A 230,686-nucleotide genomic window follows, 5' to 3' on the forward strand; every position below is an offset into this window, starting at 1 on the left:
CCTCGGCTACATGGCCGCGGCCCCGGAGGTCACCGATGCCCTGCGGCTGGTGCGCCTTCCGTACCACCTGTCCGCGATTACCCAGGCAACCGCACTGGCCGCGCTCCAACACCGCGAGGCACTGATGGCCGATGTCCAGGACATCAAGGCGCAGCGGGACCGCATTGTGGCCGAACTGACCAGGATGGGCCTCAAGCCTGCCGCCTCGGACTCCAACTACGTGTTCTTCGGGGGCCTGGAAAATCCGCACCAGGTATGGCAGGAGCTGCTGGACGCCGGAGTGCTCATCCGCGACGTGGGCATCCCCGGCCACCTTCGGGTCACCGCAGGCACTGAGGCGGAAACCACAGCCTTCCTTACCTCCCTGGAACGCATCCTTGCGGGCCAGGCCGCGCTTCCCGCCTAGACTTGATACTGCGGCGCTGGGCGCCTTGAACTACTTCTTCTCCCACAAAGGATCCTTCACCATGAGTCCCACCGGATCGAATACGGCTGCGGCCCGGACCGCCCGCATGGAGCGTGCCACCAGCGAGTCCTCCGTGCTCGTGGAGATCAACCTCGATGGAACCGGCGTATCGGACATCGATACCTCCGTGCCGTTCTACGACCACATGCTCACGGCCCTGTGCAAGCACTCCCTGATCGACATGACGGTCAAGGCCACGGGTGACACCCACATCGACGTCCACCACACTGTTGAGGACGTGGCCATCACCTTCGGCGAGGTCCTGCGGACCGCCCTCGGGAACAAGGCGGGGATCCGCCGGTTCGGTGAGGCCACCGTTCCGCTGGACGAAGCGCTTGCGAACGCTGTGGTGGACGTGTCCGGACGCCCGTACCTGGTGCACGGGGGCGAGCCGGCCGGGCAGGAGTACCATCTGATCGGCGGCCACTTCACCGGTTCCCTGACCCGCCACGTCTTCGAAGCCATCACACTGCACGCCGGCATCTGCCTGCACATGAACGTGCTGGCCGGACGGGACCCGCACCACATCGTCGAGGCACAGTTCAAAGCCTTCGCCCGCGCCCTCCGCGCCGCCGTCGAACCCGATCCCCGGGTTGAAGGCATCCCCTCCACCAAGGGGGCGCTGTGAGCGGCCAGGTCCTCAAAGACGGCGCGATCATCGACCCGTCAGCATCAGGCAAGCTGCCTTCACCTGAGGGCAAACCCACGGTCACCGTGCTCGATTACGGTTCCGGGAACGTCAGGTCCGCAGTCCGGGCACTGGAACGTGCCGGCGCGGAAGTAATCCTGAGCGCCAAGCCCGAGGATGTACTGAACGCGGACGGCCTGGTGGTTCCGGGCGTAGGTGCGTTCGAGACCGTCATGCGCGAACTCAAGGCCGTGGACGGCATCAGGTTGATCGGCAGGCGGGTGGCAGGCGGACGCCCCGTGCTTGGAATCTGCGTGGGCCTCCAGGTCCTTTTTGAAGCCGGAGTGGAACACGGCACCGAAGCCGAAGGCATTGGCGAATGGCCCGGCAAGGTAGAGGCCCTCCCCGCGGAGGTGGTTCCGCACATGGGCTGGAACACGGTCAAGGTGCCGGAAGGCTCCAAACTCTTTGCCGGGGTCGAAAACGAACGCTTCTACTTCGTGCACTCATACGGCGTGCAGGAATGGAACTTCGACGTCATCCAGCCACGGATGGCGCCGCCCCTGGTCACCTGGTCCGAACACGGCGGCCCCTTCATCGCCGCCGTCGAGAACGGCCCCCTCTGCGCCACCCAGTTCCACCCCGAAAAGTCCGGCGACGCCGGTGCGCGGCTCCTGCGCAACTGGGTGGAAGGCCTGCGGAAACCGGCCGGCGGTCAATCCGCTGCAGCACCGGCGGACGCCGGCAGTGACGCCTAGATGTGGTCGGTACTCCTGATGGGCCTCGCCGGCATCCTCATCGGTGGCGGCATCTCATTCCGGCAGCAGCGCAAGCCACTCTGGACACAGGTGGCGTTCTACGTCCTGGCCGCCATGTCACTGGTGGCGGCCTACCTGCTGACCCTGCCGGCAAACTGACCACAGCCCACAGCGCGAGGGCCGCCAACTTCACCCCAACAGCATCGCGGACCCAGCGCCCTGCTTTCCGCACCGAAATCGACACCGAGGATGAGTATGACCACCGCACATGACCTGCCGGTACTTGAACTGCTGCCAGCCGTCGACGTCGTAAACGGCCAGGCCGTCCGGCTGGTCCAGGGCGAGGCGGGCAGTGAAACCAGCTACGGCACCCCCCTTGAAGCTGCGCTGAACTGGCAGCAGCAAGGCGCCGAATGGGTGCACCTGGTGGACCTGGACGCCGCCTTCGGCCGCGGCTCCAACGCAGACCTGCTCCGGGAAGTCGTGGGTCGGCTGGACATCAAGGTGGAGCTCTCCGGTGGCCTCCGCGACGACGAAACACTGGAAGCCGCCCTTGACCTGGGCGTGGCCCGGGTCAACCTGGGAACGGCTGCACTGGAGAACCCGGAGTGGACCCGCCGGGCCATCGAACGCTTTGGCGACAAAATCGCCGTGGGCCTCGACGTCCGCGGAACAACCCTCGCCGGCCGCGGCTGGACCAAGGAAGGCGGGGACCTGTGGGAGGTCCTTGGCCGTCTCGAAGAGGCCGGCTGCTCCCGCTACGTCGTGACCGACGTGACCAAGGACGGCACTCTGCAGGGCCCCAACGTCGAACTCCTCCGCCAGATGGTGGAAAAGACCGGCAAGCCGGTTGTGGCTTCCGGCGGCATCTCCAGCCTTGACGACCTGAAGGTCCTCCGGTCCCTGGTCCCGCTGGGCGTGGAAGGCGCGATTGTGGGCAAGGCCCTGTACGCCGGAGCCTTCACGCTGCCCGAAGCCCTCGACGTCGCCGGCCGGCGCTGACCCGGCGGACATCGACCCCATGCCTAACGTCGAGGAGCCAGGGCGGCAGCCAGCACGCCAGCTGCCCGGACATATCGCGGCAGCCCTGTCCGGCGCTGGTGGCGCCACGGATTCGGCGGGCCAGCCATGGGCAGGACGCAGCCTGGCCGGTGACGACGGCAGGATCCACAACTTCGAGGACGACGACGGAACGGCCGACGCCGGTTACCTCGCCGCCCTGGACGCGCTCCGGCAAGGGGCAGGCGATGAAGCGGGCGTCGTGGCCGCCCTGGCAACGGCCCGGGTCTTCATTCCGATTGTGGCGCAGCTGGCTGAAGAGTCGGAAACAGCCCACGGACTGCACGCTGACAAGCAGGCGGACATGGCGCTGGTAACGCTGAAGGCGGCCGACGGCAGGACTGCCCTCCCCGCCTTCACCTCGGCCGCCGCGCTGGCCGCCTGGCATCCAGAGGCCCGGCCCGTCGCCGTGTACGCCGCGCGGGCTGCCCTCTCGGCAGTCGCCGAAGGCGCCGAGCTCCTGGTCCTGGACCCGGGCGCCGACGTGACGTTCGTGGTGCGCCGTCCGGGGGTCTGGGCACTGGCAAAGCAGCACGACTGGACCCCCTCCTACAACGACCCCCAGCTGGCCGATGAAATGGCGCGCGCAGCCTCCGGGTTCGCCGCCATCCGCAGCATTGGGCTTATGCCGGGCAGGGGAGTGGCTTCCAGTGCTGCCGATGGCGCAGTAGTCCCTGGCGGCGGTGCCGGGCCGGAACTTCAGGTGGTGCTGTACCTTGAGGACGGCCTGGACGCCGCCGGTGTCCAGAAACTGGTGGCCAACCTCCAGGCGGAGTGGTCGCGGAATGTATTGTTTGGGGAGCGCGTCGACTCCTTGGAAATCAAACTGAGGCGCGCTCCCGACTAGACGCAGCCGGATGGGTGATCCCCGCCAGTGCTGCGGCATACCCTGAAGGACCGTTTCGTGAATTTCGCTCTCTACCGGGAGTTGCTCGCCGTCCGGCCAATCCGGCGGCTGCTGCTGGTTGGCATGATCGCCCGCATCCCGCACTCAGCGGCCGGGGTGCTCCTGACCCTGCACATCGTCCTCACCCTTGGCCAGGGCTATGCCGCGGCCGGCGCCGCCGCAGCAGTCATGACCATCGGTATTGCCCTGGGCGCCCCGTGGCGCGGCAGGCGCGTTGACACCGTGGGGTTGCGGACCGCACTCATCCCGTCCGTGATCTCGGAGACGCTGATCTGGTCTGTGGTGCCGCACGTGTCCTACCAGTGGCTCCTCCCACTGGTCTTCGTGGGCGGCCTGCTCACGCTGCCAATTTTCAGCGTGGTCCGGCAGTCCCTGGGCGTCCTGGCGGAGGGCGACCAGCGCCGCACCGCGTTCGCCCTGGACGCCATCACCACCGAAATGGTATTCATGATCGGGCCGGCCGCCGGCGCCGTGGTGGCCACCAGTGGATTCACCGTTGCCGGGTTGACCGTGGTGGGCGTGGCCACGTCCCTGGCAGGGCTGTCCCTCATGTGGTTCAACCCGCCCACCCGCAGCCCGGCGCAAACCGCCGAATGCGCCGGGGATGAGCAACATGCCGCGGAAGCCGCCGTGGTCGCCACCGCTCCGGCCCACGTCCAGGAAGCCGCCGCGGAACTGTCACCGGCCGGGACGGCCGGCCGTGCGGCAGAGGGACTGCGCGGAAGGCTGGCGGGCGGCTTCGCGTGGTTCACCGCAACGGTCGCGGCACTCTTTGCCGTTGCCGCCGGCGCCGGCATGGTCCTGAGCGGCACCGACGTTGGCATCGTTGCGGCGCTGGAAACCGGAGGCCGCCAGAGCGAGATCGGCATCGTGTTCGTCTTCTGGTGCGCCGCCTCGGTGGTGGGCGGACTCATCTACGGCGCCATGCACCGGCCCATCCCGCCTGTCATCCTGCTGCTGGGAATGGCGGCGCTGACGCTGCCCATGGCCTTCGCCCACGACACCTGGACGCTGGCACTGGTTTCCATCCTGCCCGGCATGCTCTGCGCTCCCGTCCTCTCCGCAGCCTCCGAAAAGGTCGCGGACCTGGTGTCGGAGGAACGGCGCGGGGAGGCGATGGGCTGGTACGGCTCAGCCCTGACCGCCGGTGTTGCCCTCGGCTCGCCGCTGGCCGGCATTTTCATCGACCTCATGGGACCGTCCGGGGGTTTTGTTTCGGTTGGCGCCGCCGGCGTCGTGCTGTGCCTGGTGGGCCTGGCCCTCCAGCAGCGCCGCCGAAAAGCCGCCGCCTGATATTTCCGTCCGCCGCGCTGAACGGCAGGTACGGAGTGGCCGGTCAAGCCCCGGGTGCTTTGCCTGGAAACGACGACGGCGGGACGACCTTGAAAGGCCGTCCCGCCGTCGGACGCTGCTTGGGTGGGTTCTTCCTTAGTTCACTGCGCCGGTGTACTTTTCGCCCGGGCCCTTGCCCGGTGCATCCGGAATCAGCGACTCTTCACGGAACGCCAGCTGGAGGGACCGCAGCCCATCGCGCAACGGTCCGGCGTGCTGCGAGCCGATTTCGGGGGCAGCTGCCGTCACCAGGCCGGCCAGGGCGGTGATCAGCTTCCGGGCCTCGTCCAGGTCCTTCAGCTCGGCCGCGTTGTCTTCTGCGGCCAGGCCAAGCTTTACCGCGGCTGCGCTCATGAGGTGCACGGCGGCCGTGGTGATGACCTCGATGGCGGGGACTTCCGAGATGTCCCGGATCTGTTGTGAAACGTCTGCGCCTGCGTCACCGGGCTCGAAGACGTACGAATTACTGTCTGAGGTGCTCATACTGGTAAGCTTGACACAGACCGACTGGATGTCGTTATTTCAGAGATTGTCCCAAACGATCAGGTTCCCAACAGCGCTTTTGCGGCGTTGACGGGAATTTTTTCTGTAGAATGGCTTCCAGTTTGCAAGCGGAGTTCTCTCCCACCCGCGTCAGCCGCTGTCCCAGGCGTTCCTTTGGAACCTGCAGGGGACGTAAGGTTGCCGGGTATCTGGTTGGGCATGGACCGGCACACGCCGGGACTGTGTGCGTGCAGCCCTGACGGGGTTGCCGAGCCAACCTATCTGAGGCCTTCGATTGCTCCGGCAATTGGGGGCCTTCTCTATTTGCCGGACTCAACAACAAACACAGGAGCTTTAACATTAGCGAGCCAAGAATCAATGAGCGTATCCGCGTCCCCGAGGTGCGGCTGGTCGGCCCTGCAGGTGAACAGGTAGGAATCGTCCGTATTGAGGATGCCCTGCGACTGGCTGCCGAGTCCGACCTTGATCTCGTTGAAGTTGCACCTCAGGCGAAGCCTCCGGTGTGCAAGCTGATGGACTTCGGCAAGTACAAGTACGAGGCCGCGGTCAAGGCACGTGAGGCCCGGAAGAACCAGACGAACACTGTTCTGAAGGAAATCCGTTTCCGGTTGAAGATCGACACCCACGACTACGAGACCAAGCGCGGCCACGCCCTGCGCTTCCTCGGTGCCGGGGACAAGGTCAAGGCCATGATCCAGTTCCGTGGCCGTGAGCAGCAGCGTCCGGAGATGGGCATCCGCCTGCTCCAGCGCTTCGCGGACGACGTCGCCGAAGTTGGCGTGGTGGAGTCCAGCCCCCGCATTGACGGCCGCAACATGGTCATGGTGGTTGGGCCGCTGAAGAACAAGGCTGAAGCCAAGGCTGAGGCACGGCGCGCCACGCAGCGGGCCGAGGCCAAGGCCCAGAACGAAGCCAAGGCTTCCGGACGCGTTGACACGTCCGGCGAGGACCAGGCCCCCTTGACGCAGTCACTGGCGGACCTGCTGCCCGAAGGTTTCACCGTCTCCACGGAGCCGGAGGCTGTAGCCGAGGACAACGCCCCCGCCGAGGCGCCCGCTGTTGAGGCACCCGCTGTTGAGGTACCTGAGCAGGAAGCTCCGAAGCAGGAAGCCCCCAAGGCTGCTGCGCCGAAGCAGGAAGCTCCGAAGCATGAAGCCCCCAAGGCTGCTGCGCCGAAGCAGGAAGCTCCGAAGCATGAAGCCCCCAAGGCTGCTGCGCCGAAGCAGGAAGCTCCGAAGCATGAAGCCCCCAAGGCTGCTGCGCCGAAGGCCGCTCCGGCTCCCAGGCCTGCAGCTGCCGCCAAGCCGGAAGCCGCCGCGCCGGCGGCACCGAAACCGGCCGCTGTGCCTGCACCACCCAAGCCGGTGGCCAGGCCTGCTGCGCCGAAGCCTGCTGCGCGCCCTGCCCCCAAGGCAGCGCCGAAGCCGGCCGGCAAGAAGACCAACTAGTTCACAGCTGCCGGGGTACGCCTCCGGCAGTCAGCAACCAGCATGCTGCCCGCAGGGGTGGCTGCGCGATAGAACTGCGGCCCCCGGGCCTGCAGAAACGTAAGGAGATCGGTTCCCATGCCGAAGATGAAGACCCACAGTGGTGCTAAGAAGCGCTTCAAGCTGACCGGCAGCGGCAAGCTGCGCCGCCAGCAGGCCAACCGCCGCCACTACCTGGAGCACAAGTCCTCCCGCCTGACCCGCCGCCTTGCCGGCGACCGGATCGTCTTCAAGGGCGACGCCAAGGTCATCCGGAAGATGCTCGGCATCTAATTTCCAAGTTCTATGAGGGGCCGCCGCCTGGCGGTCCGTCACCTGCCAAACAGCATTCTCAGGCCGCCGGTTCACCGGCAGTAGATGCTTGGGATCAGATTTTCGAAGGAGTACGCACGTGGCACGTGTGAAGAGGGCGGTCAACGCCCACAAGAAGCGCCGGGTTGTTCTTGAACGCGCAAAGGGTTACCGCGGACAGCGTTCGCGCCTGTACCGCAAGGCCAAGGAGCAGCTGCTGCACTCGTTTGTGTACAGCTACGGCGACCGCAAGAAGAAGAAGGGTGACTTCCGCCGCCTGTGGATCCAGCGCATCAACGCTGCGTCCCGCGCCAACGGCCTCACCTACAACCGCCTCATCCAGGGCCTGAAGGCCGCCGAGGTCGAGGTTGACCGCCGTATGCTGGCCGAGCTTGCCGTCTCTGACGCCAACGCCTTCGCCGCGCTGGTCCAGGTGGCCAAGGACTCCCTTCCGGCAGACACCTCCGCCAAGAAGGCAGCCGCAGCCTAGGCAAGCAGCTTCCGCCCCTCGCCTGAGGGGCCCGTTCAGGAACTGGTGGCAGCAGCTACTACAGTTTTCTGTATGAACGAAACCGGGCGCCCGCAAGACCTTCCACTTTCCAACCCCCGAGCTGATCGGGTCAGGGATGTGGCAAAGCTTGCAGGGCGCCCGGCCCGTTTAAAGCGCGGGCAGTTCCTGGCCGAGGGCCCGCAGGCCGTCCGTGAAGCACTCAAGCTCCACCAGCAGCGCCTTGCGGCGGGAGGTCCCGGAGTAGTGAGCGAGGTCTTCGCCAGCGAAAGCTGCCTTGACCGTTTTCCGGAATTTGAAGAGCTCTCCGAGGGCACCAGCGCACGGCTGGCCACGGATGAGGTCCTGGCAGCCATGGCGGACACCGTCAACCCGCAGGGGATAGTGGCGGTCTGCAGGTTTGTGGACGTGGCTCTGGCGGACGTGCTCGACGCCGGGCCCCGCCTGATTGCCGTGCTGTGCCAGGTGCGGGACCCGGGGAACGCGGGAACGGTCCTGCGTGCGGCCGATTCCGCCGGTGCCGACGCCGTGGTGTTCACGACGTCCAGCGTGGACATCTACAACCCCAAGGCCGTCCGGTCCACCGCAGGTTCGCTGTTCCACCTTCCGGTGGTGCTGGCCGCCGATCCCGCGGAACTCGCTGCAGCCTGCAAGGCCCGCGGCATCGGCATCCTTGCCGCCGACGGCTACGGGCAGCTGGACCTTGATGTCCTGCAGGACGAGAACGCCCGGCGCCGGCTCACCGGAACAGGGCCGGAGTCTGTGTACGACCTCGCCGGTCCCACGGCCTGGTTCTTTGGGAACGAGGCGCAGGGACTCTCCGCGGAGGAGCTGGAACTGGCCGACCACCGGGTGGCCGTTCCTGTCTACGGCGCCGCCGAGAGCCTCAACCTTGGGACGGCGGCCACGGTATGCCTCTACGCCAGCGCCCGCTCCCAGCGCCGTGCGGCAGCTGCAGTGGGGCAGGAACAGGCCGGATAGGGACGCGCCACGGCCGGGAACTTCGGGGAAAGGCCAGGGACCTTCTAAAAAAGAAAGGCCCCGGAAGTCCGGGGCCGATGGGGTGTTGGTAGACAGAGTGATCAGGGTGCGCGGGTTGCTTTTCCGCGTCCGGTGACTGCTCCGTAGATGCCGGCGACAAGCAGGCCGCCGACGATAGCGAGAATCCAGGTGCCGAGGTCGAAGAAGGCAAGATCGCCCTTGTTGAACAGGAGGCTGCCAATCCAGCCGCCAACAATGGCACCGACGACACCGAGGATGAGGCTGGTGACCCAGCCGCCGCCGACCCGTCCGGGCATAACGGCCTTAACGATGGCCCCGACTATGAGGCCCAAAATAATCCAAGCAAGAAAACCCATGTCTCCTCCTTATTGTGACCGGGATTAATAGTCCCGATGAGGCTCAAGCTAACATAAGCCCCCTGCAAAGTCAGTAGCTCGGGTGACGGCGTTGCTGCATCGTTAGGACAGCGCGGGCCCCCGTTTTCGGGGCTCCGTGCGCATAACCTCAGGCAGCCAGCGGCCTCTTGCGTTCGAGCAGGCCGCTGAGGAGCGCGACGCCGAAACCAAGGACGGCGAGGCCGGCGCCGACCAGCGCCGGGGCAACAAAGCCCCACCCGAGGGCGATGACAAGGCCGCCGAGGAAGGCTCCCAGCGCGTTGGCGACGTTCAGCGCGGCATGGTTGAGGGAGGATGCCAGCGATGGGGCATCCGGCGAGGCGTCCAGCAGCCGGGTCTGCAGAGCGGGGATGAGCATGGAACCGGAAGCTCCCACCACAAACACCATGACCATGGCGCTCCACTGCCAGTGCGCCGCCACCGCATAGACCCCCAGAGCCACGGCGATGGCAGGGAGGACCCGGTACAGGGTGCCCATGACGGATTTGTCAGCGAGCCTGCCGCCGACGACGTTCCCGGCCACCATGCCAAGACCGTAGAGCGCCACCACAAGGGGGATCAGGGTGGAGGGGATGCCGGCCACGGAGGTCATGGTGTGGGCGATGTAGGTATAGGTGGCGAAGAAGCCGCCGAAACCCACGATGCCCACCAGGAGTGCCAGCCATACCTGGAGCCGTTTGAGGGCCCCGAGCTCGCGCCGGATGCTCGCGTCGGGGTGGGCGTGCTGGAAGGGGACGAATTTCCACACCATGGCCAGTGCCAGCAGGCCGATGGCACCGACCAGGACAAACAGCAGGCGCCAGCCGAAGGTCTGTCCCAGCCAGGTGGCGAACGGTACTCCCACGACGTTGGAGACGCTGAGCCCGGCCATGACCATGGAGATGGCCCAACCGCGCCGTGTGGGCGGAACGAGGGAAGCCGCGATGACGGCTGCAACGCCGAAGAACGCTCCGTGCGGCAGGCCGGCGGCAAAGCGGGACACCAGCATCCAGCCATAGTCGGGGGCAACGAATGACGCCAGGTTGGCCACGGTAAAGAACAGCAGCAGCCCCAGCGCCAGTTTCTTGCGGGGGAGCCTGGCGCCGACGGCGGCCAGCAGCGGAGCGCCTACCACTACCCCCAGCGCATAGGCGGAGATCAGGTTGCCGGCCTGCGGAGTGGTAATTGCCAGGCCCTGCTCCACTTCCTTGAGCAGGCCCATCATGGTGAACTCGGTGACGCCGATGCCTACGCCGCCCATGGCCAGGGCGAAAATCGCCATGCCGATGTTGGGGGTCGTGCTGCGGGTTGCCGTGGACGGGGAAAGAACGCTGCTCATATTCCTGCTTCTTGAAACGTGGGACTCGCAAGGGACGGATGCCACGGCAGTGGGGCAGGACGGTCCGGACAGTGTGGCAAACCCCGGCTGGGCAGGACGTATTCCCGGCAGGAACTGTTCCTAAGGCGGGAATGCGGTTCCCGGACACTCCATTGTGGCCCATAGAATGACCCGGTGACTGGACTGATTCAGGTTGTGGGCGGAGCTGTGGTGGACCGGCTGGCCAATCCGGCGGCCCTGTTGGTGGCACGGCGAAGCGCGCCGGAGCACCTGGCGGGGCTGTGGGAGTTCCCCGGCGGCAAGGTGGAGCCCGGGGAGGAACCCGAAACGGCGCTGGTGAGGGAGCTGGCTGAGGAACTGGGAATCGGCGTGCGCCTGGGACTGGAACTTCATGCGGAAACACCGGCTGGCTGGCCCCTCAATGACCGGGCCAGTATGAGGGTGTGGTTCGCTGAGGTGACCCACGGCGAACCATTGCCCCTTGAAGACCATGACGAACTGCGCTGGGTGGACCTGCGGGACCGGGAAGCTGTCCTCACCTTGCCGTGGATCCCCGCCGACTATCCGATTGTCCATGCGCTGCTGGAATCCGTGGGATCGTCGCTGGGCCGGAGCCGCTAGAAAAGCGCGTCCTGCTGCGAGGGCCGGGACGAAGAAGGGACGCCGGGGGGCCCGGCATTCGTGCCGGCCGGAATGCTTCCTGCCGGGTACTGCGCTTCCTCGGCACGGGGATCGTCCAGGTCCCGGTGGCTGAAGCCGGACGAATGCGAAAACCCATGGCGTGCCTTGAAATAGCGGACCCTGCCGGCCAGCCAGGTGCGGTACTCCTTGGAGGCGTAGGAACCCGTCCCGTACAGACGCCGGTAGCGGCCGGCCAATTCGGGGTGGTGTTTGGCAATCCACTGCATGAACCACTCCCGGGTGCCAGGTTTCAGGTAGAGGGCGCCGGCCGTAACGCCGGTGGCCCCGGCAGTGGCCACGGAAGCGAAGAGGGAATCAAGTGCTTCGTCGCTGTCCGACAACCACGGCAGGATGGGCATGGCCATGACGCCGCATGGCAGTCCGGCCTCACGTAAGCGGGAGACGAGTTTCAGCCGGGCCCTGGGTCCTGGGGTACCGGGTTCGATGGCCTCCGAGAGGGCCTCGTCCGTCATGGCCAGGGAAATGCCCAGCCCCACGGGCACCTGCGTGGCAGCCCTTTTGAGCAACGGGATGTCCCGCGCCAACAGCGTTCCCTTGGTGAGGATGGACAGGGGAGTGCCGGATTCCGCCAAGGCGGCAATGATGCCGGGCATGAGCCGGTACCGGCCCTCGGCCCGCTGGTAGGGGTCCGTATTGGTACCCAGCGCCACCTGCTGGCGTGTCCAGGATGCCTTGTTCAGTTCCTTGCGGAGGACCTCCGCGGCATTCACCTTCACCACCACCTGGCTGTCAAAGTCCATCCCGGCGTCGAAATCCAGGTAGGTGTGGGACTTGCGGGCGAAGCAGTAGACACAGGCATGGCTGCAGCCGCGGTAGGGATTGACGGTCCATTCGAAAGGCATCTTTGACCCCGCCGGGACCCTGTTGAGCACCGATTTGGCGGTGACCTCGTGGAACGTGATGCCGGCGAACTCGGGGGTGGTGACGGAACGCACCAGTCCTGCCAGCGGAAGCAGCGCCGGAGCAGCGGCACCCGCGGTGTCAGGCGTATCGGGTACCAGTGCCTGCGCTTCCCATCTCATGGCTCCATTCGAAAACATGTTCGAATGGAAGTCAAGGCGCCGCGCGCTGATACCAGCCGGTCGCCCAGAGGTACCGGCCTGGTGGAAGGGCGGCCTACTGCTCCAAGGCCCACGTGGCGGTCACGGTTGCCTCCACCCGGTTTGCGCCCGGTTCCACCGTCATGCCCTCCGGGGCAGAGGCCCGCTGCATGCCCGCCAGGGGAACCGGGCCCGGCGACGGGCGCTGGTCCGTCACGGACAACACCGGTCCCAGGCGGGCGGAGGCCAACGCTGCGTACTGCCCGGCAGTGCGGAGTGCGTCGTGCCAGGCGGCTTCCCGGGCCTCAGCCCGGACGGCGGTGTCGTCGGAAAGGACCAATTGCAGGTTGTTCAGCCGGGCGGAATCCCCGGCCGCGTCGACGGCCGCGGAAATGGTGGCGGACGCGGTGGCGATGTCCCTGAGCCGGACCGTGACGCTGCTGGCCGCCACGTACCCCACGAGCTTTTGGCCCTCGCCGTCCCGCCAGGCGAGGTCGGCGCGGACGCTCATCCCCGCTGAGCGGATATCGGCCGGTGCAACACCGTGGCCGCGGAGGACCGAGCCCATCATGGCCAGGCCTTCCGCGGCCGCCGCATACGCCTCCTCCACCGATCCGGCACGGCACTCGACGCCCACCGAAACCAGCATCAGGTCAGGGGGTGCCTCCGCCCATCCCGTGCCCGTGGCGGTGACTGTTCGCGCATCCCCGTGCGCGGGGGCCTCCGGGCCCATCACGCGCGCCTCGACGCAGTGAGCGGGTAGCCGCCGGCCGCCAGCCCGGCCCGGCGCTCAAAGATGTTGCCCGTTCCCGGATTTCCGGTGCGCAGCACCGACCAGCCGGCGGCTGCCAGGTACAGGGGGATGAAGGGCAATCCGAGGCACCACGCGTACTGGGTGCAGTGCCCTTCCTCGTGTCCCAGGAGTGCGGGCCGGGACAGCAGCTCACCGGCCGTGCTCCGGCACAGCACGACGTTCCCAAGGGTGTAGGCGTGCGCGAACGGCAACCGCCAGCGGTAGCCTGCGGCTATGATCAGGCCGCGGGGGCCCCGGCTGATCTGCGTCCTGGCGGCGAGCGCGACGGCGAGCCCGGCCAGGGTGCTCCCGTTCAGGAGGTTCGCTGCCCGCCTGAGCCGTTGGGCCGTCGTCGGGCCGTGAACGGTACCCGCGCGCTGCCGCAAAGTCATGAGGCCATGGTAGCCGGAGGGTTCAACTAGACTGGAGGGCAGTGGCCGCCGGTCCTGCCGGCGAGCCCTGACCTGGTCATTGAATGACACTGACGTTCAGCGCATTCATCCATGACCTGCCAGCGACGGACGCGCCGGGCGGGAAACCGCCAACGGCTGCCCCGGCCGCCGGCAGCCACGACTCGTAGCTAAGAACAGTAGATGACTGAAACTTTGCCGGGCGCCGCCATCCCGAACCCCACGGATGAGGCCGCCATCAACGCCGCTGTAGATCAGGCCATCACCGCCATCGCCGGTGCGGCCACCCTTGACGAGCTGAAGGCGGTGCGCCTTGCCCACAGCGGCGAGAAGTCCCCGCTGAGCCTAGCCAACCGTGAGATTGGCCGCCTGCCCAAGGACCAGAAGGCGCTCGCCGGGAAGCTGATGGGCGCCTCCCGCGGCCGGGTCAACAAGGCGCTCGCCGACCGCACGGCGGTATTGGAAGCCGAGAACGACGCCAGGATCCTGGTCGAGGAAACCGTGGACGTCACCGCCGCTCCGCGCCGCCGTCGTGCAGGTGCCCGCCACCCGCTCTCCACGCTGCAGGACCGCGTGGCGGACATCTTCGTGGGCATGGGCTGGGAAATCGCCGAAGGCCCCGAGGTGGAATCCGAGTGGTTCAACTTCGACGCCCTGAACTTCAAGCCGGACCACCCTGCCCGCGAAATGCAGGACACCTTCTTCGTGGAACCGCCTGAAGCCCACCTGCTGATGCGGACCCACACCTCCCCGGTGCAGGTCCGGTCCATGCTGGAACGCGAGGTTCCCATCTACGTGCTGTGCCCGGGCAAAGTGTTCCGCACGGATGAACTGGACGCCACCCACACCCCGGTGTTCCACCAGTTCGAGGGCCTGGCCATCGACAGGAACCTCAGCATGGCGGACCTGCGCGGCACCCTTGAGCACTTCGCCCGGCAGATGTTCGGCGATGAAGCCCAGATCCGGCTGCGCCCCAACTACTTCCCGTTCACGGAGCCGTCCGCCGAACTGGACATCTTCCATCCCGGGGCCAAGGGGGGCCCGGCGTGGATCGAGTGGGGCGGCTGCGGCATGGTCAACCCCAACGTCCTGCGCGCCGCCGGCATCGACCCGGACGTCTATTCAGGTTTTGCCTTCGGCATGGGCATCGAGCGCACCCTCATGTTCCGTAACGAGGTGGGGGACATGCGCGACATGATCGAAGGCGATGTACGGTTCAGCGAGCACTTCGGGATGGAGATCTAACAGTGCGTATCCCACTTTCCTGGCTGCGTGAATTCGCGGCCGTACCGGCCGATGCAACGGCCGAAGACGTCATGGCCGAACTGGTCAAGGTGGGCTTCGAGGAAGAAGCGGTCCACCGCCCCACGGACACGCTGAGGGGCCCTGTCGTGGTGGGCCAGGTCCTGAGCCTGGTCAAGGAACCCCAGACCAACGGCAAGACCATCAACTGGTGCCAGGTCCGCGTTGTCCCCGAAGGGCAGGAGCAGACCCTCACCGGGGACGGCATTGACCCCTCCGGCGTCCAGGGCATCATCTGCGGCGCCCACAACTTCGTTGAGGGCGACAAAGTGGTGGTCACGCTTCCGGGTGCCGTGCTGCCCGGCGACTTCCACATTTCGGCCCGCAAGACCTACGGCCACCTGTCCGCCGGCATGATCGCCTCAGTCCGCGAACTGGGCATCGGCGAGGACCACGACGGCATCCTGGTGCTGTCCCGCATCGGGCTGGACCCGGAAGTGGGCACCGACGCCATGGAACTGCTGGGCCTCTATGACCAGGCCGCGGAAATCAACGTCACCCCGGACCGCGGGTACGCCTTCTCCATCCGTGGGGTTGCCCGCGAGTACGCCCACGCCACCGGCACCGCCTTCACGGACCCTGCCGCGAAGGTCAACGCCCCGGCAGAGCTGTCCGGGGGTTACGGCGTCAAACTCAACGACGACGCCCCCATTTACGGCAAGCCCGGCTGCGACCGCTTCGTGGCACGCACCGTGCGCGGCGTTGACGCTACCCGCCCCACCCCGCCGTGGATGGTGTCCCGGCTCCGGCTGGCAGGCATCCGCTCCATCTCCCTGCCGGTGGACATCTCCAATTACGTCATGCTCGAGCTGGGCCAGCCCACGCACTGCTACGACCTGGACAAGCTGTCCGGCGACATCGTGGTGCGGCGTGCCTCCGCAGGCGAGAAGATCACCACCCTGGACGGCAAGGAGCGCACCCTTGACGCCGAGGACCTGCTGATCACCGACAATTCGGGCGCCATCGGCATTGCGGGCGTCATGGGCGGCGCCGCCACAGAGGTGAGTGACTCGACGTCGAACGTCCTGGTGGAAGCAGCGCACTTCGACGAGGTGTCCATTGGGCGGTCGCGTCGCCGGCACAAGCTGCCCTCCGAGGCGTCCAAGCGCTTCGAGCGCGGGGTTGACTGGCAGGTGGCGGGCGTCGCCGCCCAGCGCGTGGTGGACCTCCTGGTGGAACTGGCCGGCGGCACCGCCGACGAACCCGGAACCGACGTGGGCACGGCTCCGGAAACCATCACCATCGGGCTGCCCGCCGGCTTCGCCGCTGCCCGCATCGGCGTCGACTTCACCGAAGAGCAGATCGTCACCTCCCTGGAGGACCTGGGCGCCGTCGTGGAGAAGAACGACGGCGGCTGGAGCGTTACGCCGCCCACGTGGCGCAGCGACCTGGAGACCAAGGAAGACCTGACCGAGGAAATCGCACGGCTGGTGGGCTACGACAAGATCCCGGCCACCCTGCCGGTGGCCCCTCCGGGGCGCGGACTCACCCGGATCCAGCAGCAGCGCCGGCGCCTGATCCAGTCGCTGGCCGACGCCGGCCTGACCGAGGTGCTGTCCTACCCGTTCGTGTCCAAGGCCGCCAACGACACCTTTGGCGTCGCCGAGCAGGGTGCCCAGCGGAGCGCGGTCAAGCTGGCCAACCCCATCAGCGAGGAACAGGGCTACCTGCGCACGTCCATCCTGCCGGGGCTGATCGAGGTGGCCAAGCGCAACCACTCGCGCGGCTTCCGCGACCTCGCCCTGTTCGAATCGGGCCTGGTGTTCCTTCCCGCCGGGACCGTGGGCACTGCCTCCATCCCGCCGCTGGGCGCCAAGCCCGCCGACGAGGTGCTCGACGCACTGTACGACGGCGTCCCGGACCAGCCGTTCCATGTGGCCGCCATCCTCACCGGCCACGATTCCCCGGCTGCTGCCGGCCATACTCCGCGGACGTGGGACTGGGCCGACGCGCTGGATGTTGCCCGCCTTGCGGGCGACGTCCTCGGCGTCGACCTTGTGGTCACGCAGGGCAGCCACCAGGCGTTCCATCCCGGCCGCACCGCCCGGCTCGCACTGCGGACGGGAGAGACCGTGGGGTACGCGGGCGAACTGCACCCCAAGCTGCTGGCGGCCTCGGACATGCCGGCCCGTTCGGTGGCACTTGAACTCAATGCCGACGCCCTGTTTGAGGCGGCACCGGATGTGATCGTGGCCCGCCACATCTCCACGTTCCCGGTGGCGACGCAGGACGTTGCACTCGTTGTTCCCGCCGACGTGCCCGCGGACGAGGTCCTTGGTGCGCTGCGTGAAGGCGCCGGTGAGCTGCTGGAGGACGTCGCGCTGTTCGATGTCTACGCAGGCAAGGGCATCGAGGAGGGCAAGAAGTCGCTGGCCTTCGGCCTCCGCTTCCGCGCCGCTGACCGCACCCTCACCGCTGACGAAGCCTCGGCCGCGCGTGAGCAGGCAGTTGCCCTGGCCGCGGAACGGTTCGGAGCCGTCCAGCGCTAAGCAGGACAAACTCCTGAACCACGGAAGTCCCCGCACCCTTGAATTGAACTGCTCCCCGGAAGTTGGACTGAGAAATTCAGTTCCGACTTCCGGGGAGCAGTTTTATGCATGCACGTAGTTCGTTGTCTGAGGTTCAGCGTGAGGCCGCTGTAGCGTGGTTTGAGAAGGGCATCGCGGATAGTGCGGCGGCGACGTTGCTAGGGGTGTCCCGCCCGCCGATAAGGGTTCTCTATCGGCGGTGGAAGATCCATGGTCGAGGAGCGCTGGTGGCCAAGCCGACGAAACAGGTGTACTCGTTCGAATTCAAGCTCGCGCTGGTTGAACGGTTTATCGCCGGTGAGACTGCCCCGGATCTCGCGGCGGAGGTGGGTTTGTCCTCGCCCACGCTACTGAAGACGTGGGCCCGGGCGTATCGCCGCGAGGGCCCGGACGCATTACGTCCCAAGTCCAAGGGCAGGCCTAAGGCACCTGATGCCCCGCAGCCGGCCGAGGTATCGGAACTGGAGCGGTTACGGCGGGAGAACGAACGGTTGCGGGCGGAAGTGGCTTACCTGGGAAAATTGCGGGCCTTGAGGGCGCAGGAACGACGGTGAAGGTCCAAGCCCTCATCGCTCTCAAGGCTGACTTCCCGCTTCCGGTCCTGCTGCAGGCAGCATCTCTTGCCAGATCGACGTTCTTCTATCATCAGGCACGCATCCAAGGCCCTGATCCGCAGGAGTCCATCAAGGCCGCTGTCAGGGAAATTTTCGAGAAGAACCATGGCCGGTACGGGCACCGGCGGGTCCACACCGAGATGGTCAAGCAAGGGTGGACGGTCGCGAAAAAGACCGTTCTGAAGCTCATGCGGTCCCTGAATCTGGTGTGCAAGGTCCGGCGGAAGAAGCGTTATAACTCCTACCAGGGCGGGCAGGGCCGGGTTGCTCCGAACGTGTTGAACCGGGAGTTCGAGGCTGATGCCCCGAACCGGAAGTGGGTAACGGATGTGACGGAGTTCAGCGTCGGCGACCGTAAGCTCTACCTTTCGCCGGTTATGGATCTTTTCGACCGGCAGATCATCTCCTACTCGATCAGCCCGTCTCCGAATCTGGAGCTCACCAATAATTCGCTGCGCCAGGCCCTTGCCTGCCTTGAGGATAACCAGCAACCACTCGTGCATTCGGACCAGGGCTTCCAGTACCAGCACGTCTCGTGGCGAAAACTCTTACAGGAAGCCGGCGCGAGCCAGTCGATGTCACGCAAGGGCAACTGCTACGACAACGCCGTGATGGAAAACTTCTTCGGCCACCTTAAGGAAGAGCTCTTCCACCACGTGCGATACCTCAGCACCGACGCCTTGGCAGGGGCACTGCACGAATACATCCGCTGGTACAACACCGAAAGAATCTCGACAAAGCTCAAGGGCCTGAGCCCGGTGCAATACCGGACCCAGACCCTCGCGGCTTAGGCTCTTATTTAGTCAGTCCAACTTCCGGGGAGCAGTTCAAATGGGCGCGGGGACTTCTTCATTATCCGGCGAAGCGGGGTTTCCTACGGCACCAGGAGAACCTTTCCGGTGGTTTTCCGGCCCTCAAGGTCACGGTGTGCCTGCCCGGCCTGGCTCAACGGGTAGCGGGCCCCGATGCGGACCTTCAGGCTCCCGCCGGCGGCCGCTGCAAAGACCTCGTCGGAGCGCCAGCGCCGCTCCGCGGCATCCTGCAGGTAGTGGCCCATGGTGGGCCGGGTGAGGAACAGGGAACCCCCGGCGTTGAGGCGCTGCGGGTCAAATGGCGGGACCGGGCCGGAGGCTGCGCCGAACAGCACCAGCATTCCCCGGACACCAAGGGCGTTAAGGGAGCCGTCGAACGTATCCTTACCCACGCCGTCGTACGCCACGTCCACGCCCTTGCCGCCGGTGAGCTCGCGCACGTGGTGCGGAAAACCTTCGTAGCGCAGCACATGGTCCGCGCCGGCCTCAAGGGCGAGGGCCTTTTTCCCGTCATTGGACACGGTGGTGATGACCCGGGCGCCCTTTGCCTTGAGCAGCTGGATGAGCAGCAGTCCAACCCCGCCGGCCCCGGCGTGCAGCAGCACGGTGTGCCCGGATTCCACCTTGAAGGTGGAATTGACCAGGTAATGCGCGGTGATGCCCTGGAGGGGAAGGGCGGCGGCGGTGAAGACATCCAGGCCTTTCGGTACCGGCAGTGCGGCGTCCTCATCCACCAGGGCGTAGTCCGCGTAGCAGTTCAGGCCCTCGGCCGTGGCTATCCGGTCGCCCACGGAGAAGCCGGTGACGCCTTCGCCCACGGCTTCCACCGTCCCTGCGGCTTCCGTGCCGGGGGTGAAGGGGTACTGGACTTTGTAGGTCCCGCTGCGCTTGTAGGTGTCGATGAAGTTGACGCCGGCCGCCCCGACTTTGAAGAGCACCTGGCCCGGCCCCGGAGCGGGTGTTTGAACCTCGGCGTAGTCAAGGACTTCCGGTCCGCCTGCCTGCCGTGCGACGATTGCATGCGTCATGGCTCTCCTTTCGCGGGTCCCGGCGTTTCCGGCCCCGGCTGCCGAGACCATCCTAGGGACACCGCAGACCGGCACGGCAAGTCCCGGCGTCACCGCAGGCCTCAAGGACGGCCATGCATAAATATCGGCATCAATGCATAACTATTGCTGTATAGTCGGAGCATGACTATTTCTGTTGCGGTTTCGGGTGCCAGCGGCTACGCCGGGGGAGAGGTCCTTCGCCTTCTGGCGGGGCACCCCGGTGTGACCATCGGTGCCATCACAGCGCACAGCAATGCCGGGTCCCGCCTCGGCGAACTGCAGCCGCACCTGCATGGACTGGCCAGCCGCATCCTTGAAGACACCACGGTGGAGAACCTCTCCGGCCACGATGTCGTCTTCCTGGCGCTGCCGCACGGTGCTTCCGCCGAGATCGCCGCCCAGCTTCCCGAAGGGACAGTCGTCATCGACGCCGGCGCCGACCATCGCCTTGAAGACCCCGCCGCGTGGGAGAAGTTCTACGGCTCGCCCCATGCCGGCACCTGGCCCTACGGACTCCCGGAGCTGCCCGGCCAGCGGGAAGCCCTCAAGGGCGCCAAGCGCATCGCCGTTCCCGGCTGCTACCCAACGTCCGCCCTCCTGGCGCTGACCCCCGGCTTCGCTGCGCACCTGCTGGAGCCCGACGACGTCGTGATCGTTTCCGCCTCCGGTACCTCGGGCGCGGGCAAGGCCGCCAAGGTCAACCTGATCGGCGCTGAAGTCATGGGCTCCATGAGTCCCTACGGCGTGGGCGGTGGACACCGGCACACCCCCGAGATCGAGCAGGGCCTCTCCAACGCGGCAGGGGAAAAAGTCAGCGTTTCCTTCACGCCCACCCTTGCTCCCATGAGCCGCGGCATCCTGACCACCGCCACTGCCAAGGTCAAGGCGGGCACCACCGCAGCGCAGCTGCGGCAGGCATGGACCGAAGCGTACGACGACGAGCCGTTCGTCCACGTGCTGTCCGAGGGCCAGTGGCCCGGGACCAAATCGGTCCAGGGTTCCAACCACGCAGCCATGCAGCTGGCCTTCGACGCCCACACGGGACGGGTGGTCGTCACCTGCGTGATCGACAACCTGACCAAGGGCACTGCCGGCGGAGCCGTGCAGTCCATGAACATCGCACTCGGCCTGCCCGAAACCGCCGGCCTCAACCTGCAGGGAGTAGCTCCGTGACCATCACCACCCCCCAGGGATTCCGGGCAGCAGGCGTCACCGCCGGACTCAAGGCCTCCGGCAACCCGGACCTCGCCCTGGTCGTCAACGACGGCCCATCCAAAGCCGCCGCCGCCGTGTTCACCAGCAACCGCGTGGCCGCAGCCCCCGTGCACTGGTCACGCCAGGTGGTCTCGGACGGCCGCGTGGATGCCGTCATCCTCAACTCCGGCGGGGCCAACGCCTGCACCGGTCCCACGGGCTTCCAGAACACCCACAGCACCGCGGAGAAAGTGGCCGAGGTCCTGGGCATCTCTGCCACCGACGTGTTCGTCTGCTCCACCGGCCTGATTGGCGAGCAGCTGCCCATGGACAAGATCCTGCCGGGCGTCGAGGCCGCTGCAGCAGCACTCAGCACCGACGGGGGACCGGACGCCGGCACGGCCATCATGACCACCGACAGCGTGCCCAAGTCGGCCCTCTTCATCGGCACCGACGCCGACGGCCAGGAATTCAGCATCGGAGGCATCGCCAAGGGCGCCGGCATGCTGGCCCCCGGCCTGGCCACCATGCTGGTGGTGCTCACCACGGATGCCGTGGTGCAGCCCGAAATGCTCGACGTCGTCCTCCGCGACGCCACGCGGGTTACGTTCGACCGCGCCGACTCCGACGGCTGCATGTCCACCAACGACACGGTTGTCCTGCTGGCTTCCGGCGCTTCCGCGGCTGTGCCCTCGGCCGAGGATTTCGGTGCCGGGCTGACCAAGGTCTGCGCCGAGCTGGCCCGCAAACTGATCGCCGATGCCGAGGGCGCCAGCCACGACATCGCCATCCGCACGTTCAACGCTGCCAGCGAAGCGGACGCCGAAACTGTCAGCCGCTCCGTGGCCCGCTCCAACCTGTTCAAAGCGGCCATTTTCGGCAAGGATCCCAACTGGGGCCGCGTGCTCTCCGCGGTGGGCACCACGGACGCCGCCTTTGAGCCGGACCAGCTCAACGTGGCCATGAACGGCGTCCAGATCTGCCGCAACGGCAGCATCGGCGACGACCGCAGCCTGGTGGACCTGGAGCCGCGCGAAGTCCTGGTGGAAATCGACCTGCAGGCAGGCGATGCCGAGGCCACCATCTGGACCAACGACCTCACCCATGACTACGTGCACGAGAACAGCGCCTACTCCAGCTAGGGGCCCCTCCAGCCATTGCCCGCCAAGGCATAAATTGCTGCGGAAAGTGACAACATGAACACCCAAACGCGTGAAACCACCAGCATGTCCGCTGCCCAGGACAAGGCGGCAACCCTGATCGAGGCGCTGCCCTGGATCCAGCGGTTTGCCGGCACCACCATGGTGATCAAGTACGGCGGCAATGCCATGGTGAACGACGAACTCCGCCGCGCCTTCGCCGAAGACATCGTCTTCCTCCACCATGTGGGGATCCACCCCGTGGTGGTCCACGGCGGCGGCCCGCAGATCAACTCCATGCTGGGCCGGCTGGGCATCGAATCCGAGTTCAAGGGCGGCCTCCGGGTCACCACGCCCGAGGCCATGGATGTGGTCCGCATGGTCCTCACCGGCCAGGTGGGACGCGAACTGGTGGGCCTGATTAACTCCCACGGGCCCTACGCCGTGGGCATGTCAGGTGAAGACGGCGGGCTGCTGCGCGCTGTCCGCACCGGCACCGTGGTGGACGGCGAAGAGGTGGACCTCGGGCTGGTGGGCGAGGTGGTGGGCGTCGACCCCGCCGGCATCGTGGACATCCTCGACGCCGGCCGCATCCCCGTGATCTCCACGGTGGCCCCGGAAATTGTCGACGGCGGAGAAAGCGTGGCGGGGACCGCGCGGTTCCAGCCCACGGGCCAGGTCCTGAACGTCAACGCAGACACCGCAGCGGCCGCCGTCGCCTCGGCGCTGGGCGCTTCGAAGCTGGTGATCCTCACCGACGTCGAAGGCCTCTACGCCAACTGGCCGGACAAGACTTCCCTGATCTCCTCCCTCACGGCGTCGGAGCTGCGGGAGATGCTGCCCAGGCTGGAGTCCGGGATGATCCCCAAGATGGCGGCCTGCCTCAAGGCCGTTGACGAGGGCGTGGAACGGGCACACATCGTGGACGGGCGCCTGGCCCACTCCATGCTTCTGGAAACATTTACGACGGCGGGCATCGGCACCCAGGTTGTCCCGGACGAGGAGATCAACGGATGAACACGGTTGAAAAGCCTTCAGTCACCGAGTTGGTGGAAACCACGGGCCACGCAGGCTCCGAGTGGCTCTCCCGCTACTCCAGTTCGCTGATGAACGTGTTCGGCACGCCGCAGCGGGTCCTTGTCCGCGGTGCCGGCTGCCTGGTGTGGGACGCCGACGGCAAGGAGTACCTGGACCTGCTGGGCGGGATCGCTGTGAACGCCCTGGGCCACGCCCACCCCTTCGTGACGTCAGTCATCGCCAGCCAGCTGGCCACACTGGGCCATGTCTCCAACTTCTTTACCAGCCCCACCCAGGTGGCGCTGGCCGAAAAACTGCTGGAACTGGCGCACGCTCCTGCCGGCTCCAAGGTGTTCTTCAGCAACTCGGGCACCGAAGCCAACGAGGCCGCCTTCAAACTTGCCCGCCGCAATACCGGTGACGGTACGGTCAAGCGGACCACCATCATCGCCCTCGAGGGCGCGTTCCACGGCCGGACCATGGGCGCCCTGGCCCTGACCGCCAAGGAGGCCTACCGGGCGCCCTTCGAGCCGCTGCCCGGTGGCGTGGTGCACATCCCGTTCGGCGACATTGCTGCGCTGGAGGCAGCAGTGGACGAAACCGTGGCCGCCGTGTTCCTGGAGCCCATCCAGGGTGAGGCAGGTGTACGCCCCCTGCCGCCGGGCTACCTGAAGGCCGCGCGGGAGGCCACCAGCAAAGCCGGCGCCCTGCTGATCCTGGACGAGGTCCAGACCGGCATCGGCCGCACCGGCAAGTGGCTCGCCAGCGAGGATGCGGGGATTGTCCCTGACGCCATCACCCTGGCCAAAGGGCTGGGCGGCGGATTCCCCATCGGTGCCCTGATCACCATGGGTGGGCAGACGTCGTCGTTGTTGTCAGCCGGCCAGCACGGCACCACCTTCGGCGGAAACCCGGTGGCCACGGCAGCCGCCCTCGCCACCCTCCACGCCCTCGAAAGCCAGAACGTCCTGGCCAACGCCACGGCCGTGGGCGAACACCTGCGCTCCGCACTGGCCGCGATCCCCGGCGTCACCGAGGTCCGGGGTGAAGGGCTGCTGATCGGCTTCGACCTCGACGCCGACGTAGCACCGGCCGTCGTGCAGGCGGGCCTCGACGCAGGCTTCATCGTCAACAGCCCGGGCCCGCGGACCATCCGCCTGGCCCCGCCGCTGATCCTCACAACGGCACAGGCCGACACGTTCCTCGCCGCATTCCCGGCAATCCTCCAGACAGCTAAGGACGCCCAGTGACCACCGCAACCCGGCACTTCCTCAAGGACACCGACCTCAGCCCCGCCGAACAGGCGGAAGTCCTGGAGCTCGCCGCCCGCATGAAGGCGGCCCCCTACAGCGTCCAGCCGTTCGCCGCTGAAGGCAGCGGCCGCAAGACCGTGGCCGTGATCTTCGACAAGACCTCCACCCGGACCCGGGTCTCATTCGCCACCGGCATCGCGGACATGGGCGGCAATGCCCTGGTCATCAACCCCGGCGAGGCGCAGATCGGGCACAAAGAATCCGTGGAGGACACCGCCAAGGTGCTCGAACGGATGGTCTCCACCATTGTGTGGCGCACCGGCGCCCACGCCGGCCTGGTGGCCATGGCGGAGAACTCAAGGGTTCCCGTCATCAACGCCCTGTGCGATGACTACCACCCGTGCCAGCTCCTGGCGGACCTGCTGGCCGTCAAGGAACACAAGGGCGACCTCAAGGGACTCACCATGAGCTACCTCGGCGACGCCGCCAACAACATGGCCAACTCCTACCTGCTGGCCGGAGTCACCGCCGGCATGCACGTCCGCATCGCCGGCCCGGAGGGCTACCTGCCGGCCGCGGACATCGTGGCCGCGGCTGAGGAGCGCGCGGCTGAGACCGGCGGTTCCGTGCTCATCACCACCGATGCCAAGGAAGCGCTGAAGGGCGCCGACGTCGTGGCCACCGACACGTGGGTCTCCATGGGGCAGGAAGCCGAGAAGGAGGCCCGGCTCCAGCTGTTCCGGGACTACTCCGTCGATTCGGACGCCATGGCACTCGCCGCGGATGACGCCGTCGTGCTGCACTGCCTCCCGGCCTACCGGGGCTACGAAATCTCCGCCGACGTCATCGACGGCCCGCAGTCCATCGTCTGGGACGAGGCGGAAAACCGGCTGCACGCCCAGAAGGCGCTGATGGCCTGGCTGATGCACCGCTCGGGCCTGGCCTTCGTTGACGGCCTTTCCCCCGTCGAGGGCACCGGAGAGAGCACGTTCTAGTGTCCGCCCAGCCGTCCTCCCCGGGCACCAGCCCGGCCACCAAGACCGCCCGGCAGGCGCGCATCACCGCCATCCTCACCGGGCAGTCCGTGCGTTCCCAGGCCGAGCTTGCGGCGCTGCTGGCCGACGACGGCGTGCAGGTCACCCAGGCCACGCTGTCCCGCGACCTGGTGGAACTGGGCGCCGTCCGCGTCCGCGGCAAGGAAGGCGTCCTGGTCTACGCCGTTCCCGGCGAAGGCGGCGAGCGGGCCGCAAAAAGCGGCGTGACGCAGGAGATCCTGGATGCCCGGCTGGCCCGGCTGTGCAGCGAACTGCTGGTCACCGCCGAAGCCTCGGCCAACATCGCGGTCCTGCGCACTCCGCCCGGCGCCGCGAACTTCCTGGCCCTGGCCATCGACCACTCGGTGATGCCGTCCATCCTGGGCACCATCGCCGGGGACGACACCGTCCTGCTGGTCTCCCGCGACCCGCTGGGCGGACCGGACCTGGCAGCCCGCTTCCTGCAAATGGCAGAAGAAGCCGGGCAATAAGCTTGAAGACAACGAACCAACCAACCCCAACAAGGAGCATCTAAAGTGACTGAACGCATTGTGCTGGCCTACTCCGGCGGCCTGGACACGTCCGTCGCCATCGGCTGGATCGGTGAAGCCACCGGTGCCGAGGTCATCGCCGTGGCGGTGGACGTCGGACAGGGCGGCGAATCGCTGGAAACCATCCGCCAGCGCGCCCTGGGCTGCGGCGCCGTCGAGGCCTACGTGGCCGACGCATCGGACGAATTCGCCAACGAATACTGCGTGCCCACCCTGAAGGCCAACGCCCTCTACCAGGGCCACTACCCGCTGGTGTCCGCCATCTCCCGCCCGGTCATCGTCAAGCACCTGGTGAAGGCAGCCCGCGAATTCGGCGCCACCACCGTGGCCCACGGCTGCACCGGCAAGGGCAACGACCAGGTCCGCTTCGAGGTGGGCATCCAGACCCTGGGCCCGGACCTGAAGTGCATCGCACCGGTCCGCGACCTCGCCCTGACCCGCGACAAGGCCATCGCCTTCGCCGAGGAAAAGGGACTGCCCATCGAGACCACCAAGAAGAACCCGTACTCCATCGACCAGAACGTCTGGGGACGCGCCGTGGAAACCGGCTACCTCGAGGACATCTGGAACGCCCCCACCAAGGACATCTACGACTACACCGCCACCCCGGAGTTCCCGCCGGCCCCGGATGAGGTCATCATCTCCTTCGAAGCCGGCGTCCCGGTAGCGATCGACGGCGTCAAGGTCACTCCGCTGCAGGCCATCAAGGAACTCAACCGCCGCGCCGGCGCCCAGGGCGTGGGCCGCATCGACGTCGTCGAGGACCGCCTGGTGGGCATCAAGTCCCGCGAAATCTACGAAGCCCCCGGTGCCATGGCCCTGATCACCGCGCACAAGCACCTCGAGGACATCACCGTGGAGCGCGAGCAGGCCCGCTTCAAGGCCACCGTTGGCCAGCGCTGGGCCGAGCTGGTCTATGACGGTCAGTGGTTCTCCCCGCTGAAGCGCTCCCTGGACGCCTTCATCGAGGACACCCAGAAGTACGTCTCCGGCGACATCCGCATGACCCTGCACGGCGGCCAGGCCATCGTCAACGGCCGCCGCTCGGACACCTCGCTGTACGACTTCTCGCTGGCCACCTACGACACCGGCGACACCTTCGACCAGTCCCAGGCCAAGGGCTTCATCGAGCTGTGGGGCATGTCCGCCAAGGTTGCCTCCGGCCGCGACATCCGGGTCGCAGGGAAGTAGCCCGGATGGCTGAGCTCAAGTCCGAAGCCACGAACACGGGTGCGTTGTGGGGCGGCCGGTTTGCCGGCGGCCCCGCGGACGCCCTCGCGGCGCTGAGCAAGTCCACGCACTTCGACTGGCGCCTGGCCCGTTACGACATCGCCGGCTCCAAGGCGCACGCCCGCGTCCTGCACAAAGCAGGACTGCTGGACGATGCCGAGCTCGAAGGCATGCTGGCCGCCCTCACGCAGCTGGACGAGGACGTGGCGTCCGGGGCATACCTGCCGGCGGAATCCGACGAGGACGTGCATGGTTCCCTGGAACGCGGACTGATCGAGCGGGCCGGAACCCAACTGGGCGGCAAGCTCCGCGCCGGCCGGTCCCGCAACGACCAAGTGGCCACCCTGGGCCGGATGTTCCTGCGCGACCACGCCAGGATCATCGCGCGCGGCGTCCTTGCCACAGTGGATGCCCTGGTGGAGCAGGCAAAGGCACACCACGGTGTTGCCATGCCGGGCCGCACCCACCTGCAGCACGCCCAGCCGGTCCTGCTCAGCCACCACCTGCTGGCCCACGCCTGGGCGCTGCTGCGCGACGTGCAGCGGCTGCAGGACTGGGACAAGCGGGCCGGCGTCTCGCCGTACGGTTCGGGTGCCCTGGCCGGCTCCTCGCTGGGGCTCGACCCGGAAGCAGTGGCCGCTGAGCTGGGCTTCTACTCCGCCACGCATAACTCGATCGACGGCACCGCGTCCCGCGACGTCTTCGCCGAGTTCGCCTGGGTCTGCTCGATGATCGGCGTGGACCTCTCCCGGATCTCAGAGGAAGTCATCTTCTGGGCCACCAAGGAGTTCTCCTTCGTCACGCTGCATGATTCGTACTCCACGGGGTCCTCGATCATGCCGCAGAAGAAGAACCCGGATGTGGCAGAGCTGGCCCGCGGCAAGGCAGGGCGCCTGATCGGCAACCTCACCGGGCTGCTGGCCACGCTCAAGGGCCTTCCGCTTGCGTACAACCGCGACCTGCAGGAGGACAAGGAACCGGTATTCGACGCCGCCGACACCCTGGAGCTGCTGCTTCCGGCCGTCTCCGGCATGATCGCCACCCTCAAGTTCAACACTGAACGGATGCAGTCGCTGGCCCCGCAGGGCTTCGCGTTGGCCACGGACATCGCCGAATGGCTGGTCCGCCAGGGCGTGCCGTTCCGCGAGGCGCACGAACTCTCCGGCGCGGCGGTCAAGCAGGCGGAATCCCGTGGTGTGGAACTGTGGGACCTTACGGACGGGGAGTACGCTGCCATCTCGGAGCATCTCACCCCCGAGGTCCGCACGGTCCTGTCCACGGAAGGCTCCCTGAACAGCCGCAACTCCCAGGGCGGAACGGCGCCGGCCGCCGTCGAACGCCAGCTCGCCGCACTGGAAGCCGAGCTCGCGGACGTCCGGGCGTACGCCGGCTAAATACCGGATCTGCAAGGGGCGCCGTGGTTTTTCCGCGGGGCCCCTTGCTGGTTGTGGCTAGGGTGGAGCCATGAGCGAAACCTTCCGCAAGTTCCTTCGCACCCTTCCCGATTTCCCCTCCGGCCTGCCCGGTTTCGACCCGGACAACGCCCCGCAGGACCCGGCGCTGCTGTTCAAGCAGTGGCTGGATGAGGCGCTGGACGCGGGGGAGCAGCAACCCCACGCGTTCAGCCTGGCCACGGTGGGCGCGGCATCCGGCGGTGGGCAGCAGCCGTCCTCGCGGATGCTGATCCTGAAGAACATTGACGACGACGGCTGGCACTTCGCCACGTCACGCACCTCCCGCAAGGGCCGGGAGCTGGCCGCTGAACCACGTGCCGCCATGAACTTCTACTGGCCGGGCCTGGGCCGCCAGGTCCGGGTGGCCGGCGCTGTGGCCGAGCTTTCTGCCGAGGCTTCCGCGGTGGACTGGCACGAGCGGCCCCGGGCCGACGGAAGCGACAATCCCCAGTGGCAGCTCTACGCCCTCCAGCCCGTCGAGATCGAGTTCTGGCAGGCCAGCAACGACGGCAACCATGTCCGGCACCGTGTCGGGCCGGACGGATCGCCGCTGGAATAAGTACCTGGCGCGCCTGGGTGCTCGGCTAGGCTGGCCGCATGACCTCTCCTTCTCCTGCCGGCCTCCTGGCCGAACTGCACACGGCCGGCGCCGCGCTGACTGCCGGGCTGGACCGGATTCCCGACGGCGGCGAACGTGCTCCGTCCACGCTTCCCGGCTGGAGCCGCGGGCACCTTTTGGCCCACCTCGCCGGAATCTGCGACGCCCTGGCCCGTCAGGTGGAGTACGGCCGCCGCGGTGAAACGGTGGAGCTTTACGACGGCGGCGTGGAAGGCCGCAACCGCGCCATCGATCTGGCCGCGGGGCACAGCCTTGGGCAGCACAGGGAGGACGTCGATGCCGCGCTGCGCCGCGCGCTGGCGGCTTTTGACGCACTGGACGGGGATGAATGGCAGACGCCCATCGCGTTCCGCGACGGCGTCATCTTCGATGCGGGGCTGGCGCTATGGCGCGAGCTCGTCATCCACACCGCGGACCTGGATGCCGGCACGGGACCCGAAACCTGGAACAGGGAATTCTGCTCCCACCTCTTCGACTTCCTGGCCGCCCGCGTCCCGGCCGGTACCCGGCTTGTCCTGCAGCCGGTGGCACTTCCGCCGCTGGCCCTTGGCGCCGGCGGCAGCACCGTCGTCGTCAGCGGCATGGTCACGGATATCGCCGCCTGGCTCGCTGGGCGCAAGCCGTCGCTGGACAGCCTGCGGGCCACCGCCGCCGGGGACGGCACCGACCTTCCCGCCCTGCTGCCCTGGCCTTCGGCGATGCCCGACCCAAAGTAGTCGTCCTCACCTGAAGCAGTCCTGGCCAGCCTCGCGGGCCAGCAGGCTTTCCTTGATGCGCAGGCCCCAGCGGAAGCCGCCCAGCGAGCCATCGGTCCGGATCACCCGGTGGCAGGGAACGAACAACGCCGCTGCATTGAAGGCACAGGCGCTGGCCGCCGCCCTGACCGCACGCGGGTTGCCCGCGAGGGCCGCATACTCGGTGTACGTAACGGGTGAGCCGGGTTTGACCTGGCGCAGCACGTCCCAGGCGTGGGCGCGGAACGGGCCCGACTGCTGCAGGACCCGGACTGACATGGCGGGAGCGGGGTCGCCGTCGTAGAAGGCTTCAACGGCGGATGAGATCCCGCCAAGGCTTGCCACCTCTTCCACGGCGTCGGGCCGCAGCGTGGGATGGACCTGTCCGGTGAGTTCTGCAAGGCCTGCCGTCCAGCCCGAAGCGAGGACCACGCCGTCCCGGGCAAGGATGGTGAAGGGCCCGTCAGGCGTGGACAGCTGCATCAGTTGCGCTTTCATGGCATCCCTTTCGCGGGAACGGTTGTTGTCGGTGCGGGCCGTGCTGCGGCGCGCCACAGGTGCATGGTGGCGTAGGAGCGCCACGGGCTGGTCTCCCGGAAGTCCGGGCTTAGGGCGCTGTCACCATTATCGATGGCGCGGATTCCGTTCCGAACGGCGGCGTCGTTGGCGAGGAAGACGTCCGGGGCGCCCAGGACCCGCATGGCCACGTACCCCACGGTCCATGGTCCCACCCCCGGCAAGGGCAGCAGTTTGGCGCCCAGGCCGGTTAGGTCGTCCCCATAGCCGAACTCCAGTTCTCCGGCGGCCATGGCCGAGGCCGCCTGGAGGAGCGATTCGGTCCGTCTCCTGGGCCCGCGCAGCAGGTGGCCCGCCGCGGCTATTTGGGCCGGCGTCGGGAAGAGCCTGTCCAGGCCGTCCCCGGCCGTGCTGCTGGGACTGCCGGCGGCGGACAGTTGGGTCAGTGCGGTCCGGGCCGCCGCCACCGTGATCTGCTGGCCCACCATGGCCCGCACCAGCAGTTCCTGCGGGTCCAGCGCCCCCGGCATCCTCATTCCGGGAGCGCCGGCAACGGAGGCGGCAAGCCTGGGGTCGGCCGTGAGGGCACCGTCGATCGCTTCGGGGTCTGCGTCCAGGTCGAACAGCCTCCGCACGCGGCTCAGCAGTGCCGGAAGGTCCCGCAGGTCCACCGCACCCACGGTGAGGGTGAGCTGCCGTGCCCGCGTGCCGCCGTCGTACGCCACCTGGAAGCGCGCATCGCCATGGGTGAGCCGCAGGGTCCGTGCGTAGGAGGTGGCCGTGCCCTCCTCGATGCCGGGGATGGCACGGACCGCAAGGAAGGAGAAGATGCTTGGATCGAACGGCGGACGGTAGGGCAGGCCAAGGGTCAGCGCCGTCGTGCCGCCACCGGGGGCCGGGTGCGGGACCGTCCTGCGAAGTGCGGTGGGGGTCATGTCGAACACCTCGGCGATGGTCTCGTTGAACTGCCGCACGCTGCTGAAGCCGGCCGCGAAGGCGATGTCGGCCAGCTTCATGGAGGTGGACACCAGCAGCGTACGTGCGGTCTGCGCCCTCGCAGCGCGGGCCAGCGACAGGGGACCGGCACCCAGTTCCTGCCCCAGGATCCGGTTAAGCTGGCGCGGCGAGTACCCCAGGCGGGACGCGAGGCCTGCCACCCCGTCCCGGTTGATCATGCCGTCGTTGATCAGCCGCATGGCCCGGCCCGCAACATCCTGCCGCACGTTCCAGGCAGGGGTTCCCGGCACCGCCTCCGGCAGGCAGCGCTTGCAGGCCCGGTAGCCCGCCTCGTGTGCCGCGGCGGACGTCTCGTAAAACGTCACGTTGGACGCCTTGGGGGTGCGGGCCGGGCAGGAGGGGCGGCAGTAGATCCCGGTTGTGCGGACGGCGGTATAGAACTGGCCGTCGAACCGGGGGTCGCGGGCATCGATTGCCCGGTAGCGCTGCCAGAAGTCCATTCCTCCATCCTGCCAGCCCACCCCGGCCGGTACTAGCGGAAATCGGACATGGCCGTGGAGGGCGGGAATCCGGCGCCGGGGCGGCTGCCGGGCGGATGAAACGGGCGGCATCCGGGTAAAGTCGAGCAATGAACGAAAGTGCTCCGGACGCCGGGACGCTCCGGAGTTTCCTGTCCGGAGATGCCCGCGAGCTCGCCCCGCAGCTGCTTGGCGCCGTACTGACGCACCAGTCCCGGGACGGCGCGGTGTCCATCCGGCTCACCGAGGTGGAGGCCTACCTTGGGCCCGAGGATTCGCTCCATCCGGACCCGGGCTCGCATACCTACCGGGGCCCGACACCCCGCAATGCGCCAATGTTCGGCCCCGCCGGGCACCTCTACGTCTACTTCACCTACGGCATGCACCACTGCACCAACATTGTCTGCGGCCCGGCAGGCGTTGCGTCCGCCCTGCTGCTGCGGGCAGGGGAGGTGGTGGACGGACTTGAACTGGCGCAACGGCGCCGTCCGACGTCGAGAACGCCCGCCGACCTGGCCAGCGGTCCGGCCCGCCTGGCCAAAGCGCTTGGATTGACGACGGCGGACAGTGGCCGGGACGCGCTGGCTCCACCTTTCGGCCTGGAGCTTCCCTCCTGCACCAGCGGTCCGGTAAGTACCGGCCCGCGGGTGGGCGTGGCCGGCGCCGGGGGATCGGCGGAATACGCCTGGCGGTTCTGGCTCACCGGCGACCCCACCGTCTCCAAATACAAGGCTGCCAAGCCCCGGATCCGGAAGCAGCCGGCACGTTGACTGCCGGCTGCAACGTTTCACAAGCGTTAACGGAAATGGTTGTAGAATGGACGGTCTGTCTTTCGCGATAGGGGAACGTTAATGCACGACGCCGAATTGGCCCACGAACGGGAGTATGTAGCCGGCCTGTATGCCCGGCTGGAGGAACTCCGGGAGGAAAAGCGCCACCAGCTGGCGCAGGTCCGGCGCGCCGGAGCCGTGGGCACCATGCAGAACGTTTCGGAACGTGATGCGTTCGCTGCACTGTATGAGGACCGCCTGGCCCAGCTGGACGCCGTCGATGACCGGCTGGTGTTCGGCCGCCTGGACCTGGACTCCGGTGAAGCCCAGTACATTGGCCGCATCGGGCTTACCACCGAGGACCTGCAGCGGCTGATGGTGGACTGGCGTGCGCCCGAGGCCGGGCACTTCTACCAGGCCACGGCCTTCGACCGGCAGGGCGTCCGCCGCCGCCGGCACCTGATCCTGCAGGGGCGGGACGTCAAGGCGATCGAGGACGACGTCCTGGACGCGGGGATGCTTACCGACGACGAATCGCTGCAGGGCGAAGGGGCCCTGCTCGCGGCCCTGAACTCCAAGCGGACCGGCCGCATGTCGGACATCGTCAGCACCATCCAGTCGGAACAGGACCGCATCATCCGGTCCTCCATTTCCGGCGCCGTCGTGGTCCAGGGCGGGCCGGGCACCGGCAAAACCGCCGTGGCCCTGCATCGGGCCGCCTACCTGCTGTACACCCACCGTGACCGCCTCAAAAGTGCCGGCGTGCTCCTGGTGGGGCCGTCGTCGTCGTTCATGAAGTACATCGAACGGGTGCTGCCCTCGCTCGGGGAAACCGGTGTCGTCATGGCCAGCGTGGGCCGCCTGATGCCCGGCATCAATGCCGTTCCCGAAACAGATGCGGACGTGGCAGCCCTGAAGGGCCGCCTGGACATGGCCGCGATCGTGGCCAACGCCGTGTCCAACCGCATGCGCGTCCCCGCGCAGAACCGGATCCTTGAAGTGGACGGCCGCAAGCTCACCCTCACACCCCGGCAGGTCCGGCGTGCAAGGGAACGTGCCCGCGCCACCGGGAAGCCGTACAACGAGGCACGCGTGACGTTCGTGAAGATCCTGCTGCGCGAGCTGACCGAACAGATGACCGAGCTCGTCGAAGCCGGCAACCTCGGCAACAACGCGGACCGTTCGTACCTTGCCGAAGATGTCCGAACGGCCCGCGATGTGCGGATTGCGCTGAACCTGTGCTGGATGCCCATGACGCCGGAGAAGCTGATCTCGGATCTGTTCAGCAAGCCGGAGGTGCTGGAATTCTGCACCCCCAACCTGACCCCGGCCCAGCGGGCGCTGCTGCAGCGTCCCGCGGATGCCCCGTGGACGGAATCGGACGTGCCGCTGCTGGACGAGGCCGCCGAACTGCTCGGCGAGCTGGACCCGGCCGCCGGGCGCGGACTGGCCCAGCAGGAGCATGACCGTGCCCGCGACCTTGCCAACGCCAAGCAGACCCTGGTCAACATGCAGGCCGCCGGCGTGGACCCCCTGATGTCCGCGGAGGAACTGGCCGAGCAGAACCAGGAACAGGAAGGGCGGCAAACCGCTGCCGAACGCGCAACGAGCGACCGCACCTGGGCCTTCGGGCACATCGTGGTGGATGAGGCGCAGGAACTCTCACCCATGCAGTGGCGGCTCCTGGTCCGGCGCTGCCCGCTGAAGTCCTTCACCATTGTGGGCGACATCGCGCAGACCAGCTCCGTGGCCGGAGCCAACTCGTGGCAGGGGGCGCTTGCTCCGCTGTTCGGTGACCGCTGGCAGCTGGAGGAGCTGACCGTCAACTACCGCACGCCCTCGCAGATCGCCGAAGCCGCCGTCAGGATGGCCAACGCGGCGGGCCTTGTGGTTTCCGCGCCCAAGGCCGTTCGTGAGGGGCGCTGGGCGCCCATCATCGACGAAGTAGGGAACGGCGCGGTGGTCGGCCGGCTCGTGGAGGTCCTCCCGGAAGAACTTGACGCGCTCGACGGCGGCCTGCTCGCCGTGATCGCCGATGGTGACCTCCTGCCCCAGGCCACAGCAGCACTGCGTGCCGTGTATGGGCGACGGATCGGCACCGGCGCCGGCAGCTACGAGCAGGACATCGTGGTGATCAGCCCGCGCGAGGCCAAGGGCCTGGAGTTCGACGGCGTGGTGGTCCTGGAACCATCCGTCATGCTCAACCATGAGCACGGCAAGGTGGGGGACCTGTACGTAGCCATGACACGTGCAACACAGCGCCTGCGGCTGATTGCCTCGCAACCCGTGCCTGCCGGGATTGCTGGCTGACCCGGCGCCGGGCGTTACTGCTAACTTAGGAAGCGTGCCAGAACTGAACAACCTCGAACCGCAGCGCAACGATCCCACTTTCGCCAACATTTGGCAGGAACTGAAGTGGCGTGGGCTGGTCCATGTGTCCACCGACGAAGCAGAGCTTGAGAAGCTCCTCGCCGACGGGCCGGTCACATACTATTGCGGTTTCGACCCCACCGCCCCGAGCCTGCACCTGGGAAACCTCGTCCAGCTCCTGGTCATGCGGCGGCTGCAGCTGGCCGGGCACAAGCCACTGGGACTCGTTGGCGGCTCCACGGGTATGATCGGCGATCCCCGCCCCACCGCTGAACGAACCCTGAACACCAAGGACACGGTGGCGGAGTGGGTGGGCTACCTGCAGGCCCAGGTCAGCCGCTTCCTCAGCTTCGAGGGTGACAACGCTGCCAGGATCGTAAACAACCTGGACTGGACGGCGCCCTTGAGCGCCATCGACTTCCTGCGTGAAGTGGGCAAGCACTTCAGGGTTGGAACGATGCTGCGCAAGGACGCCGTGGCATCCCGCCTCAACTCCGACGAGGGCATCAGCTACACCGAGTTCAGCTACCAGATCCTGCAGGGCATGGACTACCTGCAGCTCTACCGCGACTACGGCTGTGTGCTGCAGACCGGTGGTTCGGACCAGTGGGGCAACCTCACCAGCGGTACCGACCTGATCCGCAAGGTGGAGGGCAAGAGCGTCCACGCCCTGGGAACTCCCCTCATCACCAACTCCGACGGAACCAAGTTCGGCAAGAGCGAGGGCAACGCCATCTGGCTGGACGCGGGCATGTGCAGCCCGTACGCCTTCTACCAGTTCTGGCTCAACACCGCCGACGCCGACGTTGTGGACCGGCTCAAGGTGTTCACGTTCCTCACCCGGGCCGAGATCGAAGAGATCGCGGTTTCCGTGGCCGAGCGTCCCTTTGCCAGGGAAGGACAGCGGAAGCTGGCCTTCGAAGTGACCTCACTGGTGCACGGCGTGGACGCCACCGAAAAAGTCATCGCCGCTTCAGCGGCGCTTTTCGGCAACGGCGACCTGGCCGCATTGGACAAGGCAACGCTCCAGGCGGCTACCTCCGAACTTCCTTCGGCCACGGTGCAGGTGGACGGGATGGGGATCGTCGACCTGCTGGTGGCGTCCGGTCTATCGGAAAGCAAGTCCGCCGCCCGGCGCACCGTTGGTGAAGGAGGTGCCTACGTGAACAACGCGAAGGTGTCAGATCCGGAGGCCGTGATCTCCGAGTCTGAACTGTTGCACGGCCAGTACCTGCTCCTGCGCCGGGGCAAGAAGAACCTGGCCACTGTTGAGGTGCTGGTTCCCTAGCACCTTCACGGTCCGTATGCACGCCCTTCGGCGGCCGATTTGCACGGCCGCTGGGGGGCGTGTATTGTTTTCTGAGTCGCCGCCGCTGAGTGGTGACAAACCCCCAACTTATGAGAAGCAATTCTTGCCGCGCACCGCGTGGAATTGGAGAAATTGCTTCCCGTTGTGCTGGGCGGATTCATTCCACCGAGTGAATTCCGGAAGAAAATCCGGATTTGCGAAAGTGAATATGAATGAAATAAGATGGAAACATCGCAGCGAAGAAATACGGAAAAGAAATTCTTTCGAATTGTTTCCGGGAATATTCGAATGTGTCTGTTGTTTGAGAACTCAATAGTGTGCCAAGTTTGTTGATACCGATTATGTATGTAATTGGTTGATTGTGCTGTGCCGCCACCCCGTGGTGTGCATGGTGTTTTTGGCTGGTTTCAAATTTTGTGCAGCTGTTTCTGCCGTTATTTCCGGTGGTTGTGGTTGTGTCTGTTTTTGTTTTACTTCAACGGAGAGTTTGATCCTGGCTCAGGATGAACGCTGGCGGCGTGCTTAACACATGCAAGTCGAACGATGATGCCAGCTTGCTGGTGGATTAGTGGCGAACGGGTGAGTAACACGTGAGTAACCTGCCCTTGACTCTGGGATAAGCCTGGGAAACTGGGTCTAATACCGGATATGACCTTCCATCGCATGGTGGTTGGTGGAAAGCTTTTGTGGTTTTGGATGGACTCGCGGCCTATCAGCTTGTTGGTGGGGTAATGGCCTACCAAGGCGACGACGGGTAGCCGGCCTGAGAGGGTGACCGGCCACACTGGGACTGAGACACGGCCCAGACTCCTACGGGAGGCAGCAGTGGGGAATATTGCACAATGGGCGAAAGCCTGATGCAGCGACGCCGCGTGAGGGATGACGGCCTTCGGGTTGTAAACCTCTTTCAGTAGGGAAGAAGCGTAAGTGACGGTACCTGCAGAAGAAGCGCCGGCTAACTACGTGCCAGCAGCCGCGGTAATACGTAGGGCGCAAGCGTTATCCGGAATTATTGGGCGTAAAGAGCTCGTAGGCGGTTTGTCGCGTCTGCCGTGAAAGTCCGGGGCTCAACTCCGGATCTGCGGTGGGTACGGGCAGACTAGAGTGATGTAGGGGAGACTGGAATTCCTGGTGTAGCGGTGAAATGCGCAGATATCAGGAGGAACACCGATGGCGAAGGCAGGTCTCTGGGCATTAACTGACGCTGAGGAGCGAAAGCATGGGGAGCGAACAGGATTAGATACCCTGGTAGTCCATGCCGTAAACGTTGGGCACTAGGTGTGGGGGACATTCCACGTTTTCCGCGCCGTAGCTAACGCATTAAGTGCCCCGCCTGGGGAGTACGGCCGCAAGGCTAAAACTCAAAGGAATTGACGGGGGCCCGCACAAGCGGCGGAGCATGCGGATTAATTCGATGCAACGCGAAGAACCTTACCAAGGCTTGACATGAACCGGACCGCTGCAGAAATGTGGTTTCCCCTTTGGGGCTGGTTTACAGGTGGTGCATGGTTGTCGTCAGCTCGTGTCGTGAGATGTTGGGTTAAGTCCCGCAACGAGCGCAACCCTCGTTCTATGTTGCCAGCACGTGATGGTGGGGACTCATAGGAGACTGCCGGGGTCAACTCGGAGGAAGGTGGGGACGACGTCAAATCATCATGCCCCTTATGTCTTGGGCTTCACGCATGCTACAATGGCCGGTACAAAGGGTTGCGATACTGTGAGGTGGAGCTAATCCCAAAAAGCCGGTCTCAGTTCGGATTGGGGTCTGCAACTCGACCCCATGAAGTCGGAGTCGCTAGTAATCGCAGATCAGCAACGCTGCGGTGAATACGTTCCCGGGCCTTGTACACACCGCCCGTCAAGTCACGAAAGTTGGTAACACCCGAAGCCGGTGGCCTAACCCCTTGTGGGAGGGAGCTGTCGAAGGTGGGACTGGCGATTGGGACTAAGTCGTAACAAGGTAGCCGTACCGGAAGGTGCGGCTGGATCACCTCCTTTCTAAGGAGCACCTCCAACTCTTCTGTGCTGGTGAATGCCGGTGTGGGGGGTTGTCAGGAAGCAAGCCCGCAGCATGGACGATTGTTCCGTGGCGGGTGCTCATGGGTGGAATATCAACAAATAGGTGCCTGGTGGCACGGACCGGTTTGGTTAGTACGAATGTTTTGTTCTTCTCTTCGGGGGAGGGCGGGTGTTCTGGAACGCGGCTGGTTTGGGTTGCTGGGTAGTGTTTGGCACACTGTTGGGTCCTGAGGCAACAGGGCCGGGGGTTTTCCTTCGGGTTTGTTTGTTTCTGGTTTCCCTGCCGTGACGTTCTGTGCGCCTGTTTGGGTGTGTGGGGTGTGTGGTGTGGGGTTGTTGTTTGAGAACTACATAGTGGACGCGAGCATCTTGTATAAGAAGCAATTTCCAAGATTAATGAACCTGGATCTGGCTGCGCTGTTGATGCCCTTTGGGGTGTTGGGGTGTGGTTGGTTTCTGTGGTTCTCTCGAGAAATGTTTTTGATCTTTGTGGTCAAGTTTTTAAGAGCACACGGTGGATGCCTTGGCATTAGGAGCCGAAGAAGGACGTAGGAATCTGCGATAAGCCTGGGGGAGTCGATAACCGGACTGTGATCCCAGGGTGTCCGAATGGGGAAACCCCGCCGAGCGCGCGAGTGACTCGGTGACCCGTACCTGAACACATAGGGTGCGTGGGGGGAACGCGGGGAAGTGAAACATCTCAGTACCCGCAGGAAGAGAAAACAATAGTGATTCCGTTAGTAGTGGCGAGCGAACGCGGATCAGGCTAAACCGTTCCATGTGTGATAGCCGGCGGGCGTTGCATGGTCGGGGTTGTGGGACTTTCCATACCAGTTCTGCCGGGCTGGTGGGGTGTGATGTGCGCGCATAGGTGAACGGTTTTGAAAGGCCGGCCAGAGAGGGTGTTAGTCCCGTAACCGTAATGTGTTTGTACCGCCTGTGAGAGTATCCCAAGTAGTACGGGGCCCGAGAAATCCCGTGCGAATCTGTCAGGACCACCTGATAAGCCTAAATACTCCCTAATGACCGATAGCGGACCAGTACCGTGAGGGAAAGGTGAAAAGTACCCCGGGAGGGGAGTGAAACAGTACCTGAAACCGTGTGCTTACAATCCGTCGGAGCCAGTCTGATTCTGGTGACGGCGTGCCTTTTGAAGAATGAGCCTGCGAGTTAGTGTTACGTCGCGAGGTTAACCCGTGTGGGGCAGCCGTAGCGAAAGCGAGTCTGAATAGGGCGTGTGAGTGGCGTGATCTAGACCCGAAGCGAAGTGATCTACCCATGGCCAGGTTGAAGCGACGGTAAGACGTCGTGGAGGACCGAACCCACTTCAGTTGAAAATGGAGGGGATGAGCTGTGGGTAGGGGTGAAAGGCCAATCAAACTTCGTGATAGCTGGTTCTCCCCGAAATGCATTTAGGTGCAGCGTTGCGTGTTTCTTGCTGGAGGTAGAGCTACTGGATGGCTAATGGGCCCTACAAGGTTACTGACGTCAGCCAAACTCCGAATGCCGGTAAGTGAGAGCGCAGCAGTGAGACTGTGGGGGATAAGCTTCATAGTCGAGAGGGAAACAGCCCAGACCACCAACTAAGGCCCCTAAGCGTGTGCTAAGTGGGAAAGGATGTGGAGTTGCCCAGACAACCAGGAGGTTGGCTTAGAAGCAGCCACCCTTAAAAGAGTGCGTAATAGCTCACTGGTCAAGTGATTCCGCGCCGACAATGTAGCGGGGCTCAAGTACACCGCCGAAGTTGTGGCATTCACATTTTAGCTAAGCCCTTGTGGTTCAGGCGTGTGGATGGGTAGGGGAGCGTCGTGTGGGCGGTGAAGTCGCGGTGTAAACCAGCGGTGGAGCCTACACGAGTGAGAATGCAGGCATGAGTAGCGAAAGACGGGTGAGAAACCCGTCCGCCGAATGATCAAGGGTTCCAGGGTCAAGCTAATCTGCCCTGGGTAAGTCGGGACCTAAGGCGAGGCCGACAGGCGTAGTCGATGGACAACGGGTTGATATTCCCGTACCGGCGAAAAACCGCCCATGCTGAGCGGGGGATACTAACTGCCCGAAGCCTGCCCGAGCGCCCTTGTGGTGTGAGGGTTTTGGTGGAGCGCAGGACCTGATCCCGGGAGGCAAGCGTATTAACAGGTGTGACGCAGGAAGGTAGCCGAGCCGGGCGATGGTTGTCCCGGTCTAAGGATGTAGGGCGAGTGGTAGGCAAATCCGCCACTCATGGTGCCTGAGATCTGATGGGACCCCCGTTTGGGGGGATTTGGTGATCCTATGCTGCCGAGAAAAGCATCGACGCGAGGTTTTAGCCGCCCGTACCCCAAACCGACACAGGTGATCAGGTAGAGAATACCAAGGCGATCGAGAGAATTATGGTTAAGGAACTCGGCAAAATGCCCCCGTAACTTCGGGAGAAGGGGGGCCCCAACCTTGATACACCCTTGCGGTGTGGAGGGGATCGGGGCCGCAGAGACCAGGGGGAAGCGACTGTTTACTAAAAACACAGGTCCGTGCGAAGTCGCAAGACGATGTATACGGACTGACTCCTGCCCGGTGCTGGAAGGTTAAGAGGACCGGTTAGCCGCAAGGCGAAGCTGAGAATTTAAGCCCCAGTAAACGGCGGTGGTAACTATAACCATCCTAAGGTAGCGAAATTCCTTGTCGGGTAAGTTCCGACCTGCACGAATGGAGTAACGACTTCCCCGCTGTCTCAACCATAAACTCGGCGAAATTGCAGTACGAGTAAAGATGCTCGTTACGCGCAGCAGGACGGAAAGACCCCGAGACCTTTACTATAGTTTGGTATTGGTGTTCGGAGTGGCTTGTGTAGGATAGGTGGGAGACGTTGAAGCCCGGACGCCAGTTCGGGTGGAGTCATCGTTGAAATACCACTCTGGTCACTTTGGACATCTAACTTCGGCCCGTAATCCGGGTCAGGGACAGTGCCTGATGGGTAGTTTAACTGGGGCGGTTGCCTCCTAAAAAGTAACGGAGGCGCCCAAAGGTTCCCTCAGCCTGGTTGGCAATCAGGTGTCGAGTGTAAGTGCACAAGGGAGCTTGACTGTGAGAGAGACATCTCGAGCAGGGACGAAAGTCGGGACTAGTGATCCGGCGGTACATTGTGGAATGGCCGTCGCTCAACGGATAAAAGGTACCTCGGGGATAACAGGCTGATCTTGCCCAAGAGTCCATATCGACGGCATGGTTTGGCACCTCGATGTCGGCTCGTCGCATCCTGGGGCTGGAGTAGGTCCCAAGGGTTGGGCTGTTCGCCCATTAAAGCGGTACGCGAGCTGGGTTTAGAACGTCGTGAGACAGTTCGGTCCCTATCCGCTGCGCGCGCAGGAAATTTGAGAAGGGCTGTCCTTAGTACGAGAGGACCGGGACGGACGAACCTCTGGTGTGTCAGTTGTACTGCCAAGTGCACCGCTGATTAGCTACGTTCGGATGGGATAACCGCTGAAAGCATCTAAGCGGGAAGCTCGCTTCGAGATGAGATTTCCATACACCCTCGGGTGTGAGAGGCCCCCAGCCAGACCACTGGGTTGATAGGCCGGATGTGGAAGCGAGGACTAACGACTCGTGAAGCTGACCGGTACTAATAGGCCAACAACTTACACCACACAGATACATACAAACTCTGCTTGCGTCCACTATGTGGTTCCCAACCAACAACCCCCAACACACGGGTTGTCACGGCACGGAACCAACACAACTGAATAACAACACCACAATGTTGTAACCACCAGACTTCCCACCCCCGAACAAAACACCGGGCGGGCGGGTACAAGGGTTACGGCGGTCATAGCGTGGGGGAAACGCCCGGTCCCATTCCGAACCCGGAAGCTAAGACCCACAGCGCCGATGGTACTGCACCCGGGAGGGTGTGGGAGAGTAGGTCACCGCCGGACACACATTGGTCGAGGCCCCAACCACCCGGTTGGGGCCTCCCACATTTAACCCACCAACACCACAACACGATCCCGCACCTGGGCCCCGTGACGCGCCATCAGCTTTCGTCCCCTCACCGGTGACGCGACACCAGGTCCCGCGCCACGGCAGAAGACTTTCACGAAGTGATGAGGCGTGGCCGGCGAACGGGCAGGATGTGATGGCGCATCCCGCGGAAACGGGCAGGATGTGATGGGGCGTCGCCTGTGAAGATGGCCACGATACCGCTCCCAAGGGGCCCGCTGTCCCTTGGGATTTCGCGGCTCCACTAGAATTGATGAAGATGTACGGACTTCGAAGCGCTTGATTTCGGGTTGCGTAGGAAACGAAACGAGCGGCTGCAGTTGCGCCAGTGGTCGGCTCACAACAGGAGGAATCCATATGGCCGAGCACAACGGGGGCAACCGCGGCAACGACCGCGGCGCGTTCCGCGGCAACAACAACTCCGGCGGGGATCCCCGCGGATTCCGGTCCCGCTCCGACCGCGACGGCAACAGCCCCTCCCGCGGCGGTTCCGGGGCCGGCGGTGAGCGGAAGCCTTTCGGTGATCGTGATCGTAAGCCGTTTGGTGACCGTCCCCGCCGCGACGGCGAGGGTGACCGTCGTGGTTTCACCGGTGGTACTGGTGGCGGTGAGCGGAAGCCTTTCGGTGATCGTGATCGTAAGCCGTTTGGTGACCGTCCGCGCCGTGACGGTGAGGGTGACCGCGACCGGAAGCCTTTCGGTGATCGTGATCGTAAGCCGTTTGGTGATCGTGATCGTAAGCCGTTTGGCGACCGTCCGCGCCGTGACGGTGAGGGTGACCGCGACCGGAAGCCTTTCGGCGACCGTGATCGTAAGCCGTTTGGTGACCGTCCCCGCCGCGACGGCGAGGGTGACCGTCGTGGTTTCACCGGTGGTACTGGTGGCGGTGAGCGTAAGCCTTTCGGTGATCGTGAGCGTAAGCCCTTCGGCGACCGTGATCGTAAGCCCTTTGGTGACCGTCCGCGCCGTGACGGTGAGGGCGACCGCCGCAGCTTTGGCGGTGGTGACCGTGACCGGAAGCCTTTCGGTGACCGTCCGCGCCGCGAAGGCGAAGGCGACCGCCGCGGCTTCGGTGGCGAGAACCGCAAGCCGTTTGGTGACAGGCAGGATCGCGCACCGCGCAGCTTCGACCGCGGCGACTCCCGGGCCGAATCAGGTCGTGGCGGCTCCGGCCCCCGCGGCTTTGGCCGCGACCGCCAGGAGGAGCGCCCTGTCCGCGTGCCCAACGCCGCAGACCTTCGCAGCGCCAACCGCCCTGACCGGGAACGCTCACCCGAGATCGATGAGGACGTCACGGGCAAGGAACTGGACCGAGCCACGCACCACCAGATCAAGACCCTTGAGCCCAAGAGCGCAGAGTGGGTTGCCCGTCACCTGGTGATGGCCGGCCGCCTTATCGACGACGAGCCCGAGCTTGCCTTCCAGCACGCCCTCGCCGCCAGTCGTCGTGGCGGACGGCTCGCAGCCGTCCGCGAGGCCGTTGGCCTGACGGCCTATGCTGCCGGCCATTACGGTGAGGCACTCCGCGAGTTCCGCACCTTCCGCCGGATCAGTGGTTCCAACGTGCACCTCCCCGTGATGGCCGACTGCGAGCGTGGCCTGGGGCGCCCCGACCGTGCCCTCGATGTTGCCCGCTCGGAGGAAGCCCGGGACCTTGACGCGCCCGGCAAGGTGGAACTGGCAATCGTGGCAGCCGGTGCACGGACCGATCTGGGCCAGCTGGACGCGGCAGTAGCGGAACTGGAGATTCCGCAGCTGGACATCAACCGTGCCTTCTCCTACAGTCCGCGACTCTTCCGTGCCTACGCCGATGCACTTGCAGCGGTGGGACGCCAGGAAGAGTCGGAAAAGTGGAACCGCCAGGCGGTCGTGGCAGAAAACGCGCTGGGCCAGGGTGCGGACCAGGAACCCGAAATCATCGACCTCGGCTGGGACGAGGAAGAAGAGGCACGGGAAGAGGCTGAGCGACGCCGGCTGCTGGAGCGTGCCTCCGGCGCCGCCGAAACCGAAGCTCCCGCTGAAACCCCCACCGCCGGTGACGCAGACGCCGAAGCTGAAAGCACCCGCGCTACCGAAGCGGAAGCAGCCCAGGACAGCAACCTGGACGACCAGGACGCCGACTACTTCGTCTCCGACGACGCCGAATCGGACCAGGACTCGGTGGAACGGGACGAGCTGGATTCCGAAGCTGCCGGTGATGCCGAAGCGGAGGACAGCGGTGCCACCCAGCATGATGAAGAACGCCGGGAAGACTGACAAGCATGAGTGACGTTTCACTGGTTTCCCGCTTCGACGCACTGCTCGCCGACCTGGACGGCGTGGTCTATGCCGGGCCCCACGCCATTCCCGGAGCTGTGGATTCACTGCAGCAGCTCTCCGGCCTGGGTATCGGCCTGGGCTATGTGACGAACAACGCCTCCCGCTCCCCGGCGGAGGTGGCAGCGCATCTCCGTGAGCTTGGTGCCCCCGCCGAGGACAACCAGGTGGTCAGTTCCTCGCAGGCGGCAGCCGAGCTCCTGGCCTCGCTGCTTCCACCAGGGTCCAGGATCCTCATCACGGGCAGCACGGCGCTTGCCCGCGAAATTGAACTGGTGGGCCTGGTGCCGGTGGGCAGCCAGGCGGAGGAACCGGTCGCGGTCGTCCAGGGTTTCAGCCCAACCATCGGCTGGAAGGACCTGGCAGAGGCCACCTACGTGGTGTCCGCCGGGGCGCTTTGGGTGGCCACCAACACGGACATGTCCATTCCCCAGGCGCGTGGCATCGCCCCGGGAAATGGCACCTTGGTTGCCGCTGTCGCTGCTGCCACGGGGCAGCAGCCCAAGGTTGCTGGAAAGCCCGAAGCTCCGCTGTTCCATTCGGCAGCCAAGCGCCTCGGGGCCGAGCGTCCCCTGGTGGTCGGCGACCGGCTGGACACGGACATCCTGGGCGGCAACAACGCGGGCTTTGCCACCGTTGCTGTCCTGACCGGCGTCGACACGCGCGAAACCATTCTGGCCGCGAGGTCTGCGGAACGGCCCAACTACATCATCGAAAACCTGGCCGGCCTGCACCGCCCGTACCCCGAAGTGACGCACGACGACGGCACGTATACGTGCGGCCAGTCAACGGCGCGCGTGGCCAACGGAGCCGTGGGCATCATTGGCAGCCAGGACCAGCTCGACTCCTGGCGGGCCGCATGTGCGGCCTGGTGGGCGGCGACGCCGGACGCCGCAGCCCCGAAGGCGCCCAAGCTGGTGTGGCTGGATCACTAGACTGGTTGAATGACCGAGCTGACCGAACCGGACGACGCGACAGCCCAGCCGGCCCCGGAGTGGCCGCAGCCAGGCGGGATGGACCTCACCGATCCGCGGGTTGCGCAGGCCGTAGCCAGGCTTTTCGACATGCCCGGGCTCCCTGTCCCGGACCACGGGACCGTCTACGACGACCTCCACGATGAACTGCTGGCCGCCCTCAACGCCGATCCCGCAGACACCGATCCTGCAGACGCCGATCCAGCAGGTGCTGATCCCGCAAAGACCGCCCCCACCGGGACCGGCTCCACACTGCCCGGTCCCGCCGGGGGTGCAGCCTGATGCCGGTTCGCCTCGACCAGGCACTGGTGGCACGCGGGCTGGCGAGGTCGCGCACCCATGCCGCGACGCTCATCGCCGAAGGCAAGGTCAGCTCCGGTGGCCAGGTCCTCGCCAAGGCCTCCCTCCAGGTTGATGACAGCCGGGACCTCGCCGTCGAACACGATGACCAGGACAGCTACGCCAGCCGCGCGGGCCATAAGCTGGCCGGGGCCCTCGACGCCTTCCCCCAAGTTTCGGTGGCGGGCAAGAGGTGCCTGGACGCCGGCGCCTCCACCGGGGGCTTTACCGATGTCCTGCTTCGGCGGGGTGCCGCGCACGTGGTGGCTGTCGACGTCGGACACGGCCAGCTGGTGCCGCACCTCCGCGACGACCCCCGCGTGGACGTCCATGAAGGCATGAACGTCAGGTACATGGCGCCGGAAGACATTGGCGGCCCGGCAGCGCTGACCGTCGCCGACCTGTCCTTTATTTCCCTCACCCTCGTGGTCCAGCCACTGGCCGGCTGCACCGAACCAGGCGGGGACCTGGTGCTGATGGTCAAGCCCCAGTTCGAGATCGGCAAGGACCGCCTGGGCCGCACCGGCGTGGTCACCTCGGAGCGTGAGCGGCGGATGGCCGTGGAGAAGGTGGCCAGGGCAGCGCTCGACGCCGGCCTGGACCTTTGCGGGCTGGCGGCCAGTCCGCTGCCGGGGCAGGACGGAAACGTCGAATACTTCCTGTGGATAAAACGCAGGATCAGCAAAGACTTGCCTAAGATCGAAGAGCGAGAGGCAGCAGCCGCTGCGTTGCTCGGACAAATCTGGCCTAACCACTAGAGAGCGGAACCTGATGAGCAGGCGTGTACTGGTCCTTGCCCACACCGGCCGCGAGGAATCACTGAAAGCCGCCTGGGAAGCCTGCGCCCTGCTGCACGCCTCCGGCATGGTCCCCGTGATGCAGGAGTCCGAACTGGGGGACATGGAAAGGTTCTTTGGGCACCTGGCCCAGCCGGTGGAGGTCCTCCACGACCACGTCCAGCTGCCCGATGTGGAACTCGTCATGGTCCTTGGCGGTGACGGCACCATCTTGCGGGCTGCCGAACTGGTCCGTGAGGTGGATGTGCCGCTGCTGGGCGTCAACCTGGGCCACGTGGGCTTCCTGGCCGAAAGCGAGCGGGCGGACCTTGCCCAGACCGTGGAGTGGGTTGCCAGCCGCGAGTACACGGTTGAAGAGCGGATGACCATCGATGTCCAGGTCTGGGTCCGCGGCCAGAAGATTTGGCACACCTGGGCTTTAAACGAGGCCGCCATCGAGAAGGCCAACCGCGAACGCATGCTCGAAGTCGTGACCGAGGTGGACGAGCGCCCGCTGACGTCCTTCGGCTCAGACGGCATCGTGCTGGCCACCCCCACCGGATCCACGGCCTACGCGTTCTCGGCGGGCGGTCCGGTGGTCTGGCCGGAGGTGGAGGCCCTGGTCATTGTGCCCATCAGCGCCCATGCACTCTTCGCCAAGCCCCTGGTGGTGTCGCCCAGGTCGAAGCTTGCGGTGGAGGTGCTGGGCCGGACCGACGCCCAGGGCGTGTTGTGGTGCGACGGACGGCGCTCGGTGGACCTGCCGCCGGGAGCCCGCGTGGAAGTGACCAAGTCCGCCACTCCTGTCCGGCTGGCCCGCACCCACCAGACGCCGTTCTCCGCCCGGCTGGTCCGCAAGTTCGAGCTGCCCATCCACGGCTGGCGCGGGCCGGTACCCAAGTCCGACGCCGTGCACACCGGCCCCATCCCCATTGTGCGGACGCCGCGGCCCATGCCGCCGCTGCCCGTGCCGCATGTGGAGAACTCCGACAGCGATCCCGATCCGTCGACTGCAAAGTGAATCCATGCTTGAAGAACTGAGAATCCGCGATCTGGGCGTCATCACCGACGCAACGCTTCCGCTCGGCCCTGGACTGAGCGTCGTCACCGGCGAAACCGGCGCCGGCAAGACCATGGTGGTCACCGCCGTTGGCCTGCTGCTGGGCGCCCGTTCGGATGCCGGGGCCGTCCGCAGCGGCGCCAAGAGTGCCACCGCTGAAGCAGTCCTGAAGCTCGACGCCGGCCACCCGGCCATTGCGCGTGCCCTGGACGCCGGTGCCGAGGCGGAAGAGTTCGACGGCGGCGCAGAGCTGATCCTGGCCCGGCGCCTTGGTGCGGATGGACGCAGCCGTGCCTTCCTGGGCGGCCGTGCTGCACCCGTGGGCGTACTGGCTGAGATCGGCGAGACCCTGGTGGTGGTGCACGGACAGTCGGACCAGATCCGGCTCAAGAGTGCCACGGCGCAGCGTGAAGCCCTGGACAAGTTCGCCGGCGACACCCTGGCCGGTCCACTGGCCGCGTACCAGGAGCTGTATGGCCGGTGGAAGTCCAGCCAGGCCGAGCTGGACAACCTCCGCAGCGCCGCCCGCGACAGGCTCCGCGAAGCTGAATCCCTGGAGGCTGCCCTTGCCGAGATTGACGAGGTGGATCCGCAGCCGGGGGAGGATGAGCTCCTGAAGGCCGAGGCCGTGAAGCTTGCCAACGTGGAGGAACTGCGGATCGCCGCGAGCACCGCCCACCAGGCACTCATTGCCGAGGACTTTGGTGAAGCCGGTGACGCCACCACATTGGTGGACTCCGCCAAGCGGACCCTGGAGCACGTGTCCGAGCACGATGCGCAGCTGGGCTCCGCAGCCGCCCGGCTGGCCGAGGTGGGCTTCCTGCTTACTGACATCGCTGCCGAGCTGGCCAGCTACCAGGCCAGCCTGGACTCCGAGGGCCCGGAGCGGCTCGCCGAGATCGAGGACCGGCGCGCTGCGCTGGCCAAACTGGTCCGGAAATACGCCCCCACCATCGACGAGGTGCTGGAGTGGGCGGAGCAGGCGCGCGTCCGCTTCGACGAGCTCCAGGACGACTCGTCCCGCATCGAGGCCCTGGACGCTGAGGTGGTCCGCGCCGAGGCGGAGCTGAAGAAGCAGGCAGCGGGCATCAGCAAGATCCGCGCCAAGGCCGCAAAGGACCTGTCCGGCCGCGTCAGTGCGGAGCTCAAGGCCCTGGCCATGGCCGATGCCACGCTGGTGATCAACCTCGAGCCGACCGGTCAGCTGGGCCCGCACGGCGCGGACGACATCAGCTTCCTGCTGCGGCCGCATTCGGGCGCCCCGGCCCGGCCGCTGGGCAAGGGGGCGTCCGGCGGTGAGCTGTCCCGCGTCATGCTGGCCATCGAAGTGGTGCTTGCCGCCGTCGATCCCGTCCCCACCTTTGTCTTCGACGAGGTGGACGCCGGCGTGGGCGGCCGCGCCGCCGTAGAGATCGGCCGCCGCCTGGCCATGCTGGCACGCCACGTGCAGGTGCTGGTGGTCACGCACCTGCCGCAGGTGGCAGCGTTCGCGGACCAGCACATCACCGTCACCAAGACTTCCGTCAGGGGAGCCGACGGCGGCACCGCCACCGGGTTCACCTCCAGTGACGTCCGCCTCCTCGACGGCCCGGAGCGGGTCCGTGAGCTCGCCCGGATGCTGGCCGGCCAGGAAGACTCCGAAACCGCGCAGGCCCACGCCCAGGAACTCCTGGATGACGCCAAGCTCCTGCCCCAGCGGGCCTGACAGGGACAACCACGGGAGGGACGAATTGATGATAGGCTCGAATTCCGTGGTGCAGCGATCAAATTCCCGTGTAAATTCCCGGTTCCCGGGCTCCTCCAAGACGACGAAGCACATCTTTGTCACCGGCGGTGTGGCGTCCTCGCTTGGTAAGGGACTGACGGCGTCCAGCCTTGGTCACCTGCTCCGGGCACGCGGCCTGTCCGTGACAATGCAGAAGCTCGATCCCTACCTGAACGTGGATCCGGGCACAATGAACCCCTTCCAGCACGGCGAGGTCTTCGTCACAGACGACGGCGCCGAAACGGACCTGGACATCGGGCACTACGAGCGCTTCCTTGATGAAAACCTCGAGGGGTCCGCGAACGTCACCACCGGCCAGGTGTACTCCACGGTGATTGCCAAGGAACGCCGCGGCGAGTACCTGGGGGACACCGTCCAGGTCATCCCGCACATCACGGATGAGATCAAGCGCCGCATGCGTTTGCCCGCCGAGGGCAAGAACGCCCCGGACGTCATCATCACCGAAATCGGCGGCACCGTTGGCGACATCGAATCCCAGCCGTTCCTCGAATCGGCCCGCCAGGTCCGCCAGGACATCGGCCGCGGAAACGTGTTCTTCCTGCACGTCTCCCTGGTGCCGTACATTGGCCCCTCGCAGGAGCTGAAGACCAAGCCCACCCAGCACTCCGTGGCCGCGCTGCGGTCCATCGGCATCCAGCCCGAGGCGATCGTGATCCGTTCGGACCGTGAAGTGCCGGAGGCCATGCGGGAGAAGATCGGCCGCATGTGTGACGTCGACATCGACGCCGTGGTGAACGCCGCGGACGCCCCCAGCATCTACGACATCCCCAAGACCCTGCACGGACAGGGCCTTGACTCCTACATCGTCCGGGCCCTTGACCTGCCCTTCAAGGACGTTGACTGGACCAGCTGGGACAAGCTGCTTGAAGCCGTCCACAACCCCAAGCACCACGTCGAGATTGCCCTGGTGGGCAAGTACATCGACCTGCCTGACGCCTACCTCTCGGTCACCGAAGCGCTGCGTGCCGGCGGCTTCGCCAACGAGGCCAAGGTCAAGATCCGCTGGGTCCCGTCCGACGAATGCGAGACCCTCGAAGGCGCCATCAAGGCCCTCGACGGCGTGGACGCCATCTGCGTTCCCGGCGGCTTCGGCATCCGTGGACTCGAAGGCAAGCTCGGCGCCCTGAAGTTTGCCCGCGAAACCAAGCTGCCCGTGCTGGGCCTGTGCCTCGGCCTGCAGTGCATGGTGATCGAGTACGCCCGCAACGTGGTGGGCCTGGAGGGTGCCTCCTCCAGCGAATTCGAGCCGGACTCCAAGTACCCGGTGATCGCCACCATGGAGGAGCAGCTGGAGTACGTGGAAGGCCGCGGCGACCTGGGCGGCACCATGCGCCTTGGACTGTACGAAGCCAAACTGGATGAAGGCTCGGTCATCGCCGGAACCTACGGCAAGACCACCGTGAGCGAACGCCACCGGCACCGCTACGAGGTGAACAACAAGTACCGCCAGCAGATCGCGGACAAGGGCCTGGTCTTCTCCGGCACTTCCCCGGACGGCAAGCTGGTGGAATTCGTTGAGCTGCCCGCCGACGTGCACCCGTACTACGTGGCCACGCAGGCCCACCCCGAGCTGAGCTCGCGGCCCACCCGCCCGCACCCGCTGTTCGCCGGCCTGGTCAAGGCTGCACTTGACCACCAGAACGCAGGCCACCAGAACGCAGGCGGCCAGGGTGCAGGCCAGGAGGGCGTTGCCGACACGGCTGTGCCCCCGGCCGGCGAACATGCGGCATCGGGTACCGTTACCGCTAAGTAGTCGATAGAACACACAAAGGACGGCGCGATGCCTGGTACACCTGAAGCCACCCCTGCCAAACAGGTTTCGGATGCACCAAGCCCGCGCCGTCTTTTGTCTACGGAGAAGGTCTACCAGGGCAGGATCTGGGATGTCGTCAGCGACACCTTCCAGCTCTCGGACTCCGGGGACGCCCTCACCCGCGATTACATCGACCATCCCGGCGCCGTAGCCGTCCTGCCCATGAACGCCGAGGGCCAGGTCCTGCTGTTGAAGCAGTACCGGCACCCCGTGGGCATGGACCTCTGGGAGGTTCCGGCGGGCCTGCTGGATGTTGAAGGCGAAGACTTCGTGGTGGGGGCGGCGCGCGAACTGGCCGAGGAAGCGGACCTTGCTGCCGGGACCTGGAACGTCCTGGCGGATGTCTTCAATTCCCCGGGATCCTCCAGCGAGGCCATCCGTATCTACCTGGCCCGTGACCTCACCGAAGTGCCGCACCACGAACGCCACGAACGGACGGACGAGGAGGCGGAGATCGAGTTCCACTGGATCGGCCTGGATGATGCCGTGGCGTCCGTCCTGGCCGGACGCCTGCACAACCCGTCCGCCGTCGTCGGAATCCTGGCTGCCGCTGCCGCCCGCGCCAACGACTATGAAGGCCTCCGCCCCGCCGACGCCCCCTGGCCCGCCCACCCCAGCCAGCGCTGATGGCGCCTCCTTCGGCTGAAGCAGCGCCGGCGGTCGAACCGGGCCCGGCGGAGGCTGCCGCTGCCCCGGCACCTGTACCTTCCGCCATCGACCGTGCAATTACCGACTACCTCCAGCACATGGGTGTGGAACGGGGACTGGCAGCGAATACCTTGGCAGCCTACCGCCGGGACCTGGCCCGCTACGCCCGGTATGTTGCCGCAGCCGGCTGCGGCCGGCCGGAGGACATCACCCGGCACCACGTCACGGGTTACGTCCGCGCCCTGTCGGACGGTTCCGACGGCGGTTCCACCCTGGGGGTCCGGTCCGCGGCCCGGACGGTGGTTGCGGTCCGTGGCCTGCACAAGTTCTGGGCCCTCGAAGGTTATACGCCGGCCGATCCAGCCCGCGACGTCCACCCACCCATGGCAGGTAAACGGCTGCCCAAGGCCATCAGCGTTGACGAAGTGACCCGCATCCTGGAGGCGGCAGGAACGGACACCGCCGCCGGACTGCGGGACCGCGCCCTGCTTGAATTCCTCTACTCCACGGGAGCCAGAATCAGCGAAGCGGTGGGACTGGACGTTGATGACATCTCCCTTGCCGGGCCGGAATCCGGGCCTGCCATTGTCCGGCTGTTCGGCAAGGGGTCGAAGGAGCGGCTGGTGCCGCTGGGCTCCTACGGGGCCCGGGCGCTGGACGCCTACCTGGTCCGCGGCCGGCCGCTGCTTGCTGCCAAGGGCAAGGGCACGCCTGCGCTGTTCCTGAATGCCCGCGGCGGCCGGATCAGCCGGCAGAGCGCCTGGACCATCCTCAAGGCGGCGGCGGAGAAGGCCAACATCACCCGGGACGTCTCACCGCACACGCTGCGGCATTCCTTCGCCACCCACCTGCTCGAAGGCGGCGCGGACGTCAGGGTGGTGCAGGAACTTTTGGGCCACGCATCGGTGACCACAACCCAGGTGTACACGCTGGTCACGGCTGATACGCTCCGGGAAATCTACGCGGCCGCTCATCCCCGCGCGCTGGGCTGACGTTCCGCCAGGCAGGGCACGTCCGGCCGCCAGGGTCGCGCGGACAGCTAGAACATGGCCTCGATGGTCAGTTCCACGGGCCCCAGCAGGAAAGCCAGCACAGAAGTTCCCATGCAGGCGACCAACATCAGTCCGGGATGTGCCAGGCCGATCACCACCCGGCGCAGCCGTGGCCGGCCGCGGAGGAAGGATTTCGGTACGCGGGAGAGCGTGGGCACCTGCCGCCAGCCGCGAAGCCGCCGAAGGAACCAGGCGCACCGGGCGACAAACGCCAACCACAGGACGGCTACCACCAGCGGCACCAGGGCCGCCATCAGGGTGAAGCCCAGAGCCGTCACCTCGCGCTCTGAGTCTCCCGCCACCGCTTGGACAGTGGTTGAGATGGACGCACTGAACACCACCGAGATGGCCCAGACCATGAAGGCCGCAACAAGTGCCAGGAACCGCACGAAGAACAGGCCCAAAACCGACTCCCGGGCGGCTTTCACCTGCTGCCGGGGAGTCACGTGGAGAACGGCCAGGGTGCTGAGCAGCGTGGGCAGGGCCGCTGCTGCCACCAGCAGGTACCACGTCCAACCAGCCAGGTTCACGAACTCATCTGCAAGAATGAGCGCTGTCCAGACACAGGCCCAGGCCCAGCCCCAATACAAAGGGTTGCGCACCAGCCACCCCGGCAGGCGGGTGTCAATGGCCGAAATCCTGGCGGGCCGTATTCCGTGTCCTGTTTCGGGAGTCACACCTAGAGCTTGGCATATCCGGCGTCCCTTGGCGCTTCCCCGATGACAACTCCCGGACCCCATAGGCTTGAAGGCATGACCACAGCCTCTGTGACCCTTTGCTTCCTGCTCCGTGACGGGCCGGGCGGCCCCGAGGTACTCCTCGGGCTGAAACAGACCGGGTTCGGCAGGGGCAAGATCGTGGGCATCGGCGGCCATGTGGAACCGGGGGAGTCGGACGCGCAGGCCGTCATCCGGGAGGTCCTGGAAGAGACCGGTGTGGTGCTGCGGGTTGAGGACCTGGCGGACGCCGGATCGGTCCACTTCGTCTTTCCGGCCCGCCCGGAATGGAATATGCGGACCACCCTCTTCACCGCCCGGACCTGGCAGGGCGAGCCGGCACCCAGCGACGAGATCCTGCCCGAATGGTTCCGGGTGGATACGCTGCCCGTGGACCGCATGTGGCAGGACGCCGACCACTGGCTCCCGGTGGTTCTGGAAGGCCGAAGGATCAACGTGGTGGTCACCATGCACACAGACAACGAATCAGTCGCCTCATCCGAGAGCCTGCTGGACTGAGCAGGCAATTAACGGCCGACGGCGGCCCGGGCACCTGGGTGCCGGGCCGCCGTCGGACGTTCCTGCCAGGAGTCAGGGGAGGTGCCGCTCCTCCGGACCGATGTACTCGCTCAGCGGCCTGATCAGGGAGTTCGCGTCCAGTTGCTCCATGATGTGGGCGGTCCAGCCTGTGATCCGGCTGGCCACGAACAGGGGAGTGAATGTGGGCGTATCAAAGCCCATCAGGTGGTACGTGGGCCCGGCCGGGTAGTCGAGGTTCGGCTTGATGGCCTTGGCTTCGTCCATGGCCTGCTCGAGCCCGTTGTACAGCCCCAGCAGTTCCGGCCGGCCGTAGTGGGCGATCATCTTGTCCAGTGCGGCTTTCATGGTGGGGACCCGGGAGTCGCCGTGCTTGTAGACACGGTGGCCGAAGCCCATCACCTTCTTCTTCTGCGCCAGGGCGTCTTCCATCCATGCCTTGGCCCGGGCCGCTGCTTCCTCCAGGGACTCCTCCTGCCGGATGCCGATCGCGTCGAAGGTGTGCATGACGGCTTCGTTGGCGCCGCCGTGCAGCGGACCCTTGAGGGCGCCGATGGCACCGGTCACGGCTGAATGCAGGTCCGAGAGCGTCGAGGTGATCACACGGGCGGTGAATGTGGAGGCGTTGAAGGAGTGCTCGGCGTAAAGAATCATCGAGACGTTGAAGGCATCCACCACCTCCGGCACCTGCTCCTCGCCGAAGGCCATCCACAGGAAGTTGGCCGAGTAGCCAAGGTCTTCGCGGGGCTCCACCACATCCTGCCCGTGGCGGCGGCGCTGGTCGTAGGCCACCACCGCGGGCATGGCGGCGAACAGGTCCACGGCCTTGGCCATGTTGGCTTCCCGGGAGGAATCCCCGGTCAGGGGATGCCGTGCCCCCATAACGGAAGCAGCAGTCCTGCAGACGTCCATCGGGTGCGAAGTGACCGGAAGGGTATCGATCACCTGCTTCACCACCGGATCGAGGGCGCGGCCGGCGCGTTCCTTCGCGCTGAACTCGGCAAGCTGGTCCTTGGTGGGCAGTTCACCGTTCCACAGCAGGTACGCCACTTCCTCGAAGCTGCACCGCGCTGCCAGTTCCTGGACAGGGTAGCCGCGGTAGAGCAGGGAGTTGGTGTCCGGATTGACCTTGGAAACGGCGGTGTAGTCCACCACCACGCCGGCAAGGCCTTTTTTGATCTCATTTTCAGCCATGCTGAAACTCCTTTGTTCCTAAAGCCTGTTCGTCCGGCGGAGGCCGGCCTTCCGATTGGGTTGTCAGGTGCCGGGTGTCATGTTCCGGGAATCTGGAAATTGAACACGCCGGTGTCGAAGCGGTTGTAGGCCTCGTAGTCAACGAGGTCGTAGAGCCGGGCACGGGTCAGCATGTTTGGAACCTGCGCCTCCTGGGTGCCGTCGGATTTGATCGATTCCAGAGTACGCTCAGCAGCCCCCATGGCACTACGGAGCAGCGTCACCGGATAGATCACCATGTTGACGCCGACGCCGGCCAGTTCATCCACGGTGAAGAGGTCGCTCTTGCCGAACTCGGTCATGTTGGCCAGGATCGGCACGTCCACCGCGTCGCGGATGGCCTTGAACTCGCCCAGGTCCTTCATGGCTTCGGGGAAAATTGCGTCGGCGCCGGCTTCGACGAGGGCTTTGGCGCGCTGCTGTGCGGCTTCCAGCCCCTCGGTGGCGCGGATGTCGGTGCGGGCCATGATCAGGAAGTTCGGGTCCCGCCGGGCGTCGGCCGCGGCCCTGATGCGTTTGGCGGCGGTGTCCTGGTCCACCACGTTCTTGCCGTCCAGGTGGCCGCAGCGCTTCGGGTTGAACTGGTCCTCGATATGGCAGCCGGCCAGGCCTGCGTTCTCGAGTTCCTGGACGGTGCGTGCCACGTTCATGGGCTCCCCGAAGCCGGTGTCCGCGTCAACGATCGAGGGCAGGTCAGTCATCCGCGCGATCTGCCCGGCCCGGGCGGCTACCTCGGTCAGGGTGGTCAGGCCGATGTCCGGCAGGCCGAGGTCGTTGGCGAGGACGGCGCCGGAGATGTACACCCCGGCGAAGCCCTTTTCCTCGATCAGCCGGGCGGAGAGCGGGTTGAACGCGCCGGGGAACTGCTGGATGGTCCCGGAGGCCAGCAGTTCCCGGAAGCGGACCCGCTTCTGTTCCGGGGTGGTCTTTGAGTACAGCATCTAGAACAGTCCCTTCGGTGCCGCCGCGAGGTCGATGACGCCGGGAGCGGCGGTGATGTTCAGCTGGTCCAGCTCACCGGCGGCGAGCTGTGGGAGGCGTTCGACGGCGGTGAGGAACCTTTCGATCTCAGCCTCCTCCACGAGCCCGGCGGCGAGGGTGCGGAACTTGTTGATGTACTGTTCCCGGGCGAAGGGGCGGGCGCCGAGCGGGTGGGCGTCGGCAACGGCGATCTGGTCGGTGATGACGGTGCCGTCCTTGAGCGTGATCTCCACCGAGCCGCCGAAAGCCTTCTCTGCGATGTCCAGGGAGTGGTAGCGGCGGGTCCATTCGGGATCTTCCACCGTGCTGACTTTGTGCCACAGTTCCACGGTGTCCGGACGGGCGGCGCGCTGCGGGGCGTAGGAGTCCACGTGGTGCCAGGCCCCGTCCTGCAAGGCCACGGTGAAGATGTACGGGATGGAGTGGTCCAGGGTTTCCCTGGACGCGGTGGGGCTGTATTTCTGGGGGTCGTTGGCGCCGGAGCCGATCACGTAGTGCGTGTGGTGGCTGGTCTTGATCAGCACTGACTCGACGTTGGCCGGATCGGTGACCTCGGGGTGTTCGCGGTGCAGCTTGCGGGCAAGGTCGATCCACGCCTGGGCCTGGTACTCCGCGGAATGTTCCTTGGTGTAGGTGTCCAGGATGGCGCGCTTGGCTTCACCCGGGGTGGGAAGCGGGACCATGTAGGAGGCGTCCGGGCCATCGAGCATCCAGGCGATGACGCCGTCTTCGCCTTCGTAGATGGGCACGGGGGAGGTCTGGCCGCGCATGGCCCGGTCCGCTGATTCGATGGCCATCTTGCCGGCAAAGGCCGGGGCGTGGGCCTTCCAGGTGGAGATCTCGCCCTTGCGGGACTGCCGGGTGGCGGTGGTGGTGTGCAGCGCCTGGCCCACTGACTGGAAGATGGTCTCCACATCGAGGCCAAGCAGGGTGCCGATCCCGGCCGCGGCAGAGGGGCCGAGGTGGGCCACGTGGTCGATCTTGTGCTTGTGCAGGCAGATGGCCTTGACCAGGTTGACCTGAATCTCGTACCCGGTGGCGATGCCCCGGATCAGGTCGTGGCCGCTGGCGCCAACGTGCTGGGCGACGGCGAGGATCGGCGGGATGTTGTCCCCGGGGTGGGAGTAGTCGGCCGCGAGGAAGGTGTCGTGGTAGTCCAGTTCCCGGACAGCCACCCCATTGGCCCAGGCTGCCCACTCCGGGGACACGCGGTCCTCGATGCCGAAGACCTTGGACCCCTTGCCGCCCGTACTGGGTCCATGGGTGAGCGCCTGGGCACGGGCGGCGACGATCGGCGCGCGGTTCAGGGAAGCGATCGCCACCGAGGCGTTGTCGATGACGCGGTTGATCACCATAGCGGTCACGTCGTCAGACACAGCCACCGGGTCCGCGGCGACCTGGGCGATTTTGTAGGCCAGCTGGTCCTCGCGGGGCAGGTTTTCTTCGCTTTTATAGACGCGGACGTGGTGTTCCTTAACCATGGTGCTCCTTCGGGTGGGATGCGTGGGTTGCTTTGACGTGGGAGAGGCTTCGGTGCAGGTGGACGATGGTGGCCGCCTCGGCGAGCCTGGGGTTGCCGGCCGCGATGGCCTCCGCGATGGCGGCATGCTCGGCGGCTGCGGCAGTGAGCCGGCAGGCATCGTCGGCGGCAAGCCGGCGGATCCGGACCAGGTGAACGCGCAGGCTGCGCATGGCCTGGGCCAGGTAGGAGTTGGAGATGGCGGCGTCGATTGCTGTGTCCAGCCGGCCCACCAGTTCGTAGTAGTCATGCAGGGCCGGCTCGTCACCGCCAATCAATGCGGGAGCCTCGAGCAGTTCGCGCTGCAGGCGCTCGAACGTCGCAGCCTCGCCGCGCCGCGCAGCCAGTGCCGCCGCCCTGCCCTCAAGGGTTTCGCGGAGTTCGAACAGTTCGTCAATGTCCTCAAGCGAGATGTCGGTGACGACGACGCCGCGGCCGCCTGCCGTCGTGAGGCCTTCCGCCGTAAGGCGCCCCAAGGCTTCCCGCAGCGGTGTGCGCGAGACGCCCAGACGCTCGGACTGTTCCACCTCGGCAAGGACCGTACCCGGCGCCAGGCGCCATTCGATGATGTCATCGCGCAGGGCGGCATAGGCCTTGTCGCTGGCGCGCATGCTCGTCTCCTTCCTCGGCTGACTGCATCAGTGTATACACAACTGGGCTCAAAAGAATGGACCTTTGAGAAAATATGCCAGAAATTGACTTCCTTGTATACAGCGACCCTTGTGGTCGTTAACTCCGCCAGCTAGCATGAGCTGCATCACAACGTCGTGGACGGGATTACGTTATGGTCACCACCGGCTATCGGGACAGTTACCGGCGCAGCATCGAAGAGCCCGACGACTTTTGGCTGGAGGCCGCGGGAAACATCGCCTGGAGCTCTCCTCCGGCGCAGGCGCTGGACTCCACGCGGGCACCGCTCTACAGCTGGTTTCCCGACGGCACACTGAATACCTGCTACAACGCCCTTGACCGGCATATCGCCGAAGGCCGCGGGGAGCAGGTGGCCCTGATCCATGACTCGGCCATGCTGGGAACCCGGCACCGCTACACGTATGCCCAGCTCACGGACGCCGTGGCGCGCTTTGCCGGTGTGCTGCGTGGCCATGGCGTGGGAAAGGGGCACCGCGTGGTGATTTACATGCCAATGATCCCGGAAGCCGCTATCGCCATGCTGGCGTCGGCCCGGCTGGGCGCGGTCCATTCCGTGGTGTTCGGCGGCTTTGCGCCCAAGGAGCTCGCGGCCCGGATCCGGGACGCCGCACCCACGGCGGTGGTGACCGCTTCGGGCGGGATCGAACCCGCCCGCCGCATCGAGTATCTGCCGGCCGTCGCGGAGGCGCTGGAACTGGCGGGCACGCCGGATCTTCCCGTCTTGGTCAAGGAGCGCGACGGATTCGCGTCCAAGGCTGCGGACCATGCGGGCTGGCTGGACTGGGACACGGAAATGGCTTCCGCAGAGCCTGCCGCTCCCGTTGAGGTGAAGGCCACCGATCCGCTCTACATCCTCTACACATCCGGAACCACCGGCACGCCAAAGGGAGTGGTGCGGGACAACGGCGGCCACGCCGTCGCCCTGCGCTGGACCCTGGAGAACATTTACGACGTCGGTCCGGGCGACGTGATGTGGACCGCGTCAGACGTCGGCTGGGTAGTGGGGCACTCCTACATTGTCTATGGCCCGCTGCTGGCCGGCGCCACCACGGTGATGTACGAGGGCAAGCCCGTAGGCACCCCGGATGCCGGCGCATTCTGGCGCGTGGTCCGGGACCACAGGGTCAATGTGCTCTTCACTGCGCCCACGGCACTCCGGGCCATCCGCAAGGCGGATCCGGCGGCGTCGCTGCTGCGGAAGTACGACATCTCCAGCCTGCGGACCCTGTTCACTGCCGGCGAGAGGCTGGACACGGACACTTTCCATTGGGCATCACGGGCCCTCGGCGTGCCGGTGGTGGACCACTGGTGGCAGACCGAGACCGGGTGGGCCATTTGCGCCAACCCGCGTGGCCTGGAGCAGTTGCCCATCAAGGCCGGCTCCCCGAGCGTGCCCATGCCCGGGTTCCGGCTGCAGATCCTCGACGGCGCAGGCGGAGAGGTGGAACCCGGCACCGAGGGCAACATCGTGCTTGGACTGCCGCTGCCGCCGGGCACCCTCACAACGCTGTGGCGGAATGATGAGCGCTACATCTCTTCCTACCTTCAGGCTTTCGAGGGCTGCTACGCCACCGGCGATTCGGGTTACCAGGACCGGGACGGGTACATCTTTGTCATGGGCCGTACGGACGACATCATCAATGTTGCCGGGCACAGGCTCTCAACCGGCGCCATGGAACAGGTGATCGGCCAGCATCCGGCCGTTGCGGAGTGCGCCGTGATCGGCCTCGCCGACCCCGTGAAGGGCCAGCGTCCCAGCGGCTACGTGGTGCTCAAAACCGGGGTGGACATCGCCGAAGATGTCCTGGCCAAGGATCTAGTGGCACTGGTCCGGCGGGACATTGGTGCGGTTGCGGACTTCAAACAGGTGACAGTGGTGGATGCACTGCCCAAGACCCGTTCGGGGAAGATCCTCCGCAAGACCATGCGCCAGATAGCGGACGGCGAGGAGTACACCGTTCCGTCCACCATCGAGGATCCAGGCGTCATCGATCAATTGATCGGAGCACTCCGGGCGGGGGAGGCGGAGGCTGGCTGAGGCGCATGGCCGGGGCGCGCACGTCCAACCCCGAGCAGCTCAGCGGGTGTTCCAGCGGTATTCGTTCTCCGGCCTGCCGGGGGTGCCGTAGCGGGCGGTCCGGGAAACTGTTCCCGCATCGGCCAGGTACTCAAGGTAGCGCCGAGCCGTCACGCGCGACATCCCCAGGGCGTCCATGACCTCCGTGGCGGACACTGCTTCGGGCTGCCCCCGGAGGAACTCCTGGACGGATCCGAGCGTCGAGGTTGAGAGTCCCTTGGGCAGCGGGAGTTCGGATGGCGCCCGGAGGCTGGCAAAGGCCTGGTCCACTTCGCTTTGCGAGGCGCCCCCCTTGCCGGGGCCACCGCCGGAACCGGCCAACTGCTGCCGGAACTGGCGGTAATTTTCCAGCTTGTCGGAGAACGTGGCGAACGTGAAGGGCTTGATCAGGTACTGGACCACGCCGATTGCCACGGCGCTGCGGACGATCGCCAGTTCGCGCACGGCGGTGATCGCAATGATGTCCGCCAGGATCCCCGCCGAACGCATCCGGCGGGCGATGTCCAGGCCGTGCAGGTCGGGCAGGTTCATGTCCAGCAGGACCAGTTCAACGGGCTCTCCCGCGGCCACGAATTCGTTCAGCAGCCGCAGGGCCGACTGGCCGTCGGGGGCTGTCCCGGCGAGCTCGAATCCTTCCAGCCTCCCCACGTAGGCCGCGTGCGCTGCCGAAGCGATGGCCTCATCTTCGACGACGAGGACCCGGATGTTGCTCACTGTCTGTGCTCCTTCTCCGCGGACACCGCTGCAGGCAGGAATACTTCGAACTTGGCGCCGCGCCGGCCGTTGATGGCCAGCGTACCGCCCAAACGCTGCACCGCCTGCCGCACCAGGGCCAGGCCGATGCCCCGGCCCCCGGCCCCCGCAGGCTTGGTGCTGAATCCGTGCCGGAAGATCTTTTCCGCATCGGTGGGGTCGATGGGCGTTCCGGAATCGTTGACGGCGATGTCCAGGCCTTCTTCATCGGCCTCCAGCGTCAGCACCACCCTCCGCGGAGGGGGTGCATCGGCGGCGGCATCGATGGCATTGTCCAGCAGGTTGCCCAGGATCGTCACCAGGTCCTGGACGGCTACCCCGGGTGCCGTGCCGGAGCCCAGGGTGGAGAGATCCAGCTGGACGCCGCGTTCGTGGGCCTCGGCCACCTTTCCCATGAGCAGGGCGCCCACCACCGGTTCATCGATCGAACTCACCATGTCATCTGTCAGCTGCTGGCTCAGGGCCAGGTCCTGGGTTGCAAAGTCCAGGGCTTCCCTGGTCCGGCCGAGTTCCAGGAGCGAAACCAAGGTGTGCAGCCGGTTGGCGTGCTCGTGGGTCTGGGCGCGCAGCGCGTCGGAAAGGGTGCGCATGGTCTGCAGTTCGTTGCCCAGCGCTTCGATTTCTGTCCGGTCCCTGAGGGTGGCCACGGTCCCGTAGACGGGGACCTTCCCGCGGGTGCCCCGGGCCTCGGGACCCCGGGCCGGCCCCTGGTTGACCACCAGCACGCGGGAGCCGGTCAGGACCATCTCGTCCTTGGTGGTCCGCCCGGACTCGAACAGGCTGCGCAGTTCGTCGTCCAGGGGAAGGTCTGCCAGCGATGGGGGCCGGGTGGGGTCATTGTTGCCGGTGTCGGCCAGGCCCAGCAGCTCGGCAGCCTGGTCGTTGTACATCACCACGCGCTTCCGGGCATCGATCAGGATCAGCCCTTCCCGGACCGAGTGCAGCACCGACTCGTAGTAGGCGAACAGCTGTGCCAGCTGCTCGGGACCCCAGCCCCGGGTAACCCGCCGCAGGTACCTGCCCAGCAGCCACGACGCCAGTGAACCGCCCACCAGGAGGGCCACGCCGACGGCCAGCAGGACGGGAAGGCGCCCGGCAAAGGCGATATCGACGCTGCGGACGGTAACACCCACCGCTACGAGGGCCTTGACTGTCCCCGCAGAATCCTTGACCGGAACAATGGTCCGCACCGACGGGCCCAGCGTACCTGCCGTCACTTCGGTGTAGGTGTGGCCGCGGAGTGCTTCATCGATGGAGCCGATGTAGGGCCGGCCCAGCTCCTCGTCCCGCGGGTGGGTCCAGCGGGTACGGTCCGGCGCCATGATCGTGATGAAGTCCACGTGGGCCGCGGTGGTGACGTCTTTGGCATACGGCTGCAGGACGGCGGACGGGTCCGGCGTGGCAGCAGCCTGGAGCACCAGGGGATTGGCGGCGATGGAGGCAGCCACGCCTTCCATCCGGCGGCCCGCTTCGTCATACGTCCGGTCCCGCGCGTCCACGTAGGCGGCCGTTCCCACGATGGCGATAAACGACACGACGATCAGCAGGTTCGCCAGGAAGAGCCGGCGGGCGATACTCCAGCGGTGGATCATGCCTGCCTCCCTTGGACCCTGCCGATACCGCGACCAATATGAACGCAACGGTGAGCTGGATCACGGGGTGCCCAATGATGGATATCACATTGGACGGACGTGTTGAGCCCAGAGACTGCGCCGCAACGTCTATCAGAATATCCACAAGGAGACACATCATGGCTTCTCAACGAGGAGAGTCGCTCGAGACCGCGACCCCGCGGCGCAAGGGACTGGACAAGTCCCACTACCTCTACATCGCAGTTATCGCCGCCGTCGTCCTCGGCGCGGTGGTGGGCCTGCTGTTCCCGGAGGTGGGCAAGTCCCTTAAGCCCCTGGGCGACGGCTTCGTCAAGCTCATCAAGATGATGATCGCACCGGTCATTTTCTGCACCATCGTCCTGGGCATCGGCTCCATCGCCAAGGCAGCCACCGTCGGCAAGGTCGGCGGCCTGGCACTGGGCTACTTCATCATCATGTCAACCTTCGCCCTGGCCATCGGCCTGGTGGTAGGCAACATCATCCACCCCGGCGAGGGCCTGAAGCTGACGCCGTACGACCCCAACAAGAAGGCGGCGACCGACAGCACCGTGGACTTCCTGCTGGGCATCATCCCCAGTGACGTCCCCGTGCTGCCCACCCTGCTGGCAGCCATCCTGGTTGGCTTCGCGCTGCAGAAGATGGGCGCCCAGGGTGCCCCGATCCTCAAGGCTGTCGGCTACGGCCAGGCACTGGTGTTCCGCATCCTCATCATGATCATGTGGCTCGCTCCGGTAGGTGCCTTCGGTGCCATCGCCGCCGTCGTGGGCGCAACCGGCGTGCAGGCCATCGTCAGCATGTTCACCCTGATGATCGCCTTCTACATCACCTGCGCACTGTTCATCGTGGTGATCCTGGGCGGCCTGCTCCAGGTGGTTGCCGGCGTCAACATCTTCAAGCTGATGAAGTACCTGGCCCGTGAGTACCTCATCATCTTCTCCACGTCGTCCTCGGAAGCGGCACTGCCGCGGCTGATCGCCAAGATGGAACACCTCGGCGTCTCCAAGCCGGTCGTCGGCGTCACCGTTCCCACCGGCTACTCCTTCAACCTGGACGGAACCGCCATCTACCTGACCATGGCGTCCCTGTTCGTGGCCAACGCCATGGGCACCCCGCTGGACCTCGGCGCCCAGATCTCCCTGCTGGTGTTCATGATCATCGCCTCCAAGGGTGCCGCCGGTGTGACCGGTGCCGGCCTTGCAACCCTCGCGGCCGGCCTGCAGGCACACAAGCCCGAACTACTCGGCGGCGTGGGCATGATCGTCGGCATCGACCGGTTCATGTCCGAGGCCCGCGCCCTGACCAACTTCACGGGCAACGCGGTGGCCACCGTCCTGATCGGCACCTGGGTCAAGGAGATCGACGGCGGCCAGGTTGGCCGGGTGCTGTCCGGCGAAGAACCTTTCGACGAGGCAACCATGATGGTCCACCATCACGGCGAAATGGCACCCAAGGAAGAGGGCGCCCGCGAGGCTGCCAAGGCCTAGCCACCGCCAGGACACCCCACGAGACCGCCCCCGCAGCCATGCTGCGGGGGCGGTCCTGCGTTCCCCGGCAGCGTTCCCCGGCAGTGCAACCTTCGACCTCAGCTAGAGGGTCAAGGCTCAACATTCGCGGAAAGTCAAGTTCCGTCGAATGCCGTGTCGGGCGCTGTAACCTAGGGAGCAGAACGAACGGCGCTGGTGAGCCAGCGGCAGGAAATCACCGTCATCGAAAGTGTGGACAGATACGTGAGCAGCGAACAGGGTTCAGCAACTCTGGAGGGCACGGAATTCGACCTGGAAAACGCGGTGATGGGGCCCACCGGGCGCCCATACCGGGAGTTCCCGGAACCCGCGCCGCTGTCCTCCCACGGTCCGGCCCGCGTCATCGCCATGGTCAACCAAAAGGGCGGCGTGGGGAAGACCACCTCCACCATCAACCTCGCCGCGGCGCTCGCCGAGTACGGCCGCCGCGTCCTCCTGGTGGACTTCGACCCCCAGGGCGCGCTCTCCGCCGGCCTTGGTGTCAACCCGCATGAGCTGGACCTCACGGTGTACAACGTCCTGATGGACCGCAAGGTGGATATCCGTGACGCCATCCACCACACGGGCGTCGAAAACGTCGACCTGCTGCCCGCCAACATCGACCTCTCCGCCGCGGAAGTCCAGCTGGTCAACGAGGTGGCGCGCGAACAGGTCCTGGACCGTGCGCTCAAGAAAGTCGAAGACGATTACGACGTCGTCCTCATCGACTGCCAGCCCTCCCTGGGCCTCCTGACCGTCAACGCCCTCACGGCAGCCCACGGCGTCATCATCCCGCTCATTTGCGAGTTCTTCGCCCTCCGCGCCGTGGCGCTGCTGGTCGAAACCATCGACAAGGTCCAGGACCGGCTGAATCCTCGCCTTCAGGTGGACGGCGTGCTGGCCACCATGTACGACGCACGTACACTGCACAGCCGCGAAGTGATCACCCGCCTGGTGGAGGCGTTCGGCGACAAGGTCTTCGAAACCGTCATCAAGCGCTCCATCAAGTTCGCAGACGCTACCGTGGCCGCGGAGCCCATCACCAGCTACGCCGGAAACCACGTGGGCGCCGACGCCTACCGCCGGCTGGCAAAGGAGCTGATCTCCCGCGGCGGCGCACCCTAACCACGCCGTGGCCGAATCCAAACCCGGCTTCGAGGTGCGGCTGGCCAACTTCACGGGTCCCTTCGACCTCCTTCTGGGGCTGATCGCCAAACACCAGCTGGACATTACAGAAGTGGCCATTGCCACCGTCACGGATGAGTTCATCAAGTACATCCGTAAACTGCAGCGGCTCGGTGAAGAGTGGGCCCTGGACGAGGCGAGCGAATTCCTGGTGATCGCCGCCACGCTGCTTGACCTCAAGGCGGCACGGCTCCTTCCCGCGGGTGAGGTGGAGGACGACGAGGACATCGCCCTTCTGGAAGCGCGGGACCTCCTCTTTGCCCGGCTGCTGCAGTACAAGGCTTTCAAGCAGGTGGCAGGAATCCTGGGCGAAACCCTGCACCAGGAAGGCCGGCGCTTTCCACGCCAGGTGGCCTTGGAGGAGCACTTCGCGTCGATGCTTCCTGAACTGGTGTGGAAACACACGCCGCAACAGTTCGCCGCGCTGGCCGAGGCCGCGCTCCGGCCCAAAGCGCCCGCCCAGCCGCCGCAAGTGGCACTCGGCCACCTGCATGGGAGCAACGTCAGCGTCAAGGAACAGGCCCGGATGATGGGGCTTCGCCTGCAACAGGAGTCGCCCCAGACCTTCCGTTCCCTGATTGCCGACGCCGATTCCACCCTGGTGGTGGTGGCCCGCTTCCTGGCGCTCCTGGAACTGTTCCGGGACCGGGCCGTGTCGTTCGATCAGCTGTCCCCGCTGTCCGAGCTTGCCATCCACTGGACAGCCGAAGGCCGCGACTGGTCGGCGGAAAACCTGAGCGAAGAGTATGAGGAGCAGGCGTGAATTCCAAGCCGCAGGACCTGGCCGTGGAAGGCGGGGCAATGCTTGAGGACACAGGGAAGCCGGCGGGCGCAGGGAAGCCGGAGGACACGGCCCCACGGGAGGACGCGGACCACGGCCCGGACTTCGACGACCTCCCCGGCGGTGCCAAGGCTGCCCTCGAAGCGGTGCTCATGGTCCTGGACCAACCCGCCACGGAGGAGGAGCTGGCAGCCGGGGTAGGCCTGACGGTCACAGCGGTCCGCTCCCTGCTGGCAGAACTGCAGCGTGAGTATAACGGCTATACTGTTAAAGCCCCGGAGATGGAGGATGCCAGCCACACTGGCATTGGTTCCAGCCCCCGGGGTTTTGAATTGCGGAACATCGCCGGTGGCTGGCGGATCTACTCGCGCACGGAGTTTGCCGACATTGTCGGCAAATATGTGCTTGAGGGGCAGACCGCCAGGCTTACCCAGGCGGCGTTGGAAACGCTGGCAGTCATCGCGTACCGCCAGCCCGTTTCCCGGGCCCGGGTGTCTGCAATTCGCGGTGTCAATGTTGATTCCGTCGTACGGACGCTTGCCCAGCGCGGGCTGATCGAGGACGCGGGAACGGATCCCGAGTCCGGCGCAATCCTCTACCGGACCACCTCCTATTTCCTTGAACGGATGGGAATCAGTTCAGTGGAGGACCTGCCCCAGCTGTCGCCGCACCTTCCGGGACTCGACGGGATCGCAGAGTTCTACGACGCCGGGACCATGTAGGCAGGACCCTTCTGCCGGCAGCGGTCTCATGAGCAGTTTGTTTATCAGGTTTTCTATCAGGGCAGACGAAGTCTGCGCGGCTGGCTAGGGTTGTCCTTGGACATCTCTGCCGGCCAAAACACATTGAAGGACGGGTCATGACACAGGCGGGACGCCAGGGTTCACCACGTAACAGTTCGGGACGCGGCGGCAACGAGCGCAACAACTCCCAGCAGCGCAGCGTACAGGGCGGCGGCTTCAGCGGCGGTTCCCGCGGCGGAACAGCCAAGCGGGCAGCAGGATTCGGCGGGGACCGGCCCCACCGCGCCCCCAAGCCGCGCGAGGAACGCTTCATCGACCCCGATCTGGCGGGGGACCAGCAGGCACGGGCATCGGAGGGCGCCCGTGGCGCCAAGCCGTCGTCGCGCAAGCCCGCGGCACGCAAGCCCGGCGCCAAGAAGGCTCCCGGAACTCCCGGTGCCCTCAAGCCCAAGCCGCGTACCGGTGCACCCGGGACAGCCGCTTCCCGTGCATTCGGCAGCGAACGCTTCGGCCAGAACCTGGGTCCGGTCCGCAAGCCCGGCCGGAAGAAGGGCCCCCGCGGTAACGTTCCGCAGTCCGAACTCCATGATGCAGACGGCGTGCGCCTCCAGAAAGTAATGGCGTCCGCCGGAGTCGCATCCCGGCGCGTCTGCGAAGAAATGATCGCCGAGGGCCGCGTTGAGGTGGACGGCCAGGTGGTTACGGAACTCGGCATGCGCGTCGATCCCAAGACCGCCGTCATCCATGTTGACGGCTTGCGGATCCAGTTGGACGAGAACCTGGTCTACATGGTGTTCAACAAGCCCAAGGGCGTGGTGTCCACCATGGAGGATCCCGAGGGCCGGCCGTGCATCAGCGACTTCCTGAAGAGCAACAAGAACACCGGCGAACGCCTCTTCCATGTGGGAAGGCTCGACGTCGCCACCGAAGGCCTGCTGCTGCTGACCAACGACGGCGAACTCGCCAACAGGCTGACCCACCCGTCCTACGAGGTTCCCAAGACCTACCTGGTGCAGGTGCGCGGGCCGTTCCCGCAGGGCGTAGGCGCCCAGCTGAAAGCCGGCGTGGAACTGGAGGACGGGTTCGCGTCCGTTGACTCCTTCCGCCTGGTGGACTCCACCCCGGGCCACGTGCTGATCGAGGTTGTGCTCCACTCGGGTAAGAACCGGATTGTCCGCCGCCTCTTTGATGCTGTCGGCTTCCCGGTCCAGCGGCTGGTCCGCGTCAAGGTGGGCCCCATCGGACTCGGGGACCAGCGCCAGGGCAGCATCCGCAACCTGGGCAAGCAGGAAGTCGGCCACCTGCTGGCATCCGTAGGACTCTGACGCATGTCCGCGTTCAAAAGCCAGGGCCGCGGCCACCTGGATGGCCCGGTGGTGGTGATTGGTACCGGACTGCTGGGCACCAGCATTGGGCTGGGCCTGCGGGGGCGTGGCGTACCTGTGTTCCTTTCCGACCCGTCACCCACCAACCAGGCGGTTGCGGTGGACATCGGTGCCGGGCGTCCCCTGTCCGAGCTGGGCAACCGCAAACCGCAACTGGTTGTGGTTGCCGCCCCGCCGGACGTGACGGCCGGCGTCGTGTGCCAGGCGCTGGCTGACTACCCCGACGCCGTCGTGGTGGACATAGCCAGCGTCAAGGCTGACATCCTGGCCCGTCTGCGCAGCCTCGGTGCCGACCTCACCCGGTACGTGGGCACCCACCCCATGGCCGGGCGGGAAAAATCGGGACCGGTGGCCGCCCGCGGCGAGCTGTTCACCTCCATGCCTTGGGTGCTGTGCCCCTCCGGGGAGACCTCCGGCGCTGCCCTGCAAGTGGCACGGTCGCTTGCCTCGGATCTTGGAGCGGTTGTCTCGCAGTTCACGGCGGACGAACATGATGAAGCAGTGGCCCTGGTGTCGCACCTGCCCCAGGTCATGTCATCCCTGCTGGCCAGCCGCCTCCAGGGAACGCCACTGCACGCCCTGTCCCTGGCCGGCAACGGCCTCCGCGACGTCACCAGGATTGCCGCGAGCGATCCCACCCTCTGGGTGCAGATCCTCGGCGGGAATGCAGCCAAGGTCGTGGAGATCCTCTACGGCGTCCGCGAGGACCTGAACCGCCTCATCGGAACCCTGGAACAGCCCACGGCACCGGGAGCCCGGCTGGACCTGGCACAGCTGATCAGTGAGGGCAACGCCGGCCAGGCCCGGATTCCCGGCAAGCACGGCGGCCCGCCGCAGGCATACTCCTGGCTCACCGTCCTGGTGGATGACAAGCCCGGCCAGATCGCGCAGCTGCTCACCGAGATCGGTGAAATCGGTGTGAACGTCGAGGATCTTCGGCTGGACCATTCCTCCGGACAGAACGTTGGCATGGTGGAATTGTCTGTGTTGCCGAACAAGCACGACCACCTGATCGAAGCTCTCAACGACCGCGGATGGCGGGTACTTCAGTAATGACACAGGAACTCCTCGAGACGATGCGCGCCCTGCGCATCGGCCGGCCGCTGGTGGTTGCCATCGACGGACCGTCCGGCTCCGGTAAATCCAGCGTGAGCAAGGAGGTTGCCCGCAGGCTGCGGCTGGCCTACCTGGACACCGGAGCGATGTACCGCGCACTGACCTGGTACTGCGTAAACCAGGGGATTGACCTTGATGACACGCCGGCCGTGGAACAGGCCTCCCGGGACTTTGCGCTGGAACTGAGCACCAGCCCCCAGGAGGAATACGTGCGGGTAGGCGGCGTGGACGTCACCGATGCCATCCGCGAACCGGCAATTTCCGCCGCGGTCAGCTCCGTGGCCACCACGCTTGGTGCCCGGACCGAACTGATCCGCAGGCAGCGGGACCTGATTGAAAAGCACCACCGCCGAATGGTGGTGGAAGGCCGGGACATCACCACCGTCGTCGCGCCCGGAGCCGAGGTGCGCATGCTCCTCACCGCAAGCGAGGAAGCCCGCCTCCGCCGGCGCGGCATCCAGCTGGGCGGTACCCAGAACGCCGAACAGCTGGCAGCCCAGGTGACCCACCGGGATGCCAGGGACTCAACCGTGGTGAACTTCACCCAGGCGGCAGACGGCGTGGTCACGCTGGACTCCTCGGACCTGGACTTCGAGCAGACCGTCAATGCCGCCCTCGTGATCGTTACAAAGGTCCTCAACCGTGACTGAGGCCCGGGCGGGTGTGCCAACCCGACTGACCATGGCGTGGAGCAGGCCGGTGGGATGGATCCTGGACCACGTGGTCTACCGGACCACGGTGACGGGCAGGAGCAACGTCCCCACCGGCGGTCCGGTGATCTTCGCAGCCAACCACATCAGCTTCCTCGACGGGCCGGTCATGTTCGGCGCGGCGCCGCGCCCCATGCACATCCTGGTAAAACAGGAGATGTTCCAGGGCTTCCTGGGCCGGGTACTCACCGCCTCCGGGCAGCTTCCGGTGGACCGGCAGGGTGACCGGGCGGCGCTGCAGCGCTGCAAGGACGTGCTCGACGCCGGACGTTGCGTTGGGATTCTTCCGGAAGGGACGCGGGGGAGCGGGGCAGCCGCGGACATCAACGGGGGCGTGGCCTGGCTGGCGCTGAACTCCGGGGCACCGGTTGTTCCGGTGGCCATCCTGGGCACCCGGCAGGGCGACGAGCACCTGGACTTCGTCCCGCGGCCGGGGCGGCGATTCCACGTGAGCTTCGGATCAGCCCTTACCCTGGCCCGCCGGGCCGGTGAAAGCGGGCGTGCTTCAATGGACAGGGCGGCGCAGGACATCCGTGCAGCGCTGGCCGGGCACGTCCAGGACGCTATCCAACTCAGCGGGCAGCCTTTGCCTTCCGCTGACCACAACGACTTGACAGCAGTAGCCGGGGACGCCGGCAGATGACCACTAAGGACAGTGCAATGAGCGATACCACCCAGACTTCCGGGCCTTCCGGCACCGACGACGAATACACTCCCACCGGCACCGACCAGGTTGCCGAACGGCTGGCAGCGATTGGCGACGACGAAGCGGAGCTGCGTGCCGCCTCCCTCCGGGCCGGCCTGGAGGATTACGAGCTTGACGAGGACGATGCCGCCCTGCTGAGCGGGGAGTACGGCGACGAGGACTTTGACGGTCCCGTCAAGCTGGATCCCGTCCTGGCAATCATCGGCCGGCCAAACGTGGGGAAGTCCACGCTGGTGAACCGCATCCTGGGCCGCCGCGAAGCAGTGGTGGAGGACACCCCGGGCGTCACCCGTGACCGGGTCATGTACTCCGCGAACTGGAACGGCCGCAACTTCACGCTGGTGGACACCGGCGGCTGGGAGCACGACGCCCGCGGCATCCACGCCCGCGTCGCCGAGCAGGCCGAGATGGCCGTGGAACTCGCCGACGCCGTGCTTTTCGTGGTGGACTCCGCAGTGGGCGCCACCGCCACGGACGAAGGCGTCATGAAGATGCTGCGCCGCAGTAAGAAGCCGGTCATCATGGTGGCCAACAAGGTGGACGACTTCGCCCAGGAAGCGGACAGCGCCGCATTGTGGGGCCTCGGTTTCGGCGAGCCCTACCCGGTCTCTGCCCTTCACGGCCGAGGTGTCGCGGACCTCCTGGACCACGTCATGGACGTGCTCCCTGAATACTCAACGATCGAGGGAACGGACCGCTCAGGCGGCCCGCGCCGTATCGCCCTGATCGGCCGCCCCAACGTGGGCAAGTCCTCGCTGCTGAACAAGCTTGCAGGATCCGAGCGCGTAGTGGTGGACAACACCGCAGGAACCACGCGTGACCCCGTTGACGAATTCATTGAACTCGGCGGCCGCACCTGGCGCTTTGTGGACACCGCCGGCATCCGCCGCCGCCAGCACATGGCGCAGGGCGCTGACTACTACGCCTCACTTCGGACGCAGGCCGCGCTCGAGAAGGCGGAGGTCGCCGTCGTGCTTCTCGCCGTGGACGAGGTCCTCAGCGAACAGGACGTGCGCATCCTGCAGCTGGCCATCGAGTCCGGCCGCGCGCTGGTCCTGGCATTCAACAAGTGGGACCTGCTCGACGATGAACGCCGCCGTTACCTGGAGCGCGAGATCGAGCAGGACCTGGCCCATGTGGAATGGGCGCCGCGGGTCAACATTTCGGCAAAGACCGGCTGGCACAAGGACCGCCTGGTCCCGGCCCTGGACCTTGCCCTGGAGAACTGGGACAAGCGGATCGCCACCGGGCGCCTCAACGCCTTCCTGGGTGAGCTCGTGGCCGCCCACCCCCACCCGGTCCGCGGCGGCAAGCAGCCCCGCATCCTCTTTGGCACCCAGGCCTCCAGCCGCCCGCCCAAATTCGTGCTGTTCACCACGGGATTCCTGGACCCCGGGTACCGCCGTTTCATCACCCGCCGCCTGCGGGAGACCTTCGGATTCGAGGGAACCCCGATTGAGGTCAGCATGCGCGTGCGCGAGAAGCGTGGCCGGAAGCGTTAATTGCGACACACCTTGGGGCTGATCACCGGAAAGTGTCACAGGCACCCCTCCGGATCGTGTAAGCTCTTCTAGGTGGTTCGGCCGGACTGCTGATGAAAACCCTCGGGTTGAGTTCAGCGGAGAACGGCGGAACCAGCGGGCTGTAGCGCAGCTTGGTAGCGCACTTGACTGGGGGTCAAGGGGTCGCAGGTTCAAATCCTGTCAGCCCGACCAGAAAGCCGCGGAAACCTTAGGGTTTCCGCGGCTTTTGCGTTGGTGGGATATGGACCAGCCCGTCGGTGGCCCAGCTAGCCGAGGGCGGCGTCGAGGGTGACGAAGCCGTAGCCTGCCGCCCGGAGCTGGGAGATCACCTGCGGGAGGGCCGCGGCGTCGAGCGTTGAACCGTCGTCGGGGTTCGAGCCGAGGTGCATCAGGACAATCTCCCCGGGCTGTGCGGAAGCCATGATGCGCTGGACGACAAAGCCCGGGCCGCGCGTTCCGTTCATGGTTCCTTGCCAACCCAAGGTGTCGACGGTCCACCGGATCGCCGCGTACCCGGCGGCGTTGGCGTCTGCAATCGTGCGGGAATCGCGGGCGCCGAACGGGAAGCGGAAGAACGGGAGCGGGTCGCCTCCAGCGGCCTCGATGGTCCTCTGCGCGCTGCTGATCTCGGCCGTGATCTGGGCGTCCGTCAGGGCGGTAAAGTCCGGGTGGGTCATGGAGTGATTGCCGATCCGATGCCCCGCGTTGTAGATCAGCGCCGGGTCGGAGGGGAACTGGTTGACCCAGTCTCCGGTGAGGAAAAACGTGCCCGGGACGCCGTTGGCTGCGAGGGTGGCGAGGATCGATCGGAGGCCGGCGTCGTTGGCGCCGGCGTCGAACGTGAGCGCGACAACCTTCTGCGCAGTCGGAATGCGCTCAAGATCCACGCCCAGGAGCGCCGGCGGGACGCTGGTGTAGATGACCTCGATCCTGCCGCTGGCCGCGTGCCACAGGATCGAACCGTGCTGGAAGTCATTGCGGCGGCCGCCCGTGATGCCGTACTCGCCGCTGGTTGGGTAGCCGAGCCGGCTGCGCTCCCAGCCGAGGGCCGCCCACTGGGCCCGGATTGCGCCGTACACCTCGTGGGCTCCGGTGGCGGGCGACCAGTAGATCGACGAGCCGGCATTCGAGCCGCTGAAGTGGTTGTACCGGCCGACCCCGTCGGGGGTGCCTGTCTCGTCCGTCAGCGGGAATCCGAGCACGCCTGCCGGGCCGCCGAGCTCCAGATAGCGTCCGCGGATTGCCCCGTGCACCTCATGGGCTCCGGTGGCGGGGCTCCAGTAGATGGATCCTGCGGCGAAGTCGTTGTATCGGCCGGGGGCGCCCGGGGTGGCGGTCTCGTCGGTGAGTGGGAAGCCCAGGAGGCCTGCGGGTCCGCCGAAGGCGAGATAGCGTCCGCGGATTGCCCCGTGCACCTCGTGGGCTCCGGTGGCGGGGCTCCAGTAGATGGATCCTGCGGCGAAGTCGTTGTATCGGCCGGGGGCGCCGGGGGTGGCGGTCTCGTCGGTGAGTGGGAAGCCCAGGAGGCCTGCGGGTCCGCCGAAGGCGAGATAGCGTCCGCGGATTGCCCCGTGCACTTCGTGGGCTCCGGTGGCGGGGCTCCAGTAGATGGATCCTGCGGCGAAGTCGTTGTGTCGGCCGGGGGCGCCCGGGGTGGCGGTCTCGTCGGTGAGTGGGAAGCCCAGGAGGCCTGCGGGTCCGCCGAAGGCGAGATAGCGTCCGCGGATTGCCCCGTGCACTTCGTGGGCTCCGGTGGCGGGGCTCCAGTAGATGGATCCTGCGGCGAAGTCGTTGTATCGGCCGGCGGCGCCCGGGGTGGCGGTCTCGTCGGTGAGTGGGAAGCCCAGGAGGCCTGCGGGTCCGCCGAAGGCGAGATAGCGTCCGCGGATTGCCCCATGGACCTCGTGGGCTCCGGTGCCGGGGCTCCAGTAGATGGTGCCGGCCGTGTAATCCTGCGCGCGGCCCCCAGCGATGTCGTACGCGCTCCCGACTGGCGTGCCGAGGAACGATGCGCTGCCGCCGAGCTGCTCGTAATGCTGGACAATCGCGTCGTCACCGGCCTGCTGGACCGCCATCGACGCCGGACCGCTCCGCTGCACCGCCACCGCTGGTACGGCGGCCGCGGCGGGCACCAGGGCCGTGCCCCCGAGACCACCGCCGAGGGCGAGGGCCAAGGCCATTCCGATGACTGTGGGGCGGGACCTGCGCATTGTGACCCCTTCGTGGTGACCGAGACATGCGAGCCTTGGTCAAGACGCTACGCCCCAGGGGTGTTCCGGGGCAGGGCCAGAGGTCCCGAACCGCAATCCGGTCACCCGCGACACCGTCCGCAGCCGCGGGATGCCTTGGGTGCCGGATCTTCCTACTTCAGGAACTTCGAAGTCCTGCGGTCGGCCAGGATCTTGCCTTTGGTCTGGCAGGTGGGGCAGTACTGAAGGGCAGTGTCCGCGAATGAGACTTCCCGTACCGTGTCGCCGCAGACGGGGCAGGGCTGTCCGGTCCGGGCGTGAACCCGCATGTGGCTGCGTTTGACGTCCTTGAGGTCCTTGGGCGGCTTGCCGGCTGCTTCGGCCAGCGCCTCGCCCAGCACGCTGTGGATGGCGTCGTACAGCACCTGCACCGTCTCCCGGTCCAGGGATTTGGCGATGGCGAACGGAGAGACCCGGGCGGCATGGAGGATCTCGTCGCTGTAAGCGTTGCCGATGCCGGCGATCACGCTTTGGCTGCGCAGCAGTCCCTTGACCTGCTGCGAACTGCCGGCCAGGATCGCAGCCAGCATGTCGGCGTCGAACGCCTCGGTAAACGGATCCGGGCCCAACGTGGCGATGCCCGGCACGTCCTGCGGATCCCGCACGACGTAGACGGCCAGGCTTTTCTTGGTGCCCGCTTCCGTCAGGTCCAGCCCGCGCGGCCCGTCGGGACCGGAGAAAGCAGCCCGCACTGCGATGAGGCCCTTGCCCATCCTGAGCTGGCTGTCGGCGGGGGAGTCCGTGAAGCGCACCCAGCCCGCGCGCGCCAAATGGAACACCAGGGAAATGCCGTCCGTGTCAATGCTGATGAACTTTCCGAACCGGCGGACACCGGACACGGTGCGGCCCTCGATGGCGTTGAACGGCGGATCGGCCGTCTTGAGCACGGCAAACGAGACAATCTGGAGTTTCGCTACAACGCAGCCCCGCAGCTGTTCATCAAGGAACGCGGCCAGACCGGCGACTTCAGGCAGTTCCGGCATGGCCTACCTTTCCTGTCCCCGGCATGCTGAACCGGTGCTTGCACTCATGGGTCCCATCTTGTCAGAAACGCCCGCGCCGGCCCCGGCAGTTATGCCTATACTTTCAGCGGCGGCCCGTTTTACGGGCCCCTTTTTGACATTGGCGCGTACCCCGATGAAAGGCCACCCATGAGCAACATTCCCGAAGACCTGTCCTACACCGCCGAACACGAGTGGGTCACGGCCCCGAATGCCGACGGCGTGGTCCGCGTGGGAATCACCGACTTTGCCCAGGACGCCCTTGGAGATGTCGTCTACGCCCAGATGCCCGAAGTCGGCACGAAGATTACGGCGAACGAAGTGGTGGGCGAGGTCGAGTCGACCAAGAGCGTGAGCGACATCTACGCACCCGTTTCCGGCGAAGTGGTGGCCCGGAACGACTCCCTGGACAGCGATTCGGCCCTGATCAACACCGATCCCTACGGTGACGGCTGGCTCATCGAGGTCAAACTCGCCGAACCGGATGCAGTTGAGTCCCTGCTCAGTGCATCCGAGTACGAACAACAGGTAGGCTAAAGCTAACCGGTAATTCCGGTCCGGCCCCGCGCCGCAGGCAAAGCGTCTTCGCACGTCAGCCCCCGGATCGGGAGCCGGCGCCGGACCTGCTGGCAGGGCCGGAGAGCAAACGTTGGCTGCAGGTTTGCGCCTGCAGCGTCACAGAGGAGGAATCCATGGCTGGCCACAGACACAACCCTGCCGATGGGGATTACGGCACGGGTGCGGCTAAGGCGTCGGAGACCACCTCGATCCATCTGACCCCCATCACCGATGAACCCACCATCGCGCCCAGGCTGTCCTCGGAAGAGCGCAACTCGGTGGAAGCCCTGCCCGCCGGTTCCGCGCTCCTCGTGGCCCACAGCGGGCCGAATGCCGGCGCCCGGTTCCTGCTGGATTCGGACGTGACCACCGCGGGGCGCCACCCGGACGCGGACATCTTCCTGGACGATGTCACGGTTTCGCGCCGCCATGTCGAATTCCGGCGCACGGCACGCAGCTTCGAAGTCGTGGACATGAACAGCCTCAACGGCACCTACGTCAACCACGACCGCGTGGACCGCGTGGAGCTGAGGTCCGGCAGCGAAGTCCAGATCGGCAAATTCCGCCTCACCTTCTACCTGAGCCCTGCCACGGCTGCAGGCCGCAGCTGACCCGGGGACCGCTGCCTGTGGCAATGGCACAACCGGAACGCCGGGGCCCCCAGGTCCTGAACATTGGCGAAGTTCTCGCCCAGCTGAGCGCCGACTTCCCTGGCATGACCGCGTCGAAGATCCGGTTCCTTGAGGAAAAGGGACTGATCAACCCACGCCGCACCCCTGCCGGCTACCGCCAGTATTCCGACGGTGACGTGGAGCGGCTGCGCTTTGTACTGGCCCTGCAGCGGGACCAGTACCTGCCCCTGAAAGTCATCAAGGACTACCTTGACGCCATTGACAGGGGGGAACGGCCGGAGAACCTGCCTCCCGGCGTCGTGGTTTCCCCGCGCATAGTCTCCGACGAGCTGGCCGCCGAACTTCAGAACCGCGGCCGGAAACTGAGCGAGGAACAGCTCCGCACCGAATCCGGCGCCAGCGTGCCCCTGCTGCAGTCGCTCCTGAGCTTCGGGCTCATCAGCCACAGCAACGGCCAGTTCGACGAACATGCCCTCCAGGTGGCCCGCGCGTGCGTCCAGCTGGAAAGCCACGGGCTGGAACCAAGGCACCTGCGGCCTTTCCAGGCCGCGGCCGAACGGGAATTCGGCCTGGTGGAACGCGCTGTGGCGCCGCTTGCCTCGCGCAAGGACTCTGCATCACAGGCGCGCGCGGCAGAGGCGGCCCGCGAGATCAGCGATCTTTGCCTCACCCTGCACCGGGCCCTGGTGCAGGACCACATCTCACGCATGGACATCTGATGATTGAAGTCGAGATTGTAGGCGTTCGCATCGAACTGCCTTCAAACCAGCCGCTGGTCCTGCTCAAGGAGATGCACGGCGAACGCCACGTCCCCATTTGGATCGGCACCCCGGAAGCCAGCGCCATCGCCCTTGCCCAGCAGGGTGTGGTCCCGCCCCGGCCCATGACCCATGATCTCCTGGTGGACGTCGTGGAGTCCCTGGGCCACTCAGTGGTCAGTGTCAACATCGTCGCGGTGGAGGACAACATCTTCTACGGGCAGCTGCAGTTCGAAAATGGGACCACGGTGAGCTCGCGGGCGTCTGATGCCCTTGCGGTGGCGCTCCGCGCCAAGTGCCGGATCTGGTGCGCCGACTCCGTGATGGATGAGGCCGGCGTCCGCATCACTGAGCACGACGAAGGCGAGGATACAGAGCCCGGCCCCACCGTGGATGAGGAGCGCGAACTGCGCCGCTTCCGTGAGTTCCTTGACGATGTGGAACCTGAGGATTTCGACGGCTAAGGTCACGTTAAGGTTAAAGTTAAGCCTGAAAGTTTCGACACGCCTCTTCCAACCCCCGAAGGTCTTTGACCTGGGGACCTGCCGGGCCTAACGTCGAAGTATCAAGTTCCCTTGCTTACGGCAGCCGCGCAAGTCACACTGGAAAGTGCGCCCCGCGGAATAATTACACGCATGGTCTTCATGCCAAGGCTTGCCGTTACAAGTTCCCGGGAGCGTACGACAAGGAGGATCCAGGTGAGTCCCAAAGGCGAAGCAGGCGGGCTGAAACAGCCCACGGCTGGTGTTGCTGTGCCCGTGAGCGGTGCCCAGGGCCTCCTGTTCACCGAGGACCTTCCCGTACTGGACGAGGACGCCGGCTACCGCGGTCCTACGGCCTGCAAGGCAGCAGGCATTACTTACCGCCAGCTCGATTACTGGGCCCGGACGGGCCTGGTTGAGCCGGCCGTCCGCGGCGCGGCAGGATCCGGCTCCCAGCGGTTGTACGGATTCAGGGACATCCTGGTGCTCAAGGTGGTCAAGCGGCTCCTCGACACCGGCGTTTCCCTTCAGCAGATCCGCACCGCCGTTGAACACCTCCGGGAACGCGGCGTCGAGGACCTGGCCCAGATCACGCTCATGAGCGACGGCGCCAGTGTCTACGAGTGCACGTCCGCGGACGAAGTCATTGATTTGGTGCAGGGCGGCCAAGGCGTTTTCGGCATTGCCGTGGGACGCGTCTGGCGCGAGGTGGAAGGCAGCCTCGCGTCCCTGCCCAGCGAGCATGCCGCCGAGCAGTCCTTTCCGGACGATGAACTGAGCAAACGGCGCGCTGCCCGGAAGATCAGCTGACCGGTTCTTACACGTAAACAATCAGGGCGGCCCTCCAGTTGGAGGGCCGCCCTGATTGTTTAAGACGTGAGGTCCTAGCGGGCGCGGCTGCGCAGGCCCTTGCCGGACGCCATCAGGGTGGACAGCAGTTCGTCGAACAACCCGGCCGCGGACTTGGCTGAATCCCCGGGCCAGTGGTGGACGGGGTGCGCCGCGCCCTGGATCTGCTGCCAGTTGGCCTGTTCGGGAATCCGCGGGCTCAGGAGGAGTTCGCCGAACATGGACTCCATCTCCGCCAGGCGGTAGGTGTGCTCGGAAGAGCCGCTGCGGACGCGGTTGGCCACGATGCCCGCCGGTGACAGATTGGGCGCAAACTCCTGCTTGAACAGCTGGATGGCCCGCATGGTGCGTTCCGTGCCGGCAACCGAGAACAGGCCAGGTTCGGCAACCAGGGCGACCTTGTCGCTGGCGGCCCACGCCATGCGCGTCAGGCCGTTGAGTGACGGCGGGCAATCGATGAGGACAAGCTGGTACTCTTCCGTGCCGGCGAGCACGGCGGAAAGCCTGCGGAGGTCCCGGCGGCCAAGGTCCGGCCGGTCGTAGATTCCGGTGTAGGCAGAGCCGACGGCGACATCCAGGACAGCGGGCCCGGCGCCGTTGGAGGGGGTGCGGTCAGCCCAGCTGCTGCGCACCACGTTCCCGGCCAGTTTCGCCCTTCGTGGGCTCTTCAGCATCCGGCCGATATCCAACTGGTCGCCCGGCTGTACGCCGAGGGCCGTGGTGGCGTCGGCGTGCGGATCCAGGTCCACCACCAGCGTGCGGACTCCGGCGGCAAGCGCCGCAGACGCCAATCCTGTGGTGACGGAAGTCTTGCCGACTCCACCCTTGAGGCTGCTGATGCTGACTACTTGCACTTGAGAGACCAAAACCTAACGCCGGATGCCGTGTTGGGGGTAATGTTTGCCTCGGCAGAGCCGAAGCCGGACGGTCCTGCCGCCCTACTCATCATATGTTGATGCGTCGGCGAATCCTGCTTTACCGGGCGTCGGCATGGCACCGACTGTGCTGCCGGGGCGGTTTCCGCCAGCCAGGCTGAAAGCGATCGGGACATGACGGGAAAATCTGTGACTGTTGCCACAAAGATTTGTGTTTGTCCTTGTAGGTCCTAGACACTGTGACCACTCATCGATCCACCCCGCAATGATGCAGGAGAAGCATGTTTTCCAAAATTCTGGTGGCCAACCGCGGTGAAATCGCGATCAGGGCCTTCCGCGCCGGCTACGAGCTGGGCGCCAAGACCGTTGCCGTTTTTCCCCAAGAGGACCGAAACTCGATCCACCGCCAGAAAGCGGACGAGGCGTACCTGATTGGCGAGGAAGGCCACCCCGTCCGGGCATACCTCGACGTCGCAGAAGTGGTACGGGTGGCCAAGGAGTCCGGCGCGGACGCCATCTACCCGGGCTACGGCTTCCTGTCGGAAAACCCGGACCTGGCGCGTGCGGCCAAGGAAGCCGGCATCACCTTCGTGGGTCCGCCCGCCGAGGTGCTGGAGCTTGCGGGCAACAAGGTTGCCGCACTGAAGGCGGCCCGCGAGGCGGGTGTGCCGGTCCTGAAGTCCAGCGAGCCGTCCAAGGACCTGGACGAGCTCCTGGCCGCGGCCGATGAGATCGGATTCCCCATCTTCGCCAAGGCTGTGGCAGGCGGCGGCGGCCGCGGCATGCGCCGCGTGGATACCCGCGAGGCCCTGCCCGAGGCATTGAAATCGGCCATGCGCGAAGCGGACGCGGCTTTCGGTGACCCCACCATGTTCCTGGAGCAGGCTGTCCTGCGCCCGCGGCACATCGAGGTGCAGATCCTCGCGGACGCCGAAGGCAACGTCATGCACCTTTTCGAGCGCGACTGTTCCATCCAGCGGCGGCACCAGAAGGTCATCGAGATCGCTCCGGCCCCCAACCTGGATGAAGGCATCCGCCAGGCCCTCTACCGCGATGCGGTGAAGTTCGCCAAGGCCTTGAACTACGTCAACGCCGGTACCGTCGAGTTCCTGGTGGACACAGAAGGCGAGCGGGCAGGCCAGCACGTCTTCATCGAAATGAACCCGCGCATCCAGGTGGAGCACACGGTCACCGAGGAAGTCACGGACGTGGACCTGGTCCAGGCCCAGATGCGGATCGCCTCCGGCGAGACCCTCGCCGACCTTGGCCTGTCACAGGACTCCGTCAAGCTGCGCGGCGCAGCACTGCAGAGCCGCATCACCACGGAAGATCCCGCAAACGGTTTCCGGCCCGACGTCGGAAAGATCACCGGTTACCGTTCGGCCGGCGGTGCCGGCGTGCGGCTGGACGGCGGTACGGTCTACTCCGGCGCCGAAATCAGCCCCCACTTTGATTCCATGCTGGTCAAGCTCACCTGCCGCGGCCGGGACTACCCGGCAGCAGTGGCCCGGGCCCGCCGTGCCCTGGCCGAATTCCGCATCCGCGGTGTCTCCACGAACATCCCCTTCCTCCAGGCAGTGCTGGACGATCCCGACTTCATCGCCGGGGATGTGGCCACGAACTTCATTGACCAGCGCCCGGAATTGCTCAAGGCCCGCGTTTCGGCAGACCGCGGCACGAAGCTCCTCACCTGGCTGGCCGACGTCACCGTCAACAAGCCCAACGGTGAATTGACCGTGCACTCCAATCCCGCCCGGAAGCTGCCTGACGTAAAAGGCATAACGGCAGCACCGGGTTCGCGCCAGAAACTCCTCGAGCTGGGGCCGGAAGGCTTCGCGAAGGCGCTGCGGGAGCAGAACGCCGTGGCCGTCACGGACACCACCTTCCGCGATGCGCACCAGTCCCTGCTGGCCACCCGCGTCCGCACCCGGGACCTCGTTGCCGCCGGTCCGGCCGTCACGGCGCTCCTTCCACAGCTGCTGTCCGTGGAAGCCTGGGGTGGAGCAACCTATGACGTCGCGCTGCGCTTCCTGGGGGAGGACCCCTGGGACCGGCTCGCTGCCCTGCGCGCCGCCATGCCGAACGTCTGCATCCAAATGCTGCTGCGCGGCCGGAACACCGTTGGCTACACACCGTACCCGGAGGAGGTCACCGAGGCGTTCGTCAACGAGGCGGCCGCCACCGGCATTGACATTTTCCGCATTTTCGACGCCCTGAACGACGTCAGCCAGATGGCACCGGCCATCCGTGCCGTGCGCGCCACCGGCACCGCCGTCGCCGAGGTGGCCCTCTGCTACACGGGCGACATGCTGGACCCGGAGGAGAAACTCTACACGCTGGACTATTACCTCCAGCTGGCCCAGAAGATCGTCGACGCCGGAGCCCACATCCTGGCGATCAAGGATATGGCCGGCCTGCTCCGTCCCGCAGCTGCCGCCAGGCTCGTGGCTGCCCTCCGCGAACGGTTCGACCTGCCGGTCCACCTGCACACGCACGACACCGCCGGTGGCCAGCTGGCCACGCTGCTGGCCGCCGTCGACGCGGGTGTGGATGCCGTGGACGTTGCTTCCGCATCCCTGGCCGGCACCACCAGCCAGCCCTCGGCGTCGGCCCTTGTCGCCGCCCTTGCCCACACTCCACGGGACACCGGCATCAGCCTGGACGCCGTCAGCTCGCTCGAGCCGTACTGGGAGGCCGTCCGCCGCGTGTACGCACCGTTCGAGTCGGGCCTGCCCGGCCCCACCGGCCGCGTGTACAAGCACGAGATCCCGGGCGGCCAGCTGTCCAACCTGCGCCAGCAGGCCATGGCGCTGGGGCTGGGGGAGCGGTTCGAAGCCATCGAGGACATGTACACCGCCGCGGACCGCATCCTGGGGCACCTGGTCAAGGTGACGCCGTCGTCTAAGGTAGTGGGCGACCTCGCCCTGCACCTGGTGGGCCTGAACGCCGATCCCGCTGACTTTGAGGCGAATCCGCAGAACTACGACATTCCGGACTCCGTGATCGGCTTCCTGTCCGGCGAGCTCGGTGATCCTCCCGGAGGCTGGCCGGAGCCCTTCCGCACCAAGGCCCTCCAGGGCCGCAGCGTGAAGGTCCGCGACGTGGAACTCAGCGCCGAGGACAGCGCCGCACTGAAGTCCGATTCCAAGACCCGCCAGCGCACGCTGAACCGGCTGCTCTTCGACGGTCCCACCAAGGACTACCTGAAGAGCGTGGAGACTTACGGCAACATCTCCGTGCTGGATACCCGCGACTACCTTTACGGGCTGCAGCGCGGCACCGAGCACGAGATCCAGCTGGAGCGCGGTGTCCGGCTGATTGCTTCCCTGGAGGCGGTCTCGGAGCCGGACGAGAAGGGCATGCGCACCGTCATGTGCACCCTCAACGGCCAGTCCCGCCCGGTCATGGTGCGCGACCGGTCGGTGGTCAGCAACGTCAAGGCCGCCGAGAAGGCCGATCCCGCCCAGCCCGGGCAGGTGGCCGCACCGTTCGCCGGTGCCGTTACCGTCACGGTCAAGCCCGGCGATTCCGTCAACGCGGGTGACACGGTGGCAACCATCGAGGCCATGAAGATGGAGGCGTCCATCACGACGCCGGTGGGCGGCAAGGTTTCCCGCCTGGCCATCTCAGCGGTGGAGCAGGTCCAGGGCGGGGACCTGCTGCTGGTCATCGAACAGTAGGGTAAGGCTGCACAACAAAGGAAGGGTCCTTCACAAGGTGAAGGACCCTTCCTTTGTTGTGGGACGTCAGGAACGCGGCGCGGAGTACATCTCCTCGATGACGGTTTCGAAGTCCTTCATCACCTGCGCCCGCTTCACCTTCATGGAGGGGGTCAGGTGCCCGGAGGCTTCGGTGAAGTCTGCCGGGACGATGCGGAAGGACTTGATGGCCTCGGCCTGGGAAACTGAGGTGTTTGCCGCGGTAATCAGGTCCTGCACTGCTGCCTTCACTACCGGGTTGCCCGCCGCCTGCTCAAGGGTAGTGTCCGCCGGAAGGCCGTGGCGCTGGAGCCACCCTGGCAGCGCTTCCTGGTCGAGGGTCACCAGGGCCCCGATGAACGGCCTGTTGTCACCCACCACCAGGACCTGCGACACTAGGGCGTCGGCACGGATCTGGTCTTCGAGCAACGCGGGGATGACGTTCTTGCCGCCCGCGGTGACGATGATCTCCTTCTTGCGGCCGGTGATCCAGACGAAGCCTTCATCGTCCAGCCGGCCGATGTCACCGGTGTGGAACCAGCCATCGGTGAACGCCTCTGCTGTGAGGTCGTCCCGCCGGTAGTAGCCCCGCATCACGCAGACCCCCTTGGCCAGGATCTCGCCGTCGTCGGCAATCTTCACGGCGTTTCCCGGGAGGGGCTTGCCCACCGAACCGATCTTGATCCGGGACGGGGTGTTGACCGTGATGGGGGCGGTGGTCTCGGTGAGGCCATAGCCCTCCAGCACCTGCATCCCGATGCCCTGGAAGAAATGTCCCAGCCGCTCGCCAAGCGGGCCGCCGCCGGACACCGCGTGGGCAACGTGTCCGCCCATCGCCGCCCGCAGCTTGCCGTACACCAGTTTGTCGAACAGTGCGTGCCGCAGCTTCAGGCCCAGCCCCACGTGTCCGTCCTGGCGGGCTTTGGAAAACGCGATGGCAGTTTCGGCGGCGCGGTGGAAGATGGCGCCCTTGCCGCCGTCCTCCGCCTTGGTCAGCGCGGAGTTGTAGACCTTTTCAAAGACCCTGGGCACCGCAAGGATGAATGTCGGCTCGTAGCTTTGCAGGTCGGCCAGGAGGTTCTTGATGTCCGGAGTGTGGGCCACGGTGGTACCGGCCGCCATGGCCAGCACCGAAATGAAGCGGGCAAACACGTGGGCCAGCGGGAGGAACATGATGGTCTTGGCGTTCTCGTGGACGATTTCACCGATGATGGCCAGTGCGTTGTCGGACAGCTCCACAAAGTTGCCGTGCGTGAGTTCGCAGCCTTTGGGACGCCCTGTGGTGCCCGACGTGTAAATGATCGTGGCAATGTCGTGGAGGCCGGCTGCACTGCGTCGTGACTCCAGCTCTTCATCGCTGACGTCGCGGCCTGCCTCGCGAAGGCTGTCGAGGCCTTGGCCCTCGAGTTGCCACACATGCTGCACTGCCGTGAGTCCTTCGGCGGTGACGGCCTGCCGGATGACGTTTTCGTGATGGGCGGACTCGCCGAATGCCGCCACAGCGCCGGAATCGCCCAGGTTCCAGGCAACCTGGGAAGGGGACGAGGTTTCATAGATGGGCACCGACACAGCCCCGGCGAACCAGATGGAGAAGTCCACGAGTGCCCACTCGTAACGGGTGCGGGACATGATGCCAACGCGGTCGCCCGCCCCCACCCCACTGGCGATGAGCCCCTTGGCCAGCGCCTTCACGTCGGCGAGGAACTCGGTGGCGGACACGTCGCGCCACGAGCCTGCGGAGTCCAGGCGGGAAAACAGTGCCGGGTTGCTGGGCTTGGCTGCCTGCCGCAGCACCAGGTCGGTGATGTTGGTTTCCGGAGGGACAACAACCAGGGGCGGAACACTGAATTCGCGCACTATAGCTCCTTTGATATCTGAAGTCCCGCGCAGGGGTTTGCCTAAAGACTAGTACCCCTGCCGGAACTGTGCAGTACACAAACCTACTGGCGAGTAACTTAGCCGTCAATGGGCGCTGCATGGGGGACTGTATGTCAAGACAATCCTTCCGCCCGCCTAGAATGGTGCACTATGTACGGACCGTCGTCCGGCGATCAGGCCGGCCCCCTCAAAAGACCAGCGCCCTGGCGCCGCCGTCCCGCCACGTACCGCGCCGGACAGTTGCACGGAAGTGTGGGCGGGCACCTTCGCCTTGGCCGCAAGGGGCTGGCCATCGGCATAGACATCGGGGGGACCAAGGTGGCCGCCGGGGTGGTGGACGCGGAAGGCAGGATCCTCAGTGAAGCCCGCCGGTCCACCCCGGGCACCGACCCACGGGCAGTGGAGCAGGTCATCGTGGAACTGGTGGAGGAACTCGGCCGGGGGCACCGCATCTGGTCCGTGGGCATCGGTGCTGCGGGGTGGATGGACCTGGCCGGTGGAACCGTGCTCTTCAGCCCGCACCTGGCCTGGCGCAACGAACCGCTGCGTGAGAACCTCCAGCGGCTCCTCCGCCGTCCGGTGTTGCTGACCAACGACGCCGACGCCGCGGCCTGGGCCGAATGGCGCTTTGGCGCCGGGCAGGGAGAGGACCGGCTGGTCTGCATCACGCTGGGCACCGGCATCGGGGGCGCCATGGTGATGGACGGCAGGGTGGAACGTGGCCGGTTCGGCGTGGCAGGGGAGTTCGGCCACCAGATCATCATGCCCGGAGGCCACCGCTGCGAATGCGGCAACCGCGGATGCTGGGAACAATACGCCTCCGGCAACGCCCTGGGCCGCGAAGCCAGGCTCCTCGCCCGGTCGAACTCGCCGGTGGCCCACGACCTGCTGGCAGCCGTGGGCGGACATCCCGAGGCCATCACCGGAGCCATCGTGACCGAACTGGCCCTGGCCGGCGATCCCGCCTCACGGGAGCTGATCGAGGAAGTTGGCGAATGGCTCGGCCTGGGGCTGGCCAACCTGGCGGCGGCGCTGGACCCGGGCCTCTTCGTTATCGGCGGCGGGCTCTGCTCGGCGGGCGACCTGCTGGTGGAGCCGGCCCGCAAAGCGTTCGCGCGGAACCTGACGGGCCGCGGATTCCGCCCGGCCGCAGGGATCGAGTTGGCGGCCCTGGGCCCCAACGCGGGCCTCATCGGCGCGGCCGACCTTTCGCGCGTCAGCAGCCGCGTCCGCAATTGACGACGGCGGCTGGTCCGGCGGTGGCCCAGGAGGAGCTGCGCTAGACCCTCGCGCCGTCGTCGTCGCCGTTCTTTTCTTCGGGCAGCTTCATGATCAGGTACACCGTCCCCAGCACGAACACGGCAACAATGCCGACGATGGCCAGCAGGGGCGCCGTGCGCCAGAACATTGCCGACAGCAGCAGCGCCACCGGTCCACCTACGGCGCCGAGCCAGGCCAGCATGGTCAGGGGATCGGTGCCGGCCAGGCTGGGCGGTTCCTCCGGCACGAACTCCTCGCCGTCGTCGTCCACCTCATAGTCCCGCGGTCCCTCCGGGGACCCGCTTGCCGTAGGACCGTCCGGCCCACCTGGCGCCTGGCGCTGCGCCGCAGACGGTTCGGCCGGCGGCCTCCCGGCCAGGCCCAAGGGATCGAAGTCGCGGAAGGAGGACGGGCCAGGCGTTTCGGGCGCGGTAGGTCCACTTCCGGTGGGCGCAGTTTCATTGTGCCCGGTTCCATGGGGCACAGTTCCATTGGGCACAATCCCGGTGGGCGGTTGCTCCCCGGATACAGGGGTGTCGGGCCGAATGGCCACGGTGTCCGATTCGAGCCGCGCCACCAAGTCAAGCCATACGGCGTCGTCCTGGTTGGCACCCTGGTCCGGCTGCTCCGAATCAGGCCTGTTCACTGCGGACCTCCTGTCCCGGTCCGGCCGGGCTGGCGGGCCCGGATGCCAGCACCCGGCGGATAAAGTCCACCGACCCCTCGAAGATGCGGTCGGCGTCGTTGTCCAGCGTGGCGACGTGGTAGCTGTTCTCCAGCCGGACCACTTCCAGGGGCGCATGTGCCAGGCCCCGCCGGAGGACATCCATGCTGGCATCGGACACCACATGGTCCACAGCGGAACGGTACACCTGGACAGGTGCCGTGACCCGTGGGAGGAGCCGGACAGTGTCCTTAAACATTTTGTTGAGCTCATGGGCCGCGGCCACAGGGGTGCGGGCATACGCGCCCTCGTCCACACCTGCCTTGAGGATGTCATTGCCGATGGACGGGGTGCTTTTCAGCACCAGTTTGAGGAGCCCGGCCAGCGACGCCCGGGGATCGTCAATCACCAGGCCGGGGTTCACCAGGAGGACTCCGGCGACCGGCCGGGTGGCCGCGATGCGCAGGGCCAGGGCCCCGCCCATGCTAAGGCCCGCCGCGAAGACCTGGTCACACTCGGCGTCCAGTTCCAGGAAGGCGTCATCCAGGGCGCCGTGCCATTGCTGCCAGCGGGTTCGGGCAAGGTCCTGCCAACTGGTCCCGTGGCCCGGCAGCAACGGCATCCGGACGGCGAAACCGGCCGCGGCGAAGGCCATGGCCCAGGCGCGCAGGCCATGGGGGCTCCCCGTGAAGCCGTGGGACAGGACGACTCCCGTGCGGGGCCCTTCGCCGCTGAAGGCACTGCTGAAGGGGCTGTGGTCCGGACCGGACGTCATGTCGTCTCCAAGGTGCTGGTGCGGCGGGCGTGGGCGGCGACGAATTCTGCCGACCGGGCGAAAATTACGGGCGCGTCAACGTCAAGAGTAGCCACATGTCCGCTGCTGGCAAGGTCCGTCACTTCCGCGAGGTGTCCGGCCAGCCCTTTGCGCAGCAGCGCCAGCGATGTTGGCGGAACAACGGCGTCAGTGCGCGACTTGAAGACCTGGACCGGGGCGTCCACCCGGGGCAGGCCGCGCACTGCCGCCCCGAACAGTTTCTTCAGCTCATGCACGGCAGCCAGCGGAGTCAGCGAATAGTCGCCGTCGTCCGTCGCGGGTGCCGTGGGTTGGTCCTCCTGAATGGGAACCGTGGTCCGCTGGAAGTATTTGAGGAGTCCTATGATCCGCACCCGCCGGTCGTAGAAGCTCAGCCCGGGGTTGACCACACTGACACCGGCCACGTGGTGGCGGGACGCCGCAAGCAGTGCAATGGCACCGCCCATGGACAGACCCGCGGCGAAGCAGGCATCGGTGCGCCCCGAGAGATCCAGGAGGGCCGTTTCGTAGCTGCGGTACCAGTCTTTCCAGCTTGTCCGCGCAAGCTGGCGCCAGTCCGTGCCGTGCCCCGGCAGCAGGGGGACGGATACGGCGTACCCCAGCTCCGCCAGGTGCTGCGCCCACGGCATGATGCTCAGCGGACTGCCCGTGAAGCCGTGGCATATGGCTACCCCGATGCGGGCATTGGCCCCGTGGCCTGGATAACTGAAAGCGGCCGGCCGGGTCGGGATGCTGCTTTCAGTCATGACTCCATCGTGTCACTGTTCCCGCCAAATCTCACTAGAGTAGGGTTGCATTGACTCGCTGGCCAGGCCCGACGCAGGGCCCGGGGGCTGCCTTCCGGAGAGGTTCACCACGTGTTCTATTGGGTTATGAAAAGGATCTTCCTCGGTCCGGTGATCAAGCTGCTGTTCCGGCCTTGGGTCAAGGGCCTGGACAATATTCCCGCGCAGGGGGCCGCCATCATCGCCTCCAACCACCTTTCATTCTCCGATTCCATCTTCATGCCACTCATGGTGCGGCGGCCCGTGGTCTTCCTGGCCAAGTCCGAGTACTTCACGGGCACCGGAATCAAGGGCAGGCTGACTGCCGCGTTCTTCCGCCTCACCAACCAGTTGCCCATGGACCGGTCCGGAGGCGCTGCCTCTGCCGCATCCCTGAATGCCGGGATGGAAGTACTTAACGCAGGCGGCCTGCTGGGCATTTACCCCGAGGGCACGCGCAGCCCCGACGGGCGGTTGTACCGCGGCAAGGTGGGCGTGGCCAGGCTTGCCCTGCAGGCCGGCGTCCCAGTGATTCCGGTTGCCATGATCGGCACTGACAAGGTCCAGCCCATCGGCAAACGGCTGCCCAACATCCGCCGGATCGGGATGATCTTCGGCGAACCGCTGGACTTCAGCCAGTACCGTGAGCAGGCAGAGGACAGGACGGTCCAGCGCAAGGTCACGGATGAGATCATGTCCCAGCTGATGAGGCTTTCCGGGCAGGAGTACGTGGACGAGTACGCCGCCGTGGTGAAGCTTCGGCTCGCCGGCAAGCCCGGAGAACCCGTGGCTGCAGCCGAACCGCTTGCCGCTCCGGTGGCCGCCGACAATGGTTTTGTCCCGGAGCCAGGCGCCGGAGGACCGTCCGTACCGCAGCCCGGTGCCCGCGACGACGCCGGGGACGACGCCGGAACATCGGCGACGGGGTAGCCGGACCTTCCACGGGGCGCGCCGCAGTTGTGACGGCGGCGGCGGTCAGCGTGACGGCCCGGTGCCCGGTGGTGCCGCCCTGCCGTTAGTCTTAGAGGGTGACTGAGCTATCTGCAAAACCCGCCTTTTCGCTGTCCAGCACCGCCCAGAGCGGAGCGGCAAACTATCCCGGACTGGACCACTGGCGGGACCTTCCCATTTCCCAGCAGCCCAGTTGGCAGGACCGGGATGTATTTGAGGCTTCGGTGAAAGAACTCTCCGTCCTGCCGCCGCTGGTGTTCGCCGGCGAAGTGGACGTGCTGCGCGAGCGCCTGGCTGCTGCCGCCCAAGGCAAGGCGTTCCTGCTGCAGGGCGGTGATTGCGCCGAAACATTCGAGGCCGCCACGGCTGACAAGATCAGCGCCCGGGTCAAAACCATCCTCCAGATGGCCGTGGTGCTTACCTACGGCGCAGCAATGCCGGTTATCAAGATGGGCCGGATGGCCGGCCAGTTCGCCAAGCCCCGCTCCTCCAATGACGAAACCCGTAACGGAGTGACCCTGCCCGCCTACCGCGGCGACATCGTCAACGGCTACGACTTCACCCCCGAGTCACGCGGCCACGACGCGTCGAGGATGCTGCGTGCCTACCACACTTCCGCATCCACGCTGAACCTCATCCGGGCCTTCACCCAGGGCGGCTTCGCGGACCTGCGCTCCGTGCACCAGTGGAACAAGGGCTTCACCGAGAACCCGGCCCACGCCCGCTATGAGTCGCTGGCCCGCGACATCGACCGGGCCATCAAGTTCATGGCGTCCTGCGGCGCCGATTTCGAAGCACTTAAGCGGGTTGAGTTCTTCGCAAGCCACGAGGCCCTGCTGCTCGACTACGAACGCGCCCTCACCCGCATCGACTCCCGCACCGGCTTCCCGTACGACACGTCGGCCCACTTCCTCTGGATCGGGGAGCGCACCCGCGAGCTGGACCACGCCCACGTCGACTTCCTTTCACGGGTGCGCAACCCGATCGGCGTCAAGCTCGGGCCGTCCACCACCGGTGATGACGCCCTCCGCCTGATCGACAAGCTGGATCCGGACCGCGAACCCGGCCGGCTCACCTTCATTACCCGTATGGGCGCCGGCAACATCCGCGAAAAACTGCCGGCCGTCGTCGAAAAGGTCACCGCCTCCGGCGCACAGGTCCTGTGGGTGACGGACCCCATGCATGGCAACACCGTCACGTCGCCCAACGGTTACAAGACGCGCAATTTCGACGACGTCATTGACGAGGTGCGCGGCTTCTTCGAGGTGCACCACGGGCTTGGGACGGTACCGGGCGGCCTGCACGTCGAGATGACCGGCGATGACGTCGCGGAGTGCCTGGGTGGCGCGGACCCGATCGACCAGGAGGCCTTCCTGGACCGCTACGAGTCCGTCTGCGATCCCCGCCTGAACCACATGCAGTCCCTTGAGATGGCGTTCCTGGTGGCCGGCGCCCTCGCCAAGCACTAGGACCAGGGCAGTAAAAGGGTGGGCCGGCACTGCCGGCCCACCCTTTTTCATTGAAAGACAGGGGGCTACACCACGGTGATGGTGATGACTGAGCCCTCCGGAACTTCCCGGTTCACCGGCGACTGGTCCCTCACCGTGCCGAAGAAGCCGCCCAAAATGTTGTTCACCCGGACCTGGAAGCCGAGTGCTTCCAGCGCCTTGCGCGCTTCAGTTGCCTGCTTGCCGATGTAGCTCGGCACCGCCACCATCCTGGGGCCCTTGGAAATGGTCAGGGTAACAGTGCCACCCCGGGTCAGTGTCCCGTTGGCGGGGGACTGGCTGACGACGGCGCCCTCCGGGATGTTCCGGTCAAACACCGCCTCCGGGGCTACTTTGGCAGTGAGGCCTGCTGCCTTCAGTGCCGCCACGGCGTCGTCCCCGGATTTCCCGACCACCGAAGGGACGGCGATGGGCTGCGGGCCCTTGGAAACCACGATCGCAACGGGGGTGCCGTGGCGGGCAGGCGTGCCCGCGGCAGGGTCCTGCGACATGACGGTTCCAGCAGCCGCCTGTTCATCGAACTGTTCAGTGACAGTGCCCAGGGCCATGCCATCGGAGTTGAGGGAGGTCTTCGCCTCAGACAAGGTTCCGCCCGTGAGTTTCGGCAAGGGGAAAAGCTGGGGACCTTTTGAAACCAGCAGGGAAACCGGCTGGAACTTCCGGATCTCCGTCCCCGCGGCGGGGTCCGTGCCCACTACCACCCCGGTGGGCACCTCGTCGTCGAAGACATCGCTCGTAGTGGAGCGGAAGCCCACTCCGCCCAGCAACTGCTGGGCCTGCGCCACAGTCTTGTTGGCGACCGCCGGTACGGCGGCCGCGGCGCCCGGACCCATTCCGAAAAACCAGCCGGCGCCCGTCGCCAGGAGTGCGGCGATGATGAGGACCAGGACCCAAAGGATGCCGCGGCGGCGGGGATTTCCCTCCCGAAGCGTGCGCACCGGCGTGGCAGCGGCAAGGGCGCGGAGTTTCCCGCTTTCCTTGTCCGCCCGGCGCTGGGCCCGCTTGCCCAGCCGCGGCGGGGGAGACCACCCGCTGTCCGCATCGTCGTCGTCGGGCAATGCTAATCCGGGCCGTTGGTGATATGGCACCTGGGCGGCAGGGCCCGCCGATGCCGACGGGGCCGGTGCCTCCTGCCGGCCGGGCGGGTAGGCAGGGGCGGCGGGCCGGGCGGGAGGCATCAGCGTTGTGGGGTTGCTGCGCCGTGCCAGGACCTCGGTCTGGTGCTGGGACGCGGCCGCAGCGGCTGCAGGAGGCAGCAGGTCCAGTTCGGCATCAGTGAGGTTGGTCCGGATGTGGCGCAGTTCCTGCAGCAGGGCATTGCCGTCCACCGGCCGGTTTTCCGGATCATTGGCAGTACACCACTGCACCAGTTCGTCCACTTCCCCGGCCAGCCCCGGCACCAGGTCCGATGGCGGGCCCACGGTTCCGTTGACGTGCTGGTAGGCCACCTGGATGGGGACTTCGCCCTCGAACGGCTGCCTGCCGGTCAACATCTCATACAACATGATGCCCACGGAGTAGACGTCGCTGCGGGCGTCTGCCGGCTTGCCCAGGACCAGTTCCGGGGAGATATAGGCCACCGTTCCGAGCAGGGCCCCGGTGCTGGTTGAACTGGTAACGGCACGGGCAAGTCCAAAGTCGCCTATTTTGATCCTGCCGTCATCGGCGATCAGGACGTTCTCGGGCTTGACGTCACGGTGGATAAAGCCGGCAGCGTGTGCCGCGCCCAGGCCCTCCACCACCGGATCGATCAGTGCCAGCGCCAGCCGGGGAGGCAGGGCACCCCTTTCCCTGAGAACGTCCCTCAGCGTGTGGCCCTTGATGTACTCCATTACGAGGTAGGCCGTGTTGCCGTCATTGCCCTGGTCAAGGACACCCACCACGTGCGGATGCGACAGCCGGGCGGCCGCCTTTGCCTCCCGGCCCAGCCGGTCCAGGAAGTTCCCGTCAGCAGCGAGGTGGGGGTGCAGCACCTTCAGCGCCACCTCACGGTCCAGCCTTTGGTCTATGGCCAGGTAGACGGTGGACATTCCGCCACGGGCAAGCCTGGAGGTGACTGCATAACGGTTGTCCACCAGGGTCCCTGCAACTGGGTCTGACACGTGTTCCTGCACCATACGATCCTAATCCCGCAGCAAAACGCGTCCGACACGAAAACGGGTCCGAACCGGTAACGGTTCGGACCCGCACTCAGGAACTGGCCGGCGGCCCGCTCAGCCGAAGTTCTTCTGGTGCGCCTTGATGGCAGCGAGGTAGGCCTTGGTGTCGTCGTACATGCCGTACTTGCTCACCGAGTACTGGCCCTGGTAGTACCCGGCAATGGCGGTGTCCTGGTCCTTGCTGGTGGCCAGCAACTGCCGGATGATGGCGATGCCGGCTGTGGCATTGTCGTAGGGGTCCAACAGGTTCAGCTTCCGGCCCACCAGGTCTGAGGCCCACTGCCCGGAACTGGGAATGACCTGCATGGTGCCGATGGCGTTGGCCGGTGACACGGCGCGCTGGTTGAAACCGGATTCCTGGAAGGCGAAGGCGAGGGCCAGGGAAGGATCCACTCCCATCCGGCGTGCCGTATCGGCAACGATGTTCTTCATTTCATCCCGCGAGGGAACGGGGGAGGCGTTCAGCAGGGCCTTGTTTTCATTGGCCGAGCTGACCACGGCAGCCGGGTAGCTGAAGCCCAGGAAGGAGCTGGGCACCAGGGGCGCGGCAGCAGGCTGCGGGGCCGCAGCAGCCGGCTGCGGATCCGACTGGCCGGAGCCGTCGGGAATGGCCAGCTTGCTGCCAGGGTAGATGATGCTGGTCATGCCCAGCTTGTTCGCCGAGAGCAGGTCAGACAGCTTTACCCCGTGCCGGGATGCAATCGCCGACAGCGTGTCTCCGGCTTTGATCGTGTAGGAGCCGGTTGCCGGTGCTGAGGTGGCGGCCAGCGCAGGTGCGGCCGGGGCGGGGGCCGGGGCCGCCGCGGGAGCAGGCGTGGAATCGCCGCCACCCACCTTGATCTTCTGCCCCGGGTAGATGATGGAGCGCATGGAGAGATTGTTCCAGGTGAAGACGTCGGAAAGGGCCACGTTGTGCTTTGCTGCGATCGCACCGAGGGTGTCGCCCGGCTTCACCGTGTACGTTGCTCCACCAGCAGGTGCCGGAGCAGCCGGGGCAGCCGCAGGTGCGGGGGCCGCAGGTGCAGCCGAACCGGACAGCTTTAGTTTCTGCCCCGGGTAAATGACGGTGTTGGCCTGCAGGTTGTTCAGCTTGAGGATTTCGCCGGTATCCAAACCGAAGCGGCCGGCAATCGCGCTGACGGTGTCGCCGCGGGCAATCGTGTACTCCGCAGGTGCCGCCGGCTGTGCGGGCTGGAAGGCGGCCGGGATGGTGGTGGATACCACGGCGGCGGGAATCACCGTTCCGGCTGCCTTCGCTGCAGCCTGGGCCTTCATGGCTGCTGCGAGGCTGCTGGGGATGTTCCGTGCGGGCTGCTGTGCTGCGGCAGGTTGGGCGAGGGCCAAGGATGACAATACGACCGCTGGCAGCGCCGCTGTGGTGGCGGCAATCATCGGCAGACTCGGCTTGGGGGGCTGCTTTGGCGAGCGGGACGTCGTCATCGGAAGGAATCCTCTTCTCAACTGCGGGTGCGGACGCGGACGGGGATGCCGCTGTCAATCTTGATACTACTGTGACTCAAGTTATTAGTGTTACAAATGTTATGAGTGTGAATCTCTCATGAATTAGCGGATAGCACAAGAATTTTGGGATTCCCCGTAATGCCCTCTTTTCGGGAGTGTCCGGAGGCCAGGAGCGGAATGGAATGCTCCGACTAGGCGCGGGGGTGCGCAGCGTGGCAACCTTGATCCGTGAATAACGTAGAAAACCTGGTGGGCGAGTGGCTGCCACTGCCCGACGTCGCCCGTTTACTGGATGTCTCCATCACCAAGGTCCACAGCCTGATTGACGAACATGCCCTCGCTGCATTGCGCGTTGGGGAACGGAAGATCCGGTCGGTTCCAGCGGAATTCATCCAGGACGGCCAGGTAGTGGACAGCCTTAAGGGGACCATCGTGGTGCTGGCAGATGCCGGCTATTCGGACGAGGACCTTATTGGCTGGCTGTTCACCGCCGACGAATCCCTGCGCGGCCGCCCCATCGATGCCCTTCGGGAAGGGCGCAAGACCGAAATCAGGCGCAGGGCCCAGACTCTGGCCTGGTAGCTGCCGCTTTCAGGAGGCTCGGCTGACGGTAGCTTCAGCCAGCTTCCGAAGGGCGGTCTTGGGCAGCTCGTCCAACGGAAGCCCGTCAAGGGCATCGAATGCTGCCGCGCCGAATTCATTGATAAGGACTTCCGTGGCCTGCAGCGCGCCGGAATCCTCGATAATCCGTCGAATTTCGACGATGTCGGACTCGGACAGATCGGGCCTGCCCAGGCTGGCATCGATGAACGCGGACTCTTCCGGCGAAGCCTGGTCCAGGGCGAGGGCCACCAGAACGGTCCGCTTCCCTTCACGCAAATCATCGCCGGCCGGCTTGCCTGTGGTCAGCGGATCCCCGAACACGCCCAGGACGTCGTCGCGGAGCTGGAAGGCCTCGCCCAGCGGGAGGGCGAACGCTGAATAGCCGCGGAGCAGGTCATTGGACGCTCCGGCCAAAGCTCCGCCCAACGCCAAGGGGTGCTCGGTGGAGTACTTGGCACTCTTGAACCGGATGATCGATTGCGCCCTGCCAACGGCACCGGCGCGGTCCCGGACCGGTCCGGCCACTTCCTCCAGGATGTCCAGGTACTGTCCGGCCATGACCTCGGCGCGCATGAGGTTGAAGATAAGCCTGGCCCTGCTGCCCGACGCAGCCGGCTCGCCGATGTCGGTGAACGCCTCCTCGCTGAAGGACAGGCAAAGGTCGCCGGCAAGGATCGCTGCGGCCTGCCCAAACCGTTCGCTGTCCAGCGCCCAGCCCTGCGATGTGTGCAGCTGGCTGAAGCGGCGGTGCACGCTGGGACCGCCCCGCCGGGTGTCCGAACGGTCGATGATGTCGTCGTGGATCAGGGCGGCAGCCTGGAACAGCTCGAGGGCTGCCCCGGCCGTGACCACCTGGCCTGATCCGGCCTCGCCGCCTGCACCCCGCCATCCCCAGTAGCACATCAGGGCGCGGAGGCGTTTTCCGCCGGTCACCAAATTCGAGATGGAACCCATGATGGGCTCGATGTCCGGGGAAATGCCGGACATCACCGACTGGCGTGCGGTCAGGAAGCTGGTCAGCTCGCCGGCAACTCCTGCCACAAAATCAGCCTGTTCATTCCTCAACTGCTCCGCGGCCGTCACTTGGCTGACTCAGCTGCCACGTTGGCCCCGATGGTGAAAGTGGAAACACCGGCGGCTTCCACCACGGAGAGGTTCACGGTCTCGTTGTCACCGCGGACGAAATCCTTGGAAGCCACCGCGCCCACCTTGTCCCCGGGAACGGCCTTGAAGCCCTGGCCTTCCAAAGCCTTGGAATAAAAGTCCATCACGGAGGCAGTGGGCGCCGTGACAGTACCCACGAGGGCTGCAGTGGCGGGCGCTGAGGCCTTGTCAAAGCTGCTGGACACCACTGTTGCCCCCGGCATCAGGGGCAGGAGTTGCTGGGGGAAGCCCGCCACGACGGCGCCCACGGTTGCGGACGTGTTGGGCGACGCCGAGGGGCTGGGGGAGGCGGTCACAGTGGATTGGGTCGCGGCGACGGATGCGGACCGGGACGGCTCTGCCTGGCCGGACGGGGTCTGGCATGCCGCCAGGGTAAGTGCCCCGATGGCGGCAAGCGCGGCCAGGCCAGCTGGCTTGAAGTTTCCAATAGCCGTCACAGAGACTTTCCTCCTGGTGTTGTTGGCGGAACCAGCCTCCAGTTTAGCCAGCCTCCCCTGCCGCCCTGACAAACCTGCAGTCTCCGGTGAACCGATAGGATGGGATCCGTGGGGCCCGCAGGTACGAACCAGCCAACCGCCGCGCGCCCTCCGGGCCGCCGGCCCTCGTGCATCATGCACGTGGACATGGACGCTTTCTTTGTTTCAGTGGAACTCCGGACGCGCCCCGAGCTCCGGGGCAAGCCCGTCATTGTTGGCTTCCCCGGGGAACGCTCGGTGGTCCTCTCAGGGTCATACGAGGCCCGCGCCTTCGGTGTGAAGTCGGCGATGCCCATGGCCGTGGCCATGCGCATGTGTCCGCAGGCGGTGGTCATTGAACCCCGGCACAAGCTGTACTACGAGGTGTCCGGGCAACTGATGGCCATCTTCGAATCCATCACGGGGCTTGTGGAGCCGCTCAGCGTTGACGAGGCCTTCCTGGACGTCACGGGGGCGCTGCGGCGGCTGGGCCCGCCCAGGGGAATCGGCGAGCTCATCCGGCGGCGCGTGGCAGCGGAACTGGGCATTACTGCATCCGTGGGAATTGCGGAAACCAAGTTCGTGGCGAAGATCGCTTCAACGCGCTGCAAGCCCGACGGCCTGCTGCTCATCGGGCCGGACGAAACCGTGCCCTATCTTCACAGCCTTCCGGTAGGCGCCCTTTGGGGCGTCGGCGCCAAGACCGGAGAGGTGCTTGCCAAGATGGGAATCAGGACGGTGGCGGACGTGGCGGCGACGCCGGTGTCGTCCTTGAAGAAGGTACTGGGGGCAACGGGGGAGCACGTGCACCAGCTTGCCTGGGGCATCGATCGCCGTCCCGTTACCCCGGTACGGCTGGAAAAGAGTATCGGCGCCGAAGAGACCTTCGCCGTGGACACCGCCGATGACGCCCTCCTTCGCCGGGAACTGCTGCGGCTCTCCCACCGCACCGCCGCGCGCCTGCGGAGCTCCGGAATGGTTGCCCGGACCGTGGCGCTGAAGCTGCGCTTCGCCGACTTTTCCACCATCACGCGCAGCAGGACAGTCCAGACTCCGGTGGACAGTGCCCAGCTGATCTACGCAGTGGTCATCCAGCTCCTGGAGTCGCTCGGGACCCGGGCCATGGCTGTGCGGCTGGTGGGAGTAAGGGCTGAGCAGCTGGAGGAAGCTGCAAGGACCTCGCTCCAGCTGAGCATCGACCGCAGGGATGACAACTGGCGGGCAGCCGAGCAGGCACTGGACGAGGTGACGCGCAAATTCGGCAGCAAATCCGTCCTGCCCGCCCGCCTGATGGAGCACGAAAGCCGGCCGGGAGACAGTTCCCAGCGGCCCGCCTGAGTGCCCGCCGGAGGGGTCCGGCAAAGTCATTGCCGTCTTTCAGATCAGCCCTCAACAATCTATCCTTATAGATACATAGTTTTCGAGTGAATGGACTTACTGCCGGACCCTCTTGGACATGCTCCCGCTCCCGCGTACGCGTGCTGCGTTCCTGTTCTGGCCACTGTCGGCCAGGCGGGAACTTTCCAGCAACAGCAGGCGTTTCAAGGGAAGTAGAAGTAGTGGCTGGGATCAGCCCGGACGTTGGCCTACAAAAGGAGGTCGTGATGCCGCTGTCGGAGCACGAACAGAAGCTGCTTGAGCAGCTTGAGAAGCAGCTTCACGAGGACGACCCGAAGTTCGCGAACTCAATGGGTTCGGACCCGGGACGTTCCTGGTCCACGAGGCATGTGGTTATTGGGGTCCTTTGCGCACTTGCCGGCGTCTTCCTGCTACTGGTGGGGGTCACCCTCCAGAACATCTTTGTCGGCGTCCTGGGCTTCGTGGTGATGGGCGGTGGGGTGTACTTCGCCACCATGCGCAGTTCCCGCGGGACGGCCGCGTCAAAGGCCGGCGGCGGAAAACCGGGCAAGCAGCGCAGTTCTTTCATGAGCAACCTCGAAGAGCGCTGGGACGAGCGCCGCAGGGGTGAACCCTAAACAGCCGGGACCTCCGGGTACCAGGCTCCTCCATTTCTCTCCCCCTCGAGGAGGGGGACTGCACGAAAAGACCCGCTGCGGCGGGTCTTTTCGTGTTTAACGGCAATTCCGCCGTCCGGGCGGCCCTGGGACTCCGGTTCGCCCCGCCCGGAGCAAAAAGTCCTCCACTTTCCACCACGGCCTGGATTCCGCGCCATTTCAAGGACCATTTCCCATAAATTACCTGCTCACATGGCAGTTTCGCGTTGACTGTGGTGGAAAGTGGAGTAATGTGGAGGACATAAGAGGGTGGTTGCAACATTAGGGGATGTGCAGTTCCTGACTACGGACAGGCGGTGGGCCAGTGTTTCTGGGCACACACTCGCCGCGTCTGGATGAAAAGGGACGGATCATTCTCCCCGCCAAGTTCCGCGAGGAGCTTGCCAGCGGCCTGGTGCTCACGAGGGGCCAGGAACGTTGCATCTACGTCTTCAGCGAGAAGGAATTTGCACGGGTCCACGAGCAAATGCGGGAGGCGCCAATCTCCTCCAAGCAGGCACGTGACTATATCCGCGTATTTCTCTCTGGAGCCTCTGACGAGGTACCTGACAAGCAGGGGCGCGTGACCATTCCACCGGCGCTCCGGGAGTATGCAGGACTCGGAAGGGAACTTGCCGTCATCGGCGCCGGTACCCGCGCCGAGATCTGGGACGCCCAGGCTTGGAATGAATACCTTGCGGAGAAGGAAACAGCCTTTTCCGAAACTGACGATCCCATTCCGGGCATTCTCTGAATTCCGGAGCGGGGCGGCAGGTGGCTTCTTGGATGAGATCTCCAGCCGGCCCACCGGCTGCCAACCTGGCTCACCTTCCCCGGAGCCAGGCGGGCGGAACGGTAGGCACGGATGGGGATCTGGTCCCAGAAGCAGCAGGTGACAACGACGGCGGGAAAGGACCAGGCATGACCGATCAACCCAAGCCCACGTCCGAACGCCATGTGCCGGTCCTTCGCGACCGGTGCATCAATTTGTTGGCACCGGGATTCGAAGCAGCAAGGCTCCGCGGCGAGACCCCCATCGCGGTGGACGCCACCCTTGGCATGGGCGGTCATTCCGAGGCGATGCTCCAGCGGTTTCCCGACCTCCACCTCATCGGCATTGACCGTGACGAGGAAGCACTCTCCCTGGCGGGGGAGCGGCTGGCTCCGTTCGCCGCCCGGATCGACCTGGTCCACGCGGTGTACGACGAGATCCAGGACGTCCTGGAGGACCTCGGTGTGGCTGAAGTGCACGGGATCCTGATGGACCTGGGTGTTTCCTCCCTGCAGCTGGATGAGCGTGAACGCGGTTTCGCCTACTCATTTGACGCGCCCCTGGACATGCGCATGGACACCAGCCGGGGCCAGACCGCGGCGGACGTGGTCAATACCTACAGCGAAGAGGACCTGGTCCGGATTATCCGCAAATGGGGCGAGGAAAAGTTCGCCGGACGGATTGCCAACAGGATCGTCGCGGCACGGGCCATCAAACCGTTCACCACCACCGGCGAACTGGTGGAGCAGATCCGTTCCGTGGTTCCCGCTTCTGCAGCGAAGTCCGGTGGACATCCTGCCAAGCGGACCTTTCAGGCCCTCAGGATCGAGGTCAACGAGGAACTCGACGTCCTGGAGCGTGCCGTCCCCGCCGCCGTGGCCTCCCTGGCTATCGGGGGCCGCATCGTGGTCATGTCCTACCACTCCCTGGAGGACAAAATCGTCAAAGGCGTTCTCCAGGCCCGCTCCAAGTCTTCCGCTCCCCTTGGCTTCCCCGTTGAGCTGGAAGAACACAAGCCCGAACTCAAGACCCTGACCAAAGGCACCGAGGTGCCCACCGCCGTCGAAATCGCCGAAAATCCGCGCGCTGCCTCCGCCAGGCTCCGCGCGGCAGAACGAATCAGAGCCAGGAGAGCTGCATGAGCACCGCCGCCGTCAAGAACTTTCCCGTTGTCTCAGGCAGTTCGGCGGCCGACACCCGGCGCGCGGCCGACCCCGCCGGTGGACGGAAGGGCCGCACCCCGCTTTCCGTGGTCCGCACTGCGCCGCGGAAACGCCGGGCGCCGTTCGTCGTCCTTTGCTTTGCCATGCTCGCAGTGGCGTTGATGGCGGTGCTGGTCCTGAATATCTCGGTGTCCACCGCCCAGTACCAGCTGGTGGAACTGCGTGCCAAGCAGAGCACGCTGACCAAGACGAACCAGGACCTCACCCAGCAGGTGCAGAACTTCGAGGCCCCGCAGAACCTGGCGGCCAAGGCCACCGAACTGGGAATGGTGGCCTCCACCGTCAAAGGCCAGATCGACCTGTCCACGCTGTCAGTGACAGGAAAGGCCACGCCTGCGGTCAAGGGCGCAGCAGCGGGAGCCGTTATCCCATCGCCGGCGGTGGCCGGACAGCTTATTGTGCCGCCTGCGTCCAAGGGTGACACGGCGGACAAGGCCAGGACGGCAGATACCGGCAAGGCTCCTGCCGCCGCTCCCTCCGCCGGCGCTGCCCAGGCCCCCGCTGCCCAGGCCGCTGCCGCGCAGGCTGCCGCAGCCGCTGCGGCTGCCGCGGCAACTCCGGCGCCCGAGCTTCACGGCGGCTCTGTTCCGGCGCCCCAGCAGAAGGTCCCCGGACAGTAGGCCAGCAGGCAGGTCAGGCAGCAGCGTCGAGCAGCAAGGAATATCACGGTGGCGGAGACGACCGGCAAAGCAGGAAAAAGCAAGGAACCCAACGCCACCAAGCGCTTGCGACTGGGACTGGGCGTCATGCTCACGCTCCTGCTGGTGGTGGGCGGGAAGCTCTTCCTGGTCCAGGGGCTTGACGTCGGCGGCATGGCCGAAGCGGCACTGAACAGCCGGATGACCTCGGCGATCCTTCCGGCCGAGCGCGGCAGCATCCTGGACTCACGCGGCACCGTTCTTGCCAACAGCGTGATCCGGTACAACATCGTGGTGGACCAGCGCGTCAACACCAAAACGGACGCCTACAAACGCCTCGAGCCCCAGGCCGACGGCCACGAGAAACTGGTGGACGTCAGCCGCGACCAGGCGATCTCAGAACTTGCCGCGGCATTGGGCATGGACTCAAACGCGGTCCGTGACGCAGTGACGGGGGAACAGCCCTATTACATTGTGGCCAAGGACGTAAAGCCCGACGTCGAGGACCGCATTTCCAAGCTCCAGGTGCCCGGCATCGTGGCCGAGGGCGTCAGCAAACGCGTCTACCCCAACGGCGCCGTGGCCGGGGGAGTTGTGGGCTTCCTCCAGGACGGCACCACGGGCCAGGCAGGCATCGAGCAGACGCAGGACGACCAGCTCAAGGGCAAAGACGGCAAGCGCCTGTTCGAGATCGGTGCCGACGGGCTCCGCATCCCGGTGGGTCTTGACGAGCTGACCCCACCGCAAAACGGCAAGGACGTCAAACTCACGCTCAATTCCGATCTTCAGTACTTTGCCCAGCAGGCCATCCAGAGCCAGGCGGACAAACTCAGTGCCGAATGGGGCGTCATCATTGTGATGGACGCCAAGACCGGGAACCTCCTGGCCCTGGCTGATACCAACTCCCCGGACCCCAACAACCCGGGGCTGGTGGCGGCCAAGGACCGCGGCGTCCGTTCCGTGACGGCCGCCTATGAGCCCGGCTCGGTGGAGAAGATGATGACGGCTGCAGCCGTCATCGACGAGGGACTCGCCAGCCCCCTGGACCATTTCACTATTCCACCCACCTACACCGTGGACGGCCAGACCTTCAGCGACGCGTTTGCCCATGGCACCGAGGAACGGACACTGGCCGGCATCATCGGTTACTCCATGAACACCGGAACGGTTATGGCCGGACAGCGGCTCAGCAAGGAACAACGCTACGACTGGTTGAAGAAGTTCGGCATCGGCGAGGCACCGGACATCGGACTTCCCGCCACGGCATCGGGCATCCTCACGCCGGCGGACCAATGGGACGGACGCCAGCAGTACACCGTCCTGTTCGGGCAGGGCGTTTCGCAGTCCACCCTCCAGACAGTCCGTGCCTACCAGAGCATCGCGAACAACGGCGTCATGCTGCAGCCGCGGCTGATCGATTCCTACATTTCCCCCGACGGCGCCGAGGAGAAAGTGCCGGCCCAGCCGTCGCGGCAGATTGTCTCCGAAAGCACGGCCCAACAGGTCCAGGACATCCTTGAAAGCGCTGTCACCGAAGGCGAAATCAAGGACGCCGGGATCGACGGCTACCGCGTTGGGGCCAAGACCGGCACGTCCGAATCACCGTGCGACGACGGCAAGTCCGGCTACTGCGGGTACACGGCCTCCATCGTGGGAATGGCGCCGATGGATGATCCGCGGTTTATTGTGGAGGTGGTGCTCCAGCGGCCGAAGGGCAGCATCTACGGCATCACCAACGGACCGGTGTTCCGGTCCGTCATGAGCCAGACGCTGCGGACCTACAACGTCCAGCCTTCCACCGGCCAGCCGGCCAGAATGCCGCAGTACGCCAAGTAGCAGCTGCGCCACGCCGGAAGTACCAGCAGCATCCAGCGCATCACAGTGCCCGGCGCGAACCATGCCGGGCACGCACTAGCACCATCGGAGATCCCCTTGTCAGAGTTCACCACGCCCGGCAACGACACGGCCCGGGACGACACGCCGGGCCGCTTCCGGCCTGCAGCCGTAGCGGCCGTGCCGCTGGGCGCCGTCGGACAGGCCGTTGGCGTAGCCGTCCCCGCCCCCGCCGCCGACGTGGAAATCACTGGCATCTCGATCAACTCACGCACCGTGGAGCCCGGCGACCTGTATGTGGCCCTCCCCGGGGCAAGCAGGCACGGGGCTGACTTCGCCACGGATGCCATCGGGGCCGGAGCTGCCGCCGTCCTCACGGACGAGGCCGGGGCGCGCCTGCTTGCCCTGTCCGCGGACACGCCCGTGCCCGTGCTCGTCGTCGACAATCCGCGCAACGAGGTGGGCCCCCTCTCCGCCATGATTTACCGGAGCCAGTCCGGCGACGGCCGCCCGCTGCAGCTTTTCGGCGTCACCGGGACCAACGGGAAGACCACCACCACCTACTTCATCACCTCCCTGCTGCGTGCACTGGGCCGCCAGCCGGGCCTGATCGGCACCATCGAGATCCTGGCCGGCGCAGAGCCGATCCCCAGCCTCCTCACCACGCCGGAATCGCCCGAAGTCCACGGGCTCCTCGCCCTCATGCACGAACGCGGGCTCGACACCGCAGCCATGGAGGTGTCCTCCCACGCCATCTCGTACCAGCGGGTGGATGGCCTGCTCTTCGACGTCGCCGGATTCACCAACCTCACCCAGGACCACCTGGACCTGCACCACACCATGGACGGCTACTTCGCCACCAAAGCCGAACTCTTCACACCGGGGCGCGCCCGGGCTGCCGTGGTGACGGTCGACGACGAGTGGGGACGGCGCCTGGCCGCCATCACCCAGCTGCCCGTCACCACGCTCAGCACCAGCGGCCAGGCCGCCGCGGACTGGACGGTCAGCGCTGCCTCGCCGCGCGGGCTCGGTACCGACTTCACCCTGACGGGGCCGGCCGGCGCCGTCCTGAACATCCACACCGGTTTGCCCGGCAGTTTCAACGTTGCCAACGCGGCCCTGGCGACGCTCATGGTGCTCACGTCCGGGGTGGAAGTCCCCGACCTCCAGGCCGCCCTGGACAGCAGCGACCCGTTCACCGTGGCCGTGCCGGGACGGATGCAGCTGGTCGCCGAGCAGCCCGCCGCCGTGGTGGACTTCGCGCACAACACCGACGCCCTGGCGCGGGCCCTGGAGGCAGTCCGCTCGCCGGAACCGGACTCCCGCCTGATCGTTGTCTTCGGCGCCACAGGCCAACGGGACCAGGGCAAGCGGCCGGCCATGGGAGCCATTGCCGCCCGGCTTGCTGACACCGTGATCATCACCGATGACGACCCGCACGACGAAGACGCAGCAGCCATCCGGGCCGACGTGCTCGCCGGTGCCCGGGAAGCCGTGGAAAAGGAATCCCTGCAGGCCGACATCCTCGAGGTCTTTCCGCGGGACGAGGCCATCCGGCACGCCGCAGCGTTGGCGCGGCCGCAGGACACCATCCTGGTGGCAGGCCGCGGCCACGAGGTCTGGCAGGAAGTGAAGGGTGTGAACCTCGCCCTGGACGACAGGGTGGAGCTGCGCAGCGCCTTGACAGCCAGGGGATTCAACGTTCTCCACGACGACCGGATAGAGTCCTAGACCGAGATGATTGCATTTACTGCGGCGGAAATCGCCGAAATCACCAGCGGGCGCCTGGACGCCGATCCCGGAATTACGCCCCTCTCGGTGGTGACGGATTCACGCGAAGCCACCCCCGGTTCGCTGTACGTCGCAAAGCCGGGCGAGAACGCCGACGGCCACGACTTCATCGACGCTGCCTTTGCAGCGGGCGCCGTCCTGGCACTCGTCGAGCGCACCGTCGAGGCGCCGGAAGGCACTGCCTACCCGGCCGTCGTGGTTGAGGATGCAGTCCTGGCAATGGGCGCCCTTGCCGCCGAAGCCGTCCGGCGGATCCGCTCCGCCCGCTCAGAAGCGGGGGAGCAGCTTACCGTCGTGGGGATCACCGGTTCGGCCGGCAAGACCACCACCAAGGACCTGTTGGCCGGCATCCTGGCCGGACAGGGCAACACCGTGGCGCCGCAGGGCTCCTACAACGGTGAGGTGGGCGTTCCGCTGACCGTCTTCCGGGCGGACACCGACACCCGCTACCTTGTCATCGAGATGGGAGCCACGGGCATCGGCCACATCCGCTACCTCGCGGAGATGGTCAAGCCGGACATCGGAGTGGTCCTGGCAGTCGGAACAGCACATGCCGGCGAGTTCGGGGGCGTGGAAAACATAGCGCAGGCGAAGGGCGAGATGGTTGAGGGCCTTTCCGCCGCCGGCACCGCCATCATCAATCTCGACGATGAACGCGTCGCCGCCATGCGCAGCCGTACCCCGGCCAAGGTCCTCGGCTTCTCCGCCGACGGACACCGGGACGCCCAGGTGCAGGCCCTGAATGCCGACACCAACGCCGGCGGCAGCCCAGAATTCGACCTGCAGCTGCCCGACGGCGGTGCTCCCCGTCACGTGGCCAGCCGGCTTATCGGAGCGCACCACACTGGAAACCTGCTGGCAGCCGCGGCTACCGCATGGGCCGCCGGAGTACCGGCAGACCACATCGCAGCTTCGCTGAGCAGCCAGGCCGCCGCCAGCCGCTGGCGCATGGAACGCACGGAGCGGCCGGACGGCGTCACCGTGATCAACGACGCCTACAACGCCAACCCCGAATCGATGCGCGCAGCCCTCCGCACGCTGGCCGACCTTGGCCGCGGCCGCCGCACCTGGGCGGTCCTCGGAGCCATGCTGGAACTGGGGGATGACTCCATCCGCGAGCACACCGCCGTGGGCACCCAAGTGGTGCGCCTCAACATTTCCAGGCTGCTGGTGGTGGGCCGGGAGGCGCGGGCGCTCTACGTCTCCGCCGTGCAGGAAGGGTCCTGGGGCGACGAGTGCCTCTTTGCCGAAACCGTGGAGGAGGCCCACGACATCCTGGACACCGAACTCCAGCCGGGTGACCTGGTGCTGTTCAAGTCCTCCAACAGTGTCGGGCTTCGCCATTTGGGCGATCGGATAGCATTACCCCCAACCCCGACCCCTGCCGACGAAAGGAGCACTCTGCTGTGATTGCTCTGCTGATCGGCGCAGGCCTGGCCCTGCTCTTCGCCCTGGTGGGCACCCCCCTTTTCATCCGCCTCCTGGTGCACCGCGGCTACGGCCAGTTCATCCGCGACGACGGCCCGACGTCGCACCACACCAAGCGTGGAACGCCCACCATGGGCGGAACCGTCGTCGTAGCCGCGGTACTGCTGAGCTACGGGCTAACGCACCTCATCATGCTGATGATGAACCCGGATTCGCCCGGGCCGTCCGCTTCGGCACTGATCCTGCTGTTCCTCATGGTCGGAATGGGCCTGGTGGGATTCCTGGACGACTTCATCAAGATCTCGCGGCAGCGGAGCCTGGGCCTCAACGCCAAGGCGAAGCTCATCCTCCAGGGAGCCGTCGGCATCATCTTCGCCATCCTGGCGTTGAACTTCCCCAACAGCGCGGGCCTGACGCCGGCGTCAACGAAGATTTCGCTGGTCCGCGACCTGCCATGGCTCGACCTCGCCTTCGGCGGAACCGTCCTCGGCGCCATCCTGTTCGTCATCTGGTCCAACCTGATCGTCACCGCCGCCACCAATGGCGTGAACCTCACGGACGGCCTGGATGGCCTTGCCGCGGGAGCCTCGATCATGGTGTTCGGTGCATATACCCTCATGGGCATATGGCAGAGCAACCAGGCCTGCGGCTCGCCCCGGGAAGCCGGCAGTGGCTGCTACCTGGTCCGGGATCCCCTTGATCTGGCCCTGCTGGCGGCGATCCTGAGCGCCGCCCTGGTGGGCTTCCTGTGGTGGAACACCTCGCCGGCCAAGATCTTCATGGGCGACACCGGGTCATTGGCTATTGGCGGAGCGGTGGCCGGCTTTGCCATCCTTTCCCGGACCGAGCTCCTGCTCGGCATTGTGGGCGGCCTCTTCGTGCTGATCACCCTGTCCGTCATCATCCAGGTGGGCTACTTCAAAGCCACCGGCGGAAAGCGCGTGTTCAAGATGGCGCCGCTGCAGCACCACTTCGAGCTGAAGGGGTGGGCCGAAGTCACCGTCGTGGTCCGGTTCTGGATCCTGGGCGGCCTCTTCGTCGCTGTCGGGCTTGGCATCTTCTACGCTGAATGGGTTGTTCTGCTGTGACCGTTTCCCCCCGCCTGGCAAATCTTGTCTCCTGGGACTCAGACTGGGCCGGCCTCCGCGTGGTCGTGACCGGCATCGGAGTATCCGGCTTCGCCGCCGCAGACACGCTGATCGAACTCGGTGCACGCGTGGTGGTGGTGGATGCTGCCACCAGCGACACGGCCCGGGCCCATGCCGACACCCTGAAGATCGTGGGCGCCGCCGACGTGCTGCTGGGACCGGACGCCGTCACCCACATACCCCGCATCGACGGCGAACTACCCGAACTGATCGTGACGTCACCCGGATGGCGCCCGGACCAGGCCCTGCTGGCTGCCGCGGCCCGGGCACACATTCCCGTCTGGGGCGACGTCGAACTAGCCTGGCGGGTGCGCACCCGGGAAGGCCGGAAGACGGCCGACTGGCTTGCCATCACGGGCACCAACGGCAAGACCACCACGGTTGGACTCACCGAATCGATGCTGCGTGCCGCCGGGCTCAAGGCGATCGCGGTGGGAAACGTCGGCACCCCTATCCTCGATGCCCTGCGGGACCCCGTGGAGTACGACGTCTTCGCCGTCGAACTCTCCAGTTTCCAGCTGCACTGGGCGGAATCCGTGTCGCCGGTAGCCAGCGTCTGCCTCAATGTGGCCGAAGACCACGTGGACTGGCACGGTTCCTACGACTCGTATCTCGCCGACAAGGCCAAGGTCTACGAGCGAACCCAAAAGGCCTGCATCTATAACGCGGAGCAGGTGGAAACCGAACGCATGGTGGAAAACGCGGATGTGGTGGAGGGTTGCCGCGCTGTGGGCTTCACGACGGTCACTCCCGCGGTCAGCATGCTCGGGGTGGTGGAAGGACTACTGGTGGACCGGGCGTTCATTGAGGAACGCAGGAACAGCGCTGCCGAGCTGGCCTCAATGACCGACCTTGGTCCGCTGGCTCCGCGCCACATGGTTGCCAATGCCCTGGCCGCCGCCGGCCTCGTGCGCGCGTACGGTGTGGACGCCAAGGCTGTCCGCCAAGGCATCCTGGACTATGTCCCGGGCGACCACCGGATCCAGCCTGTAGCCCGCCTGAACGGCGTCCTTTGGGTCAACGACTCCAAAGCCACCAACCCGCATGCGGCGTCCGCATCCCTGTCGGCCTTCAGCAACGTGGTCTGGATCGCCGGCGGCCTCTCCAAGGGCGTGAGCTACGACGACCTGGTCAGGGACCACGCAGCCCGGCTCAAGGCCGTGGTACTGATCGGAACGGACTCCTCCCAGCTCCGGGAGGCCCTCCGGCGACACGCGCCCGATGTCCCGGTGATCGAGCCGGGGGCAGGCGAGACTGAAGGAGTGCAGACTGCTCCGGCGCCCGGTGGCACTTCCGCCGGTTCCACCGGCAACGGAGAACAGGTGATGTCCCGGGCCGTTGCGTCAGCGGCACGGCTCGCCGAATCCGGCGACACCGTGCTGATGGCGCCGGCAGCTGCTTCCATGGATCAGTTCTCTTCCTACGCTCACCGTGGTGGTACTTTCATCGACGCTGTCCGCGAGCTGGTGGAAGGGAAGGCCCAGACCGGCGAGGAGTAACGATGGTCAGCACGCCCACCCGGCCGAAGGGTGGCAAGCCGCAGGGTGGCAAGCCACGCCCCGGCTCCACGGCCACCCGGCAGCCTGCTGCGGCGGGCGCGAAGCTGCGGACCCTCTACCGCCGGTTCTGGTCGGCGCTGGAGGGGACAGGCACGTCCCGGAACGGCTCCACGTACTACCTCATCCTCGGCGCCACGCTTGCGTTGACGGCTATCGGGATCATGATGGTCCTCTCCGCCTCCAGCGTTGAGTCCATCGCTGCCGGCAAGTCCCCCTACGGGGACGCCCTGAAACAGGGGATCTTCGCAGCGATCGGCATCTTCACCATGTTCGTGCTCTCGCGGATCAACGTCGTCTGGCTGAAGCGCCTCGCATGGCCCGCCGTGGGTGTTGCCGTGCTGCTCCTGGGCCTGGTGCAGGTGGTGGGAGACGAGGTCAACGGCAACCGGAACTGGATCGACCTGGGCGGGATCACCTTCCAGCCTTCCGAAGCGGCCAAACTCGCCCTTGCCCTGTGGCTGGCAACGGTGCTGGCCCGGAAGGGCAAACTGCTCAGCCGGTGGCAGCACGTGCTGGTCCCCGCAGTGCCCATGGCAGCCATCGTCATCGTGCTGATCCTGGTGGGCAACGACCTCGGCACCGCCATGATCATCATGATGATCATGGCCGCCGCACTGTTCTTCGCAGGTGTTCCGCTTTACCTCTTCGGCATCGCCGGCATCATCGCTGCTGCCGGCACCGCTGTCATGGCCATCACCAGCTCCAACCGCATGTGCCGCATCACCTCGTGGTGGACCGGCCAGTCCTGCGCCGACGGCATCGACGCCAACTACCAGGCCACCAACGGCATGTACGGCCTTGCCTCCGGCGGCTGGCTGGGTGTGGGCCTGGGGCAGAGCCGGCAAAAGTACAGCTGGATCCCCGAAGCCCACAACGACTTCATCTTCGCCATCATCGGCGAGGAACTCGGCCTGGTGGGGACCGTCGTCGTCCTGGTCCTTTTTGCGATCCTGGGTGCCGCCATCTACCGCGTGGTGGTGGCACAGGAGGACATGTTCCACCGGGTCCTGGCCGGCACCATCATGGTCTGGCTGCTGGGCCAGGCAACCGTGAACATGTCCGTGGTCACGGGTTTGATGCCCGTCATCGGCGTGCCGCTGCCGTTCATTTCCTACGGTGGCTCGGCGCTGCTGATGTCACTGTGCGCCGTGGGCGTTGTCCTCTCGCTGGCGCGGGAGCAGATGGCTCCGGCCATGCGGCCCAAACGGATGCTGAAGTTCAAGGCCCGGCCAGGGCGGAAACAGAACCAACCAAAGAATTCCAGAAAGCGTGCCTGACCCCAAATGACTGCGACACACCCTTCCATTGTCCTGGCCGGCGGCGGAACGGCGGGCCATATCAGCCCGCTGCTCGCCATCGCCGCCGCCCTCCGGAGCGAAGCCCCGGATGCCGCCATCCTGGCGGTTGGTACGCCCTCAGGCATGGAAACCCGGCTGGTTCCGGCCGCCGGCGTGCAGCTGGCCACGATCGACCGCGTGCCGCTTCCGCGCAAGCCCTCCGCAGACCTGCTCCGCCTGCCGGCCAGGCTGGCCGGCGCAGTCCGCCAGGCCGGCGCCATCCTGGACCGGGCGCAGGCCGATGTCCTGGTGGGCGTAGGCGGTTACGTGTGCACGCCGATGTACCTGGCGGCGCGGAAGCGCCGGATCCCCGTGGTGATCCATGAAGCCAACGCCCGTCCTGGACTGGCCAACCGTGTGGGGGCCTTCCTGAAGGGCCGGGTTGCCGTGGCCTTCGAGGGCACCCCGCTGCCCAATGCCGTGCACGTGGGCATGCCCATGCGGAAGGAGATTTCCGGCCTGGACCGGAAGAGCGCCCGCACCGCCGCACGCGAGGCGCTGGGGCTCGATCCCCAGCAGCCAACCCTGATCGTCACCGGCGGTTCCTCCGGCGCCCAGAGCATCAACCGGACAATCGCGGCCGCCGTTGGCCACCTTGCGGACGCCGGTATCCAGACCCTCCACATCACCGGCCGCGGCAAGACAGTCCTGGACCAAACGGGCCAACCCCTCGCTGCGGATGGCTACCGGCAGGTGGAGTACATCGACGGCATGGAGCTTGCCTATGCCGCGGCCGACCTTCTCCTGGCCCGGTCGGGAGCGGCAACGGTGAGCGAAGTGGCCGCAGTCGGCGTCCCGGCGGTCCTGGTGCCGCTGCCCATCGGAAACGGGGAACAGGCGCTGAACGCGGCCGGCCTGGTCGCCGCAGGCGGAGCAGTGCTGGTGGCCGACCGTGACTTCACTCCGGAATGGGTTGCCCGGGAGCTGATCCCGCTGGTCACCGATAAAGCACGGCTGGCCGAAATGGAAGCCAAGTCCTACCGGCTCGGAATCCGAAATGCCGACCAGCGCATGGCTGGTCTTGTCCTGGAAGCGGTATCTGCATGAGCCCCCACAACACCCCCCGGCTGGAATCCCTGGGAAAGGTGCACTTCATCGGCATCGGGGGAGTCGGCATGTCCGCCGTGGCCCGCATCATGGTGGCGCGCGGAGTCCCGGTCAGCGGATCCGATGCGAAGGACCTGCCCGTCATGGCCGACCTCGCCGCGGCCGGGGCGCGCATCGCCGTCGGCTACTCCGCCGGAAACCTGGCCGACGCGCAGACCGTGGTTGCGGGCTCGGCCATCCGCGGGGACAACCCCGAGCTCGCCGCGGCGCGGAAGGCGGGACTGCCCGTGCTGCACCGGTCCCAGGCCCTGGCAGCCACCATGGGCGACGACACCGTGGTAACGGTCGCTGGAACACACGGCAAGTCCACCACCACCTCGATGGTGACGGTGCTGCTCCGCGCGGCGGGCCTGGATCCGTCCTTTGCCGTCGGCGCCAACATCCCCGCACTCGGCGTGAACGCTGCGCATGGTACGTCCGGGATCTTCGTTGCCGAGGCTGATGAATCCGACGGCTCCTTCCTGAACTACCGGCCCCGCATCGCCGTCGTCACCAACGTGGAACCTGACCACCTTGATTACTACGGCACCGCTGAAGCCGTCTACGAGTCGTTCGACCGCTTCACGGCCCTGTTGCCCGCTGACGGCCTTCTGGTGGCCTGCGCCGACGACGCCGGAGCCCTGGCCCTCGCGGAGCGGACCCGGGCGCGGGGCAACACACGGGTGGTCCTGTACGGCACCGGTGATGCGGCGGACGTCAGGCTGGACGACGGCGGCCCGGGGCAGGTTGCCATATCCGCCGGCGGTGCCCGGTTCCCTTTGTCATTGCAGGTGCCCGGACGGCACAACGCGCTGAACGCCGCAGCCGCCTTTGCGGTGGCCCTCGAGCTCGGCGTGGACGCGACAGCCGCGGCCGCCGGCCTGGCCCGCTTCTCCGGCGCATCCCGCCGCTTTGAGCTCAAAGGTGGGGCACGGGGCGTGCGGGTATTCGACGACTACGCGCACCACCCCACGGAGGTCCGCGCCGCCCTCACCGCAGCCCGCTCGGTGGCAGGCGGCCACAAGGTCCATGTCCTGTTCCAGCCGCACCTGTTTTCCCGGACCCGTGAATTCGCGGCAGAGTTCGCCGATGCCCTGAACCTGGCCGATACCGCCCTGGTCCTGGACATCTACCCGGCGAGGGAAGACCCGATCCCGGGCGTCACGAGCCAGCTCATCGCGGACCACCTCACGGAGGGCGGTCGGCTGGTCTCGGCCGACGACGCCGTAGGCACCCTGGCACGGGCCGCTGCGGACGGGGACGTTGTCCTTACCGTGGGCGCCGGCGACGTCACAGCCTACGGCCCGAAAATTGTGGAGGCACTGAGTGCCTAGTTCCCGACGCCCCACCTACGCCCCGGCCGGCCGGAACAGGCGGCCCGATCCCGGCTCCGGGAAAACCGCCGCGAACAACGCAGGTGACAATGCCCCCAAGGGGGCCGCATCTTCCCCGACCCCCGCAGCCGGTGGCAGCGGCGACGTGATTACCGCATCCCGCAGCGTCCCGGACCAGGCGCCCTCCAATCCGGCCAAGGAACAGAAGGCCGCCGGCGCGACAGTCCTTGCGTTCCCTGAGCCCAAAGGCCGGCGCCGCCGGAAAAAGATCCTCCTCGCCGTGGGAACGGTGCTGGTTCTGGTGGCCGGGCTGCTGGCCGGAGCCGTCTACTCGCCGGTCCTTGCTTTGCAGAACGTCTCGGTGACAGGCACGCGGCTTCTCACCCCGGCCCAGGTGCAGACTGCGCTGGAGCCCCTGCGCGGCAAGCCGCTGCCGCAGATCAGTGACGACGACGTCCGCAGGCTGCTGGACAACCTGATCCAGGTCAAGTCCGTGTCCGTCGAGGCACGGCCGCCGTCCACCCTCGCCGTCGCAGTGCACGAGCGGGTGCCCGTGGCGCTGGTCAAGCAGGGGGAGCAGTACCAGCTGGTGGACGTCGACGGCGTCCAGCTGGCTACCACGGACGATCCGGCGTCGGCGTCGCTGCCGGTGATCGACGGCGGCGCCGGCGCGATCGGCCAGGACCTGTTCCGCGCCACCGCCGCCGTCCTGGGGGCCCTGCCGGCCGACGTGCTGGCGAAGCTCTCGAACGCGTCCGCGCAGTCCGTGGACGCCGTTGAACTCAAGCTGGTGGACGGCCAGACCATCGTGTGGGGCAACGCCTCCGAGAAGGAACTCAAGGCCAAGGTCCTGGCCGCCCTCCTCAAGGCTCCGGCCGATCCCAAGAATCCGGTCAGGGTCTACGATGTCAGTGTGCCCCGGCACCCCGTGACGCGCTGAGCGCTTTCTTTCCCGGTATTAATCCGACACGCGGACCCGGTTATTGAATGTGGGAACCAGAGGAAATACCGTCACAGACAAGAGTTACTTGACATAACTATAACCTTCAACTCGAAGGTTAAGGTTGCAGGCTTCAAGCTCTCCATCAGTTTTCGCAATAAGACACGAACAAGGGACACGTAACGTGGCAGCTCCGCAGAATTACTTGGCCGTCATCAAAGTCGTCGGCATCGGCGGCGGTGGCGTGAACGCAGTCAACCGCATGATCGAGGTCGGCCTCAGGGGTGTTGAATTCATCGCCATCAACACCGACGCCCAGGCCCTGCTCATGAGCGACGCCGACGTGAAGCTCGACGTCGGACGGGAACTGACCCGGGGCCTGGGCGCCGGCGCCAATCCCGAGGTGGGCAAGCAGGCCGCCGAGGACCACGCGGACGAGATCGAGGAAGTCCTGCGCGGCGCCGACATGGTCTTCGTCACCGCCGGTGAAGGCGGCGGCACCGGTACCGGCGGCGCGCCCGTCGTCGCCCGCATTGCCCGCTCGCTCGGCGCCCTGACCATCGGCGTGGTCACCCGCCCGTTCACCTTCGAGGGCCGCCGCCGTGCCGGTTCCGCCGAGGCCGGCATCGACGCCCTGCGCGACGAGGTGGATACCCTGATCGTGATCCCCAACGACCGTTTGCTGTCCATCAGCGACCGCAACGTGTCCGTGCTCGACGCCTTCCGCTCCGCGGACCAGGTCCTGCTGTCCGGTGTCCAGGGCATCACCGACCTCATCACCACGCCCGGCCTGATCAACCTGGACTTCGCCGACGTCAAGTCCGTCATGCAGGGTGCCGGCTCGGCCCTCATGGGCATCGGTTCCGCCCGTGGCGAAGACCGCGCCGTCAAGGCGGCCGAACTGGCCATCGCCTCGCCGCTGCTGGAAGCGTCCATCGACGGCGCCCACGGCGTCCTGCTGTCCATCCAGGGCGGCTCGGACCTTGGCCTGTTCGAAATCAACGAGGCTGCGCGGCTGGTCCAGGAAGTGGCCCACCCCGAGGCCAATATCATCTTCGGTGCCGTCATCGACGATGCCCTGGGCGATGAAGCACGCGTCACGGTCATCGCTGCCGGATTCGACGACGTCAAGGCCACCTCGCCCTCCATGGACCAGTCCCAGCCGCAGACCGCCCCGCAGCGGCCCGCTGCCCCTGCCGCGGCGCCCGCCTCTGCCCACCCCCAAAACGGAAACCACCAGGGCAACGGAAACCACCAGCAGAACGTCCAGCCGATCCATGCCGGTGTTGGTGCCGCGGGACTCAGCAATTGGGGGCAGCAGCGCCCCTCTGCCGTCCCCGCTGACTCGGGCTTCGACGTCGACCTGCCCTCCGTCGTGGAGCCGGACCTGACCGGCACCCACCCGGATGACCTGGATGTCCCCGACTTCCTGAAGTAGGCACCGGTTTGTTCCACTGGCGCGCCGACATCCTCCCCGGGGTGTCGGCCGCATTCACCGACGTGCATGCGGGAAACCTTGCCCTGCATGTAGGAGACGATCCCGCTGCCGTCCTGGAGCGCAGGGCACGCCTGGAGCGGTCCATCGGAGTCGCGCCCCGGGCGCTCCGCTTCATGAACCAGGTCCACGGGACCAGCGTGGCGCTGATGGAAGCGGAGTCTCCCGGCCCTGAAGCCGACGCCATGGTGTCCCGCGGACTTCCGCTGGCCGTCATGGTTGCGGACTGCATTCCCGTGCTGCTCGCCGGGGAGTCCGCGGCCGGGCCCGTGATTGCCGCGGTGCACGCCGGCCGCCCGGGCATCGCAAACGGTGTCCTTCCTGCCGCCGTAGACAGCATGCAGTCCCTTGGTGCGTCACGGATCCGGGCCTGGCTGGGGCCCTCAATCTGCGGGTCCTGCTACGAGGTTCCTGCAGCACTGCGGGATGAGGTGGCTGCCGTGGTCCCCGCCGCCCGGAGCACCACGTCCTGGGGGACACCTGCCCTGGACCTTCCTGCCGGTGCGCGCAGCCAGCTCGAGGGTGCGGGCGTGGGCGTGGAATACGCAGGGGGCTGCACCCTTGAGACGGAAACGCTCTATTCGTACCGCCGCGACCGCAATACCGGCCGTTTTGCCGGGTTGGTCTGGTGCCATGACTGAGGTTGCAGGTACCGGGCACGGCAGTGCGGATGACTCGCGCAGTGCCGAACTTGCGGAACGGCTTGCCGCCGTCTGGAAGCGCATCGCAGCCGCGGCTGCGGGCGCCGGCCGCGGGGACAAGCTGCCCTCCCTGATCGTGGTCACGAAGTTCCACCCCGCGGACGATATCCGGCGCCTGGCCGCCCTTGGAGTTACGGATGTGGGCGAGAACCGGGACCAGGAGGCTGCCGCCAAAGCCCTCGAGCTGGCAGACCTGGACCTGGCGTGGCATTTCGTTGGCCAACTGCAGACCAAGAAGGCCAAGTCCGTGGCCCGCTACGCCTCCGCCGTCCATTCCGTAGACCGGCCCCAGCTCGTGGAGGCGCTGGCCAAGGCGGTTCGCCACGAAATGGACGCCACCGGGCGGGCAGCCCTGGACTGCTTCATCCAGGTCAGCCTTGAGCACGACGGCGGCACGCACCGCGGCGGTGCGGACCCCACCGACGTGCCACACCTGGCAGAACGGATCGCCGGGTCGGAAGGCCTGAACCTGGCCGGCGTGATGGCAGTTGCCCCGCTGGGCGCGCCACCTGAGCCGGCGTTCGAACAGCTCGCGGGAATTTCCGCCCGGCTGGCTGCGGACTACCCCTCCGCCACTGCCATATCGGCAGGCATGAGCCAGGACCTGGAGGCGGCCATTAAGTTCGGGGCGACACACCTGCGAATCGGTTCGGATGTTCTCGGTTCCCGTCCCGCCGTGGGGTAGCGTCGGAGCTATTGGAAGTGATGGGCGGGGGACTCCAGTGCTGTCAAATCATTGGGCGGCCCGCTTACGGGACACGATTAGGAGTCGACCATGGCCGGCGCTCTGCGCAAGACAATGATCTATCTTGGGCTCGCCGACGGCGATGAGCATTACGAGCCCGAGCAAACGACCACACGTAAGGATGAGGACGAACCGATGGAAGTTGACCGCGAGGAACGCCGCGCTCCGGCGCCGGTCCGCGAAGTCAGCCGCGAGGCGTCCTACGCCCCTGAAGAGGAATACCGCGCCCCTGTGACCCCCATTAAGCGTGCGGCTTCCAGCCGCGAAGAGAACACTGGACTTCGCCAGATCACTACCATCCACCCGCGCTCCTACAACGATGCCAAGCTCATCGGTGAGAGTTTCCGGGACGGGATTCCGGTGATCATGAACGTCACGGACATGGGTGAGGCCGATGCCAAGCGCCTGGTGGACTTCTCGGCCGGACTTGTCTTTGGCCTGAGGGGAAGCATTGAGCGGGTGACCAACAAGGTGTTCCTGCTCTCACCGTCCTACGTTGAAGTGATCGGTGACGACAAGAAGGCCAGCGATACGCAGGCCAGTTTTTTCAACCAAAGCTGAGCGCAGAGGCTGCACACAGATGCCAGGCAGGGACACCTGTCTGGCATCTGTGCTGAAATAGACAAGACACCGGCAGTACGATCCCGGCCGCCACGATGGATGGGCCGCACGAACATGGAGATATGAAATAAGTCATGGGAATTGTTTTCGGACTTCTCTATCTCGCCCTGCTGCTGTTCTTTGTCGCCCTCATCATCCGCCTGGTGTTCGACTGGGTGCAGATGTTTGCCAGGGACTGGCGGCCCCGGGGCGCGGCTCTGGTGGTGGCGCACGCCGTGTATTCCATTACCGACCCGCCGCTGAAGGGCCTGCGGCGCATGATCCCGCCGCTCCGGCTCGGCGGCGTCTCCCTGGACCTGGGCTTCCTGATCCTGTTCATTGGCGTCAGCATTGCGATGAGCGTCACCAGGGGACTGGCCTGATTTACCCACCAGGGCCGGGCAATGCAAGGTGTTCCCCCCGGGAACAGCTAGTGTAAAGCGAAGAAACCTCGCGTTTGACACCGCAGTGTTGAATTAGAGTAAGCAGACCAAATTTAGGTACCGTAGTTTTGACGGCCGGAAGGCCTACTGACTAACCAGACCAGTGAGGTGACCAGATGGCTTTGACGCCAGAAGACGTTGTCAACAAGCGCTTTCAGCCCACCAAGTTCCGCGAGGGCTATGACCAGGACGAGGTTGACGACTTCCTGGACGAAATCGTCGTTGAACTCCGCCGCCTGAACCAGGAAAACGACGAGCTCCGCAAGAAGCTCGCCGAAGCAGGTTCGAGTGTTCCGGCCAGCTCAGCTGCCGCCCCCGTGGTGGAGAAGGTCCCCGCGCCGGTCAAGGCCGACAAGGACGAGGCCCGTGAAAAGGCTGAGGCCGAGGCGAAGGCTGCCGAAGCCAAGAAGAAGGACATCCAGCCGGCTGCCCCGGCTGCCGCCGCACCGGCCGCCTCTGCAGGCGTGGCCACTCCTTCCGCTGAATCCGCTGCCGGCCTGCTGGCCATGGCGCAGCAGATGCACGACCGCCACGTCGCCGACGGCCAGGCCCAGAAGGACAAGATCATCGCCGAAGCGCAGATCGAAGCCAGCAGCCTCGTCAACGACGCCCAGGAGAAGTCCCGCAAGATCCTCGGCGCGCTGGAGCAGCAGCGCTCCGTCCTGGAACGCAAGGTGGAGCAGCTCCGTGGCTTCGAACGCGACTACCGTTCACGCCTGAAGGCCTACATCGAGGGCCAGCTCCGCGACCTGGATGCCCGCGGCTCCGTAGCGACCCCGGAAGTCAGCGAAGCCAACTAAGTCTGGCAGCACGTATTCTGAAAGCCGGTGGCTGAGGATTCCTCGGCCGCCGGCTTTTGGCATTGAGACCCAGCACCACGAAATTGAAAGCACCATGACTGACGAACTCGCTGCGGATGCGGCACGCCCCGTCCCACCCTCTTCGCGCCCGCGCCGGGCAGTGCTGCTGTCCCTGTTCGCCGGGTTCGCGGTTTTCGCCTACGTCCTGGACCAGCTGACCAAACTCTGGGTCACTTCCACCATGGTGGAAGGGGAGCGGATTCCCGTCCTGCCGCCCCTCCTGCACTGGTACTTCATCCGGAATTCGGGTGCCGCGTTTTCCATTGGTGAGAATGTCACGTGGGTGTTTTCCATCATCATGGCCGCCGTGGCCGTCGCCATCCTTTTCCAGGTGCGCAGGCTGGGTTCTGCCTGGTGGTCCCTTGCCTTGGGTTTGCTGCTCGGCGGGGCCCTGGGCAACCTCACCGACCGGCTCTTCCGCGAACCGTCCTTCGGCATGGGCCACGTGGTGGACTTCATCCAGCTGCCCAATTTCGCCATCTTCAACATCGCCGACTCGGCCGTCGTCTCCGCCGTCGCCATCATCTGCCTCCTGACCATCCGCGGAATCGCGCTGGACGGAACCCGGCTGGGGAACGCGCACAAGGAAAAGACCGCCCATGACTGAGCGCGTTGTGGTGGCTGACGAATACGGCGGGACGCGGGCTGACGCCGGGCTGGCCGGCCTTTTGGGGGTATCCCGTTCCGTGGCCGCGTCCCTGCTGGCGGAGGGCCACGTCCTGAACCGGGGCAAGGCACTGGGAAAGTCGGCAAAACTCGTGGCCGGGGACGTCCTGGACGTCACCGTCCCGGAGCGGCGTGACCCGCTTGAAGTCGTGGAGGAGATTGTGGAAGGCCTGAACATCCTGCTCGACGACGACGATTTCGTCGTTGTCGACAAACCCGTGGGCGTGGCCGCCCATCCCTCGCCCGGCTGGGTGGGGCCCACAGTGGTAGGCGGCCTGGCCGCCGCCGGGTACCGCATCTCCACGTCGGGTGCCCCGGAGCGGGCAGGAATCGTCCACCGCCTCGACGTCGGGACCTCCGGCGTGATGGTCGTGGCCAAGTCCGAGCGGGCCTACACAGCCCTGAAACGCGCCTTCAAGGAGCGCACGGTGGACAAGGTCTACCACGCGGTGGTGCAGGGCCTTCCCGATCCCCTGACCGGGACCATCGACGCCCCCATCGGACGCCACCCCGGGCATGACTGGCGTTTTGCCGTCATCGAGGATGGCCGCCCCTCGGTGACCCATTACGAGGTCCTGGAGGCATTCGGCAAGGCCAGCCTGGTGGAGGTCCACCTTGAAACCGGGCGGACCCACCAGATCCGGGTCCACTTCTCCGCACTCCGCCACCCCTGCGCCGGCGACCTCACGTACGGCGCCGACCCCCGCCTTGCCGCCACCCTTGGGCTCACCCGCCAGTGGCTGCACGCCCGCGCACTGTCATTCGACCACCCCGTGACGGGGGAGCGCGTCACGGTCACCAGCGACTACCCCCAGGACCTGGCTTACGCACTGGAAGTACTCGAATCGGGACAGGCCTGACACGGCCTCCTGGCGGAGCAGCAAAGCGGCAGCGCTTAGAATGGTGCGGTGAGTTCCAGCAAAGATTCGTTTGTCCACCTGCACACCCACACCGAATATTCCATGCTGGATGGAGCTGCCCGGCTGGGGGAGCTGTTCGACGAAACCGAGCGCCTGGGCATGCCTGCCCTCGCCACGACGGACCACGGCTACCTGTTCGGTGCCTTCGATTTCTGGCGAAAGGCCACGGACAAGGGCATCAAGCCGATCATTGGCGTCGAGGCGTACGTAACCCCCGGCACCGCTCGGACGGACAAGGAACGCGTCCGGTGGGGCGACGAATCCCAGCGCAAGGACGACGTCTCCGGCGGTGGGTCCTACACCCACATGACGCTGCTGAGCTACAACAACGTGGGCATGCGGAACCTGTTCCGGGCCTCGTCCATCGCCTCGCTTGACTCGGTGTTCGGCAAGTGGCCCCGGCTGGACCGCGAACTGCTGAACACATACTCGGAAGGGCTGATCGCCACCACCGGATGCCCCTCCGGTGAGGTCCAGACCCGGCTCCGGCTCGGCCAGTACCGCGAAGCCTTGGAAGCAGCGGCCGAATTCCGGGACATCTTCGGCGCGGACAACTACTTCTGCGAACTGATGGACCACGGGCTGGACATTGAACGGCGCGTCACCGGTGACCTGCTGCGGCTGGCCAAGGACCTGAACCTGCCGCTGGTGGCCACCAATGACCTCCACTACACCCACGAGCACGACGCCAAGGCACACGAGGCGCTGCTGGCCATCCAGTCCGGCTCCACGCTGCTGGAACCTACCTATGACAACGGCGGTTCGCGGTTCGCGTTCTCCGGCAGCGGCTACTACCTCAAATCTCCCCAGGAGATGCGGGAGCTCTTCCGCGACCACCCGGAGGCATGCGACAACACCCTGCTCATCGCCGAGCGCTGCGAGGTGTCCTTCAACACGGATGCCAACTACATGCCGCGGTTCCCCTGCCCGCCAGGCGAGGACGAAACCTCCTGGCTGGTCAAGGAAGTGGACAAGGGCCTGAAGTACCGTTACCCGGGCGGCATACCGGACGAGGTCCGCAAGCAGGCCGACTACGAGCTCGGCGTCATCACCTCCATGGGCTTCCCGGGCTACTTCCTGGTGGTTGCCGACTTCATCAACTGGGCCAAGAACAACGGCATCCGGGTGGGCCCCGGGCGTGGTTCGGGTGCAGGCTCGATGGTGGCCTACGCCATGCGCATCACCGACCTCGACCCCCTGCGCCACGGACTGATCTTCGAACGGTTCCTCAACCCGGACCGCGTCTCCATGCCCGACTTCGACGTCGACTTCGATGACCGGCGCCGTTCCGAGGTCATCGACTATGTGACCCGGAAGTACGGCGACGAGCGCGTGGCCATGATCGTCACGTACGGCACCATCAAGACCAAGCAGGCCCTCAAGGACTCCTCCCGTGTCCTTGGCTACCCCTTCAGCATGGGCGAGCAGCTGACCAAGGCACTGCCGCCGGCCGTGATGGCAAAGGACATCCCGCTGGCGGACATCCAGAACCCGGAAGCCAAGCGTTACAGCGAGGCGGGGGACTTCCGGCAGCTCATTGCCACCGACCCCGAAGCCGCCAAGGTTTTCGAGACGGCACTGGGCATTGAAGGCCTGAAGCGGCAGTGGGGCGTGCACGCGGCCGGCGTGATCATGTCCTCCGACCCGATCATCGACGTCATCCCCATCATGCGCCGTTTCCAGGACGGCCAGGTGATCACCCAGTTCGACTACCCCACGTCCGAGGGCCTTGGCCTGATCAAGATGGACTTCCTGGGCCTGCGGAACCTGACGATCATTTCCGATGCCCTTGAGAACATCAAGATGAACCGGGGCATCGAGCTGGACCTGGAAAACCTCGAGCTGGACGATGCCGAGTCCTATGAACTCCTGGCCCGCGGCGACACCCTGGGTGTCTTCCAGCTCGATGGCGGTCCCATGCGGTCGCTGCTCAAGCTCATGAAGCCTGACAACTTCGAAGACATTTCCGCCGTCCTGGCGCTCTACCGTCCGGGCCCCATGGGCGCCAACGCCCACACCGACTACGCGCTGCGCAAGAACGGGATCCAGGAAGTGATCCCCATCCATCCGGAACTCGAGGAACCCCTCAAGGAAATCCTCGGCGGCACCTATGGCCTGATTGTGTACCAGGAGCAGGTCATGGCCGTGGCCCAGAAGCTGGCCGGCTATTCCCTGGGCCAGGCAGACATCCTCCGCCGCGCCATGGGCAAGAAGAAGAAGTCCGAGCTGGACAAGCAGTTTGCGGGCTTCTCCCAGGGCATGCAGGACAACGGCTACTCCATGGAGGCCGTCAAGACCCTCTGGGACATCCTGCTGCCCTTCTCCGACTACGCCTTCAACAAGGCGCACTCCGCCGCGTACGGCGTGATCTCCTACTGGACCGCGTACCTCAAGGCGCACTATGCGCCGGAATACATGGCGGCCCTGCTGACCTCGGTGGGCGATGACAAGGACAAATCGGCAATCTACCTCAACGAGTGCCGGCGCATGGGCATCACGGTCCTTCCGCCGGACGTCAACGAGTCCGCCCTGAACTTCACTCCGGTGGGGAACGACATCCGCTTTGGCATGGGTGCCATCCGCAATGTGGGCGTCAACGCCGTCGAGGCCATGGTGGCCGCCCGCGAAAGCGAGGGCGCCTTCACCTCGTTCAAGGACTACCTGATGAAGGTGCCGGCCGTGGTCTGCAACAAGCGGACCATCGAATCCCTCATCAAGTCGGGGGCGTTCGACTCACTGGGCCACCACCGCCGTGCCCTGGCAATGATCCATGAAGAGGCGATCGACTCCGTCATCACCCTCAAGCGCAACGAGGCCATTGGCCAGTTCGACCTTTTCGCCGGATTCGAGGAAGCCGGTTCGGAGTCGTCCTCCCTGAGCATCGAGATTCCGGACCTGCCCGAGTGGGAGAAGAAGGACAAGCTCTCCTTCGAGCGGGACATGCTGGGACTCTACGTGTCGGACCACCCGCTGCAGGGCCTCGAGGGACTTCTGGCCCAGCACGCCGAGATGAGCATCACCACTATCCTGGGCGAGGACGGTCCGCAGGACGGCGCCATCATCACCATCGCGGGCATGATCACGTCGCTGAGCCGGCGCATCGCCAAAGCCAGCGGCAACGCTTACGCCCGGGCGGAGGTCGAAGACCTGGGCGGCTCGATCGAGGTCATGTTCTTCGGGCAGGTTTACGGGCCCATCGCCTCCGTCCTCGCCGAGGACCTGATCGTGGTGGTCAAGGGCCGGCTGCAGAAGCGCGACGACGGCGCCATCACCCTGAACTGCATGGAGTTGTCCGTCCCGGACCTCAGCGAAGGGCTGAACGGGCCCCTGGTGATCACCATGCCCACCCACAAGGCCACCGAGGCCGTGGTCACCGAGCTGGGCGATGTGCTGCGCACCCACCGGGGCAATTCGGAGGTGCGGCTGCACCTGCAGGGAGACACCCGCACGGAAATCATGGGCCTGCCGGTCCACCTCCGCGTCAACCCCAGCCCGTCGCTGTTCGGCGACCTGAAGGTCCTGCTGGGCCCCGCCTGCCTGGACGCCTGACCCCTGCCTGGACGCCTGACAAAGGAACAGCCGACGGCGGCCGGCACCTGCCGCCGTCGTGCCCTGCCCGGGTTCGTGGCTGGGGGCGGGGGTGGGGCTGCGTGCCGCGCCTAGATTTCGTAATCCAGCGGCATGGGCTGCCCGTAGGCGCCGCCGTGGTACAGCAGGGGTGATCCCTCGCCGCCCACCTGGCCGTCCACCACCTGGACCACCACCACCGCGTTGTTCTCGAAGGAGAGCCGCATCTGCACCTCGCCGATCAGCCACCCTGCGACGTCCTTCAGAATGGGCACACCGTGCGGACCGATCTCCCAGTGGTTGCCTTCGAAGCGGTTGCCCGGGCGGGCAAAGCGGGCGGCCAGTTCCTGGTTCTCCAGCCCCAGCATGTGCACACCCAGGTACTGGGTGTTGGCCACGGCCGGCCAGGACCTTGAACTGCGTGCCATGTTGAACGTGAACCGGGGCGGCTTGGCGGACAGCGACGCCACCGAGGTGGCGGTGAAGCCGTAGGGCTCGTCCTGGTAGTTCACGGTGATGATGGCAACGCCCGCGGCGTGGCGGCGGAACATCTCCCTGAACGTCTGCTCGAACGGCTCGCTGCTGTCGGTCACCGGAACTCCTGCACTAAGTGGTGTAACTCTTCCTCCAAGCCTATTGGCCCGCGGCCGGGGCGGAGAACAGCCGCACGCACTGCGTGGCCGGATCACCTGGCAGGAACCTTTGTTAAGGTGTGATGCATGACAAACTCCGCACGGCGGCTGCCCTGGTCCCTGCTGCTGGTTCCGGCGGCGGCCGGAATTCCGGCAGGCATCCTGTGGTGGCTCCTGGCGCCGGGCGGATTGAACCTGGTTACACGGGATCCCGCCCTGGCGTCGGGCACGGTTCCCCTGGTGTGGCTTCCGCGCGACCTCACCCTGGCAGGGATCCTGGTGCTGGCCGGTTGCCTCCTGGCCGTGTTCCTGGCGGATGGCAGGCGTGCGGACCCGCAGGCGGCCCTGCTGACCGGCCTTGCCGGAGCGCTGGCAGGCAGTGTACTCGCCTGGGGGACCGGGGTTTTTGCAGGCCGGCTCTTGGGACCTGCTGTTGATGCGTCGGCGAACGCCAGCATCGCCTTTTCCCTCCGGGCGTGGCCGGTGCTGCTGCTGTGGCCTGCCGCCACGGCAATGTCGGTCTTCGTGCTGGAACTGTTCGGCGGGGCGGGCAGGAAGCCCCGGGAGAAGGGGACGGAACAGGCAGGCGCGAACGGCCCCGTAAAATAGTCCGGTGACCACTTTCCCGGAGTTTCCCGCCCCCGCGGCAGCCGCCGTCGATTTCCGCACCGTCGACCTTCGCGGCCGCAACCTGACGCTCGCAGCCCTGCGCGCCGCCGTTCCCCGGGCCAAGGGCCAGACCGTGGCGGATGCCGAAGAAAAGGTCCTGGAGATCATCTCCGCCGTCCGGCAGCGCGGCTTTGCGGCGCTGGCGGACTTGGCGGAAAGGTTCGACGGCGTGGCCCAGGACCACCCGCTGGTCCCCAGGGAGGCGATTGACGCAGCGCTGGCCCAGTTGGAACCGGAGGTGCGGGCCGCGCTGGAGGAATCGATCAGCCGGGCACGGAAATTCGCTGACGCCCAGCGCCCCCGCAACGTGGACGTCGAACTTGGCGACGGCGCCGTCGTCAGCCAGAACTGGGTCCCCGTGGCGCGGGTGGGGCTGTACGTTCCCGGCGGCCTTGCCGTGTACCCCTCATCGGTGATCATGAACGTCGTGCCCGCACTCGCGGCAGGCGTGGAATCCGTTGCCCTGGCCTCACCGCCGCAGAAGGAGTTCGGCGGCCTGCCGCACCCCACCATCCTGGCCGCAGCGGCGCTGCTGGGCGTCACCGAGGTCTATGCCATCGGCGGTGCGCAGGCCATCGCCGCCTTCGCGTACGGCGTCGAAGCCTCACCGGCCGGTCCCGCGCTGGAGCCCGTCGATGTGGTGACAGGGCCCGGGAACATCTTCGTCGCCACGGCCAAACGGCTGGTCAAGGGCGTTGTTGGAATCGACTCCGAGGCGGGAACCACGGAAATCGCCATCCTGGCCGACGACTCCGCCCAGCCGGCGCTGGTTGCCGCAGACCTGCTCAGCCAGGCCGAGCACGATCCCAAGGCCGCATCGGTCCTGATCACCGATTCGGAAGAGCTGGCCGCGGCCGTGCGCGCTGAACTGGAGCTTCAGGCCGCTGCAACCAAACACTCGGCGAGGGTCCGGGAGGCGCTGTCCGGCCCGCAGTCCGGCGTCGTGCTGGTGGACGGACTGGAGCAGGGGATCGCTGCCTGCGACGCCTACGCGGCCGAGCACCTGGAAATCATGACCCGCGATGCCGCAGCCGTGGCTGCACGGATCCGCAATGCGGGGGCAATCTTCGTCGGCGACTACAGCCCGGTGAGCCTGGGCGACTACTGCGCAGGCTCCAACCACGTGCTGCCTACCAGTGGCACCGCCGCCTTTTCCTCGGGCCTGAACGTCACCACCTTCCTGCGCGCCATCCAGGTGGTCAACTACAGCCGGGAAGCCCTGGCAGAGGTCAGCGGGCACATCGTGAGCCTGTCCCGGGCCGAGGACCTTCCGGCCCACGGCGACGCCGTCACGGTGCGGTTCCCCGACCAGGGGTGACACCACTACATGTAGTAATTACAGGATTGTTATTACCCCACATGTGCCCGTAAACTGGGAGGCGCCACAGCATTGCCCCCCGGCGGTGCTGATGGCTTCCTAGGAATCTTGCACACCACAAGCGAAAAAGGGGGAACGACATGTACTGCCCGTTCTGCCGCAACCCCGATTCCCGCGTGGTGGACAGCCGGATGGCGGATGACGGTTCAGCCATCCGCCGGCGCCGGCAGTGCCCCGAATGCGGCCGCCGGTTCACCACCGTGGAAACAACCAGCCTCTCCGTGATCAAGCGGTCCGGCGTGGGCGAACCCTTCAGCCGCAGCAAGGTCATCAACGGAGTCCGCAAGGCCTGCCAGGGCCGCCCCGTGAGCGAGGATGACCTCGCCATGCTGGCCCAGGAAGTCGAAGAACAAATCCGGGCGTCCGGTGCAGCCGAAATCGATGCCCACGAGGTGGGCCTGGTGATCCTTGGACCACTGCAGAAACTCGACAAGGTGGCGTACCTGCGCTTTGCCAGCGTGTACCAGGCGTTCGAGTCCCTTGAGGATTTCGAAACTGCTATCGCCCTGCTCCGCCACGAGGCCGAAGAGGACGCCAAAGGCCCGGCCGGCAACGCCAAGAGCTCCGAGAAGAGCCCCCTCTAGACTCCGGTGGCGGCAGCGGAGGGGAAGCCGCAGCCGCCACCGGCACCACTCCTACTTGGCCAGCCTGTGCTTCAGGGCGATTTCCAGGGCGGCGCCCACAATGCCTGCCTCGTTGCGCAGGACAGCCGGGACAATCGGGGTGCGGAGCTTGAGGTTGGGAAGGTACTCGTCCGCGCGCTTCGAGATTCCGCCGCCCACGATGAACAGTTCCGGCGAGAACAGGAACTCCACGTGGGAGAAGTAGCGCTGAAGCAGCACGCTGTACTCGTCCCATGACAGCCCGTCCCGTTCCCGGGCCACAGCGGATGCCTTGGATTCGGCGTCGAAGCCGTCAATTTCAAGGTGGCCCAGCTCGGCGTTGGGGACCAGTTTGCCGTCGAAGATGAAGGCCGAACCGATGCCTGTACCGAGGGTGATGACCAGGACCGTGCCGGACACGCCGGCGCCGGCACCGTAGCGTGCTTCGGCCAGGCCGGCGGCGTCGGCGTCGTTGATGACCTCCACGGGACGGCCCAGCCGCGCGGTAAGGAGGGCATCGATGTCGGTGTCCAGCCAGCTCTTGTCCACGTTGGCGGCCGAATGGACCACGCCGTGCTGGATGATCCCCGGGAACGTCACGCCCACGGGAGAGCCGGCTTCAGGAGCCTCGGGGCGCGCAGAAAGCTCGGCCACCACCAGGGCCACGGCCTCGGCCACAGCCTCCGGGGTGGCGGGCTGGGGCGTGGGCACACGGAAGCGCTCACCCAGGAGCTTGCCCTTCTTCAGGTCGACAATGCCGCCCTTGATGCCCGTGCCACCGATGTCGATGCCGATCAGCGGTGCGTTCTTGTGCGGTTTTTCGTCCTTCTTGGCCAATGGGATTCCGTTCGTGTGACAGGGGCGGGCAGGAAAAGGGGCCGCTTGCGCGGCCGGTAACAGGTGTCCGGTCTGCGCCGGCAGCATGCCCGTGCGGGCATGGCCGGGTTACGGGAGGGTGAGGATTTCGGCGCCGGTCTCGGTGACCAGCAGGGTGTGCTCGAACTGTGCGGTGCGCCGACGGTCCCGGGTGACCACGGTCCAGTCGTCGCTCCACATGTCCCACTCCACGGTGCCCAGGGTGAGCATCGGTTCGATGGTGAACACCATGCCGGCCTCGATCACCGTGTTGTACGCAGGCGCGGCATCATAGTGCGGAATGATCAGCCCGGTGTGGAATGCCTCGCCAACCCCGTGGCCGGTGAAGTCGCGCACCACGCCGTAGCCGAACCGCTTGGCGTAGGACTGGATGGCACGGCCAATGACGTTGATCTCGCGTCCGGGCGCCACGGCCTTGATGGCGCGGTTCAGCGACTCCCTGGTGCGCTCCACCAGCAGCCGTGATTCCTCGTCAACGTTCCCCACCAGGAAGGTGAAGTTGGTGTCGCCGTGGACGCCGTTGATGTAGGCAGTGATGTCGATGTTCAGGATGTCGCCGTCCTGGACCACCGTGCTGTCCGGAATGCCATGGCAAATGACCTCGTTCAAGGACGAGCAGAGCGATTTGGGGAATCCGCGGTAACCGAGCGTGGACGGGTAGGCGTTGTGGTCCAGCAGGAACTCGTGGCCCACCTTGTCCAGCTCGTCCGTGGTGACGCCCGGCTGGATGTGCCTGCCCACTTCAACGATGGCCTGGGCCGCGATCCTGCTGGCAATCCGGATCTTCTCGATGGTCTCCGCGGATTTGACCTCGGAACCGGTGAACTTGGCCGGGGCGGGCTTGCCGACATACTCCGGACGGGGGATGGACGCCGGGACGGGACGCTGCGGACTCACGGTACCCGGGGTCAGGGTGCCAATGGGTGCAGTCGAGGCAAGGGAAGGCATAGATTGATCATATAAGGCACCACAGAACGCCTAACAACCGACAAGCGGCGGAGGGCACGCGTAAGTGTTTGTGTTACGTGGATCACCCCCGGCTTTCCCTGTCGCCGGAACGAGGAGCAACGATGACTGAGTACTGGTTCAACATCAAGACCCACGAGGTGGAAGAGGACCGGATGTCGGACTGGAGCCAGCTCATTGGGCCCTACCAGACCCGGGCGGAAGCCGAACACGCCCTGGAAAAGGTCAAAGCGCGCAACGAGGCCTGGGAAAAGGGCGACGACGACTGACCCGTTGGGTGCGTCCGGCCGCGCTGCAGCCGGCTTACCCGGGCGGGTTTAGAACGAGTGCTCCGGGCCGGGGAACTGGCCTGACCGGACGTCCTCGCCATAGGCGGTGGCGGCGTCGAGCAATGTGCTGCGCAGGTCCGCGTACTGCTTGACGAACTTGGCCATCCGGCCGCCCCGCAGGCCGGCCATGTCCTGCCACACGAGCACCTGGCCGGTCGTCGCCTTGCCGGCACCGATGCCAACCGTGGGAACGCTCACTGCCGCGTCGACCGCCGCCGCTGTTTCGGCAGGCACCATCTCCATCAGCACGCAGAATGCCCCGGCGTCCGCCAGCGCGACGGCGTCGTCAATCAGGCGCCGGGCATCGTCGCCGCGGCCCTGGACACGGTACCCGCCCAGGGCGTGTTCGCTTTGGGGGGTGAAGCCGATATGGGCCATGACCGGAATGCCTGCCTGCACCATGGCCCGGACCGTTGGAGCGTAGTACTTCCCGCCCTCGATCTTCACGGCGTGGGCCAGCCCTTCCTTCAGGAAACGGACACCGGCGGCCACGGCCTGTTCGGCGCTGACCTCGTAGCTGCCGAACGGAAGGTCCGCCACCACCAGGGCGCGTTTGGCGGTCCTGGCGACGGCCCGGCACAGGGGGAGCAGTTCGTCCACGGTCACCGGAAGGCTGGTCTCGTTGCCGAACACGTTGTTCGACGCCGAATCGCCAACCAGGAGCACCTCGATGCCGGCTGCGTCAAAGATCTCGGCCGTGTATTGCTCGTACGCGGTAAGCATGGCGAACTTGGTGCCGTCGTTCTTGGCCTGCTGCAGGTGGTGGATGCGGACCTTTGCCGGCTTCCGTTCCGCCGGGGCCGGGGCCGGGGCCGCAGCCGGGGCCGCAGCCGCTGTGCCCGGGCCGCTTCCGTAAGGTGCGGGTACTTCTGCGGACGCGCTGGAGTCGGAGCTGTTGCTGGAGGCCATGGGATGAGCGTAGTGCGGTACCCGGCGTCCTAGCTACCGCGGGCGGCGCCGGTCAAAGGTGATTAGCGTCATAGCGGCGCTTTGGACGGGCGCCAAAGGGCGCTGGAGACCGGGGCGGGGGGCGGCCTGGGCGGCCGAACAGGTTAATGCTGTGTTACGCACGGCGCAGGCTCAAGCATCGGCGCCGAATGATTAGTACAGTGATGATGAACTGCTGCCGGCTTTCCCCTTTGCGCGGGCCCCGGAGCATGAACGTTGACCGGAGAAGAGGCCATCATGGACCGCCAGCAAGAATTTGTCCTGCGCACGATCGAAGAGCGCGACGTACGTTTCGTGCGGCTGTGGTTCACCGACGTCGTGGGTTCGCTGAAGTCCGTGGCGCTGGCGCCGGCGGAAGTCGAGGGAGCGTTCGAGGAAGGCCTCGGCTTCGACGGTTCCTCCATTGAGGGCCTGGCGCGCGTCTTCGAATCGGACATGCTGCTGCAGCCGGACCCGGCAACCTTCCAGATCCTGCCGTGGCGCGGCGAGACGGAGCAGACCTCACGCATGTTCTGCGACATCCTGACTCCCGACGGCGAGCCCTCCACCGCTGATCCGCGCAACGTCCTCAAGCGGACCCTTGCCAAGGCCGCGGACATGGGCTTCACCTGCTACACGCATCCCGAGATCGAGTTCTACCTGCTCAAGTCCCAGGAGCCGGGTCCGGACGGCGCACCCGTGCCGGTGGATGAGGGCGGCTACTTCGACCACGTTCCCGGCGGCGTGGCCCAGGACTTCCGCCGCACCGCCGTCACCATGCTGGAATCGGTGGGAATCTCGGTGGAGTTCAGCCATCACGAAGGCGGTCCCGGCCAGAACGAGATCGACCTTCGCTACGCCGACGCACTGCAGACCGCGGACAACATCATGACGTTCCGCACGGTCATCAAGGAGGTGGCCCTGCAGCAGGGAACCTACGCCACCTTCATGCCCAAGCCGTTCACCGACCACCCCGGTTCCGGAATGCATACGCACTTCTCGCTGTTCGAGGGGGACAGCAATGCGTTCTTCGAGGCAGGTGCCGAGTTCCAGCTGTCCAAGACGGCCCGCCAGTTCATTGCCGGCATCCTCAAGCACGCCCCCGAGTTCACGGCAGTCACCAACCAGTTCGTCAACTCCTACAAGCGCCTGTGGGGCGGCGGCGAGGCTCCCAGCTACCTGAGCTGGGGGCATAACAACCGTTCCGCCCTGGTCCGCGTGCCGCTGTACAAGCCGGGCAAGGGCCAGTCCGCCCGCATCGAGTACCGCGGCATCGATTCCGCGGCCAACCCCTACCTTGCCTATGCCGTCCTGCTCGGTGCAGGGCTGAAGGGCATTGAGGAAGGCTACGAGCTGCCGGCAGCCGCTGAGGACGACGTCTGGTCGCTCAGCTCGGCCGAGCGCCGCGCCATGGGCCACGATCCGCTGCCGGCAAGCCTGCACGACGCCATCCGCTCCATGGAGGACTCGGAGCTGATGCCGCAGATCCTGGGCGAGCAGGTCTACGAGCACTTCCTGCGCAACAAGCGCGCCGAATGGCAGGATTACCGGCTGCAGGTGACGCCCTACGAGCTGCAGCGCAACCTCGGCATCCTCTAGGTGCCAGGCGTGAGCCTGGCACGCCGCCTGATCGCGGCCGGATTCAGCGACCTGGAGAAGGGCGAACGGTTCCTTTCCGCGCGCGAACTCGAGGGCCTGGACCAGGACAGGCTCTTTGCCGGGCTGCACCTTGCGGCCAGTCCGGATACCGCGCTGCAGTCCCTGGTCCGGCTGATCGAAAAGCACCCGCAGCTGCGGGAGCTGGCGGACGCCGAGCCGGAGGCCAGCGAACCGATGTACCGGGTCCTGGGGGCCTCGGAGGCTTTGGGGGAGTTCCTCATCCGGCACCCCGAGCACCTGGAGGCCTTCGAGGTCCGCGCCAGTCCCGAGCCACTGCCGGCCAACCCGGGGCTGTTGCGCGCCACGCTCCTGCAATCCGTGGGGGCCGACCCCCGGGCGGCCCGTCCCGTGGCCGCCGTTACCGGCGTGGACGCCTATGCCGCCCTGCGCACCGCCTACCGGCGGGGACTCGTCGATCTCGCCGTCAAGGACCTGTGCGCCGCGGATCCGCTGGACTTCCTGCCATCGGTGGGCGGTGAACTGGCGGACCTTGCTGCTGCCGCCATCGAGGCTGCCCTCGCCGTCTCCCGGGCCGAGGCCGCGGAGCAGCACAGCGCTGCCGATGTGGCCGACGTCGGCCTTGCGGTGATCGGTATGGGCAAGTGCGGCGCCCGGGAGCTGAACTACATCTCCGACGTCGACGTCATCTACGTGGTGGACGCCGGCAGCCTGGAGGACGCCCACGCCAACACCATCGGCACGGCATTGGCGAGCGGGATCTCGCGGGCCATTTCATCAGTGGCCAGGGAGCCGGGACTTTGGGAGGTGGACGCGAACCTGCGGCCCGAAGGCAAATCGGGGCCGCTGGTCCGCACCCTCGCCTCCCACGAGACGTACTACGCCAGGTGGGCGGAAAGCTGGGAATTCCAGGCGCTCCTCAAAGCCCGTGCCATTGCCGGTGACGCCGCCCTGGGCCGCGCCTACGAGGACGCCGTGGCGCCGCTGATCTGGAGCTCGGCCGGCCGCGAGGGCTTTGTCGAGTCCGTCCAGGCGATGCGCCGCCGGGTCACCGAGCACATCCCGGCCGCCGAGGAGCAGCGCCAGATCAAGCTGGGGCGGGGCGGCCTGCGTGACGTCGAATTCACCGTCCAGCTGCTCCAGCTGGTGCACGGCAAGGCGGATGAGACATTACGACGGCGGGACACCACCTCCGCGATCGCCGCGCTGTCAGCCGGAGGGTACATCGGCCGTTCCGACGCTGCCGCCTTCGACAACGCCTACCGCTACCTCCGGCTGCTGGAACACCGGATCCAGCTGTTCCAGCTGCGCCGCACCCACCTGATGCCCGTGGCGGAGCCTGCGCTGCGCTCACTGGCCAAAGCCGTGCTGGGCCCCTTCTCCAACGAGCGGCCCAGCCCGGACTCCCTGCTGTCCGCATGGCAGCGCACCAAGCGTTCCGTCCGTGAACTGCACGAGCGCATCTTCTACCGGCCGCTGCTGAACACCGCGGCCAAGCTCAGCAGCGAGGACGCCAGGCTCACGCCCGAGGCAGCGCAGGGACGGCTGGCTGCCCTCGGCTACCGGGACCCCCAGGGGGCAATGCGCCACATTGAGGCGTTGACGGCCGGGGTAAGCCGCCGGGCCGCCCTGCAGCGCCAGCTCCTGCCCATCCTGCTGGACTGGCTCGCGGAAGGCGTGGACCCGGATGCCGGCCTTCTTGCTTTCCGCCGCGTCAGCGAGGCCTTGGGCACCACGCACTGGTACTTGGGCATGCTCCGGGACTCCAACGCCGCGGCCGAGCGCCTGTGCCACATGCTCTCCAATTCGCGGCTGATCGCAGACCTCCTGGAAGTTTCGCCGGAATCCGTCGCCTGGTTGGGACAGGACAAGGACCTGGTGCCGCTGGGCTTCGAGGCCCAGTGGCAGGAAATCACCGCGAAGATGGCACGGCACGCGGACCCGGAAAGCGCCATGCGCCTGATCCGCCTGATCCGGCGGCGCGAAATCCTGCGCATCGCTATCGCTGATTCCGCCGGCCTCCTTGACCAGGAACGGGTAGGCGGGGCGTTGGCCGACACGGACCGCGCCGCCGTCCTGGGTGCCCTGCGGGTGGCAGAAGGCATTGTCTCCGCCGGCGGCCCGCTCAAGACCACGGTGCTGGTGGTGGCCATGGGCCGCCAGGGCGGCCGCGAGATCGGCTACGGGTCCGACGCCGACGTCATGTACGTCCACCGCGCACTGCCGGGCTTCTCCGAAGCGGAGGCGCAGGAACAGGCCGCCCGCATCGTTGCCAAGGTATCCAGCCTGCTCACGCAGCCGCTGAAGCCTGCCATCATGGCGGAACGTGTCCTGCAGATGGACGCCGACCTCAGGCCCGAGGGCAAGAACGGGGCCATGGTGCGCTCCCTGGACTCGTTCGCCGAGTACTACCGCCGCTGGTCCCTGATCTGGGAAGCGCAGGCCCTGCTGCGGGCACGCCCCATGGCCGGCGACGACGCCCTGGCCGCTGACTTCATCAGGCTCATCGATCCCATCCGGTACCCGGAGTCCGTCCCGGAGCAGGACGTGCGCGAAATCAGGCGCGTCAAGGCGCGGGTTGAGTCCGAACGGCTGCCGCGCGGCGCCGACCCCGCACGCCACCTCAAACTGGGCCGCGGCGGCCTCAGCGACGTCGAGTGGCTGGTGCAGCTGCTGCAGCTCCAGCACGCCGGGAAGCATCCGGAGCTCCGGACCACCTCCACCCTGGAGGCCCTGGCAGCCGCGGCGGAACTGGGCCTGTTGGACGGCGCCGATGCCCGGCTCCTCGCCGAGGCCTGGCGGCTTGCCAGCCGTATCCGGTCAGCCAATGTCATCTGGAGCGGCAAGGCCTCGGACGTCCTGCCCTCCTCGCGCCGCGATCTCGAGGCTGTGGCCCGCTGGTGCGGCTATGAACCGGGCCGCGCCGCCGCGCTGGAGGAGGACTACCTAAGGGTGAGCCGCCGGGCCAGGGCAGTCTTTGAACGCCTCTTCTATGGGCACTGAACCAGCGCCGTGGGTCTGGCTGGTCCCGCTGCGGGACCTTGATTCGGACGCCCGCGCCATCCAGCTGGGCGCCATCGCGGAAATGTCGCTGGTGCCGGGCCAGGACCGCTTCGTCGGCGACCCGCTGCGGATGGCCCTTGCGGGACTGGAGGAAGAATCACGACGGCCGTACGTGGTCGAGGCCGGAGGCAGCGCCGTCGGCCTGTTGACCCTGCAGTCCGGGGCGGCAACGCTTGCAGGCTGGCCTGACGACCACTCAGCATGGCTGCTGCGCGGGTTCCTCATCGACCGGCCCCACCAGGGCAGGGGCCTGGGCACGCTCGCTGCCGCCGCCGCTGTGGAGGCCGGACGCAAGCTCACCGCGCGGCACCAAACTGGCGAGTCCGGCGTCGTACTGTCCGTCAACCAGGAAAACCCTGGGGCCCTGTCCGCCTACCGCCACGCCGGCTTCGTCGACTCGGGACCGTATACCGGCGGGCCGGCAGGGCCCCAACGAACCATGTTCCGCAGCTTTTCGGCAACGGTACCGGCGTAACTCTCCGTACCGGCATTGCGCTTAGCAAGCGTTTGCCCGATCATGTGGATTGGCGGTGTTCTCCAACCTTGTTGGGGGGAAGGCTGGACAGTCTTCGTTCCGGGGGGCATTCGTCAGGGGGGCCGGCTCCCGGTCTCAGCACGTCTGGAGCCGGGCCCCCACCCAACAGCTGCCGCCCGTGCCACTGAAGGAACGGGCAACGCAAAAGGCGGCCACCGGTTCATCACCGGTGGCCGCCCTTTACTGTTCAGGATTCCTGCTGGGCAGGGCTGGAACTAGACGCCGTAGTAGAGCTCGAACTCGTAGGGGTTCGGGCGCAGGGACAGCGGGCGGATCTCGTTTTCGTACTTGTACTCGATCCAGGTGTCAATCAGGTCCTGGGTGAAGACGCCACCGGCCTGCAGGAACTCGTTGTCCTCGCGCAGGGCCTCCAGTGCTTCCTCCAGGGTGCCCGGAGCCTTGGGGATGTCCTTGGCTTCCTCGGCAGGGAGCTCGTAGAGGTCCTTGTCGATCGGAGCCGGCGGCTCGATGCGGTTGCGGATGCCGTCAATGCCGGCCATCAGCTGCGCAGCGAACGCCAGGTACGGGTTGGAGGAGGGGTCCGGAGCGCGGAACTCGATGCGCTTGGCCTTCGGGTTGGAACCGGTGATGGGGATACGGATACCGGCAGAGCGGTTGCCCTGGGAGTACACCATGTTGACCGGAGCCTCGAAGCCCTTGACCAGGCGGCGGTAGGAGTTCACCGTGGGGTTGGTGAAGGCCAGGACGGCGGAGGCGTGCTTGAGCAGGCCACCGATGTACCAGCGGGCGGTGTCGGACAGGCCGGCGTAGCCCTTCTCGTCGTAGAACAGCGGCTCGCCACCGTTCCAGAGCGACTGGTGGCAGTGCATGCCGGAGCCGTTGTCACCGAAGACCGGCTTCGGCATGAAGGTGACCGACTTGCCCCACGCGTCAGCGGTGTTCTTGATGACGTACTTGAACTTCTGCAGGTCATCCGCAGCGTGGGTCAGGGTGGTGAACTTGTAGTTGATCTCAGCCTGGCCGGCGGAGCCAACTTCGTGGTGGCTGCGCTCGACGTCGAGGCCGGCTTCGTCCAGGGCAACACACATGGCGTCGCGCAGGTCAGCCTGCTTGTCCTGGGGAGCAACCGGGAAGTAACCGCCCTTGACGGCCGTCTTGTAGCCGAGGTTGCCGCCTTCTTCCTCGCGGCCGGTGTTCCAGTAGGCTTCCTCGGAATCGATCTTGTAGAAGCTGCCCTGCGGGGAGGACTGGTACTGGACGTTGTCGAACACGAAGAACTCAGCTTCGGGGGCGAAGAACGCGGTGTCGGCGATGCCGGTGGAAGCCAGGTAGGCCTCAGCCTTCTCGGCTACGCCGCGGGGATCGCGGTGGTACGGGTCTCCGGTGCGCGGGTTGACGATCGAGAAGTTCAGCGCGAGGGTCTTCTCCATGCGGAAGGTGTCCAGGAACGCGGTGGTGACGTCCGGGATCAGCTGCATGTCAGATTCGGCGATGCCCTGGAAGCCACGGATGGAGGAACCGTCGAAGAGCTGGCCGTTGACGAAGAAATCAGCGTCAACACTCTTGGCGGGGACGTTGAAGTGCTGCTGGACGCCCGGAAGATCGGTGAAGCGGATATCGACGAACTTTACATCTTCGTCCTTGATGAACTTGAGGACTTCGTCCGCAGTCTTGAACATCTATGCTCCTAACGCATATGTAAATATCTGGCATGCAAGCCACATGATCCAGCGCAATCCAAAAGCAGGGAGAACGCGGGGTTTTCCCTGCTGCGTACCTGCCGGGGGATTGCTTGAAACTGCTAACAGACTATGGATGCGGCATTTCCCGTCCGTGTCCGCTTTGTTTCGGGCAGGTTACAGAATGCCCTGCTATGACCACGCTATCTTCCGTCCACACTGTGGTCGAGTCCTATCCACACTGTGGGCGCGCCGCCGTGCCGGGGATCGGTAAGCTTGGACGGTGGTAGATCGCAAAGACATTGGGTCCTGGCTCAGCGGACCGGACACCTCCGGTATTTCCAAATATCCGGGGGAGCGGCTGGGCCTTCCGGAGTCCGGTCCGGGCTCCATTGCCCGGGCGGGCCGCAGGATCGCAGCAATCTGCATCGACTGGGGGATCGCCCTGCTGATCAGCAACTTTGCCTTTGCCGGTGACTCCTGGGCCACCCTGACGGTCTTCGCGATTGAGCAGATCCTGCTGGTGGGAACACTCGGATACAGCATCGGGCACCGGGTTATGGGCATCGCCGTGGTGAAGCCGGGAGGCGGCACCCCCGGACCCCTTGCGGCCCTGGTGAGGGCCGTGCTGCTCTGCCTGGTCATCCCCGCCGTGATCTTCGATCCGGATCAGCGCGGCCTTCACGACAAGGCAATGAACACGCTCCTCATCCGCCGCTGAGCACCGCGTGCCCCTTCTGCGCGTCCGCCGATTTCCTTAGCCGTTCACTTTCCGGTCCTTGCGCTGCCGGCGGAAGGCCGGCGCGTTGGTGATGACCACGCCGCCGATCACGATGGCGCCGCCCACCAGTTGCGCCGCTGTATGGACGTGCCCGGCGAGGATGGTGAGGACTGCTGTGAAGACCGTGATGAGGTTGAGGAACACCCCTGCGCCACCGGCGGGCAGGACCGTCAGGGCGCGGTTCCAGAGCAGGTAGGACAGCACCGACGGGAAGACGGCGATAAACAGCAGGGACGCCAGCGCGCTGCCGGTTGAGGGGAGGGCCAGTCCGCCTGTCAGGAAGCGGACCGGGGCCAGCAGGGCCACCGCTGCCGCTGCCTGGACAGCTGTGGCCGTGATCGGCGGGATTTTGGGGGCCAGGCGGCCGATGACTGTGTACGCCGTCCAGACAACCACGGCGCCCACCATCAGGACTTCGCCGGTCCCGAAACCGGCGGAGAGCAGCCTGCCGGCATCCCCTCCGCTGATCACGATCAGGACGCCGGCCATGGCCATCAGGACGCCGGCGACCGACAACGGTGTCAGCCGTTCGCGCAGGAAAACGGCGGCAGCCAGCGTGATGAGAGCGGGATTGAAGGCGTTGATCAGCGAGGCGTTGAACGCATCGGTGTGCTGCAGGGCGACATACAGCAGGAGGTTGTAGCCGAGCAGCCCGCACACGCTGAGCGCGAGAAGCCACGGCCAGGCGGCCAGGACCGACCGCCAGTCTGGCCGCTCCACAAGCCGGGCTATCACCAGCAGCGGCACCAGTGCGATGGCCCAGCGCAGGAGAACCAGGCTCAGGGGTTCAATGCTTTGGACGGCGCCCGCACCCACCACATAGTTGCCGGCCCAGAACAGCGTCGCCCCCAGGAGGGAGAGGACCGCGACCATTCGCTTACGGCCCTGGGCGCGTGGGGAGGACGGCCCTCCCTTGGCTGACGGCTGTGCCTGCAGTCCTGCATCAGAGGAGTCCACGGTCAGTGATGCGTCCGCCTACGCCCGGCTGGACGCAAGTTCAGCGGCAGGCGCTTCCGCCCCCGGGGCGCTGAGGAAACCGCGCCGTCCGGCCCAGCGCTCAAAAAGGAGGGTGGCGAACGGGAAGACGGCGGAGACGCCCGCCAGCAGAGCCACCATGAAGGGCCAGCGCTGCACCCGCCACAGCATCAGCGCGGCAACCCCATAGCCGACAAACAGCGCGCCGTGCACAGGTCCCGCCACCTGGACGCCAAGCTCAGTGGTTCCGGCGATCCATTTGAAGTACATCCCGGCCAGGAGCGCGGCCCAACTGCAGGCCTCGGCCACTGCGAGGATACGGAAGGCGCGGATGACGGTTGTCCTCGGGTTCATGGTCACGTCCTGTCATGGGTGGATGTCTGGGTCCGGCAGTGGGGGAAGGGGTGCGCCGTTAAGGCGCGCAGGCGGTTTAGGCTAGCGGTTCGGGCAAGCGGTTGGGGCGCAAGAAAAAACGCCCCGGCCGGCAGTGCCGGTACCGGGGCGTTCCCACCAGCTAGCGTCCGCGGTTGGGACGGGCCTTGTAGGGATCGATGCCCTTGGGAATGGGAAGCCGGGTACCCATCGAGGCGATGCGCTTGGACACGGTGCTGACTTCCAGCTTGGTCAGTTCATTCTTCATCTTGCCCATGTGCTTGGCCACCTGGCTCAGCGGCACCTGGCCTTCGCCGTGCCCGGTCTGGATGGTGTGCACAGGAACGTTGGGCAGGATGCGCGCCAGGCGCTTGCGCTCAGCATCGAGCAGCGGCTTCACGCGGTGGGCGGGGCCTTCACTGACAAGGACGACGCCGGGCCGGCCCACGGCGCGGAACACGGCATCCTGCGTGCGCGGATTGACCGCCACGGGCTGTTCCTCGGTGATCCAGCCACGGCGAAGCGTGCCCAGGGCAGCGCCGGAGGCGCCGGGCTGGTTTTCGATCTGTGCAAAGGCGGCGCGTTCGGCGCGGCGGGACAGGATGAAGGTGGCCGCCAGCAGGCCCAGCGGAATGCCGATGATCAGGCCGGTAATCCAGTTGTCCAACCAGAAGCCCACCAGGAAGCTCACCGCCACAACGCCCAGGAACGCCAGCAGCATCAGCCACGGAACCATGGGGTCGTGGCGGCGGGTCATGGTGAAGACCTCGCCGATCTGCTTAAGCCTGCTGGGCTTCTTGGCCTTTGCTTCCTTCGGCTTGCGCGTGAAGAGGCCGCGCTTCACCGCGCTCGAGCCAGACGGGGTGGAGTTGCTGGAGTCAGGGGATTTCGCCATAGTGCCTCAATTCTACGTGACAAAAGCCAAGGGCCGGACGCTGGAATCTTCCGGCGTCCGGCCCTTGGCCAGTTCATGGCAGGAGGTCAGGAATGTGCTGCCAGGAGGGTGGCGGCTTCCTGGCGGGTGGTGCCGGAGTCCTGGATGCCGTCGGCGATGTGGGCGAGTTCGGCGGGGATGTCGCGGCCTTTTTTGCGCATGGCGGTGGCCCAGAGCCGGCCGGCGCGGTAGGAGGAGCGGACCAGGGGGCCGGACATGACGCCGAGGAAGCCGATTTCCTGGGCTTCGTGCTGGAGGTCCACGAATTCCTGGGGTTTGACCCAGCGGTCCACGGGCAGGTGCCGTTCGGAGGGGCGCAGGTACTGGGTGATGGTGATCAGGTCGCAGCCGGCTGCGTGGAGGTCGCGGAGTGCTTCGCTGATTTCTTCGCGGGTTTCGCCCATGCCCAGGATGAGGTTGGACTTGGTGACCATGCCCAGGTTCCGGCCCTGGGTGATGACGTCCAGGGAGCGGTCGTAGCGGAACGCGGGGCGGATCCGCCTGAAGATCCGGGGCACGGTTTCGACGTTGTGCGCGAAGACCTCGGGGGCGGAGTCGCAGATGGCCTTGATGTGCTCGGGTTTGCCGGAGAAGTCCGGGATGAGCAGTTCCACGCCGGTGCCGGGGTTCAGTTCGTGGATTTTGCGGACGGTTTCGGCGTAGAGCCAGACGCCTTCGTCTTCCAGGTCGTCGCGGGCGACGCCGGTGACGGTGGCGTAGCGCAGCTGCATGGATTGGACGGAGCGGGCCACCTTGGTGGGTTCGAACCGGTCCAGGGGTGAGGGTTTGCCGGTGTCGATCTGGCAGAAGTCGCAGCGGCGGGTGCATTCGGAGCCGCCGATCAGGAAGGTGGCTTCCTTGTCTTCCCAGCATTCGAAGATGTTGGGGCAGCCGGCCTCTTCGCAGACGGTGTGCAGGCCTTCCTTTTTCACCAGGTTCTTGAGTTGGACGAATTCCGGGCCCATCTGGACCTTGGCCTTGATCCACTCCGGTTTGCGTTCCACCGGGACCGCAGCGTTGCGCTGCTCAATCCGCAGCATCTTCCGGCCTTCAGGTGCCAATGTCACAGTAGAGCTCCTTCAGGGCTCGAAACCAATGCTTCTTCATGCTTGTGGAATTCCTCCACGAACCGGTCCACGATATCCGCGGGCCGAATGTCCCGGCCTGTTTCCAGGGACATGGTGGTCACGCCGGCGTCGGTGATGCCGCAGGCGATGATCTGGCCGTAGGGTGCCAGGTCGTTGCTGCAGTTGATGGCAATGCCGTGCATGGTGACGCCGTTCAGGACCCGGATGCCGATCGCGGCGATCTTGCGGTCGGGGCCCTTGGCGTCAGCCTTGATCCACACGCCGGCCCGGCCCTTGATGCGTTCGGCCTTGATGCCATAGTCCGCCATGACCGTGATCATGATGTCTTCCAGCCGCTCCACGTAATCCCGGATGCCTGCGCGGTTCCTAAGCTTCAGGATGGGGTAGGCAATCAGCTGGCCCGGCCCGTGCCAGGTGAGTTTGCCGCCACGGTCCACCGCAACCACCGGCGTACCGTCAAACGGCCGCTCATGGTCCTCGGTCAGCTTGCCGGCCGTGTAGACGGCGGCGTGCTCCAGAAGCAGGACTGTGCTGGGTGCAGCTCCGGAGACAACCTTGTCATGGAGTTCGCGCTGGGCATCCCAGCCTTCCATGTAGTCAACGAAGTCAGGGGCAAGACCCAGCTGTGAAAACTCAAGAGTCATGGCATCCAGCTTAGACCCCGCAGCCGCACCGGCCCGGTTTAGTGTCCAAGCTCACCGGCGCCCCGCTTTGTGACCGCGGCGGCCCCGCCTGTGGATAACTTCTGCAGCAGGGCCGAAACTCGACTAGACATGCAGTATGGACGATGCACAGGCGCCGGAGGTTCCCGGTTATGACGTCGGCAGGTTGCTGGGCCGGGGCGGCAGTGCCGACGTGTGGCTGGCCAGGGAACAAAGGACCGGCAGGGATTGCGCGCTCAAATGCTTCCGCGGCGCAGGCCGCCGGTCCCTGGGCAGCACGGCCGTCAGCGAAGAGGATGTGCGGCGGGAGATCCGGATCCTGTCGGTCCTGGACCACCAGCACCTCATCACGGCGCACGACGTGGTCCGGGTGGCAGGGCCCGGCGGCGGTACGGCCTTGACCATGGATTATGCCGCCGGCGGCTCGCTGGCCCAGTTGGTGTCTGCCCGTGGCAGGCTCACCGTAGGCGAGACGGTTACCGTCCTGACTCCCATCTTCCAGGCCCTGGGCTACCTGCATGGAAAAGGCTTCACGCACTCGGATGTCTCGCCCGGGAACGTGCTGTTCACCGGGCAGGGCAAGCCCATGCTCTCTGACCTCGGCGTCGCCAGGATGCTCGGCGACCCGGGCAGCGCGGCGACCTTTGGAACTGGCGGATTCCTGGATCCTTCCCCCGTGGACGCCGTCCGCGCCGGCCTCCAGCCAGGACGCGATGTGTTCTCCGCGGCGGCCCTGGGCTGGTTCTGCCTCACGGGTGAGGCGCCCGGCCGCACTGCCGATCGTCCGCCGTTGTCCCTCCTGGTTCCAGGTGTCCCCAAGGATCTGGCGGCTGCCCTGGAAGCAGGACTGAACGAGGACCGGAGGCTGCGCCCTGACGCGGTGTCGCTGGCCGCGGCCGTTTACCGCAGCGCCGAACCCCAGCCGGTGGACCTCTCCGATGCCGTCCATCCCACCGTCCTGCCAGAGCTGCTGACACGGCGGCACGTTCCCGGTCCGTCCAAGGGCGGCAGCCTTCGCATGAAACTCCAGGGCATGCGCCGCCGGATGGAAACCTGGCGCTGGCCAGCGCGGCCGGTGCCGGCGCCGAACACCGCCCTGCCGCAGTCAAGCGCCCTGCCGCCGTCAAACGCGGCGCCTGCGCCGCGCGGAAGGCACGCGGATGGGACTGTTGCCGGCCGGGGCACTCGGGTGGTGGTGAGTGCAGTCATGCCGGCAGTTGCTGCGTTGGCAGCCGGAATATGGTGGTTGTCCGCGGCCGCCGGCCAGGGGGCGGGCCAAGGGGCGGGGCCGGATGGTCCCGCAGCCGGTCGGCCGCCGGTGTCCGCAGCCGCATCCGGGACTGTTGCCGGCGGGACGGAAGCGGTTGGTTCCGTTGACGAGGCCCGGCAGCGGGCAAGGGCTACTGATCCCGTGGTTGCCGTGCAGGGGCTGGCGGCGCTGCGGGATTATGCCTTCAGAGCAGGCAGGTTGGAGCTGCTGGGGGACGTGAACGCCGCCGGGTCACCTGCAGCTGCCGCCGACGAGCGCATCGCCGGCCAACTCCACCCTTCCGGGCACCGCCTCGCCGGATTTACCAGCACGCTGTCCGGGGTGGCGGCCGAAGACGGCGGGACCCCGGACCGGGCGGTGCTGGCGGTGACATCGGCCACCTCCGGGTACCAAACACTCGATGCGGCGGGTGCTGTGCTGGCAGCGGGGGCTCCCAGCCCGGAACGGCGGCTTCGGCTGGTCCTGGTGTTCGTGGACGGCCAATGGCGGGTCAGCGACATTCTGGCGGTCCGCGCGTCCGGGGAAGGGCCGGGCTAGGCGGCGGGGTCCTGGCCGGCCACCCAGCGGGCGGCGTCTTCCAGGCGCCCGTGCTGCCATTGGAATCCGGCCCAGGACAGGACTGCCGGTTCCATCCGCTGGCTGTGCAGCAGCAATTCCTCGCCGAGGCCCGGCATCACGGTGCGCAGCACGGGGGCCGGGACCCTGAGTATGGCGGGCCGGTGCAGGGCGTGGGCCAGCGCCGCGACGATCGTGTTGACGTTCGCCTGCTCCGGCGCGTTCACATTCACTGCGCCGGAGACCGGTGTTTCGAGGAGGAAGAGGAAGGCGGCCGTAACGTCCGGAAGCGTTACCCAGGGCCAGAACTGGCGGCCGTTGCCGAACGGACCACCAACTCCCAGGCGCAGCAGTGGAAGCAGCTTTCCCAGCGCGCCACCGGAACGGCTGAACACCACCCCGGTGCGGGGCGTCACCACGCGTACCCCTGCCGGCGCCATCAGCGCAGCCTGCTCCCACTCAACGCAGATCTGCGCCAAAGTCCCGGAACCGGCGGGTGCGTCTTCACGCAGGACAGTATTGCCGGCGTCGCCGTAGAAGCCGGACGCCGACTGGCTGATGAAGGTTGCCGGCGGGGCATCCAGCTGTGCCATGGCCTGCACCAGTGTCCTGGTGGGCCCCAGCCGGGAACTGAACAGCTCCGCCACCCGCTTCCGCGTCCAGGGTCTGTCGCCGATTCCGGCACCTGCGAGGTTGACGACGGCGTCTGCCCCGGCAAGGACGCCGGGGTCCAGGACACCGGCCGCCGGATCCCAGCGGATTTCGGTGGCACCGGCAGGCGGCCGGCGGACCAGGGACACCACCGAATGGCCGGCGCTGCGGAAGGCTGCGGACATGGAGCTGCCGATGAGCCCGGAGGCGCCGGCCATGACGATATGCATGGTCCATCTCACCACGGCAGCAAGGGCTGTGTACCTCCCGCGGCGCAGGGGAGGGGTTGACTATGATCGAACGATGACCTCTTCGAGCTACTTCCGTTTCCCGCATTTGCACGGCGATCTGGTCACTTTCGTGGCCGAGGACGACGTGTGGATTGCGCCCCTGGACGGCGGCCGCGCGTGGCGCGTCTCGTCGCTCCAGCTTCCTGCCCGCAACCCGCGTTTCACCCCGGACGGCAAGCGCCTGGTCTGGACGGTTGTGCAGGGAACGGCGCCGGAAGTTGTGTCGGCACGGGTCGACGGCGGCGGGTACCGCCAGCTCACCTACTTTGGCCACAGCACCACGAAGGTCAAGGGATTCACTGCCGGCGGTTCGGTGGTGGTCACCAGCGCCTTCCGCCAGGCCGAAAGCCGGCACACCCACGCATACAGTGTCCCTTTGGAGGGCGGCTGGGCGCAGGAGCTCCCCTACGGGCCGGTGGAATCCGTTGCATTTGGCCCCGAGGTGGGCGACGAACGTCCCGTGGTGCTGGCCAGCGTGCTGTCCCGCGAACCGGCCTGGTGGAAGCGGTACCGTGGCGGGACGGCGGGAAAACTGTGGATCGACCGCGACGGCAACGGGGAGTTCGAGCGGCTGCTGCCGGACGTTGACGGCAACCTCACCGATCCCCTGTGGGTGGACGGCCGGATTGCCTTCCTGTCCGACCACGAAGGCTACGGCAACCTGTACTCGGTCCTTCCCAACGGACAGGACCTGCGGCGCCACACCGACCACCAGGACTTTTACGTCCGGCACGCCGCCTCGGACGGCAAGCGCGTCATTTTCGAATCAGCCGGCGAACTCTGGGTCCTGAATGATCTTGGCTCGGAGGCTGTAAAGCTGGACATCACCCTTGGCTCGGCATCGCAGACCAGGCGTCCCGCCCTCCTTGATGCCGTCAAGCACCTCGGCGCGGTGGCGCCGGATGCGGCGGGGGCCGCCAGCGCGGTGGAGTCGCACGGAACCATCCACTGGCTGCGGCACAAGGACGGGCCGTCCCGCATCATCGAGGCCACCCCGGGAGTGCGGGCCCGGCTTCCCCGGCCCTTGGGGGATGGCCGCATCGCCTACATCGCGGACCACGACGGCGTGGAGGCACTGCATATCAAGGACATTGCCGCTCCAGTACCGCACGGCGCCGGGCACGCGCCGGCAAGCGGCGGCAAGGCCGGCGCAATCTCTGAAACTCCCGATTCTGAAAATCCCGCTCCCGCCGATACGGCACAGGCCGGCGCGGCAGGGCCGGAAACGGTCAGCCTGCCGCAGCCTGTTCCCGCGTCCGGCGCGGCAGTGCTTTCCGGTGGGGCCGTCCACGTGCCCGCGGACGACGAACAGCAGGCAGATGTTGCACCGCAGGCCCCGGCCCCCGCGGCCGACGCCCAGGAACCCGAGGCAGAACCAGGCATCACCGCCCCCACGCCGTCACGCGCCAGTTCGCTGGAAGCAAGCCCCGACGGCCGCTGGGTTGCCCTGGGCACCTCGTTTGGCGACGTGCACGTCCTGGACACCCGCAGCGGAGATCTCTCGCGGGTGGCCAGCATTGGCGAAGGCAGCATCTCCGAGCTGGCATGGTCGGCGGACTCCCGCTGGCTGGCCTGGTCTGAACCGGTCACGTCCTTTGGCTCGCGCAGCCGGCTGCGCCTGGCCACCGTTGACCAGCTCGATGCCGAACCGGTGGACGTGACCGACGGACGCTTCCGCGACGCCTCGCCCGCCTTCACCCCGGACGGAAAGTTCCTCGCCTTCCTGTCCAACCGCAGCTTCGATCCCGTGTACGACGGACACTCGTTCGACCTCTCCTTCCCCAGCCCCATCAAGCCGTACCTCGTGGCACTCGCCGCGGAGACGCCGTCGCCCTTTGGCCCTTCCGTTGATCCCGCGGGCGCCGGGCCGGAAACCACAACGGACGCGGATGCCACAGCCGGCGCCGAAGCACGGGATGATGCCGTGCCTGCCGTGCACGTGGACGCGGAGGGCCTGGCGCACCGCGTCATCAGCGTTCCCGTGCCGCAGGGCAACTACAGCTCGCTGAAGGCCGTTGACGGCGCCCTCCTCTGGCTCGACTCAGCCCTGGCCGGCGTGACCGGCGACGGAAAGGCCAGCCAGGAGGACAAGGACGCCAGCCCCAGCCTGGTCCGGTACGACATCGGACGGCGCAGGCAGACCACCCTGGTGGACGCCGTAGACAGCTACCGGCTCTCCGGCGACCGCAGCAAGGTGGTACTGGTTTCCGACAAACAGGTCACCGTGGTGCCTTCTGACGCCAAGGCGGACGAGGACTCCGGCAAGGCAGTCAAAGTGGACCTGGGCCGCATCCGCGTCCTGATGGACCCGCTCAGCGTCTGGGGACAGGCGTTCGATGAAGCCTGGCGCCTGCAGCGGGACTTTTTCTGGACCGAGGACATGGCGGGGCAGGACTGGGAATCCATCCACGCCCGCTACCGGCCCCTGGTCGGGCGGCTGGGCTCCCACGATGACCTGGTGGACCTGCTGTGGGAACTGCACGGCGAGCTGGGGACATCGCACGCGTACGTGCGCCCCGCTCCGGTTACCGAACGCGGCAGCCGGGGACAGGGCAGGCTGGGCGCAGACCTGGCGCACACTGCCCACGGCTGGGAAATCAGCCGCATCCTGGCCGGCGAGTCCTCCGACCCGCTTGCCATCTCCCCGCTGACCAGGCCCGGGGTTGGGGCCAAGGCGGGAGACATCCTGCTGGCCATTGACGGCGTCCCGTTGTCCGGAGCCGTTACCCCGGCCATGCAGTTGGTGGGAGCGGCCGGCCGTGCCGTGGAGCTGACCCTCCTCAACGGCCCGGGGCACGGCGGTGCCCAAGGCACCCAGCGCCGGGTCGCCGTCGTGCCCATCAAGGATGAGGAGCGGCTGCGTTACCAGGAATGGGTTGCCGGCAACCGGCGCACCGTCCGGGAAGCGTCCAACGGAACCTTTGGCTACCTGCATATCCCGGACATGATGGCCAACGGCTGGGCGCAGCTGCACCGCGACCTCGATACGGAAACAGCTCTTGACGGCCTGATCGTCGATGTCCGCCGCAACCGTGGGGGACACACATCGCAGCTCGTTGCGGAACTGATAGGCCGCAAGGTCACCGGATGGAGCATGCCGCGCGGGGAAAAGCCGCGGACCTACCCCCACCACGCACCCAGGGGGCCCGTGATCATCCTCGCGGACGAGTTTGCCGGGTCCGACGGCGACATCATCACCCAGGTCTCGAAGCTGCGTGGCATCGGCCCGGTCATCGGAACACGTACGTGGGGCGGTGTGGTGGGCATCGACAACCGGTTCGCGCTGGCGGACGGCACCGGCGTCACCCAGCCCCGCTATGCCAACTGGTTCAGCGGCGGCGTGGGTTGGAGCGTGGAGAACTACGGCGTTGATCCGGACATCGAAGTGAACTTCCCGCCGCACGCCTACGCCGCGGGGCGCGATCCCCAATTGGAGTACGGCATTGGGGCGCTGAAGGAAATGATCCAGGAACTGCCCACCGACCGGCCGCCGGCGCGTTCCGGCTACCGCCGGTTGAAGCCCGCTCCGCTGCCCGACCGCCGGCAGGAGAGCTAGCCTTCACCGGCAACAGCAAAGGCCCTGCCTTTCCGGGATTGCCCGGAAGGCAGGGCCTTTGCGTTGTGCAGACGGTGGCGCTCAGATCATGCGCTCAAGACCGGCGTGGCCTAGGTGTACTGCCCAGGCAGGTTGGTTAAGCGGCTGATGGGCGGGTGGCCTCCGATTGCGGTGTGGGGCCTGTGGTGATTGTAGTGGTGCAGCCATGCCGGGAGGGCGTTTCTGCGGGCTGATTCCGTGGCGTAGAAGCGCTTGAAGGCCCACCCGTCGGCAAGGGTTCTGTGGAAGCGTTCGATCTTGCCGTTGGTCTGCGGGCGATATGGCCGGGTCTTCTTTGCCGTGATCCCCAGTTCTTGGCAGGTGTCCCGCCAGAGATGTGATTTGTAGGCCGCCCCGTTGTCAGAGAGAACCCGTTCCACGATGACGCCGCGGGCAGCGAACCAGGACACAGCCCTTTGCAGGACTGCTACTGCGGTGGCCGCTGTTTCATCGCCATGGATCTCCGCGTAGGCGACCCGTGAATTGTCGTCAATGACCGTGTGTACGTAGGCGGTCCCGATCAGCGGGCTACGGTGTCTGCTGCGCGGCTTTGACGGAGTCGCAGCACGGTTCTGCTTGCCTTGCTGCCGCCCGACGTAGCGCCAGCCGCCGCCGTCGGGGATGTTGCCGAGCTTCTTCACATCCACATGGATCATCGCTCCGGGAGTCACGTGCTCATAGCGGCGGATGACTTCTCCGGTGCGCTTGTCCACGTGATGCAGGCGGTTCAGCCGGCACCGGACCAGGACCGCGTGCACGGTCGAGGCCGGCATGGCCAGCTTCGCCCCGATCGCGACCGGTCCCAGCCGTTGCTTCCAGCGCAGGTGCACAACTTTGCGCACCAGCTGCTGCGGCGTCCGGTTGGCCACCCGGTACGGGCGGGAGGACCTATCAGCCATACCGGCCTCACCCATCGCGGCGTAACGGGCCGCCCACCGTTTCGCGGTCGGCCAGGAGCAGTTGAACTGCTCGGCAGCCCGCGATACCGGCCAGCCGTGGTCAACGACCAGACGCGCGACGCGTAAACGTTGGCGCGGAGTCAAAGCGGCATTAGCGTGGGACATGAGGACCTCCTGATCGCTGCAGCGGTTGTCTAAGCAACTCCACTGTGCAACCGGAGGTCCTCACCTTTGGCTCAACGACTCCAGCGAGTCATCACATTCACCGAACCAACGTCCCTGGGCAGTACACCTAGGACTGCAGGGTGGCGTCCAGGGTGATCTCGATGCCGGCCAGGGCCTGGGACACGGGGCAACCCTTCTTGGCGGCTTCGGCAATGCGCTGGAAGTCTTCCTGCGAGATGCCGGGGATGCGGGCCTCCAGGGTCAGGTGGCTGCCGGTGATGCCGGTGCCGGGCTGGAAGCCAACCTCGGACCTTGTGTTGACCTCCTCCGGCGTGAATCCCGCCTGGCTGAGTTCGTGGCTGAAGGCCATGGAGAAGCAGGCGGAGTGGGCTGCAGCGATCAGCTCTTCGGGGCTGGTCTTTCCGCCGGCAGCCTCCGTGCGCGCCTTCCAGGTGACATCGAAGGTGCCCAGGCCGGAGCTGTCCAGGGTGGTGTTGCCAGAGCCCTCGGTCAGGCTTCCGGTCCATACCGTGTGGGCGTTGCGTGTTGTAGCCATGTCTCTCCTCAGCGTCGATTCGATCCGGGCCCGGCACCCGCGGCCGGACCCACCGTTTTCCATCCTAGGGACCAGGCACCTCCGGTGCACGGATTGTCCGCTCTCAGAGGATTATGACCGGGGTCCCCGGGGTGGAGCGGTTACTGCCAGATGGTGGCGATGGCGATGTTGACCAGGGCCAGCCCGCCCACGCCATGGGCGAGCACGGTGGAGACGGGCTGGCCGTTCTTGGCCTTGCGTGTCCCAATGACAGCCAGGACGGCGACCACGACGGCGATGACGAACTTGATGCCCAGCTTGGCGTAGTTGGGATCCTTGTCCGGCAGGAACGGCAGGATGCCCATCATGGCGATGCCGGTCAGCAGTTGCAGGAAGGCGCCGTCACGCTGGCGGGGGTGCACGGCGGGCGTCCGCATCGTGGCGATCCAGTAGCCCACGATCATGGCGGCTCCCACCACGTGCAGGAAAACCAGGATGTTGAAGAGAATATTCATGGCTCCAGCTTAGCCAGTCAGTTCTACGGCCCGTAGCAAAGCCACGCGCACGGGGGCTCCGGGCGCAGGCGGCTGCGTTGGTTAAACCGCGACGGCGGTGCCGGCTGCGGGAGGTTTCCCACCCATGCCGGCACCGCCGTTGTCGTATTGCTGCGGAGGCTAGAGCCCCAGGTCCGCTTCGAAAGCGCCTTCTTCGAGGCGTGCCTTCAGGGTCTGGAGGAACCGGCCGGCGTCGGCACCGTCCACCAGGCGGTGGTCGTACGTAAGGGACAGGTACATCATGGAGCGGATGGCGATCGAGTCGTCGCCGTTTTCGTCAGCAACCACGACGGGCCGCTTGACGATGGCGCCGGTGCCCAGGATGCCCACCTGCGGCTGGTTGATGATCGGGGTGTCGAACAGCGCGCCCACCGAGCCGATGTTGGTGATGCTGAACGTGCCGCCGGACAGTTCGTCCGGGCCGATCTTGCCGTCGCGGGTGCGGGAGGCAACGTCGGCGATCTTGCCGGCGAGGCCGGCAAGGTTCAGGTTGCCGGCGTCTGCGATGACCGGAACCAGCAGGCCCTTGTCAGTGTCGACGGCGATCGCCAGGTGTTCGGCGTTGTGGTAGGTGATTTCCTGCTTGTCCTCGTCGTAGGCAGCGTTGAGCTTGGGGTGCTGCTTGAGGGCCTCGGCCACGGCCTTGGCGATGAAGGGCAGGAACGTCAGCTTGGTGCCGTTCTGGGCCTGGAAAGAGTTCTTGGCCCTGGCGCGCAGCTTGGCGACCTTGGTCATGTCCACCTCGTGGACCTGGGTGAGCTGGGTGGAGATCTCCAGGGACTCGCGCATGCGCCGGGCAATGACCTGGCGGATGCGGGGAGCCTTCTGGGTGGTGCCGCGAAGCGAGGAGGCAGCTCCAGCCGATGCGGCCGGTGCGGATGCGGCAGGGGTTGCGGCCGGTGCGGCAGCGGGAGCCGCCTTGGCTTCAGCGGCGGCGATGACATCCTGCTTGCGGATGCGGCCGCCGACGCCGGTGCCGGACAGTGAAGTGATGTCCACCCCGTGCTGGTTGGCCAGCTTGCGGACCAGGGGAGTGACGTAGCCGGATTCGGACCCGTTGGCCGGTGCGGCCTCCTGGGCTGCAGGGACTGCAGCGGGAGCGGGGGCTGCCTTGGGCGCTTCCTGGGCGGGTGCCGGAGCAGCGGGGGCCGGGGCGGCAGCCGGAGCTTCCTGCTGGGGGGCTTCCTGCCGGGGAGCCTCGGCGGGGGCCGGTGCAGCTTGGGGAGCCGGAGCAGCGGCAGCGCCGGAGCCGATGACGGCCAGCACGGAACCGACTTCAGCGGTCTCGTCCTCATTGACCCGGATTTCCTGCAGCGTGCCGGCAACCGGGGACGGGATCTCGGTGTCCACCTTGTCCGTGGAGACTTCCAGCAGGGGCTCGTCGACCTCCACCTGGTCGCCAACGGCCTTGAGCCATCGGGTGACAGTGCCTTCGGTGACGCTTTCGCCCAGTGCGGGGAGGGTTACTTCATGGCTTTCGCCGCCGCCTGCGGCCGGTGCCTCCGGTGCGGAAGGTGCCTGGGCCGGGGCTTCAGGAGCGGGTGCCTCGGTGGAAGGCGCCTCCGCAGGAGCGGGAGCTTCCTGGGCCGGTGTCGCAGCGGGAGCTTCCCCGGCTGGGGCGGAACCGCCGCCGGAGCCGTCACCAATGCGTACCAGGGGTGCGCCCACCTCGGCGGTCTCGTCTTCAGCGACCAGGATTTCTTCAATCACGCCAGCTACAGGAGAGGGGATTTCAGTGTCTACTTTGTCGGTGGAGACTTCGAGCAGCGGCTCGTCCACCTCTACCCGGTCACCTACCTGCTTGAGCCAGCGGGTGACGGTTCCTTCGGTGACACTCTCACCGAGGGCGGGCAAGTTAACGGATTCAGACATGTCGTCCCCGTTCTCCTTATTGATCTTTAGTGCGAATGATTGCTGCCTTGTTGGAAGCCTAGTGCACCCGGTCTGGACGACCGGGTGCACCGGGCCTGGTAATGCTGCGGAAAACTAGCCGTGCAGCGGCTTGCCGGCCAGTGCCAGGTGCGCTTCGCCGAGGGCTTCGTTCTGGGTGGGGTGGGCGTGCACCAGCTGGGCCACGTCCTCCGGGTAGGCTTCCCAGTTCACGATCAGCTGGGCCTCGCCAACCTGCTCGCCCATGCGTGCGCCGATCATGTGGACGCCCACCACGGGGCCGTCCTTCTGGCGGACCAGCTTGACCAGGCCGGAGGTACCCAGGATGGAGCTCTTGCCGTTGCCGGCCAGGTTGTATTCCTGGGTCTGCACCTGGTCTTCGCCGAACTTTTCCTTGGCAGCCTTTTCGGTGTAACCAACGGTGGCGATTTCGGGGTCGGAGTAGGTGACCTTGGGGATGTTGATGTCCTCGACCACCACGGGCTTCAGGCCGGCAATTTCCTCGGCCACGAAAATGCCCTGCTGGTAGCCGCGGTGGGCCAGCTGCACGCCGGGGACGATGTCGCCTACGGCGTAGATGTTGCCCACGCCGGTGTGCAGGCGCTCGTTGGTGATGACGAAGCCGCGGTCGATGGTGACGCCGGCCTCCTCGTAGCCCAGGTTGGCGGTGACGGGGCCGCGGCCGACGGCGACCAGCAGCAGGTCGGCTTCGAAGGTCTTGCCGTCCACCAGGGTGACCTTGACGCCGTCGTCATTCTGCTCAACGCCCTGGAAGAAGACGCCGGTGGAGAACTTGATGCCGCGCTTCTTGAAGGCGCGCTCGAAGTTCTTGACGATCGTTGCGTCCTCGTTGGGAACGAGGGAGGGCAGGCCTTCGACGATGGTGACGTCCACGCCGAACGACTTCCAGACCGAGGCGAACTCGACGCCGATGACGCCGCCGCCCAGGATGATGGCGCTCTTGGGGATGAAGTCCATGGTCAAGGCCTGGTCGGAGGTGATGACCTTGCCGCCGATTTCCAGGCCGGGAAGGGTGCGCGAGTAGGAACCGGTGGCCAGGACGATGTTCTTGCCCTTGTACGCGGTGCCGTTCACCACGACGGTGTCGGTGCCCTGCAGCTTGCCTTCACCCTCGATGACGGTGATGCCCTTGGACTTGATGAGTCCCTGCAGTCCCTTGAACTTGCCGGCGATGATGCCGTCCTTGTACGCGTTGACGGCGTTGATGTCGATGCCGTCCAGGGTGACGTTCACGCCGTACTTGGCGGAGTCACGGGCGTGGTCGGCCAGCTCTGCGGAGTGCAGCAGGGCCTTGGTGGGAATGCAGCCGTTGTGGAGGCAGGTGCCGCCCAGCTTGCCCTTCTCCACGAGGCCGACGGTGAGGCCGAGCTGTACCGCACGCAGCGCCGCAGCGTATCCGCCGCTGCCGCCACCGAGTACCAGGATGTCGAATTCTTGCGCAGTTGCCTGATCGGCCACTAAAACGCTCCCTCGCGTGAACGATGACGCGTTCTGCGCGCATCATCTGGTCTTGGAACTTGCACTGCCGTGATTATGTCAGCAGGGCAACTCTCTTGCATTTGTGACTACCGTGGTTCACCTTAGCGAACCACCTATCCATGCTCCACCTTGGCGCTGCGTTTGTGGAGCGCTTGTGTCCAGTGTCACGCGGCCCTGTGGCACAGCAATCACTGCACCGCAGGGCCGCGCGGCACGGGGCCTGGAGCCCGTGACCCAGGCAGTTTGCTCAGGCCGCGGCCAGGATGTCCTCCACGTAGGCAACCAGGGTACGGACAGTGCATCCGGTGCCCTGCTTGTGGGTGTAGCCGTAGGGGCTGCCGTTATTAAAGGACGGCCCCGCAATATCGATGTGCGCCCAGGGGATCTGTTCGCCCGCTTTGTCCTTACCCACGAATTCGCGAAGGAACACAGCAGCGGTCATCATGCCGCCGTGGCGTTCGCCAATGTTGGCCAGGTCCGCCACCTGGGAATCCAGGCTGGGGCGCAGCTCCTCCGGCAGGGGCATGGGCCAGACCAGTTCGCCGGCACGGTCGGCCGCCGCCTTGAGGGCGCCCGTGACGCTTTCCGAGCCCATGACACCGGCAGTGCGGTTGCCGAGGGCGATGAGCTGCGCGCCGGTCAGCGTGGCCACGTCGATGATGGCGTCCGGGTATTCGCGGCTGGCTGCAACGATGCCGTCCGCCATGACCAGGCGGCCTTCGGCGTCGGTGTTGAGGACTTCAACCGTCTTGCCGCCGAACATGGTCAGCACATCGGCCGGGCGCGACGCGCCGCCGCCCGGCATGTTCTCCGCGATGCACAGCCAGGCGGTCGCCTTCACGGGCAGGCCCAGGCCGGCAAGGGCCAAAACAGTATTAAGTACGACGGCGGCGCCCGCCATGTCGCTCTTCATGTCGCCCATGTTCAGGGCCGGCTTGAGGGAGATGCCGCCGGTGTCGAACGTGATCCCCTTGCCGACCAGCGCAACCTTGGCGGTGGCCTTGGCGGGGGAGTACTCCACCTTAACCAGCCGCGGCTGGCGGGTGGAGCCCTTGCCCACGCCCATGATGCCGCCGAAGCCTTCCTTCTCAAGCCGCTTCTCGTCCCAGACGGTGACCTTGACGGGGAGGCCCTTGGCAAGGTCCTTGGCGGCCTCGGCGAAGGACTCCGGGTAAAGGTGGCTCGGCGGCGTGTTGACCAGTGAGCGGGTCGCGTTGACGGCTTTGGCCACCAGTCCTGCCCGCTTCAGTGCGGCGCCCAGGTCCGTGCTGCCTGCCAGTTCCGTGAAGATGACGGCATTGCGGACGGGATCCTTGAGCCCGTCCGCGGAAGACCGGAACTCGGTGAAGGCGTAGGCGCCCAGCGCGGCACCCTCGGCGACGGCCGAGACATCCTGCACCGTCGCCGTCGGGAACGCCAGGGTTACGGTGGCGAGGCCGGCCAGCTGCCGGACCGCGGATCCCGCTGCCCGGCGGAGTGCCTCACCGGTGAGCGGTGTGCCTTCCGGCACCTTACCCACTCCGGCGAGGACCAGGATGCCGGCGCCGGTTTCGGGCAGTCCCGGGAGGCGGATCAGCTGGTCCGCCGCGCCGGTAACTCCGAGTGCCTTGAGGGAGTCAGCCAGGGCCTCCGCGGACTTCGCCGTCAGCGGGTTGTCCAGCAGGACGGGCCCGTCGCTTCCCTGCCCCACCCCGATCACCACGGCATCGCTGGGGTTCCTCTTAAGGTCCCGCGAGACGGTACTAAGGTTGACTTCAGTATTCTTGACCACAGGGATGAGTCCTCAATTCTCGAAACGATCGGGCAGGGATGCATGTTGGGCGCTCTGCCATGGTGGCCCGGATCCGGCCGTTCTGGACGGTGCCCGGGTGGTTGCAAGCCCGCCTGGCAGGCCAGTTCCGATCGTAGCCGTTCCCCTGCGGAGCGACAGAATTTCCTGAGATGTGCGCCACACCGCGGCCCGGAATGCCGGGTGCCCCTGCGGCGTTATGAATGATGTCCACCCGTACCCCTGAAAGGAACACGCCGTGCTTGAACGGATTTCCGGCTCCCTGCTGGACCCCGACGCGCTCTATGCCAGCAACATCGAGCTGTTCCACAGCCCGGAGCTGCAGGGGCTGAACCTGGTCATGGGTTTCACCGGGTTCGCCGACGCCGGCCATGTGGTGAAGCAGATCAACGCCGAACTGCTGGATACCCTCGACGCCCAGCCCGTGGCGGTCTTCGATGCGGACCAGTTGATTGACTACAGGTCCCGCCGGCCGCACCTGAGTTTCGTGGAAGACCACATCCAGGACTACCAGGAGCCCCGGCTGGCCCTCTACCGACTGGTGGACGGGCTGGGGAAGCCATTCCTCCTCCTGGCCGGCTTCGAACCTGACCTGCAATGGGAACGCTTTGCCCGTGCCGTGGTGAACATCGTGGAAAAGCTGGACGTCAACCTGGTCACATGGATCCACTCCATCCCCATGCCCGTGCCGCACACCCGGCCCGTGGGCGTGACGGTACACGGGAACCGGCCTGAGCTGATCGAGGGCATCTCCGTGTGGAAGCCCACCGTTGAAGTTCCCGCCGCTGTTGGCCACATCCTGGAGCTGCGCCTCGTGGAGGCGGGCCGCAATGTTGCCGGCTACGTCATCCACGTCCCGCACTACCTCGCCGAGGCCGAGTACCCCACCGCCGCCGTCGCCGGCCTGGAATACCTTGGCGCCGCAACGTCCCTGATGCTGCCCACCGACCGGCTCCGTGAGTCCGGGCGCGAGGTCAGCCGGCAGATTGCCCAGCAGATCGAGGCGTCCGAGGAGGTCCAGCAGGTGGTCTCCCGCCTCGAGACACGCTACGACGAGAAGGCCGACGGCATCGTCCGCCGGTCGCTCCTGGCCAACGAGAACGACGAGCTTCCCGACGCCGACGACCTGGGTGCCGCCGTGGAGGCCTACCTGGCCAGGGAGAACCCGGGGCAGTAGCGGGACGTCACGGCTTCCGGGCTGCGGGCGCGCGCCGGGCATAATGAACTGGTGACTGCTCCCCGCGCCTGGCTTATCTGGACCATTGGAATTTTCGGGTACCTGGTGGCCGTGGCGCAGCGGACCTCCTTCGGCGTGGTGGGGCTCGAGGCCACGGAACGGTTCCACGCCACGGCGTCCGCCATCTCCTTCTTCACCGTCCTGCAGCTGCTGGTGTACGCCGGGCTCCAGATCCCGGTGGGCCTGCTGGTGGACAGGTTCGGCTCGCGTGCCATGATCGCAGGCGGCGCTGTCCTGATGGGACTCGGACAGGTGCAGCTGGCCTTCGCCGAAAGCATCCCCGGGGGAGTCCTTGGCCGTGTCCTGGTGGGCGCCGGCGACGCCATGACCTTTATCTCGGTGATCAGGCTCATCCCGCTGTGGTTCGCCCCCGCCCGCGTCCCCCTGGTCACGCAGTTGACCGGCATGTCCGGCCAGTTGGGTCAGCTGTTCAGTGTCCTGCCCTTCGCGCTGGTCCTGCACCTGTCCGGCTGGACCCCCGCTTTCCTGATGCTGGCAGGAATGTCCGCACTCGCCGTCGTGCTGGTACTCCTGCTCCTGCAGGATGTCCCACCGGGGACCGAACGGCCGCACGCCCGGCAGGGGCTCAAGGCCACCGGCGCCTCACTGGCCCGTGCCTGGAGCCAGCCCGGAACCCGGCTGGGAATGTGGAGCCACTTCACCATCCAGTTCAGTGGCACCGTCTTTGCCATGACGTGGGGCTACCCGTTCCTGATCTCGGGCCAGGGCCTGGACGCAGCCACCGTCGCAGCGCTGATGGCCCTGTACGTTGCCGCAGCCATGGCAGTGGGCCCGTTCATCGGGCGCTTCGTTTCGCGCCATCCACTGCGCCGTTCCACCATGGTGCTGCTGATCGCCGGCGCCACCGCCACGGCATGGGCCGCGGTGCTGCTGCTGCCCGGGCGCGCTCCGCTGTGGCTGCTGGCAGGCCTGGTGGTGGTGCTCGCAATCGGCGGCCCCGGTTCCATGATCGGCTTCGACTTCGCGCGGACCTTCAACCCCGCGCACCGGATCGGCACTGCCACCGGCATTGTCAACGTTGGTGGCTTCATCGCTGCCCTGGTCTCCATCTTCCTGATTGGCCTTGTGCTCGACGTCCTGAACGCCACCGGGTTTTCACAGGGGGTGCTCTACGGCCTGGCACCCTTCCGGCTGGCTTTGAGCGTCCAGTTCCTGCTCCTTGGCATCGGTGCCGCAGCCATCCTGGCCTCCCGCCGGAAGGTCCGCCGGCAAATGGCCGCCCAGGGCATCGTGGTTCCGCCACTGCGCAGCGCCATCGCCCGGCAGCGCCGTGAAAGCCTGGCCCGCCGCCGCCAGCCGACGCCCACGGACGACTGAGCCACTCCCGTTCGCGGGGTCCCCGCACTCTTCCTCCACGGCACCGGTTACCCACATAGCCGGACGGGCCACTGCCCGCGCCCCCGCCGGCGGCGAATGCTGGAGCCATGACAGGTTCAGAACGATTAATAGTGCGCGGCCCGGAAGACATCCTTGGCTTCATTCCGCATTCGCTCGGGTACTGGCCCGCTGCCAGCCTGGTGGCCATGACGCTGCACGGCACCACGCTCGGAGCCACACTCCGGCTTGACCTTCCGGGCCCGGCGAACCAGGCCGACCCCGCCGCGTTTGCCCGTGCCGTCCGGCGCTACCTTGAATCAGACCAGGACGCTGACGGCTCTCTGCTGGCTGTCTTCACCAGCGACGCCGGAATGGGACCGCCATCCGCCTACGACCTCCTGGTCGACACGGTGCGACGTGCCCTGGACCAGGCCGGGATGCCTGTCCGCGATGCCTGGTTGGTGGGCGATGAGTACTGGCGGGACGCCCTGTGCAGCGACGCCTCCTGCTGCCCGCTTCCGGGACGTCCCGTGCAGGAGATCAGGGACAGCATGCTGAATACGGAGATGGTGTACCGGGGCAGCAGCATTGGACCCGCGCCACGAGCGGGGAGCCAGCCGGAAGCCCCGGTCCCCGCCATGCACCTGGCGGCCGTCCTTGAGGCACAGGCCGGCTGGGAGGACGAGCTCGGCGGGCAGTCCCGCAGCAGGGCACAGTTCAACGCGGTGCTTGACTTCTGGGAGTTGCTGCTGGAGCGGAGCCATGACGGGCAGTGGATTCCGGACGTTGAACGGGACGCCTTCCTGCGCGCCACGCTGCTCGTTCCCACCTGGCGCGACGCCCTGCTCGTGATGGCTGCGGCGGGACGGGCCGCCGCGGAGGCAGGCGCAGAACAGTTCGGCGTCCTTTCCGAGGACGGGGGCGACTTTTCCGCAGTGGCGCTGCCGTTGCTGCCTCCGCCGGGATTCGCCCGCCGGCAGCAGCGCCGGGCGGGCGGTGCCGCTTCCGGCGCTGTTCCTGCCGGCTATGGCGAGGTCCTCATGGGCCTGGCGCCGGCCGCGCCGGACTGGGCCGGACTGGACGCGCTGGACCGGATTCTGGGGCACCTGGCAGTGTTGGGCGGACACCCGGCCGCAGCAGCGCTCACGCTCCGAGGATGGGTGGCCTGGTCCCGGGGACGCGGCTCCTACGCGGCTGCCCACTTGGGCCGGGCGCTTGAGCTTGAACCGGAGTGCCGGCTTGCCGAGCTCCTGCTGGATATCGTGGGCAGGGGGACGCTTTGTGGCTGGGCCGCCCGGAAGGAGGCGGCCTGGCAAAAGTTCCCGAAGGATCCTGCTGGGGAGAAGGAGACGCTGTGAGCCGGACCCGGGCGTCGTGAAGCCGGCCGGACATGCCCCGGCCGGGCCGGGCCCGCCGGGGCAACCGTAACGGATGGCGGCAGGGGAGGTTGGATCCGGGCAAATCGTGAGACAATGGATGCCGAGACCCGGTTGGGTCCGTGTATCGAGTGCTTGTAAGCGTCCCCGCAAGGGAACATTACAGCCACTCCGGGAGTTGTCTTAGGTGACTCTGCCGGCCGTGGTGGTGCTTGGTTTCCACCACGGACTTGACAGGGTCATAGTGGTGTTGCCCGTATGGTGATTCCACAGACCACCGCTAGAAAGGTTTTCTGTGACCCCGTCTTCCACGAAGAAGGATTCCGCCGCCCAGGATGTCTTGTCCCCTGAGGAGAAGCAGGCCGCGACCAATGCCAAGCGGGCAGCTACGCGGGCAGCCAACAAGGCTTCGGCCGGCGACGCTGCAGGCGACAGCAAGCGCGAGCCCAAGAAGCGTGGGCCCAAGCCCGGCGCCAAGGCCGCAGCCGAGGCTGCGGGAAAGTCCGCCGCCGGTGACGTTGACCCGGACGAGGTCGAAGACGTCGAGGAAGACCTCGACGACATCGTCCTCGAAGGTCCGGACGCAGCAGAGGACGTCGACGCCGACCCCGTCAAGGGTGCCGCCGGCAGCGGCAAGGGCTTCGTCTACTCCGATGCAGACGACGACGACGCGCCCGTGCAGCAGGTTATGTCTGCCGGCGCCACGGCCGACCCCGTCAAGGACTACCTGAAGCAGATCGGTAAGGTGGCGCTGCTCAATGCGGAGCAGGAAGTCGACCTTGCGCTGCGGATCGAGGCCGGGCTGTTCGCCGAGGAAAAGATCGCCGCGGACGACGGCTCCATGGATCCGAAGTACAAGCGTGAACTCGAATTCATCATCCACGACGGCAAGCGCGCCAAGAACCACCTGCTGGAAGCCAACCTCCGCCTGGTGGTCTCTCTGGCCAAGCGCTACACCGGCCGCGGCATGCTGTTCCTGGACCTGATCCAGGAAGGCAACCTTGGCCTGATCCGCGCCGTGGAGAAGTTCGACTACACCAAGGGCTTCAAGTTCTCCACCTACGCCACCTGGTGGATCCGCCAGGCCATCACCCGCGCCATGGCCGACCAGGCCCGCACCATCCGTATCCCGGTGCACATGGTCGAGGTCATCAACAAGCTGGCACGTGTACAGCGCCAGATGCTGCAGGACCTGGGCCGCGAACCCACGCCCGAAGAACTGGCACTGGAACTGGACATGACGCCGGAAAAGGTGGTCGAGGTCCAGAAGTACGGCCGCGAGCCGATTTCGCTGCACACCCCCCTGGGTGAGGACGGCGATTCCGAATTCGGCGACCTGATCGAGGACTCGGAAGCCGTTGTTCCGGCTGACGCCGTGAGCTTCACCCTCCTGCAGGAACAGCTGCACTCCGTCCTGGACACCCTTTCCGAACGCGAGGCCGGCGTGGTTGCCATGCGCTTTGGCCTGACTGACGGACAGCCGAAGACTTTAGACGAAATCGGAAAGGTCTACGGCGTCACCCGCGAGCGGATCCGCCAGATCGAGTCGAAGACCATGTCCAAGCTCCGGCACCCCTCCCGGTCGCAGGTGCTGCGGGACTACCTGGACTAACCTCTTCCGCACGACAAAACAGGGGCCGTTCGGGAACCCACTGCACGGTGGGTTCCGGAACGGCCCCTGCTTGTTTATGAGCTCCCTCCGTGCGGCTAAAGGCCTGCGGGGCCCGTTAAACGCCTGCGGGGCCTTTCCGTAGTGGAAAGGCCCCGCAGGGTTCGTTGTTACCGATGCCTCATCTAGTCGATTTCCACGGCAGCTTTCTCGTGAAGCTTTCCCGTCTCGTCGTGCCAGCCGGAGCTCAACGGCTTGAGCGTCGCCTCCACTGCACGGGCGTGGTGGCCGCAGAACAACAGCTCACCGCCGGAGGACTCGAGTACAACCCGGACATATGCCTGAGCTCCGCAACGGTCGCACCGGTCGAGTGCGTTTAGTGTGCGGTCTGCCACTGCTGTTGTCATGTCGGCCTCCTTAGTAGATCAGTACATCTATATAACCAGTATTCGTATCCGATCCATCGCAAGGATGGGGCAAGTTCGCTGTCCGCGTATCCGCAAGGTTAGGTCAAGAATTGCCCAGTTCCGCGGATCACGGAGGCTGGTGGCGCGGCGCACAAGGCGCTGCGGGTGTGGCAGACGGCTGTCGCCGCTGCCGCCGACTACCCTAGAAGGTGCGGTCCCAGCGCCGCTTCCACGTCCCTGAAGGAGTTCATCACCAGTGGCACCAAGCTCTGAGTACACCGCCCGGCACCTTTCCGTACTGGAGGGCCTTGAAGCCGTCCGCAAGCGTCCGGGCATGTACATCGGCTCAACGGACTCGCGCGGCCTCATGCACTGCCTCTGGGAGATCATCGACAACTCCGTGGACGAGGCGCTTGCCGGGTTCGGCCACGACATCCGCATCATCCTCCACGCGGACAACTCCGTGGAGATCCACGACGACGGCCGCGGCATCCCCATCGACAAGGAACCCAAGACGGGGCTCACCGGCGTCGAAGTGGTGTTCACCAAGCTGCACGCCGGCGGCAAGTTCGGCGGCGGCTCCTATACCGCCTCCGGCGGCCTGCACGGCGTTGGAGCGTCAGTGGTCAACGCTCTCTCGTCGCGCCTGGACGTCGAGGTGGACCGCGGCGGCAAGACCTACCGGATGTCCTTCCGGCGCGGCGAGCCCGGACGCTTTAAGGACACCGGGTCCCGCCCGGACCCCGCAGCGCCGTTCACTCCGTTCGTCGATGACTCGGTACTGGACATTGTGGGCAAGGCCAAGCGCGGAGTCACCGGGACCCGGATCCGCTACTGGGCGGACCGGCAGATCTTTACCCCGGATGCCAAGTTCTCCTACGAGGACCTTGCTGCCCGCGCACGCCAGACCTCCTTCCTGGTGCCCGGCCTCAAGCTCACCGTGCGGGATGAGCGCAAGCTCCCCGGAACCCCGGGGGAAGCCGGCCCGCACGAGGAGGTCTTCCACCACGACGGCGGCATCTCCGAATTCGCCGAGTTCCTGGCCGCGGACCCGGCCGTGACCGACGTGTGGCGGCTGCATGGATCAGGGAAGTTCAAGGAGACCGTCCCGGTCCTTGACGAACGGGGGCACAGCCAGCTGGCCGAGGTCGAACGTGACTGCGAAGTGGACGTGGCACTGCGCTGGGGCATCGGCTACGACAGCACCGTGCGAAGCTTCGTCAACATCATCGCCACCCCCAAGGGCGGCACGCACCAGTCAGGGTTTGAGCAGGCGCTGGTCAAGACTTTCCGGAAAGCCGTGGAAACCAATGCCCGCAAACTCAAGGCCGGCAACGACAAGATCGAAAAGGACGACATCTTCGCCGGCTTGACCGCGGTCCTGACCGTACGGCTCGCCGAACCACAGTTCGAGGGCCAAACCAAGGAGATCCTGGGCACCAGCGCCGTGCGCGCCATCGTGGCCCGGGTGGTGGAGCGGGAGATCTCCGCCAAACTGTCCTCCAGCAACCGGAACGACAAGGCCCAGTCGGCCCTGCTGCTGGAAAAAATCGTCAACGAGATGAAGTCCCGCATCTCGGCCCGCGTGCACAAGGAGACCCAACGGCGCAAGAACGCGCTGGAAACGTCCTCGATGCCCACCAAGCTCGCTGACTGCCGGACGGACGACGTCGAACGTTCCGAACTGTTCATCGTGGAAGGCGACTCCGCGCTGGGCACCGCCAAGCTGGCCCGGTCCTCCGACTTCCAGGCCCTGCTGCCCATCCGCGGCAAGATCCTCAACGTGCAGAAGGCATCGGTGGGGGACATGCTCTCCAATGCCGAATGTGCAGCGCTCATCCAGGTGGTGGGCGCGGGGTCCGGCCGCAGCTTCGACATCAATGCGGCCCGGTACGGCAAGGTGATCCTCATGACTGACGCCGACGTTGACGGCGCCCACATCCGGACCCTGCTGCTGACCCTGTTCTTCCGCTACATGCGGCCCATGATCGTGGAGGGAAGGGTGTTTGCCGCGGTTCCGCCGCTGCACCGGGTGGAGGTCATCAACGCCGGCCAGAAGGCCAACGAGATGATCTACACCTACTCCGAGGCCGAACTGCACGTCCTGCTGGCCCGCCTGGCCAAGGAGGGCAAGCGGTACAAGGAGCCGATCCAGCGGTACAAGGGCCTTGGGGAGATGGACGCCGAGCAGCTGGCGGAGACCACTATGGACCCGCGGCACCGCACCCTGCGCAAGGTGGGGATCGAAAACGCGCAGCAGGCAGAGGAGATCTTCGACCTGCTGATGGGCTCCGACGTCTCCCCGCGCAAGGACTTCATCATCGCCGGCGCGTCCAGCCTGGACCGGGAGCGCATCGACGCCTGACCGGGCGCAGGGTCGCCGGGCGCTGGGATGGGTTCGGCGATCCCGGGGCTTTGACAAGCCCACCCGCCGGGTTGAAGCGCGACGGCGGCGTCAGCCCAGCAGCCCCGGAACCACCAGCAGTGCCGTGGGCAGCGCCAGCAGCAGGACGGACCCGGCCAACACGGCGCTGCGGACGGCCGCAGGAAGCTGGGGCTGGGGGGTCAGGAGGCGGCTGACCCGGGAGGCCGCGGTCCTGACCGCGTCCGAGCCCGGTCCGCCCGACGCCGACTCCAGCCCGGACAGGGCCAACGAGGGCGAGGACGGGCGGATGTCGCCGACGCCCGCGTTTCCGGTCGACCCGCTGGCAACGATGGCTATCGCCTTGATGAGGGTGGCCTTGCTCTCCGTCCGCAGTGCGACGTCGTCGGCCAGCATCTCGATCAGGGAGTTGACCGATTCCTGTGCAAGCCGGGTGGTGGGCAGCCACGGGAGGGCCTGCCGCCAGGCGGCAAAGGCCCAGAGCAGCAGGTGGTGCCGCTGGCTGAGGTGCGCGTTCTCGTGAATCAGGACGGCCCGCAGCTCGTCCGGTTCGAGGGCGGCCATTAGGCCGTCCGACAGCACGGTCACGGAGCGGGCGCCCCCCGGGAGGCAGTACGCGACGGGGGAGTCGTGGCTGATCACCAGCGTCCCGGCATCCTGGGCCGATGGGGAGGCCAACAGTGCGAGCAGTTCACGGTGCCGGCGCCGCTGCCGCTGGATCTTGTAGTACGTCAGCAGCAGCGTGAACACCAGGTGGGCCGTCAGCAGGGCAGCAGTGGACAGTGCGAAGATATGCCAAAAGCCCAACGCCGTGGTGGGGGCATTGAACAGCACCATTCCCGCCAGCGCGCGAAGCCCTGCGATGAGGTTGTCACCGATTGGTTCCAGGCCATAGACCAGCATGGCGCCGATCATGGAGAGTCCACCCGCGAGCGCGATCGCCTGCCACAGCAGCATGGCCGTGAACGGCGACCTTGCCGGCCATTGGGCCCGTGACAGGAGAATTGGCACCGGCCAGGCCAGGATTATCGCCAGGACCGCCAGCAGGTATGAGGCCCAGAACATGGTGTGCTAGAGGTGGCCCAGCAGTTTACGCAGCGTCTCGGCTTCACCTTCGGAAACGGACCCGATGAAGCGGGCCAGGACGGCCTCGCGGTCCGGGGCTGATCCGAGGACCTCATGCATGAGTTCGGCGGTGTGGTCCGCGCGGCTGGACACGGCCTGGTACCGGTGCGGGCGGGTTCCGCGTTCGCGTTCCACCAGCCCCTTCTTTTCCAGGCGGGAGAGTACGGTGAGCACCGTGGTGACGGCCAGTTCCTTGCCTTCGTGGCCCGGTCCGCCCTGCGCCGCGGACGTGCGCGCCAGCTGATCCCTCAGGGTATTGGCCGTAGCCGCTTCCTGGCCCGCCCAGAGCAGGTCCATGACTGCCCGTTCCAGTTCACCAAGACTAGCCATTTCACTTTTCCTTTTGTTTCCCCGCACCGCGCATTCTAAGGCGCCCGGTGACGTCGCGCGGTTGTTCAACTACATAACCAAATCTACCCCGAAAACCGCCCGGGTTCTACATCGGGTAGAACATGTGGCGCGCCGGCCCCTGCCGCGCCATGCTAGGGGAGGGCGATTGGTTTTCGCCCGCCACTGCCGATGTTCTACACTTTGTAGAAGTTACAGTTCTACAAAGCGTAGAAATCTACATTGGCTAAACAGTAGGGACTGCCATGGACGCCTTGGAAATCGCACGCTGGCAATTCGGCATCACCACCGTCTACCACTTCATGATGGTGCCGCTGACCATTGGCCTGGGCCTGGTGGTGGCCGTCATCCAGACCGCCTGGTACCGCACCGGCAAACCCGAGTACCTGCGCATGACCAAGTTCTGGGGAAAGCTGTTCCTCATCAACTTCATCATGGGCGTGGCAACCGGAATCGTGCAGGAATTCCAGTTCGGCATGGCCTGGAGCGAGTACAGCCGGTTCGTGGGTGACGTCTTCGGAGCCCCGCTGGCCCTCGAGGCCCTCCTTGCCTTCTTCGTCGAGTCCACCTTCCTGGGACTGTGGATCTTTGGCTGGAAGCAGCTAAAGCCCGCCATCCACCTTGCCTGCCTCTGGGTGGCCGTTATTGGATCGGCCCTCTCCGCCTACTTCATCATCGTGGCCAACAGCTGGATGCAGCACCCGGTAGGGGTGGAAATGATCAACGGCCGGCCCGTCATGACCGACGCGTGGGCCGTCTTCACCAACAACACCGCGCTCGTGGCCGTCCCGCACACCCTGTTCGGCGCCCTGGCCGTGGCCGGCGGCTTCCTCCTGGGCATCGCCTGGTACCACCTGTGGCGGAGGCGGCACGACGGCGTTGACACGGTGGGTGCCGACGGCAAGGTCATCCCCGGTGAAGACGTCCGCATCCCCGGCCGTGACCGTACAGACCACAGCGTATGGATCCGGTCCCTGCGGATCGGCGCCGTGGTGGCCATGATCTCCTTCGCCGGCACCGCGGTCACCGGCGACCTGCAGGGCAAGCTGATGTTCCAGCAGCAGCCCATGAAGATGGCCGCCGCGGAGGCGGCCTGCCACGACGGCACCGGTTTCTCCGTCCTGAGCGTCGGAAACGTGGGGTCCAGGAACTGCGACGACGTCGTGGCCGTCATCGAGGTTCCGGGCATCCTGTCCTTCCTTGCCAAGGGCGACTTCACCACCGAGGTCAAGGGCGTCAACAGCCTGCTGCCCGAATACAAGGCCAACTACGGGACCAACCTGCCGGACAACCCCATCTACGGTGAGCGGGCCGGCCAGGAAATCGAATACGTGCCCGTCATGGAAGTCACCTACTGGGGATTCCGGATGATGATCGGATTTGGCGGACTCGCCGCCCTGGCAGCATTGGTGGCGCTGTGGCTCACCCGCAAGGGGACCGTGCCGGAGTCGCACTGGATGATGCGGCTGGCAGTCTTTGGCATCCTGGCCCCCTTCGGCGCCAATGCCGCCGGCTGGATCTTCACCGAGATGGGCCGCCAGCCGTTCGTCGTGGCGCCCAACCCGGATCCCAGCGGCATCGACCAGGTGTTCATGTTTACCGCCGCCGCCGTATCGCCGGGTGTCTCCGCAGGGGAACTGATCGCCTCGCTGGTGGCCCTGACGGCCGTCTACGCAGTCCTGCTGGTGGTGGAGGTGAAGCTGCTGGTCAAGTACATCCGCGGCGGCGTGGTCTCCGCAATGCCCGAACTGGTCCACGCGCCGGTGGACGAGAACGAGGACGCCACCCCGGGACCCGGCGGCCCCGGGGACGCGAAACACGCAGACGACGTCCTGGCCTTCGCCTACTAGCCCGAAACCAAGCAGAGGAAACAAACAATGGAACTGCTTCCCACCATGTGGTTCATCGCCATCGCGGTGCTGTGGACCGGATACCTCTTCCTGGAGGGCTTCGACCTGGGCGTGGGGATGCTGATGAAGCTCTTCGCCCGCGACAACACCGAGCGCAGGGTGCTGCTGAACACCATCGGACCTGTCTGGGACGGCAATGAGGTGTGGCTGCTGACCGCCGGCGGCGCCACCTTCGCAGCCTTCCCGCTCTGGTACGCGTCGCTGTTCTCCGCGCTCTATCTCCCGCTGCTGGTCGTCCTGCTGGCACTGATCTTCCGGGCGGTGGCGTTCGAATACCGTGGCAAGGTGGACACGGACAGCTGGCGGAACCGGTGGGACTGGGCCATCGCGCTGGGTTCCTTCTTTGCCGCCTTCGGCGTGGGCGCCGCACTGGCCCTCACCACCACCGGCCTTCCGCTGAACGCCAACGGCGACCGCGAAGGCGGCCCCATGGCCTGGTTCAGCGGCTACGCCCTGCTGGGCGGTATCGCCGTGGTGGGGTTCGCGCTGCTCCACGCGCTGGCGTTCCTCGCCCTCAAGACCGACGGGGAGGTACGGCACCGCGCCCGCCAGTGGTTCGTTCGGCTCCTGCCGGCCCTGCTCCTGCCCATCGCGGCGTGGGCCCTCGCCATCCAGTTCATGGACGGCAAACCCTGGACCTGGGCCGCCGTCGTCCTGGCCGTTGCTGCGGCCGTTACTGCCTGGCTGCTGGCCCGGAAGGGCTCCGAAGGCCGGTCCTTCCTGGCCCTGGGCGCCTTCCTGGTGCTGGGTACGGCGTCCATTTTCGGGGCCGTGTTCCCGGTGGTGCTGCCCTCCACGCTGGACAGCGCGTTTGACCTCACCATCTCCAACGCCTCCTCCTCGGACTACACCCTGGGACTGATGAGCATTGTGGCAGCCTTTGGCCTTCCCCTGGTGATCGCCTACCAGGCCTGGACCTACTGGGTCTTCCGCCGCCGCGTCAGCGCCGCCCACATCCCGGAAGCCCACAGCTTCCTCCCGGCGGTGGCCGCCAGGGCGTTCACCACCAAGGGCTGACGTGCGGCCAACCTTTCCCGCCGGTCCGGCCACCCGGTCAGCAATCTACTGGCTGGGCGTCCTGGCCGCGCTCAAGGCGCTTTCCCTGGTGCTGATCGGCCAGGCCGTGGCCTCCGTCCTGGCCGGACTCGTGGCCGGAAACCCGGACTGGGCAACCCATCTCGCCGCCGGGCTCGCCGGCGTCGTCCTCCGCTCCCTGAGCGTCTGGGGCCAGGCCGTCGCGGGCCGCCGGGCGGCGCTGGGGGTCAAGGAAGAACTCCGGGCAGAACTGCTGGGGCGTGCCCTGCGCACGGGCGTCCGGTCCTCCGGGCCGGGTGACGGCGGCCTGGCGGTGCTGGCCACCCGCGGCCTGGACGCCCTGGACAGCTACTACACCCAGTTCCTTCCCGCGCTGGTCAACTGCGCCGCCGTGCCGCTGCTGCTGGGGGCACGGATCCTCTTCGCGGACTGGGTGAGCGCGCTGGTCATTGTGCTCACGGTGCCCCTGATCCCGCTGTTCATGGTGCTGATCGGCCGGTACACCGAGGACAGCGTCCGCCAGGCCCAGGCGTCGCTGGCCCGGCTGTCCGCACACATGCTGGAGCTCGCCAAGGGCCTGCCGGTCCTGGTGGGACTGGGCAGGGCAACCGCCCAGCGCAAGGCCCTCGAAGAAATCTCCGAAGAGTACCGCTCCCGCACCATGGGCACCCTGCGGACCGCGTTCCTGTCCGCCCTGGCCCTGGAACTCATCGCCACCATCTCAGTCGCCGTGGTGGCGGTCTTCATCGGCGTCCGGCTGGTCCACGGCGACATGCCGCTGGAGGCCGGCCTGCTGGCGCTGCTCCTGGCACCGGACTGCTACCTTCCGCTGCGGGAACTGGGCACCGCCCACCACGCCAGCGACGACGGCCGGGTGGCACTCGCGGAAACAGCCGCCGTGACCGGCGCGGCCGAAGCGATACCCCTGCCGGCGGCCAGGGCCGGCAGGCCCGGTGCCCCAATCGAGGTCACCGGACTCACGGTGACCTACGCCGGCCGGTCCGGAGCCGCCGTCGGCCCCCTCACCTTCACCGCCCCCCAGGATCGGATCACCGCCCTGGACGGACCCAGCGGTGCCGGCAAGAGCACTGTCCTGGGCGTACTGGCCGGAACCATCGGCGCCGGTGACGGGACGGGCATCACCGGATCCATTAGCGGCCTGGACCGCAGTTCCGTAGCCTGGGTGCCGCAGCATCCCGTCATGGTGGCCGGAACCGTGCTGGAGGAGGTGCTGCTGTACCTCTCGCCGGACCCCACCCATGGCCCCGACCGCTTTACCGGCGAAGAGACTGCCCGCCGCTGCCTGGAGAGGGCCGGAGCCGCCCACCTGGCAGCGAAGCACCAGGCGGAGCTGAGCCCGGGCGAGCTGCGCCGCGTGGCACTGGCCCGCGGACTGGCCAGGATCGAGGCCGGTGCCACCCTCCTGCTGCTGGACGAGCCCACGGCACACCTGGATGACGCCTCCGCACTCATTGTGGAGGAGGCCATCCGGCGGCTCCGCGGCCAGGCCACCGTGATCCTGGTGGCCCACAACCAGCGCACCCGCCGGCTCGCAGACCTGCTGGTGCCCGTCGTGCCGGCGGTCCGGGCTGCCGCAGCACCGCACCACGGCGGCGGCGCAACCGGCATCCTGCCCGGCCCCGGGAGAAGCGGCTCCACCCAACCCGGCTCTGCCGACGCCGCTTCCGCCGGCAATGTCAGCGCACGCGTTGACGACGCGGCGGAAGCCGGCACCAGCGGGTCCGTCAGGAGTGCCGCAAGCGTCCAGCCTGCCGCAAACGTCCAGGCTGCCCCAAGCGTTCGCGCTGCCCCAGGCGCGGCCCGCCTCCTGGCGGCCCTCCTGGCGCCGGTGCGGGGCAGGTTCGCCGCCGCTGCTGTCGTGGGCACCCTGGCGGCCGTCTTCGCCGTCGCGCTTTCCGGCCTTTCCGGCTGGCTCATCATCCGGGCCAGCGAGCAGCCGCCCATTCTCTACCTGCTGACGGCGATCGTCGGCGTCCGGTTCTTCGGCATCGGCCGGGCCGTTTTCCGCTACTGGGAGCGGCTGCTGCTGCATGATGCCGTCTTCGCCGCGCTCACCCGCCTGCGCGGCCGGCTCTGGGAATCTCTGAGCCGCAGGGCGCTGTCGCTGCGCCGGCTCCTGCAGGGCGGCAACGTGCTGGGGACGGTCATCGACGATGTGGACACGGTCCGCGACCTCCTTCCACGCGTGGTCCTGCCACCCCTCACCGCGCTCGCGGTTTCCGTCCTGGCCGTGGCTGCCACCGGCGTGCTGGTGCCGGCGGCCCTTCCCGCAGTGGCCGGCGCGGCCATCAGCGGCCTGCTGCTGGCACCCGCGGCCGCCCTGTGGGGAGACCGGAAATCCGCCAACGCCGAGCAGTCCCTGCGCTCCGGGGTCCTGCGCCGCGTGACGGCAGCCCTGGACGCCAGGGCGGAACTGCACGCAAACGGCGTGGCAGCCCGTGTGCTTGAGGCGCTGCTGGCGGAGGACCGCGACGCCACGCGCGCATCCCAGCGCTCAGCCTGGGCCGACGGGCTGGGACACGCTGTTGCCACCGCCGCCTGCGGCACCGCCGCACTGGCCGCCGCATGGCTGGCGGCTCCCGGGGTCCTTGCGGCCCAGGTTGCCCCGGCCACGGCAGCCGTGGTGGTCCTCCTGCTGCTGGCACTGGTGGAACCCTACGCAGCGATGACGACGGCGGTCCGCCAGTTCCCCGCGCTCCGTGCCGTGATGCGCCGGGTGGGGGAGTCGGGCGCCCTTGACGGCCGCCTCGACGTGTCTGCTGGGCTGCAGTCCGTTCCCGGCCGCGCCGGCGGCACTCCGGGCCTTGAACTGGTGGACCTGGCCGCGGCCTGGCCCGAAGACGTCCCGGTCTTCTCCGGCGTGTTCGCGGTGGCAGGTCCCGGGCGCTGGCTGGCGGTCACCGGACCATCGGGGTCGGGAAAGTCCACCCTGCTCTCGGTGCTGCTTGGCTTCCTGCCGCCGGCCGCGGGACGGGCGCTGGTCACCGGCCGGGCGGCGTGGTGTCCGCAGGAGGCACACCTGTTCGACTCCACCATCCGCGGCAACCTCATGCTGGGCCGGCCGTCCGGGAACGGTGCACCAACCCTGGCGGACGACGAGCTGGAGTCTGTCCTGGCCGCCGTCGGACTTGCCGGCCTGGTGGCCCGGCTGCCGGCGGGCCTGGACACCCGGATCGGTCCCGGCGGTGCCTTCCTGAGCGGCGGCGAGCGCCAGCGGCTGGCCGTGGCGCGGACCCTGCTGACCGGTGCGGAGGTGATCCTGCTGGATGAGCCCACTGCCCACCTGGACGCCGAATCGGCGGCAGCCATGCTGGCGGACCTTCGCACGGGACTCCGGGACCGCACCGTGGTGCTGGTTACCCACAATCCCGCTGACATCAAGGCCGGCGACGCCAGGCTGGATCTTTCGGCCTTCGCCGGACAACCCCGGGAATCGTTGGCCGCTTCCCACTAAGGCGGGACGGTCCCCGGCGTGCCTGCGCCTTTAGCCGCTGACGTCGTGAAGGTGGTGGACGACGTCGTGCAGGAAGTACTGGGACAACGTGAGGACGGTGAACTGCGAGCCGTTGCTGCGCAGCCCCTTGCGTCCCCAGTCGTCCTCATGGACTCCGGCGAAAGACTCGGCGGCCTGGTGTCCTTCCGCCGCCAGTTCGCGGCCCACCTCGGCCGGATCGGCGTTGGCGTAGTCCTTCTCGATGGCGGTCCGGTCCTGGTCCCAATCCTCGAAGCGGGCGTCATCCTCTGCCAGCATCAGGTTCAGCCGCTGGTCGAACAGCGCGAAAACGTCCCGCACATGGCACGCGTACTCCAGCGCGGACCAGGTGTGGTCATCGGGGCGCTGCGCCGCGTCCGGCCGGCGCAGGACGGCGAGCCACCGGGGGATCAGGCTTTCGATGCTTCCCGGTACCGTTGCCGGGGTGGCGCTGGAAGCGTCGAAATGGCATTCCGGGCAGGGGCGGGACAGGACCCAGGTCCAGTCCTTTTCATCAGGAACGATAGGCATGGGAGCAGTCTAAGCGGTGGGCCGAAAGACTCTGGGACCCGTGCAGCGCCCGGCATAGCCTTGCCGCATGAGCCCGGAAGAGCGCGGGGGTGCGGAAAGCGGTGCGGAAAGCGGCGCGGAAAGCGGTGCCGAAAGCATGGTGCGGCTGGCGGGCCTGACCAAGCGGTTCGGCCGCAACACTGCGCTCGACGGCGTGACACTCACCATTGGGCCGGGCGAGGTGTTCGGCTACCTGGGCCCCAACGGGGCAGGCAAGACCACCACCATCCGGCTCCTGATGGGGCTGCTGCGGCCCACGTCCGGTACAGCGTCGGTGCTGGGACTGGACGCCTGGCGGCAGTCCCGGGACGTCCACCGCCTGGTGGGCTACGTGCCAGGTGAGCCGGCGCTTTACGACCGCCTCACCGGCAGCCAGCACGTGGCCTACTGCGCCCACCTCCGGCACCGGGACGACGGCAAACGGGCGGCCGAGGTGGCGGCCCGGCTGGAGCTGGACCTGGGCCGGCCCGCACGCACGTTGTCCCGCGGCAACCGCCAGAAGCTCGCCGTGGTCCTGGCGGTGATGTCGCGGCCGCGGCTGCTGGTGCTGGACGAGCCGACCAGCGGAATCGACCCGCTGGTGCAGCAGGTTTTCCATTCCATCCTGCGTGAACATACTGCCGAGGGCGGCTCCGCCTTGTTTTCCTCCCACGTGCTGGGCGAGGTGGAGCGCGTGGCAGACCGCATCGGGGTGGTGCGCCAGGGACAGCTGGTGGCGGTGGAGCGGCTGCAGGACCTCGCCGCACGTTCACTGCACCGGGTCCGGGCCCGCTTCGCGGCGGAGGTGTCCGCGACGGAGTTCGCCGACGTGCCTGGCGTGCGGGACCTGCTGGTGGATGGGACCACGTTGAGCTGCAATGCGCCGCAGGCGGCCCTGGATGCGCTGCTGAAGCTGGTCAGCGCCCGGGAGGTGGTGGACTTCGAATGCTCTGAAGCGCCGCTGGAAGAGACGTTCCTGAGCTACTACGGAATGGACGGACCCGACAGCGCCAGCCTCGCCGGCGCGGGAACGGCGGCGCGCCATGCTGGCTAACGTCCTGCTGAAGACGCTCCGGGACCAGGGCAGGCTGCTGGTGGCGTGGGCCGTCTCCCTGGCACTCATCGTGGCAACGTACGCGGCAGTTTGGCCCGCGGTGAAGTCACAGCCCTCCATCAGCAGCTTCATCGAGCAGATGCCGGAGGCGTTCCGCTCGCTTTTCGCCACCTCCAGCGCCGACATGTCCACTCCCACCGGATACATCCAGGTGGAGCTGCTGTCCTTCATGGGGCCGATTGCGGTGCTGATCTATGCCATCAGTTCCGGCGCGGGCGCCATCGGCGGGGAAGAGGACCGGCACACGATGGACCTGCTGCTTTCCAACCCCGTGGGGCGGGGCCGGGTGGTGGTGGACAAGTTCCTGGCCATGGTGCTGGGCACCTTCCTGCTGGCCGCCGTGCTGGGAATATCGCTGGTGCTGGAGGGCAGCATGGTGGACCTGGTGCTTCCGGCCGGCAAGGTGGCTGCCGCCATGCTGCATTTAGCGCTGCTGGGCGTCGTTTTCGGTACCCTTGCCCTTGCCCTTTCAGCAGGGACCGGACGGACCGGCCTCAGCCGCGGTGTTCCGGCCGTGCTGGCCGTCCTCGCCTACATCGTCAACGCCCTCGCGCCGCTGGTGGATGCCTTCGACCGCATCCAGAAGGTGTCGCCGTTCTTCCAGTACGTTGCCCACGACCCCCTGCGGCAGGGCGTGGCTTGGGACAGCGTGCTGGTGTCCGCTGCCACCGTTGCCGTGCTGCTGGGGCTTGCCGTCGCCGGCTTCCGGCGCAGGGACATAGCGGGCTGAGCGCCGGACGCGCGGCATCGCCCGTGGCGCCCGGCTATTCCCCGGCTGCCGGTCCGTCCGTCCATGCCATCGCCGGGCCCACTGCTTCGACGGCCTGTGAGAGCGGGACGCCGGAGCCGTCGCGGCGGCCATGCTCCTGCGGCAGCGACCGGGCCACCCCGGCAGCGGATGAAGCCTTGGCCGGGCCGTGCCCTGCCCAGGCCAGCAGCAGCATGTCCTCACCCTTCAGGAACCGGTGCGACCGGACCCCGGCGGTGGCACGGCCCTTGGCCGGATACTCGGAGAAGGCTGTGACCTTGGCGGTGCCAGGGGCCGTGCCCGGCAGGGCGCCGTTGGTCCCGGCGATGGTGACCACGACGGCGGCCTCGTCCTTGGGCTGGACGGCGCCGAAGAAGATCACCTGGTCACCTGCGGCGAGCTTGATGCCCGCCATCCCGCCGGCGGTACGCCCCTGCGGGCGGACGGCGGCGGCGGGGAACTTCAGCAGCTGGGCCTCCCTGGTGAGGAACACCAGTTCGGTGGCATCGTCACCGGCAGGAGCCACGCCCACCACGGTGTCCTTGTCCTTGAGGGTGATGACTTCCCAGTCTTCCCGGTTCAGCGGGTAGTCCGGCTGGACGCGTTTCACCACGCCCTGGGCGGTGCCGATGGCCAGGACCTCATCCAGGCGCACGAACGCCACCAGGGTTTCGCCCTTCACCAGCGTGAGGAAATCCTTTGCGGGGACGCCGCCCGCCAGGTTGGGCAGTCCGGCCACCGGCGCCAGGACCGGCATGTCCATGACCTGCAGCCGGAGCATGCGGCCCAGCGACGTGACGGCGGCGATTTCGCCGCGGGCCGACGTCTTAACCACTGAGGTGTACACATCATGCTTGCTCCGTGGCCCTGCCTCGGCCAGCGGCTCCTGGTTGCCGGTGCGGGCTATCTGGCCGGACGCGGTGAGGATGGCCCAGCAGGGGTCGTCCGCGATCTCCAGTGCCAGCGGCACGGCCTTGCCCTTCTTCCCGTTGGCCCCGGCAAGTTCGGCGGACGCAACGGTGGGGGACACGGCCTCGGACTCCAGCAGCACGGTGCGGCGCGGGGTGCCGTGGTCTTCGGCAATGGCACCCAGTTCGTCGGAAACCACGGTGCGCAGCAGTTCCTCCGAGCCCAGGATCGCCTCCAGCTCCGCGATCTCGCGGCGAAGCTCGTCCTGCTCCTTCTCCAGCTCGATCCGGGAATACTTGGTCAGCTGCCGGAGGCGCAGTTCCAGGATGTAGTTGGCCTGGATTTCGGTGAGGTCGTAGATGGACATCAGCCGCTCGCGGGCCGCGGCGGCCTCGTCCGAGGACCGGATGATCTGGATGACCTCGTCAATGTCCACGATGGCGATGAGGAGGCCCTCCACCAGGTGCAGGCGGTCCTTCTTCTTCCCGAGCCGGAAGGCGGTCCGGCGCCGGACGACGTTGATGCGGTGGTCGACGTAGACACGCAACAGGTCCACCAGGCCCAGCGTTTGCGGCTGGCCGTCCACCAGGGTGACGTTGTTGATGCCGAAGGAGTCCTCCATCGGCGTGTAGCGGTACAGCTGCTGCAGCACCGCGTTCGGGTTGAAGCCGTTCTTGAGCTCGATGACCAGCCGCAGGCCGTGCTTGCGGTCCGTCAGGTCCACGATGTCGCTGATGCCGGTCAGCTTCTTGGCGTTGACGGCATCCTTGATCTTTTCGATCACCTTTTCCGGGCCCACCATGTACGGCAGTTCGGTGACCACCAGGCCGGTGCGGCGCGCGGAGAGCTGTTCCACCTCCACCTTGGCCCGGGTCTTGAACGAGCCGCGGCCGGTGGCATAGGCGTCGCGGATGCCGTCCAGGCCGACGATCCGGCCGCCGCTGGGCAGGTCCGGGCCCGGGACGAACCGCATGAGGTCATCCAGGGTTGCGTCAGGGTGCGCAATGAGGTGCCGGGCGGCGGAGATGACCTCGACCAGGTTGTGCGGGGCCATGTTGGTGGCCATGCCGACGGCGATGCCGGTGGCGCCGTTAACCAGCAGGTTGGGGAAGGCGGCGGGAAGGACGTCCGGCTGGGTCAGCTGGTTGTCATAGTTGGGGACGAAGTCCACCACGTCTTCGTCGAGGTGGTTGGTGAGGGTGAGGGCGGCCGCAGCCAGCCTGGCTTCCGTATAGCGGGGTGCTGCCGGGCCGTCGTCGAGCGATCCGAAGTTGCCGTGCCCGTCGATCAGCGGCAGTCGCAGCGAGAAATCCTGCGCCATGCGCACCATGGCGTCGTAGATGGCGGCGTCGCCGTGGGGGTGCAGCTTTCCCATGACTTCGCCCACCACGCGGGCGCTCTTGACGTGGCCCCGGTCCGGGCGCAGCCCCATGTCGCTCATCATGTACAGGATGCGGCGCTGTACCGGCTTCAGCCCGTCGCGGGCATCCGGGAGGGCCCGGGAGTAGATCACCGAGTACGCGTACTCCAGGAAGGAGCCCTGCATTTCGGACGTGACATCGATATCGACGATGTTTTCCGTGTAGTCGCTCTCCACGATGGGCTTGGAACTTTGGCGGCGGGCCATGGGGTTTGGTGAATCCTTCTGGGGTTACTGTGCAGCCTTGGGGGTGTGCTGCGATAGTTTTTGGCTAGGCTAAGCCTATGGTGGATCAGCCCGGGGACGGCGAATATCCGGAACATTGGGAAGCCGATGTCGTCCTGCGTGACGGCGGGACAGCGCATCTCCGGCCCATCCATCCGTCGGACGCGGACGCCGTGCAGGCCTTCCACACCGGACAGTCGCAGAATTCAATCTACATGCGCTTCTTTGCGTTCAAGGCCAGGTTGTCGGCCAAGGAGCTCAAGCGCTTCACCGAAGTGGACTACAAGGACCGGGTGGCGTTCGTCATCACCATCCGCGGCGAAATCGTCGGCATCGGCCGCTACGACCGGCTTGCCGATCCCACGGAGGCCGAAGTTGCTTTCAACATCTCCGACGCCCACCAGGGCCGGGGAATCGGCTCCATCCTGCTGGAGCACCTTGCCGCCGCCGCGCATGAAAACGGGATCCGCCGCTTCAGCGCCGAGGTGCTGCCGGAAAACCGCAAGATGCTGATGGTCTTCTCCGACGCCGGCTACGACGTCAAGCGCCATTTCGACGACGGCGTCGTCAGCCTCGAGTTCAATATCGACCCCACCGAAAAATCGCGCGCCGTCATGGAATCCCGCGAGCACCGCGCCGAGGCGAGGAGCGTCCGGGACCTGCTGGCGCCGTCGTCCGTTGCGGTCATCGGTGCCAGCCGCAAATGGGGCACCGTGGGGTACCAACTGCTGGAGCACATCATCGAGGGCGGCTTCCACGGGTCCGTGTACGCCATCAACCCGGAGGCGCTGGAACTGGCCGGGATGATGTCCTACGGCAAGCTCTCCGAAGTCCCCGAGCCCGTCCAGCTGGCAATCATCGCCGTTCCCTACGAGGAAGTGGCCGGCGTCGTGGCGGAGTGCGCGGCAGCGGGCGTCAAGGGCGTTGTGATCGCCTCGGCAGGTTTTGCCGACGACGGCGAGCGGGGCCTGCTGCGGCAGCGCGCCCTGGTGCGCCAGGCCCGGGCCAGCGGGATGCGGGTGATCGGCCCGGCGTCGCTGGGCATCGCCAACACTCACCCGGACGTGTCGCTGAACGCGTCGATGGCGCCCACCATGCCGCTGCGCGGCGGCCTGGGCCTGTTCAGCCAGTCGGCCGCCATCGGCGTCTCGCTCTACGCCGCCTCGGCCCGGCGTCGGCTGGGACTGTCCAGCCTGCTCTCGGCAGGCAACAGGGCGGATGTCTCCGGCAACGACATGATGCAGTACTGGGAAGACGATGCCGACACCTCCGCCGTAGGCCTCTACCTGGAGTCAATCGGCAACCCGCGCAAGTTCTCCCGGATCGCACGGCGCCTGGCCCGCACCAAGCCGGTCATCGTGGCCAAGTCGGACACCATGGGGCTCCGTCTGCCGCCCGGACATGCCGTCCGGACCACCCAGGCGCCGGCCGGGGCGCTGGATGCCATGCTGCGCCAGTCGGGCGTGATCCGCGTGGAAACCGTGGAACAGCTGGTGGATGTGGCGCAGGTGGTGTCCGGGCAGCCACTGCCCGCCGGAGCCGACGTCGCCATCTTCAGCAATTCCCAGGCGCTGGGCAACGTGGTGGCGGACAGTGCCGCCGCGCACGGGCTGGGCGTTGCCCGGGTGGTTTCGGGACTGGACCTTGATGCCGGCCAGTCGGTGGCCCTGCCCGCACTGCGGACCGCCCTCCTTGACGCCCTGGCCTCCGATGCCGTGCACGCCGCCGTCGCCGCGCTGCTGCCTGCCCGAGGGCTGACCGCCGACGCGGTGGCGCAGGTCCTGGCCGAATGTTCAGCTACTGCCGGGAAGCCGGTGGTGGCCGCCTTCACCGGCATCCTGGACCCCGCCATCAACGTGGAGGGCCTGGTGGGAGCGGAGGGCTGTACCGTCCCCTGCTTTTCCAACCCCGGGGCTGCCGTGGCCGCGCTCGCGGCCGTGGTCCGTTATGCGGAGTGGGCCGGCCGTGACCAGGGGCATTTCGTCGAACCCGCCGGCTGCGACCCCCGCAAGGCGGAGGCCGAGCTGGACGCCCTGCTCGGGGACGTCACGGGCGACCAGCTCAATCAGCTGGACCCGGCCGCGGCTGCTTCGCTGCTGAAGCATTACGGCATCCCGGTCCTGCCCTCTGCAGGATTCACCACACCGGACGAGGCCGTGGCAGCGGCAGATGCGCTGGGCTGGCCGGTGGTGCTGAAAACCACCGACCCCGCGCTGCGGCACCGGCTTGACCTTGGCGGGGTCAGGCTTGGCATTGAGGACGCCGAATCACTGCGCCAAAACGTGGTGCAGATGCGGCGCGCGCTCGCGGCCTACGGTGATCCCGCCCTGGAAGTACAGGCGATGGCGCCGGTGGGACAGGCCTGCACCTTCCGTGCCATCGAGGATCCGTTGCTGGGCCCGGTCATTTCCTTCGGCCTCGCCGGCGACGCCGTCAACCTCCTGGACGACTGGTCACACCGGGTTCCGCCGCTCTCCGCGGCGGATGTGCACGACTTCATCCGAGCTCCGCGGGCGTCCCGGAAGCTCTTCGGCTACCAGGGCCTGCCGGCTGTCGACGTCCCTGCGCTGGAGGACCTGGCCGCCAGGCTGGCCTGGATGAAGGACAACCACCCGGAGATCGCGCTGGTGGAATTCAACCCGGTTTTGTGCGGCACCGCCGGGGCCACCATCCTCGCCGCTGATGTACGCATCGGCAACGCCGCGCAGCGCACGGACAGTGCCCGCCGCGCCATGCTGGGCTGACGCGGTTAGCAAGTGACCGGACGATCTGTGAAAATGGGGGCATGAGCTTCCAGCCTCCCGCTTCGGCGCCCGAAACGCCCGGCAATGAAAACCAGGCACTCCGCCAGCACAGCTCACACAACCACGGAACACAGGGCCAGAGCCTGGAAGACGCGCTGCAGAAGGCCGGCTTCTACCCCCGCCTGGTCTCCGACGTCGTCGACGACGCACTGGACGGCCGGGACTGCGTGGCCCACCTGGTGCACCTGGAAACCCACTTCGACCGGGCAGAGGTGCGCCGCCACATCACCGTGCTGGTCCTCACCGCGGACATGCTGGTGATCACCCACGTGGATGACCAGCAACTGGACGAGGCGGGGGAGCAAATCGTCGCCCAGATCTCCACCGAGTCCGTTCCCGTGGCCCAGATCCGGTCCGTGGTCCTGAGCTACATGTACGCCCAGCCGCAGAACTACAAGCCCTCCGACCCCGTCCGGGAACTCACGTTGTCCATTGCATGGTCCGGTGGCCAGCGACTGGACATGGGTCCGGCCAGCTGCGGCGATCCGCAGTGCGAAGCTGACCACGGCTACACCGGAACCATCGCCCAGGAAGACATCGTGCTCCGCATCAGCGCGGAGGCAGACGGGCTGCAGGCAGTGCAGGACGCCAAGCTCTTCGCCAGGGCCCTGCGGGCGGTCAACACCGGTTCCGCGGCTCCCGTAACCCATGCCCAGTCCATGGGTCCGCGGACGCGGTCCGGGGTGTTCGGAAACCGGCTCAGCCGCGGGCACCAGCAGCGCTGAGATGCCGGAAGACCGCCACCGCGCCATCCAGGAAACCCCAACCATCGGCCGCACGCCCGACCTTCCAGCCCCTCCCGCCTACGGACAGCGTTCCGTGGCTGAAGTCCTCACCAGCGCCGCGGCAAGCCTCGGCGTGGTGGGCTTTACCAATACCCTTGGGCTACCGGACGCGTCCCGGGTCTGCGTTGTACTGGCTGATGGCCTGGGCAGGAACCTGCTGAAGCAAAAGGCGGCCCACACGCCCTTCCTGCGGTCCGTGATCCAGGCGGGGCAGGGCGAGGTCCCCGTGTGGCTGGATTCCGCCTTCCCTTCCACCACGGCGGCGGCGCTGTCCAGCTTTGGAACCGGACTTGCCCCGGGCCAGCACGGCATGGTGGGCTACGACGTCCTGGACCCTGACCAGGACAAGGTGGTCAATCTGCTGGGGAACTGGGATCCGGGCGTCGACCCGTCCACCTGGCAGCCTTTCCCCACGGTGTTTGAACAGATCGCCGAACAGGTGGACGTCAGCACCGTCAGCCTCTCCCAGTTCGACGGCTCGCCCATGACCCGCGCCGCGCTGCGGGGCGGCAGGTTCATCTCCGGGATAACCGCGCATGCACGGACCGCGGCCGCGGCCGAGGCCATGGCGGCCTCCGGCCCGTCCCTCATGTACTTCTACGTCAACGAACTGGACAAGGCGGGCCACCGCCACGGCTGCCGTTCCGAGCAGTGGGAACACCAGCTGGAGGAGCTCGATTCCACCGTCAAACGGCTCAACTCCACCCTTCCCGCCGGCACCACCATTGTGCTCACCGCAGACCACGGCATGCTGGACGTCCCGGAATCCCAGCGGATTGATTTCTCCACCGACCCCGGGTTGGTGGACGGGGTGCGCCATACGGCCGGTGAACCGCGGATGGTGCACCTGTACCTGGAGGAGGCGGACCTGGAAGCCGGTGCTGGGGCAGCGGAACGGCTGCTTACCGCCTGGAAGGCGCGGTTCGGCGACCGGGTATGGGCCTTTACGCGCCAGGAAGCCGTTGCCGGGGGACTTTTTGGCGACGTCCGTCCCGATGTTGCGGGCAGGATCGGTGACGTGATGATCGCGGCGCGTGACGCCGTCGCACTTTATGACGGCCGGCGGATGCGGCCCACCGCCATGGAAGTGGTGGGCCAGCACGGCTCGCTGACGAAGGCGGAGCGGGAGGTCCCGCTGCTCTGCTTCACCGCCGAAGGAAGGAACCGCCGGCGTGGCTGAACTCATCTTCTTCTCCGGCACCATGGACTGCGGCAAATCGACGCTGGCGCTGCAGATGGACTACAACCACCGGGCCCGCGGCCGCGGCGGCGTCCGCTTCAGCCGCAACGACCGCGCCGGAGAGTCCCGGATCTCCAGCCGCCTGGGCCTGGAGACGGACGCCGTGGAGGTGCTGGACAGCACCGACTTCTGGGAAGAAGTCATGCTTCGCCGCACCCAGGGCCAGCGTGTGGATTACCTGATCTGCGACGAGGCCCAGTTCTACTCCCCGGAGCAGGTGGAGCAGCTGGCCAAGGTGGTGGACGAAATCGACGTCGACGTCTTTGCCTTCGGCATCACGGCCGACTTCCGCACCCGGCTGTTCCCGGGTTCGCAGCGGCTCATCGAGCTTGCCGACCGGGTTCAGGTGCTGCAGGTGGAGGCGCTCTGCTGGTGCGGGCGGCGTGCAACGCACAACGCCAGGACGGTCGACGGCGTCATGGTCACCGAGGGCGCGCAGGTGGTGGTGGGTGACGTGGACATGGTGGTTGAGGCTGCCGCCGCCCCGGACGCCGGGCATGTACCCGTAGTGGGCTACGAAACGCTGTGCCGGCGCCACTTCATGCGGCGGGTGACGGCCCACGGCGCCAACCTGATGGCCCAGCAGGACCAGTTGCTGCCGTTCGACGTCGACGCCTGCCTCTGGCGCGGTTCCGGCGGACCCGGCGGGAGCCGAGGGGCTTAGCCCCACCCTCTTCGTCAAAGAAACCCCTGAAGCGGGGCTGCCCTTGAAACTGAGGTGGCCAGCTCTGATTGTCGGACCCCCTTGCCATGATGGGTTTATGGGGAAGGCGGCGGTGGTGAGGGCGTTCGAGGAGATCCGTACTGCCCTTGCTGTGCTTCAGGCTGAGGTGGATGGGGCGGGTCTGGAGGCGTTCTCGGATGCTGATGCGGTTTCTGATCCGCTGGCCGGTTTGGCGGATGGGTGCCTGGATATTCTTGCAGGGGCCCGGGAGGTGGAGGCGCGGGTTGCGGGGTTGAAGGCGAAGGCTGCGGTGGGGTACGCGGGGACTGCCACCGCTGTGGCGGGGCCGGAGGTGCCGGTGGTGGCGCAGGAGATGGCGGTCGCGGCGGAGGTCGGGTGCGTGCTGGCGTTGGGTCCGCGGGCGGCGGCGTCGTTCCTGGCCACCTCCCACGCCCTGACTGTTTCATTGCCGCGGACTTTGGAGGCGTTGCAGGCCGGGACCCTGTCGTGCCAGCACGCGATAGTGCTGGCAGATGAGACGGCGTCCCTTGATGCGGTGGGAGCGGCGGCGTTGGAGGCGCATTTCCTGGACCCTGAAGCACAGGATGCCGCCCGGGGCTGCCCGGTTGGGGAGCTGCCGGCGCAACGGTTCCGGGTCAAGGCCCGGACCTGGCGGGAGCGCCACCACGCCGAATCGATCGAGAAGCGGCACGCCAGGGGTGTGGCGGAGCGGCGGGTGGAGTTCCGGCCGGACCGGGACGGGATGGCGTGGCTGGGCGCCTACCTGCCCGCGGACCAGGCCATGTCCGGGTGGAACCGGCTCACCGCTGCCGCGCGGGGTTTGCAGGGCCCGGCCGAGGACAGGACCATGCCCCAGCTGCGGGCCGACAGTTTCGCCGCAGCCATCCTCGGCAGCGGTAACACCCGGGGCGGCAGCACCAGTCTCAGCCGTGCCAGTGCCAGTGCCAGTGCCACTGCCGGCGTCTTGGCTGCTGCCGGGCCGGGCGCCGGTGCCGGTGGCACTGACGGCGCCGGGCCGGGACACTTGCCCTCCTCGGTCCGCGCCGAGGTGCTGGTCACGGTTCCGGTGTTCGCGCTGATGGGTTTGACCGATGAACCGGCGATGCTGGACGGGTATGGTCCGGTGCCGGCGTCGATGGCGCGGCGACTGGTCGCGGACGGGGCGGGCTCGTTCTACCGGGTCCTGGTGGACCCCCGGGACGGGGCGCCGTTGGAGATCGGCCGGAAAAGTTACCGGATTCCCAGGGCCATGCGGGCCTGGCTGCGGATGCGGGACGGGAAATGCCCGTTCCCGGGCTGCAGCAACACCTCCCTGGACACGGAGGCCGACCATCTCCTCGCCTGGCACCACGGCGGCACCACCGGCATCAGCAACCTGGGACAGCCCTGCCCGAAACACCACAAACTCCGGCACACCACCGCCTGGAAACCCACCCCGGCCACCACGAACGAACCACCCGGCTGGACCTCACCCACAGGCCGCCACTACACAAGCGAACACCAGGACTGGGAACCACCAAAGTGGCCACCCGGATTCCTGCCCGGCGAACGAAGCCTCCTCGAAGAGGCACTTCAGGAGTACCTCAGCGCTTGAGCCTTAGAAGCAAGTCGCCGTACGGAGACGTTGAGGCCGTCAGTGCACGCGGCGATAGCGGATGTGCGTTGCCAGCGGCGAGTGGAGCACTTCGGCGGGTTCAAAGCCGAAGGATTCAACGCCGTCGAAAATCCGTTCCCCTGACCCGAGCAGCACCGGCGCGATGTCGAGGGTGAGTTCGTCGATTACTCCCGCGATCAGCGCCTGCCGGACGGTAGACGCCCCGCCGGCGATGTCCACGCCTTTGTCCCCGGCGGTGTCACGGGCGGCAGCGTAGGCGGCATCGAAGCCGTCGGTGATGAAATGGAAGGTCGTCCCGCCCTCCATCTGGAGGGAGTCGCGGGCATGATGCGTGAGGACGAACACTGGCGCGTGGTAGGGCGGTTCGGGTCCCCACCAACCGCTCCATTCCCCGTCCCAGTCTCCGCGGATAGGGCCGAACATGTTCCGCCCCATCACATAAGCGCCGCGCGGGCGCATAAGCCATTCGCTGGCCACCTTGTCGGCGTCGTTCGCCCGGGGGTCGCCCAGGTGCCACGCATGCAGTTCCATGCCCCGTCTACCCAAGGGGTTGTCGCGGCTTTGGTCCGGCCCGGCGACGAAACCGTCCAGGGAGATGGACATGTGGCAGGTTGTGTCCGGCACCGCAGACCTCCTGGTGATTGCGCTATGTGAAGCGGCCGTGTGGTGGGGAGCCTAGCACGCGCCCGTGCGTAACGCGGCCAATGCCATCATCGGTGCGGGGAGGGAGCTTCTAGTCGCTCCGCGTGCCAAAAACGATTTCGTCCCAGGACGGCACGCTGGACCGCTTGGGCCGTGCGGGCCGTTCCGGCGCCTCAGTCTCCGGCAGCTGTCCGGTGGAGGGGGAAGCGTCTTCCTGCTTCGCCGCCGGGCGGCGGGGATTGCTGCCCAGCAGCTCGTCCAGCCCGGCGCCGCCGGAAGTTCCGGAACCAGCCCCGGGAGTCGGACCGGCGGGCTTCTGCGGGGACACCGCAATGGTGATTTCCCTCGTGTCGGTGCTGACGCCGTCGTGAAGCCGCAGCGCATCATCGTGGCTGTCACGGTGCGGCGGAAGGATGCTGAGCCTCGACAGCATTGAAGGCCTGGTGTCCCTGCGCCTGATGAAGGAGTCGCCCTGGGCTGCCGGCGCATCCCGCTGGTCATCCTGCGGTTCCGTCTCCCCGGCCTCCGGTTCAGCCGCCACTTCGGAAGGGCGCGGGTGGGCAGCGGGCACGCCATGGGTCAGCAGCAGCGCCAGTGCGTCGTCGGAATCCTCATCTACGCCCAGGCGCTGGCCGCGGCGGGAGCGGAGCATGTCAAGGAGGCCGTCGGATTCCTTGCCGGAATCCTGCACGGGCACTCCCTGGCCGGCCGGCGACGTCCTGGACGCATCCGCGTCCGTCTCGAAATCAAAGGGGCGGTCGGAAACCGCGGTGAGGCGGCGGGCAGGAACGGGCCCGTCCAGCGGTTCAAGTTCGCTCAGCTGCTGCGCCCAGCGGTTGGTGTTCTGCAGGGACTTCCGTGCCGGGCTGAAGGTCCACAGTGCAGGAGGTTCTTCGCCGATTCCCGAGGTACCCCCGGGCTTGGCTTCGAAGCTTGCTGAGACAGTCCAGGTACCGTCCTGGCGCCGCCAGGAGTCCCACTCCACGGTTGAGGGGTCGATGCCGTGGGCGGACAGGCGGTGGGCCACCATGTCCTCCAGCGTTGCCGGGTTGTCGCCGAAGGCGGACCGGTAGACGTCGTGGCCGGGGGAAGGCGCCGCGACTTCAACTTTCCGCGCCTGCTGGGCAACATATTCGCGCTCCGCCAAGACAGGGCCCTCGTAACGCTCCACCTTGGCCAGCGGCATCCCGGACAGCTCGGCGACGTCCGCAGCCGTGGCACCGGCACGGATCCGTGCCTGGATGTCCCGGGGGGACATGGGAACGGCCGGCCTCTCCGTCCGCGGCCTGGCCGTGGACCGGCTGGCCGTCCTGAGGGCCTCATCGATCGGCAGCTGGAACATCTCGCCGCCGGGCCCGCTTAACAGGAGATGCGTCCCGTCGTCGTGCACGCCTACAAGCCGTAGATCCTGCATACAAATCCTCCACCCTGGCATTACTATCAATCGAAACTCTGCCACCCGGTGGCGGGGAATTGGCTCAAGGAGCAGGGCGCGCCGTCATTTTCCGCTGGAAGCAGGCCCGAAAGGTGCGTGCGGGCGCAAGGACCGGCGGCCCCGGCGGCGTCAGTGCCGCGTAAGGGCTGCCGTCAGCTGGTCCGGATGGCGGGTCGAGGCGAGCCAGTAGGGGGTCCGGTCGGCGGGGTCCGTGATCTCGATTTTTACGACGGGATCGATCCAGCCGCGGATGCACAGGTAGGCGAGCCCGTTGAGCCGGGTGCCCCGTTCCGCGGTCGCCTCCCCGGCCTTGAACTGCTGCACAGCGCCGACGAAACGGCGTTCGATGGTGGCCCTTCCAACGGTGAGGGTGTCAGCCGTGACCGAAATGACGGGGGTGGAAACAACCAGGAGGACCGCGATGATGGCGAAAAGCACCAATGCCGCGGTGTAGCCTGCCGCCATGCTGATGGGGGCGAAAACCAGGATGCCCGCTGCGGAGACGCCGGCCGCGATGATCCAGATCCAGGCGTTGGGCCACAGCTTCTCCCTGTAGACAACAGGTGTCCCGGCAGAGGGTGTGCTGGGAACGGACGCAGGCGAGCTTGAATCGGGCATAGCCCAAGCTTTCCACCTTTGGCCGGCTATTTCACCTTGGGACAGGCTCTGCGGCCCGGCCTCCCCGGGAGTCTCCCTAGGAGTGATTTGGGGGCGCGGGTTAGAGTGAGTGACTGTGACTGATCATCCCGCCACGGTAGACCTTGTCCCGGACGCAGCCTTGCCCGCCACCGCCGCTCCCACCCTGCAGGTCCAGTTGAAGATGCTGGATCCTGAGCTGGAAGCACCGTCCTACGCACATCCGGGCGACGCCGGCGCAGACCTCCGCGCCCGCGAGGACGTGGTCCTGATGCCCGGTGAGCGCAAATTGGTCCCCACCGGCGTGGCCATTGCCCTTCCTTATGGGTTCGTGGCGCTGATCCACCCCCGCTCCGGCCTGGCCACCAAGCATGGCCTGACGATCGTGAACGCCCCCGGCACCGTTGACGCGGGCTACCGGGGCGAGATTTCGGTAACACTGCTGAACACCGATTCGTCCCAGCCCATTGAGCTCCGGCGCGGCGATAGAATTGCCCAAATGGTTATCCAGCGGGTGGAGCACGCCCAATTCATTCCTGTCAGCGAACTGAGCGGATCCGTGCGGGGCACCGGAGGCTTCGGTTCCACCGGCGGGTTCAGCGTCCCCGGAGCCTGACCTTCAGGCTGCACCCGCAGCCACGCCGGCATGCACGACGGCGGAACCTCCAAAGTTTCGCCGGCAGGTTTCAGGACTGGCACTTTTCCAGAATTAAGGAGTCACCCATGGTCTTTGGGTTCGGCAGGAAAGCAAAGAGCGAAGAGCCGGCAGAGCCGGCCGACGAGCTCACGGTTGCGGACGGCGAAGAAAGCGGATCCGCCACCGCCGCCCGCCGCCAGGACGGCCCCTTCGATGAGGCCGAGATCAGCAGCCGCGACGGCTACGTGGATCTTGGTGCCTTGCTGATCACGCCCAGCGAGGGCCTTCAGCTCCGCCTCGAAGTCGAGGAGGCAACACAGCGCGTGGTGGCGGTGACGCTGGACCTGGACGGCTCCAGCCTCCAGCTGCAGGCCTTTGCAGCGCCCAAAACCGAGACCTTGTGGAATGAGATCCGCGAACAGATCGGCCAGTCGGTCGGTGCGCAGGGCGGCCAGGTTGAAGAGGTGGAAGGGGCTTTCGGTACCGAGCTGGTGGCCAAGCTGCCTGCTGGGCTCCCGGACGGGAGCCAGGGCTACCGCGTGGCCCGGTTCATCGGCGTCGATGGTCCCCGCTGGTTCCTACGCGGCGTCCTGGGCGGACCTGCGGCGCTGGAACGCCCCGCCGCGGAACCGCTCGAAGCACTGTTCCGGCAGGTCGTAGTGGTCCGTGGCGACAGCCCCATGCCCCCGCGGGACCTCCTGCAGCTGAGGCTGCCGAAGGACGCCTCCGCCACTCCTCCGCCCGCCGCGCCCACCCTGGAGGAGCCCGAACGTGGTCCCGAAATTACCCAGATCGGCTGAGTCTCCCCACAACAACCCGGTCCATGCGTCTGGCCGGATCACCCCACTGGAGCAACTTCCTGACAAGGGACGCGTCATGTGCCAGGGGCACATTGAATCGGTGACCTTTGTTCCTGCCGACCGGACCCCGGAATTCAGTGCCATCCTGTCCCAGGATGACGCCGAACGTCCGGCCCCTGGTCCGAAGCGGGGCAGGCCGCCCCGGCTCCGTGTCGTCTGGGTGGGCCGCCGCCGCGTGCCGGGCATCGAAGCGGGCGCGCGGATCCGGGTTGAGGGGATGCTGGCCCGGGGCGAAGACATGCCCACCATATTCAATCCCCGCTACGAGATACTGTCCCGCCAGGAGAACGAATGACCGCGCAAGAGCCCGAACAGCCGTCCGGCCCTGCACATCCGGGCAGAGAACAGCAGGGCAGGCCGCAGGCTCCCGGTCCATCGCCCGTTGCCGGCCTCGCCGCCGGGTACGCCGCCAAAGCGGGACTCCACCGCACCCACGACGGGCAGGTGGACGTGCTGCGCAGCGCCGGGGGAGTGCAGGGAATTGCCGAGAGCATCGTTCCCGGCCTGGTGTTCCTGGTGGCGTTCACCATCACCCGCGAGCTCACGCTGTCACTGGTGGCCGCCCTGGCATCGGCAGCCGTGTTCACCGTTGTCCGCCTGATACAGCGGCGGCCTCTGACCCAGGCCCTGGCGGGGATTGTCGGCGTCGGCATCTCCGCCTGGCTGGCCAACACCACCGGCAAGGCCGAAGACTTCTACCTCCCCGGCTTCTTCACCAACGCCGCCTATATCCTGGCGATGGTCATCTCTATTGCCGTGAAGTGGCCCGTGGCCGGGCTCCTCTTTGGCTTCATCCGCAACGAGGGCGTGGAATGGCGTAAGGAACCTGACCGGGTCAAGGCGTACCGCCTGGGCACCTGGATCATCGTGGGCGTCCTGGCGCTCCGGCTCATTGTGCAGGTGCCCCTCTACCTGATGGGCACCGACGGCCTGGCCGCCCTCGCCACCACACGGCTCATCATGGGCGCCCCCCTGTACGTCCTGGGCGTCTGGGTGGCCTGGCTGGTGACCCGGCCTGCCCCGGCGGAGCCTGAAGCCGGCACAGACCAGGCCGCCTGACAGACCAGCCCGCCTGACGGCCAGGCCGCCCCCTCGGCCTCTCCCCGGGCAGCGGCGGACCTAGCCGTCGAAGCCGTCGTCCTCCGGGACCGGGCCGTATCCGCTGGCGGTGGCCGGCTGGGCGCTGGCGCCCGCCTGCTCTCCACTGTTGATGCCGGCGGTGTCGATGCTGCCGGGTGCGGAGGAAAGCAGCTCCCGCAGCCGGTCCTCGGCGGCGATGGTGGTGACGAAGAAGAGTTCATCGCCGCCGTCGATCACGTCGTCGCGGCTGGGGGTAATGGGTGCCTGGTCCCGCAGGATCGCCACCAGGGTGGCGTCCTCCGGCCAGTGGATGTCGCCCACGGTCATGCCGATCACGTGCGAATCATGCGGGACGGTGAATTCCACCAGCGACGCCACGCCCGTCTGAAGCGTCAGCAGCCGGACCAGGTCGCCGATCTCCACTGCCTCTTCCACCAGGGCCGTCATCAGCTGCGGGGTGTTCACGGCGACGTCGACACCCCATGAATCGTTGAACATCCAGTCGTTCTTGGGGTTGTTCACCCGGCCCACCGTCCGGCCAACCCCGAACTCGGTCTTGGCCAGCAGGGACACCACCAGGTTCACCTTGTCATCGCCCGTGGCGGAAACCACCACGTCGGCGTCTTCCACCTTGGCGCCCTGCAGCGTGGAGAGCTCGCAGGCGTCACCCACCAGCCAGTGGGCGCCCCGCAGGCCGCTGCGCCCGATCACTTCCGGTTTGAGGTCGATAAGGAGGATTTCGTGCTTGTGCGCCAGCAGCTCGCGGGCAATGGACGATCCGACGCTGCCGGCGCCGACAATAACGACTTTCACTGATACTCCTTGGCGGGGGCTTTGGCGAGGATCTGGGCGATCTGGGCGCTGCGGTCCACCTGCAGCATGGCGTGCACGGTGTCGCCGTCCTGGTAGGCGGTTCCGGCGTCGGGCAGCAGGCCCTCGCCGAAGCGGGTCAGGTACGCCACGCGCACATCGGCAGCCTTCTCAATGCTGCTGATGCGGTGCCCGATCCAGCCGGCGTCGAGGTCCAGTTCGGCCAGGACCAGGCGTCCGGAGGGCTCCCGGAAGTCGCCCGCGAGGTGCTGTTCGGGAAGGATGCGGCGCAGCACCTGGTCGGCGCTCCAGCGGACGGCCGCCACGGTGGGAATGCCAAGGCGCTGGTAAATCTCGGCGCGTCCCGGGTCATAGATCCTTGCGACGACGTGCGGGACGTGGAAGGTCTCACGGGCCACCCGGGTGGCCAGGATGTTGGAGTTGTCCCCGCTGGAGACCGCGGCGAAGGCATAGGCCTCGCCCACCCCGGCCTGCTTGAGGGTGTCCCGGTCAAAGCCAATGCCCGTGACTTTCCGTCCGGTAAAGCCCTGGCGGAGCCGGCGGAAGGCGCGGTCGTCCTGGTCGATGATGGCCACGGAATGTCCGGCATCCTCCAGCGTGTGCGCCAGCGTTGCCCCCACCCGGCCACATCCCATGATCACGAAATGCGCCACCGTATCTCCTCCATATGTAAGTCAGGATCGTGCAGCTAGAACTCTACCGGCACGGCCCTGGTTAGGCCCGGCCGGGGCCCGTCATGACATCGTCCGCGATTCAGACTAGCTTTGTGGGGTGTTGACAATACTGAACGCCGTCAAACGCGTGCTGGTGGGCAGGCCGTTCCGGAACGACCGGCTGGCCCATACCCTGCTTCCCAAGAAGATCGCACTGCCGATCTTCGCCTCCGACGCCCTTTCCTCCGTAGCCTACGCGCCGGACGAGATCCTCCTGACCCTTGCCCTGGCAGGTGTGAGCGCCGTGGCGATCTCGCCCCTGGTGGGACTGGCGGTGATGGTGGTCCTGCTGACCGTTGTCGCTTCCTACCGGCAAAACGTCCACGCGTACCCGTCGGGCGGCGGCGACTACGAGATCGCCAACGTAAACCTCGGCAAGTACGCCGGGCTGACGGTAGCCTCGGCCCTCCTGGTGGACTATGTCCTGACCGTTGCCGTGTCCATGTCCTCGGCAGCGGCGTACCTCACCACTGCTGTACCGTCACTGCACGGTGAGCAGGCCGTCATCGCCACCATCGGCGTCGTCATCCTTGCCCTGGTCAACCTGCGCGGCATCAAGGAAGCGGGCAGCGTATTCGCCGTCCCCACCTACATCTTCATGGCATCGATCCTGGGCATGACCGCGGTGGGCGTGTTCCAGGCCGCAACGGGGCAGCTGGGGGAGGCGCCGTCGGCGGCCTTCACCATCGTCCCCACGGAAGGCTTCGACCAGGGCCTGGTGGGCCTGGCCGGCGCGTTCCTGCTGCTCCGGGCCTTCTCCTCCGGCGCCGCAGCGCTTACGGGCGTGGAAGCGATCAGCAACGGCGTGCCGAACTTCAGGCACCCAAAGAGCAAGAATGCGGCCACCACCCTCCTGCTCCTGGGGGTGATCGGCGCCGCGATGCTGGCCGGCATCATCTACCTGGCCAACGCCACCAAGGTCCACATCGTGCTGGATCCGGCCACGGAATTCCTGCTCGACGGGGACCCGCTGCCGGAGGGATACGTCCAGAACCCGGCCATCAGCCAGATTGCCCAGACCATCTTCGGCCCGGGCAGCATCCCGTTCTACATCGTGGTGGCGGCCACCGGCGTCATCCTGGTGTTCGCGTCCAACACGGCCTTCAACGGCTTCCCGGTCCTCGGCTCCATCCTGGCCCAGGACGGCTACCTTCCCCGCCAGCTCCGGACCAGGGGCGACAGGCTTGCGTTCAGCAACGGTGTCCTTGCCCTCGCGGCAGGCGCCCTGGTGCTCATCATTTCGTTCGACGCGGACGTCACCAAGCTCATCCAGCTCTACATCGTGGGCGTCTTCATCTCCTTCACCCTCAGCCAGCTCGGCATGATCCGGCACTGGGGGCGCGAGCTGAAGCTTGCCAAGGACAAAGCCGTCCGGCGCCGGATGATGAAGTCCCGCACCATCAACAGCATCGGCTTCGGCATGACCGGGCTGGTGCTGGTCATCGTCCTCATCACCAAGTTCGAACAGGGCGCCTGGATCGCCCTCCTGGCCATGTTCGTCCTCTTCCTGATCATGTGGAGCATCCGGGCGCATTACGACAACGTGGCCAAGGAACTCGCGGTGGATGAGGACTCCTCACCCCGGGCCCTGCCCACCAGGGTGCACGCCGTCCTGCTGGTGTCCCACGTCCGCAAACCCGTCCTGCGTGCTCTGGCCTACGCCCGTGCGTCCCGGCCCTCCCGGCTGGACGCCATAACGGTGGACATCGACGCGGAGGAAACGGCCCACACCATCGCCGACTGGGAAAAGCTCGAAATCCCGGTCCCGCTGACCGTCCTGGCCAGCCCCTACCGCGAGACGGTCACGCCCATCATGGAGTACATCAAGCAAATGCGCCTGGACTCCCCGCGGGACCTGATCGTGGTCTACATCCCGGAATACGTGGTGGGCAAGTGGTGGGAGCAGCTGGTGCATAACCAGACCGCCCTGCGCATCAAGACCCGCCTGCACTTCGAACCCGGAGTCATGGTGGCCAGTGTTCCGTGGCAGCTCAAATCATCCGAAGAAGCAAAGAACCTCCAGGACGTCCAGTGACCGCAAAAACTTCAACAGCCGCGCCGCAGGCACCGGACGCTGCCGGGCATGCAGGCGAAGAGGCGGTCCTCGACGTCGGGCCCGTGGCCCATGGCGGGCACTGTGTTGCGCGGCATGAGGGCAGGGTCATCTTTGTCCGGCACGCCATCCCGGGAGAGAAAGTCCGGGTCCGGCTGACCGATGCAGCGGACGACGCCAAGTTTTGGCGGGCGGACGTCATCGAGGTGCTCGAGGCTTCCCCCGACCGGGTGGAGCACTTTTGGCATCCTGCGGATTCCCGCCGGGCATGGGGCCACGGTCACCCGCCTGTGGGGGGTGCGGAGTTCGGGCACATGACACTGGCCCGGCAGCGCAGCCTCAAGGCGGATGTCCTGGCCGAACAGCTCACCCGGCTGGCCGGCTTTGAGCAGCTGCCCGCCGCCTGGGCGGGCAGCGTGGAGGCGGTAGGGGAAAAGTACGACGGCGGCACCGGCCTTGGGTGGCGCACACGGGCCAGCTTTTCGGTCACCCCCGGCGGCAGGCTGGGAATGCACGCTCACCGTTCCAACCAGATCATCCCGGTGCGGGAGATGCCCCTGGCCAGCGGCGCCATCAACGCGCTGCGCTTGTGGGACCTGGACCTCCAGGGCATCGAGCGGGTTGAGGTGGCCGCTCCGGCCAACGCTTCCCGGCCCCTGGTGCTCCTTGCACCCGCGCCCGGGACAAAGGACAAACGGCTGAGGGCAATTGCTGCGGAAGTGCCGGGGGACGTTTCCGTGGCGGCCTTTGATGCGCTGACCGGTGACGTGACACAGCTCCGCGGCCGGACCTGGGTGCAGGAGTCCGCCGAGGGACACGATTTCCGCGTTACCGGAGAGGGCTTCTGGCAGATCCACCGCGACGCGCCCGGGACACTTGTGGGGGCTGTCACAGAATTCCTCCGGCATGGAGACTTCCTCCACCCCGGAGCCGTGGTGGCCGACCTCTACGCAGGAGCCGGGCTCTTCACCGCTGTCCTGGCCGACGCAGTGGGGGAGACCGGATCCGTGCTCTCGGTCGAAGGAGCGCCCGGCGCCAGCCGCGACGCCCGGAAAAACCTGCACTCCGCGCCGCAGGTGGAGGTGGTCCAGGGCCGCGTGGAACGGGTCCTGCGCCAGAAACCGCGGAATTTCGACGCCCTGGTCCTTGACCCGCCCAGGGCCGGAGCCGGGAAAGCCGTCGTCGGCCAGCTCGTCGCCTCGCAGCCCCGTGCCATTGCCTACGTGTCCTGCGACCCGGCGTCGTTCGCCCGTGACCTGGGTTACTTCCGCCGCTCAGGGTGGGACCTCGCCGGCCTCCGGGCCTTCGACCTGTACCCGCACACCCACCACCTTGAGACCGTGGCACTGCTGGCTCCGGCTCCGTGATGCGGCCGCGGTTTTGGACTACGATGACCGTAGTAGTCCCACGTCGCGCCCGAATTCTCGGCCGGCCGTGTGCAATTTTCGGGCCCTGTAACTACTTAGGGCGTCCTAACTAGCAGGCGGTCAACCGCGCGACAAAGATGAAACTGTTGCGAGAGGAGTCCTGCGATGAGCACTGTGGACAGCTTCGGTTCAAAAGGCAAACTTAATGTAGCCGGAACCGAATACGAAATTTTCCGGTTGAACTCCGTTGAAGGTGCAGAAGCCCTTCCGTTCAGCCTCAAGGTATTGCTTGAAAACCTGCTGAGGACCGAGGACGGCGCGAACATCACTGCCGATCACGTTCGCGCTTTGGCAGGCTGGGATCCTAATGCGGAGCCCGATACAGAAATCCAGTTCACGCCGGCACGCGTGATCATGCAGGACTTCACCGGCGTTCCCTGCGTGGTTGACCTGGCGACGATGCGTGAAGCCGTCAAGGAACTGGGCGGCGACCCCAAGCGGGTCAACCCGCTGGCGCCGGCCGAGATGGTCATCGACCACTCGGTCCAGATCGATGCCTTCGGCAACTCCGGCGCGCTGGAGCGCAACATGGAGATCGAATACCAGCGCAACGGTGAGCGCTACCAGTTCCTGCGCTGGGGCCAGACCGCGTTCGACGACTTCAAGGTGGTTCCCCCGGGAACCGGCATTGTGCACCAAGTCAACATCGAGTACCTGGCCCGCACCGTCATGACCCGCGAAGTGGGCGGCGTCCTGCGCGCCTACCCTGACACCTGCGTAGGCACCGACTCCCACACCACCATGGTCAACGGCCTGGGCGTGCTGGGCTGGGGCGTGGGCGGCATCGAAGCCGAGGCCGCCATGCTCGGCCAGCCCGTCTCCATGCTGATCCCGCGCGTCGTGGGCTTCAAGCTCAGCGGCAGCATCCCCGCCGGCGCCACCGCAACCGACGTAGTGCTGACCATCACCGAGATGCTCCGCAAGCACGGCGTGGTGGGCAAGTTCGTGGAGTTCTACGGCGAGGGTGTCGCAGCGGTGCCGCTGGCCAATCGCGCCACCATCGGCAACATGAGCCCGGAGTTCGGCTCCACGGCTGCCATGTTCCCGATCGACGACGTCACCCTGGACTACCTGCGCCTCACCGGCCGCTCCGAGCAGAACGTCGCCCTCGTGGAGGCGTACGCGAAGGAACAGGGCCTGTGGCACGACGCGTCGCGCGACATCAAGTTCTCCGAGTACCTGGAACTGGACCTGTCCACCGTTGTCCCGTCCATTGCAGGCCCCAAGCGCCCGCAGGACCGCATCGAGTTGACCGAGGCCAAGGACGAGTTCCGCCACGACCTCAAGAACTACGTGTCCCATGACGCCAACGCGGGCACCCTGGACGAGTCCCTCGAAGAGAGCTTCCCGGCCTCCGACGCCCCGTCCTTCACCTCCGGCGGAACCCACGTCTCCGACACCGACCGCGAACCGCCGAAGTATTCGGCGGCCCACGGCGGCGCCGGGCGGATCACCAGCCCGGTTCCCGTGAAGATGGCTGACGGACGCGAGTTCGAGCTGGACCACGGCGCGGTCACCATCGCGTCCATCACGTCCTGCACCAACACGTCCAACCCCTCGGTCATGCTGGCCGCCGCCGTCCTGGCGCGCAACGCCGTCGAAAAGGGCCTCACCGCCAAGCCGTGGGTCAAGACCTCAGTCGCCCCGGGTTCGAAGGTTGTCACCGACTACTACGAAAAGTCCGGCCTGACCCCCTACCTGGAGAAGCTCGGCTTCTACATCGTGGGCTACGGCTGCGCCACCTGCATCGGCAACTCCGGCCCGCTGGAACCCGAGATCTCCGAGGCCATCCAGGCCAACGACCTCGCCGTCAGCGCCGTCCTGTCGGGCAACCGCAACTTCGAAGGCCGGATCAACCCGGACGTCAAGATGAACTACCTGGCGTCCCCGCCGCTGGTCATCGCCTACGCCCTGGCCGGTTCCATGGACTTCGACTTCGAGACCGACGCGCTCGGCAAGGACGAGGCCGGCAACGACGTCTTCCTGAAGGACATCTGGCCCAACCCCGTTGAGGTCCAGCAGGTCATCGATTCCTCGATCGACAAGGAAATGTTCGCCAAGGGCTACGAGGGCGTCTTCGACGGCGACGACCGCTGGAAGGCACTGGACACCCCGGCTGGCGACACCTTCGCCTGGGATCCGAACTCCACCTACGTCCGGAAGCCCCCGTACTTCGAGGGCATGCAGGCGACGCCGGAACCGGTCAAGGACATCACCGGCGCCCGCGTGCTGCTGAAGCTCGGCGACTCCGTCACCACCGACCACATCTCCCCGGCCGGTTCGTTCAAGTCCGACACCCCCGCCGGCCAGTACCTGCTGGCCAACGGCGTGGAGCGCAAGGACTTCAACTCCTACGGCTCGCGCCGTGGCAACCACGAGGTGATGATCCGCGGTACGTTCGCGAACATCCGCATCAAGAACCAGCTCCTGGACGGTGTTGAGGGTGGCTTCACCCGCGACTTCACCCAGGCTGACGGCCCGCAGGCCTACGTCTACGACGCCGCGCAGAACTACCAGGCAGCCGGCACCCCGCTGGTGGTCCTGGCCGGCAAGGAGTACGGCTCCGGTTCGTCCCGTGACTGGGCCGCCAAGGGTACCGCCCTGCTGGGTGTCAAGGCTGTCATCGCCGAAAGCTACGAGCGCATCCACCGCTCCAACCTGATCGGCATGGGCGTCCTGCCGCTGCAGTTCCCGGCCGGCGAGAACGCTGCCAGCCTGGGCCTGACCGGCACGGAAACCTTCTCGGTGGAGGGCGTCACTGCCCTGAACGAGGGCACCACGCCCAAGACCCTGAAGGTCACCGCCACCGCCGAGGACGGCTCCTCGAAGTCGTTCGACGCCGTCCTGCGCATCGATACGCCGGGTGAAGCGGACTACTACCGCAACGGCGGCATCCTGCAGTACGTGCTGCGCCAGATCTCCGCCAACTAGCGGTACCTGCCAGCAGGCACCATCCTCCCGAAGCCCCGGCCGGTCACCGACCAGCCGGGGCTTCGGCTTTGCAGCCAAGCCAAGGCGTTAGAGTTAAACGGCACGTCTACCACCCGAAGGAGGGGTCATTGGGAATCTTGGACACCATCCGGAATCCGCAGGACCTGAACGAGTTGACCGAGGAACAGCTGGAACAGCTGGCCTCGGAGATCAGGGAATTCCTGATCACTAACGTTTCCCAGACGGGCGGCCACCTCGGACCCAACCTCGGCGTCGTGGAGCTGACGCTGGCCGTGCACCGCATTTTCGAATCGCCCCGCGACAGCATCGTCTTCGACACGGGCCACCAGTCCTACGTCCATAAGCTGCTGACCGGACGCCAGGACTTCAGCACCCTTCGCCAGGAAGGCGGACTCTCCGGCTACCCCGCGCGGGCCGAATCGGAGCACGACATCGTCGAAAGCTCCCACGCATCCTCCTCCCTGTCCTGGGCCGACGGCATCTCCCGCGCCCGCCAGCTCACGGGAGAAGGCGACAGGCACGTCGTCGCCATCGTGGGCGACGGCGCCCTCACCGGCGGGATGGCCTGGGAAGCCATCAACAACATCGCCGCGGACAAGAAGCGCCGCGTGGTCATCGTGGTCAACGACAACGGCCGCTCCTACGCACCCACCGTCGGCGGATTCGCCGACTACCTTGCCTCCCTGCGCCCCACCATCGACTCCTTCCGCGCCGCGCCGGCGTATGAGGGCGCACTGGACTGGTGGAAGAAGAAACTCCAGAACGGCGGCCCGGTGGGCCAGTTCACCTACAAGAGCCTGCATGCCATGAAGAAGGGCATCAAGGACTGGTGGGCCCCGCAGGGCATGTTCGAGGACCTGGGCATGAAATACATCGGTCCGGTGGACGGGCACAACCTCCAGGCCATGGAACACGCGCTCTCCACCGCCAGGAACTACGGCGGCCCCGTCATCGTCCACGCCATGACGGAGAAGGGCCACGGCTACGCTCCTGCCCGGGCCCATGAAGCAGACCAGTTCCACGCCGTCGGCATCATCGACCCCGAGACCGGCGAACCAACCGGCAGTGGGGGCGCCCAGTCCTGGACCTCCGTCTTCGCCGATGAGATCGCCGCCATCGCCGACGAGCGCGAGGACATTGTCGGCATCACCGGCGCCATGCTGATCCCGGTGGGCCTGCACAAATTTGCGGCCAAGCACCCCGAGCGCGTCATCGACGTCGGGATCGCCGAACAGCATGCGCTCACCGCGGCCGCCGGCATGGCCTTTGGCGGGCTGCATCCGGTGGTTGCCGTCTATGCCACTTTCCTGAACCGCGCCTTCGACCAACTGCTGATGGACGTCGCCCTGCACAAGGCAGGCGTCACCATTGTCCTGGACCGCGCGGGGGTCACCGGCCCGGACGGTGCCAGCCACCACGGCATGTGGGACATGGCCATGGTCCAGATCGTCCCCGGCCTCCACCTGGCCGCGCCCCGCGACGCCACCCGGCTCCGGGAGGAACTGCGCGAAGCGGTGGCCATCAGCGACGCCCCCAGCGTGGTCCGCTTCTCCAAGGGCTCTGTTGGTCCGGCGGTCGAGGCGCTGGAGCGGCTGAGCGACGGCGTGGACATCCTTGCCCGCCGCCCCTCCGGCTCCACCGAGAACGACGTCCTGATCGTCAGCGTCGGCGCGATGTCCGAGCTGGCCCTCGACGTTTCCAACCGGCTCGGGGCGCAGGGCATCAGCACCACCGTAGTGGATCCGCGCTGGGTCCTCCCGGTCCGCCATTCCATCATCGCGCTGGCCTCGCACCACCGGCTGGTGATCTGCATCGAGGACGGCGTCCGCGCCGGTGGCGTGGGATCGCGCATCCGGCAGGAGATGCGGGCGGCAGGCGTGGACACCGCCCTGAACGAGGTTGGCCTGCCCGTCGAGTTCCTGGAGCATGGCACCCGCAACCAGGTGCTGGAGCGCGTTGGGCTGACCGCCCAGCAGATCACTCACGACGTCGTTGCGCAGGTCCTGGGAACCAAGGTTCCGTTTGCGCGGCCCCTGCCCGGGCAGCAGCACCCCACCACCGGCAGCCTCCCGATCCTGTGAGGGACGAGGACGAGCTGAAGTATCCCGGCCCCGCCGGGGAGTCCGGACCGGTCCTGCACACCACCACCACGCGCGTTCCCAACGGCCTAAAGCCGGGACAGCTGGTGGTCTCCCGGAACCGGAAGTGGAACGGCAAGGCCCACTGGGTGGTGCCGGGCCGGTACCTGGGCGAAGACCGGCACGGGTGGTGGATCTTCCAGGGCACCAACGAGTTCTGCTCCCGCCCCGGCGCCGCGTTCTACACGCGCTCCGACGCCGTCCTGCTGGTGCCGCGCGAGGGTGACTGGGTGGCCACGTTCTACGACTCCGCGCATCCGGCGGGAGTACGGGTCTACATCGACCTGGCGGTGGGCCACGAATGGACACACATCCGGCCGGCGGTGACCGAGTTCCACGTGATCGACATGGACCTGGACGTCATCCGGACGGCTGACCGCGGCGTCTTCATCGACGACCAGGACGAGTTCGCCGAACACAGCGTCTCCATGCGCTACCCGCAGCAACTGATTGAGGACATCCAGGCCGCAGCGGACGGGCTTTACCACGCCGTGAAGGCACAGCAGGCGCCATTCGACGGCACCGACGTCGAATGGTTTACAGAAGGACGTAAATGAGCGGCATTGTCAGGGTCTACAAGCGCGACGACGAGGGCACCCTCCACTTCCGGGAGGCCTGGTTCGACGAGGAGTACTCCCAGTTCGTCATGAACTTCGGCGCCGTGGGGCACCAGAGCAAAACCGAGGAAACCGACGTCCCGGATGCTGCTGCCGCGGAGGGCCTCCTGGACGCCTTCGCAGCCCAGTGCGCGGAGGACGGCTACGCCGAGATCCCCACCGAGGAACAGTTCTGGGTGGTGGCGCAGTTCGCGCTCAAGACCAAGGAGGGCACCGACCGGGACCGCTACCTGGAGCAGAAGGCCACGGACGCCCTGATCAGCCACCTCGCCTGGCGCGGCCTGGGCACGGTGGAGCGGTCCGAATTCACTGACTACAAGCTCAACATCTTCTGCCTCTGCCCGGACGTGAACAAGGCCGTCAACGCCATCAAAGTCTGCGCCCGCGGCGAGGACCTTGACTTCACCAAGCTCAGCATCGGCGCCGCCCCCTACGGCGACCCTGGCCACTTCAAACTCAAGCACTCAGCCAAGCCCGCCAGCAACTTCACCCTCTAGGAGGCGTCCTTGACCAGTTACCGCCGCGTTGGAAAATCCGGCCTGACCGTCTCCACCGTGGGCCTTGGCTGCAACAACCTTGGCCGCGCCAATACCGCCACCGAGACGCAGGACGCCACGGACGCCGTCGTCCACGCAGCGGTGGATGCCGGCATCACCCTCTTCGACGTTGCCGACACCTATGGGCGGGAGCCCGGATTGAGCGAAACCATGCTCGGCAAGGCCCTCGGAAACAAGCGCTCCGGCGTCGTCCTGGCCACCAAGTTCGGCATGGACATGAAGGGCGGCAGCGGGCCGGACTTCGGCGCCCGCGGGTCGCGGCGCTACATCATCCAGGCGGTGGAGGCCTCGCTGCGGCGCCTCGGCACGGACTGGATCGACCTCTACCAGTTCCACACCCCGGATCCGCTGACCCCCATCGATGAGACCCTCGCGGCGCTGGACACCCTGGTCCGCAGCGGCAAGGTCCGCTACATCGGCCACTCCAACCGTTCCGGCTGGCAGATCGCCCAGGCGGAGTACGTGGCCCGCGAACTGGGCACGGCCCGCTTCATCTCCACCCAGAACCACTACAACCTCCTGGACCGCCGTGCCGAGCTTGAGGTGACGCCCGCCGCGGAGGAGTTCGGGCTCGGTGTCCTGCCGTATTTCCCGCTGGCCAACGGACTCCTCACCGGCAAGTACTCACCGGGCCATGCCCCGCAGGGGTCCCGGCTCAGCCACACCCGCACCAACATGGTGGACGACGCCGACTGGGACCAGTTGGGCCGGTTCAGCGCCTTCGCGAAGGAACGCGGGCTGACTGAAATCGAGGTGGCCTTCTCCTGGCTTGCCGCCCAGCCCTCGGTGGCCAGCGTCATCGCAGGGGCCACCAGGCCGGAGCAGGTCAGGCAGAACGCGGAAGCGGCGAACTGGGTCCCCACGCCCGAAGACCTGGCTGACCTGGACGGGATCTTCCCGGCAGTGCCCAAGGTCGCGCTCTTCTAGGCCGCCGTGCCCGCCTACCTCCTGGATGTTGACACCGGGATCGACGACGCCCTGGCCCTTGCCTACCTGGCCGCCCTCCCGGACACGGAGATCGTGGCGGTCACGGCCTCTCCCGGCAACGTGGACGCGGACCAGGTTGCCCGCAACACCCTGGCCCTGCTGGAACTGTGCGGCAGGTCCGGGGTCCAGGTGGCGGTTGGTGCCCGCCAGCCCCTGTCCATCCCGCTGCTCACCACCCCTGAGACCCACGGACCGCAAGGGATCGGGTACGCCGTGCTGCCCGAACCCGCCGGGCGGCTCTGCGACCGGGACGCCGTGGACCTCTGGATCGAACATGCCAGGGCCAGGCCAGGCGAGCTCACCGCGCTCATCACCGCACCGCTGACCAACTTCGCCCTGGCCCTGCGCAAGGAACCGGAACTGCCCAACCTACTGGCCAAGGCAGTAATCATGGGCGGCGCCTTCTACCACCAGGGCAACACCACCCCCACCGCCGAGTGGAACACGCACGTGGATCCGCACGCCGCCAAGGAGGTCTACGCCGCGTACCGGGGAAGGCCGCTGGAGAAACTCCCCATCGTCTGCTCCCTCGACACCACCGAACGCATGGAACTGCACCCGGCCCACGTCACGGCGCTGGCCCGGGCCGCGGGTGCCGGCGTTCCCGAACTGCTGCTCCCGGAACAGCCGGAAGGGCGGCGCAGCACCTCCGACAACACCCTCATCAGGCACCTTTCAGATGCCCTGCGGTTCTACTTTGAATTCCACCGGCTCTACGACCAGGGATACCTGGCCCACGTCCACGACTTCTTCGCCGCAGGAGTCGCGGCAGGCACGCTCGAGTACACGGCGCGGACCGCCACCGTGGACGTCGAAACGGATTCGCCGCTCCTGGCGGGAACCACTGTGGCCGACTTCCGCGGGCTCTGGGGCACACCCCCAAACGCCAGGATTGTCGACAGCAACAACCCGGAGCAGGCGTTCCGCGAACTCGTGTCCGCCATCGGAAGCCTGGCCCGCCGGGTTGGCTGACAGGGCAGGGGCGGACCCGTCATGACCGGGCCACCCGGCACGGGACGCTGCCGGACGATGGCCGGTAGAATGGGCCACGGACCGGCCCGGCGCAGTTGCCGCCGGCTGCTGCCGAGGTGACATAGGCAGCCACACTCCGGCCCGGCGCTGCCGGGCCACTGCCTGCACCCAAAGGAACATTCCCCATGTCATCGCCCTCTTTGACGCTTCCGTCCCAGGAACGCCCGGCGGCCCGCCGCCGGCTGCTGGAGATCCTCGGCGCCCTGGCCATCGCGGCCACCTATGTCTACCTGGTGCTCAACCAGCCGGCAGACATCACCGGAGGTCCGGGCAGCGCATCGGCCCTGATCGCCCTCACCGGCTTCCTGGCAGGCGCAGTCCTGCTGATCGTCGCCGTCCTGCCCACGCTGCCCGCGTCCACCCTGGTGCTCATTCCGGTGGCCCTGGTCCTGAACATCGTGCTCGGCCAGTTCGTTGGCAGCACCCTGGTTCCCTTCTACCTCGACGCCATCGGCACGGTGTTGATCGCGGTCCTGGCCGGCCCGGCCGCCGGTGCCGCTACGGGAGCGCTCAGCAGCATCGTCTGGTCCTTCTTCAACCCCACGGTGCTTCCGTTCGCAGCCGGCGCCGCGCTCATTGGCTGCCTGGCCGGGCTGGCAGCACGCTACGGCCTCTTCCGCCGCTTCTACCTGGCTCCCGTGGCCGGTTTCGCCACCGGAATCATCGCCGGCGTGGTGTCCGCCCCGGTGGCCGCCTTCGTCTTCGGGGGCACCTCCGGCGTGGCCACGGGGGCCATCGTCAGCGCCTTCCGGGCCATGGGGGACACCCTCCTGGCCGCGATCACCAAGCAGGCACTGATCTCCGACCCTATGGACAAGGCCATCGTGTTCACAGTCGTGGCCATCCTGGTCTATGCGCTGCCCCGCAGGGCACGCCTGCAGTTCCCTTTCGTGCGGCGCCACCGGGTCCTGGCCGGCAACACCCCCGTGGAGGCCGCGGCTGACGCTCCCGCACAGGGGCCCGGGCACGGTCCCGCGCAGGGCACCTCCCCGGATTCTGCACGGAAGGGCTGACCGCAACGCTGTGACGGCACCATCGGCAGGCAGGACGGCAGCGCCGGCCAGGCGGGAACGCCTTAACCCGCTGACGTCGCTGACGGCTGCCGCGGCCACGGCGGCCATTACGACGGCGGCCGGCACCTGGCCGCTGTCCCTCGCCGTGGTTGCCGCCTGCCTTGGCCTGTCCGTGGCGGGCGGCACGGCCCGGCGGGTGCTCCCGGCGGCTGCGGCAGTCCTGGTCCCGCTTGGCCTGTCGCTGCTGTGGCTGCACGGACTGTTCTTCCCGGAGGGCAGGACCGTCCTGGCAGAGTGGGGACCTGCCCGTATCACCCAGGAGGGCCTGGCCTTCGCCGGGCAGCGGTTCCTGCAGCTGGCGGCCGTGGTCCTGGCCCTCCTGCTGTTCTCCTTCAGCGTCCGCGTGCCCGACCTCGTGGCGGCCTTGTCCGCCCGCGGCGTACAGGGCCGGTTCGCCTTCGTACTGGCGTCCACCCTGACCCTGCTGCCGGCCATCGCCGCCCGGGCGCAGCGTATCCGGCAGGCCCAGGAATCACGCGGCCTGGTGGTCTCCCGCAGCCTGGTGTCCAGGTTGGGCGCGTTCCGGCTGCAGGCCGTTCCGCTGGTCCTCTCCCTGATCGATGATGCCGGCACCCGTGCTGCCGCCCTGGAAGCCCGGGGACTCAGCAACACCGGGCCGCGGACCAGCTACCGCGAGGTGGCTGATTCCGGCCGGCAGCGGACAGTACGCATCGTGCTGGTGCTCGCTGCCCTGGCGGCAGTGGTTCTCCGGGTAGTGCAGGCGGGCGCAGGTGGCTGAGCCCATGGTGTCCCGCGGCCAACGCAATGCCAGTGATGCGGGCAATGCCAGCGATGCCAGTAATGCGGGCAATGACAGTAATGCCGGCAATGACAGCCATGCCGGTGATGCGGCTACGTCAGGCAAGCCGGTGCTGGCCGCCGGGATCCGGCACTTCACCTTCCACGACGGGCAGGTCCCGGCCCTGCAGGATGTCGCCATATCTCTTGCACCGGGCTCCTTCACGGCCATCCTGGGCGCCTCCGGAAGCGGGAAGTCCACCCTGGGCCGCCTGCTGGCCGGGTGGCTGCCTCCGGGCGGCCACGGATCGCTGGCAGGGTTCCTTGAGTTGTCCGGCACGCGCCTGGAGTTTGCCGGCGGCGCGGGGGACCCGCGGATCGATCCCGCCCAGTGGGGCCGCCACGTGGGCTTTGTCCCCCAGGACCCCGGCGCCGTGCTGTCCACCGTCCGCGCCACGGTGGCGGAGGAACTCGCGTTTGGACTGGAGAATGCCGGTACGGGGCGTGGTGACATGCAGGCGGCGGTGCAGCGCACGGCCGGGCTGCTGGGACTTCAGGGCCTGCTGGACCAGGACCCCGGGACGCTTTCCGGTGGCCAGCTCCGCCGGCTGGCCATCGGCTGCGCCATCATCGCCGGACCTCCTGTGCTGGTCATGGACGAGCCCTTCGCCTCCCTGGACGCGGCAGGGGCGGAGGATCTTGCCACCCTGGTCCTGGACCTGCTGAAGCGGGGTACCGCCGTCGTAATCCTCAGCCAGGTGGTCGACCCCCTGCTCCTGGACGCAGACACATGGGTGGTACTCGCTGGCGGCATGGTCACGGCAGCGGGGCATCCCGCCGGTATGGGAGCGGGGCATTCCGGAGATGGCGGTGTCCCGCCAGTGCTGCCCCGGGCAATCAGGCGTCCTGCCGTGCCGGAGTCCGCGGTACCGCCAAGGCGGCCTGCAGCCCGGCAGGCGGGGCCGGCTGCCCTGCAGCTCCGCGGCGTCTCCTTCGCGTACCCGGACCCGCAGGTTCGCGGAAAAGAAAGCCGCAGAAGATGGGGCAGGGCGGCACCGGCGGGCGGCCTGAACACAGGCACCCCAGTGCTGCAGGACATCAGCCTGCAGGTCCACCCGGGGGAGATCGTGGCGGTCACCGGGCCCAACGGCGCCGGAAAATCGACGCTCCTGCGGCACTTCAACGGGCTGCTGCGACCCACCGCGGGAACTGTCCTGGTCAGCGGCAGCGACATCTCAAGCGACCCCGTCGGACGGACCGCTGCATCCGTGGGCCTGTTGTTCCAGCAGCCGCGCGACCAGCTGTTTGAACGGACCGTACTGCGGGAGGTCAGCTTCGGGCTGGAGCGTTTGGTGGGCCGGGGCATGGTTGCCGGCCGCGCCGCCGCGGCGCTTCAGGCCGTCGGGCTGGCGGAGGCCGCCGACGAGCACCCCGCCGAGCTGCCGGCATCCGCCCAGCGCCTCCTGGCGCTGGCCACCGTCCTGGCGCGCAGGCCCGCCGTCCTGGCGCTGGACGAACCTACCGTGGCACTGGACGGGGACGGGCTGGCCCTGCTGGACGCCGCCGTCGGATCGGCAGCAGCGGCGGGCGCCGCCGTCGTGCTGGTCACCCATGACCTGGGCTACGCACGGACGGCGGCGCACCGGCTCCTGACGCTCGACGGCGGCCGGCTGACCCCGGCCTGACAGGCAGCACCCACCGTCCTGGCTGCCGGCCTGGTGCCGGTTACCCTGCGGCGGGGGACGCGACGCCCGGTGCCAGGAAACGCCTGCCGTTGACCCGCTCCGCGGCCCCCACCCGGTCCAGGTACGGCGTGATGCCACCCAGGAACATGGGCCAGCCCGCGCCCAGGATCATGCACAGGTCGATGTCCTCGGGTCCGGCGACGACGCCCTCGTCCAGCATGAGGCCGATTTCCTCAGCCAGGGCATCCTGGACGCGGTGCAGCACCTGCTCCGCCGTGGACGGGCTGGAGCCAAAGGACAGCAGCTCAAGCGTGGACTGGGGGATGGTCCGCGAACCGTCCGGGGCGGTCTCCCACAGTGCTTTGACGTTGTTGTCGATGAGCTTCTTGAGGTTATCGGAGACCGGGAAGCGGTCGCCGAAGGCGGCGTTCAGGGACTCCTGGACATGCTGCGCAACGGGCAGGCCCACCATGGCCAGCAGCGTGAACGGCGTCATGGGCAGCCCCATGGGCCGCAACGCGGCGTCCGCCACCTCCGCCGGGGTGCCCTCGTCGAAGGCCGCCGTGACTTCCCCCATGAGCCTCAGCAGGATGCGGTTGACCACGAACGCGGCCGCATCCTTGACCAGCACGCCGTTCTTCTTCAGCGCCTTGGCCAGTTCGAAGGCGGTGGCCAGCACGGCATCGTCCGTGCGCGGGGCGCGGACGATTTCCAGCAGCGGCATCACAGCCACGGGATTGAAGAAGTGGAAGCCCACCAGCCGTTCGGGATGCTGCAGGTCCGCGGCCATTTCCGTCACGGAGAGCGAGGACGTGTTCGTGGCCAGGATGCACTCCGGCGCCACGATGCCTTCCAGCTCGGCGAAGACCTGCTTCTTGATGTGCAGTTCCTCGAAGACGGCCTCGATCACGAAGTCGGCGTCAGCGAAGGCGTCCTTTGACACCGAGCCCGTCACCAGCGCCTTGGTCCGGTTGGCCGCGTCCTGGCTTAGGCGCTGCTTGGCCAGCAGCTTGTCCACCTCGGCGTGGACGTACGCAACGCCTTTGTCCACGCGCGCCTGGTCGATGTCGGTCAGGACCACGGGCACCTTCAGCTGGCGGGCAAAAAGCAGGGCCAGTTGGCCGGCCATCAGTCCGGCGCCCACCACGCCCACCTTGGTGACGGGCCGGGCCAGCTTGCGGTCAGGGGCGCCGGCCGGGCGTTTGGCACGCTTCTGCACCAGGTCGAGGAAGGCGTAGACGGTGGAGCGGAACTCATCCGTCTGCATCAGCCCGGCCAGTGTTTCGCATTCCAGCGCGGCGGACTCCGCCGCTGTCATGGTGCGGTTTGCCTCGAGGATGTCCAGGACCTTGGCTGGGGCTGGGGAGGCGTTGGAGGTCTTGGCCTCGACGAAGGCCCGCCCCGCGTCCACCGCGGCGGCCCAGCGGGTTGCCGCGTCAGGGGAGGAAGGGTCGACGGCGTTGGCCCGCTCCGGGACCACCTCACCGGAGATGACACCGGCCGCCCAGGCCAGCGACTGTTCCAGGAAGTCTGCAGGCTCGAAGAGGGCGTCGGCGATGCCCATGCCGAATGCCTGCGCACCGGTGAGGGGGCGGTTGTTGCTGAGCGGGTTTTCGATCATGACCTTTACGGCATTTTCCGGGCCCACCAGGCGGGGAAGGATGTAGACGCCGCCCCAGCCGGGCACCAGGCCAAGGAAGGCTTCCGGAAGCGCCAGGGCACCCGCCCCTGTGGACACCGTGCGGTAGGTGGACTGCAGGGCGATTTCCAGGCCGCCGCCCAGCGCGGCGCCGTTGATGAAGGCGAAGCTGGGGACGCCAAGGTTTGCCAGGGTTGCATAGACGTCGTGGCCCAGCTGTGCCATCCACAGCCCGTGCTCACGCTTTTCCAGCGACTTCACGGCGGAGAGGTCCGCGCCCGCCACCAGGTAATGCGGCTTGCCGGTCACCCCGACGCCAACAATCCCGCCACGGGCCGCACGGTCGCGCAGGCCCTCCAGGACGGTGCCGAGCTCCACCAGGGTGTTGGGGCCCAGGGTGGTGGGTTTGGTGTGGTCCAGGTCGTTGTCCAGGGTGACGAGGGCAAAGGTGCCCGGGCTGGGCCTGCCCGCCGTGCCTGGCAGGGCGATGTCCTGCACATAGGAGTGGGTCACGGTTTCGTTGGGGAAAAGGTCCGCCAACTTGCGGTAATCTGCGGCGCTCATGCCATGGCTCCTTCGGAAACGGCGGCGGTCTTCCCGGAGGGGGTTCCGCTGTAGTCGGGGTGGTGCGGGTTCTCCCAGATCACCGTGCCGCCCATGCCAAGGCCCACGCACATGGTGGTGATCCCGTACCGCACGGAGGGGTCCTCTTCGAACTGGCGGGCCAGCTGGATCATCAGCCGGACACCGGAGGAGGCAAGGGGGTGCCCCACGGCGATGGCGCCGCCGTACCGGTTGACCCGGGGGTCGTCGTCGGCGATGCCGTAGTGGTCAAGGAAGCTCAGGACCTGGACGGCGAACGCCTCGTTGATCTCGAACAGGCCGATGTCCCCGATGGTCAGCCCGGCGTTCTCCAGTGCTTTCTCGGTGGCCGGGACGGGGCCGATGCCCATCACCTCGGGCTCCACCCCCGCATAGGCGTAGCTCAGCAGCCGCATCTTCACGGGCAGCCCCAGCTCTGCGGCGGCCTCGGAGGAGGCAAGGACAGCGGCGGTTGCGCCGTCGTTCAGGCCGGCGGCGTTTCCGGCAGTAACCCGGCCGTGGGCCCGGAACGGCGTGCGCAGGGCGGCCAGGTCGTCCATGGTGGTGCCCGGGCGCGGCGGTTCGTCCTTGCTGTGGACGGTCCAGCCCTCGCCCGGCTTCCGGGCGGCAACGGGAACCAGGTCCGGCTGGATCCTGCCGTCCCGGTAGGCGGCTGCCAGCTTGTCCTGCGAGGCCACCGCGTAGGCATCGGTGCGCTGCTTGGTGATGGCGGGGAAGAGGTCGTGCAGGTTCTCGGCCGTGTTTCCCATGTTCAGGGCTGCCGGGTCCACCAGCCGCTCGGACATGAACCGGGGGTTGGGGTCGGCGCCGGAGCCCATGGGGTGGTGGCCCATGTGTTCGACTCCGCCGGCAACCACCACGTCGTAGGCGCCGAATCCGATGCCGCCGGCCGTGGTGGTGACGGCCGTCATGGCACCGGCGCACATCCGGTCGATGGCGAAGCCGGGGACCGTCCGGGGGAGACCGGCCAGCAGCGCGGCGGTCCGGCCCAGGGTGAGGCCCTGGTCGCCGGTCTGGGTGGTGGCGGCAATGGCCACCTCATCGATCCGCTCCGAAGGCAGGGAGGGGTTGCGGCGAAGGAGGCCGCGGATGCACTTCACGATCAGGTCGTCGGCCCGGGTTCCGGCGTAAATTCCTTTCTCGCCGGCCCTGCCGAAGGGTGTGCGGATGCCGTCCACAAAGACGACGTCGCGGACAGTGCGCGGGGATGCGCCGCTTCCGTGCTGGCTCACGTGTAACTCCTCATCGAGACGTAGCGCCGGGCGCATGCCGGAGTGCGGCACTCACCTGGCGTCGGTCACACCGATGTTACTCGTGAGTAACTTAGCCTGCAAGGGCTGACGCGAAAAGGTTATTGGCCGGCCGCCGCAGCGGCCTGTTTGGGTTCCTTGGGTGGAAGCGGCTGCGGGTCCAGGAAGGCGGCGGAGATCAGCGGAGCCGTGAGTTCCACCTGCCACGGGCGGGCGCCCAGGGTCCGCAATTCCGCGGAAATCGAGTCTTCAGTGACGTCCGCGGGCGGCCGCCAGGCCACGCGCCGGAGGTAGTCGGGCGTCAGGAGGTTCTCCAGCGGGAGGTTCAATTCCTCGGCTTTCGCCTGGAGCAGGGGCCGGGCCGTGGCCAGGCGGGCAGCGGCTTCCGGATCGCGGTCGGCCCAGACCCGCGGCGGCGGCGGGGTGTTGGTGGCCAGGTGCAGGGGTGGCAGGTCCTCCAGGTCCCGGGCGGCCGCGATGCAGCGCAGCCACCGCGGCGCTTCGCGCTGGGCAGCGCGCCCGTGGAACCCCTTGGTGGTGAGCAGCTGTGGGACGGTGGCGGGCATGGCCTTCGCCGCGGCGACGAGGGCCGAGTCGGGGAGCAGCCGGCCCGGTGCCACATCGCGTTTTTGCGCCAGCGAGTCGCGTTCCAGCCACAGTTCGCGGACTGCGGCCAGCTGGCGGCGGTCCCGGATCTGGTGCAGGCCCGAGGTCTTCCGCCACGGGTCAACGCGCGGGGGAGCGATGCCCGCTGCGAGGATTGCCGCAAATTCCTGCTGGGCGTACTCCAGTTTCCCGTCCGCCTCCAGCAGCTCGATAAGTTCCTCACGCAGTTCGGTCAGGACTTCCACGTCCAGGGCGGCATAGCGCAGCCAGGGCTCCGGCAGGGGCCGGGTGGACCAGTCGGCCGCGGAGTGTTCCTTGGCAAGCCCGAATCCCAGCAGCTGCTCGATGACGGCGGCCAGGCCTACCCGGGGCAGCCCGGCCAGGCGCGCGGCGAGTTCGGTGTCAAAGAGCTTGTCCGGCCACATCCCGAGCTCGGAAAGGCAGGGCAGGTCCTGGGTGGCGGCGTGCAGGATCCATTCGACGCCCCGCAGGGCGTCGTTGATGATGTCCAGGTTCTCGAACGGTTCGGGATCGATCAGCCAGGTTCCGGCGCCCTCGCGGCGGATCTGGACCAGGAAGGCGCGCTGTCCGTAGCGGAAACCTGATGCGCGCTCGGCGTCCACGCCGGCGGGTCCGGTGCCGGCGGCAATGGCCGCGGCACACCGCTCCAGGCCGGACGCAGTTTCGATGACCAGCGGAACGCCGTCCCGGGGGGAGTCAAGGTCGATGATTTCGGGGATGGGGCTGTCAAAGCCCTCCACCGTGATGTGGGATGCGGCAGCAGCAGCCGGGACGCCGGCCGTGGTGTTTTCCGGAATGTTTGGGGTCATGATGCCCCCAGTTTACCGGGCTGCCCCATAACCGTTCTGCTGGCTTCGCCGACGGGGTGGGAGTGCGGTGACGCCGTCGGGGAGCGGCGGCAGGCCGGCGAACGTGCACACCATGTCGGACCAGGCCTCAAGGTGGGCCTGGACATCGGAGGAAGCGGGCGTCCAGGAGGCCCGGAGTTCGATGTCGATGGACCCGGGCCGCCCGGCCAGTGTCCCGAAGCTTTCGGAGAGGACGCGGGTGGCGGTGCCGCCGGCGGCCCGGTATGCCGCCTTGTGGTTTTCCAACGCCTCCACCAGCCAGGTCCACGCCACGGTTCCCAGCATCTGGTCGTTGCCCATTTCCGGTTCCAGCTCTGCACGGATGTAGGTGACGATCCGGAATTCGCCATCCCAGACCGCCGAGCCATCCGGATCGTGCAGCAGGATGAAGCGTCCGGTGGCCAGCTCCGTTTCGTCCTCGTCCGCCGGTCCCGGGGCGGCCGTTCCGGATGCGGCGGCAAACGCCATGGCCGCAGGTCCGTGGACCGGCGTGGACGGGGTTGCGGCGCCCGGTGCCATCACCTCTGCGCCCAGCGCGACGGCGAAGGGTGCCAGCCGCGCGGGGGCTGGGATCTCCGCGAGGCGAAGTTCCTTCCGGCAGCGGGCTTTCCTGAGGGTTCCCAAGGCGTGGAGAAAATCCGGGGGAACCTGGTCCAGTGCGTTCACCTTGGCAGATTACGGGGCGGGACGGGCCGGGGCAGGAAGGCTCGCCGTCGGCGGCCGCTCACCCGGCCTGGCCGGCGCGGTATTCCCGGAGCTCATGGCGGATCGCGGCAGCAAAGGTATCGACGTCCTCCTCCGTGGTGTCAAAGGAACACATCCACCGAACTTCCCCTTTCGCCTCATCCCAGTCGTAGAACCGGAAGGACTTCCGCAGACGGTCCGCCGTACCGGGGGGAAGGATGGCGAAGACTCCGTTGGATTCGGTTTCCTGGGTGGGCCGGACGCCCTCAATGGTGTCGACGGCGGCACGCAGCCGGGTGGCCATGGCGTTGGCGTGTGCGGCCGAGCGCAGCCACAGGTCGCCTTCCAGGAGGGCGATGAACTGGGCGGACATGAAACGCATCTTGGAGGCCAGCTGCATGTCCATCTTGCGCAGGTAGACCAGGCCGTGGGCGGCTTCCGGGTTCAGTGCCACCACTACTTCGCCGAAGAGCAGCCCGTTCTTGGTGCCGCCGAAGGAGAGGATATCGACGCCGGCGTCCCGGGTGAAGGCGCGCAGGGGCACGCCCAGGTGGGCTGCCGCGTTGGCCAGCCGCGCCCCGTCCATGTGCAGCTTCATGCCCCTGGCGTGCGCGTGGTCGGCGATGGCACGGACTTCTTCCGGCGTGTAGCAGGTGCCCAGTTCCGTGGTCTGGGTGATGGAGACGGCGAGCGGCTGGGCTCGGTGCTCGTCACCCCAGCCCCAGGCCTCCCGGTCGATCAGTTCAGGAGTCAGTTTCCCGTCCGGCGTGGGCACGTGCAGGAGTTTTAGGCCGCCGATGCGTTCCGGTGCCCCGTTCTCGTCCATGTTGATGTGGGCGGTGGAGGCGCATACCACGGCACCCCAGCGGGGGAGCAGGGACTGCAGCGACAGGACGTTGGCGCCGGTGCCGTTAAAGACGGGGAAGCATTCGATGCCTGGGCCGAAGTGGTCAACCATCAGTTCCTGCAGCCGCGCGGTGTAGTCGTCTTCGCCGTAGGAGACCTGGTGTCCGCCATTGGCTGCGGCAAGGGCTGCCAGGACTTCCGGGTGGACCCCGGAGTAGTTGTCGGAGGCAAATCCGCGCACGTTGGGATCATGCAGCCGCAGCGCCGCACGGGTTTCTGCTGTGGTGGTCATAGGGTTGCTCACGCTTTCAGTTTAGGTACTGCCACGCCAGGCAAAGCCAGACAGGCGGTCAGTCCGCCAGCCGGAGCCGGGCGCCGTTGAGTTCGGCGGACGGAGTGGTGAAAAGCCGGACGACGGCGGCAGCCAGGTCAGTTACGTCCGTTGCCCCCGGGAATTTCCGCTGGGGATGGGCGCGGCGCAGGTCATCGTCCACCAGCGCCTTGACCACCAGGATGGTGGCGGCCGCCGGGCTACCGCTGCTCCCGGAGGCCTGGCGGAAGCCATCGGCCATGGCCATGGTCCAGGTTTCCGCGGCGGCTTTCGCCGCCACGTAGCTGGCGACCGCTGCGGCGGGCTGATCCAGGGCAGTGGATGAAACCATCGCAAACCTTCCCGACGTGGAGGCGGCGATGTCGTCGAAAAAGACGCGTGACACGTTGCGCAGCGTGGTGATGGCGCCGCGTTCCAGGAAGTCCCAGTCGTCGTCGGACTGGTCCGCGATGCCCTTGGCCCCGCGCCAGCCGCCCACCAGGTGGATCACGCCGTCCACCGCCCCCAAGGCGCCGGTGACGTCGTCGCGCAGCCGCCGGACGTCCGCCAAAACCGCCAGGTCGCACGCAAATGGACTGACGCCGTCGCCCGCTTTCCGCGCTGCCTCCGTGATCCGGGCCTGGTCGGAGCCCGCCGTGGCCACCCGGTGCCCCGCGGCAGCCAGTGCCCGCGCCACGGCGATTCCCGACGCGCCGCTGCCGCCGGCCACCAGGACAGTGAGCGGCCGGGCGGAGGGCGCGCCCCCGGCCGGACCGGCGCTGCTCACAGCGCGGAGCGGCCGGTGATCCCGGCGGTGGACTCAATGACGGGGCGCATCTTCTTCTCCAGTGCCTCGTAGAACATGGACAGCGGGAACTCGTCGTCCAGCACCTGGTCCGTAAGTCCGCGGGGCGTCCCCGCCAACGGCAGCGCGTCCGGGCCCTTGGCCCAGACGGAGGCGGGGTTGGGCGTGACGGTGGCCGAAACCAGCTGGTAGGCCGCCAGCCAGTGGGCGGTCTTGGGACGGTCAATGGACCGCCAGTAGAGTTCGTCGATGCTGGCACCCAGGGCGATCACGGCGTCCGCCACCTCATCCCAGTCGATGGTAAGCCGGGTATCCGTCCAGTGCAGCACGTGGTGCTGGTGCAGCCAGGCAAAGAGGAGCTGGCCGCCCAGGCCATCGTAGTTGCGGACCCGGCTGCCGGTGATGGCGAAGCGGAAAATGCGGTCGAAGATGATTGCGTACTGTACGAGCTTCGCGTGCCGCCGTGCGTCGGGGTCGGCGTCGTCGTCCCTTTCGATCCGCACCGATTCGCGGAAGGCCGTGAGGTCGCAGCGCAGTTCTTCCAGCGAATACAGGAAGTAGGGCATCCGCTGCTTGATCATGAACGGATCGAACGGCAGGTCCCCGCGCATATGCGTCCGGTCGTGGATCAGGTCCCACATCACGAAGGTGGCCTCGGTGAGGTCCTGGTCCGCGAGCAGTTCAGCGGCGGCCTCCGGCAGCTCCAGGGCCGTGATCTCCGCGGCGGCCTTCAGCACGCGGCGGAACCGGGCGGCTTCACGGTCGGCAAAGATGGCGCCCCATGTGAACGTGGGGGTCTGGCTGACGGCCACAGTCTCGGGGAAGAGGACGGCCGAGTTCGTGTCGTAGCCGGGAGTGAAGTCGACGAACCGGATGGGGACGAACAGCTTGTTCGAGTAGTCCCCGGCCTCCAGTCCGGCGATGAATTCGGGCCAGATGACCTCCACCAGCACAGCCTCCACCAGCCTGTTGCTGCTGCCGTTCTGGGTGTACATCGGGAACACCACAAGGTGCTGCAGCCCGTCGCGGCGGTGCTCCTGCGGCTGGAAGGCCAGGAGCGAGGAGAGGAAGTCGGGGACAGGAAAGCCGCCGGCGGCCCATGCCTCGAAGTCTTTGCAGGCGGCGTCCAGGTAGTCGGCGTCGTGCGGAAAGGCGGGGGCCAGGGCCCGGATGGCGGCCACAATGGCATCCACGTACTGCGCTGCCTCCCCGTGGTCCGCGGGGTTGGGGACGGACCCGTCCTGGACCTGGAGCGCCTGCAGTGCGGTGGCGGCGGCCTTGAGCCGGAGCCAGTCGTGGTCCTGTGCGGAAATCCCGGTGACGGCGGTGGTCAGGGTCTCTGTCATCGTCGGCTGCCTTTCTGGTTGCTTGCTTCTCCGGTGAGCGTAACAAGCAACCAGCAGGACTTATGCCAAAACAACTCATTCGTAAGAAACGCTTAGCCTCGATGGTTTCCGGGAAGGACCGAGACTGTCCCTCCGCTGTGGGATCAGTCCCGGAACGCTGCCCTCTCCGGCTCAGCTTTCCGGCGTACTGTCCCCGGCATCATCCCTGGCCACCAGCCGGAGTGACACCGAATTGATGCAGTAGCGCTGGTCGGTGGGCGTTCCATACCCCTCGCCCTCAAAGACGTGGCCCAGGTGCGAGTCGCACGACGCGCACCGCACCTCAATCCTTTCCATGCCCAGGGTCCTGTCGTGGATGTAGCGCACATTCCCCTCAGCCAGCGGAGCCCAGAAGGAAGGCCAGCCGCAGTGCGAGTCGAACTTTTCGTTGCTGGTGAACAGTTCGGCGCCACACGCCCGGCACTGATACACACCCTCTGTGTGGGTATCCCAGTACTCACCGGTGTAAGGGCGCTCGGTTCCGGCCTGCCGCAGCACGTGGTACTCCTCCGGCGTCAGTTCCTCCCGCCACTGTTCATCGCTCTTCCTGACGACAGTTTCCGGGATGCCGGTGTCCTGCTGAGGGGTGTCCTGTGTGGCAGGGTCATGCCGGGCAGGGTCCTGCGTGGCATTGGCCGGTGCCCCGCCAACAACGCCTGCCGACTTGTTACCGAAGATGCTGTTTCCAAAGATGCTCATAGCATTCCCAACGCTCAGGAGTCGCCGATAAATCCCGAGCCCGCGTACAGGTGGAGCACAGGGACACCGAGCTGGTCCTGCGCCTTGTTGGCCCAGTCGGTGTGGAAGGTATCGGCCACGGCATGCGGCCTGGTGATCACTACGGCCTGCGAGGCGCCGGTTTCCCGGACCTTCGCCACAAGGCCGTCCACCGCCTTCCCCTCCACCACCTGGCCGCTCACACCCGAGCCCAGGCCCTCCAGCGCGGCAAGCGAGGTGGCGAGCGTTTCATCCGCGTGCGCCCGCTCGGCGGCGGCGTCCGGGTTGCGGCCGGCGAGTTCCCGGAATGCCTTGGCAACGTCCAGCATGGAGAGGTTTTCGAGGAAGTCCACGAGCAGGTGGCGCTCGGTGTTCGCAGGGACCAGGACCAGCAGCCGGCTGTCCGACCCATCCACCAGCCGTTCAATGTTCACGCGGTCGTCCGCGCCCAGGGGTTCTTCGGTCAGGATGATGATCGGATCACTCATGGCCTTAGCCTAGCGCCGCTCGGGGGCGCCCGCACCGCACTTGGAGAAAGTGCCGGAACACGACCGGAGAGCCGTGCGCCGCCGTGCCGTTCCTGCCCGGGAATGCGGGTATCGGCGGCAACGCCGGTAAGAATAGTCCCATGGCACCTTTCCGGCGAGCGCGCCCTGCAATGACTGCAACCACCAGGGATTCCGGCGGAATGTCACCGGGGGCGAAGTGGGCCATCGGCGGAGCCGTCGCCGGCGGCTCCGTGGCCAGCCTGCTGGGCGCCGGTTCGTCCGCGCTCGCCGTGTACTTTGCCCGCCGCGTCATTACCCCGGCCCGGCAACGGGCAGCGGACAAGGAACTGCTGGCCGTAATCCGGGACGGGCAGAAGCAGCAGGTGATCCTGGCCGCCAACGACGACACCACCGTGGATGGGGTTTACGGATTCTTTTTCGACGGCGGCAAGGGCCACGCGCGGATCGGCCGCATCATCTCCTACTCGCCGGCCGAACGCACGGTCCTGCGCGAGGTCGAAGCCGTCTACAGCGGCGACCTGTCCACGGCCCGCTGGGGATGGTGGAGCGGCGCGACCTACCCTGACCCGGCCGCCGTCGGAATTCCTGCCGAGGACGTACTGATACCCGTGGAGCGCGGGGGAGCGCCGGCCTGGCTGGTCCGGGCCAAGGGGACAGCCCGCACCTGGGCCATCATGGTGCACGGCCGCGGAGCCACCCGGCAGGAAGCGCTGCGGGCGGTGGGACCGGCACTGGAGTTGGGCCTGACCAGCCTGCTGGTGTCCTACCGCAACGACGGGCTGGCGCCGTCGGCCGATGACGGACGGTACGGCCTGGGCTCCACGGAGTGGCAGGACATCGAAGCCGCCATTGAGTATGCGCTGGCCGAGGGGGCCGAGGAAATTGTCCTGTTCGGCTGGTCCATGGGAGGGGCCATCTGCCTGCAGACCGCGGACCTTTCCCGGTACCGGCACCTGATCCGGGCCATGGTGCTTGACGCACCCGTGATCGACTGGGTGACCGTGTTGGCGCACCATGCACAGCTGAACCGGATTCCGTCGCTGGTGGGCCGCTACGGGCAGCTGATGCTGGGCCACCCGCTGGGGCGCCGCCTGACCGGCCTGTCGGCACCGGTGGACCTGAAGGTCATGGATTGGGTGTCCCGGGCCGTGGAGCTGCGGACACCCACGCTGATCATCCACAGCGTTGACGACGAGTACGTGCCCTACGGACCGTCCGCGCTCCTGGCCGAACGGAACCCGGAGATGGTCACGTTCGAGACGTTCAACCACGCACGGCACACCAAGGAATGGAATGTGGACCCCGAGCGCTGGGAACGGCTGGTTAAGGCCTGGCTCCGGCAGCAGCTCGCTCCGCGCCTCAACCCCGGCACGGGGCTCACCCCTGGAACGCTGGCCGGGCACACCGCTGCGGGGGCGTGACATGGCGGACCAACTCCACGAACAACAGCCCGGGACGGCGGCCTTGAGCGCGCGGGGCCGGGATCTCGCCGCGGGACTGTCAAGGCTGGTTGCGGCAGCACCGGGCGCCCCGACGCAGGCTTCGCACGCACCCTTTGACGGCACGCTTGTGGGCGAAGTGCCCGTGTGCAGCGCACCCGACGTTGATGCCGCCGTCGGAACTGCCCGCGTGGCGCAGCGGTACTGGGCAGGCGTTTCCGTCGAAGACCGTTGCAGCGTGATCCGGCGCTTCCGCCGGCTGGTGCTGGACCGGGAGCAGGACATCCTGGACCTGGTGCAGGCAGAGAGCGGCAAGTCCCGGCTGAGCGCCTTTGAGGAACTTGCGGACGTGGTCCTGACGGCGGACTACTACGCGCGCACCGCAGAACGGCACCTTGGGCCGCGCCGCCGGAAGGGCGCCGCGCCGGTCCTGACCCGCACCACCGAACACCGTCTTCCCAAGGGAGTGGTGGGGGTCATCAGCCCTTGGAACTACCCGCTGACCCTTGCGGTCTCGGACGCCGTCCCGGCCCTGCTGGCCGGGAACGGCATCGTCCTGAAGCCGGATTCGCAGACGCCCTTCACCGCCCTGCTGATGCTCAAACTGCTCCGGCAGGCGGGGCTTCCCGCAGGCCTGTTCCAAGTGGTCACAGGGCCCGGCACTGCAATTGGCCCTGCCTTGATCGCGCGGGTCGACTTTCTGATGTTCACCGGATCCTCGCAGACCGGCAAGACGGTGGCGCGGCAGTGCAGTGAGCGGCTGATCGGCTTCTCGGCCGAACTCGGCGGCAAGAACCCCATGCTGGTCCTGGCCGATGCGGATGTGGGCAAAGCCGCCGCCGGCGCGGTACACGCCTGTTTTTCCAACTCCGGACAGCTGTGCGTCAGCATCGAACGGATCTACGTGCACACAGACGTCCATGACAGCTTCCTGGCCGCCTTCGCGGCCGCGGTGAAAGGCATCCGCGTGGCTCCCGGACCGGACTGGGACATCGGCATGGGATCCCTCATCAGCCCGGGGCAGCTGGAACGGGTTGACCGCCACGTCCAGGATGCGCTCGCCAAAGGAGCCCAACTGGTCACCGGCGGACGGCACCGGCCGGATCTGGGGCCGCTGTTCTACGAGCCAACGGTCCTGACGGGAGTCACGCAGGAGATGCTCCTTGCCAGGGAAGAGACCTTTGGGCCGGTGGTGGCCGTCTACCGCACAACGGACGACGACGAAGCCGTTGCCCTGGCCAACGATTCCGACTTCGGACTGAATGCCAGCGTCTGGTCGGCCCGGCGGGGCGAGGCAGTGGCCCGCAGGCTTCTGACGGGAACGGTCAATGTCAATGAAGGCTACGCAGCCACCTGGGCATCCCATGATGCACCGATCGGGGGCATGAAGGAGTCCGGCGCAGGCCGCCGCCACGGCCGGGAAGGCATCCTCAAGTACACCGAGCCGCAGACCATCGCCGTGCAGCGGCTGCTCCGTGTTGCACCCCTTCCCGGCATGTCCAACCGGACCTACGCACGGATCATGAAAGGGGCCATCAGGGTGATGGGCCGCGTACCCCGAAGCCGTCAAAGGACACTGCCCGTGGCGCCGGGACACGCGCCGCCAACATCGCAGGAGGACTGATATGCCCCAGGGAACCAGGCTTTCCGGCGCAACTGTGCTGATCACGGGAGGCGGCAGCGGGCTGGGCCGCCGCCTGGCGCTTGGAGCAGCCCGGCGCGGAAGCCGGGTGGTGATCTGGGATGTGGACGTCCAACGCGGCACGGCGGTGCGCGACGAGATCCGGGCTGCCGGCGGTTTGGCCGAAGCCCATGCCGTGGACGTCACGGACCGTGGGGGCGTGAAGGCCGCGGCGGCTGTTGCCGGACCCGTGGATATCCTGGTCAACAACGCCGGAGTGGTCAGCGGCCTGGCACTCCTCGACGCCACGGAAGAAGCCATCGAAAGGACCATGAAGGTCAACGTCATGGCCCTGTACTGGGTCACCCGCGGCTTCCTGGGCGGAATGGTAGACCGCCGGCGGGGAACCGTGGTCACCATTGCCAGTGCTGCAGCCCTGGTGGGCGTCGCCCGCCAGACAGACTATTCCGCCAGCAAGTTTGCCGCCTTCGGTTTCAACGAATCACTCCGTGCCGAGCTCCGCGCTGGAAAAATTGGTGTCAATACGCTGGCGGTGTGCCCTTATTACATCGACACGGGGATGTTCGACGGCGTCCGGACGCGCTGGCCCCTGCTTCTTCCCATCCTCCAGGAAGAGCAGGTGGCAACCAAGGTCCTGGATGCCATCGAAGCCGGGCGCCGAAAGCTGGTCCTGCCGCCCATCGTGAACCTGCTGCCGGCCCTGCGGGTCCTTCCGGTTGGCGTCTTCGACCGGGTCATGGATGTGCTGGGGGTCAACCAAACCATGGACCATTTCACCGGCCGGGCCGCGGGGCGGACTGGAGGGCATACCGGGGTGGCCCACCCCCTTACAGAGGGGACCCGTGACCCTATGACGGACTAAAGCACAGGTTTATCCTGCTGCCCAAGGGGGGATACCGCTGCGAAGAAATGGGGCCCCAAAATGCGCATTACAAGACGACAACTGCTGCAGGCCGGCGCTGTGGCCGGTGCAGGTGTTCTGACCCAGGCTTATGGATCCGGGGCCAGCCCGGGACTGGCGGCCCCTGTTTCCCCGCCCGGCACCTTTACGGAGCAGCTTCCCGCGCTCGCCGACCTGGGGGTTATCGACATGCGGTCCGGCGGCAACCTTGAGTTGTGGGCCCGCAACTCCCGCCACCGCTTCCAGGCCGAAATGGGCCTGACCGACACGCTGACGTACCAGGACGCTGCATCAACCAGGAGTTACCTGGGGCCGGTCATCATCGCCCGGAAGGGTACACCCCTGAGCCTCACAGTCCACAACGATATTGGGCGGCATCCCCTTGCCTTCGCCATCGACCCGGAACTGGTCCCGCCTGGCAGCAACGACGCCCAATCTCCCAGGACGGCTGTCCACCTCCACGGCGGCAACACTGCACCAACGTCCGACGGCGGCCCTGGACAGACTTTCCGGCCCGGCGCCTCGTACACCTACCACTATGGCAACAACCAGGATGCGGCCGGCCTCTGGTACCACGACCACGCGCTGGGCCTCACCCGCCTGAATGTCTACGCCGGGCTGGCCGGTGGCTACCTGCTCCGGGACACCCGCAGTACGGGCATCGACACCGGCGACGGGACACATCTTCCACCGCCGCCATATGAATTGCCGCTGGTCATCCAGGACCGCATGTTCAACCCGGACGGCTCGTTTGCCTACCCGCCCAACCCTGAACTAGTGGACGCAGACGGCGCAGCCCGGCCCTGGGCCCCTGAGTTCTTCGGCGATGTTGCCACGGTCAACGGAAAATGCCGGCCCAACCTGGACGTGGCCCGCGGCAAGTACCGCTTCCGGATGTTCAACGGCTCCAACGCGCGGTTCTACGACTTCAAGTTCATCGCGGACGGCACCGCAGTCACTTTCCACCAGATAGGGTCCGACGGCGGCCTGCTGGACGCCCCGGTCAGGCTCAACAGGCTGGTCATGGGACCCGGTGAGCGGGCAGACATTGTGGTGGACTTCGCCGGGCTGAAGGCAGGTTCGAAGGTGGTCCTGGCCAACAGTGCCCGGGTGCCCTTCCCGAACGGGCCGGAATCTGTCCAGCGCGGCGCCATCCCGCTCCCACAAATCATGCAGTTCACTGTCCTCTCCGAGCCCGGCTATACGGTGCCGCTGCCGGCCCAGCTGCGGTCCGAGCCTCTCACCCGGCTCGTGGAACTGCCCACCGTGGCCACCAGGTCCATGGCATTGGTGGAAGTGGCGAACACCGATGACGTTCCCATCATGGCGCTGCTGAACAACAGGATGTTCGACAGCCCCGACATCACGGTGGTGAAGCAAGACACACTGGAACAGTGGGAACTCATCAACACCACCGTGGACGCCCACCCGATCCACCTTCACTTCACCCAGTTCCAGGTGCTCAACCGGCAGAAGTTCGATGCCGACTCCTACCTGGAGGCCACGGACTTCGTGGACCCCAAAACCGGACTCGTCACGCCCGGAAGGGGGTGCGCTGTACCGGTCAAGCCCTTCCTGATCGGCCGTCCCAAGGCCGCGCCGGCCAATGAACAGGGATGGAAGGACACCGTGGTGGCGATGCCTGGCGAAGTGACGCGGATCCGCGTCCCCTTCGGTGCAGCCGCTGCAGGAGGTGACCCACTGGCCATCGGCTCATCCTTCACGGGTGAATACGTCTGGCACTGCCACATCCTGGAGCACGAGGACAACGACATGATGCAGCGGTACGTCATCGAGTAGCCAGAGGCTCCCAGCCCCTGCACTGCTATGGACGGGAGTTGCCCGCAGCCGGCGAACCAATGGGCGCCGCAACAGCTTCCGTCAGCCGGATGAGGTCGGCCGGAGCTAGCTCGATGTCCAGGCCGCGGCGCCCCCCGGACACCAGCATCGTCTCCAGCCGCAACGCGGAGGAGTCCAGGACCGTGGGGGAGGGCTGGCGCTGGCCGATCGGGGAGATGCCGCCCAGCACATAGCCTGTGCGCCGCTGGGCCGCTGCGGGATCAGCCATGGCAGCCTTCTTGGCTCCGAGTGCGGCAGCCATTGCCTTCAGGTCGAGGGTTCCGCTGACAGGTACGATGCCCACGGCCAGCCGGCCCTCCACGTCCACCATCAACGTCTTGAAGACGCGGGACGGATCAATGCCGAGGGCCTCGGCGGCCTCGGTGCCATAGCTCGCGGCCGCCGGATCGTGGGTGTAGGGGTGGAGCACAAAGGGAACCCCGGCCGCGGTCAAAGCCTCTGTGGCCGGGGTTCCCTGGGAGCCGTTCCTGCGTGCCATGGAGGGGGGGGTCAGGCGACCTTGGCGTCTGCGGCCACCTTGCGCTTGATCCTTCCCAGCATGGCCGTCATGCCCCTCATGCGCAGCGGGGTGATGGCCCGGGTGAGCCCCAGCAGCTCCGGCATGTCGTCCGGCACGGACAGGATCTCCTCCGCGGACAGGCCGTCCAGTCCCTCGTGCAGGACGCCGGCAAAACCCCGGGTGGTGGGAGCCTCAGCCGGGGCCTTGAAGTACAGCCGCACGGCGCCGGCGGGACCGGCGTCGTTCTTCTCTGTCTCGATGGTGAGGAACAGCGGCGACTGGCACTCCACCACCTGCTCCAGGAGTTCGGGGTGGTCCTTGAGCCGGTCGGGGAGCTCCGGCAGTCCTTCCGAGAACTCCAGCAGCAGCTGCAGCCTCTCGGGTTCGGACAAGGCCTGGAAGTCGTCCACGATTGCCGCCAGGGCGGAAGGCAAAGCTTGAGTAGTCATCGTTCCAAGTCTACGCGGGTGGTCCTGCGTCAGGCTCCGACGGCGACGGGAACGGAACCACGCTCGGCGCCCTTGACGATCGGCACCCGCACGGCGTTGCCCCACTCGGTCCACGATCCGTCGTAGTTGCGGACGGAATCAAAGCCCAGGAGGTACTTCAGGGCGAACCAGGTGTGGCTGGACCGCTCGCCGATGCGGCAGTACGCCACGACGTCGTCACCCTCGGACAGCCCGGCTTCGCCCAGGTAGATGGCCTCCAGTTCCTCCCTGCTGCGGAAGGTGCCGTCAGCTGCGGCGGCACGGGCCCAGGGAATGGATGCCGCAGTGGGGATGTGGCCGCCGCGGAGGGCGCCCTCCTCCGGGTAGGCAGGCATGTGGGTGCGCTGGCCGGTGTATTCCTCGGGGGAGCGGACGTCGATGAGGGGCTTGCCCAGGTGAGCCAGGACGTCGTCCTTGAAGGCGCGGATTGGGGCGTCGTCGCGCTCAACCACCGGGTAGCTGCCCCGGGCGGGGGCAGGCCGGTCCTTGGTCAGCTCGCGGCCTTCGGCGATCCATTTGTCCCGGCCGCCGTCGAGCAGCCGGACATCCTGGTGGCCAAAGAGCGTGAAGACCCAGAGCGCGTATGCGGCCCACCAGTTGGACTTGTCGCCATAGATGACCACGGTGCTGTCCCGGGAGATGCCCTTGGACGCCGCCAGCTCAGCGAAGGCCGCGCCGTCAATGTAGTCGCGGGACACTTCGTCGTTCAGGTCGGTGTGCCAGTCGATCTTGACGGCACCGGGGATATGGCCGGTCTCGTACAGCAGCACGTCCTCGTCGGACTCCACCACCACCAGCCCGCCATTGGCCACTGCGCCGTCCTTGATGGCAGCCGCGAGCCACTCCGTGGAAACGAGCCGCTCCGGGTGGGCGTAGGCTGCGAACTTCTCATTCTGTTCAACCGGGTAGGGCATGGCTTGGCCTTTCAGTAAGAGCACGGGAAACCGTGGAACATGCATTGGAACCTGTTCCCACCCTAGCCAGCGCCCATGACGTTGTCCGTATTCCGTTAATAGGACGAAATGTTGCCTTCGTCACGCCCTCGGTCGGGAGGGAGGCAACCAGCCCGGGTCCGGTCCGCATTGCCGGTATCCTTTCTGGGGACCAACCACCAGCAGAACGGACCACCTTGGTACAGATCGAACAGCTTGCCGCCCGCACTCCGGCAGTTTCGGTGGACGAACTCCTCAAGGGCTTCTACCCATCGCCGCGGTTCGGGGAGGTCTCCTTTGCGAGCTACCGCCCGGACCCCAAGCAGCCCAGCCAGGCCGCCGCCGTGCGCGAACTGGAAGGGTTTGCCGACGGCGTGGGGTCGGGCAACGGAGGCGGGCTGTTCAAGAAGCTGTTCGGCAAAAAGGACGATTCCCGTGCCGGCATCTACCTTGACGGCGGGTTTGGCGTGGGCAAGACCCACCTGCTCGCTTCGCTGTGGCATGCCTCGCCGGGCCCCAAGGCTTTCGGCACGTTCGTGGAGTACACCAACCTCGTGGGCGCCCTGTCCTTCCGCAAGACCGTTGACGCCCTGAGCAGCTACAAGCTGGTCTGCATCGACGAATTCGAACTGGACGATCCCGGCGACACCGTCCTGATGTCCCGGCTCATGCGGGAACTGGCCGACGCCGGCGTCAAGCTCGCCGCCACGTCCAACACCTTGCCGGGTTCCCTGGGTGACGGCCGCTTTGCCGCCGTAGACTTCCAGCGCGAAATCCAGGTCCTGGCGGACCAGTTCGAGGTCATCCGCATCGACGGCGAGGACTTCCGCCACCGCGGCCTCCCCGCCGCACCGGCCCCGCTGAGAAACAGCGAACTTAACGCCCACATGAAGGCGGAGTTCGACGGCAAGACGGTTGCCCAGGACGAATTCTCCACCCTCATCCACCACTTGGCCGGTGTCCACCCCAGCCGCTACCGCCAACTGATCGACGGCATTGACGGCGTGGTGTGGCGCAACGTGGAAACCATCAAGGAGCAGGCTGTGGCGCTGCGGTTCGTGGTCCTGGCGGACCGGCTCTACGACAAGGACGTTCCCATCCTGGCCAGCGGCGTCCCCTTCGACCAGCTGTTCACCGAGGAAATGATGACCGGCGGGTACATGAAGAAATACTTCCGCGCCGTGTCCCGCCTGACCGCCCTGGCGCGTGAAGGGCAGAACCACGAACCGTCCTAAGAGGCGGTCCCGCTGCGCGGTGGCTGCAGCACCCACCGCACCGCAAGCCCGGCAATGAGCGCCCAGAACGCGGAACCGATTCCGGCAAATGCCAGGCCTGAGGCCGCCATCAGGAACGTGACGGCCGGGGCGATGCGGTCTTCCGTGTCCGCCAGGGCAGCCGAAATCGCCGACGCAAGGGTTCCCAGCAGGGCCAACCCGGCCACTGCTTCGAGCATCCCGCCCGGCGCCCGGTTCACCACCGCCACCAAGGCAGCGGAAAAAGCGGCAAGCACCAGGTAGGCCAGCCCGGAGGTGAAGCCGGCAACCCACCGCCTGCTCCGGTCCCCGCCTGCTTCCCCGCCCGCGGCCAGCGCCGCGCTGAGCGCTGCAAGATTGATGGCGTGGCCGCCGAAGGGAGCCCCCGCAACAGTCCCCGCTCCCGTGACCAGCATCGCCGGCCGCCACGGAGTGTCATATCCGAATGACCGCAGGACAGCCACCCCGGGAACGTTCTGCGACGCCATGGTCACCACGAACAAGGGGACGGCGATGCCCACCAGGGCCTGCAGGCTGAACGCCGGCGTGGTCCAGGCGAGTGCGGGCATAAGGCCTCCCGCATCCACCGGCGTCCCGGCGGACGCCAGGGAAATTCCGATCACGCCCAGGGCCATGAGCAAAGACGCGGGCACCGCCCACCGCGGAGCGAACTTCATCATCACCAGCCAGCACAGGATCACCGGCGCCACAAAACCGGGAACCGTGCCCAGGGCTTTGAAGGGGGCCACGCAAAGCTGGAGCAGGACCCCCGCCAGCATCGCCTGCGCCAGCGGGGACGGAATCCGCGCCATCAACTTGCCAAGCGCCGGCACCATGCCGTTCAGCGCCAACAGCAGGCCTGTCGCCAGGAAGGCGCCGACGGCGGCCGGCCACCCGCCGTCGGGCATTCCCGCTGCAGCCAGCAGCGCCGCACCCGGCGTCGACCAGGCCAGTGTCACCGGAACCCGGGAGCGCCAGGCGAGGACCAGGACGCCCAGCCCGACGGCGAGGGTCAGCGCCAGCAGGCCGGACGCGGCCTGGGTGGAATCGGCGCCCACCGCCTTGAGGCCGGCGAGGACTACGGCAAAGGACGAGGTAAAGCCCACCAGGGCGGTAACGATCCCGGCGACAACGGGCCGGGAGTCGAACCGCGGCAGTCCGGCCTTGGTTGTCCTGGAGGGTGCGGGGGAGTTGGGCATACCCGGCAGGTTACCGGCGCGGGTTTGGGAACCGGCAATCGGGGCTGCCAAAGGCAGACTGGCCGGGCAGCCGATGGCATCCTTAAACGCCAAAGGCGCGGGCGCCGCCTCGCGGCGGGACCCGCGCCCCGTTGACGTGCTGGGGCAAGGCCCCGGCCAAATCCTTTACGGAGCCCTGTCCACCGGCGGAACCGGATTTTCAGGAGCTGCCGGGGGAACCTGTCCGGGGGCAGGTGCCTGGCCCGGGGTTCCGTTCTTGTCAATGAGCTTGGAAGCGCCATCCTGGATCTTGTCGACGTGGCCTGCGTACTTGCCGCCGGTCTTCGTGTCGACGAAATCGCCGGCCTTGCTGATGCCGTCCTTGATGGCCTGCTCGTTGCCGCGGATGAGACCCTGAGCCTTGCCCTTTAGATCGTCAATCAAACCCACGAGCACCTCCCTTCTGTCGCGGAGCCAGGTCGCTCCTCGCGCCTTCGATCCTATCCGGGCGTGAAAGGTGTGCCAAGGGAATTCGCCTGCAGCGGATTGGGAATACGAAAAAAGCAGCTCCGCAGAGCTGCTTTACATGGTGGGCGATACTGGGATCGAACCAGTGACCTCTTCCGTGTCAGGGAAGCGCGCTACCGCTGCGCCAATCGCCCCGAACCGGAAGACCGGCTGTGGGATGTAAGAGAGCGGACGACGAGATTCGAACTCGCGACATCCACCTTGGCAAGGTGGTGCTCTACCAGCTGAGCTACGTCCGCGTGTGCAGGATGGACCGGTAAACCGGTGGTACTGCGGGCAAGTTGCCTTGCCAGTGGGCGATACTGGGATCGAACCAGTGACCTCTTCCGTGTCAGGGAAGCGCGCTACCGCTGCGCCAATCGCCCATTGCATCCGAAGGATCCGGAAACCATGGTTTTCACCGAGGTGGGTACGGGATTCGAACCCGTGTATACGGCTTTGCAGGCCGCTGCCTCGCCTCTCGGCCAACCCACCGTGTTAGCGTCAATTCCGAAGAACCTTTGCTGTGACAGTGTCCTGCGAGCGGACGACGAGATTCGAACTCGCGACATCCACCTTGGCAAGGTGGTGCTCTACCAGCTGAGCTACGTCCGCATTTTGGAGGGTTGATTCCCTGCCGTTTCCGGCAATTCCTCGCGTTCCAACGAGTAAAAACAATATAGGAGGTTCCGGGATTCTCCAAATCGCTCCGGCCCTGCGCCTGGCATGTGCCTCCAGATCGCTGCAACCACGCGGAGTTTGCGAGTTACAGGTGTGTAATTTCCGACGGCGGCAGGGGCGCCCGGGGGCGGCAGGCTGTGCTCCGCCGGGCTGCTTTCGAGGATTCCCGGCCAGGCAGAGGCTGCGGCGCGGTACCGGTCAGCGGGGTGTGTTGTTCGATTTTTGAAATAGGGCAGAGGTGGGCTAGCATTCAAATGCATCGGGGCGATTGGCGCAGTGGTAGCGCGCTTCGTTCACACCGAAGAGGTCACTGGTTCGAACCCAGTATCGCCCACCGCAGAGGCCCGTTTCCGCTCATCAGCAGCGGAGACGGGCCTTTTTCATGTGCAGCTCCTGCCTCCCGGAGCTTTTGTCGGCCCCCTGTGAAAGAGTCTTTTGTATGACTGATCCGCTTCTCGCCCACGCCACCGAATACGGCCGGATGTACGCACGGTCAACGTCTGAGCAGTTTTCCGTACCTTCCATCACCACGGTTATCAGCCAGCAGCCGCATGGCCTTGACGGCTGGTTCGGTTACATGGGTGCCAGCAGCCTGGCCAATGATCCGCTGCTGTCGGACTGCCTGGGCAGCCCGGCCAAAATCAAGCAGGCCATCAACCGTGCGGCCAAGGCTGCGGAAACCTATCGTGATGATGCCGCCCGGCGCGGGGACCGCGTCCACAATTACTGCGAGCAGGTGGCCTTGCGCGCGCTGGGACGTCCCCACGCCATGAAGGAGGCCCGTGAGGCGTTGGCCGCCAACGGGGAGGAAGCGTTCGCGGTCCGCTTCGACGAGTGGTGGGAGCTCTTCCAGGTGGAGCCCATCGCCCCCGAGATCACGGTCTGGAACAACACCGTGGGCTACGCCGGCACCCTTGACCTTGTGGCGCGCATCAACGGACGCATTTGCCTGATCGACTACAAGACCAAGGGCACAACGCGCGACGGCCTGGTCAAACCGCTGGACGACAAAGTAGTGATGCAGCTGGTGGCCGGCATGAAGGCGGAGGAAAGCCTGGTGGATGCGGAGGCGGGAACCTGGGAGCCCTGGAAGTACGGCGAAAACCCGGTCCTGCTGGCCGTCGCCATCGGGGAGACGGAGGTCCGGCCCGTCCGTGCCAACCCCGAAGTCCTCAAGCACCACTGGTGGAAATTCTGCGCCTTGCGCCGGGTCTGGGAACTGTCGGCGGACACCATCAGTGCAGGCACCGCGCTGCTGCCCATCGCACCCCCGCCGCTGGCACAGGCCCGTACCGCCTAAGCGCCGGATGGACCCGGAGAGACTGCACCTAAACTGGATAGGTTCCCTTTGCCGCCAACCGTGAGGACAAACAGCGCATGGCTATTCTGAATATCCGCATCATCGGTGATCCTGTGCTGCGCACAGTTGCCGATCCCGTGACGGAATTCGGACCCGAGCTTGCCAAACTGGTGGCCGATATGACCGAAACCATGGAGGACGTGGACGGTGCAGGGCTTGCCGCCCCGCAGGTCGGCGTCAGCAAGCGCGTCTTCACCTACCGCATCGACGGTGTGGAAGGGCACATCATCAATCCGGTCCTGGAGAACAGCGGGGACTACCAGCCGGACCAGGTGGAAGGCTGCCTGTCCATTCCGGGCCTCGGTTTCCCTGTCCGCCGCTTCCGCGCCACCCGGGTCACCGGTGTGGACATGCATGGACATCCGGTGTCCATCGACGGGGAGGGCATGCTGGCACGCTGCTTCCAGCACGAAAATGACCACCTGGACGGCATCCTCTACACCGACCGCCTCGAAGGCGAAGACCGGAAGGCTGCCTTGCGGTCCATCCGCAACGCCAATTACGACGCCGTCGCCGGTCGGACCACAGCCAAGCGCGCCAAGAACGTGGGATCGAGTTTCGGCGGTGCCGGCTTTGGCCAAACCAGCACCCCCGGCTCCAGCTTTGGCGGAGCAGGG

The 230,686-nt window shown here is 66.7% G+C and carries 198 protein-coding genes, 7 tRNA genes and 3 rRNA genes (3 of these 208 only partly in view); 135 read left to right on the forward strand and 73 right to left on the reverse strand.

What is annotated here, in order from left to right:
• The 7 genes from LDO14_RS07730 to LDO14_RS07760 form a co-directional block, all read left to right on the forward strand.
• Window positions 1-406: the final stretch of a histidinol-phosphate transaminase gene (locus LDO14_RS07730; protein ID WP_026266116.1), read on the forward strand. It extends 713 nt beyond the left edge of the window; only the last 406 of its 1,119 coding nucleotides appear in the window; its start codon lies beyond the left edge, outside the window; it ends in the stop codon at window positions 404-406.
• 61 nt (window positions 407-467) lie between these two features.
• Window positions 468-1,094: an imidazoleglycerol-phosphate dehydratase HisB gene (hisB, locus tag LDO14_RS07735; RefSeq protein ID WP_018771583.1), complete on the forward strand. Its 627-nt coding sequence runs from the start codon at window positions 468-470 to the stop codon at window positions 1,092-1,094.
• Window positions 1,091-1,852 carry an imidazole glycerol phosphate synthase subunit HisH gene (gene hisH / locus LDO14_RS07740; protein ID WP_223994662.1) on the forward strand — a complete coding sequence of 254 codons (762 nt, stop codon included), beginning with the start codon at window positions 1,091-1,093 and terminating at the stop codon, window positions 1,850-1,852. Before hisB ends, hisH begins: the two co-directional genes overlap by 4 nt.
• Window positions 1,853-2,011 (forward strand): hypothetical protein, encoded by a 159-nt coding sequence (locus LDO14_RS07745; RefSeq protein ID WP_166673152.1) that lies wholly within the window; start codon window positions 1,853-1,855, stop codon window positions 2,009-2,011.
• Between the two features lie 96 nt (window positions 2,012-2,107).
• Window positions 2,108-2,854, forward strand: a complete 747-nt coding sequence (gene priA, locus LDO14_RS07750) for a bifunctional 1-(5-phosphoribosyl)-5-((5-phosphoribosylamino)methylideneamino)imidazole-4-carboxamide isomerase/phosphoribosylanthranilate isomerase PriA (protein ID WP_018771580.1) — start codon at window positions 2,108-2,110, stop codon at window positions 2,852-2,854.
• A gap of 19 nt (window positions 2,855-2,873) precedes the next feature.
• Window positions 2,874-3,758, forward strand: coding sequence for an SseB family protein (locus tag LDO14_RS07755; RefSeq protein WP_223994664.1), 885 nt, complete (start codon window positions 2,874-2,876; stop codon window positions 3,756-3,758).
• Between the two features lie 57 nt (window positions 3,759-3,815).
• Window positions 3,816-5,111, forward strand: a complete 1,296-nt coding sequence (locus LDO14_RS07760; protein WP_144600335.1) for an MFS transporter — start codon at window positions 3,816-3,818, stop codon at window positions 5,109-5,111.
• 135 nt (window positions 5,112-5,246) lie between these two features.
• Here the strand turns inward: LDO14_RS07760 and LDO14_RS07765 are convergent, their stop codons facing one another.
• Window positions 5,247-5,633: a DUF1844 domain-containing protein gene (locus LDO14_RS07765; protein ID WP_018771577.1), complete on the reverse strand. Its 387-nt coding sequence runs from the start codon at window positions 5,631-5,633 to the stop codon at window positions 5,247-5,249.
• A gap of 401 nt (window positions 5,634-6,034) precedes the next feature.
• Here LDO14_RS07765 and infC point away from each other — a divergent pair, with 401 nt between their 5' ends.
• From infC to LDO14_RS07785, 4 genes are all read left to right on the forward strand, one after another.
• A complete protein-coding gene (infC, locus tag LDO14_RS07770; RefSeq protein ID WP_263422494.1) occupies window positions 6,035-7,102 on the forward strand; it encodes a translation initiation factor IF-3 in 1,068 nt (355 codons plus the stop codon).
• Between the two features lie 117 nt (window positions 7,103-7,219).
• Window positions 7,220-7,414 (forward strand): 50S ribosomal protein L35, encoded by a 195-nt coding sequence (gene rpmI / locus LDO14_RS07775; protein ID WP_018771575.1) that lies wholly within the window; start codon window positions 7,220-7,222, stop codon window positions 7,412-7,414.
• A 118-nt stretch (window positions 7,415-7,532) separates the two neighbouring features.
• Window positions 7,533-7,922, forward strand: coding sequence for a 50S ribosomal protein L20 (gene rplT, locus LDO14_RS07780; protein WP_018771574.1), 390 nt, complete (start codon window positions 7,533-7,535; stop codon window positions 7,920-7,922).
• A 72-nt stretch (window positions 7,923-7,994) separates the two neighbouring features.
• Entirely contained in the window at window positions 7,995-8,921 is a 927-nt protein-coding gene (locus LDO14_RS07785) for an RNA methyltransferase (RefSeq protein ID WP_223994666.1), read from the forward strand.
• Between the two features lie 101 nt (window positions 8,922-9,022).
• On the opposite strand, the gene LDO14_RS07790 is transcribed toward LDO14_RS07785, so the two are convergent.
• The gene (locus tag LDO14_RS07790) at window positions 9,023-9,298 is read right to left on the reverse strand and encodes a GlsB/YeaQ/YmgE family stress response membrane protein (RefSeq protein ID WP_018771572.1); all 276 of its coding nucleotides are present in this window, start codon (window positions 9,296-9,298) and stop codon (window positions 9,023-9,025) included.
• 148 nt (window positions 9,299-9,446) lie between these two features.
• Window positions 9,447-10,655: an MFS transporter gene (locus LDO14_RS07795; RefSeq protein ID WP_223994674.1), complete on the reverse strand. Its 1,209-nt coding sequence runs from the start codon at window positions 10,653-10,655 to the stop codon at window positions 9,447-9,449.
• A gap of 174 nt (window positions 10,656-10,829) precedes the next feature.
• Between LDO14_RS07795 and LDO14_RS07800 the strand changes: the two genes are divergently transcribed.
• A complete protein-coding gene (locus LDO14_RS07800; protein WP_056390889.1) occupies window positions 10,830-11,276 on the forward strand; it encodes a (deoxy)nucleoside triphosphate pyrophosphohydrolase in 447 nt (148 codons plus the stop codon).
• Here LDO14_RS07800 and LDO14_RS07805 read toward each other — a convergent pair.
• From LDO14_RS07805 to LDO14_RS07815, 3 genes are all read right to left on the reverse strand, one after another.
• Window positions 11,273-12,379, reverse strand: a complete 1,107-nt coding sequence (locus LDO14_RS07805) for an Rv2578c family radical SAM protein (RefSeq protein ID WP_223994676.1) — start codon at window positions 12,377-12,379, stop codon at window positions 11,273-11,275. The two genes, LDO14_RS07800 and LDO14_RS07805, sit on opposite strands and share 4 nt — an antisense overlap.
• A gap of 94 nt (window positions 12,380-12,473) precedes the next feature.
• The gene (locus tag LDO14_RS07810) at window positions 12,474-13,130 is read right to left on the reverse strand and encodes an SIMPL domain-containing protein (protein ID WP_223994678.1); all 657 of its coding nucleotides are present in this window, start codon (window positions 13,128-13,130) and stop codon (window positions 12,474-12,476) included.
• Window positions 13,130-13,582, reverse strand: coding sequence for a hypothetical protein (locus LDO14_RS07815; RefSeq protein WP_223994680.1), 453 nt, complete (start codon window positions 13,580-13,582; stop codon window positions 13,130-13,132). The genes LDO14_RS07810 and LDO14_RS07815 overlap by 1 nt, the downstream gene beginning before the upstream one ends.
• 201 nt (window positions 13,583-13,783) lie before the next feature.
• Here LDO14_RS07815 and pheS point away from each other — a divergent pair, with 201 nt between their 5' ends.
• The 4 genes from pheS to LDO14_RS07835 all read left to right on the forward strand — a co-directional run bounded on the left by pheS (window position 13,784) and on the right by LDO14_RS07835 (window position 18,835).
• Window positions 13,784-14,845: a phenylalanine--tRNA ligase subunit alpha gene (gene pheS / locus LDO14_RS07820; RefSeq protein WP_018771566.1), complete on the forward strand. Its 1,062-nt coding sequence runs from the start codon at window positions 13,784-13,786 to the stop codon at window positions 14,843-14,845.
• 2 nt (window positions 14,846-14,847) lie between these two features.
• Window positions 14,848-17,391, forward strand: a complete 2,544-nt coding sequence (gene pheT, locus LDO14_RS07825; RefSeq protein WP_018771565.1) for a phenylalanine--tRNA ligase subunit beta — start codon at window positions 14,848-14,850, stop codon at window positions 17,389-17,391.
• A 266-nt stretch (window positions 17,392-17,657) separates the two neighbouring features.
• The gene (locus LDO14_RS07830) at window positions 17,658-17,984 is read left to right on the forward strand and encodes a transposase (protein WP_018772270.1); all 327 of its coding nucleotides are present in this window, start codon (window positions 17,658-17,660) and stop codon (window positions 17,982-17,984) included.
• Window positions 17,981-18,835 (forward strand): IS3 family transposase, encoded by an 855-nt coding sequence (locus LDO14_RS07835; RefSeq protein WP_056388138.1) that lies wholly within the window; start codon window positions 17,981-17,983, stop codon window positions 18,833-18,835. Before LDO14_RS07830 ends, LDO14_RS07835 begins: the two co-directional genes overlap by 4 nt.
• Window positions 18,836-18,918: 83 nt before the next feature.
• On the opposite strand, the gene LDO14_RS07840 is transcribed toward LDO14_RS07835, so the two are convergent.
• Window positions 18,919-19,884 carry a quinone oxidoreductase gene (locus tag LDO14_RS07840; RefSeq protein WP_223994682.1) on the reverse strand — a complete coding sequence of 322 codons (966 nt, stop codon included), beginning with the start codon at window positions 19,882-19,884 and terminating at the stop codon, window positions 18,919-18,921.
• 162 nt (window positions 19,885-20,046) lie between these two features.
• On the opposite strand from LDO14_RS07840, the gene argC reads away from it, so the two are divergent.
• From argC to LDO14_RS07890, 10 genes are all read left to right on the forward strand, one after another.
• The gene (argC, locus tag LDO14_RS07845) at window positions 20,047-21,078 is read left to right on the forward strand and encodes an N-acetyl-gamma-glutamyl-phosphate reductase (protein WP_056391327.1); all 1,032 of its coding nucleotides are present in this window, start codon (window positions 20,047-20,049) and stop codon (window positions 21,076-21,078) included.
• Complete coding sequence (gene argJ, locus LDO14_RS07850; RefSeq protein WP_056391324.1) at window positions 21,075-22,241, forward strand: bifunctional glutamate N-acetyltransferase/amino-acid acetyltransferase ArgJ; 1,167 nt, start codon at window positions 21,075-21,077, stop codon at window positions 22,239-22,241. The genes argC and argJ overlap by 4 nt, the downstream gene beginning before the upstream one ends.
• A gap of 54 nt (window positions 22,242-22,295) precedes the next feature.
• On the forward strand, window positions 22,296-23,255 hold the full coding sequence (gene argB, locus LDO14_RS07855; protein WP_018771561.1) for an acetylglutamate kinase: 960 nt from the start codon (window positions 22,296-22,298) through the stop codon (window positions 23,253-23,255).
• Window positions 23,252-24,505 carry an acetylornithine transaminase gene (locus tag LDO14_RS07860; RefSeq protein WP_223994683.1) on the forward strand — a complete coding sequence of 418 codons (1,254 nt, stop codon included), beginning with the start codon at window positions 23,252-23,254 and terminating at the stop codon, window positions 24,503-24,505. The genes argB and LDO14_RS07860 overlap by 4 nt, the downstream gene beginning before the upstream one ends.
• The gene (argF, locus tag LDO14_RS07865) at window positions 24,502-25,503 is read left to right on the forward strand and encodes an ornithine carbamoyltransferase (RefSeq protein WP_018771559.1); all 1,002 of its coding nucleotides are present in this window, start codon (window positions 24,502-24,504) and stop codon (window positions 25,501-25,503) included. Before LDO14_RS07860 ends, argF begins: the two co-directional genes overlap by 4 nt.
• On the forward strand, window positions 25,503-26,033 hold the full coding sequence (locus tag LDO14_RS07870; protein WP_018771558.1) for an arginine repressor: 531 nt from the start codon (window positions 25,503-25,505) through the stop codon (window positions 26,031-26,033). Before argF ends, LDO14_RS07870 begins: the two co-directional genes overlap by 1 nt.
• Window positions 26,034-26,078: 45 nt before the next feature.
• Window positions 26,079-27,284 carry an argininosuccinate synthase gene (locus LDO14_RS07875; RefSeq protein ID WP_018771557.1) on the forward strand — a complete coding sequence of 402 codons (1,206 nt, stop codon included), beginning with the start codon at window positions 26,079-26,081 and terminating at the stop codon, window positions 27,282-27,284.
• 5 nt (window positions 27,285-27,289) lie between these two features.
• On the forward strand, window positions 27,290-28,717 hold the full coding sequence (gene argH / locus LDO14_RS07880; protein ID WP_056391319.1) for an argininosuccinate lyase: 1,428 nt from the start codon (window positions 27,290-27,292) through the stop codon (window positions 28,715-28,717).
• A gap of 70 nt (window positions 28,718-28,787) precedes the next feature.
• Entirely contained in the window at window positions 28,788-29,336 is a 549-nt protein-coding gene (locus LDO14_RS07885; protein WP_018771555.1) for a pyridoxamine 5'-phosphate oxidase family protein, read from the forward strand.
• A gap of 38 nt (window positions 29,337-29,374) precedes the next feature.
• The gene (locus LDO14_RS07890; protein ID WP_223994685.1) at window positions 29,375-30,112 is read left to right on the forward strand and encodes a maleylpyruvate isomerase family mycothiol-dependent enzyme; all 738 of its coding nucleotides are present in this window, start codon (window positions 29,375-29,377) and stop codon (window positions 30,110-30,112) included.
• A gap of 6 nt (window positions 30,113-30,118) precedes the next feature.
• Here the strand turns inward: LDO14_RS07890 and LDO14_RS07895 are convergent, their stop codons facing one another.
• On the reverse strand, window positions 30,119-30,628 hold the full coding sequence (locus LDO14_RS07895) for a methylated-DNA--[protein]-cysteine S-methyltransferase (protein WP_223994687.1): 510 nt from the start codon (window positions 30,626-30,628) through the stop codon (window positions 30,119-30,121).
• Window positions 30,625-32,103, reverse strand: a complete 1,479-nt coding sequence (locus LDO14_RS07900) for an AlkA N-terminal domain-containing protein (protein ID WP_223994689.1) — start codon at window positions 32,101-32,103, stop codon at window positions 30,625-30,627. Before LDO14_RS07900 ends, LDO14_RS07895 begins: the two co-directional genes overlap by 4 nt.
• A gap of 128 nt (window positions 32,104-32,231) precedes the next feature.
• On the opposite strand from LDO14_RS07900, the gene LDO14_RS07905 reads away from it, so the two are divergent.
• The 15 genes from LDO14_RS07905 (at window position 32,232) to xerD (ending at window position 53,265) form a co-directional block, all read left to right on the forward strand.
• The gene (locus tag LDO14_RS07905; RefSeq protein WP_223994691.1) at window positions 32,232-32,891 is read left to right on the forward strand and encodes a DNA-3-methyladenine glycosylase; all 660 of its coding nucleotides are present in this window, start codon (window positions 32,232-32,234) and stop codon (window positions 32,889-32,891) included.
• A gap of 81 nt (window positions 32,892-32,972) precedes the next feature.
• Complete coding sequence (locus LDO14_RS07910; protein WP_223994693.1) at window positions 32,973-35,201, forward strand: AAA family ATPase; 2,229 nt, start codon at window positions 32,973-32,975, stop codon at window positions 35,199-35,201.
• 34 nt (window positions 35,202-35,235) lie between these two features.
• On the forward strand, window positions 35,236-36,549 hold the full coding sequence (tyrS, locus tag LDO14_RS07915; protein WP_056391308.1) for a tyrosine--tRNA ligase: 1,314 nt from the start codon (window positions 35,236-35,238) through the stop codon (window positions 36,547-36,549).
• A 496-nt stretch (window positions 36,550-37,045) separates the two neighbouring features.
• Window positions 37,046-38,568: ribosomal RNA gene (locus LDO14_RS07920) — 16S ribosomal RNA — on the forward strand.
• Window positions 38,569-39,080: 512 nt separating this feature from the next.
• Window positions 39,081-42,209: ribosomal RNA gene (locus tag LDO14_RS07925) — 23S ribosomal RNA — on the forward strand.
• 171 nt (window positions 42,210-42,380) lie between these two features.
• A 5S ribosomal RNA gene (rrf, locus tag LDO14_RS07930) occupies window positions 42,381-42,497 on the forward strand.
• The 16S, 23S and 5S rRNA genes sit together here, the layout of an rRNA operon.
• Before the next feature lie 421 nt (window positions 42,498-42,918).
• Window positions 42,919-44,817 (forward strand): hypothetical protein, encoded by a 1,899-nt coding sequence (locus tag LDO14_RS07935; protein WP_223994695.1) that lies wholly within the window; start codon window positions 42,919-42,921, stop codon window positions 44,815-44,817.
• Between the two features lie 5 nt (window positions 44,818-44,822).
• On the forward strand, window positions 44,823-45,812 hold the full coding sequence (locus tag LDO14_RS07940; protein ID WP_056389678.1) for an HAD-IIA family hydrolase: 990 nt from the start codon (window positions 44,823-44,825) through the stop codon (window positions 45,810-45,812).
• A 9-nt stretch (window positions 45,813-45,821) separates the two neighbouring features.
• A complete protein-coding gene (locus LDO14_RS07945; protein ID WP_186447700.1) occupies window positions 45,822-46,133 on the forward strand; it encodes a hypothetical protein in 312 nt (103 codons plus the stop codon).
• A complete protein-coding gene (locus tag LDO14_RS07950; protein WP_056389681.1) occupies window positions 46,133-46,948 on the forward strand; it encodes a TlyA family RNA methyltransferase in 816 nt (271 codons plus the stop codon). Before LDO14_RS07945 ends, LDO14_RS07950 begins: the two co-directional genes overlap by 1 nt.
• Window positions 46,949-46,961: 13 nt before the next feature.
• Window positions 46,962-47,987: an NAD kinase gene (locus LDO14_RS07955; protein ID WP_018772005.1), complete on the forward strand. Its 1,026-nt coding sequence runs from the start codon at window positions 46,962-46,964 to the stop codon at window positions 47,985-47,987.
• A 4-nt stretch (window positions 47,988-47,991) separates the two neighbouring features.
• On the forward strand, window positions 47,992-49,731 hold the full coding sequence (recN, locus tag LDO14_RS07960; protein ID WP_223994697.1) for a DNA repair protein RecN: 1,740 nt from the start codon (window positions 47,992-47,994) through the stop codon (window positions 49,729-49,731).
• Between the two features lie 28 nt (window positions 49,732-49,759).
• The gene (locus LDO14_RS07965; protein WP_223994699.1) at window positions 49,760-51,565 is read left to right on the forward strand and encodes a CTP synthase; all 1,806 of its coding nucleotides are present in this window, start codon (window positions 49,760-49,762) and stop codon (window positions 51,563-51,565) included.
• 27 nt (window positions 51,566-51,592) lie between these two features.
• Window positions 51,593-52,252, forward strand: a complete 660-nt coding sequence (locus LDO14_RS07970; RefSeq protein ID WP_018772008.1) for an NUDIX hydrolase — start codon at window positions 51,593-51,595, stop codon at window positions 52,250-52,252.
• Window positions 52,252-53,265, forward strand: a complete 1,014-nt coding sequence (gene xerD / locus LDO14_RS07975; RefSeq protein WP_056389686.1) for a site-specific tyrosine recombinase XerD — start codon at window positions 52,252-52,254, stop codon at window positions 53,263-53,265. The genes LDO14_RS07970 and xerD overlap by 1 nt, the downstream gene beginning before the upstream one ends.
• 47 nt (window positions 53,266-53,312) lie before the next feature.
• On the opposite strand, the gene LDO14_RS07980 is transcribed toward xerD, so the two are convergent.
• Window positions 53,313-54,002, reverse strand: a complete 690-nt coding sequence (locus LDO14_RS07980; protein WP_223994701.1) for a hypothetical protein — start codon at window positions 54,000-54,002, stop codon at window positions 53,313-53,315.
• A gap of 75 nt (window positions 54,003-54,077) precedes the next feature.
• On the opposite strand from LDO14_RS07980, the gene LDO14_RS07985 reads away from it, so the two are divergent.
• On the forward strand, window positions 54,078-54,560 hold the full coding sequence (locus tag LDO14_RS07985; protein WP_018772011.1) for an 8-oxo-dGTP diphosphatase: 483 nt from the start codon (window positions 54,078-54,080) through the stop codon (window positions 54,558-54,560).
• Between the two features lie 72 nt (window positions 54,561-54,632).
• Here the strand turns inward: LDO14_RS07985 and LDO14_RS07990 are convergent, their stop codons facing one another.
• The 4 genes from LDO14_RS07990 to LDO14_RS08005 all read right to left on the reverse strand — a co-directional run bounded on the left by LDO14_RS07990 (window position 54,633) and on the right by LDO14_RS08005 (window position 58,922).
• Window positions 54,633-55,772 carry a bifunctional 2-methylcitrate synthase/citrate synthase gene (locus LDO14_RS07990; RefSeq protein WP_223994703.1) on the reverse strand — a complete coding sequence of 380 codons (1,140 nt, stop codon included), beginning with the start codon at window positions 55,770-55,772 and terminating at the stop codon, window positions 54,633-54,635.
• A gap of 77 nt (window positions 55,773-55,849) precedes the next feature.
• On the reverse strand, window positions 55,850-56,752 hold the full coding sequence (prpB, locus tag LDO14_RS07995; protein WP_223994705.1) for a methylisocitrate lyase: 903 nt from the start codon (window positions 56,750-56,752) through the stop codon (window positions 55,850-55,852).
• A complete protein-coding gene (locus tag LDO14_RS08000) occupies window positions 56,753-58,273 on the reverse strand; it encodes an MmgE/PrpD family protein (protein ID WP_223994707.1) in 1,521 nt (506 codons plus the stop codon).
• The gene (locus LDO14_RS08005) at window positions 58,266-58,922 is read right to left on the reverse strand and encodes a GntR family transcriptional regulator (RefSeq protein WP_018772015.1); all 657 of its coding nucleotides are present in this window, start codon (window positions 58,920-58,922) and stop codon (window positions 58,266-58,268) included. The genes LDO14_RS08000 and LDO14_RS08005 overlap by 8 nt, the downstream gene beginning before the upstream one ends.
• A gap of 173 nt (window positions 58,923-59,095) precedes the next feature.
• Between LDO14_RS08005 and LDO14_RS08010 the strand changes: the two genes are divergently transcribed.
• Window positions 59,096-61,000, forward strand: coding sequence for a propionyl-CoA synthetase (locus tag LDO14_RS08010; protein WP_144599569.1), 1,905 nt, complete (start codon window positions 59,096-59,098; stop codon window positions 60,998-61,000).
• Window positions 61,001-61,039: 39 nt separating this feature from the next.
• On the opposite strand, the gene LDO14_RS08015 is transcribed toward LDO14_RS08010, so the two are convergent.
• Complete coding sequence (locus LDO14_RS08015) at window positions 61,040-61,753, reverse strand: response regulator (RefSeq protein ID WP_018772017.1); 714 nt, start codon at window positions 61,751-61,753, stop codon at window positions 61,040-61,042.
• Window positions 61,750-63,384, reverse strand: coding sequence for a sensor histidine kinase (locus tag LDO14_RS08020; protein WP_223994709.1), 1,635 nt, complete (start codon window positions 63,382-63,384; stop codon window positions 61,750-61,752). Before LDO14_RS08020 ends, LDO14_RS08015 begins: the two co-directional genes overlap by 4 nt.
• A gap of 158 nt (window positions 63,385-63,542) precedes the next feature.
• Between LDO14_RS08020 and LDO14_RS08025 the strand changes: the two genes are divergently transcribed.
• The 10 genes from LDO14_RS08025 to LDO14_RS08070 all read left to right on the forward strand — a co-directional run bounded on the left by LDO14_RS08025 (window position 63,543) and on the right by LDO14_RS08070 (window position 73,248).
• Entirely contained in the window at window positions 63,543-64,889 is a 1,347-nt protein-coding gene (locus LDO14_RS08025; protein WP_018772019.1) for a C4-dicarboxylate transporter DctA, read from the forward strand.
• Window positions 64,890-65,132: 243 nt separating this feature from the next.
• Entirely contained in the window at window positions 65,133-66,032 is a 900-nt protein-coding gene (locus tag LDO14_RS08030; RefSeq protein WP_026266195.1) for an AAA family ATPase, read from the forward strand.
• A gap of 7 nt (window positions 66,033-66,039) precedes the next feature.
• Window positions 66,040-66,855 carry a ScpA family protein gene (locus LDO14_RS08035; protein WP_018772021.1) on the forward strand — a complete coding sequence of 272 codons (816 nt, stop codon included), beginning with the start codon at window positions 66,040-66,042 and terminating at the stop codon, window positions 66,853-66,855.
• Window positions 66,852-67,595 carry an SMC-Scp complex subunit ScpB gene (locus LDO14_RS08040; RefSeq protein ID WP_223994711.1) on the forward strand — a complete coding sequence of 248 codons (744 nt, stop codon included), beginning with the start codon at window positions 66,852-66,854 and terminating at the stop codon, window positions 67,593-67,595. Before LDO14_RS08035 ends, LDO14_RS08040 begins: the two co-directional genes overlap by 4 nt.
• 137 nt (window positions 67,596-67,732) lie before the next feature.
• Window positions 67,733-68,941: a pseudouridine synthase gene (locus LDO14_RS08045; RefSeq protein ID WP_223994713.1), complete on the forward strand. Its 1,209-nt coding sequence runs from the start codon at window positions 67,733-67,735 to the stop codon at window positions 68,939-68,941.
• Between the two features lie 3 nt (window positions 68,942-68,944).
• On the forward strand, window positions 68,945-70,054 hold the full coding sequence (locus LDO14_RS08050; protein WP_134164415.1) for a prephenate dehydrogenase: 1,110 nt from the start codon (window positions 68,945-68,947) through the stop codon (window positions 70,052-70,054).
• Window positions 70,054-70,767, forward strand: coding sequence for a (d)CMP kinase (gene cmk, locus LDO14_RS08055; protein ID WP_018772025.1), 714 nt, complete (start codon window positions 70,054-70,056; stop codon window positions 70,765-70,767). The genes LDO14_RS08050 and cmk overlap by 1 nt, the downstream gene beginning before the upstream one ends.
• Before the next feature lie 49 nt (window positions 70,768-70,816).
• On the forward strand, window positions 70,817-71,470 hold the full coding sequence (locus tag LDO14_RS08060) for a lysophospholipid acyltransferase family protein (RefSeq protein WP_018772026.1): 654 nt from the start codon (window positions 70,817-70,819) through the stop codon (window positions 71,468-71,470).
• 17 nt (window positions 71,471-71,487) lie between these two features.
• Window positions 71,488-73,035 carry a ribosome biogenesis GTPase Der gene (der, locus tag LDO14_RS08065; RefSeq protein WP_018772027.1) on the forward strand — a complete coding sequence of 516 codons (1,548 nt, stop codon included), beginning with the start codon at window positions 71,488-71,490 and terminating at the stop codon, window positions 73,033-73,035.
• Window positions 73,036-73,171: 136 nt separating this feature from the next.
• A tRNA-Pro gene (locus LDO14_RS08070) sits at window positions 73,172-73,248 on the forward strand.
• A 74-nt stretch (window positions 73,249-73,322) separates the two neighbouring features.
• Here the strand turns inward: LDO14_RS08070 and LDO14_RS08075 are convergent.
• A complete protein-coding gene (locus tag LDO14_RS08075) occupies window positions 73,323-75,266 on the reverse strand; it encodes a polysaccharide deacetylase family protein (protein ID WP_223994716.1) in 1,944 nt (647 codons plus the stop codon).
• 152 nt (window positions 75,267-75,418) lie between these two features.
• Window positions 75,419-76,288, reverse strand: coding sequence for a DNA-formamidopyrimidine glycosylase family protein (locus LDO14_RS08080; protein ID WP_223994725.1), 870 nt, complete (start codon window positions 76,286-76,288; stop codon window positions 75,419-75,421).
• A 168-nt stretch (window positions 76,289-76,456) separates the two neighbouring features.
• On the opposite strand from LDO14_RS08080, the gene gcvH reads away from it, so the two are divergent.
• The 5 genes from gcvH to LDO14_RS08105 all read left to right on the forward strand — a co-directional run bounded on the left by gcvH (window position 76,457) and on the right by LDO14_RS08105 (window position 79,546).
• Window positions 76,457-76,843, forward strand: coding sequence for a glycine cleavage system protein GcvH (gene gcvH, locus LDO14_RS08085; RefSeq protein WP_018763524.1), 387 nt, complete (start codon window positions 76,457-76,459; stop codon window positions 76,841-76,843).
• A gap of 155 nt (window positions 76,844-76,998) precedes the next feature.
• On the forward strand, window positions 76,999-77,475 hold the full coding sequence (locus LDO14_RS08090; protein WP_018771493.1) for an FHA domain-containing protein: 477 nt from the start codon (window positions 76,999-77,001) through the stop codon (window positions 77,473-77,475).
• Window positions 77,476-77,498: 23 nt separating this feature from the next.
• Window positions 77,499-78,215, forward strand: coding sequence for a MerR family transcriptional regulator (locus LDO14_RS08095; RefSeq protein ID WP_018763526.1), 717 nt, complete (start codon window positions 77,499-77,501; stop codon window positions 78,213-78,215).
• Complete coding sequence (locus tag LDO14_RS08100) at window positions 78,215-78,718, forward strand: bifunctional nuclease family protein (RefSeq protein ID WP_018771495.1); 504 nt, start codon at window positions 78,215-78,217, stop codon at window positions 78,716-78,718. Before LDO14_RS08095 ends, LDO14_RS08100 begins: the two co-directional genes overlap by 1 nt.
• A 234-nt stretch (window positions 78,719-78,952) precedes the next feature.
• Window positions 78,953-79,546, forward strand: a complete 594-nt coding sequence (locus tag LDO14_RS08105; protein ID WP_018763528.1) for a MerR family transcriptional regulator — start codon at window positions 78,953-78,955, stop codon at window positions 79,544-79,546.
• A gap of 74 nt (window positions 79,547-79,620) precedes the next feature.
• On the opposite strand, the gene LDO14_RS08110 is transcribed toward LDO14_RS08105, so the two are convergent.
• Window positions 79,621-80,439, reverse strand: a complete 819-nt coding sequence (locus LDO14_RS08110) for a ParA family protein (protein ID WP_056389727.1) — start codon at window positions 80,437-80,439, stop codon at window positions 79,621-79,623.
• Window positions 80,440-80,741: 302 nt separating this feature from the next.
• Between LDO14_RS08110 and LDO14_RS08115 the strand changes: the two genes are divergently transcribed.
• A complete protein-coding gene (locus tag LDO14_RS08115; RefSeq protein WP_223994727.1) occupies window positions 80,742-84,140 on the forward strand; it encodes a pyruvate carboxylase in 3,399 nt (1,132 codons plus the stop codon).
• A 66-nt stretch (window positions 84,141-84,206) separates the two neighbouring features.
• On the opposite strand, the gene LDO14_RS08120 is transcribed toward LDO14_RS08115, so the two are convergent.
• Window positions 84,207-86,015 carry an AMP-dependent synthetase/ligase gene (locus LDO14_RS08120; RefSeq protein ID WP_134164412.1) on the reverse strand — a complete coding sequence of 603 codons (1,809 nt, stop codon included), beginning with the start codon at window positions 86,013-86,015 and terminating at the stop codon, window positions 84,207-84,209.
• A 171-nt stretch (window positions 86,016-86,186) separates the two neighbouring features.
• Here LDO14_RS08120 and LDO14_RS08125 point away from each other — a divergent pair, with 171 nt between their 5' ends.
• Window positions 86,187-87,275, forward strand: a complete 1,089-nt coding sequence (locus tag LDO14_RS08125) for an ROK family glucokinase (RefSeq protein WP_026266105.1) — start codon at window positions 86,187-86,189, stop codon at window positions 87,273-87,275.
• A gap of 40 nt (window positions 87,276-87,315) precedes the next feature.
• Here the strand turns inward: LDO14_RS08125 and LDO14_RS08130 are convergent, their stop codons facing one another.
• Genes LDO14_RS08130 through LDO14_RS08140 form a run of 3 tightly spaced genes read right to left on the reverse strand, consistent with a single transcriptional unit; the run spans window position 87,316 to window position 89,520 of the window.
• A complete protein-coding gene (locus tag LDO14_RS08130; protein ID WP_223994729.1) occupies window positions 87,316-87,942 on the reverse strand; it encodes a hypothetical protein in 627 nt (208 codons plus the stop codon).
• On the reverse strand, window positions 87,929-88,735 hold the full coding sequence (locus LDO14_RS08135; protein WP_018771501.1) for an alpha/beta fold hydrolase: 807 nt from the start codon (window positions 88,733-88,735) through the stop codon (window positions 87,929-87,931). The genes LDO14_RS08130 and LDO14_RS08135 overlap by 14 nt, the downstream gene beginning before the upstream one ends.
• On the reverse strand, window positions 88,732-89,520 hold the full coding sequence (locus tag LDO14_RS08140) for an alpha/beta fold hydrolase (protein ID WP_018771502.1): 789 nt from the start codon (window positions 89,518-89,520) through the stop codon (window positions 88,732-88,734). The genes LDO14_RS08135 and LDO14_RS08140 overlap by 4 nt, the downstream gene beginning before the upstream one ends.
• A 111-nt stretch (window positions 89,521-89,631) precedes the next feature.
• On the opposite strand from LDO14_RS08140, the gene LDO14_RS08145 reads away from it, so the two are divergent.
• Both LDO14_RS08145 and LDO14_RS08150 read left to right on the forward strand, forming a co-directional pair.
• Complete coding sequence (locus LDO14_RS08145; RefSeq protein ID WP_026266106.1) at window positions 89,632-90,468, forward strand: lysophospholipid acyltransferase family protein; 837 nt, start codon at window positions 89,632-89,634, stop codon at window positions 90,466-90,468.
• 98 nt (window positions 90,469-90,566) lie between these two features.
• Window positions 90,567-91,958 (forward strand): 3-deoxy-7-phosphoheptulonate synthase class II, encoded by a 1,392-nt coding sequence (locus tag LDO14_RS08150; RefSeq protein WP_018771504.1) that lies wholly within the window; start codon window positions 90,567-90,569, stop codon window positions 91,956-91,958.
• Between the two features lie 65 nt (window positions 91,959-92,023).
• Here the strand turns inward: LDO14_RS08150 and pknB are convergent, their stop codons facing one another.
• Window positions 92,024-94,114 carry a Stk1 family PASTA domain-containing Ser/Thr kinase gene (gene pknB / locus LDO14_RS08155; protein WP_134164409.1) on the reverse strand — a complete coding sequence of 697 codons (2,091 nt, stop codon included), beginning with the start codon at window positions 94,112-94,114 and terminating at the stop codon, window positions 92,024-92,026.
• 96 nt (window positions 94,115-94,210) lie between these two features.
• Window positions 94,211-95,596 carry a lytic transglycosylase domain-containing protein gene (locus LDO14_RS08160; RefSeq protein ID WP_223994736.1) on the reverse strand — a complete coding sequence of 462 codons (1,386 nt, stop codon included), beginning with the start codon at window positions 95,594-95,596 and terminating at the stop codon, window positions 94,211-94,213.
• 249 nt (window positions 95,597-95,845) lie between these two features.
• Here LDO14_RS08160 and LDO14_RS08165 point away from each other — a divergent pair, with 249 nt between their 5' ends.
• Entirely contained in the window at window positions 95,846-96,199 is a 354-nt protein-coding gene (locus LDO14_RS08165; protein WP_026266108.1) for an Rv2175c family DNA-binding protein, read from the forward strand.
• 9 nt (window positions 96,200-96,208) lie between these two features.
• Here LDO14_RS08165 and LDO14_RS08170 read toward each other — a convergent pair whose 3' ends face one another.
• A complete protein-coding gene (locus LDO14_RS08170) occupies window positions 96,209-97,303 on the reverse strand; it encodes a polyprenyl synthetase family protein (protein ID WP_056389738.1) in 1,095 nt (364 codons plus the stop codon).
• The gene (locus tag LDO14_RS08175) at window positions 97,300-97,821 is read right to left on the reverse strand and encodes a hypothetical protein (RefSeq protein ID WP_018771509.1); all 522 of its coding nucleotides are present in this window, start codon (window positions 97,819-97,821) and stop codon (window positions 97,300-97,302) included. The genes LDO14_RS08170 and LDO14_RS08175 overlap by 4 nt, the downstream gene beginning before the upstream one ends.
• A 174-nt stretch (window positions 97,822-97,995) precedes the next feature.
• Between LDO14_RS08175 and dinB the strand changes: the two genes are divergently transcribed.
• The 23 genes from dinB to dnaE all read left to right on the forward strand — a co-directional run bounded on the left by dinB (window position 97,996) and on the right by dnaE (window position 124,901).
• The gene (gene dinB / locus LDO14_RS08180; protein WP_018771510.1) at window positions 97,996-99,177 is read left to right on the forward strand and encodes a DNA polymerase IV; all 1,182 of its coding nucleotides are present in this window, start codon (window positions 97,996-97,998) and stop codon (window positions 99,175-99,177) included.
• 266 nt (window positions 99,178-99,443) lie between these two features.
• On the forward strand, window positions 99,444-99,815 hold the full coding sequence (locus tag LDO14_RS08185; protein ID WP_018771511.1) for a DUF3040 domain-containing protein: 372 nt from the start codon (window positions 99,444-99,446) through the stop codon (window positions 99,813-99,815).
• Window positions 99,816-100,158: 343 nt separating this feature from the next.
• A complete protein-coding gene (mraZ, locus tag LDO14_RS08190; protein ID WP_018763545.1) occupies window positions 100,159-100,587 on the forward strand; it encodes a division/cell wall cluster transcriptional repressor MraZ in 429 nt (142 codons plus the stop codon).
• Window positions 100,588-100,754: 167 nt separating this feature from the next.
• Window positions 100,755-101,747: a 16S rRNA (cytosine(1402)-N(4))-methyltransferase RsmH gene (gene rsmH / locus LDO14_RS08195; protein WP_018771512.1), complete on the forward strand. Its 993-nt coding sequence runs from the start codon at window positions 100,755-100,757 to the stop codon at window positions 101,745-101,747.
• Complete coding sequence (locus LDO14_RS08200) at window positions 101,744-102,448, forward strand: hypothetical protein (protein WP_223994738.1); 705 nt, start codon at window positions 101,744-101,746, stop codon at window positions 102,446-102,448. The genes rsmH and LDO14_RS08200 overlap by 4 nt, the downstream gene beginning before the upstream one ends.
• A gap of 48 nt (window positions 102,449-102,496) precedes the next feature.
• On the forward strand, window positions 102,497-104,302 hold the full coding sequence (locus LDO14_RS08205) for a penicillin-binding protein 2 (RefSeq protein ID WP_223994740.1): 1,806 nt from the start codon (window positions 102,497-102,499) through the stop codon (window positions 104,300-104,302).
• Between the two features lie 96 nt (window positions 104,303-104,398).
• Entirely contained in the window at window positions 104,399-106,030 is a 1,632-nt protein-coding gene (locus LDO14_RS08210) for a UDP-N-acetylmuramoyl-L-alanyl-D-glutamate--2,6-diaminopimelate ligase (RefSeq protein WP_223994742.1), read from the forward strand.
• 6 nt (window positions 106,031-106,036) lie between these two features.
• Window positions 106,037-107,500, forward strand: coding sequence for a UDP-N-acetylmuramoyl-tripeptide--D-alanyl-D-alanine ligase (gene murF / locus LDO14_RS08215; RefSeq protein WP_223994743.1), 1,464 nt, complete (start codon window positions 106,037-106,039; stop codon window positions 107,498-107,500).
• Window positions 107,497-108,606, forward strand: a complete 1,110-nt coding sequence (gene mraY, locus LDO14_RS08220) for a phospho-N-acetylmuramoyl-pentapeptide-transferase (RefSeq protein WP_018771517.1) — start codon at window positions 107,497-107,499, stop codon at window positions 108,604-108,606. The genes murF and mraY overlap by 4 nt, the downstream gene beginning before the upstream one ends.
• Entirely contained in the window at window positions 108,588-110,165 is a 1,578-nt protein-coding gene (gene murD / locus LDO14_RS08225; RefSeq protein WP_026266110.1) for a UDP-N-acetylmuramoyl-L-alanine--D-glutamate ligase, read from the forward strand. The genes mraY and murD overlap by 19 nt, the downstream gene beginning before the upstream one ends.
• Before the next feature lie 2 nt (window positions 110,166-110,167).
• The gene (gene ftsW, locus LDO14_RS08230; protein WP_018771519.1) at window positions 110,168-111,502 is read left to right on the forward strand and encodes a putative lipid II flippase FtsW; all 1,335 of its coding nucleotides are present in this window, start codon (window positions 110,168-110,170) and stop codon (window positions 111,500-111,502) included.
• Between the two features lie 6 nt (window positions 111,503-111,508).
• The gene (gene murG, locus LDO14_RS08235) at window positions 111,509-112,609 is read left to right on the forward strand and encodes an undecaprenyldiphospho-muramoylpentapeptide beta-N-acetylglucosaminyltransferase (RefSeq protein WP_056389759.1); all 1,101 of its coding nucleotides are present in this window, start codon (window positions 111,509-111,511) and stop codon (window positions 112,607-112,609) included.
• Window positions 112,606-113,982 (forward strand): UDP-N-acetylmuramate--L-alanine ligase, encoded by a 1,377-nt coding sequence (gene murC / locus LDO14_RS08240; RefSeq protein WP_134164400.1) that lies wholly within the window; start codon window positions 112,606-112,608, stop codon window positions 113,980-113,982. Before murG ends, murC begins: the two co-directional genes overlap by 4 nt.
• On the forward strand, window positions 113,975-114,922 hold the full coding sequence (locus LDO14_RS08245) for an FtsQ-type POTRA domain-containing protein (RefSeq protein WP_223994745.1): 948 nt from the start codon (window positions 113,975-113,977) through the stop codon (window positions 114,920-114,922). The genes murC and LDO14_RS08245 overlap by 8 nt, the downstream gene beginning before the upstream one ends.
• 184 nt (window positions 114,923-115,106) lie before the next feature.
• A complete protein-coding gene (gene ftsZ, locus LDO14_RS08250) occupies window positions 115,107-116,360 on the forward strand; it encodes a cell division protein FtsZ (protein ID WP_056389768.1) in 1,254 nt (417 codons plus the stop codon).
• An 8-nt stretch (window positions 116,361-116,368) separates the two neighbouring features.
• Window positions 116,369-117,058, forward strand: a complete 690-nt coding sequence (gene pgeF, locus LDO14_RS08255; protein ID WP_018771524.1) for a peptidoglycan editing factor PgeF — start codon at window positions 116,369-116,371, stop codon at window positions 117,056-117,058.
• The gene (locus LDO14_RS08260) at window positions 117,051-117,803 is read left to right on the forward strand and encodes a YggS family pyridoxal phosphate-dependent enzyme (protein WP_223994747.1); all 753 of its coding nucleotides are present in this window, start codon (window positions 117,051-117,053) and stop codon (window positions 117,801-117,803) included. Before pgeF ends, LDO14_RS08260 begins: the two co-directional genes overlap by 8 nt.
• 90 nt (window positions 117,804-117,893) lie before the next feature.
• Window positions 117,894-118,424, forward strand: a complete 531-nt coding sequence (gene sepF, locus LDO14_RS08265) for a cell division protein SepF (protein ID WP_018771526.1) — start codon at window positions 117,894-117,896, stop codon at window positions 118,422-118,424.
• 134 nt (window positions 118,425-118,558) lie between these two features.
• The gene (locus LDO14_RS08270) at window positions 118,559-118,846 is read left to right on the forward strand and encodes a YggT family protein (protein ID WP_018771527.1); all 288 of its coding nucleotides are present in this window, start codon (window positions 118,559-118,561) and stop codon (window positions 118,844-118,846) included.
• Window positions 118,847-119,022: 176 nt separating this feature from the next.
• Window positions 119,023-119,706, forward strand: coding sequence for a DivIVA domain-containing protein (locus LDO14_RS08275; RefSeq protein ID WP_018771528.1), 684 nt, complete (start codon window positions 119,023-119,025; stop codon window positions 119,704-119,706).
• Between the two features lie 94 nt (window positions 119,707-119,800).
• Window positions 119,801-120,373, forward strand: coding sequence for a signal peptidase II (gene lspA / locus LDO14_RS08280; protein ID WP_223994749.1), 573 nt, complete (start codon window positions 119,801-119,803; stop codon window positions 120,371-120,373).
• Window positions 120,366-121,292, forward strand: coding sequence for an RluA family pseudouridine synthase (locus LDO14_RS08285; RefSeq protein WP_056389777.1), 927 nt, complete (start codon window positions 120,366-120,368; stop codon window positions 121,290-121,292). The genes lspA and LDO14_RS08285 overlap by 8 nt, the downstream gene beginning before the upstream one ends.
• A 48-nt stretch (window positions 121,293-121,340) precedes the next feature.
• A complete protein-coding gene (gene dnaE, locus LDO14_RS08290) occupies window positions 121,341-124,901 on the forward strand; it encodes a DNA polymerase III subunit alpha (RefSeq protein WP_018771531.1) in 3,561 nt (1,186 codons plus the stop codon).
• A gap of 110 nt (window positions 124,902-125,011) precedes the next feature.
• On the opposite strand, the gene LDO14_RS08295 is transcribed toward dnaE, so the two are convergent.
• Window positions 125,012-125,512, reverse strand: coding sequence for a flavin reductase family protein (locus LDO14_RS08295; RefSeq protein ID WP_018771532.1), 501 nt, complete (start codon window positions 125,510-125,512; stop codon window positions 125,012-125,014).
• A gap of 126 nt (window positions 125,513-125,638) precedes the next feature.
• Between LDO14_RS08295 and LDO14_RS08300 the strand changes: the two genes are divergently transcribed.
• From LDO14_RS08300 to nrdR, 3 genes are all read left to right on the forward strand, one after another.
• The gene (locus LDO14_RS08300; RefSeq protein WP_018771533.1) at window positions 125,639-126,160 is read left to right on the forward strand and encodes a hypothetical protein; all 522 of its coding nucleotides are present in this window, start codon (window positions 125,639-125,641) and stop codon (window positions 126,158-126,160) included.
• 4 nt (window positions 126,161-126,164) lie between these two features.
• Complete coding sequence (gene hisD / locus LDO14_RS08305; RefSeq protein ID WP_134164396.1) at window positions 126,165-127,538, forward strand: histidinol dehydrogenase; 1,374 nt, start codon at window positions 126,165-126,167, stop codon at window positions 127,536-127,538.
• A 140-nt stretch (window positions 127,539-127,678) separates the two neighbouring features.
• Window positions 127,679-128,182 carry a transcriptional regulator NrdR gene (gene nrdR, locus LDO14_RS08310; RefSeq protein WP_018771535.1) on the forward strand — a complete coding sequence of 168 codons (504 nt, stop codon included), beginning with the start codon at window positions 127,679-127,681 and terminating at the stop codon, window positions 128,180-128,182.
• 51 nt (window positions 128,183-128,233) lie between these two features.
• Here the strand turns inward: nrdR and LDO14_RS08315 are convergent, their stop codons facing one another.
• Together LDO14_RS08315 and map are read right to left on the reverse strand one after the other, a co-directional pair.
• Entirely contained in the window at window positions 128,234-129,037 is an 804-nt protein-coding gene (locus tag LDO14_RS08315; protein WP_134164395.1) for a polyphosphate--glucose phosphotransferase, read from the reverse strand.
• A 108-nt stretch (window positions 129,038-129,145) separates the two neighbouring features.
• Window positions 129,146-130,024, reverse strand: a complete 879-nt coding sequence (map, locus tag LDO14_RS08320) for a type I methionyl aminopeptidase (protein WP_134164394.1) — start codon at window positions 130,022-130,024, stop codon at window positions 129,146-129,148.
• A gap of 122 nt (window positions 130,025-130,146) precedes the next feature.
• Here map and LDO14_RS08325 point away from each other — a divergent pair, with 122 nt between their 5' ends.
• On the forward strand, window positions 130,147-130,311 hold the full coding sequence (locus LDO14_RS08325; protein ID WP_018771538.1) for a hypothetical protein: 165 nt from the start codon (window positions 130,147-130,149) through the stop codon (window positions 130,309-130,311).
• A gap of 48 nt (window positions 130,312-130,359) precedes the next feature.
• On the opposite strand, the gene panB is transcribed toward LDO14_RS08325, so the two are convergent.
• Complete coding sequence (gene panB, locus LDO14_RS08330) at window positions 130,360-131,280, reverse strand: 3-methyl-2-oxobutanoate hydroxymethyltransferase (RefSeq protein ID WP_223994751.1); 921 nt, start codon at window positions 131,278-131,280, stop codon at window positions 130,360-130,362.
• Between the two features lie 276 nt (window positions 131,281-131,556).
• On the opposite strand from panB, the gene glnA (LDO14_RS08335) reads away from it, so the two are divergent.
• From glnA (LDO14_RS08335) to LDO14_RS08345, 3 genes are read left to right on the forward strand one after another with little or no spacing between them, the layout of a single operon-like run.
• A complete protein-coding gene (glnA, locus tag LDO14_RS08335) occupies window positions 131,557-132,897 on the forward strand; it encodes a type I glutamate--ammonia ligase (protein WP_026266112.1) in 1,341 nt (446 codons plus the stop codon).
• Between the two features lie 9 nt (window positions 132,898-132,906).
• Window positions 132,907-135,918, forward strand: coding sequence for a bifunctional [glutamine synthetase] adenylyltransferase/[glutamine synthetase]-adenylyl-L-tyrosine phosphorylase (locus tag LDO14_RS08340; RefSeq protein WP_223994753.1), 3,012 nt, complete (start codon window positions 132,907-132,909; stop codon window positions 135,916-135,918).
• Window positions 135,908-136,453: a GNAT family N-acetyltransferase gene (locus tag LDO14_RS08345; RefSeq protein ID WP_223994755.1), complete on the forward strand. Its 546-nt coding sequence runs from the start codon at window positions 135,908-135,910 to the stop codon at window positions 136,451-136,453. Before LDO14_RS08340 ends, LDO14_RS08345 begins: the two co-directional genes overlap by 11 nt.
• 275 nt (window positions 136,454-136,728) lie before the next feature.
• Here the strand turns inward: LDO14_RS08345 and glnA (LDO14_RS08350) are convergent, their stop codons facing one another.
• Window positions 136,729-138,153, reverse strand: a complete 1,425-nt coding sequence (gene glnA, locus LDO14_RS08350; protein ID WP_223994757.1) for a type I glutamate--ammonia ligase — start codon at window positions 138,151-138,153, stop codon at window positions 136,729-136,731.
• 283 nt (window positions 138,154-138,436) lie between these two features.
• Here glnA (LDO14_RS08350) and LDO14_RS08355 point away from each other — a divergent pair, with 283 nt between their 5' ends.
• Window positions 138,437-138,874, forward strand: a complete 438-nt coding sequence (locus tag LDO14_RS08355) for an RDD family protein (RefSeq protein ID WP_223994759.1) — start codon at window positions 138,437-138,439, stop codon at window positions 138,872-138,874.
• 36 nt (window positions 138,875-138,910) lie between these two features.
• On the opposite strand, the gene LDO14_RS08360 is transcribed toward LDO14_RS08355, so the two are convergent.
• From LDO14_RS08360 to lipB, 5 genes are all read right to left on the reverse strand, one after another.
• Window positions 138,911-139,807: a DMT family transporter gene (locus tag LDO14_RS08360; RefSeq protein ID WP_018771545.1), complete on the reverse strand. Its 897-nt coding sequence runs from the start codon at window positions 139,805-139,807 to the stop codon at window positions 138,911-138,913.
• Between the two features lie 102 nt (window positions 139,808-139,909).
• The gene (locus LDO14_RS08365; RefSeq protein WP_018771546.1) at window positions 139,910-140,263 is read right to left on the reverse strand and encodes a DUF3817 domain-containing protein; all 354 of its coding nucleotides are present in this window, start codon (window positions 140,261-140,263) and stop codon (window positions 139,910-139,912) included.
• Window positions 140,264-140,423: 160 nt separating this feature from the next.
• Window positions 140,424-141,176, reverse strand: coding sequence for a DUF4191 domain-containing protein (locus LDO14_RS08370; protein ID WP_018771547.1), 753 nt, complete (start codon window positions 141,174-141,176; stop codon window positions 140,424-140,426).
• An 86-nt stretch (window positions 141,177-141,262) separates the two neighbouring features.
• A complete protein-coding gene (gene lipA, locus LDO14_RS08375) occupies window positions 141,263-142,282 on the reverse strand; it encodes a lipoyl synthase (RefSeq protein ID WP_223994761.1) in 1,020 nt (339 codons plus the stop codon).
• Window positions 142,279-142,947 (reverse strand): lipoyl(octanoyl) transferase LipB, encoded by a 669-nt coding sequence (lipB, locus tag LDO14_RS08380; protein ID WP_018769665.1) that lies wholly within the window; start codon window positions 142,945-142,947, stop codon window positions 142,279-142,281. Before lipB ends, lipA begins: the two co-directional genes overlap by 4 nt.
• A 136-nt stretch (window positions 142,948-143,083) precedes the next feature.
• Between lipB and LDO14_RS08385 the strand changes: the two genes are divergently transcribed.
• Complete coding sequence (locus LDO14_RS08385) at window positions 143,084-144,772, forward strand: serine/threonine-protein kinase (RefSeq protein WP_018769666.1); 1,689 nt, start codon at window positions 143,084-143,086, stop codon at window positions 144,770-144,772.
• Here LDO14_RS08385 and LDO14_RS08390 read toward each other — a convergent pair.
• Window positions 144,769-145,671 carry a TIGR01777 family oxidoreductase gene (locus LDO14_RS08390; RefSeq protein ID WP_223994763.1) on the reverse strand — a complete coding sequence of 301 codons (903 nt, stop codon included), beginning with the start codon at window positions 145,669-145,671 and terminating at the stop codon, window positions 144,769-144,771. The genes LDO14_RS08385 and LDO14_RS08390 overlap by 4 nt on opposite strands.
• A 73-nt stretch (window positions 145,672-145,744) precedes the next feature.
• On the opposite strand from LDO14_RS08390, the gene LDO14_RS08395 reads away from it, so the two are divergent.
• Window positions 145,745-149,287, forward strand: a complete 3,543-nt coding sequence (locus tag LDO14_RS08395) for a S41 family peptidase (RefSeq protein WP_223994765.1) — start codon at window positions 145,745-145,747, stop codon at window positions 149,285-149,287.
• A gap of 110 nt (window positions 149,288-149,397) precedes the next feature.
• On the opposite strand, the gene LDO14_RS08400 is transcribed toward LDO14_RS08395, so the two are convergent.
• From LDO14_RS08400 to LDO14_RS08425, 6 genes are all read right to left on the reverse strand, one after another.
• Window positions 149,398-150,390 (reverse strand): IS481 family transposase, encoded by a 993-nt coding sequence (locus tag LDO14_RS08400; protein WP_223994767.1) that lies wholly within the window; start codon window positions 150,388-150,390, stop codon window positions 149,398-149,400.
• Between the two features lie 127 nt (window positions 150,391-150,517).
• On the reverse strand, window positions 150,518-150,946 hold the full coding sequence (locus tag LDO14_RS08405) for an OsmC family protein (protein WP_018769669.1): 429 nt from the start codon (window positions 150,944-150,946) through the stop codon (window positions 150,518-150,520).
• Between the two features lie 140 nt (window positions 150,947-151,086).
• On the reverse strand, window positions 151,087-151,440 hold the full coding sequence (locus tag LDO14_RS08410; protein WP_223994769.1) for a hypothetical protein: 354 nt from the start codon (window positions 151,438-151,440) through the stop codon (window positions 151,087-151,089).
• Window positions 151,441-151,599: 159 nt separating this feature from the next.
• The gene (sucB, locus tag LDO14_RS08415) at window positions 151,600-153,351 is read right to left on the reverse strand and encodes a 2-oxoglutarate dehydrogenase, E2 component, dihydrolipoamide succinyltransferase (RefSeq protein WP_223994771.1); all 1,752 of its coding nucleotides are present in this window, start codon (window positions 153,349-153,351) and stop codon (window positions 151,600-151,602) included.
• A gap of 114 nt (window positions 153,352-153,465) precedes the next feature.
• Entirely contained in the window at window positions 153,466-154,848 is a 1,383-nt protein-coding gene (gene lpdA / locus LDO14_RS08420; RefSeq protein ID WP_018769672.1) for a dihydrolipoyl dehydrogenase, read from the reverse strand.
• Between the two features lie 268 nt (window positions 154,849-155,116).
• Entirely contained in the window at window positions 155,117-156,640 is a 1,524-nt protein-coding gene (locus LDO14_RS08425) for a leucyl aminopeptidase (RefSeq protein WP_223994773.1), read from the reverse strand.
• A gap of 256 nt (window positions 156,641-156,896) precedes the next feature.
• Between LDO14_RS08425 and LDO14_RS08430 the strand changes: the two genes are divergently transcribed.
• The 4 genes from LDO14_RS08430 (at window position 156,897) to LDO14_RS08445 (ending at window position 162,221) form a co-directional block, all read left to right on the forward strand.
• Entirely contained in the window at window positions 156,897-157,835 is a 939-nt protein-coding gene (locus LDO14_RS08430; RefSeq protein WP_018769674.1) for a PAC2 family protein, read from the forward strand.
• A gap of 51 nt (window positions 157,836-157,886) precedes the next feature.
• Window positions 157,887-159,233, forward strand: coding sequence for an MFS transporter (locus LDO14_RS08435; protein WP_134164382.1), 1,347 nt, complete (start codon window positions 157,887-157,889; stop codon window positions 159,231-159,233).
• A gap of 107 nt (window positions 159,234-159,340) precedes the next feature.
• Entirely contained in the window at window positions 159,341-160,591 is a 1,251-nt protein-coding gene (locus tag LDO14_RS08440) for a DUF4192 domain-containing protein (protein WP_223994775.1), read from the forward strand.
• A gap of 313 nt (window positions 160,592-160,904) precedes the next feature.
• Window positions 160,905-162,221: an RNA polymerase sigma factor gene (locus tag LDO14_RS08445; protein WP_223994777.1), complete on the forward strand. Its 1,317-nt coding sequence runs from the start codon at window positions 160,905-160,907 to the stop codon at window positions 162,219-162,221.
• Window positions 162,222-162,403: 182 nt separating this feature from the next.
• On the opposite strand, the gene LDO14_RS08450 is transcribed toward LDO14_RS08445, so the two are convergent.
• Window positions 162,404-162,625 (reverse strand): hypothetical protein, encoded by a 222-nt coding sequence (locus LDO14_RS08450; RefSeq protein WP_018769678.1) that lies wholly within the window; start codon window positions 162,623-162,625, stop codon window positions 162,404-162,406.
• A gap of 256 nt (window positions 162,626-162,881) precedes the next feature.
• Here LDO14_RS08450 and LDO14_RS08455 point away from each other — a divergent pair, with 256 nt between their 5' ends.
• The gene (locus tag LDO14_RS08455) at window positions 162,882-164,990 is read left to right on the forward strand and encodes a DNA topoisomerase IV subunit B (RefSeq protein WP_056389822.1); all 2,109 of its coding nucleotides are present in this window, start codon (window positions 162,882-162,884) and stop codon (window positions 164,988-164,990) included.
• Window positions 164,991-165,080: 90 nt separating this feature from the next.
• Here LDO14_RS08455 and LDO14_RS08460 read toward each other — a convergent pair whose 3' ends face one another.
• Window positions 165,081-166,073 carry a M56 family metallopeptidase gene (locus tag LDO14_RS08460; protein WP_223994779.1) on the reverse strand — a complete coding sequence of 331 codons (993 nt, stop codon included), beginning with the start codon at window positions 166,071-166,073 and terminating at the stop codon, window positions 165,081-165,083.
• 6 nt (window positions 166,074-166,079) lie between these two features.
• On the reverse strand, window positions 166,080-166,463 hold the full coding sequence (locus LDO14_RS08465; protein WP_018769682.1) for a BlaI/MecI/CopY family transcriptional regulator: 384 nt from the start codon (window positions 166,461-166,463) through the stop codon (window positions 166,080-166,082).
• A 263-nt stretch (window positions 166,464-166,726) separates the two neighbouring features.
• Here LDO14_RS08465 and LDO14_RS08470 point away from each other — a divergent pair, with 263 nt between their 5' ends.
• The 3 genes from LDO14_RS08470 to cydD are packed head-to-tail and all read left to right on the forward strand — an operon-like array spanning window position 166,727 to window position 172,901.
• Window positions 166,727-168,331, forward strand: coding sequence for a cytochrome ubiquinol oxidase subunit I (locus LDO14_RS08470; RefSeq protein WP_018769683.1), 1,605 nt, complete (start codon window positions 166,727-166,729; stop codon window positions 168,329-168,331).
• A 27-nt stretch (window positions 168,332-168,358) separates the two neighbouring features.
• The gene (cydB, locus tag LDO14_RS08475; RefSeq protein WP_018769684.1) at window positions 168,359-169,408 is read left to right on the forward strand and encodes a cytochrome d ubiquinol oxidase subunit II; all 1,050 of its coding nucleotides are present in this window, start codon (window positions 168,359-168,361) and stop codon (window positions 169,406-169,408) included.
• Between the two features lies 1 nt (window position 169,409).
• Complete coding sequence (gene cydD, locus LDO14_RS08480) at window positions 169,410-172,901, forward strand: thiol reductant ABC exporter subunit CydD (protein ID WP_223994788.1); 3,492 nt, start codon at window positions 169,410-169,412, stop codon at window positions 172,899-172,901.
• Between the two features lie 30 nt (window positions 172,902-172,931).
• On the opposite strand, the gene LDO14_RS08485 is transcribed toward cydD, so the two are convergent.
• A complete protein-coding gene (locus LDO14_RS08485; protein ID WP_018769686.1) occupies window positions 172,932-173,450 on the reverse strand; it encodes a DinB family protein in 519 nt (172 codons plus the stop codon).
• A gap of 67 nt (window positions 173,451-173,517) precedes the next feature.
• Between LDO14_RS08485 and LDO14_RS08490 the strand changes: the two genes are divergently transcribed.
• On the forward strand, window positions 173,518-174,522 hold the full coding sequence (locus LDO14_RS08490) for an ABC transporter ATP-binding protein (protein ID WP_223994790.1): 1,005 nt from the start codon (window positions 173,518-173,520) through the stop codon (window positions 174,520-174,522).
• Window positions 174,512-175,312, forward strand: coding sequence for an ABC transporter permease subunit (locus LDO14_RS08495; RefSeq protein ID WP_134164378.1), 801 nt, complete (start codon window positions 174,512-174,514; stop codon window positions 175,310-175,312). The genes LDO14_RS08490 and LDO14_RS08495 overlap by 11 nt, the downstream gene beginning before the upstream one ends.
• Before the next feature lie 34 nt (window positions 175,313-175,346).
• Here LDO14_RS08495 and LDO14_RS08500 read toward each other — a convergent pair whose 3' ends face one another.
• The gene (locus tag LDO14_RS08500) at window positions 175,347-177,866 is read right to left on the reverse strand and encodes a DNA topoisomerase IV subunit A (protein ID WP_056389836.1); all 2,520 of its coding nucleotides are present in this window, start codon (window positions 177,864-177,866) and stop codon (window positions 175,347-175,349) included.
• A gap of 77 nt (window positions 177,867-177,943) precedes the next feature.
• On the opposite strand from LDO14_RS08500, the gene LDO14_RS08505 reads away from it, so the two are divergent.
• The 5 genes from LDO14_RS08505 (at window position 177,944) to LDO14_RS08525 (ending at window position 184,992) form a co-directional block, all read left to right on the forward strand.
• Entirely contained in the window at window positions 177,944-180,628 is a 2,685-nt protein-coding gene (locus LDO14_RS08505; protein WP_223994792.1) for a bifunctional GNAT family N-acetyltransferase/acetate--CoA ligase family protein, read from the forward strand.
• 41 nt (window positions 180,629-180,669) lie between these two features.
• Window positions 180,670-181,413: a DUF5998 family protein gene (locus tag LDO14_RS08510; RefSeq protein ID WP_018769691.1), complete on the forward strand. Its 744-nt coding sequence runs from the start codon at window positions 180,670-180,672 to the stop codon at window positions 181,411-181,413.
• Between the two features lies 1 nt (window position 181,414).
• A complete protein-coding gene (locus LDO14_RS08515) occupies window positions 181,415-182,653 on the forward strand; it encodes a nucleotide pyrophosphatase/phosphodiesterase family protein (protein WP_223994794.1) in 1,239 nt (412 codons plus the stop codon).
• The gene (locus LDO14_RS08520) at window positions 182,646-183,377 is read left to right on the forward strand and encodes a thymidine kinase (RefSeq protein ID WP_018769693.1); all 732 of its coding nucleotides are present in this window, start codon (window positions 182,646-182,648) and stop codon (window positions 183,375-183,377) included. Before LDO14_RS08515 ends, LDO14_RS08520 begins: the two co-directional genes overlap by 8 nt.
• 97 nt (window positions 183,378-183,474) lie before the next feature.
• Window positions 183,475-184,992, forward strand: coding sequence for an HNH endonuclease signature motif containing protein (locus tag LDO14_RS08525; RefSeq protein WP_223994796.1), 1,518 nt, complete (start codon window positions 183,475-183,477; stop codon window positions 184,990-184,992).
• A gap of 39 nt (window positions 184,993-185,031) precedes the next feature.
• Here the strand turns inward: LDO14_RS08525 and LDO14_RS08530 are convergent, their stop codons facing one another.
• The 3 genes from LDO14_RS08530 to LDO14_RS08540 all read right to left on the reverse strand — a co-directional run bounded on the left by LDO14_RS08530 (window position 185,032) and on the right by LDO14_RS08540 (window position 187,708).
• Window positions 185,032-185,637 carry a dihydrofolate reductase family protein gene (locus LDO14_RS08530; protein WP_026265995.1) on the reverse strand — a complete coding sequence of 202 codons (606 nt, stop codon included), beginning with the start codon at window positions 185,635-185,637 and terminating at the stop codon, window positions 185,032-185,034.
• Window positions 185,638-185,746: 109 nt separating this feature from the next.
• Window positions 185,747-187,069, reverse strand: coding sequence for a septation protein SepH (gene sepH, locus LDO14_RS08535; RefSeq protein WP_223994798.1), 1,323 nt, complete (start codon window positions 187,067-187,069; stop codon window positions 185,747-185,749).
• A 150-nt stretch (window positions 187,070-187,219) separates the two neighbouring features.
• Window positions 187,220-187,708, reverse strand: a complete 489-nt coding sequence (locus LDO14_RS08540) for a DUF3093 domain-containing protein (RefSeq protein WP_018770730.1) — start codon at window positions 187,706-187,708, stop codon at window positions 187,220-187,222.
• Between the two features lie 115 nt (window positions 187,709-187,823).
• Between LDO14_RS08540 and dut the strand changes: the two genes are divergently transcribed.
• The 4 genes from dut (at window position 187,824) to LDO14_RS08560 (ending at window position 190,282) form a co-directional block, all read left to right on the forward strand.
• Window positions 187,824-188,342, forward strand: coding sequence for a dUTP diphosphatase (gene dut, locus LDO14_RS08545; RefSeq protein ID WP_018770731.1), 519 nt, complete (start codon window positions 187,824-187,826; stop codon window positions 188,340-188,342).
• A 107-nt stretch (window positions 188,343-188,449) separates the two neighbouring features.
• Window positions 188,450-189,163: a DUF3710 domain-containing protein gene (locus LDO14_RS08550; protein WP_223994800.1), complete on the forward strand. Its 714-nt coding sequence runs from the start codon at window positions 188,450-188,452 to the stop codon at window positions 189,161-189,163.
• A 100-nt stretch (window positions 189,164-189,263) separates the two neighbouring features.
• The gene (locus LDO14_RS08555) at window positions 189,264-189,518 is read left to right on the forward strand and encodes a hypothetical protein (protein WP_346656251.1); all 255 of its coding nucleotides are present in this window, start codon (window positions 189,264-189,266) and stop codon (window positions 189,516-189,518) included.
• Window positions 189,515-190,282 carry a DUF3159 domain-containing protein gene (locus LDO14_RS08560; protein ID WP_223994802.1) on the forward strand — a complete coding sequence of 256 codons (768 nt, stop codon included), beginning with the start codon at window positions 189,515-189,517 and terminating at the stop codon, window positions 190,280-190,282. The genes LDO14_RS08555 and LDO14_RS08560 overlap by 4 nt, the downstream gene beginning before the upstream one ends.
• 60 nt (window positions 190,283-190,342) lie before the next feature.
• Here the strand turns inward: LDO14_RS08560 and LDO14_RS08565 are convergent, their stop codons facing one another.
• Together LDO14_RS08565 and LDO14_RS08570 are read right to left on the reverse strand one after the other, a co-directional pair.
• Window positions 190,343-191,116, reverse strand: a complete 774-nt coding sequence (locus tag LDO14_RS08565) for an NAD-binding protein (RefSeq protein ID WP_223994810.1) — start codon at window positions 191,114-191,116, stop codon at window positions 190,343-190,345.
• Window positions 191,113-191,787 (reverse strand): TrkA family potassium uptake protein, encoded by a 675-nt coding sequence (locus tag LDO14_RS08570; RefSeq protein ID WP_018770736.1) that lies wholly within the window; start codon window positions 191,785-191,787, stop codon window positions 191,113-191,115. The genes LDO14_RS08565 and LDO14_RS08570 overlap by 4 nt, the downstream gene beginning before the upstream one ends.
• A 118-nt stretch (window positions 191,788-191,905) precedes the next feature.
• Here LDO14_RS08570 and LDO14_RS08575 point away from each other — a divergent pair, with 118 nt between their 5' ends.
• The 11 genes from LDO14_RS08575 (at window position 191,906) to LDO14_RS08625 (ending at window position 207,106) form a co-directional block, all read left to right on the forward strand.
• Window positions 191,906-193,882, forward strand: coding sequence for an APC family permease (locus tag LDO14_RS08575; protein WP_223994812.1), 1,977 nt, complete (start codon window positions 191,906-191,908; stop codon window positions 193,880-193,882).
• Window positions 193,879-195,267, forward strand: a complete 1,389-nt coding sequence (locus LDO14_RS08580; protein ID WP_223994814.1) for a TRAM domain-containing protein — start codon at window positions 193,879-193,881, stop codon at window positions 195,265-195,267. The genes LDO14_RS08575 and LDO14_RS08580 overlap by 4 nt, the downstream gene beginning before the upstream one ends.
• 165 nt (window positions 195,268-195,432) lie before the next feature.
• Entirely contained in the window at window positions 195,433-198,258 is a 2,826-nt protein-coding gene (locus LDO14_RS08585; protein WP_056393627.1) for an aconitate hydratase, read from the forward strand.
• Between the two features lie 128 nt (window positions 198,259-198,386).
• On the forward strand, window positions 198,387-200,360 hold the full coding sequence (gene dxs / locus LDO14_RS08590; RefSeq protein ID WP_018770740.1) for a 1-deoxy-D-xylulose-5-phosphate synthase: 1,974 nt from the start codon (window positions 198,387-198,389) through the stop codon (window positions 200,358-200,360).
• Window positions 200,357-200,974, forward strand: a complete 618-nt coding sequence (locus LDO14_RS08595) for a DUF402 domain-containing protein (protein WP_018770741.1) — start codon at window positions 200,357-200,359, stop codon at window positions 200,972-200,974. The genes dxs and LDO14_RS08595 overlap by 4 nt, the downstream gene beginning before the upstream one ends.
• Window positions 200,971-201,531, forward strand: a complete 561-nt coding sequence (locus LDO14_RS08600) for a hypothetical protein (RefSeq protein WP_223994816.1) — start codon at window positions 200,971-200,973, stop codon at window positions 201,529-201,531. The genes LDO14_RS08595 and LDO14_RS08600 overlap by 4 nt, the downstream gene beginning before the upstream one ends.
• A 9-nt stretch (window positions 201,532-201,540) precedes the next feature.
• Window positions 201,541-202,518, forward strand: coding sequence for an aldo/keto reductase (locus tag LDO14_RS08605; RefSeq protein WP_223994818.1), 978 nt, complete (start codon window positions 201,541-201,543; stop codon window positions 202,516-202,518).
• 6 nt (window positions 202,519-202,524) lie between these two features.
• Complete coding sequence (locus LDO14_RS08610) at window positions 202,525-203,550, forward strand: nucleoside hydrolase (protein WP_134164365.1); 1,026 nt, start codon at window positions 202,525-202,527, stop codon at window positions 203,548-203,550.
• A 185-nt stretch (window positions 203,551-203,735) separates the two neighbouring features.
• Window positions 203,736-204,623, forward strand: coding sequence for a hypothetical protein (locus tag LDO14_RS08615; protein ID WP_056393637.1), 888 nt, complete (start codon window positions 203,736-203,738; stop codon window positions 204,621-204,623).
• Window positions 204,624-204,633: 10 nt separating this feature from the next.
• Window positions 204,634-205,422: an energy-coupling factor transporter transmembrane component T gene (locus tag LDO14_RS08620; protein WP_223994820.1), complete on the forward strand. Its 789-nt coding sequence runs from the start codon at window positions 204,634-204,636 to the stop codon at window positions 205,420-205,422.
• Window positions 205,415-207,106, forward strand: coding sequence for an ABC transporter ATP-binding protein (locus tag LDO14_RS08625; RefSeq protein WP_223994822.1), 1,692 nt, complete (start codon window positions 205,415-205,417; stop codon window positions 207,104-207,106). Before LDO14_RS08620 ends, LDO14_RS08625 begins: the two co-directional genes overlap by 8 nt.
• Window positions 207,107-207,146: 40 nt before the next feature.
• On the opposite strand, the gene LDO14_RS08630 is transcribed toward LDO14_RS08625, so the two are convergent.
• From LDO14_RS08630 to LDO14_RS08670, 9 genes are all read right to left on the reverse strand, one after another.
• Window positions 207,147-209,309 (reverse strand): 3-hydroxyacyl-CoA dehydrogenase NAD-binding domain-containing protein, encoded by a 2,163-nt coding sequence (locus LDO14_RS08630; RefSeq protein WP_134164359.1) that lies wholly within the window; start codon window positions 209,307-209,309, stop codon window positions 207,147-207,149.
• Window positions 209,306-210,580 (reverse strand): acetyl-CoA C-acyltransferase, encoded by a 1,275-nt coding sequence (locus LDO14_RS08635; RefSeq protein WP_223994825.1) that lies wholly within the window; start codon window positions 210,578-210,580, stop codon window positions 209,306-209,308. Before LDO14_RS08635 ends, LDO14_RS08630 begins: the two co-directional genes overlap by 4 nt.
• Before the next feature lie 119 nt (window positions 210,581-210,699).
• Entirely contained in the window at window positions 210,700-212,034 is a 1,335-nt protein-coding gene (locus LDO14_RS08640) for an HRDC domain-containing protein (RefSeq protein ID WP_223994827.1), read from the reverse strand.
• Between the two features lie 12 nt (window positions 212,035-212,046).
• A complete protein-coding gene (locus LDO14_RS08645) occupies window positions 212,047-212,739 on the reverse strand; it encodes a DUF3000 domain-containing protein (protein WP_026265997.1) in 693 nt (230 codons plus the stop codon).
• Window positions 212,740-212,797: 58 nt separating this feature from the next.
• The gene (locus LDO14_RS08650) at window positions 212,798-213,895 is read right to left on the reverse strand and encodes a low specificity L-threonine aldolase (protein WP_018770752.1); all 1,098 of its coding nucleotides are present in this window, start codon (window positions 213,893-213,895) and stop codon (window positions 212,798-212,800) included.
• Between the two features lie 58 nt (window positions 213,896-213,953).
• Window positions 213,954-214,700, reverse strand: a complete 747-nt coding sequence (locus LDO14_RS08655; protein WP_018770753.1) for an SDR family NAD(P)-dependent oxidoreductase — start codon at window positions 214,698-214,700, stop codon at window positions 213,954-213,956.
• Window positions 214,697-216,064: a DUF6421 family protein gene (locus LDO14_RS08660; RefSeq protein ID WP_018770754.1), complete on the reverse strand. Its 1,368-nt coding sequence runs from the start codon at window positions 216,062-216,064 to the stop codon at window positions 214,697-214,699. Before LDO14_RS08660 ends, LDO14_RS08655 begins: the two co-directional genes overlap by 4 nt.
• Window positions 216,065-216,235: 171 nt before the next feature.
• Window positions 216,236-216,802 carry a peptide-methionine (R)-S-oxide reductase MsrB gene (gene msrB, locus LDO14_RS08665; protein WP_018770755.1) on the reverse strand — a complete coding sequence of 189 codons (567 nt, stop codon included), beginning with the start codon at window positions 216,800-216,802 and terminating at the stop codon, window positions 216,236-216,238.
• A 14-nt stretch (window positions 216,803-216,816) separates the two neighbouring features.
• The gene (locus tag LDO14_RS08670; protein WP_018770756.1) at window positions 216,817-217,308 is read right to left on the reverse strand and encodes a hypothetical protein; all 492 of its coding nucleotides are present in this window, start codon (window positions 217,306-217,308) and stop codon (window positions 216,817-216,819) included.
• A gap of 170 nt (window positions 217,309-217,478) precedes the next feature.
• Between LDO14_RS08670 and LDO14_RS08675 the strand changes: the two genes are divergently transcribed.
• Genes LDO14_RS08675 through LDO14_RS08690 form a run of 4 tightly spaced genes read left to right on the forward strand, consistent with a single transcriptional unit; the run spans window position 217,479 to window position 223,111 of the window.
• On the forward strand, window positions 217,479-218,750 hold the full coding sequence (locus tag LDO14_RS08675; RefSeq protein WP_018770757.1) for an alpha/beta fold hydrolase: 1,272 nt from the start codon (window positions 217,479-217,481) through the stop codon (window positions 218,748-218,750).
• Between the two features lies 1 nt (window position 218,751).
• Window positions 218,752-220,392 (forward strand): succinic semialdehyde dehydrogenase, encoded by a 1,641-nt coding sequence (locus tag LDO14_RS08680; RefSeq protein ID WP_018770758.1) that lies wholly within the window; start codon window positions 218,752-218,754, stop codon window positions 220,390-220,392.
• A 1-nt stretch (window position 220,393) separates the two neighbouring features.
• Complete coding sequence (locus tag LDO14_RS08685) at window positions 220,394-221,272, forward strand: SDR family oxidoreductase (protein ID WP_018770759.1); 879 nt, start codon at window positions 220,394-220,396, stop codon at window positions 221,270-221,272.
• A gap of 60 nt (window positions 221,273-221,332) precedes the next feature.
• Window positions 221,333-223,111, forward strand: a complete 1,779-nt coding sequence (locus tag LDO14_RS08690) for a multicopper oxidase domain-containing protein (RefSeq protein ID WP_223994829.1) — start codon at window positions 221,333-221,335, stop codon at window positions 223,109-223,111.
• Between the two features lie 25 nt (window positions 223,112-223,136).
• On the opposite strand, the gene ybaK is transcribed toward LDO14_RS08690, so the two are convergent.
• The 3 genes from ybaK to LDO14_RS08705 are packed head-to-tail and all read right to left on the reverse strand — an operon-like array spanning window position 223,137 to window position 225,072.
• Window positions 223,137-223,649, reverse strand: coding sequence for a Cys-tRNA(Pro) deacylase (ybaK, locus tag LDO14_RS08695; RefSeq protein WP_223994831.1), 513 nt, complete (start codon window positions 223,647-223,649; stop codon window positions 223,137-223,139).
• An 11-nt stretch (window positions 223,650-223,660) separates the two neighbouring features.
• Window positions 223,661-224,119 (reverse strand): SufE family protein, encoded by a 459-nt coding sequence (locus LDO14_RS08700; RefSeq protein ID WP_043425219.1) that lies wholly within the window; start codon window positions 224,117-224,119, stop codon window positions 223,661-223,663.
• A 29-nt stretch (window positions 224,120-224,148) separates the two neighbouring features.
• Complete coding sequence (locus tag LDO14_RS08705) at window positions 224,149-225,072, reverse strand: sulfurtransferase (protein ID WP_018770763.1); 924 nt, start codon at window positions 225,070-225,072, stop codon at window positions 224,149-224,151.
• A gap of 215 nt (window positions 225,073-225,287) precedes the next feature.
• Here LDO14_RS08705 and zapE point away from each other — a divergent pair, with 215 nt between their 5' ends.
• The gene (zapE, locus tag LDO14_RS08710; protein WP_018770764.1) at window positions 225,288-226,325 is read left to right on the forward strand and encodes a cell division protein ZapE; all 1,038 of its coding nucleotides are present in this window, start codon (window positions 225,288-225,290) and stop codon (window positions 226,323-226,325) included.
• On the opposite strand, the gene LDO14_RS08715 is transcribed toward zapE, so the two are convergent.
• From LDO14_RS08715 to LDO14_RS08745, 7 genes are all read right to left on the reverse strand, one after another.
• On the reverse strand, window positions 226,322-227,542 hold the full coding sequence (locus LDO14_RS08715) for a benzoate/H(+) symporter BenE family transporter (RefSeq protein WP_223994833.1): 1,221 nt from the start codon (window positions 227,540-227,542) through the stop codon (window positions 226,322-226,324). The two genes, zapE and LDO14_RS08715, sit on opposite strands and share 4 nt — an antisense overlap.
• A 165-nt stretch (window positions 227,543-227,707) precedes the next feature.
• Window positions 227,708-227,971, reverse strand: coding sequence for an antitoxin (locus LDO14_RS08720; RefSeq protein ID WP_026265999.1), 264 nt, complete (start codon window positions 227,969-227,971; stop codon window positions 227,708-227,710).
• A gap of 137 nt (window positions 227,972-228,108) precedes the next feature.
• Window positions 228,109-228,183, reverse strand: a tRNA-Val gene (locus LDO14_RS08725).
• A 32-nt stretch (window positions 228,184-228,215) separates the two neighbouring features.
• Window positions 228,216-228,288 (reverse strand) — tRNA-Gly (locus LDO14_RS08730).
• A 54-nt stretch (window positions 228,289-228,342) separates the two neighbouring features.
• Window positions 228,343-228,414, reverse strand: a tRNA-Val gene (locus LDO14_RS08735).
• Window positions 228,415-228,452: 38 nt separating this feature from the next.
• Window positions 228,453-228,523, reverse strand: a tRNA-Cys gene (locus LDO14_RS08740).
• A 47-nt stretch (window positions 228,524-228,570) separates the two neighbouring features.
• A tRNA-Gly gene (locus tag LDO14_RS08745) sits at window positions 228,571-228,643 on the reverse strand.
• Window positions 228,644-228,971: 328 nt separating this feature from the next.
• Here LDO14_RS08745 and LDO14_RS08750 point away from each other — a divergent pair.
• A tRNA-Val gene (locus LDO14_RS08750) sits at window positions 228,972-229,043 on the forward strand.
• A 105-nt stretch (window positions 229,044-229,148) separates the two neighbouring features.
• Window positions 229,149-230,009 carry a hypothetical protein gene (locus LDO14_RS08755; RefSeq protein ID WP_018770767.1) on the forward strand — a complete coding sequence of 287 codons (861 nt, stop codon included), beginning with the start codon at window positions 229,149-229,151 and terminating at the stop codon, window positions 230,007-230,009.
• Between the two features lie 77 nt (window positions 230,010-230,086).
• Window positions 230,087-230,686: the 5' portion of a peptide deformylase gene (gene def / locus LDO14_RS08760; protein ID WP_018770768.1), read on the forward strand. The gene runs 3 nt beyond the window's last position; the window shows 600 of its 603 coding nt (coding positions 1-600); it begins with the start codon at window positions 230,087-230,089; the stop codon falls past the right edge of the window.
• Window position 230,686: a 1-nt sliver of a methionyl-tRNA formyltransferase gene (gene fmt, locus LDO14_RS08765; protein WP_223994835.1), read on the forward strand. 920 nt of this gene lie beyond the right edge of the window; just 1 of its 921 coding nucleotides falls inside the window; only part of the start codon is in view: it crosses the right edge, with 1 base visible at window position 230,686; the stop codon falls past the right edge of the window. Before def ends, fmt begins: the two co-directional genes overlap by 4 nt.

The organism is Arthrobacter sp. NicSoilB11 (assembly GCF_019977375.1).
GTDB lineage: Bacteria > Actinomycetota > Actinomycetes > Actinomycetales > Micrococcaceae > Arthrobacter.

Bases quoted from the DNA above. Each gene is read 5' to 3' on its own strand.
- hisB (WP_018771583.1), top strand. From the start codon at position 468: ATGAGTCCCACCGGATCGAATACGGCTGCGGCCCGGACCGCCCGCATG.
- LDO14_RS07745 (WP_166673152.1), top strand. From the start codon at position 1,853: ATGTGGTCGGTACTCCTGATGGGCCTCGCCGGCATCCTCATCGGTGGC.
- priA (WP_018771580.1), top strand. From the start codon at position 2,108: ATGACCACCGCACATGACCTGCCGGTACTTGAACTGCTGCCAGCCGTC.
- LDO14_RS07755 (WP_223994664.1), top strand. From the start codon at position 2,874: ATGCCTAACGTCGAGGAGCCAGGGCGGCAGCCAGCACGCCAGCTGCCC.
- LDO14_RS07765 (WP_018771577.1), bottom strand. From the start codon at position 5,633: ATGAGCACCTCAGACAGTAATTCGTACGTCTTCGAGCCCGGTGACGCA.
- rpmI (WP_018771575.1), top strand. From the start codon at position 7,220: ATGCCGAAGATGAAGACCCACAGTGGTGCTAAGAAGCGCTTCAAGCTG.
- LDO14_RS07785 (WP_223994666.1), top strand. From the start codon at position 7,995: ATGAACGAAACCGGGCGCCCGCAAGACCTTCCACTTTCCAACCCCCGA.
- LDO14_RS07790 (WP_018771572.1), bottom strand. From the start codon at position 9,298: ATGGGTTTTCTTGCTTGGATTATTTTGGGCCTCATAGTCGGGGCCATC.
- LDO14_RS07795 (WP_223994674.1), bottom strand. From the start codon at position 10,655: ATGAGCAGCGTTCTTTCCCCGTCCACGGCAACCCGCAGCACGACCCCC.
- LDO14_RS07805 (WP_223994676.1), bottom strand. From the start codon at position 12,379: ATGAGATGGGAAGCGCAGGCACTGGTACCCGATACGCCTGACACCGCG.
- LDO14_RS07810 (WP_223994678.1), bottom strand. From the start codon at position 13,130: ATGGGCCCGGAGGCCCCCGCGCACGGGGATGCGCGAACAGTCACCGCC.
- LDO14_RS07815 (WP_223994680.1), bottom strand. From the start codon at position 13,582: ATGACTTTGCGGCAGCGCGCGGGTACCGTTCACGGCCCGACGACGGCC.
- pheS (WP_018771566.1), top strand. From the start codon at position 13,784: ATGACTGAAACTTTGCCGGGCGCCGCCATCCCGAACCCCACGGATGAG.
- LDO14_RS07840 (WP_223994682.1), bottom strand. From the start codon at position 19,884: ATGACGCATGCAATCGTCGCACGGCAGGCAGGCGGACCGGAAGTCCTT.
- argC (WP_056391327.1), top strand. From the start codon at position 20,047: ATGACTATTTCTGTTGCGGTTTCGGGTGCCAGCGGCTACGCCGGGGGA.
- argB (WP_018771561.1), top strand. From the start codon at position 22,296: ATGAACACCCAAACGCGTGAAACCACCAGCATGTCCGCTGCCCAGGAC.
- LDO14_RS07860 (WP_223994683.1), top strand. From the start codon at position 23,252: ATGAACACGGTTGAAAAGCCTTCAGTCACCGAGTTGGTGGAAACCACG.
- argH (WP_056391319.1), top strand. From the start codon at position 27,290: ATGGCTGAGCTCAAGTCCGAAGCCACGAACACGGGTGCGTTGTGGGGC.
- LDO14_RS07885 (WP_018771555.1), top strand. From the start codon at position 28,788: ATGAGCGAAACCTTCCGCAAGTTCCTTCGCACCCTTCCCGATTTCCCC.
- LDO14_RS07890 (WP_223994685.1), top strand. From the start codon at position 29,375: ATGACCTCTCCTTCTCCTGCCGGCCTCCTGGCCGAACTGCACACGGCC.
- LDO14_RS07895 (WP_223994687.1), bottom strand. From the start codon at position 30,628: ATGAAAGCGCAACTGATGCAGCTGTCCACGCCTGACGGGCCCTTCACC.
- LDO14_RS07900 (WP_223994689.1), bottom strand. From the start codon at position 32,103: ATGGACTTCTGGCAGCGCTACCGGGCAATCGATGCCCGCGACCCCCGG.
- LDO14_RS07905 (WP_223994691.1), top strand. From the start codon at position 32,232: ATGAACGAAAGTGCTCCGGACGCCGGGACGCTCCGGAGTTTCCTGTCC.
- LDO14_RS07910 (WP_223994693.1), top strand. From the start codon at position 32,973: ATGCACGACGCCGAATTGGCCCACGAACGGGAGTATGTAGCCGGCCTG.
- LDO14_RS07935 (WP_223994695.1), top strand. From the start codon at position 42,919: ATGGCCGAGCACAACGGGGGCAACCGCGGCAACGACCGCGGCGCGTTC.
- LDO14_RS07940 (WP_056389678.1), top strand. From the start codon at position 44,823: ATGAGTGACGTTTCACTGGTTTCCCGCTTCGACGCACTGCTCGCCGAC.
- LDO14_RS07945 (WP_186447700.1), top strand. From the start codon at position 45,822: ATGACCGAGCTGACCGAACCGGACGACGCGACAGCCCAGCCGGCCCCG.
- LDO14_RS07950 (WP_056389681.1), top strand. From the start codon at position 46,133: ATGCCGGTTCGCCTCGACCAGGCACTGGTGGCACGCGGGCTGGCGAGG.
- LDO14_RS07955 (WP_018772005.1), top strand. From the start codon at position 46,962: ATGAGCAGGCGTGTACTGGTCCTTGCCCACACCGGCCGCGAGGAATCA.
- recN (WP_223994697.1), top strand. From the start codon at position 47,992: ATGCTTGAAGAACTGAGAATCCGCGATCTGGGCGTCATCACCGACGCA.
- LDO14_RS07965 (WP_223994699.1), top strand. From the start codon at position 49,760: ATGATAGGCTCGAATTCCGTGGTGCAGCGATCAAATTCCCGTGTAAAT.
- LDO14_RS07970 (WP_018772008.1), top strand. From the start codon at position 51,593: ATGCCTGGTACACCTGAAGCCACCCCTGCCAAACAGGTTTCGGATGCA.
- xerD (WP_056389686.1), top strand. From the start codon at position 52,252: ATGGCGCCTCCTTCGGCTGAAGCAGCGCCGGCGGTCGAACCGGGCCCG.
- LDO14_RS07985 (WP_018772011.1), top strand. From the start codon at position 54,078: ATGACCACAGCCTCTGTGACCCTTTGCTTCCTGCTCCGTGACGGGCCG.
- LDO14_RS07990 (WP_223994703.1), bottom strand. From the start codon at position 55,772: ATGGCTGAAAATGAGATCAAAAAAGGCCTTGCCGGCGTGGTGGTGGAC.
- prpB (WP_223994705.1), bottom strand. From the start codon at position 56,752: ATGCTGTACTCAAAGACCACCCCGGAACAGAAGCGGGTCCGCTTCCGG.
- LDO14_RS08000 (WP_223994707.1), bottom strand. From the start codon at position 58,273: ATGGTTAAGGAACACCACGTCCGCGTCTATAAAAGCGAAGAAAACCTG.
- LDO14_RS08005 (WP_018772015.1), bottom strand. From the start codon at position 58,922: ATGCGCGCCAGCGACAAGGCCTATGCCGCCCTGCGCGATGACATCATC.
- LDO14_RS08010 (WP_144599569.1), top strand. From the start codon at position 59,096: ATGGTCACCACCGGCTATCGGGACAGTTACCGGCGCAGCATCGAAGAG.
- LDO14_RS08020 (WP_223994709.1), bottom strand. From the start codon at position 63,384: ATGATCCACCGCTGGAGTATCGCCCGCCGGCTCTTCCTGGCGAACCTG.
- LDO14_RS08025 (WP_018772019.1), top strand. From the start codon at position 63,543: ATGGCTTCTCAACGAGGAGAGTCGCTCGAGACCGCGACCCCGCGGCGC.
- LDO14_RS08045 (WP_223994713.1), top strand. From the start codon at position 67,733: ATGACACAGGCGGGACGCCAGGGTTCACCACGTAACAGTTCGGGACGC.
- LDO14_RS08050 (WP_134164415.1), top strand. From the start codon at position 68,945: ATGTCCGCGTTCAAAAGCCAGGGCCGCGGCCACCTGGATGGCCCGGTG.
- cmk (WP_018772025.1), top strand. From the start codon at position 70,054: ATGACACAGGAACTCCTCGAGACGATGCGCGCCCTGCGCATCGGCCGG.
- der (WP_018772027.1), top strand. From the start codon at position 71,488: ATGAGCGATACCACCCAGACTTCCGGGCCTTCCGGCACCGACGACGAA.
- LDO14_RS08075 (WP_223994716.1), bottom strand. From the start codon at position 75,266: ATGCGCAGGTCCCGCCCCACAGTCATCGGAATGGCCTTGGCCCTCGCC.
- LDO14_RS08080 (WP_223994725.1), bottom strand. From the start codon at position 76,288: ATGCCGGAACTGCCTGAAGTCGCCGGTCTGGCCGCGTTCCTTGATGAA.
- gcvH (WP_018763524.1), top strand. From the start codon at position 76,457: ATGAGCAACATTCCCGAAGACCTGTCCTACACCGCCGAACACGAGTGG.
- LDO14_RS08090 (WP_018771493.1), top strand. From the start codon at position 76,999: ATGGCTGGCCACAGACACAACCCTGCCGATGGGGATTACGGCACGGGT.
- LDO14_RS08095 (WP_018763526.1), top strand. From the start codon at position 77,499: ATGGCACAACCGGAACGCCGGGGCCCCCAGGTCCTGAACATTGGCGAA.
- LDO14_RS08100 (WP_018771495.1), top strand. From the start codon at position 78,215: ATGATTGAAGTCGAGATTGTAGGCGTTCGCATCGAACTGCCTTCAAAC.
- LDO14_RS08115 (WP_223994727.1), top strand. From the start codon at position 80,742: ATGTTTTCCAAAATTCTGGTGGCCAACCGCGGTGAAATCGCGATCAGG.
- LDO14_RS08125 (WP_026266105.1), top strand. From the start codon at position 86,187: ATGTACGGACCGTCGTCCGGCGATCAGGCCGGCCCCCTCAAAAGACCA.
- LDO14_RS08135 (WP_018771501.1), bottom strand. From the start codon at position 88,735: ATGACGTCCGGTCCGGACCACAGCCCCTTCAGCAGTGCCTTCAGCGGC.
- LDO14_RS08140 (WP_018771502.1), bottom strand. From the start codon at position 89,520: ATGACTGAAAGCAGCATCCCGACCCGGCCGGCCGCTTTCAGTTATCCA.
- pknB (WP_134164409.1), bottom strand. From the start codon at position 94,114: ATGGTGCAGGAACACGTGTCAGACCCAGTTGCAGGGACCCTGGTGGAC.
- LDO14_RS08160 (WP_223994736.1), bottom strand. From the start codon at position 95,596: ATGACGACGTCCCGCTCGCCAAAGCAGCCCCCCAAGCCGAGTCTGCCG.
- dinB (WP_018771510.1), top strand. From the start codon at position 97,996: ATGCACGTGGACATGGACGCTTTCTTTGTTTCAGTGGAACTCCGGACG.
- LDO14_RS08185 (WP_018771511.1), top strand. From the start codon at position 99,444: ATGCCGCTGTCGGAGCACGAACAGAAGCTGCTTGAGCAGCTTGAGAAG.
- rsmH (WP_018771512.1), top strand. From the start codon at position 100,755: ATGACCGATCAACCCAAGCCCACGTCCGAACGCCATGTGCCGGTCCTT.
- LDO14_RS08200 (WP_223994738.1), top strand. From the start codon at position 101,744: ATGAGCACCGCCGCCGTCAAGAACTTTCCCGTTGTCTCAGGCAGTTCG.
- murF (WP_223994743.1), top strand. From the start codon at position 106,037: ATGATTGCATTTACTGCGGCGGAAATCGCCGAAATCACCAGCGGGCGC.
- murD (WP_026266110.1), top strand. From the start codon at position 108,588: ATGGGTTGTTCTGCTGTGACCGTTTCCCCCCGCCTGGCAAATCTTGTC.
- ftsW (WP_018771519.1), top strand. From the start codon at position 110,168: ATGGTCAGCACGCCCACCCGGCCGAAGGGTGGCAAGCCGCAGGGTGGC.
- murG (WP_056389759.1), top strand. From the start codon at position 111,509: ATGACTGCGACACACCCTTCCATTGTCCTGGCCGGCGGCGGAACGGCG.
- murC (WP_134164400.1), top strand. From the start codon at position 112,606: ATGAGCCCCCACAACACCCCCCGGCTGGAATCCCTGGGAAAGGTGCAC.
- LDO14_RS08260 (WP_223994747.1), top strand. From the start codon at position 117,051: ATGACTGAGGTTGCAGGTACCGGGCACGGCAGTGCGGATGACTCGCGC.
- sepF (WP_018771526.1), top strand. From the start codon at position 117,894: ATGGCCGGCGCTCTGCGCAAGACAATGATCTATCTTGGGCTCGCCGAC.
- LDO14_RS08270 (WP_018771527.1), top strand. From the start codon at position 118,559: ATGGGAATTGTTTTCGGACTTCTCTATCTCGCCCTGCTGCTGTTCTTT.
- LDO14_RS08275 (WP_018771528.1), top strand. From the start codon at position 119,023: ATGGCTTTGACGCCAGAAGACGTTGTCAACAAGCGCTTTCAGCCCACC.
- lspA (WP_223994749.1), top strand. From the start codon at position 119,801: ATGACTGACGAACTCGCTGCGGATGCGGCACGCCCCGTCCCACCCTCT.
- LDO14_RS08285 (WP_056389777.1), top strand. From the start codon at position 120,366: ATGACTGAGCGCGTTGTGGTGGCTGACGAATACGGCGGGACGCGGGCT.
- LDO14_RS08300 (WP_018771533.1), top strand. From the start codon at position 125,639: ATGACAAACTCCGCACGGCGGCTGCCCTGGTCCCTGCTGCTGGTTCCG.
- nrdR (WP_018771535.1), top strand. From the start codon at position 127,679: ATGTACTGCCCGTTCTGCCGCAACCCCGATTCCCGCGTGGTGGACAGC.
- map (WP_134164394.1), bottom strand. From the start codon at position 130,024: ATGCCTTCCCTTGCCTCGACTGCACCCATTGGCACCCTGACCCCGGGT.
- LDO14_RS08325 (WP_018771538.1), top strand. From the start codon at position 130,147: ATGACTGAGTACTGGTTCAACATCAAGACCCACGAGGTGGAAGAGGAC.
- panB (WP_223994751.1), bottom strand. From the start codon at position 131,280: ATGGCCTCCAGCAACAGCTCCGACTCCAGCGCGTCCGCAGAAGTACCC.
- glnA (WP_026266112.1), top strand. From the start codon at position 131,557: ATGGACCGCCAGCAAGAATTTGTCCTGCGCACGATCGAAGAGCGCGAC.
- LDO14_RS08345 (WP_223994755.1), top strand. From the start codon at position 135,908: ATGGGCACTGAACCAGCGCCGTGGGTCTGGCTGGTCCCGCTGCGGGAC.
- glnA (WP_223994757.1), bottom strand. From the start codon at position 138,153: ATGTTCAAGACTGCGGACGAAGTCCTCAAGTTCATCAAGGACGAAGAT.
- LDO14_RS08360 (WP_018771545.1), bottom strand. From the start codon at position 139,807: ATGGTCGCGGTCCTCTCCCTCCTGGGGGCGACGCTGTTCTGGGCCGGC.
- LDO14_RS08365 (WP_018771546.1), bottom strand. From the start codon at position 140,263: ATGAACCCGAGGACAACCGTCATCCGCGCCTTCCGTATCCTCGCAGTG.
- LDO14_RS08370 (WP_018771547.1), bottom strand. From the start codon at position 141,176: ATGGCGAAATCCCCTGACTCCAGCAACTCCACCCCGTCTGGCTCGAGC.
- lipB (WP_018769665.1), bottom strand. From the start codon at position 142,947: ATGACTCTTGAGTTTTCACAGCTGGGTCTTGCCCCTGACTTCGTTGAC.
- LDO14_RS08385 (WP_018769666.1), top strand. From the start codon at position 143,084: ATGGACGATGCACAGGCGCCGGAGGTTCCCGGTTATGACGTCGGCAGG.
- LDO14_RS08390 (WP_223994763.1), bottom strand. From the start codon at position 145,671: ATGCATATCGTCATGGCCGGCGCCTCCGGGCTCATCGGCAGCTCCATG.
- LDO14_RS08395 (WP_223994765.1), top strand. From the start codon at position 145,745: ATGACCTCTTCGAGCTACTTCCGTTTCCCGCATTTGCACGGCGATCTG.
- LDO14_RS08400 (WP_223994767.1), bottom strand. From the start codon at position 150,390: ATGTCCCACGCTAATGCCGCTTTGACTCCGCGCCAACGTTTACGCGTC.
- LDO14_RS08405 (WP_018769669.1), bottom strand. From the start codon at position 150,946: ATGGCTACAACACGCAACGCCCACACGGTATGGACCGGAAGCCTGACC.
- LDO14_RS08410 (WP_223994769.1), bottom strand. From the start codon at position 151,440: ATGAATATTCTCTTCAACATCCTGGTTTTCCTGCACGTGGTGGGAGCC.
- sucB (WP_223994771.1), bottom strand. From the start codon at position 153,351: ATGTCTGAATCCGTTAACTTGCCCGCCCTCGGTGAGAGTGTCACCGAA.
- LDO14_RS08440 (WP_223994775.1), top strand. From the start codon at position 159,341: ATGACAGGTTCAGAACGATTAATAGTGCGCGGCCCGGAAGACATCCTT.
- LDO14_RS08450 (WP_018769678.1), bottom strand. From the start codon at position 162,625: ATGACAACAGCAGTGGCAGACCGCACACTAAACGCACTCGACCGGTGC.
- LDO14_RS08460 (WP_223994779.1), bottom strand. From the start codon at position 166,073: ATGTTCTGGGCCTCATACCTGCTGGCGGTCCTGGCGATAATCCTGGCC.
- LDO14_RS08465 (WP_018769682.1), bottom strand. From the start codon at position 166,463: ATGGCTAGTCTTGGTGAACTGGAACGGGCAGTCATGGACCTGCTCTGG.
- LDO14_RS08470 (WP_018769683.1), top strand. From the start codon at position 166,727: ATGGACGCCTTGGAAATCGCACGCTGGCAATTCGGCATCACCACCGTC.
- cydB (WP_018769684.1), top strand. From the start codon at position 168,359: ATGGAACTGCTTCCCACCATGTGGTTCATCGCCATCGCGGTGCTGTGG.
- LDO14_RS08485 (WP_018769686.1), bottom strand. From the start codon at position 173,450: ATGCCTATCGTTCCTGATGAAAAGGACTGGACCTGGGTCCTGTCCCGC.
- LDO14_RS08490 (WP_223994790.1), top strand. From the start codon at position 173,518: ATGAGCCCGGAAGAGCGCGGGGGTGCGGAAAGCGGTGCGGAAAGCGGC.
- LDO14_RS08495 (WP_134164378.1), top strand. From the start codon at position 174,512: ATGCTGGCTAACGTCCTGCTGAAGACGCTCCGGGACCAGGGCAGGCTG.
- LDO14_RS08500 (WP_056389836.1), bottom strand. From the start codon at position 177,866: ATGGCCCGCCGCCAAAGTTCCAAGCCCATCGTGGAGAGCGACTACACG.
- LDO14_RS08505 (WP_223994792.1), top strand. From the start codon at position 177,944: ATGGTGGATCAGCCCGGGGACGGCGAATATCCGGAACATTGGGAAGCC.
- LDO14_RS08510 (WP_018769691.1), top strand. From the start codon at position 180,670: ATGAGCTTCCAGCCTCCCGCTTCGGCGCCCGAAACGCCCGGCAATGAA.
- LDO14_RS08515 (WP_223994794.1), top strand. From the start codon at position 181,415: ATGCCGGAAGACCGCCACCGCGCCATCCAGGAAACCCCAACCATCGGC.
- LDO14_RS08525 (WP_223994796.1), top strand. From the start codon at position 183,475: ATGGGGAAGGCGGCGGTGGTGAGGGCGTTCGAGGAGATCCGTACTGCC.
- sepH (WP_223994798.1), bottom strand. From the start codon at position 187,069: ATGCAGGATCTACGGCTTGTAGGCGTGCACGACGACGGGACGCATCTC.
- LDO14_RS08540 (WP_018770730.1), bottom strand. From the start codon at position 187,708: ATGCCCGATTCAAGCTCGCCTGCGTCCGTTCCCAGCACACCCTCTGCC.
- LDO14_RS08550 (WP_223994800.1), top strand. From the start codon at position 188,450: ATGGTCTTTGGGTTCGGCAGGAAAGCAAAGAGCGAAGAGCCGGCAGAG.
- LDO14_RS08560 (WP_223994802.1), top strand. From the start codon at position 189,515: ATGACCGCGCAAGAGCCCGAACAGCCGTCCGGCCCTGCACATCCGGGC.
- LDO14_RS08585 (WP_056393627.1), top strand. From the start codon at position 195,433: ATGAGCACTGTGGACAGCTTCGGTTCAAAAGGCAAACTTAATGTAGCC.
- LDO14_RS08600 (WP_223994816.1), top strand. From the start codon at position 200,971: ATGAGCGGCATTGTCAGGGTCTACAAGCGCGACGACGAGGGCACCCTC.
- LDO14_RS08615 (WP_056393637.1), top strand. From the start codon at position 203,736: ATGTCATCGCCCTCTTTGACGCTTCCGTCCCAGGAACGCCCGGCGGCC.
- LDO14_RS08630 (WP_134164359.1), bottom strand. From the start codon at position 209,309: ATGAGCGCCGCAGATTACCGCAAGTTGGCGGACCTTTTCCCCAACGAA.
- LDO14_RS08640 (WP_223994827.1), bottom strand. From the start codon at position 212,034: ATGACCCCAAACATTCCGGAAAACACCACGGCCGGCGTCCCGGCTGCT.
- LDO14_RS08650 (WP_018770752.1), bottom strand. From the start codon at position 213,895: ATGACCACCACAGCAGAAACCCGTGCGGCGCTGCGGCTGCATGATCCC.
- LDO14_RS08660 (WP_018770754.1), bottom strand. From the start codon at position 216,064: ATGACAGAGACCCTGACCACCGCCGTCACCGGGATTTCCGCACAGGAC.
- msrB (WP_018770755.1), bottom strand. From the start codon at position 216,802: ATGAGCATCTTTGGAAACAGCATCTTCGGTAACAAGTCGGCAGGCGTT.
- LDO14_RS08670 (WP_018770756.1), bottom strand. From the start codon at position 217,308: ATGAGTGATCCGATCATCATCCTGACCGAAGAACCCCTGGGCGCGGAC.
- LDO14_RS08675 (WP_018770757.1), top strand. From the start codon at position 217,479: ATGACTGCAACCACCAGGGATTCCGGCGGAATGTCACCGGGGGCGAAG.
- LDO14_RS08680 (WP_018770758.1), top strand. From the start codon at position 218,752: ATGGCGGACCAACTCCACGAACAACAGCCCGGGACGGCGGCCTTGAGC.
- LDO14_RS08685 (WP_018770759.1), top strand. From the start codon at position 220,394: ATGCCCCAGGGAACCAGGCTTTCCGGCGCAACTGTGCTGATCACGGGA.
- LDO14_RS08690 (WP_223994829.1), top strand. From the start codon at position 221,333: ATGCGCATTACAAGACGACAACTGCTGCAGGCCGGCGCTGTGGCCGGT.
- ybaK (WP_223994831.1), bottom strand. From the start codon at position 223,649: ATGGCACGCAGGAACGGCTCCCAGGGAACCCCGGCCACAGAGGCTTTG.
- LDO14_RS08700 (WP_043425219.1), bottom strand. From the start codon at position 224,119: ATGACTACTCAAGCTTTGCCTTCCGCCCTGGCGGCAATCGTGGACGAC.
- LDO14_RS08705 (WP_018770763.1), bottom strand. From the start codon at position 225,072: ATGCCCTACCCGGTTGAACAGAATGAGAAGTTCGCAGCCTACGCCCAC.
- LDO14_RS08715 (WP_223994833.1), bottom strand. From the start codon at position 227,542: ATGCCCAACTCCCCCGCACCCTCCAGGACAACCAAGGCCGGACTGCCG.
- LDO14_RS08755 (WP_018770767.1), top strand. From the start codon at position 229,149: ATGACTGATCCGCTTCTCGCCCACGCCACCGAATACGGCCGGATGTAC.